Below are 230,686 nucleotides of genomic sequence, written 5' to 3'. Positions count from 1 at the left end.
CGAGCCGAACGCTGGACTTGAAAACAACCGGAATCGGCCCCTTCCCCCAGAGGGTGAGGGACTGACCGAGGTGTATTTACGATTTACGCTCGCCTGCAGTATCGAGCCGAACGCTGGACCTGAAAACAACCGGAATCGGCCCCCTCTCCCAGAGGGTGAGGGACTGACCGAGGTGTATTTACGATTTACGCTCGCCTGCAATATCGAGCCGAACGCTGGACTTGAAAACAACCGGGATCGGCCCCCTCTCCCAGAGGGTGAGGGACTGACCGAGGTGTATTTACNTTACGCTCGCCTGCAATATCGAGCCGAACGCTGGACTTGAAAACAACCGGGATCGGCCCCCTCTCCCAGAGGGTGAGGGACTGACCGAGGTGTATTTACGATTACGCTCGCCTGCAATATCGAGCCGAACGCTGGACTTGAAAACAACCGGAATCGGCTCCCTCTCCCAGAGGGTGAGGGACTGACCGAGGTGTATTTACGATTTACGCTCGCCTGCAATATCGAGCCGAACGCTGGACTTGAAAACAACCGGAATCGGCTCCCTCTCCCTCGGGAGAGGGCTGGGGTGAGGGGCTACGGTCTTAAACCCTGCGAGCAATCACCAACACCACAAACAAAAAACGGGCCTGCATCAGCAGGCCCGTTCTCCTTTGGTTACTTGTGAAATCAGCGCATCAACTGTTGATCGCTGCCTGTTCGTTCTCGTCAAATTCTTCCGCCAACAGCTTGTCGTTGGCTTTGCCGGTAAATGGCACTACAGCGGCGCGTGGTTTACCTCGCAGTTTGCCGAACAGATGATCCAGTTTGTGCTCGAGTTTCTCGGCAGCACCGTCGATCGCCTGTTCCAGCGAATCGGCTTTATGGGTCACGGAAATCGGTTGGTGGCCTTTTGGCCGCGCTTCCAGTTGGCAGCGCAAGTCATGGGGACCTGGTTTTTCGCCGTTCTCGTCGCTCAGATGGACTTCGACACGGGTCAGGTCTTCTTCATAACGGTCGAGCGTGCTCTCAATAGTTGTACGTACCCACTCCTCCAGTCGCTTACTGCTTTGAATATGGTTATCGCTGTTGACTTGGATTTGCATAGTTCATCCCTTATTTCAGCTAGCTCGCTGGAGGCCTTGAGTTGAATTTCCTGACCTCCTGGTTACAACAATCGGCCCGAGCGACGAACATTTCAACCCCTGAAAAAAGAAAAATATTCATTCGCAAAAAAAGCCGGACAACCGGGCTAGGCGCTGTTAATGTCGGGAGTTGGGTCGACCCGCTCCGCAGAAAAATCTGCTCACATCTGTTGCTCATTCAGCGGGTGCAGGCTGCGAAAAATCCCCGCCTCCTCCACCAGCCAGTCATGCACAGCGCGCACGCCCGGATGGCTCAACGCCCCCGGTGCATACAACAGCACGTAGCGTTTATGGTTGGGCACCGACAAGCCGAACGGCACGATCAAAGTGCCGCGCTCCAGCTCATCGTTGAGCAACGTGCGCCGGGCAATCGCCACGCCCATGCCAGCGATCGCCGCTTCGATGGTCAGGTGATTGCGATTGAACGTGTGGCCGCGCCGCACATCGGCGCCTTCGAAGCCGATCGCATTCAAATAGAACTCCCATTCCGCGTATTCGTAACTGCCACGCCAGGCGGTGATGTCGTGCAGCAGCGGGAAATGCACCAGATCCGCCGGCCCGTGCAACGGCGGTCGCCCGCGCAGCAGGCTCGGCGCGCACACCGGAAATATCTGCTCGTCGAGCAAGGCTGTGGATAACAATCCGGGGTAGCTGCCGTCGTTGAGATCGATGGCGAGATCGAAATCGCCCTCATGCAAGGGCACGCTGCTGTCCTCGGCCACCAGGCGCAACTGGATGTCCGGAAAGCGTTGCTGCAAGCGCGGCAGGCGCGGAGTCAGCCACTTGCCGAGAAACGACGGGATCGACCGCAACCGCAGAGTCCCGCTGATCATCCCGGCGTCCAGCCGGCGCAGCTCCGCATCAATGCTGCCATAGGCTTCATTGACGGTAATCGCCAGCCGCTGCCCCTGTGCACTCAACTCAACGCCCCGCGCGCGCCGATGAAACAGGCGAAAGCCCAGGCGCTCCTCCAATTGCCGGATCTGCTGGCTGACCGCGCCCGGGGTGATGTGCAGCTCTTCGGCACAACGGGTGAACGATAGGTGCCGCGCGGCACAGGCAAACACCTGCAGCCAGACGTAGGTCTGGGCATGCAATTGACGACTCATTGTTTAGTCCTGCTAAAGGCTGTCTTAGGAGGTTTCGTTGGTCACCTCGAAGCAAGGCAGGCAGTATCGCCGACATTGCGCTTGTCCGACAAAAAATGGCAGCGATTCCTACTCCATTGCTTGTAAGGGTTTAGCATGGCTATCAGTGTTTTCGATCTATTCAAAGTGGGCATCGGCCCGTCCAGTTCCCATACCGTCGGTCCGATGCGTGCAGCGGCGACGTTTGCCCAGGCCCTGATCGACCAACATCTGCTCTATGACGTGCGACGGGTGGAAATTCGTCTGTACGGCTCACTGTCTGCGACCGGCGTTGGCCATGCCACCGATCGCGCGACGGTCATGGGCCTGATGGGCGAGTGGCCGGACAGCATCGATCCTTCGACCATCGATCCACGCAGTCAGCAACTGCGCGAAACCGGGCAATTGTCCCTCGCCGGTCAACGCTCGATTGCGTTTGACTGGCAGAGCGATCTGCTGCTGCTCGACGAGAGCTTGCCCTACCACCCCAACGCCATGTCGCTGAGCGCATTTGGCGAAAGCGCCGAGCTGCTCACGCAAACCTATTACTCGGTGGGCGGCGGTTTCATCGTCGAAGCGGCTGAAGCCGAGTCTGGCGTGGCGCCAGCCAGCGACGTGGTGTTGCCCTACGATTTTTCCAGCGCCGCCGAACTGCTCGCTTTGTGCAAAAAGCACAATCTGCGCGTGTCCGAACTGATGATGGCCAACGAACGCGCCTGGCGCAGCGATGCCGAGATTCGCCAAGGCCTGCTGCACATCTGGTCAGTGATGCGCGAGTGCGTCGAACAAGGTTTGCGCCACGAAGGCATCCTGCCCGGCGGTCTGAAAGTACCGCGCCGCGCGGCGAAACTGCATCGCAGCCTGTTGGAAATCGGCAAACCGAATGTGATCAGTTCGACCCTGTCGGCGATGGAATGGGTCAACCTGTTCGCCCTTGCCGTCAACGAAGAAAATGCCGCCGGCGGGCGCATGGTCACCGCACCGACCAATGGCGCCGCCGGGATCATTCCGGCCGTTCTGCACTACTACATGAAATTCAATCCGGATGCGTCTGACGATGACGTCGTCGCGTTCTTTCTCGGTGCAGCCGCCGTGGGCATTTTGTGCAAGAAAAACGCCTCCATCTCCGGTGCCGAGGTCGGCTGTCAGGGCGAAGTCGGTTCAGCTTGCGCAATGGCCGCCGCCGGCCTCGCCGACGTCCTCGGCGCGACACCGGAGCAACTGGAGAACGCTGCCGAAATCGGCCTGGAACACAACCTCGGCCTGACCTGCGATCCGGTCGGTGGCCTGGTGCAAGTGCCGTGCATCGAGCGCAATGCCATCGCGGCGGTGAAGGCGATCAACGCCACGCAAATGGCCCTGCGCGGCGACGGCAATCACTTCATTTCCCTCGACCGGGTGATCCGCACCATGCGCGACACCGGCGCCGACATGCACGACAAGTACAAGGAAACCTCGCGGGGCGGGCTGGCGGTGAACTGGGTGGAGTGCTGATCGGCCTGACTGCACTGTCAGCGATCATCCGCTCATTCCTGCCCTGAAAACGCGCCACAAAAAACGGCGAGCCCCGAGGCTCGCCGTTTTTTTCACCGTGTTTATTGTTCGACAATTTTTCCGGCATGCCCCTTGCTACATCACCCTTGAGGCAAACGGACATTGCAAACCTCAGCGAACGAGATGCCAGTGGTCTGGTGTTGCGAACCAAATCGGATCATGGCCGGTCAACAACTGCACGTTCAATCAGGCGGTGACGCATCATGGACAACCCATTTCAGATCATTACCGATGCTTTCGCGCCGGACTATCAGATCAATCTGAGCATTCAGGGCCTGGACGGCAGCATCATGCTGACCCTGTCCAACGCCGGCCGCATTGTGGCCAAGCGCATGATCAGTTCCGAACAGCGCAACGATCCCGAGCGTTTGAAGAGGCTGGTGCAAAGCATCCAGTTCGGCATCGCCATCGAACAGGGCCACAGCGCCATGTCGATTCTCGAAGCCATGACCAGCGGCGCCGGGCTGACCCCGCCACCGCCACGCGTCAAGGGCCAGCCGGGCCAGGCGGCGGGCCTTTAAAGCTCGCCCTTCTCCACTTCAGGATGTTCGCTGGAGCCCGTGCCGAGCTTGCGCTGCGGGTTCTCGATCTTCACTGAGGGGAATTGCGACGAAGCGTAACGCACCACCAGGATCGCAAACGCCAGCAGCAGAATGCCGCCGCACAGGTAGATAATGCCCATGTCCGGCGGGTTGTGGTGCGAGACGTTGGAGATCAGCAGGCGCGTCAGTGCAGTGATCGCCACGTAGATCAGGAAGCGCACCGGCATGTGGTTGGTCTTGAAATAAATCCCGACCATCGCGCCCAGTTCCAGATAGATGAACAGCAACAGAATGTCATCGATCTTGATGTGCCCGACTTCGAGCATCCCGAGAAACTCCATCACCGCCGCCCACGCTGTCACCGCACCGATGGCGAACAGCGCCAGATAGTGAAAGGTTTCGACGAACAGGTTGCCCAGGGACTCGGCCAGTTGATGCACGTTACGCCGCAGTTTCTCGGCCCAATTTATTTTCACGATGAGTTTCCTTAGCCCGTTTCGGGCGGATGATGCGTATCGCACGTGACGGTTTTGCGCGCGCGCCTTGTAGCAACGGTTTTCATGCAGGTTCAGGGCCACGCATCATGGCGATCCGCCGCAAATCCCGCGCCGTGGCGTTTGGTCGCAGGCTCGCGGCTTTGCACAATCCCCGTGGGAGCGAGCCTGCTCGCGAATAGCAGCCACACCGTACCCCTGACAAACCCCAAATCCGGTCTACATTGAAAAGCCACTACCCATGGCGCAGGGATTCGCTTATCCTTTTCGCTGTATATGGATACAGTAGTCGTCAAGACAACTTAATGTGAAGGCATGTGAGGTGGTGAATGGCCGTCGAAGTGGTATACCGCAGCAGCCGAGATCTGGAGCGCTTGTTCATGGATAAAGCCGAAGCTGATCGTCATGACAAAATGCTCGAACTGGCCGAATATCTGGCCGATGTGCTGCAAAAAGCCGTTCCGTCCCTGACTGAACAGCAAGTGGAAGAAGCCGGGATCTACATGGCGAAGAATCGCGATGTGTTCGCCAGAGCGTTCAAGAGCCAGCCCGATGCGCTGTCGGAGCTGATCAATGCGCCGGCCGAGCCTGTCGAAAAAGCTGAAGCGGCAGAACCTGATGAGGCGCCGGCGAAGCCAGCCAAACCAGCGAAAGCGCCGAAGTAATTAGAAAGATCGCAGCCTTCGGCAGCTCCTGCACTCGGAATGTAGGAGCTGCCGAAGGCTGCGATCTTTTGCTTTCAGCGATACAAAACCTTTTCGGCCAACTCATCCGCCACCCGCGCCGGCGAACGTTTTTCCGCCTGAGCATGGGCGAAGACTTCGGTCAGCCGCGAACTGATTTTCGACAGATGCGCCGTAATCGTCGGCAACTCCTCACCGCGATGTTTAAGCGATACGTAAATCAGCCCGCCGGCATTGATCACATAATCCGGCGCATAAAGAATCCCGCGCCGTTCCAGTTGATCCGCCACATCCAGATGGGAAAGTTGATTGTTCGCCGAACCGGCCACCGCCGAGCAGCGCAGCTGTGAAACGCTGTGACTGTTGAGCACACCGCCCAACCCGCACGGCGCGAGAATGTCGCACGGCGTGCTGAGCAATGCGTCGTTGGCGATCGGGTGAGCATTGAGCTGCTCCATCGCCAGTTGCACCTTGCCGTGGTCGATGTCACTGACGAGCAACTCGGCGCCTGCCGCGTGCAGTTGCTCGGCCAGCGCAAAACCGACATTGCCAAGCCCCTGGATGGCAACGCGCAGACCTTCGAGGTTGTCGCTGCCCAGGCGCGCCATCGCCGTGGCGCGTATGCCGGCGAACACGCCCATGGCCGCATGCGGCGCCGGGTCGCCTGCCGAAGTGGTGCTGGTAACGTGGCGGGTCTGCTGGGCAATGCAGTCCATGTCCGCCACTGACGTACCGCTGTCGATGGCGGTGATATAGCGGCCGTCGAGTTGCTCGATGCAACGTCCGAAAGCCTCGAACAACGCGGCGCGATTCTCGACATGGGCCGGGCGCACGATCACCGCCACCCCGCCACCTTGCGCGAGGCCGGCGAGCGCCGCTTTGTAGCTCATGTTTTGCGCCAGGCGAATGGCGTCCTCGACCGCAGATTCGTCGTTGGGATAGGCAAGGTAACGGCACCCACCCAGGGCTGGCCCCAGATGGCTGTTATGAATGGCAATGACCGCCTTCAACCCGGTGGCCGGGTCCACGCTCAGGTGCAGCGATTCCAGGCGAGTGCTTTGCATGAGAGCGAACATCGACAGGCTCCCGAATCACTTCTTGTAGAACGCCAGTATAGGCTTGCCCCTGAAAATTGCTGGCGCGCACCGGCATGAGCCGCCGAGCGGACAATGCTGCGCCGCTATAACTCGCGCTCAACGCGCCCGGCACTGGACGAACAACCCGGACGGGGCTAAAACGAGGCATTGGAGGGAGATTTTGATGAGTGCGCGCCAACGCTTTTTCGAATGCCTGCATCGTTCACCGCCGGCCCTGCTGGAAGCTGCGCTGTGGATAAGTGCCGAGCACGACAAAACCCTCGAGCCCGAGGCATGGTTGCGCACCTTCAAGGATCTGCAACTACGCGTCAGCTATGGGCTGCCGATGCTGCCGGTCAGCGAACTGGCGCAACCGCTGTTGCGACGCATGGTCGATCTCGGTTTCGCGCAGGATGATTTCCTGCCGCTGCGCCCGCAGGCGGCGCTGCTGCATCGCGTGTTGCACACCCAACGCGGTCAGCCGTTGGCATTGGCGTTGATCGCACTGGAATTGGCGCGTGGGTTGGAGATTCCTCTGGTCGGGGTCAACTTCCCCGGACATTTTCTGCTGCGGGTACCCGGCGCCGACCACTTGCTCGATCCTTGCGGCGGGCGGCGACTGTATCCCAATGACTGCCGAGAACTGTTGCAACGCCAATACGGGCCGAACATGCAGCTCAGCGCCGAACATTTGCTGAGCGCAACGCCGGTGCAGATGCTGCAACGTCTGTCACGCAACCTGCGCCAATTGCACCTGACCCACGACGATCACATCGCCGCGCTGATCGACGCAGAACGAGTGCTCGAACTGGGCGATGCGAAGGCCTCCGATTACATGGCCCGGGCCAGTCTGTATCAACGGCTGGATTGCCCGAACGCTGAACGCTTCGATCTGGAGCATGCGTTATTGCTCAGCGAAGACCCTATCCAGCGCCTGCGCCTGACCGAACGCCTCGGCCATCTGCCGCCCAACTCCGTCGTGCATTAACTACCTTCCGCAGGCTGCCACCATCCTTGAGGCCCACACAAACCTGTGTGGGAGCGAGCCTGCTCGCGAAAGCGGTGTGTCAGCTGAATGAAAGGCCACTGACACTCCGTCTTCGCGAGCAGGCTCGCTCCCACAGGAATTACGGGGTGTCTGGTTGATTGGCAGGATGCGCCTTGATAAACGCCGGATGTTCAGCCGCCAACGCAGCCACACGGCAAATTTTCGGATACGCCTCCAGGCTGACGTTGAACCGCTCAGCCGCATACAACTGCGGAATCAGATACACATCTGCCACGCACGGCCATTCGCCAAAACAGAAACCGCTGTCGCCGATCAACTGCTCCACCGTTGCCAGCCCTTGGCTGATCCAATGGCTGATCCACTCCACCACTTGCGCCTCATTCTGCCCCGCCTGGCGCAGGCGATTGAGCACGCTGACGTTGTGCAGCGGGTGCACATCGCAGCCGATCACCGCCGCGACACCGCGCACCTGCGCGCGCGCCAGCAGATCATCCGGCAGCAACGGCACCTGCGGGTATCGCTCTTCCAGATACTCGATGATCGCCGGCGATTGAATCAGCAGCGCACCATCATCGGTGCGCAAGGTCGGCACCCGGCCCTGCGGATTGAGCGCCAGATACGCCGGTTGCCGATGTTCACCGCCCGACGGTGCGATCAGGTTGACCGGCAACGCCTGGTAATCGAGGCCCTTCAACGCCAGCGCAATGCGCACCCGATACGACGAAGTGGAACGGTAATAGCCATAGAGATCCATAAGCCGCTCCCGTCAGCGCGCAGCGATCACGGTGCCGCGACATTCGCCGAAGCCGATCGAGGCAAAACCGTCGCGGGCGCAGCGGGCACGCAGGATGATTTCGTCACCGTCCTCAAGGAATTTGCGCACTTCGCCGGAAGCCAGTTCGATCGGTTTCTTACCGCCCTCGGTAATCTCCAGCAGGCTGCCAAACTGGCCGTTTTCCGGGCCGGACAAAGTGCCCGAACCGAACAGATCGCCGGCCTGCAACTGGCAACCGTTGACGCTGTGATGCGCAACCATTTGCGCGACGGTCCAGTACATGTAGCGGGTGTTGCTCAGGGTTAAACGATGGGCGGGCAGGTTCTGCTCGCGCATGGTTTCGGTACGCAACAGCACTTCCAGCTCGATGTCGAAGGCGCCGCCATCCTGATCGCGCTTGTCGAGCAGATACGGCAGCGGCTGCGGATCACCTTCAGGGCGCGCCGGTTGCGCCGTGCGGAATGGTTCCAGTGCTTCAGCCGTCACCACCCACGGCGAGACGCTGGTGATGAAACTCTTCGACAGGAAGGGGCCGAGTGGCTGGTATTCCCAAGCCTGGATATCCCGCGCCGACCAGTCGTTGAGCAGGCAGAAACCGGCGATGTGCTCGGCAGCGTCACCGATGGCAATCGGCTCGCCCATCTCATTGCCCTGGCCGATCCAGATACCCAGTTCCAGTTCGTAATCCAGACGCGCGCATGGACCGAATACCGGTTCGGTCTGGCCGGCCGGCAGCGTCTGGCCTTTCGGCCGGCGCACGTCGGTGCCGGACGCTCGCACCGTGGAAGCGCGACCGTGGTAACCGATCGGCACGTGCTTGTAGTTCGGCAGCAGCGGGTTATCCGGGCGGAACAGTTTGCCGACGTTCTGCGCGTGCTCGATGCCGACGTAGAAGTCGGTGTAATCGCTGATCCGTGCCGGCAGGTGCATCTGGCAATCGGCAGCCAGCGGCAAGAGTTTCGCGCCTTGCGCTTCGATGTTGCCACGCAGGGTGCTGCCTTCACTGAACAGTTCGATCAGGCGTTCGCGCAAGGCAACCCGCGCCTCACGGCCAAGTTCAAAGAACGCGTTCAACTGCCCGCCGTGCATGGCTTCCACCGCACTGCGTGCGACACCGTCGAACAGACCGGCCTCAAGCGCCACCTGCAAATCGAAGATGTGCTCGCCGATCGCCACGCCAGCGCGCGGCGCAGAACCCTTGAGGCTGAACACGCCCAGCGGCAGATTCTGCAAGGGGAAATCGCTGTGACCGTTGGCCGAAGCGACCCAGCTGCGGGGGATGGAATTCTGTGTCATGGGTTATCTCCGGGTCGGGTCGAACGTGGCGGGCAGCGTCGCCCAGCAAGCGTCGTAACTGGGTTGCAACTGTGGGCATTCGAGGGCGAAACGACTTGGACGAAGCACTTGGCTGGTCTCGAACATGAAGGCCATGGTGTTATCGATTTTTGCAGGTGCAAGCTCGGCGTTGATCGCCCTGGTGCAGGTTTCGCCGTCCGGGCCGTGGGCGCTCATGCAGCTGTGCAGCGAAGCGCCACCGGGCACGAAGCCTTCGGCCTTGGCGTCGTATTCGCCCTGGATCAGGCCCATGAATTCGTTCATCAGGTTGCGGTGGAACCACGGTGGCCGGAAGGTCTTTTCGGCGACCATCCAGCGCGGCGGGAAGATCACGAAATCGAGGTTGGCCAGACCGTGCACGCTGGTCGGCGAGGTCAATACGGTGAAGATCGAAGGATCGGGATGATCGAAACTCACCGTGCCGATGGTGTTGAAACGGCGCAGGTCGTATTTGTACGGCACGTTGTTGCCGTGCCAGGCGACCACATTGAGCGGTGAGTGATTGAGTTCGGTCGCCCACAACTGGCCAAGGAATTTCTGTACCAGAGTAGTCGGTTGCTGCAGGTTTTCGTAGGCAGCGACCGGGGTGAGGAAATCCCGTGGATTGGCCAGACCGTTGCTGCCGATCGGCCCCAGATCCGGCAGGCGCAGCGGCGCGCCATGGTTCTCGGCGAGGTAGCCGCGTGCCTGTGGATCGAGCAGTTCGACGCGAAATTTCAGGCCACGCGGCAGAACGACGATTTCCAGCGGCGCCACTTCGAGTACGCCCAGTTCGGTGGCGATACGCAGGCGACCGAGTTGCGGTACCAGCAGCATTTCCCCATCGGCGTTGAAGAACACCCGCTCCATCGAACGGTTGGCGGTGTAGTTATAAATGCTGATGCCGGAAGGTTTTTCGGCGCCAGCATTGGCCGCCATGCTGACCAGACCATCGATGAAATCCGTTGGCTCGGTCGGCAGCTCCAATGGATTCCAGCGCAGGCGATTGGGCGTCACTTCACCCAAAGGTCCGCCGGCCAGTTGCCGTTCCAGTTTGACGAACGCCGGGTGGTTGGCCGACGGCTGAATCCGGTACATCCAGGTGCGCCGCGCTTCGCTGCGCGGCATGGTGAACGCGGTGCCGGAGAACAGCTCGGTATACAGGCCGTACGGGGCTTTCTGCGGAGAGTTCTGGCCAACGGGCAGCGCGCCGGGCAACGCTTCAGTGCTGAATTCGTTGCCGAAGCCGGACTGGTAAACCAGGTCCTGCGCGGTTGAATCGGGGTTCATGGAGCCTCCTGAACAGGGAGTCGGCAGTGGCCCATCGCTCTGGCTCAGAGGTCTCGGCACGCCGGGGTTGTTATTATCGTAATCTGATTACGCATAACGTAATTTGCTCGCTATCCAGCGTCAAGCTATAAAGACGCCCATTCGAACCGGAACCGCCATCCCCATGGAAAAAACCAGCGACAGCAACGGCAAACAGAAAGTCCGCTCCGCCGAAGTCGGCACCGACATCCTCAAGGCTTTGGCCGAGTTGTCACCGTCGACTTCGCTGTCGCGTCTGGCCGAACATGTGCAGATGCCGGCAAGCAAGGTGCATCGCTATCTGCAGGCGTTGATAGCCTCCGGATTTGCCGAACAGAACACCGCCACCAACCATTACGGCCTCGGTCGCGAAGCACTGCGCGTGGGCCTGGCCGCGCTCAACAGCATGGACGTGCTGAAAGTTGCCGCCCTGCCGCTGTCCGAGCTGCGCGATGAACTCAACGAAACCTGCTTTCTCGCGGTGTGGGGCAATCAGGGCGCAACCGTCGTGCACATTGAACCGGCGGTGCGCGCGGTGACGGTGGTGACGCAGTTGGGTTCGGTGCTGCCACTGCTCAGCTCGTCCACCGGGCTGGTGTTCAGCGCTTACCTGCCGCACCGGGAAACCGATGAATTGCGCGAGCAGGAGATCGCTGTCGAGAAGCATCCCCTCAAGGACGAAAAAGCCTATGCAGCGCTGTGTGAACAGATCCGCGAACGCGGTCTGCATCACGTGCATGGTTTGTTGATGCCGGGTGTGGATGCGCTTTCTGCGCCAGTGTTCAACGCGGTCGGCCAGATCGCTGCGGTGCTGACCATCGTCGGCCCGACCTCACTGTTCCACGCCGACGAAAACGGCCCGGCGGCGCAGCGGTTGTTGGCTGCGACCCGGGCCGTGAGTTGGCGCATGGGTTACGAAAGATAAATCAGACTATGAGCGCTCGAAACGGCTCAGCGAACCGTGGTCTTGCTTAATGCAGACTCAGCCTCTTGCATCAGTGACTTGAAGAACCCGATCAGTTCATCGGCGGGGTCTTCATGGCCGGTGTAATACGTAACCAGCTCCGCGACCGTGCGGGCGTCTTCAAACAGACTGAGAAACGAGCGTTGCGCACGGGTAAGTTCTTTAGCCGGCGCCCCCGCCGCTGCAGCCTGACCCAATGTCAGCAGTCCGCTCAATACATCCTGCACATGCCCCAGCGCGGCGGAATAATCACCGCGTCGGTGCGACTGCGACGCGTCGTAGATGCTTTTCATCACCTGCACAGCCACCACCACAGTGCCTACGGGTGGCACCAGCAGGCTGACAATGTTTGCGGCCTTCAACAGATTTTCATAAACCACACTGGCGATTATTTCGTTGAGACTGGTGGTACGTTCGTCGATGTCACTCAATACACGGCGCACTCGCTCGTCATGGAAAGTGAACAGATCGGGCAGTAACGAACGCTGCTGTGTGCGAATGACCGGTCGGGTATCAACCGTTGCGACCAGATTATCGAAGTAGTCATTGGTCACTTTCTGGTCAACCAGCAGTATCCGCTCGCTGTAATAGCTCCTGAATGGGCCTTTTCGAAAACGAATCGAAGGAATGAACTCAGCGATCGGTCGGAAGTTGACTTGATCCGGTGCGTCAGGCGTATAGAGCAAGTCGAAGAAACCTGACGACAACTTCAGTCGAAAAATATAAACGCCGCCAACCGCGCGGTCCCCAGGAGTCGTCAGACCCAGCGCGCCAATATTGAATTTGTACAGCCCGATATCACCTTCGGCGGTGCTGGTCCCTACCGACTGATAACCGCCACTCTCTTTCAGGTTATCGATGACCCCTTGGACAGCAGAGAAAGACTCTGTCGATAATCTGCCGTTGGTGAAATCGGCAAACGCATTGCGATACATCTCACAGCGGATTTTCCGGGCGTGTACCGCGCGCTTGAAAGCGTGATCAGGATGAGCCTTGTTCAGATATTGCTCTTCCAGCATCGCGCTGTATCGGTCACCAGGGCGGAAGGTTTTCGATAGCGAAGACAAATCCCGGATATCCAGTTTTTCAACGAGGGGATGTCCATTCACCAAGTAATATTTGGGGCTGTACTTGGTTTCATAGGCCGGATGATCCGCTTCGAAAGCGAGTCCCTCAAGCAAGACGTCGGTAACGCTCTTACGAAACTCTTCGGTCTGAATAATGATCTGGTCGGGATTGACCGAAATGTTGCTGCCGCGCGAACGCAACAGGTCTTCTATCTGGGCTTTCACCGCGTCATAGGTGAACTGCTCGAATGTCGGAAAACCATTGTCTCTTGCATCAACCGTGGACAGCGCCTTGAGTTCGGTTGTCAGACGCGAATAGCGCTTGCGCCCCTCAATGCCAAGCGCCCGATAAGCTGCCGGTGCAATGGCCTTGTGCAGCGCAACTTCGGCTCGGTAGGCGACATTTACGTAGTCCGCCAAAGGTGCCTTGGCGTTCAGATAAAGATCGACCGGCCGGCTATCAAGCGTGTAGCGGTAGCTCAGTTGAGTACCAGCGCTGCCAAGCAACTCACCCGCCTCGTGCAGGTAGTCGGGATGGATCACCAATGCGGCGTATTCACGATCCGCCGACAATGCCGACTCCAGCCAGCGGTTCGCCGCGTAGATATCGGAAAATTTCTGCAGTTCGAATTGCCCGTCAGCTGTTTTGACCAACATCAGCGACGGTGCGTATTCTTTGGCCGAAATCATCAGAACATCTTTCAATGCTGGGACTTGCAGCCTGATTTTCAAGCCCTGAATAGTCACCGCAGGGTCGTTGGCCATGGCTCGCGCGATGATGTTCGCATCGGTGGAATCCAGCTTCCCGGACTGGCGAGCTACAAAAACTGCAAACTCCATCTGGCTGAAGAGATAGTTGCGATAGGCCTCCTGCCAAGCAACCGACGGCGAGTATGCAAGACTGCCGGTAAACTCCAGGCGCAGATTACGATTTTCCAGCCACTGCTCGAGCGCTACTGCCGTCAGCCGACTTCCGTCGGGAGCGCCGATGATGGTCAGAGTCGCTTTGTAACCATTGTCGTGCAGACCGAAAACAAGAAACTCCGTCAGCGTCCGGGTTTCTTCCTGTTCGATGGTCCGTCCGGCAATCTGCAAAGTGTACGAGCTATGGACACTGATCGCTTCTGGATCCAGACGTTCGTCAAAGGCCCTCTGCGCCCATGCGGCGAACGTGCGCAGCACATAGTCCTTGAAAGAAAAACACGTATCGAACGCGCTCGAATATGCAGCCTCATACTGGTCTTTGGATTCTTCAAGCTCGCTATAACGTTGTTGAACATCGCTACCAGCGGCATGCAGCCAAAGCGGCCAGTCGGTGCGCTTCAGTGCCGCCCAGAGCAGATAGAAACGGGTGTCGATGCCGTAACGCAGCACATGCAGGCGTTGATTCTCCTGAAGCATGGAGGTCAGCGGTTTTTCCAGTTGTACCCGGCCACTGATCAAGGTTGCCACGCTTTCAAGCTGACCTTTGAGGTGAGCCTCTGCACAAAACGCATGAGGACTTTGCGTGGCTTTCGGATAACTGATCTGCTCGCTACGCAGGGAAAGTCTCTGCTGAAGTTTGCTGTGCAAATCGGTATTTCGTTCAAAGAACTCAAAGCCGTTTTCCGGCGTGTGCAGCAGATAGGAAGTCGACTCGTTGACCAGTTGCATCTCTGCGACCGCACGCTCGGCGTTGTCCAGAACGAAACAGGGCTGGCGCACCAGAAGATAATCCTGTGCCGGTTGCAGGTTGACTTCAAACGCTGCGCGACCGGCATCTGCTTCCAGCAGATGAGCGAATCGCTCGCCCAATCGGGCATCGAAATTGTTGGCCATGACCGACAGCGACATCTCTGCACCGGTGACCACGGCATAGGCCATGATGAAAGCCTGTTTGTTCGACAGCGGTGCATTATCGGCATGGACGGGTTTCGCTGGCGCAGCCCAGAACTTTGCGATCTCGGCTCGCAATGTTTTTTCCAGTCCGGCAGTTACAGCAGCGATCAGATCTTCAACAACAATGGTATTGAGCACCTTGACTTTGAATTGCTCACTGAACGTATCCGGCAGAACAAAAACCCCATCGCCACCCATAATATATGCAGGACTTATATGGTTATTCAGACAATGAACCGTTACCTCCCAAAGAGTGCCTGATGGCCGATTTTCATCGGCAGGGAAAGCAGGATCCGTATTGATATAGACCTTGTCGATATCAACTGTTTTGCCCAGACGCTTCAATTCACCTTCAAGCATGTTGCGCAGAATATCCAGCACGCTCGGCATGGCGTCGATGATCTTGAACAGATCTGTTTTAGCCTGTGTTGCCTTTTCCCACTCTTCCGGCCAGGTAACCTGCTCACCGAAAGAACCACGCATCAAACTTTTATATAACTTGGCCACAAACTTTCCTTACTTGATTATCCAGAGCTGCAAGTGCAGCCACCGCCGATAATTGCAAGGTAGTTTCTTTTTCAGCCGACATGAAGCTCGAACAAATTACAAAACATGCCACCCAACAACGAACACCATGTTGTGCTACTGAAATTTACAAAACTAAACCAGTATCCCCATCAACTTGGCTTTCGCCACAGCCTGGGTTCTGCGTTCTACACCCAACTTACCGTTAATCCTCCTCGCATGGGTTTTTACTGTATGTAATGAAATAAACAGTTGCTCGGCAACTTGCTGATTAGAAGCCCCTTGAGCAATCAACATCAGCACTTCGCGTTCGCGCCGACTGAGGCCAGGCGCCTGATCATCGTTTTCCCGTGGCCAGGCAGAAACCTCCTTGCCAGACCCAGTGAGGCTACCTCGGCGTAATTCCCACTCGCGCACGGCTTGCTGCAATCGGCAACGCTCCGCCAGCGTTGCGGCTCGCTGGAACGCTTGCTGCGCCGCTACCGTGTCACCGTGCGCCTCGGCCAACTGGGCGAAGGCCAGCAACAGCTCCGTTTCCGCCGCCAACATGCCTTTGGCCTGAGCGCGCTTCAACAATCGCTCAATGGTTGGCAGAGCGCTTTCGTCCGGGACCGATTGCGCATTCGCGCAGGCCAGCAGGTATTCGATGCGAATAATCAGTTCGAACGTCGCGGGTGGCGCCTGCAACGCCGAAGGTCCCCGGTAATGCCGTAACAGTCGGCTCAACGCTTCTTGCGCAAGATGCGGTCGGCCCTGCTGCAACCAGAACTGGCTGCTCACCTGCAACACAACACCGCGATAGACCGTATCGGGAATCTGCCGCTGCTGCATGACCCTTTCGGCCTCGCGCAGGCGTTCGAAAGCGCAGGCATAATCGCCGCGATTGCCGGCCAGTTGCGCCTGCCCCAGATAACCATACAAGACCCGCTTGTCGTGGCTGCGCAAGCAATCTTCAAGGCCTTCGCTGAACAACTGCGCAGCCTGCTCTTCAAGGCCCATGCACAGCGCCAGTCGTCCGCGCCGCAGGGCAATCCGGCCGAGCAGTGGCAAGGGCAGCGTGGCGCGCTGGCGCAGCAAGTGCTCGATCTCCACCAGCAGGCTTTCGGCACGCAAAGGCGCGCCCCGCTGCTCGAGCCATTGCGCATGGTCAAGCTCAAGCAAGCCTTCGAACAGCAAGGAGCCGTGAGCACGCGCCAGGCACAGCGCTTCGCGGTTGAGGGCATGGGCCTGATCCAGCTCGCCGCACAGTAACGCCTGCTGGGTCAGTCCCGACAGGCACATCAAACGCGCCTGCCAGGCATCGTCAGCCAGCGCAGACAAAGCCTCCTGAAAGCAGGCGCGTGCCGGCTCCATTTGCCCTTGCAGGTGAAACAGCCATCCCTGTTGCGCCTGCCAGCGGGCCAGCAGTTGCTGCTCCAGTTGCGCTGTCGGCTGCGGCATGAAGCGGCCGAGATGAGCCAGGCATTGCCCGGCCTGTTCGAACCGGCCGGCAAACAATAAGGCGCCCGTGACCAGCACGATCAGCTGTGGTGTCATCAGGGTCAGCTGCTGGCTTTGCTGCTCGTGCAAACGCAACAGCAGGACGACGGTCTGGTCTTCGAACAAGTCTTCGAAGCCGAAATGCTGCAACAGGCTGACGGCAGTTTCGTATTCCTCGGCCAACAACGCTTGCTCGAACGCCGCTCGCCAATCCTGCGTCGCGCTGAACCACTGACAGGCGCGCCGGTGCCAGGAACGCGCACACGGCCAGTGCGACTCCTGGATGATTCGCGACAGCGGGCGGAACACCTGGAGCCAGTCAGCGGATTGCTGCCATGGCTCGATAAAGCAGCCCAACACCTGCAGATCGTGCAGCAGCCGCGCGCCTTCGCCGGCGCCGAACAAATGCTCGCAAAGCGGCGCATTGAACCGTGGCAGGTGAGCCAGCACACGCCATGCCTCATCCTGCTCCGGCGTCAGGTTGCTGAACAGTTCGTGCTGCAGATAATCGAGCAGAGTGTCGACACGCTGCTGCGGTTGCAGGTTTTGCGACCAGTCGCATTTCTGCAGGAGCGCCATGCGCGCCCCCGCGCACCAACCGCCAGTACGCTGGATGATACGGGTGGCGACGCGGTCCGCCTGGTCAGGCGGCAAATGGTGCAACACCGATACAACTTCATCGTGAGTCAGCGCCAGGCTGGCACTCTCGAATTCGTAGAGTTCGTCATCGAGCAACAGGCGCGGCCAGTTGCACTGCGGCCGGCGGCGAGTGCTGATCCACCAGGTGAGCGCCGGGCTGCTGACCGCCAGCAAGCGATCCAGCAGAGCATCCACAGCCGGATCCGGCAGCCGACTGTAATCGTCGATGAACAGCGACGTCGGCCTCGACCAATGGGCCAGCTCCGCCATCAGCTGCGTATCATCAAGGCCTTCGACCAGCCCGAGCGCCCGCGTCAGACGCCGGCAAAATTCATCGGCGCTGAGCGCTGCTCCCGCCAGCGGCAGCCAGATGGCCTCGCACTCCGCGCGCACCTGAAGAAGACATTCGGTGAGCAGTGCGGTTTTGCCACTGCCTGCCGGCGCGCACAACAGCCTGACCCGTGCGTTCGATGTCAGCAAAGGCGCAGTCAAGCGACTGCGAGGCTGATGATGTGAAGAAAGCCTGGGCAAAAATCCGGGTCGATCCAGGCACGGGGTCATGGCGGTCATCGGGTGAGCCTTCTTATCGTTGTGCGCTCACCCTAGCCCTCTCCCGCGCCCTTGTTGACGAGTATTCAGCACGCTGATTGATGGCCATAAAAAAGGCGACCGTGCGGTCGCCTTTTGTCCAGCGGTACAGCAGAGCCGTTAGCGCACGCCCTCGGCGCGCAGGGCCGAAGGTGTGTAATCGGCAGCCTTGGCTTCAAAACCGAATTCGAAGCTGTGCTTCTCTTCGTTCTTCATGCCCAACGCAATGTAGCGGCCGGCAATGATGTCGTAGAGCGCTTCCAGCGTGTAAGCCTGAGCCTGATGATCGTAGTAGTACTGCGCGTGACCTTCGGCAACGCGCCACAGTTGCCCGCGACCGTCGTAATGATCGGCCAGCGCCACTTGCCAGCTGTCCTCGTCGATGTACATGTGGCGCTTGGCGTAGATGTGCCGCTCGTTCGGTTTCACCGTGCCGATCACTTCCCAGACACGGTGCAGTTCGTAACGGGTCAGGTCCTGATTGATGTGCCCGGCCTTGACGATGTCGTCGTACTTGAGCTTCGGCGAGTCGAGCTTGTAGCTGTTGTAGGGAATGTACATTTCCTTCTTGCCGACCAGTTTCCAGTCATAGCGATCCGGCGCGCCGGAGAACATGTCGAAGTTGTCGGAAGTCCTCAGGCCATCGGCTGCTGTACCCGGACCGTCATAGGCCACTTGCGGCGCGCGCCGGACCCGGCGTTGACCGGCGTTGTAGATCCACGCCAGACGCGGTTCCTTCACCTGATCGAGAGTTTCGTGCACCAGCAGCACGTTACCGGCCAGCCGCGCCGGAGCGGTCACCGATTGCTTGAAGAAGGTCAGCACGTTGGCGGCTTTTTCCGGGTCGATGTCTTTCATCAGTTGCGGCACGGCGATCTCTTCTTCGAAGCGGATCGGCGTGTAGCTGCCGTTGGTCTGCGGCGTGACCTGGGTAATGATCCGCCGCAGATTGCCACCGTGATAACGGGTGATGTGGTTCCACAGCACCTCGACGCCGTTCTTCGGAATCGGGAAGGCGTAGTAACGATTGCCAGTGAAATTGGCCAGGCCGTTGCCGTCATTGATCGCGTTGACGTTCAGCGCACTGCGCTTGGCCGACTCGTAGATTTCCGCCGGCGCGCCCACGGTGCGGTGGGTCGGGTAGACCGGGATCTTGTAGGTTTCCGGGTAGCGCTTGAACATCGCCACCTGGCCATCGGAGAGTTTGCTTTTGTACTGCTCGACGTTCGCGGCGGTGATGGTGAACAGCGGTTTTTCGTTGGCAAACGGGTCGGCGAGGAAGCCCTTGCTGTCCACCGCACCGGCGTTTTTCGGGATGCCGCCGGTCCAGGCCGGAATCGATCCGTCCGCATTGCCGGCCTTCTCGGCGCCAAGCGGGGTCAGGCTGGTGCCGAGCTTGTTCGCTTCATCCGGCGACACCGCCGCCATCACGTTGGCGGCCAGCAGACTCAAGGCCAGCACGCCACATTGCAGAATCGTTTTGCGCATTGCAGTCATCCTTCTCGGGCAGATCAGAAGTTCACGCCGAAGCTCAGGGCCACGAAGTCACGGTCTTCGAGGACGTTGTAGTCGCCACCGAAAAAGTCGGTGTAACTCAGGCTTGCGGTGTAGGTGTTGCGGTAGTCGGCATCGACGCCGAAGCTGATGGCTTTCGCACCTTCGTTGAACAGTCCGTTGGGGCCGTAACCGGCGACGTCGTGCGACCACGACAGGTTGGGTTTGAGGTTGATCCCGCCGATGACGTTGGCGTAATCGAGAATCGCCCGGGCGCGATAGCCCCACGAAGTCGAGGTAACGAAGCCGTCGGTATCGCCGCCGAAACCATACTGGCCGTAGACCGAATCACGGCCATAACGCAGCTCACTGCGTGACTCCAGACCACCGACATGCACCACCGCCGCTTCGCCGACCACGGTCAGGCGTTCGGCGCCGAGCACCTGATCGAAGAAGTGTGTGAGGGTGCTTTGGATCTGCGTGACTTCCTTGCGCCGGTAGCCTTTGTTGTCGGCACCCGGCGAAGTGGCGAGTGGCGATGCGGTGCCGCCGGCAATCGGGTTGACCAACGCCAGGGTGAGATCGTTGGTGTTGACCTGCACCGGCGCGTTCGGCCGGTAGCTGATCTCGCCGGTCCATGCGGTGCCCGTCGGAAGAGTGGTTGAGAAACTCGCGCCGTACAGGCGAATGTCTTCCGGATATTCGAGGTAATACTGACCGCGCCCGAGCATCACGCTTTGCGCCAGCCCCGCACCACTGCCGGGCGCGAGTCCGTTGGCAATGCCGACCATGCCTGGCAACGCCGCCAGTGTCGACAGCCCCGCCGTGGTGGTGCCGACCGTCGGCGTACGGCTGTGGTAGTTCATGAAGTAGAGGCCGTACTCAGTGTCGTCGCCGAGCCAGCGCAGCGCCGTGCCCCACTGCCCGGAATCGCGCGCATCGCGATCACCGCCACGGGGGATCACCACGCCTTCGCGGGTGACCTGAATGCCTTGGCCGAATGCGGTGGTCAGCGGCACCAGTGGCGCCACCGCTGGGCTGCCGACGGTGTAGCCGTTGTTGCAACCGTCCGCCGCCACGTCGACGCCGAAGAAGGTGCCGCAGTTGTCGAGAACGGTCTGGTCCCACTCCAGTTGGTAGAAGCCTTCGACCGAAAGTTTGTCGGTCAGGCTCTGCGAACCAAACAGCATGTTCACCGGAATCAGGCCTTCCTTGATCTCCGCACCGGGACGGCGGAATGCCGAGACGTCGACCGGGTTGATGCTGTTGATCGAGTTGCCGATGAAGGTACTTTCGCCCCAGCTCACCACCTGCTTGCCGGCCCGCACAGTGCCGGGCAAATCGGCGATGGCGTAGTTGTGATAAACGAAGGCATCGAGGATCTGCGCGCCGGAAGACTTGGCGCCTTCCTTGCGGCCGCTGTCGCTGATCTGTTTGAACTCGCGGTCTTCGTCCTTGAGTTCGAAGTCGTACCAGTATTTGCCCCGCACGAACACGCCGGTATCGCCGTACTTCAGTTCGAGGTCATGGATGCCCTTGAAGATCTTCGAAAAGGTTTCGCCCTTCTTGAAATTCAGGCGCCCGTCATCACCGGTGGACGATTGTCCGCTGCCGCCATTGACCGTGCCGACCAGCGAGTTGTCGGCATCGCGCAGGCCCCAGCTCGCGCCGACCGAAAGTGACGAGTCGAAGGTGCCTTCGATTTCGCCGATGTTGAAGGCGACCGCGTGCGCCTGGGCGCAGCAACCCAGAGCCACCGCAGCGGCCAGCGCCTGCGGTGTGAAGATGGCGCGCATTGTTGTTTTTGTCATGCGTCTTCCCCGGTGAGTGACAGAAGGCCCCACCCTACTGCCGGGTGAAGCGGTCGATAAGCGCACCAAGGAGGTATTTGCGTTGTCGCTCGAAAGGATGAATGGCCTTGTACGGCGGGGCCTGGGGCGGTTCATGGACTGGCTGGATAGCGCGTCATCAGCGCCATCCATGCGCACGCCACTGTTGCGCGCCCCGTAACAGTGCATGTCTGGAATCGGTATTTTTCCTACAGGCTTGAGACCTTATTCTGAGCGCGCTTTCCTCGGCACACGCCGCAAAGCGCCAAGCTCGCCACGCTGAATCGCGAGCGACTGGCTACAGATTCTGGATAAATCGATGTTTTCGGTTTACCGCCCCGGTGTTCACTGACGTTGATTTGTAGCTCCTTGATCCAACGTCTTACCTTGGCCGCTGCGTTTGCAGCGGCCTTTTTTATGGGCGTTTAAAAAGGCTGGTTAGCGGTTCGGGAGCGCTTCCGATCAGCGCGTCAGACATTTCTTCGAAGCTCGGACGAATTCCCTCTGCATCGATGAAAACCCGCGAAAACCCTTTCGACATAACGCCCTTTTACCGACGGGCTTCTCGGATTTGATTACCGCCACTCTGATGTAACTTGAAACACCTCAACCATTCGCTGGTGACACGGATGTCATCGCCACCCGTGCGCACTTTCGAGCGAGTGAAAACGCACATTCAAAAGGATATGAATATGCCAAAGCCTCCACCGTTAGAACTGGATCCGCGCCAGCGTGACATTGCCGAAGGGGTGCGCCGGGAGCAGGAAGAAATCCGCGTACGCGAACAGGCGCGTCTGGCCGCGTTGGCGGAGAAACAGCGTCGGGATACCGAACAGGCTCGACTGGCGGCTGAGACCGCGCGCCTGAATGCTGAGGCTGAAGCTCGGGAGAAAGAGCGGCTGGCTGCGTTGAAAATCGCCCAGGCCGAGGCACAAGCCAAAGCTGAAGCAGCGGCGCTGGCCAATGCGGCAGAACAGGCTCGGTTACAGGAGAAACGCAAGCATGTCTTTCCGGCTTATGGAGCAGTGGCCCGCAACGGCCCGGCCGCTTCTTTCGCTTCGACAGCCGTCCCGCTCAGCCCGGCCACCTCGGCGGGAATACTCAATGCGTTACGTACGGCAAAAGCGACCCTGACAGCGACGGGCACGGCGCTGTTCGGCAGTCCGGTACTGATGGGATTCGCAGCGCTGTTGATGCCGTCACCTCTGGGCAACGGCGAACGCTTCGCCATGAGCGTTCCACTGGCCGAGTTGTCGTCCGAGCCGGCCGAGTCGCTGCGTGAAATCGCAGACCGGCAGGGCACTTTGGAGATGCAGGTCGGGCTAGGGATCAGGCGACTCGGGGCTGGCACGCAAGTGTTCGTCGCTACGAGTGATGACTTCCATATTCGCTCAAGTGTGATGGTCCTCAATGCCGCATACGATTTGCTCAACGACGCATACCAGGTCGCGCTATCGAACTCGCCCACCGACTTGCTGACCTGGACTCCGGCTATCTCGCCGGGAGACCAATCGACCGCCTTGCCAATAGTGGATACCGGTTCGCCCGCCTATTCCGGCGCTTCCGTTGTTCCGATTGAAGGGCGGCTGGATCTGAACCCGATCCTGGTCGAACGCTGGGATCGATTCATCATCGTTTTTCCAGCCGATTCGGGGATAGAGCCGCTTTATGTGGTGTTCAGCAGTCCTTATGAGGGAGCAACCGAAAAGGGAAAGCACAGCGGGCGTGGTTTCAACCCAGACGAGACTGGAGATGAAATGACATAGTCACTGTGTTCGCGTTACTTCAGGCAACGCCACATCTGGACATGATGATCAGACGCCACAATCGAGACCTGATCAACGAGTATGGGACCTTGGAAGCATCGTACGCTCGGCTCTCCGCTGCCGGGATTTTGCTGGAGGGGTAAAAAGGGCCTAGCTATCAAAGGACCTAACTGGCAGCCGCCCAAGTTCATGACAGAACAAAGATACATTTGAAAACTGGAGCCACCAGCCGCGAAGGCTGGTGGCTTCGTTACCTTCAAATCGAATACTTCTGCAAATTCGCCATCATTTCCTTCAATGCTTCAATATTGTCCTTCGGATGCGCCGCGCCTTCGAAATCACAAATCTGCTGCCAGTGCGCCGCCACATCCTCTGGCGAGAACCCCTCGCGCGGATCGAAGCCGGCACCGAGGCTGCGTTCCCAGCGCACCTTGCCCATCCAGCCGCCGCCGACCTCGAACAGGCCGGACGTTTCCTGGCATTGCTCGCTGGCCAGATACACCACCAGCGGGCTGACCAGTTCCGGCTTCAGTTGCTCGAATACTTGCGGCGGGATCAGGCCCTCGGTCATGCGCGTGCCGCCGGTCGGGGCGATGGCGTTGACCAGAATGTTGTTCTTGCGTCCTTCGATCGCCAGCGTTCGGGTCAACCCGTAAAGCCCGAGTTTGGCCATGCCGTAGTTGGACTGACCGAAATTGCCATAGATGCCTGAAGTCGACGCAGTGAAAATCACGCGGCCGTAATTTTGCTCGCGCAGATGCGGCCAGGCGGCACGGGTAACCTTGTAGGCGCCTTCGACGTGGACGCGATAGACCAGATCCCAGTCGGCGTCGTCCATCTTGTGAAACGACTTGTCGCGCAGGATCCCGGCGTTGTTGACTACGACGTCGACGCGGCCGAAGGCATCAAGGGCGTTCTGTACCAGTTTGTCGCCGTCAGTCACCGAGTCGTGGTTGGCTTCGGCAATACCGCCGGCCTCACGGATTTCCGCCACTACGCGGTCGGCAGCCGAAGCGTTGGCGCCCTCGCCCTGCGTCGAGCCACCGAGATCGTTGACCAGCACTTTGGCGCCCTGTCTGGCGAACAGCAGCGCATGCGCACGACCGAGGCCGCCACCGGCGCCGGTCACTATCACGACTTTATCTTCGAAACGCACAGGTTCATTCATCGCGGCAACTCCAGCAGGCCAAGGGATATTGCCCCGAGTGTCAGGCACGGCGCTTTGGGTCACAACGAACACGGCTGCGGCTGAATGGTGCGCGATAAGGCTGAGGGATGATCGAGTGTCAGGACGCCGAGAGCCCGTGCTCTCGGCGAGAATCAGGAGTACGCCACTTTGCGCGGAGGCAATACCAGACGATCGCGGAACGCCAGATAGTGCTTGAGTACCAGCACCGGCGCCTCGGTTTGCGGATAGTGGCCGATGCCGGGTAAGAGCACGGTGTCTGCATCAGGGATCAGTTCGCGATATCGCTCGACCATGTGCACGCCGGAGATCGGGTCAAATGCGCCGTCGATCACCCGCAAGGGAATGTCACCCTGCTGCATGGCCGTCACCCAGCGCTCACGTTGCATCCGGCGCTCGGGGATATAAGTGATCAATTTATGCAGGATGCGCGGGCCATGGTTGCTGTCGACCAGACTCCAGTAATCATCCAGTTCGCTTTCAGTCGGCTGGGTCTGCGGGCCGAAGATCTGCCGGAAACCTTTGACCAACGCCTCACGACTGAATGCGCGACCAAGCAGCCAGCCAATCGGACTGAGCAGCAGTTTCTGCATCAGCAGTGGACGATGAGTTTCCGGAAACAGACCGCCATTAAGGAATACGCAACTGGCCACTTCAATGCGCTTTTCGTAGTGCCGCGCGAGCAGTTCCTGAGCAACGCTGTCGCCATAGTCGTGGGCAAGAATATGCACCGCTTGTTCAACCTGCAGATGGGCGAGCAGCGCCTGTTGCAGATCGGCCTGTTCCAGCAGGCTATAGGTGTGATTGCGCGGTTTTGCCGAATCGCCGAAACCGAGCATATCGCAGGCGATCACCTGATAACGCTGGGCCAGTGGCTGCCACAGGTAATGCCAATCCCAACTGGCGGTGGGGAAACCGTGAATCAACAGCAACGGTTCACCCTGCCCGACTGTCCAGTAGCGGATCGACTGGCCACGAAAGACAAAAGTCCGGCTGCGCTTGCGCCAGACACACAAAGGAATCTCGGCAAGTGGCATTAGAATTTATACCCCGGATCCTGCAGGTCGAGTTTGCGCAGCAGCGCCGGCCACGCCAGCGCGCCGCCCATGCCCTGCGCGCTCTTGGTGACGCCGGCAATCATCGCTTTGGCGCCGGCGAGAATCTGCGGTTCGATGGCGATCAGTTCGGTCCCTCCAGTCTGCGCCATGACCTGAATGTCGCAGGCCCGCTGGAAAGTGAACATCATCAGAAAAGTGTCGGCGATAGTCCCGCCGCAGGTGAGCAGACCGTGGTTGTGCAGCATGAGGAAACCGTTGTCGCCAAGATCGGCTTGCAGGCGCGCCTTTTCTTCATGATTCAGGGCCACGCCCTCGTAGGCGTGATAGGCCAGGCTCGACAACACGAACAACGACTGTTGACTGATCGGCAACACCCCCTGCCTTTGCGCCGACACCGCAACGCCTGACGCGGTGTGCGTATGCAGCACACAAACCACATCGTGGCGCACCTCGTGGACGGCGCTGTGAATGGTATAGCCGGCGGGGTTGATTTCGTAGGGGCTGTCCATGAGTTTGTTGCCGGCCTGATCGACTTTCACCAGGCTTGAGGCGGTAATCTCGTGGAACATCAGGCCAAACGGATTGATCAGGAAATCTTCGGTGCCGGGCACCTTGGCCGAGATATGCGTGAAGATCAGATCGTCCCAGCCGTGCAGCGCGACCAGACGGTAACAGGCGGCAAGATCAACGCGGGTCTGCCACTCGGCAGCGCTGACCTTATCTTTGACATTCGGCGACGATTGGACGGGGGCTACGCTCACTGTATGCACCTCTGCGTTCTTCTTGTTCTGCTCGTGTCAGCAGTCTAGTCAGGCGCAGGGCATCGCGTAGTTGCATTGGCAGCCAGCTTGATGACTGAACGAGTCAGCCGGGCAAACAGCCTGGATCCGTTGCAATGCAACAACGCTTATAAGGTGCAGCGATTATTGCCCGCAATCAGCCCTTGAGCGCTTCGATCAACTGCGCCAGCCACGGCTCGGCATCGGTTTCCGGCGTGACGCTTTCGCTGGCGTCGATGCGCAACATTTCCTGAACCTCGTTTACGCCCAGTTCGGCAAACAGTTCGCGCATCTGCTCGCCACCGCCGCAGAAGGTGTCGCCGTAGCTGGCGTCACCGAGGGCAATCACCGCGCCGGGCAGGCCCCGCAACGAAGCAGGCAACTGATCGCGCAGGGTCGAATACAACGGTTGCAGGTTGTCTGGCAGCTCGCCCATGCCAGTGGTCGAAGTGACGGCCAAAAGAGCCTCAGGAGCGAACGCCTGAATATCGGCCAGCGCGGCCCGCGAGTTGTAGAAGGTTTCAAAGCCGGCGGCTTTCAGCAGGTTCTGGGCGTGGCGGGCGACTTCTTCGGCGGTGCCGTAGACCGAACCTGAGAGGATGGCGACTTTCATCAATCTGATCCTGGAACTGAAAAAAAAGAGCCGCGATAGTAACAGCCCATGCCGCGAAGTTGCGATTGGCTCTCAATGCAAGCGGATGGCCTATAGACAGTCCGCGGCTTTCTTCTAGAATGCCTGCCACTGACATAACGGAAGGGATTCTCGGATGATCAACGCCAGCCTGCTGCAAATGGTGATCAATGCGTCGAATGACGGAATCGTGGTCGCTGAAAAGGAAGGCGAGCAGGACAACATCCTTATTTACGTCAACCCTGCCTTCGAGCGCATGACCGGTTATAGCAGTGAGGAAATCCTCTACCAGGACTGTCGTTTTTTGCAGGCTGGAGACCGTGATCAACCAAGTCTGCAACTGATTCGCGAGACATTGCGTGAAGGCGGTTCCTGCCGGGAAATCCTGCGCAACTATCGCAAGGATGGCACGCCGTTCTGGAACGAATTGTCATTGTCGACGATAAAAAATGCCGATGACGGGCAGACCTATTTCATCGGTGTGCAGAAAGATGTGACGGTTCAGGTCAAGGCGCAGCAGCGGGTTGCGCAGCTCGAAGCTCAAGTGGCGGCGCTGCAAAGCGAGCTGGCGGCACTCAAAGCGACGAACGGCGCAAACAAAACCGCGAACTGACGGTCATTAACTACAATCACCAATGACTTTGTAACTATTCACTTCGAGTTAGCCATGCAGCGCGACGCCCTCCTCACCCAGGACGAGCTGGATTTCATCCAGACAATGCAGCACAACCCGCAACTGAACGTGCGGGATGCGACGTCGAGTCTGCTGGTTAATGGTGGTTCGCAGATCCGTGACCTGCTGACACGTCTGGCTGCTCACGAGCAGGTGACGATCCAGGCCAACTTCGAAAATCAACAGATGACTTTCCCGCTGCATCTGGTGGAAGACGAGTTCCACGCACTGCATCTGCGTCTCGGGGTGCCGAGCATCTACGAAGACGGGCCGATGGTGCGCCCATGGCGTCTCGTACTCGAGGAGCCGGTGGCATTGGAAAACGCCAAAGGCCAGCCCGGCACGCTGTGGGTGCACGAGGTGTCGCACAAAGGTGTGTTGCTGGAAGTGCGCAACAAGACCAAACCACCGAAACATTTCGCCCTGTGGTTCAGCCCTTCCGGTTATGAGCGCATCTCGTTGCGCGGCCATTTCGAGCGTGAAACCGAGCAAGGTTTCTTCGCTTACGAACTGAGCCAGACCGATGCCGACGAAACCGAGCGCCTGCGCCAGTTCATCCTTCAACAGCATCGCCTGACCCACCCCGCCCTGCACGCCTGAGTCTCAGGTATCCAGCTTGCCTGCGATGAATTGCTTCATGCGTTGACGCATCGTTGCGCCCTCATTCCCCAGACATGCAACGGATGAACCGGCGAGACTGTCTTCGGCCAGTTCCGAGGCATCGCCGGCCAACATCAATTGGCAATCGAGGCTCAGTGCCAGACGATTCAGGCGCCGGGGCAGCTCTGGACCGGGGGCATGATTGGAAAACAACACAAGTGCGTCAGGCTTGACCTTTTCGCAGACCAGCGTCAATTCATCGAAAGGCTGGCCCGTGGTCAGCACCCGCACGCCAGAATCGTTGCCGCTGAGAAACAGCGCCGCGACCAGCAACTCAAGCTCTCTGCACTGCCCCGCGAGCGCGCTGACAATCACCCGGCGCGGTTGCGCACCCCGCAACATGACAATGCGCTGCAGTACACGCACCCTGAGAAATCCGTCGAGAAACAACCATTCGCTGGTTTGCCCGAAAGCGTCCTGGCGCTGCAGCAGTTGACGCCACAACGGCATCAGAATGGCTTCGAACACCACCGGCAGCGCGTACGACGAGAAAATCTGCCCGTAGACGCGATCCAGCTGCTGATCGTCGAACGCACTGACCGCCTGCTGAACCTGCTCCTGCCATTGCTTGTAATCGGCCTGCACATGGTCATCGGGGATGAAGTTTGCCAGCACCTTCAGAGGCTCTGTTTTCGCCAGGATCTTGCCGACTTTGCTCACGGCCACGCCGCGATCGATCCAGTCGACAATGCTGCGCACGCGCTCGATATCGTTCATTGAATACAAACGATGCCCGCTTTCGGTGCGCGTCGGCTGGATGAGTCCGTAACGGCGCTCCCAAGCACGCAGGGTCACCGGGTTGACGCCAGTCAGGCGCGCCACTTCGCGGATGGGAAACAGCTCTTCGCGCTCGATCGTGCCGAGTGCTGTCGAAGCCGGGCGAGGGTCCGTGATTACAGGCATCTGGCGGTCAACTTCCATGTCGGTTCATTGGATCCCATTTTAAACATGATGGACTGGAAACCTTCAAGTAGTGATCTACGACGAATGTGGCTGGTTTAATCGACAAAATCAGGAATAATCCTTGCTTGCTGCAAAGCGCAGGTCTCTACCCCGGCCTGCGTCAGGCGAAGCTCTTACCCGGAGCGACGCACTCGAAATACGGAGATACAAAATGTCTACTTCCCCCGTCACGCTAATGGTAGCGCGTCGCGTCGCTGATGGCCGTTATCACGATCTTATCGCCTGGTTGCGCGAAGGCGAGCAACTGGCCACCGACTTCCCCGGCTACCTCGGCTCCGGCGTCCTCGCGCCACCGCCCGGTGACAACGAATTCCAGATTATCTTCCGCTTTGTCGATGAGCAGACCCTGCACGCGTGGGAATACTCGGCGTCGCGTACCGCCTGGCTTAACCGCGGCAGCGATTTGTTCGAACATCCTAAAGAGCACCGGGTCAGCGGCATTGAAGGCTGGTTTGGTGCTGCCGGCCAACGCCCGCCGCGCTGGAAACAGGCCGTGGCGATCTGGCTGGCGTTTTTTCCGGTGTCGCTGATATTCAACTTTGCCCTCGGCCCGCTGCTCGCTGAGCTGAGCCTGTTGCCGCGCATCTTGATCGGCACGGCGTGCCTGACGCCGCTGATGGTGTATTTCTTCATCCCGTTGTCGACGCGTCTGCTGGCGAACTGGTTGAACAGCACGCCGACGCGGCCATTGGCTGGCGCACCGTCGGCGCAGAATCGCTGATCTGCAGCGGGCGGCGAGCCTGTTATAGTTTTCGCTTCAACCGCGATGCGAGCCGCCCATGCCAGATTCCGCAGCCCCGATCCTCATCACCGGCGCCGGCCAGCGTGTCGGTTTGCACTGCGCGCAGCGCTTGATCGAGGATGGCCACCCGCTGATTTTCACTTACCGCACCGAGCGACCGGGCGTACAGGCCCTTCGCGATCTTGGTGCGACAGCGCTGTTCGCGGACTTTTCCAGCGAGGCCGGGATTCTTGCCTTCATCGATGCGCTGAAAGCCCACACCGACAGCTTGCGCGCCGTCGTGCATAACGCCTCCGAATGGCTGGCAGAAACCCAGGGCAGCGAAGCACAGGCCTTCAATCGCATGTTCAACATTCACATGCTCGCGCCTTACCTGATCAACCTGCACTGCGCCGAGTTGCTGCAGCGCTCGACGCCTGCCGACATCATCCACATCAGCGACGATGTCACCCGCAAAGGCAGCAGCAAGCACATCGGTTATTGCGCCAGCAAGGCCGGGCTCGACAGTCTGACCCTGTCGTTTGCCGCGCGCTTTGCGCCCGCCATTAAGGTCAACGGCATCGCTCCGGCGCTGCTATTGTTCAACCCCGACGATGACGCCGCCTACCGCAGCAAGGCGCTGGCCAAGTCCGCGCTGGGTATCGAGCCGGGCAGCGAGGTGATCTATCAGAGCCTGCGCTATCTGCTCGACAATCCCTATGTCACCGGCACGACCCTGACCGTCAACGGCGGCCGGCACGTCAAATAGGCCGTCCCGCTTCAGCCGCGAGTCGAGTAAGATCCACCTGAACGCCTGCAATAGACTGGACGGAGCAAATCAATGCCACAACTTCAACCGGGAATGGCGCGCATCCGGGTCAAGGATCTGCGCCTGCGCACCTTTATCGGCATCAACGAGGACGAAATCCTCAACAAGCAGGATGTGCTGATCAACCTGACCATTCTGTACGCAGCGCAGGAAGCGGTGCGTGACAACGACATCGACCACGCGCTGAATTACCGCACCATCACCAAAGCGATCATCGCCCACGTCGAAGGCAACCGCTTCGCCCTGCTCGAACGCCTGACCCAGGAATTGCTCGACCTGGTGATGACCAATGCATCGGTGCTGTACGCCGAAGTCGAAGTCGACAAGCCCCACGCGCTGCGCTTCGCCGAATCGGTATCGATTACGCTCGCAGCGAGCCGCTAGCTTCAAGCCTCAAGCCGCAAGCTGTAAACTTTGCTCACAGACACCCATCTTGCAGCTTGAAGCTTGCCGCTTGAAGCTGTCTCGAAGAGACCCCCCATGACTGATCAACAACGCCTGGAACTCGAAGCCGCCGCCTTTCGCCGACTGGTCGCCCACCTCGACAGCCGCAAGGACGTGCAGAACATCGACCTGATGAACCTCGCCGGGTTCTGCCGCAACTGCCTGTCGAAATGGTACAAGGCCGAAGCCGACCAACGTCAGATCGAGGTCAGCCTCGATGACGCCCGCGAAGTGGTGTACGGCATGCCCTACGCCGAGTGGAAAGCCCAATACCAGCAAGAAGCCAGCGCCGAGCAGCAAGCAGCGTTTGCCAAAGGAAAACCCAATGACTGATCTGAACACCCTGCGCGCCAGCTTCAAGAGTGGCGAGCATGTTTTCGCCGACACCCTGGCGTTCATCGCCGCCGGTTACGACTACCAGCCTCAAGCGTTCAACAACGGCGGCGTGGAAAACGCTGCCGGCCAGAATGAAGGCTCGTGCAAGACCCTGGGTCTGGCACTGCTGGAAGGCTTGAGCGATGAAGAAGCGCTGCTGGCGTTCGGCGAGCATTACCGTTCGGTGCTGGCGACGCCCGAGGGCAGCGATCACGGCAATATCCGCGCGTTGATCAAGCACGGCCTGGCCGGGGTTGAATTCAGCGCCCAACCCTTGACCCGCCGCTGATCCCCAACGGCCACACATAACACCTGTGGGAGCGAGCCTGCTCGCGAAGACGGACTGACATTCAACGTTGATGTCGACTGATACACCGCTTTCGCGAGCAGGCTCGCTCCCACACTGGATGCGTGGCGACTGCGAATCTCGGGCACAAAAAAACCGGCCAATCTGGCCGGTTTTTTTTATGCCCTGCGGTCTTAGAACGTGGCGTTCTGCAAGCCGTCCAGGTAACGCTCGGTGTCCAGTGCCGCCATGCAACCGGCGCCGGCCGAGGTGATGGCCTGACGGTAAACGTGGTCAGCCACGTCACCGGCAGCGAAGATGCCTTCGACGCTGGTGGCAGTCGCATTGCCTTCACGGCCGCCCTGCACAACCAGGTAACCGTCTTTCAGCGTCAACTGGCCTTCGAACAGCGAAGTGTTCGGGGTGTGGCCGATGGCGATGAACACGCCGTCGACTTTGATCTCGTCGAAGCTGCCATCGTTGTTGCGCAGGCGCGCACCGGTCACGCCCATGTTGTCGCCGAGGACTTCGTCCAGGTTGGCGTTCAACTTGAGAATGATCTTGCCTTCAGCCACACGAGCGTTGAGCTTGTCGATCAGGATCTTCTCGGCGCGGAAGGTTTCGCGACGGTGAATCAGAGTCACGGTGCTGGCGATGTTGGCCAGGTACAGCGCTTCTTCGACAGCGGTGTTGCCACCGCCAACCACGGCGACCGGCTTGTTGCGGTAGAAGAAACCGTCGCAGGTTGCGCAGGCCGACACGCCTTTGCCCATGAACGCTTCTTCCGACGGCAGGCCCAGGTAACGGGCGCTGGCACCCGTGGCGATGATCAGCGCATCGCAGGTATAGACGGCGCTGTCGCCGGTCAGGGTGTAAGGCTTGGCTGCGAAGTCCACTGCGTTGATGTGATCGAAAACGATCTCGGTCTCGAAACGCTCGGCGTGCTCGCGCATGCGCTCCATCAACACCGGACCGGTCAAGCCATGAACATCACCCGGCCAGTTGTCGACTTCGGTGGTGGTGGTCAGTTGACCGCCGGCCTGCATGCCGGTAATCAGCAGTGGCTTGAGGTTGGCGCGGGCCGCGTAGACCGCAGCGCTGTAACCGGCGGGGCCGGAACCGAGAATGATCACTCGCGAATGACGGACTTCAGACATGAATCTGCTCCTGTTGGCCGGCCATGAAAAATCTGGCGCGGACGCCGGACGGCCGGCGGAATAAAAAAGGACCGTGGACACCTTGGGGAAGGCTTGAACTCGACAGTCCTGTAAAAAGTTGGGTGCAGCGTATCGAGGGGGGCAAGATTAAGGAAATACGGTTTAACAATCCAGCTCATAGGTGGTCTCTATGCCGAGACGGTGACGAGATAGACCTCTTTGTTACAGTGAATGTCGATTGCTCTGCCGCGCTTTCGCCGCTGGGGCAAAGTCGGTAACGTCGGCGCGATTTCCCTTGCTTCGGAGCACCTTATGCCCGCCCCTGTTCTGTCAGGCCCGCAATACCTGCGCGAAGGCCTCAAACTGGTCCTGAGCCCTGGCCTGCGCCTGTTCGTGTTGTTGCCGCTGGCTATCAACCTGGTGCTGTTCGTCGGATTGATCTATCTGGCCGGCCACCAGTTCAGCCTGTGGGTCGACACGCTGATGCCCTCGTTGCCTGAATGGCTGAGTTTCCTCAGCTATATCCTCTGGCCATTGTTCGTGGTCCTGGTGGCCTTGATGGTGTTTTTCACCTTCACCATGCTCGCCAACATCATTGCCGCACCGTTCAACGGCTTCCTTGCGGAAAAAGTCGAAGTGGTGGTGCGCGGTACCGATGATTTCCCGGCGTTCAGTTGGGGCGAACTGATCGCGATGGTCCCACGCACCCTCGCCCGGGAAATGCGCAAGCTCGGCTACTTCCTGCCGCGCGCCATTGGCCTGTTCATCCTTTCGTTCATCCCGGTGGTAAATATCGTCGCCGCGCCGTTATGGCTGCTGTTCGGTGTGTGGATGATGGCCATCCAGTACATCGACTACCCGGCGGATAACCACAAACTCGGCTGGAACGAGATGCTCGCCTGGCTGCGGCAGAAGCGCTGGCAGAGCATGAGTTTTGGCGGGATCGTCTATCTGGTGTTGCTCATTCCGGTGGTCAACATCCTGATGATGCCGGCGGCGGTAGCCGGGGCGACATTGTTCTGGGTGCGCGAACGTGGCGCCGAAAACCTGGTGATACAGCACTGACCGCGTCACAAATCCATCATCCGATCGTAACAAGCTCGACATGGCCTCAGCCGACACTGAGGTCATGACGATAGCTCTACATATCACCCTCATCAGCGAAACCTTCCCACCGGAAATCAACGGCGTGGCCAATACCCTTGGCCGCTTGTGCGAGGGTTTGCGCGCACGAGGGCATCAGGTGGAGCTGGTGCGCCCGCGCCAGGCCGGTGATCCACAACGCAGCGAAGACGATGCACTGTTGCTGTGTCGCGGATGGCCGCTGCCGGGCTATCCGGGGCTGCAATGGGGCCAGTCGTCGATGCATAAACTGCTGCGGCGCTGGAAACGCCAGCGCCCCGATGTGCTGTACATCGCCACGGAAGGCCCGCTGGGATTGTCGGCACTGCGTGCCGCACGGCGCCTGGGGATTGCGGTGGTGAGCGGCTTTCACACCAACTTCCAGCAATACACCAGCCAGTACGGCCTCGGTCTGCTGACGCGGATGCTTACCCACTACCTGCGCTGGTTTCACAATCGTTCGGCAATGACTTTGGTGCCGAGCGCCAGTCAGCGCCTGGAGTTGGAGCGGCGGCATTTCGAGCGGCTGGCGTTGTTGTCGCGGGGTGTGGACAGCCAGTTGTTTCATCCGAGCAAACGTCAGAGCGCGTTGCGTGAGCAATGGGGGCTCTCTGACACGGATATCGCGGTCATCCACGTAGGAAGGCTCGCCCCGGAGAAAAATCTGGGCCTGCTCAAACGCTGCTTTGAAACCCTGTCTGCGACTTATCCACAGCGCCATCTGAAGCTGATCGTGGTCGGTGACGGCCCGCAGCGTTCGGCGCTGGAAAAAGAATTGCCGGAAGCGATCTTCTGCGGCGCGCAGCGGGGTGAAGTACTGGCGGCGCACTATGCCTCAGGGGATCTGTTTGTATTTCCCAGCCTCACCGAAACCTTCGGCAATGTGGTGCTGGAAGCCCTGGCTTCGGGACTCGGCGTTGTTGCCTATGACCAGGCAGCGGCGGCGCAGCATATTCGCCATGGCTACAACGGCGTTTCGGCAATGCCCGGCGATGAGCAGGCGTTTTGCGAAGCGGCGGCGTGGTTGCTGGAGGAAGATGAACGGTTGCGTTGTGTGCGGCTGAATGCGCGGCAGCATGGCAGTCGCCAGGGCTGGGCGGCGATTATCGAGCAATTCGAGGGGTATTTGCGGGGGGCTTGTGTGGGGGAGTTGGTGGTGCCTGGGGCGCAGACACAACCTTAGATTTTCGGCGACATAGATACAGCTTTCGCGAGCAGGCTCGCTCCCACATGAGTACTGCATTCTTTCAGATGGAATGCGGTCGAAGGTGGGAGCGAGCCTGCTCGCGAATGGTTCGAACTGGCGCTGCTTAAACCAGGGTCATCAACGCCTCACGACTGAACGGCAGAATATCCTGCTCACGTCCTTCACGGACTTTCTGCGCCCAGTCCGGATCGACCAGCAGCGCGCGGCCCACTGCTACCAGGTCGAACTCTTCTTTGTTCAGACGCTCCAGCAGGTTTTCCAGGCTGGCCGGTTGCGCGACCTTGTCGGTGTTGACCATGAACTGCAGGAACTCGCCGTCCAGGCCGACGCTGCCCACGGTGATGGTCGGTTTGCCGGTCAGCTTGCGGGTCCAGCCAGCAAGGTTCAGATCCGAACCGTCGAACTCCGGCTCCCAGAAGCGTCGGGTCGAGCAGTGGAAAATGTCCACGCCAGCGTCGGACAGCGGCTTGAGAAATTCGCCCAGCGCTTCGGGGGTTTGTACCAGACGCGCGGTGTAATCCTGCTGCTTCCACTGCGAGAAGCGGAAGATGATCGGGAAACCCTCACCGACAGCTGCGCGCACTGCTTGAATCAATTCGATGGCAAAACGCGAACGGTTGGCCAGGCTGCCACCGTATTCATCGCTGCGCTGATTGCTGCCTTCCCAGAAGAACTGGTCGATCAGATAACCGTGGGCGCCATGGATTTCCACACCGTCCATGCCGATGCTTTGCGCATCTTTGGCCGCCTGGGCGAACGCAGCGATCACGTCCTGAATATCCTGTTTGGTCATGCCGTGAACCACGACCTGACCGTCCTTGAGTTTTTCCGACGGACCGTAGCCCGGCACGCTGGCGTCCGGCTCGGTGCCGAAGCGGCGTACGCTGCCGACATGCCACAGTTGCGGGACGATCTTGCCGCCCTCGGCGTGCACGGCGTCGACGACTTTTTTCCAGCCGGCCAGCGGCGCGTCACCGAAAAATTGCGGCACGTTTGGATAGCCATTGGACGCGATGTGGCCGACCGTGGTGCCTTCGGTGATGATCAAGCCAACCCCAGCGGCCGCACGACGACGGTAGTACTCGATGACTTTGGAATTCGGCACGCCGCCCGGGGAGAACGAGCGGGTCATTGGCGCCATGACGACGCGGGTCGGCAGTTCGAGGGCACCGAGATGGAACGGTTTGAACAGGGCTTTAACGGGCATCGAGAGGCTCCACGAAAACATTGGCGACAGGCATGAATCGATATGACGCCGATAATATTGAGAGTCGAGAGCTCTGAACAGCATTATTGATTTTGGTGATTAAGGATCAAAAGATTGAAAAGCAAAAGATCGCAGCCTTCGGCAGCTCCTACACGAGATTGGTGTTCTCCCTGTAGGAGCTGCCGAAGGCTGCGATCTTTTGATCCTGCTTTTCAGCCCAGCGCTTGTTCAATCGCATGCACGATCGTCGGATCATCCGGCGCCGTGCGCGGCGAGAACCGCGCCAGCACCCGGCCGTCCTTGCCGAGCAGAAACTTCTCGAAATTCCAGGTGATGTCGCCGGGAAACTCGGCGCCCTCGCCCGCCAGCAGGCGATACAAATGATGCCGCTCGTGGCCGTTGACTTCGAGTTTGCTCGCCAACGGGAACGTCACGCCATAGTTGAGGCTGCAGAATTCCTGGATTTCCTTTTCCGAGCCTGGCTCCTGACCGGCAAACTGGTTGCACGGCAGGCCCAGCACAGTGAAGCCTTTGGCCTTGTATTGCTGGTAGAGGTTTTCCAGTGCCGCGTACTGGGGGGTCAAGCCGCATTTGGAGGCCACGTTGACCACCAGCACGACTTGGCCCTTGAACGGCGCCAGCGGTAGCTCCTGACCATCCAGGCCGGTCAACTTAAGGTCGTGAAAAGCACTCATGCCGAACTCCAGGATTCTCGTGTTCTACTCGAAACAGCCACTTGGCGAGGCCACCAAGGACAGCCGCGGACTAAAAAGGCGCCCACAGGCGCCTCTCCAGTACTCGAAGCTTAGCGCAGAAAATCAGTGGTGATGGCCACCTTCGCCATGGACGTGGCCATGAGCGATTTCTTCCTGGCTGGCGTCACGGATATCAACGATCTTAACCTTGAAGTTCAGGCGCTGACCGGCCAGAGGGTGGTTGCCATCAACGGTGACGTCGTCGCCGTCCAGGTCACGAATGGTGACGATCTGCATCTGGCCGTCCGGCGCCGAAGCGTGGAACTGCATGCCGACTTCCAGCTCGTCAACGCCTTCGAACATGCTGCGGCTCAGGGTGCTGACCAGCTCGGCGGCGTATTCGCCGTAAGCATCTTCCGGCTCAACGGCCACTTCCAGCTCGTCGCCGACAGCTTTGCCTTCCAGGGCTTTTTCCAGGCCCGGGATGATGTTGCCTGCACCTTGCAGGTAAACCAGCGGAGCGCCGCCGGCGGAGCTGTCGATGACCTCACCAGCGTCGTTGGTCAGGGTATAGTCGATGGAGACAGCCTTATTGGCGGCGATCAGCATGGGGCGAGACCTTTTGCATAAGAATATAGAAAGGCCAAGTTTAGCGAAGCAATCGCGTGAAAGCGACCACAACCCGGACAAACGGGTTTCGACCATCACCGGCTTTCATCAGGACGAAGATGGCCATTGGGTGGTCGAGCTTTCCTGTGGCCACACCCAGCACCTGCGCCACCAGCCGCCGTGGCAAACCCGCGCCTGGGTCCTGGATCCGGCGCAACGTATTGAAAAAACAGGTCAACCCTTTGCCTGCGGTTGGTGTGCACAAGGCTCGGTTAGCGATAACCTTGGCGACTGAATTTCGGTAGTCGGCCAGACATAGGCTGACACCCTTGCATAGAGAATTCCCATGCAAACTTTTTTTATCGCCCCCACCGATTTTGGCGTGGGTCTGACCTCCATCAGCCTCGGGCTGGTGCGCACGCTTGAACGCGCCGGGCTGAAAGTCGGCTTCTTCAAACCGATCGCCCAGCCGCACCCCGGCGACACCGGCCCTGAGCGATCCACCGAACTGGTGGCGCGCACCCACGGTCTGAAACCGCCGCAGCCGTTAGGCCTGGCGCACGTTGAACGCATGCTCGGCGACGGTCAGCTCGACGAACTGCTCGAAGAAATCATCGCCCTGTATCAGCAAGCGGCGGTCGGCAAAGACGTGCTGGTGGTCGAAGGCATGGTGCCAACCCGCAGTGCCAGTTACGCCGCGCGGGTCAATCTGCACCTGGCCAAGAGTCTGGATGCCGAGGTGATTCTGGTCTCGGCGCCGGAAAACGAAGTGCTCGCCGAGCTTTCTGGCCGTGTCGAGCTTCAGGCTCAATTGTTCGGTGGCCCGAAAGATCCGAAAGTCCTCGGGGTGATCCTCAACAAGGTCAAGACCGACGAGAGCATGGACGCCTTCGCCACGCGTCTGAAGGAGCATTCGCCGTTGCTGCGCAGCGGTGATTTCCGCTTGCTTGGCTGCATCCCGTTTCAGCCGGAACTCAATGCGCCACGCACCCGCGACGTCGCCGACCTGATGGGCGCGCAAGTGCTCAACGCGGGCGACTACGAAACCCGGCGCATGAGCAAAATCATCATTTGCGCACGAACCATGCGCAACACCGTCGAGCTGCTCAAACCCGGCGTGCTGGTGGTGACGCCAGGCGATCGCGACGACATCATCCTCGCCGTCAGCCTCGCAGCGATCAACGGTGTGCCGCTGGCCGGCCTGCTGCTGACCAGCGACACCCTGCCCGACCCGCGCATCATGGACCTGTGCCGAGGCGCGTTGCAGGCCGGTTTGCCGGTGTTGTCGGTGAGCACCGGCTCCTACGACACCGCCAATCTGCTCAATGGCCTGAACAAGGAAATCCCGATCGATGACCGCGAGCGCGCGGAGATCATCACCGATTTCGTCGCCAGCCACCTCGACGCCAACTGGCTGCATCAGCGCTGCGGTACGCCTCGGGAGATGCGCCTGTCGCCGGCAGTGTTCCGCTATCAATTGATCCAGCGCGCGCAAGCGGCGAACAAGCGCATCGTCTTGCCCGAAGGCAGCGAGCCGTTCACCGTGCAAGCGGCGGCGATCTGTCAGGAACGCGGGATCGCCCGCTGCGTGCTGTTGGCCAAGCCCGAAGACGTCGAAGCGGTCGCCCGCGCGCAAGGTATCGTGCTGCCGCCGGGTCTGGAAATCCTTGACCCGGACCACATCCGCGAGCGTTACGTCGAGCCGATGGTCGCCCTGCGCAAGAGCAAAAGCCTCAACGCACCGATGGCCGAGCAACAACTGGAAGACACCGTGGTGATCGGCACCATGATGCTTGCGCTGGATGAGGTCGACGGCCTGGTTTCGGGTGTGATCAACACCACCGCCAACACCATCCGCCCCGCCCTGCAACTGATCAAGACCGCACCGGGCTGCACGCTGGTGTCGTCGGTATTCTTCATGCTGTTCCCCGAAGAAGTGCTGGTCTACGGCGACTGCGTGATGAACCCGCACCCGAGCGCCGCAGAACTGGCCGAGATCGCCCTGCAAAGCGCCGACTCGGCGGCCGCATTCGGTATCACTCCACGGGTGGCGATGATCAGCTACTCCAGCGGTGAATCGGCTCGTGGTGAAGAAGTCGAGAAAGTCCGCGAGGCAACTCTGCTCGCCCATGAGCAACAAAACTCGCTGTTGATCGACGGCCCGTTGCAATACGACGCCGCCGCCAACGCCGACGTGGCGCGGCAACTGGCGCCGAACAGTCAGGTCGCCGGGCGCGCCACGGTGTTTGTGTTCCCCGATCTGAACACCGGCAACACCACGCACAAAGCCGTACAACGCAGCGCCGACTGCGTCAGCCTCGGGCCGATGCTGCAAGGCCTGCGTAAACCGGTGAACGACCTGCCGCGCGGCGCGCAAGTCGATGACATCGTCTACACCATCGCGCTCACCGCGATTCAAGCCGCCAACCGACCTATGGATGTGTAAATGCTGGATTTTCTACCCGCCCCCGTGCGCGGCGTGATCGCCTCGCTGCTGTTGGCGCTCAACACGATTCTGCTGTGCTCGTTCCTGTTCTGTGTGGCGCTGGTCAAGGCCCTGCCGTTTGCCTTTACCCAGCGCATTGCCGGTTGGCTGATGAGCCACACCCACGAGGCGTGGATCAGCAACAACAAGGGCTGGATGAATCTGGTACGGCGCACCCGCTGGCACGTCAGCGGCCTGCAAGGTCTCGACTATCAGCACTCGTACCTGATCACCAGCAACCACCAGAGCTGGGTGGATATTCTGGTGCTGCAATACGTGCTCAACCGCAAGATCCAACCGCTGAAGTTTTTCCTCAAGCAGGAGCTGATCTGGGTGCCGGTGATTGGTCTGGCCTGGTGGGCGCTGGGCTTTCCGTTCATGAAGCGCTACTCCAAGGCGTACCTGGAAAAACACCCGGAGAAGAAAGGCAAGGACCTGGAAACCACGCGCAAGACCTGCGCGAAATTCCGCCATAACCCGGTGGGGATTTTCAACTTCGTCGAAGGCACACGCTTCACCGAAGGCAAGCATGCGCAGCAGCAGTCACCGTTCAAATACCTGCTCAAGCCCAAGGCCGGCGGGATCGCCTTTGTGCTGGATGCGATGGGCGAACAGCTGGAGTCGATCGTCAACGTGACGATTCATTATCCAGCGGGGCGTCCAGGGTTCTGGGATTTGCTCTGCGGCAATGTGCGCGATGTGGTGGTGCATTTTGAGGAAATCAAAATCCCGCCGGCCTTCATCGGCAAGAACTACGACCAGGACGGCGAGTATAGATTGCAGTTCCAGGGCTGGATCAATCAGCTGTGGCTGGACAAGGATGCGTTGCTGGAGCAGATGCACCGCGAATATCCACCCAAACACTGACCCCTGTGGGAGCGAGCCTGCTCGCGAAAGCGGTGGATCAGCTTGCAAAGATGTTGAATGAGATAAAGCTTTCGCGAGCAGGCTCGCTCCCACAGTTGATCGTTCCCACGCTCCGCGTGGGAATGCAGCCCGGGACGCTCCGCGTCCCTGCCGAAGCGGACGCGGAGCGTCCAATGAGGCATTCCCACGCGGAGCGTGGGAACGATCACCCAACACTAAAAAAGCCCGCCGATGATCACTCATCGGCGGGCTTTTCATTAGTGCCTAACGCTTATATCGCGCCACGCTGACGCAACAGCTCCAGCACTTGCTTGACGCTTTCTTCCAGACTCAGCGACTGCGTGTCGATCACCAGATCGGCATTGAGCAGCACGTCGTACGGGAAGGATTCGCCCGGGATATTGTCGCCGCCAGCAGCGTACAGCCCTTGCGGATCACGCTCGGCGCACACGGTCGGCGAGGCCTGCACGTAGACCGTCAGCAAGCGATCCTTGCCGATCAGTTCCTTGGCCTGCTCGCGACCTTCGGCACTTGGCGCGACGAACGCGGCCAGGGTCAGCAGCCCCGCTTCGTTGAACTGACGCGCCACGTGGGCGGCTCGACGCCAGTTCTCGGTACGCCCGGCGCGATCCTGTGGCAGACCTTTGTTCAAGTCATGACGCAGGTTCTGGCCATCGAGTACAAACACCGCGCGGCCCATGTCGAACAGCTTGCGCTCGACCGCATACGCCAGGGTGCTTTTACCCGCGCCGGACAGGCCGCTGAACAGCACGGTGGCCGGTTGCTGGCCGAAGCGCTGGGCGCGTTCTTCAGTCGCCACGTGGGCCAGTTTGCCGTGGTGGGTGGCAGTGCCATGCGCTACAGGCTGAGCGACGATCATGCCGGCGCCAACGGTGCCGTTGGTCAGGCGATCGATGACGATGAATGCGCCGGTGGTGCGGTTGCTTTCGTAACCGTCGAGGGCGATCGGCGCGTCGAGCGCGATCTTCACCTTGCCGATTTCGTTGAGCTGCAACGCGCTCGCCGGGCCTTCTTCCAATGTGTTCACGTCGACCTTGTTGACGATGCTGGCGATGGAGCCCGGCACGTAACTGGTGGCGCGTTTGATGTCGTATTTCTTGCCCGGCAGCATCGGCTCTTCAGCCATCCACACCAGCATCGCTTCGAAGCTGTCGGTGACCGGTGGCACGTTGTCGGCATGCACCAACAGGTCGCCACGGGAGATGTCGATTTCGTCTTCCATGGTCAGGGTTACCGCCTGACCTGGACCTGCGTGCTCCAGTTCACCTTCGAAGGTGACGATGGATTTCACCCGGCTGCTCTTGCCCGACGGCAGCACCACGACTTCGTCGCCCTTGTGCACGATGCCGCTGGCCAGGGTGCCGGCGAAACCACGGAAATTCAGGTTCGGACGGTTGACGTACTGCACCGGGAAACGCAGATCGGTGAAGTTGCGATCGCCCGCCACTTCCACTGTCTCGAGAATTTCCATCAGCGACTGGCCGGTGTACCACGGCGAGCGCTCGGACTTGTTCACCACGTTGTCGCCTTTAAGGGCAGACATCGGCACGAAGTGCATGCTGGTCGGCTTCATCTTCAAGCCTTCGGCGAACTTCAGGTAGTCGGCCTTGATCGACTCGAACACGCCTTCGTCGAAGTCCTTCAAGTCCATCTTGTTGATGGCGACGACGATGTGTTTGATGCCCAGCAACGAAGCAATGAAGCTGTGACGACGGGTCTGGGTCTGCACGCCGTAACGGGCGTCGACCAGAATGATCGCCAGGTCACAGGTGGACGCACCGGTGGCCATGTTGCGGGTGTACTGCTCATGGCCGGGGGTGTCGGCGATGATGAATTTGCGCTTGGCGGTGGAGAAATAGCGGTAAGCGACATCAATGGTGATGCCCTGCTCACGCTCGGCCTGCAGACCGTCGACCAGCAATGCCAGGTCGATGTCGTCACCGGTGGTGCCGACTTTCTTCGAATCGCGGGTGATCGCTTCGAGGTGATCTTCGTAGATCATCTTCGAGTCGTGCAGGAGGCGCCCGATCAGGGTGCTCTTGCCGTCATCGACGTTACCGCAGGTCAAAAAGCGCAGCAGCTCTTTACGTTCGTGCTGGCCCAGGTAGGCGAGGATGTCCTCGCTGATCAAATCAGAAACATGCGACATGACAGCCCCTTAGAAATAGCCTTGACGTTTTTTGTCTTCCATCGAACCTGCGCCATCGTGGTCGATGACCCGGCCCTGGCGCTCGGAAGTTCGCGTCAGGAGCATTTCCTGAATGATGTCCGTCAGGCTTTCGGCCTCGGACTCCACCGCGCCCGTCAACGGGTAGCAGCCAAGGGTGCGGAACCGCACTTTCTTTTTCACGATGCGCGCTTTGTCTTCTTCGGACAGGTGCTCGAGGATGCGCTCGTCGTCGATCATGATCAGCGTGCCGTTCTTCTCGATCACTTCGCGTTCGGCGGCGAAGTACAGGGGCACAATCGGAATGCCTTCGAGATAGATGTACTGCCAGATGTCCAGCTCGGTCCAGTTCGACAACGGGAATACACGAATGGATTCGCCCTTGTTGACCTTGCCGTTGTAGACGTTCCACAGCTCCGGACGCTGGTTTTTCGGGTCCCAGCGGTGCTTGCTGTCACGGAACGAGTACACGCGCTCTTTGGCGCGGGATTTCTCTTCATCGCGACGGGCGCCGCCGAACGCTGCGTCGAAACCATGCTTGTCGAGTGCCTGTTTCAGGCCTTCGGTTTTCATGATGTCGGTGTGCTTGGCACTGCCGTGGGTGAACGGGTTGATGTTCTGCGCCACGCCATCGGGGTTGATGTGGGTAATCAGGTCCAGGCCCAAGTCTTCGACCATCTTGTCGCGGAACTTGTACATTTCCTGGAATTTCCAGCGGGTGTCGACGTGCATCACCGGAAACGGCAGTTTGCCCGGGAAGAACGCCTTGCGTGCCAGGTGCAGCATCACGGCGGAGTCTTTACCGATGGAGTACAGCATCACCGGGTTATCGAACTCGGCGGCCACCTCGCGGATGATGTGGATGCTTTCCGCCTCCAGCTGTTTCAGATGCGTCAGTTTGTCGACCATGGCTACTCACGAAAGCTTTCTTATGAACGGCCAGCGGGCCGTGTTCGAGCGAGGAATCCTAGCACAGCGACCTCTTCTAATCAGGACGCCAACTAGATCGAAAGGGTATATGAATATGCCCACCAGTTCGGCCGTCAGGGCCGAACGTGGGAGCGAGCCTGCTCGCGAAGGCGGAGTGTCAGGCACCTTTGTATTGAAGGTCTGACGCCTTCGCGAGCAGGCTCGCTCCCACAGGAGTTTGCGGTGAGCTCAGATCGGGTTGGGGCAATCGATGAAGATGTGCTCAAGGGCAAAGCGCTTCGCCAGATACTCGCCCAACGCCTGCACGCCATAGCGTTCGGTGGCGTGATGGCCGGCGGCGATGAAGCTGATGTCGTTTTCCCGCGCACTGTGGAAAGTCTGCTCGGAGGCCTCGCCACTGATGAACAGATCGACCCCCGCCGCCACGCCCTGATCGATATAACCCTGGCCACCGCCGGTGCACCAACCGACGCGGCGGATCATGCCGCTGCCTTCGATCAGCAGCGGCTCGCGGCCCATGACTTCCTGCACCTTGCGCGCGAAATCCCGCGCAGTCATCGGCTCATTCAGCGAACCGACCAGCCCGACGATTTTCGGGTTGCTCGGGTCCAACGGCCCTTCAACAGTAATGTCGAGCTGACGCGCCAGTTGCACGTTGTTGCCAACGTCCGGGTGCAGATCCAGCGGCAGGTGATAAGCGAGCAGACTGATGTCGTGCTTGAGCAAGGTTTTCAAGCGGCGCTGTTTCATGCCGGTGACGCAGGGGTTTTCGCCTTTCCAGAAATACCCGTGGTGGACCAGGATCAGGTCGGCCTCGGCCTCGACGGCGGCATCGAGCAACGCCTGGCTGGCGGTGACGCCACTGACGATGCGCATCACCTGCGGGCGGCCTTCGACCTGTAATCCGTTGGGGCAATAATCGGCAATTTTCGCACTGCCCAGGTAACGGTCGGCTTCTTCGACGAGGGTGCTGAGGGCAACGGCCATGAAAGACTCCTAAATATCCCGTTCAGAGGCGCGCGCGGCCTCGTATAATGCGCGACATTATGGGCGGTCTGACCTCGCCTGCAACCTTTCCAGGAACGTGCTTAATGCTCAAGGCGCTGCGTTTTTTTGGCTGGCCGCTGTTGGCCGGTGTGCTTATCGCTCTGTTGATTATTCAGCGTTACCCCGAGTGGGTCGGGCTGCCGAGCCTCGACGTCAATCTGCAACAGGCGCCACAGACCACGATCGTGCAACAGGGGCCGGTGTCCTATGCGGATGCGGTGGGCATCGCCGCGCCGTCGGTGGTCAACCTGTACACCACCAAGGTCATCAACAAACCGGCGCATCCCTTGTTCGAGGATCCGCAGTTCCGCCGCTTCTTCGGTGACAATTCGCCGAAACAGAAGCGCATGGAATCGAGCCTCGGTTCCGGGGTAATCATGAGCCCGGAAGGCTACATCCTCACCAACAACCACGTCACCAGCGGCGCCGACCAGATTGTCGTGGCATTGAAGGACGGTCGCGAAACACTCGCACGGGTGATTGGCAGCGATCCTGAGACTGACCTGGCTGTCCTGAAGATCGACCTGAAAAACCTCCCGGCAATCACCGTCGGCCGCTCCGACAGCATTCGCATCGGTGACGTCGCGCTCGCTATCGGCAACCCGTTCGGCGTCGGTCAGACCGTAACCATGGGCATCATCAGCGCCACCGGCCGCAATCAGTTGGGCCTGAACAACTACGAAGACTTCATCCAGACCGATGCGGCGATCAACCCGGGCAACTCCGGCGGTGCGCTGGTCGACGCCAACGGCAACCTCACCGGCATCAACACGGCGATCTTTTCCAAGTCCGGCGGCTCGCAAGGCATCGGATTTGCCATCCCGGTGAAACTGGCGATGGAAGTGATGAAGTCGATCATCGAGCACGGCCAAGTGATTCGTGGCTGGCTGGGCATCGAAGTACAACCGCTGACTCAGGAACTGGCGGAGTCGTTTGGCTTGTCCGGGCGTCCGGGGATTGTCGTCGCCGGAATCTTCCGTGACGGCCCGGCGCAGAAAGCCGGCCTGCAACTGGGCGATGTGATTCTGAGCATCGATGGCGAGCCCGCCGGCGATGGTCGCCGCTCGATGAACCAGGTGGCGCGGATCAAACCGACCGACAAGGTGACAATTCAGGTCATGCGCAACGGCAAGGAGCTGAAGCTGACGGCTGAAATCGGCCTGCGTCCACCACCGGCACCGGTGAAAGAAAAAGAAGAGTAAAAATGTTTTCGCGCCAACGGCGCGAATAACAGACATTCTCAACGGGCATGTTATATTGTTTCAATTCTCGCAATTGGAACAACATAACATGTCGTCTCGCAAAAAGGCCTCACTGTTGGGCCTGACTCTGGGTTTGCTCTGCGATCCCGCCTTCGCCGATGAGCCGCAGCCCGTTGAGCTGGAAGCCATCAGCGTCACCTCCGACTACGAATCACCCACCGGCCCGGTCAGCGGTTATCGCGCGACTCGCTCCGCCAGTGCGACCAAAACCGACACGGCGATTCGCGATATTCCGCAAGCCATCAGCGTGGTCCCGGCCAGTGTGCTCTCGGATCTGGGCAGCAGCAGCGTGGAACGCGCACTGGATTTTGCTGGCGGCGTATCGAAGCAGAACAACTTCGGCGGCCTGACCCTTTACGAATACAGCGTGCGCGGCTTCACCACGTCCGAGTTCTACAAGGACGGTTTCAGCGCCAATCGCGGTTACCCGAGCACGCCGGATGCGGCCAATATCGAGCGCATCGAAGTGCTCAAAGGCCCGGCCGCCAGCCTTTACGGTCGGGGCGATCCTGGCGGCACGGTAAACATCGTCACCAAGAAACCGCAGCCAGAAGCGTTCACCACCCTGCAAACCAGCGCCGGAAGTTGGGACCGCTATCGCACCGCGCTGGACGTCAACACGCCCCTCGATGATCAGGGCAATGTGTTCTCGCGCATCAACCTCGCCGTAGAAGACAACAACAGCTTTCGCGACCACGTCGACAGCCAGCGGGTTTTCGTTGCGCCCTCGATCAGTTGGCAGTTGAGCCCGGACACCTCGCTGCTGGTGGAGAGCGAAATCGTCCGTCACAACTCGACGTTCGATCGTGGCGTTGTGGCGCCGAACAACAAATGGAGCGGCGTTTCGCGCTCGACGTTCTTGGGCGAGCCCAACGACGGCAACATCGACAACCACAACAACCTGCTCCAGGCCACTCTTGAACACCATCTGAACGACAGCTGGAAACTGCGTCTGGCCAGCCACTACAAGGAAGGCAAGCTCTGGGGCGACGCCACGGAACAACGCGCGCTGAACGCCGACGGCCATACGGTCAACCGCCGCTTGCGCGAACGCGACACGAGTTGGCACGACAGCATCACCCAACTGGAACTGCGCGGTCTGTTCGACCTCGGGCCGTGGCAGCATGAATTGCTGATCGGCACCGAGTACGAGAATTACCGCAAGGACGAACGCGTCACCACCATTGCTGGCGGCCCCTACGCCATCGACATCTATAAGCCGGTCTACGGCCAGCCGAAACCCAACGGCGCACGCTCGGGCACCGACTTCTTCGAACACGTCGAAAGTCATGCGCTGAATCTGCAGGACCAGATCATCTTCACCGACAAGCTGCGCGGCATGGTCGGCGCGCGCTTCGAGCACTTCGATCAGCGCATCGACGATCACAGCCGCAACGCCAAAAGCCAGCAGCGCCACGACGCGCTGACTCAACGCGCTGGCCTGCTCTATCAGCTCACGCCGAACACCGGCCTGTTCGCCAACGCCTCGACCTCGTTCAAACCGAACAACGGCCTGGATGCATCGGGCAAATCCTTCGACCCGGAAGAAGGCGTCGGTTATGAAGTGGGAATCAAGAACGAGCTGTTCGATGAGCGTGTGAGCAGCACCCTCGCCTTCTTCCACATCGACAAGGAAAACGTTCTCGCCCTCGATCCGGGCACCGACACCAGCCGCGCCATGGGCAAGGCGCGCAGTCAGGGCTTCGATTGGCAAGTGAGCGGCCAGGTGACCGACGCGGTGCGGGTCATCGGCGCCTTCGCCTACATCGACGCCGAGGTGACCAAGGGCGACGCGACCATTCCCACCGGCAGCCGCATCCTCGGCGTGGCCAAACGCAGCGGCAGTCTGCTGGGCGTCTATGAATTTCAGGATGGCCGTCTGCGCGGTTCAGACGTCGGCGCAGCGTTCACCTACGTCGGCGATCGCTCGGGCGAATCCGGCAGCGACTTCGAATTGCCGGCCTACCAGACCGTCGACTTGCTCGCACATTACAAGGCCAGCGACAACGTCACGGTCGGCCTGAACCTGAACAACATCTTCGACGAAAAATACTACGAGCGCTCCTACAGCAACTACTGGGTCAACCCCGGCGAGCCGCGCAATTTCACCGTCAGCCTGACACTCAACCTGTAAAAGGACGTCACCATGCACTACGGCAAATCCCTTCTGCTCATCGCTGCGCTATTCACCGGTCAGGTGTCGGCCCACGGCCTGTGGACAGAGGAACGACGCGGCAACATCGAAGTGGTCTACGGTCACGGCGCCGAAGACAACGCCTTCAAGGCACAAAAAATCAGCGGTGCCTGGGCATATGACGCAAGCGGCAAAATGATCCCGGTCAGCGTCGAGCGCCTGGCCGATCATGCCCGTTTGAAACCATTGAAGCCGCCGGCGGTGATGGCCGTGGCGCTGAACAATGGCATGTGGTCGCAGACGGCGAACAAGAAGTGGATCAACGAAGGACGCAGCAAAGTGCCCGGCGCCACCGAGGCCACGCAGACCTTCAAGTACAGCCTGGCGATCTATCAGCCGGGGGCGAGGTTGCCGAAACTGGACCAGATCAAACTGCTGATCCTGCCGGAGGTCGATCCGCTGACGGTCGGGCCGGGCAAATCGTTACCGGTGCGGGTGCTGCTCGATGGTAAACCGGCGGCAGGTGTGAAGTTATATGGCGACTATCGCAGCGCGCCAAACACCCTGAGCACCGAGACCGACAAGGACGGGCGTGCGCAGGTGCTGGTGCGTAATGAAGGGTTGAATGTGATTGCGGCGCAGGTTGAAGTGCCGGTGAAGGACAGTGTGGATGTGGACAGTCGTGGGTTGTTCAGTTCGCTGACATTCGTTGGCGAGCCGCATCACGAATAAAAGCACACCCTCACCCCAGCCCTCTCCCGGCGGGAGAGGGAGCCGACCGAGTTGTCTTGCGGGATACATCGACCTGAAAGACCGAGTTGATTATGGATTCAATACAAATCGTTCAAGTCGGTGAACCTCTGCAATATTCCCNGCCGACCGAGTTGTCTTGCGGGATACATCGACCTGAAAGACCGAGTTGATTATGGATTCAATACAAATCGTTCAAGTCGGTGAACCTCTGCAATATTCCCATTCAGTCCTCTCTCCCTCTGGGAGAGGGGGCCGACCGAGTTGTCTTGCGGGATACATCGACCTGAAAGACCGAGTTGATTATAGATTCAATACAAATCGTTCAAGTCGGTGAACCTCTGCAATATTCCCCATTCAGTCCCCTCTCCCTCTGGGAGAGGGGCCGACCGAGTTGTCTTGCGGGATACATCGACCTGAAAGACCGAGTTGATTATGGATTCAATACAAATCGTTCAAGTGCCGACCGAGTTGTCTTGCGGGATACATCGACCTGAAAGACCGAGTTGATTATGGATTCAATACAAATCGTTCAAGTCGGTGAACCTCTGCAATATTCCCATTCAGCCCCCTCTCCCTCTGGGAGAGGGGGCCGACCGAGTTGTCTTGCGGGATACATCGACCTGAAAGACCGAGTTGATTATGGATTCAATACAAATCGTTCAAGTCGGTGAACCTCTGCAATATTCCCNGCCGACCGAGTTGTCTTGCGGGATACATCGACCTGAAAGACCGAGTTGATTATGGATTCAATACAAATCGTTCAAGTCGGTGAACCTCTGCAATATTCCCCATTCAGCCCCCTCTCCCTCTGGGAGAGGGCTAGGGTGAGGGGCTTTTGCTTTTAGAGGTCGCCAAGGCCGTCGATCAACGCCTGATTCTGCTCCGGCGTACCCACCGATATCCGCAAGAACTGCGCAATCCGTTCCTGCTTGAAGTGCCGCACGATCACGCCCTGCTCGCGCAGCTTGGCCGCCATGCCCGCCGCATCATGCTGCGGGTGGCGAGCGAAGATGAAGTTGGCCGCCGACGGCAGCACTTCAAAGCCTTTAGCCTGCAACTGCGCCACCACCCATTCGCGGCTCTCGATCACCTGACGACAGGTCTTGTCGAAATACTCGCGATCGGCAAAAGCCGCCGCCGCGCCGACAATCGCCAGACGATCCAGTGGATAGGAGTTGAAGCTGTTCTTGATCCGCTCCAACGCCTCGATCAGATCCGGGTGCCCTACCGCCAGACCGACACGCAGGCCGGCCAGCGAGCGTGACTTGGACAGCGTCTGCGTCACCAGCAGATTCGGATAGCGGTCCACCAGACTGATCGCCGTCTCGCCACCGAAGTCGATGTACGCCTCATCCACGACTACAACCGAATCTGGACTGGCCTTGAGGATTTGCTCGACGGCGTCCAGCGCCAGCAGGCATCCGGTCGGGGCGTTCGGGTTGGGGAAAATGATCCCGCCATTCGGTTTGGCGTAGTCGGCCGGGTTGATCTGGAATTGCGCATCCAGTGGCACCGCATCGAATTCAATGCCGTACAGACCGCAGTAGACCGGATAGAAGCTGTAGCTGATGTCCGGGAACAGCAGCGGCTGATCGTGTTGCAGCAGACCGTGGAAGATGTGCGCGAGCACTTCGTCCGAACCGTTGCCAAGGAACACCTGACTGGTTTGCACGCCGTAATATTCGGCCACGGCGTTTTTCAGCAGATCACTGTTCGGGTCCGGATACAGGCGCAAGTTGTCGTTGAGTTCGGCTTGCATCGCCGCCAGCGCTTTTGGCGACGGGCCATACGGATTTTCGTTGGTATTGAGCTTGACCAGTTTGGTCAGCTTCGGCTGTTCGCCCGGCACGTAGGGCACCAGATCCTTGACGAACGGGCTCCAGAATTTACTCATCGCTCAGTTCCCCTGCCCTTTCAGAAAGTCTTGGTCTTTGATGCGGTATTCGGCGCTGCGCGCGTGGGCGCTCAGCGATTCACCACGGGCCAGTACCGATGCAGTTTTGCCCAGTTCGGAAGCGCCGGCCTCGGAGCAGAAGATGATCGACGAGCGCTTCTGGAAGTCGTAGACACCCAGCGGCGAGGAGAACCGCGCGGTGCCGGAAGTCGGCAACACGTGGTTCGGACCGGCGCAGTAATCGCCCAACGCTTCGGAAGTGTGGCGGCCCATGAAGATCGCACCGGCGTGACGAATCTGCGGCAACCAGGCTTGTGGATCGGCGACCGACAACTCCAGGTGTTCCGGGGCGATACGATTGGCGACTTCGATGGCCTGGGCCATGTCACTGACCTGGATCAGCGCACCACGGCCATTGATCGAAGTTTCGATGATGGTCGCGCGGTCCATGGTCGGCAGCAATTTATCGATGCTCGCGGCTACCTTGTCGAGGAACTCGGCGTCCGGGCTGACCAGAATCGCTTGCGCGTCTTCGTCGTGCTCGGCCTGGGAGAACAGGTCCATGGCAATCCAGTCCGGATCGGTCTGGCCGTCGCAGACAACAAGAATTTCCGAAGGGCCGGCGATCATGTCGATGCCGACCTGGCCGAACACATGGCGCTTGGCCGTGGCCACATAGATATTGCCCGGGCCGACAACCTTGTCGACACGCGGCACGCTTTCGGTGCCATAAGCCAGTGCGGCAACTGCTTGCGCGCCGCCGATGGTGAACACGCGGTCGACACCGGCGATGCAGGCAGCGGCCAGCACCAGCTCGTTGATTTCACCGCGCGGGGTCGGCACGACCATGACCACTTCGGTCACGCCGGCCACCTTCGCCGGAATCGCGTTCATCAATACCGACGACGGATACGAAGCCTTGCCACCTGGCACGTACAGGCCGGCACGATCCAGTGGCGTGACTTTCTGGCCGAGCACCGTGCCGTCAGCCTCGGTGTAGCTCCAGGAATCCTGCTTCTGTTTTTCGTGATAGCTGCGCACGCGGGCGGCGGCTTTTTCCAAGGCCTCGCGTTGCGGCACAGTGATGCGGGTCAGGGCCAGTTCGAGACGCTCGCGCGGCAGGATCAGGTCGGCCATCGAGGCGACTTCGAGGCCGTCGAACTTCTGGGTGAACTCGACCAGCGCCGCGTCACCGCGCTCGCGCACAGCCTTGATGATGTCGAGCACGCGCTGATTGACCGAGTCGTCAGACACACTTTCCCAGCTCAGCAGATGATCCAGATGATGCGCGAAATCCGGGTCAGCAGCGTTGAGTCGGCGAATTGCAGTCGGTGCGGTCATAGCGAGAGCCTCATAGGAATTGGCAAAAAACTCAGGCGCCCGAAACTAGCATTCGATCCGCTTGGGCACCTGAGAATTCTGGCTATGAGGCGGATAGACGGCGCGGCCTCGGGCCGCGCTGGTAGATCAGCCGCGGTGTCGCGATTCCACTGCGTTGCGCAGGGTGTCGATCAACGCCTGGATTCGGGCGTGCTGCATTTTCATTGAAGCCTTGTTGACGACCAGACGCGAGCTGATCGTGGCGATCAGTTCCTGTGGCTCCAGGCCGTTGGCGCGCAGGGTGTTGCCGGTGTCGACCACGTCGATGATCTTGTCGGCCAGCCCGATCAGCGGCGCCAGCTCCATCGAGCCGTACAGCTTGATGATGTCGACCTGACGGCCCTGCTCGGCGTAATAACGCTTGGCAACGTTGACGAACTTGGTCGCCACGCGCAGACGGCCCTTGGGCTCGGCTGCGCCGATCTTGCCGGCGGTCATCAACTTGCACTGGGCGATCTGCAGGTCCAGCGGCTCGTAGAGGCCCTGGCCGCTGTATTCCATCAGCACGTCCTTACCGGCGACGCCGAGGTCGGCCGCGCCATGCTCGACATAGGTCGGCACGTCGGTGGCACGCACGATCAGCAGACGCACGTCGTCCTGGGTCGTGGGAATGATCAGCTTGCGGCTCTTGTCCGGATTCTCGGTCGGCACGATGCCCGCTTCAGCGAGAAGCGGCAGAGTGTCGTCAAGGATGCGGCCCTTGGACAGTGCGATGGTCAACATGGGAAACGTCAGTCCTTATCAAGGTACTCATGCCCGGTCGCAATCGGCGCCGGACACACATCGAGGGTGCGTACACCCTCGACTCGAAACGAATTCAGCGGACACGTCCCTGTGTCCCGATGCAGCGATCAGCCCGGAACGCGACGGATCTTGGCACCCAGCATTTGCAGTTTTTCTTCGATGCACTCGTAACCACGGTCTATGTGGTAGATGCGGTCGATCAGCGTGTCGCCTTCGGCAACCAGCGCCGAGATCACCAGACTGGCCGATGCACGCAGGTCGGTGGCCATGACTGGCGCGCCCTTGAGCTTCTCGATACCGGTGACGATGGCAGTGTTGCCTTCAACCTGGATGTGCGCGCCCATGCGGTGCAGCTCGTACACGTGCATGAAACGGTTTTCGAAGATTGTCTCGATCACCGCACCAGTACCTTCGGCAATGGCGTTGAGCGAGATGAACTGGGCCTGCATGTCGGTCGGGAACGCCGGGTACGGCGCGGTGCGCACGTTGACCGCCTTCGGGCGCTTGCCGTGCATGTTCAGCTCGATCCAGTCTTCACCGCAGGTGATTTCCGCACCGGCTTCACGGAGCTTTTCCAGTACCGCTTCGAGAATGGTCGGATCGGTGTCCTTGACCTTGACGCGGCCACCGGTCACGGCAGCAGCGACCAGATAGGTGCCGGTTTCGATACGGTCAGGCATGACCTTGTAGAACGCCGAACCCAGACGCTCGACGCCATCGATAGTGATGGTGTCGGTGCCGGCGCCGGAAACCTTGGCGCCCATGGCATTGAGGAAGTTCGCCAGGTCGACTACTTCAGGTTCGCGCGCGGCGTTCTGCAACACGCTGCGGCCTTTGGCCAGTGCAGCGGCCATCATGATGTTCTCGGTACCGGTCACGCTGACGGTGTCGAAGAAGAAGTGCGCGCCGCGCAAGCCACCTTCAGGTGCCTTGGCCTTGATGTAGCCGCCTTCGACGTCGATGACCGCGCCCATGGCTTCCAGACCGCGGATGTGCAGGTCGACCGGACGCGAACCGATGGCGCAACCGCCAGGCAGTGCGACTTCGGCTTCACCGAAACGCGCGACCATCGGGCCGAGCACAAGGATCGACGCACGCATGGTTTTCACCAGTTCGTACGGCGCGATCAGGGTCTTGATGGTGCGCGGGTCGATTTCGACGCTGAGCTTCTCGTCGATTACCGGCTCAATGCCCATGCGCCCGAACAGCTCGATCATGGTGGTGATGTCGTGCAGGTGCGGCAGGTTGCCAACGGTGACCGGGCCATCGCACAGCAAGGTCGCGGCCAGAATCGGCAGGGCGGAGTTCTTCGCGCCGGAAATGCGGATCTCGCCATCAAGACGAGCGCCACCGGTAATAATCAATTTATCCATTAGTATCTCGACGCCCTAGGGCTCAGGTGCGCTCGGCCCAGGCCGCGCGGCTGAAAAATTTCATAGTGACCGCATGGATGCTGCCATCGGTGATCCATGGGTTCAAATGGGCATAGACCTGCTGCTGACGCTTCACCGGGCTCAACGCCGCCAGTTCATCGCTAATCACGTTCAGCTGGAAGTTGCAGCCTTCGCCCTCAACTTCTACCAGCGTTCCTGGCAGCTTTCCTTCAAGGAAGCTCTTCACTTCTACGGCCTGCATGCTCAACCTCAATCGGCGCCCTGTGCGCACGGGTCGGACATCATACAAAAAAGCCCCGCGCCTGCGAACCCCGCAACGCAGGACTCTGACGGGGGGCTTCTTTGTAGATGATGGTTCAGGGTTGCGCCAACAGCTCGGTCAGTTCACTGACCTGAGCGATTTCGCGCATGTCTTCAGGCATCGCACGGATGCTGACGGCCTTGCCGGCCGCCTGGGCATCGCGCATGAAGCACAGCAGCAACGACAGGCCGACGCTGCTGGACTTCTGCACCGCCGAACAATCGATGACCAGCGCGGACGCCTTGCTCGACTTGATCAGCGCCTGCCCTTCCTTGCGCAGCTCAGGCCCGGTGCGGTAATCCAGCACGCCGCTGAGCACCAGCTCGTCGACATCACTCATACGAACTGCCGCCTCACTCATTGCGCTGGCTTCGCGGCGGCTTTGTCGGTTTCCTGCTTGGCCTTGGCCACTTCACCGGCCCAGCCATCGATGGTCTTGTCCAGATCGTTGCCATTGCGTTGCATGGCGTCGGCGAACTGGTCACGGAACAGCTTGCCGATGTTGATGCCGTTGATGATCACGTTGCGCAGTTTCCACTCGCCGCTGATCTTCTCAAGCGTGTACTGCACCGGATAGATCGCGCCATTGCTGCCTTTGACGGTCATGTTGACGCTGGTGCGGTCGCCCGATTCGTCTTTGGCCGGGTCAACCGTGATGCCCTGGTTGTTGTATTCCAGCAGAGCGTTGCCATAGAACTGGAACAGACCGCGCTTGAAGTTTTCCTGAAAGCGCTGCATCTGCTCAGGCGTGGCCTTGCGCGAATACTTCACGGTCATGATGCTTTTGGAGATGCCCTCGGCATCCACCACCGGCCCCACAATGTTGTTGAGCGCCGCATAGAAATCCTGCGGATCCTGCTTGTACTTCTCTTTGTTTGCCTGCAAGTCGGCAAGCATCCGGTTCGTGGTGTCCTGAATCAGGTCATGAGCCGATTGCCCCGGTGCAGCGTTAGCCATCAACGGCAGGGCCGCGAGCAACACCAACAGGCCACGTCGCAAGATAGAGATCATTCAAAAGCTCCTCATTTGGCGTCTTTGCTAACGGTATTGAGCAGGAATTTACCGATCAGGTCTTCCAGTACCAGTGACGACTGCGTGTCGTGGATGGTTCCACCGTCTTTCAACTGGGTGTCTTCACCGCCGACGCTGATACCGATGTATTTCTCGCCCAGCAGACCCGCGGTGAGGATAGATGCAGTCGAATCGACCGGCAGGTTGTCGACCTTTTTATCCACTTGCAGCGTGACCCGACCGGTGAAGCTGTCGCGATCCAGATCGATTGCGGTGACCTTGCCGATGGTCACACCGGCCATGGTCACTTTGGCTCTGACCGTCAGACCGGCGATATTGTCGAAATACGCATACAACTTGTAAGTGTCGGTGGACGAAGTCGGAGACAGGCCGCTGACGCGCAAGGCGAGCAGCAGCAAAGCCAGGATCCCTGCCAGCAGGAACAGGCCGACACCGATTTCCAGGGTGCGGTTTTGCATCAGAAATCTCCAAACATCAAAGCGGTCAGAATAAAGTCCAGACCGAGCACTGCCAGCGAGGCAAACACCACGGTCTTGGTGGTGGCACGACTGATTCCCTCGGAAGTGGGTTCACAGTCATAGCCTTGGAATACGGCGATCCAGGTCACGACAAAGGCGAAAACGACACTCTTGATCACGCCATTGAGCACATCACTGGTGAAGTTGACGCTGTTCTGCATGTTCGCCCAGTACGAGCCTTCGTAGACGCCCAGCCAGTCGACCGCCACCCACGAACCGCCCCAGATGCCGACGACGCTGAAAATCATCGCCAGCACCGGCAGGGAAATGAAGCCGGCCCACAGGCGCGGAGCAATGATGTACTTGAGCGGATCGACACCGATCATTTCCAGACTGGACAGCTGCTCGGTGGATTTCATGTTGCCGATTTCGGCGGTCAACGCCGAACCGGCCCGCCCGGCAAACAGCAACGCCGTGACCACCGGCCCCAGTTCACGCAGCAGCGTCAGGGCGACCATCTGCCCTACAGCCTGCTCTGAACCATAGCTGGAAAGAATGCTGAAGCCCTGCAGCGCCAGGACCATGCCGATGAAAATGCCGGAGACCACGATGATCACCAGCGACATGACGCCGACCGAATGCAGCTGCTTGACCAACAGGCCAAAACCACCGCTGATACCGCCACGGCCCAGCAGGGCGTGAAACAGGAACAGGGTCGCCCGACCAAACACCGCGACCGCGTCGATCGCCGATTCGCCGAACCGACGCACGCGTTCCATCAATGAAATTCTGCGCATCAACGCTTCCCCAGAAGATCTGCGCGGTAATCCGTCGCTGGAAAGTGATACGGCACCGGGCCATCGGGATCACCGGTCATGAACTGACGGATACGCGGGTCATCCGAATTCATCAGCTCATCCGGCGTGCCCTGCCCCAGCACCTGACCATCGCCCACGACATAGATGTAGTCGGCAATGCTCGCCGTTTCCGCCAGGTCGTGCGAGACCACGATGCTGGTGATTCCCAGTGCATCGTTGAGCAGGCGGATCAGGCGCACCAGCACGCCCATGGCGATCGGGTCCTGGCCCACGAAGGGCTCGTCGTACATGAGAATTTGCGGATCGAGGGCAATCGCCCGGGCCAGCGCCACGCGGCGCTTCATGCCGCCGGACAGTTCGTCCGGCATCAGGTCGATGGCGCCACGCAGCCCCACGGCCTGCAATTTCAGCAGGACGATGTCGCGAATCATGTCTTCCGGCAGTTGCGTGTGCACCCGCAGCGGAAAGGCCACGTTCTCGAACACATCGAGGTCAGTGAACAGCGCACCGCTCTGAAACAGCACGCCCATGTGCTTGCGCGCATCGAACAGATCACTGCGCGACAGCGTCGGCAGGTTCTGCCCGTTGACCCAGACTTCGCCGCCGGACGGCCGCAACTGCGCGCCCATCAGGCGCAGCAGCGTGGTCTTGCCGCAGCCGGAAGGCCCCATGATGCCGGTGACCTTGCCGCGCGGGATGCGGATATCGACGTTATTGAAAATGCTCCGCGCACCGCGCTTGAAGGAGACTCCCTTCAGCTCGACCGCGTAGGCGTTATCGGCACTCATCTAAACTCCTTGCGATGCAGCCTCTCACTGGGATGCCAGACTTTCCTCGGAAACACCTGCATCCCGGGCAGGCCGAACTGGCGGCGAACTATATCACTGCAAAGGCTGAGCGCCCAAGCGAGAACCCGGCCAAGATCGCCGACTGAAGAGGGCCTGAGCGACTTTCAGAGGGTTTTGGTAACCAGTAATGACAAAGCACGTCGAACTTGCGTGAGGCTTTGCCACATACCCGCTATAATCGCCGCCTTTTCATCGGCCCATACGATTCTGACATGAGCAAAACCCGCGACCTGATTCAATCGGCACAACGCACCATCCGCCTCGAAGTGGAAGCCGTCCAAGGCTTGATGGCCCATATCGACGCCGATTTCGTACGCGCTTGCGAGATGATTCTGGCCAGCAAGGGCCGTGTGGTCGTAGTCGGCATGGGCAAATCCGGGCACATCGGCAACAAGATCGCCGCCACCCTGGCCAGCACCGGCACTCCGGCGTTTTTTGTGCATCCGGCCGAAGCCAGCCACGGCGACATGGGCATGATCACCCGCGACGATGTGATTCTGGCCCTGTCGAACTCCGGCTCGACCAACGAAATCGTAACGCTGCTGCCATTGATCAAACGCCTGGGTATCCAGCTGATCAGCGTCACCGGCAATCCACAGTCGCCATTGGCGAAGGCTGCCGAGGTCAATCTCAATGTGCATGTCGAGCACGAAGCCTGCCCGCTGAATCTGGCACCGACCTCTTCGACCACGGCCGCACTGGTCATGGGCGATGCCCTGGCCGTGGCGCTGCTGGAAGCTCGTGGTTTCACCGCTGAAGATTTCGCGTTCTCGCATCCGGGCGGTGCCCTTGGCCGTCGCCTGCTGCTGAAAGTCGAAAACGTCATGCACGCCGGACAGGAGCTGCCGCAGGTACAACGCGGTACCCTGCTCAAGGACGCGCTGATGGAAATGACCCGCAAGGGTCTGGGCATGACCGCTATTATTGAGGCCGATGGCAAGCTCGCCGGGATCTTCACCGACGGTGATTTGCGCCGCACGCTGGATCGCGCCATCGACATCCGCAGCGCCACCATCGACCAGGTGATGACTGCACACGGCAAGACCGCCCGGCCCGACATGCTCGCCGCCGAAGCCCTGAAAATCATGGAAGACCATCGAATCAACGCCCTGGTAGTCGTCGACGAGGAGGATCGCCCGATCGGCGCCTTCAACCTCTCCGATCTGCTGCGCGCAGGAGTCATGTAATGAGCAACGATCTGCTGCAACGCGGCAAAGCGATCAAACTGGCAGTGTTCGACGTCGACGGTGTGCTCACCGACGGGCGCCTGTACTTCCTCGAAGACGGCAGCGAGTTCAAGACCTTCAACACGCTCGACGGCCAGGGCATCAAGATGCTGATGAATGCCGGCGTGCAGACGGCGATCATCAGTGGTCGCAAGACCCCGGTGGTCGAGCGCCGCGCGAAAAACCTCGGCATCCCGCATCTGTTTCAGGGGCGCGAGGACAAACTGGTGGTACTCGACGGTCTGCTCGCGCAACTGGGCCTAAGCTATGAAGAAGTCGCCTATCTCGGTGACGATCTGCCAGACTTGCCGGTGATCCGCCGTGTAGGGCTGGGCATGGCGGTGGCCAACGCTGCCGATTTCGTCCGCGAACACGCCCACGGCGTTACCTGCGCCCGTGGCGGCGAAGGTGCCGCCCGCGAATTCTGCGAATTGATCCTGCGCGCCCAGGGCCGCCTCGAAGCGGCCAACGCCGCGTACCTGTGAGCCTGACCATGTTTAGCAAAAAGTTTCGCAATTTCCTGCTGTTCGGCTGCATCGCGGCGATTTTCGCTGCGGTGGGCTACTGGAACATCAGCCCTGAGCGCTTCCTCGACAAGCCGCCGGTCTCGGCCGCCGAGAATCCGATCGACTGGTACGCGACCAACACGCACACCATTCAATACCTGCCCGACGGCAAGGTGCAGTACGAGATGACCTCCGACAAGGCCGAGCACGTCAAGGCCACCGATGTCACTCTGGTAACCAAGCCTGATTTGAACATGTACCGCGGCACCGACTTCCCGTGGCACGTGACCAGCGAGCGCGGCGAAGTGAATTCGGGCGGCACCGAAGTTGAATTGATCGATTCGGTACGCGTACAGCGCACCGATGAGAAACAGCGCGGAACCCTGATCACCAGCACCCGCATGACCGTGTTCCCGCAGCAAGAATATGCGCAGACCGCGCAACCCGTTAGAATCGAGGGCGCTGGCGGCGTATCGACTGGCGTCGGAATGAAAGCGTACCTGAAGGACAGCAGGATACACCTGCAATCGAACGTAAGAGGACAGTATGAGGCTCGTTAAAACCCTCCCTATTTTGCTCAGTCTGGGCGCAGCACTGGGAAGCGCGAGCGCCTGGTCCCTGCCGAACGATCAGCAGCAGCCTATCCGCATTCAGGCCGACGACGCCCAACTGGACGACAAGAATGGCATCGCCACCTATAAAGGTGACGTGATCATTACCCAAGGCTCGATGATCGTTAAAGGCAACACCGTGACCATGACGCGCGCGCCCAATGGCGACATCGACGTGGTGACCTCGGTAGGCAACCTGGCTTACTTCGAGCAGTTGCAGACCCAGGGCGACGCCAACCCGGTCAAGGGCTACGGCGTGACGATTCAATACCACGCCCAGCAGAACCGGGTGGTGCTGATCGACAAGGCCAAGGTTATCGACAAGGATAACAACGTCACCCAGGGCGAAAAAATCGTCTACGACACCGTGAAGAAGCTGGCCAGCGCCGGTCGCGCCACGGGCAGCAAGGTCACCGAATCGCGTCCGCGCATCGACATGGTGATCCAGCCGAAGAAGAAAACCGAAGAGAAATCCCAGTAATGGCAACTCTGAAAGCTCAGCACCTGGCCAAGGCCTATAAAAGCCGCCAGGTCGTGCGTGACGTCAGCCTGTCGATCGACAGCGGGCAGATCGTCGGCTTGCTCGGCCCGAACGGCGCCGGCAAGACTACGTGCTTCTACATGATCGTTGGCCTGGTGCAGGCAGATCAGGGCCGTGTGCTGATCGATGATCTGGACGTCAGCCACCAGCCGATGCACGGCCGCGCCAAGGCCGGTATCGGCTATCTGCCGCAAGAAGCGTCGATCTTCCGTAAACTGTCGGTCGCCGACAACATCATGGCGATCCTCGAGACCCGCCCGGAGCTGGACAAGGCCGGTCGTCGCAAGGAGCTGGAAAGCCTGCTGCAGGAATTCCACATCAGCCACATCCGCGACAACCTCGGCATGAGCCTGTCCGGCGGTGAGCGTCGCCGGGTGGAAATCGCTCGCGCCCTGGCCACTGCACCCAAGTTCATCCTGCTCGACGAACCGTTCGCCGGTGTCGACCCGATCTCGGTCGGCGACATCAAGCAGATCATCCATCACCTCAAGGCCAAGGGCATCGGCGTGCTGATCACCGACCACAACGTGCGTGAGACGCTGGATATCTGCGAAACCGCTTACATCGTCAACGACGGTCAACTGATCGCTGAAGGCGATGCCGAGACCATCCTGGCCAACGATCTGGTCAAGGAAGTGTATCTGGGTCACGAGTTCCGCCTGTAAGCGCGACAGCGCTGTATCGATTCAAGGCGCATTTATCCGCTTTAATTGTTACAGCGCTCTAGGCAAACACTTCAGTTTCAGGCATATAATTTGCTTAAGTTTGGCGCTTCGGCGCCCTGTAGTGGATGGCGCAAAGCGCCGGCGAATAAGGTGTTAAGCCCCTGCCATGAAACCATCGCTAGTCTTGAGAATGGGCCAGCAGCTGACGATGACACCGCAGCTGCAACAGGCCATCCGCCTTCTCCAATTGTCGACCCTGGACCTGCAACAGGAGATCCAGGAGGCTCTGGAATCCAATCCGATGCTCGAGCGCCAGGAAGAAGGCGACGACTTCGACAATGCCGATCCGCTGGCCGACAACGCCGAACAGAAGCCCGCCGAAATCCAGGAACCCTCCTACCAGGAAACCGCCCCGACGGTGGATAACCTCGAGGATGGCGATTGGAACGAGCGCATCCCCAACGAACTGCCAGTGGATACTGCCTGGGAAGACGTTTACCAGACCAGCGCCAGCAGCCTGCCCAGCAGCGATGACGATGAGTGGGATTTCACCACCCGCACGTCGGCCGGCGAGAGCCTGCAGAGTCATCTGCTCTGGCAACTGAACCTGGCGCCGATGTCCGACACCGATCGCCTGATCGCCGTGACCCTGATCGACTGCATCAACAATCAGGGCTATCTGGACGAAACACTCGAAGAAATTCTTGAAGCGTTCGACCCGGAACTGGACATCGAGCTCGACGAAATCGAAGCCGTCCTGCATCGCATCCAGCAATTCGAGCCCGCCGGTATCGGCGCCCGCAACCTCAGCGAATGCCTGCTGCTGCAATTGCGCCAGCTGCCCGCGAAGACGCCGTGGCTGACCGAGGCCAAGCGTCTGGTCGCCGATTACATCGACCTGCTCGGCAGCCGCGATTACAGCCAGTTGATGCGGCGCATGAAGCTCAAGGAAGACGAGCTGCGCCAGGTCATCGAACTGGTGCAAAGCCTCAATCCGCGTCCCGGTTCACAGATCGAGTCGACCGAAGCCGAATACGTGATTCCCGACGTGATCGTGCGCAAGGACAACGAGCGCTGGCTGGTCGAGCTGAACCAGGAATCGGTGCCTCGCCTGCGCGTCAACGCCCAGTACGCCGGGTTTGTGAAGCGTGCCGACACCAGCGCCGACAACACTTTCATGCGCAACCAGTTGCAGGAGGCCCGCTGGTTCATCAAGAGCCTGCAGAGCCGCAACGAAACCCTGATGAAAGTGGCCACGCAGATCGTCGAACATCAGCGCGGCTTCCTCGAATACGGCGACGAAGCAATGAAGCCGTTGGTATTGCATGACATCGCCGAAGCGGTCGGCATGCACGAATCGACGATTTCCCGGGTGACCACACAAAAATTCATGCATACCCCGCGCGGTATTTATGAGCTGAAATACTTTTTCTCCAGCCACGTCAGCACCTCCGAAGGCGGCGAATGCTCGTCCACGGCGATCCGCGCGATCATCAAGAAACTGGTCGCTGCGGAAAATCAGAAAAAGCCGTTGAGTGACAGCAAGATCGCTGGTTTACTGGAGGCACAAGGCATTCAGGTGGCTCGCCGCACCGTCGCCAAGTACCGCGAATCCCTCGGAATCGCGCCTTCGAGCGAACGCAAGCGGTTGATGTAAGCCACGTTACAGCGTTCCAGTGGCAGGCTTTTCGGCCTGCCGCTTTATGCACTGGCAACGAAGGAGAAGCTGTATGCAAGTCAACATCAGTGGACACCAACTGGAAGTGACCCAACCTCTGCGTTCCTACATCGAGGAAAAACTCCAGCGACTGGAGCGACATTTCGACAAGATCACCAACGTGCAGGTCACGATGTGCGTCGAAAAGCTGAAACAGAAGATCGAAGCCACCTTGCATATTCCCGGCAGTGAAGTGGTCGCAAACGCAGAAGATACCGACATGTACGCTGCGATCGACTCACTTACCGACAAGCTGGATCGCCAACTCAAAAAGCATAAGGAAAAGACCCAGAGCCTCCTCCAGGGCGCGACCGGTCGTTAACACCCCTATCCATGATCCGACTTGAAACCATCCTGACCCCCGGCCGTTCCCAAGTGAACGCGCCGGGCGGCAGCAAGAAAAAAGCCCTCGAACAGATTGCCAACCTGATCCACCGCGAAGTGCCGGATCTGGCGATGCAGGATGTCTTCGAGGCGCTGATCGCCCGTGAAAAACTCGGCTCCACCGGTTTTGGCAACGGCATCGCCATTCCCCACTGCCGCCTCAAGGGCTGCGCGGGGCCAGTGAGCGCCCTGCTGCACCTCGAAGCCCCGATCGATTTCGACGCCATCGACGGCGCTCCGGTGGACCTGTTGTTCGTACTGCTGGTCCCGGAAGCCGCAACCGACGCGCATCTGGAGTTGTTGCGCCAGATCGCCAGCATGCTCGACCGCAAGGAAGTGCGCGACAAATTGCGCAGCGCTCCGAGCAATGAAGCCTTGTACCAGGTCGTACTGGACGAGCAGAACGGGCACTAATCATGCGTTTGATCATTGTCAGTGGCCGTTCGGGCTCGGGTAAAAGTACCGCCCTGAATGTCCTTGAGGACAACGGCTACTACTGCATCGACAATCTGCCGGCCGGTTTGCTGCCGGAACTGGCCGAGCGAGCGCTGATTCACACAGAACTGGCGCAGCCGCTGGTCGCCGTGTCGATCGATGCGCGCAACCTGCCCAGCCATCTGTCACGTTTCCCTGAGTTGCTCGAAGACGTGCGTGCCAAGCATATCAAGTGCGATGTGCTGTACCTGGACGCCGATGAAGAAACCCTGCTCAAGCGTTTTTCCGAGACCCGTCGTCGTCACCCGCTGAGCAACGCCAATCGCTCACTGGCCGAGGCGATTCACGACGAAACCGCCCTGCTTGGTCCGATCGCCGATCTGGCCGACCTGAAAATCAACACCACCAGCCTGAATCTGTATCAACTGCGCGACACCTTGAAGTTGCGCCTGTTGAATCAACCGGAGCCCGGTACGGCGTTTCTGGTCGAGTCGTTCGGCTTCAAGCGCGGCATGCCGGTCGACGCCGACCTCGTGTTCGACGTGCGCTGCCTGCCCAATCCGTACTGGAAACCGGAGCTGCGCGCGCAATCCGGCCTCGATGCCCCTGTGGCCGAGTACCTGGCGCAGCAGCCGGATGTCGAAGAAATGTATCAGGACATCTACGCCTACCTGAACAAGTGGCTGCCACGCTTCGCCGCCAGCAACCGCGCCTACGTCACCATTGCCATTGGCTGCACCGGCGGGCATCACCGCTCCGTCTACCTGACCGAACGACTGGGTCAGGCCCTGCAGAAAACCCTGAAGAACGTCCAGGTTCGCCACCGCGACCTCACCTAAAGGATTTACACCGCGATGCCTGCTCGTGAAATCGAAATCATCAATAAGCTGGGCCTGCATGCCCGGGCATCGGCCAAATTTGTCGGCGTGGCGGGTCAGTATCCAGACTGCACGATCCGAGTGGGACGCACACCTGAAACGACTGTCGACGGCAAGAGCATCATGGCAATGATGATGCTCGCGGCGGGTAAAGGCACCAAGATCCATTTGAGCACCGAAGGCGAACAGGCTCAGGAAGCCATGGACGCATTGGTCGATCTGATCGAAAGGTATTTCGACGAAGGTGAATAATCCTTGAGGCGGGGACACTGTTCCTCGCCTCCATTCACCCCAACGCCGTATCCATCACCATCATCAGACAAAACCCGATCAGAAGGCCCAGACTGGCCAGCTTGTCATGCCCATGACGGCGCGATTCCGGGATCACTTCGTGGGTCACCACCAGCAACATCGCCCCCGCCGCCAGTGCCAGCCCCAACGGCAACAGCACCTGAGCCAGACTCACGAGCCACGCACACAGCAGCGCAAATATCGGTTCGACCAGCCCCGACGCCGCGCCGATCAGAAACGCTCTGACCCGCGACATTCCCGCCCCGGCCAGCACCAGAGCAATCACCAGTCCTTCCGGCACATCCTGCAACGCAATGCCCATCGCCAGACTGTCGGCGTCCGCCATCCCGCCTCCGGCAGATACGCCAACCGCCATGCCTTCCGGAATGTTGTGCGCGATGATGGCGAACACGAACAGCCAGATTCGCGGTGGAATCACCGGATGCTCCAACGTGCCGACGAGCATCTCCGGCGAGGCACCGCAAATGCGCCGATCCACCAGATACAGACCGAACGCACCGAGCAGGATGCCGAAGCAGATCAGGCCACTGGCGGCCCACGGCGTCAGGCCAAGGCTCTCAGCTGCAGCTATGCCCGGCACGATCAACGAAAACGCCGTCGCCGCCAGCATCACCCCGGCACCAAATCCCAGCAAGGTGTCGCTGAGTGCCTGCGGCATGCGCCGGATCACCAGCACCGGCACCGCGCCAAGCGCCGTGCCCAAGGCGCAGATGGCACCGCCCTGCAAGGCACGTAACAGCCTCGGTTCCAGATTCAGCCATTGCAAAGCGTGGGCGACCAGTAAAGTCATACCCGCCAACAGCAAAAGCGAACCCACCGCGTAACGAAACATGCGCCCGCTGCCAATCGCCAGTGTTTCCGTGCCCATAGTCAGCCCTGATTGTTTTTATTGAAGGCTTAAACCAGTGCGGCCTGATAGCGCGCAGCAACTTCCGGCCAGTTGATCACGTTGTAGAACGCGTTGATGTATTCGGGGCGACGGTTCTGGTAACGCAGGTAGTAAGCGTGCTCCCAGACATCGAGGCCAAGGATCGGGGTGTTGCCGTTCATCAACGGGCTGTCCTGGTTGCCGCTGCTTTCCACGACCAGTTTTTTCTCCGGTGTCACGCTCAGCCACGCCCAGCCGCTGCCAAAACGGGTCAGCGCGGCTTTGGTGAACGCTTCCTTGAAACTGTCGAGTCCGCCCAGTTGCTCGTCGATGGCCTTGGCCAGCGCGCCGCTGGGCTTGCCGCCACCGTTGGGCACCATCACTTCCCAGAACAGCGAATGGTTGGCGTGGCCGCCGCCCTGATTGATCACCGCCGCGCGAAGTTTTTCCGGCAGTTGCTGCACGCTGGCGACGAGTTTTTCCACCGGCCACTCGGCGAACTCGGTGCCTTCCACGGCGGCGTTGAGGTTGTTGATGTAGGTCTGGTGATGCTTGGTGTAATGGATTTCCATGGTCTGCGCATCGATGTGCGGCTCGAGGGCATCGTAGGCGTAAGGCAAGGCAGGCAAGGTAAAAGCCATTTCAATGGACTCCATACTGATGAGAAGTTGAGGCGCGGCGGGCATTGCCGGTGTCCGGATGCAGCAGGCGCTGGGTGCGTGGGTATTCGCCGTGCTCGCTGATGAAGTTCAACAGTTCGACATAGGTCTTGCTGCTCTGGCGCAGCGCCGCCTCACGCAGGGCCGGACGCAAGCGCTCGTCCTGCATGGTCTGCAACAAACGTTGATGGATGGCACAGAGATATTCGGCGCTCTCCTCCGGTTGGTTCAGGCGCAGATGCAGGTCAGCCAGGTTGTGATGTGAGACGACGCAGGCCGCCACCGCTTCGTCGGCATCCGCCCAGCGTTCGAACAACACTTGCGCCAGGGCCAGGGCTTGCAGGTAAGCCTCGCGGGCGTCGATCAGTTCGCCCAGCATGAAGCAGCGATTGGCCCGTTCGATCGTGCGTTTCCAGTGCTCCATGATGAGCCTCCAAAGCGGTTGCGGGGTTTACACGCCGCCGGCGGTGAGTTTCTCGGGGTTGAGCAACTCTTCCAGCTGGCTGCGCGACAGGTCGGTGTGTTCCAGGGCGACGTCGATCACCGCGCGGCCTTCCTTGCAGGCTTTAGCGCGCAACGGATCTGGCGACTCATCCAGCGCCGGCTTTCGAGATAGGGCTGCTCGTACAAGGCAGAACTCATGATCCGTGATTCGTTCGGTAATGAGATTTATTATTAGATGATAATGAGAACCAAGACAAGCGTTCGAGTTTGCGCTGTTCATTTGTGGGAGCGAGCCTGCTCGCGAATGCGCCGTGTCAGCCAGCACATTTGCAACTGATCCACCGCTTTCGCGAGCAGGCTCGCTCCCACAGGGGATTTGTGCGAAGCGAATAAAAAAGGCGCGCCATCCACAACGGATGGCGCGCCTTTTTTTGTTGGCGGATTCGCGGCTTAGCTGCCGGCGACAGTCATCCGCTCGATCAACACAGACCCGGTGCGAATGTTGCTGCGCAGTTCCAGATCATTACCCACTGCGACAATCTGCTTGAACATGTCGCGCATGTTGCCGGCGATGGTCACTTCCTGCACGGCGAACTGGATCTCGCCGTTCTCGACCCAGAAGCCCGCCGCACCGCGCGAATAGTCACCGGTGACCATGTTCAGGCCGTGGCCCATCAACTCGGTGACCAGCAGTCCTCGGCCCATGCGCTTCAACAGCGCTGCCTGATCCTCATCACCGTGGGTGACGAACAGGTTGTGCACCCCGCCCGCGTTGGCGGTGCTCGGCATGCCCAGTTTCCGTCCGGAATAGGTGCCGAGGATGTAGGAGACCAACTCGCCCTTTTCGACGAACGGTTTCGCGTAAGTCGCCAGGCCATCACCGTCGTAGGAAGCACTGCCCATGGCACGCATCAGATGCGGACGCTCATCAATGGTCAGCCATTCCGGGAACAGCTTCTGCCCCAGTGTGCCTTCCAGAAACGACGATTTGCGATACAGGCTGCCGCCGGATACTGCCGAGAGGAAGCTGCCGAACAGACCGCCCGCCAGTTCGGCGGAAAACAGCACCGGCACTTCGCAGGTCGGCACCGGCCGCGCGCCCAGACGGCTCGCCGCCCGTTGCGCGGCACGCTGGCCGATGCTCACCGGATCGGCGAGCAGACTGCCCTGGCGATTGACGTCATACCAGTAATCGCGCTGCATCTGCCCGTCAGCTTCGGCGATCATCACGCAACTCAGGCTGTGCCGGGTCGACGCGTAACCGCCGATGAAACCGTGGCTGTTGCCATAAACCCGGCAGCCCTGATGGGTGCTGAGGGTGGTGCCGTCGGCGTTCTTGATCCGCGCATCGGCATCGAACGCGGCTGCCTCGCAGAGCAAAGCCTTCTCAATGGCCTGTTCCGGGGTGATGTCCCATTCGTGGAACAGGTCGAAATCCTGCACATCCCTGGCCATCAGCGCCGCATCGGCCAGACCCGAGGCTTCGTCCTCGGAGGTGTGTTTGGCGATCGCGAGTGCTGCAGCGACGGTTTCACGAATCGCCTCCGGCCCGGTGGCCGAGGTGCTGGCCGAGCCTTTGCGCTGGCCGACGTACAGGGTGATGCCAAAACCCTGATCACGATTGAATTCAACGGTTTCGACCTCGCGCTGACGCACCGAGGTCGACAGCCCCTGCTCCAGCGACACCGCGACTTCACAGGCGCTGGCGCCCTGGCGCTTGGCTTCGGCGATGATCTGCTCGACCTGTTCTTGCAGTGCCGGCAATGCCTGCGGGCCGACGCTTTGAACTGCACTCATGCTCATCTCCACTCAAATTCTGCTTTCGGCTGGGGTCATCGAGCGACCGGGCCGGACAAGCGGCCCCCGACTGGTTATCATGGCGGCGTTTCTTTGCGGACTGCCACCATGGTTGATTCTTACGACGACTCCCTCGATACGGGAGAAAAAAGCAAATCTCAGGTCAAACGCGAGTTGCATGCGCTGGTTGACCTCGGCGAGCGCCTGACCACACTCAAGCCTGATCTGGTCGCCAAACTGCCGTTGACCGACGCTTTGCGCCGGGCATTGGCCGATGCGCCCAAGCACACCGCGAACATCGCGCGTAAACGGCATTTGCAGTTCATCGGCAAACTGATGCGCGACCAGGACACTGACGCGATTCTGACTCTGCTCGATCAACTCGATGCCTCCACTCGCCAGTACAACGAGCGTTTCCATAATCTGGAACGCTGGCGTGACCGCCTGATCGCGGGCGATGACGCCGTGCTGGAGAAATTCGTCATCGAGTACCCGGACGCCGATCGCCAGCAATTGCGTTCCCTGATCCGTCAGGCCCAGCATGAGGTTGCGCAAAACAAACCACCTGCTTCGAGCCGCAAGATCTTCAAATACATTCGGGAGCTGGACGAGACTCAACGCGGCCTGCGTTGATAATCGTCACCGGGTGGCCGTCCTGCGCGCCACCCGAAAGCCCCGCCTCTCTTATGCGCCCGTGCCACCCACGGTAATCGCATCGATTTTCAGCGTTGGCTGGCCGACACCTACCGGCACCGACTGCCCATCCTTGCCGCACGTACCCACACCGCTGTCCAGCGCCAGATCGTTACCGACCATCGACACCCGGCTCATCGCCTCGGGACCGTTGCCGATCAATGTCGCGCCTTTGACCGGTGCGGTGATCTTGCCGTCCTCGATCAGATAAGCCTCGCTCGTCGAGAACACGAACTTGCCGCTGGTGATATCGACCTGACCGCCGCCGAGGTTGGCGCAGTAGATGCCCTTCTTCACCGAAGCGATGATTTCCGCCGGATCACTTTCGCCACCGAGCATGTAGGTGTTGGTCATGCGTGGCATCGGCAGATGCGCATAGGATTCGCGACGACCGTTACCGGTGCGCGCCACGCCCATCAGCCGCGCATTGAGCTTGTCTTGCATGTAGCCCTTGAGCACGCCGTTTTCGATCAGCGTGGTGCACTCGGTTGGTGTGCCTTCGTCATCGACGCTCAGCGAACCGCGACGACCGCTCAAGGTGCCGTCATCGACGATGGTGCAAAGCTTGGAGGCAACCATTTCGCCCATGCGCCCGCTATAGGCCGAGCTGCCCTTGCGGTTGAAATCGCCTTCCAGACCGTGACCGACCGCTTCGTGCAGCAGCACCCCGGACCAGCCGGAACCCAGCACCACCGGCAAGGTACCGGCCGGCGCTGGAATTGCTTCAAGGTTGACCAGTGCCTGGCGCAGCGCTTCGCGGGCATAACCCATGGCGCGGTCTTCGGCGAGGAAGTAGCGGTAATCGGTACGCCCGCCGCCGCCATGCCCGCCGCGTTCGCGCCGGCCGTTCTGCTCAACGATGACGCTGACATTGAAGCGCACCAGCGGTCGCACGTCGGCGGCCAGGCCACCGTCGGTGGAGGCCACCAGAATCCGCTCCCAGACCCCGGCCATGCTCACGCTGACCTGCTGAATCCGTGGATCGAGTGCGCGGGTGGCGACGTCGATGCGTTTGAGCAACTCGACTTTTTCCGCGCGGCTGAGCACTTCCAGCGGGTTATCCGGCGCGTACAGCTGCGCGACGTCCTGGCTGGTGAATGCCTGCACGGTGCCGTTCTGTCCGGCACGGGAGATCGAACGCGCGGCGCGGGCCGCTGCGCCGAGGGCCTCGAGGGTGATCGCGTTGCTGTAGGCAAAACCGGTCTTCTCACCGGACTGTGCACGCACGCCGACACCCTGATCGAGGTTGAAGCTGCCTTCCTTGACGATGCCGTCTTCCAACGCCCATGACTCGGAAATCTGGCCCTGGAAATACAGGTCGGCGGCATCGATGCCCGGTCCGGCCAGATCGCCGAGCACGCCTTGCAGGCTCTCGATCGTGACACCGCCGGGTGCCAACAGGTGATCACTGACTGAGGACAACAACTCGCTCATAGGTTTACGCCTTAAATTCGTGTTCTGAAGCAGGCCGCTGGGCGCCCTGCGAGAAAAACCGCCGATGACGCGTCACCGGCATGCGCGCCCGGATGGACGCTTGTTCATCGCTGTCGCGGGCGGCCAGCAACACCGCCTCGCCTTGATCCTGTTGGGCCAGTACGCGCCCCCACGGGTCGACAATCGCCGCATGCCCGAAGGTTTCACGCGGTCCGGGATGGCTGCCGCCCTGCGCGGCCGCCAGGATATAACACTGTGTTTCGATGGCCCGCGCGCGGATCAGTACATCCCAGTGCGCGGCGCCGGTCACGGCCGTAAACGCCGACGGTGCAGTAATCAATTCGGCACCGGCGGCACGCAATTCACTGTACAGCTCCGGGAAACGCAAGTCGTAACACACGCTCAGACCGACTCGCCCCACCGGCGTATCCGCCACCACTACATTACCGCCATAAGCATAGTCATCGGATTCACGGTACCGGCCGCGATTGTCGGCGACATCGACATCGAACAGATGCAGCTTGTCATAGCGCGCGACCACCTCGCCGTGCTCGTTGATCAGCAATGAGCAGGCATTGGCTTTGGCCGTGGGTTGACCCAACGGTGGCAACGGCAACGTGCCGGCGACTATCCATAAGGTGAGGTCGCGGGCGGTCTGTTTCAACCATGGCAGGATCGGCCCTTCGCCCAAGGCCTCGGCGCGGCCGATATCGGCGACGTCGCGACGGCCCATGGCGGCGAAGTTTTCCGGCAGCACCGCGAGTTTCGCCCCGCCGGCGGCGGCCTGTTCAAGCAGGCGCCGGGCCTGGGCCAGATTGGCCGGCACGTCGCTCTGGCTGACCATTTGAATCACCGCTAAAGACATGGCCGCTCCTCGGGATTTGCATATGACTGTGTAGGAGCTGCCGAAGGCTGCGATCTGTTGATTTTTTTTAAGAGCCAGATCAAAAGATCGCAGCCTTCGGCAGCTCCTACAGGGGTAGTGTCTGCTAGTTAAAAAGGCTTGTCGAAGGTGATTTTCGGCTCTTTCCATGGGCCTTTGACGGTGTACTTGACGCTGGCGAAGCGCGCGACGCGGTCGCCGATCAGCTTGTCGATGAGGAACAGCGCGCCGCCGACCGCCGGTGCGCCGACGAGCAGCGCGGCGATCGGCAGGTTGTTGGTCACCGGCAAGGTCACCAGCAATCTCGCATCGACCTTGTCACCGACCAGATCCAGCGTGCCGTCCAATTCCAGATTGCTCGAAGGCCCGGTCAGGCGAATCGGCTCACGTGTCACGTAGACACCATTGTTCGCCACCAGCAAACCTTTGACCCGGTCGTAGCTCAGGCCTTTGCCGAACAGGTCGGAGAAGTCCAGACGCAGGCGCCGGCCGATCGAGTTGAAGTTGAGCAGGCCGAACACCCGCAGCGCCTGAGCACCGCCTTCCACTTCAACGAACTGGCCTTTGTTCAGCGAGGCATCGAGGGTGCCGGAGAAGCGCTTGGTCGCCAGCCACGCCGGCGAGCCCGGCCAACGGCCGTCGACATCCATATGGAATTCTTCGCTGGTCACGCTCGGCGCGAAGCCCCAGCCTTTGAGCACGTCGGCCAGATTCTTGCCGCCAATGCGGCCCTTGTACCAACTGCTGGTCGCCCCCGGCGCGCCTTCCCAGCCGCCGTTGCCTTGCAGGAGGATGCCCTTGAGGCCCATGTCGAGGTTGTTCAGCGCGATGCCCTTGGCGGTCGGCCGCACTTTCAGCGACCAGCCACCCACCAGGTCGGGGCCGAGGAATAATTGGTTGAGGGTTATATCCAGCGCCGGGATTTTCGTCGGGTCGACCGACGCCAATGGATCCGGTGCATTCTCGTCAGCCTGCACCGCCGGGTCCGGCGCCGGCAGTTTCACGTATTGCAGATTCACCGCAATCGGCACGCCGTTGGCGTCCGGCAGGCTGGCGCTGCCCTTGGCCTGTTGGCTGTCGAGCGCCAGGTTCCACGCGCCTGGCTTGCGATTGATCTGCACCGAAGCCTGATCCAGCGTGGTGCCGAACGCGGTCAATTTGCCGACCTTGATGTCAGCACTGCTCAGCAGTTGCTTGGCGCTGCCGCCCGGATCCCCGCCAGCGTACTTGCTGGCCAGATCCTGCCACGGCGCGACGTCCAGTTCCGACAGCACCCCGCGAATGCGCAGGCCCTTGGCGCCCGGCAACACCGCTTCGCCAGCGCCGAGAAACAGTTCGCCACGGCCGTCGGCGAAATTGCTCGGCGGCGCAGCAAAAGTGAAATTGGCCAGTTGATCGTAATTGAACCAGTAACGCCGCTCCTGCCCTTGCAGGGTCATGCGAAACACTGTGTCGCGCCCGACATCGGCGGTCATGCCGAACGGCGCCGGCAGATCCACCGCCACGCCTTTGAGGCTGGAGCTGACCAGCAACTGGCTGTCGGCCCCGGAAAGATTCAGCTGCAACTGATACGGAATCGTCCCGGACACCGGCAACGGCTGGGTCACACCCAGCCAATCGGTGAGCTTTTTCACTTCGACCTGCCCCGACGCCGCAACCCGGGTCTTGATCTGGTTGGGGCTGCCATCAGCGAAGATCTGCGCAGTGACCGGTTTGTCGAAGGCCCGTGCAGAGATGTTCTGGCCGCTGAGGCCTTTATTGCTGTCGAAGCGGAAATCGCCCTTGAGCTGGCTCAGTTCCAGTTTCGGTTCGGCCAGTTTCAGCCGCGCATTGGCGGTCTTGAAATCGACGAGGATTTTCGGCTGTTCGCCCTTGGCCAGCGGAATATCCAGCTTGAGCTTGCCATTCAGATCACCCGCACCCTCCCAACCAGCAAAGGTCTCACCAGTGCCGATCGGCGCATCCTGAAGAATCTTCAAGCCGTCGCCGAGGCCACCGGCAAATGCGCCGTCCAGGAACAAATGCGAGTTCTGCCCGGCCGGTACATGAGGAATATTGACGAAGACATCGCTGACTTGGGTGTCGAGCAACTGGCCTTTGCTGGCCCAGATGCGCACGCCGCTGTCTTCGATGAACACATCGCCGCTGACTTTGCTCACATGCGGCCAGCCCGGCTGAAACGCCAGCTCGGCGTCGTGCACTTTGAAGAACAGGCTGATGCTGCGATCAGCCTCGCCAGCGTTCTTGCTCAGCGAGCCCTGATACTGGAAGAAGCCCTGGTCCACTGCGCCTTTGAGGATCGCTGTGCGCAGCCACTCATCAAGCGCCGGGCTCAACACCGCCGGCAGGTATTTCGCGGTGTAGCGACCGTCGCCATCAACCAGGCCGACGCGCAGGTCCATGTAGTCTTCCTGGCTATGGTCAAAGTGCAGGCGAATGAGGAAATCGCCGGCAATCTTGCCCTCCTCGCCCAATACCTTGAGGTATGGCGCAATCAGGGTGAAGCCATCCTTGTCGAGCTTCCAGGTCAACCGCGCATTGGCCTGCAGGTATTGCCATGGCTTGGCGAAAATCGGATCGAGGTGCAGGACGAAATCCTTGCTGTCGAGGCGCAACTCGCCGCCGTCGAGGTTGCCACTCAGGCTGCCACTGACATTGCGCGCCGCCGGAGCGCCGTGGTAGGCATCGAAACCGACATTATCGAGGTTGGCCGCAAAGCCGAATTTGTTGCCATCGGTGGCGGTCGGGCGGAAGTCCAGCAACACGTTACGCAGGCCGCCGGTTACCTTCAAACGCTCGACCACTGTGGCGAAGCTTTGCGGCAACGGCCCCAATGCATTGAGCAGCGGCGTGATCGGGGTCAGATCGAGGCGATCGGCCTGCAAATGCCAGAGCTCTTCAGCCTTGGCGCTGGCGCGAGTCTGCTGCACCTGCACATGGGATTCCCAGCGGGTTTCGCCGAAGCTCATCGCCAGTGAATCGAGGGTGACTTTCACCCCTTCGGCTGTGTTGCGGTAATAGGCGTTGAGCGCCAGATTGTTGATCTGGATCGGCTTGCGCTCGGCGTAGGCACCGGTCACTTGCGGCGCATTCAGGCGCAACGCGGCGCTTTGCAACGCGCCTTCGGCCCAATCGACCCAGAGTTCGCCGCCGGCCTTGATCTCGGAAAAATTCCATTGCTGGGTCAGGCGCTCGGGCAGCCATTTCGCCCAGTCGCTCTGCGGCAGACTGGCATAGCCCTCGATGGCGCTGTTCTGCCACTGATCAGGACGCAGCTGGCTGCGCAGGCTCAGCGCGACAGGCTGGCCATCGGGCAAGGTCAGACGCGCGTCGAGACGCTGGCGGCTGGCGCCGGTACGCAGATTGAGGCCGACATAGGTGAGCGTCATGGGCGGGTGATCGAGCGGTTGCAGAGTCACCTGGCTGTCGAGCACCGACAATTGTCTGATCATCTGCGAGCGCTGGAACAGTTGCGCCGCATCGAACGGCTGATCCTTCTGCACCGGCAGCCCTTCCAGCGCCCAGGTACCGTCTTCGGCTTCCTTGAGGCTGATCTTCAAACCGTTGAGTTCGATATGCGCGAGACGTACTTCGCGGGCCAACACGCTGCCCCACATATCCGGCACCACCCGTACGCGGTCGAGGCGCAGCGCGTTGGCGCCGTCGCCGACCATCACGTCATGGGCCAGCAGGATCGGCGCGAAACCGCTCCAGTTGCCTTCCAGCTCACCGATCTGCAAGGGCATGCCGAGGGCGGCGCTGGCCTTGTCTTCGATGTCGGCGCGGTATTCGGCCACCAGTGGCGTCAGCTCGCGGCCGAGGCTGACGTACAACGCCATCAACACCAGAACCAACGCGCACAGGCCCAGCCCCCAGCGGGTGAGTGCGGCCAGAATGCGTGTCAGACGCTCCATGTCAGTTGGCTCCCATGGCAAAAAAACTGCGAAAAGCTGAGGCCAGCCGCGTTGAATGAAGGGTGATGCAGGGTTTCAGAGCAGCACCACGTCATATTGTTCCTGGGAATACATGGTTTCCACCTGGAAGCGTATGGTGCGACCGATGAAGCCTTCAAGCTCGGCGACGTTACCGGACTCTTCATCAAGCAGACGATCGACCACCTTCTGGTTGGCCAGCACCCGGTAACCCTCGGCCTGATAAGCACGGGCCTCGCGGAGAATCTCGCGGAAGATCTCGTAACAGATGGTTTCGGCGGTCTTCAGTTTGCCGCGTCCCTGACAACTGCTGCACGGTTCGCACAGCACCTGCTCAAGGCTTTCGCGGGTACGCTTGCGGGTCATCTGCACCAGGCCCAACTCGGTGATGCCGATGATGTTGGTCTTGGCGTGGTCGCGCTCCAGCTGTTTTTCCAGAGTGCGCAGGACCTGACGCTGGTGCTCTTCATCTTCCATGTCGATGAAGTCGATGATGATGATCCCGCCGAGATTGCGCAGGCGCATCTGCCGGGCGATCGCCGTGGCCGCTTCGAGATTGGTCTTGAAAATGGTTTCTTCGAGGTTGCGATGACCGACGAACGCCCCGGTGTTGACGTCGATGGTGGTCATGGCTTCCGCCGGATCGATCACCAGATAGCCGCCAGACTTCAGCGGCACCTTGCGCTCCAGCGCGCGCTGGATTTCGTCTTCGACACCGTACAGATCGAAGATCGGTCGTTCACCCGGGTAGTGTTCCAGACGATCAGCGATTTCCGGCATCAGTTCGGCGACGAATTGCGTGGTTTTCTGGAAGGTTTCCCGCGAGTCGATGCGAATTTTCTCGATCTTCGGATTGACCAGGTCACGCAGGGTGCGCAGGGCCAGGCCGAGGTCTTCGTAGATCACGCTCGGCGCGGCGATGGTCTTGATCTGTTCATTGATCTGGTCCCAGAGGCGCCGCAGGTAGCGGATGTCCATGAGGATTTCATCAGCGCCGGCACCTTCAGCGGCTGTGCGCAGAATGAAGCCGCCGGCCTCCTTGATGCCTTCTTTGGCCACGCAATCACTGACCACCTGCTTGAGGCGCTCGCGTTCGGCTTCGTCTTCGATCTTCAGGGAAATGCCGACATGAGCGGTACGCGGCATGTACACCAGATAGCGCGAAGGAATCGACAGTTGTGTGGTCAGGCGTGCGCCTTTGGAGCCGATCGGGTCTTTGGTGACTTGCACCACCAGGCTCTGGCCTTCGTGCACCAGCGAACTGATGCTTTCCACCGCCGGGCCTTCACGCAGGGAGATTTCGGCGGCGTGAATGAAAGCCGCACGATCGAGGCCGATGTCAACAAATGCCGCCTGCATGCCCGGCAGGACACGAACGATCTTGCCTTTATAGATGTTGCCGACGATCCCGCGTTTCTGCGTGCGCTCGACGTGGACTTCTTGCAGCACACCGTTTTCGACCACCGCCACGCGCGACTCCATCGGCGTGATGTTGATCAGAATCTCTTCACTCATGGCAGGATCTCGTTCAGGCATGTTCACGATAGTGGCCGCATCTGGATTCGTACGACGCTCAGGGCGTGTTCAGGTTTTGCCAACAGGGTATGCCGAAATGGCCCAACACCTCGCAGGTTTCGCACAACGGCAAGCCGACCACCGCCGAATAGCTGCCTTCGAGCCCGGCGACAAACACCGCACCCAGGCCCTGAATGCCATAGCCGCCGGCCTTGTCGCGCGGTTCGCCACTGGCCCAGTAGGCAGCGGCCTCATCGCGGCTGATGGTGCGGAAACGCACGCGACTGCGCACCACCCGCGACTCGCAGCGCTCACCTTCAAGCACGGCGATAGCGGTCAGCACTTCGTGTTCGTTGCCGGACAACATCATCAGCATGGCGCATGCGTCGGCTTCGTCCACCGGTTTGCCAAGTATTTTGCCGTCGAGCACCACTGCGGTGTCGGCGCCAAGCACGCAGAACGGCTGATCAGAGACGACCGAACGGCGACCGGCCTCGGCCTTGCCACGCGCAAGGCGTTCGACATAGGCCGAAGGGGATTCTTCAGGAAGCGGGGTTTCGTCGATGTCCGCGCTGATGGCGGAGAACTGCACGCCGATCTGCGTGAGCAATTCACGGCGACGCGGTGAGCCGGAGGCGAGGTAAAGCAGTTTCATCAAAACATCTCCCTGTTCAGTGCCCTGCTTCACCGGCTCAATAGATTCTGTAGCGTCGGCACATCCCGCGAAGGGCGAAGCTGACCCACGGCCAGAGCAAGGCACTGACCAGCGCCGGCAAGACCAGCGCCAGGGTTGGCTGACGGTTGCCGGTCAGAGCGCTGAGCCACAGTTGCGCCAACTGTGCGAGGCCGAAGATCACCAGGATCACCAGGCACTGCTGCCACATCGGGAACATGCGCAGACGCTGCTGCAACGACAACACGAGGAAAGTAATCAGGGTCAGGATCAGCGCGTTCTGCCCGAGCAGGTCGCCCTGCAGGACATCTTCGGCCAGTCCCAGACAGAAGGCGGTGACCATGCCGACCGTGTGCGGCATGTACAGCGCCCAGAAGGTCACGAGCAAGGCCAGCCACAGCGGGCGAAGGATTTCCATGAAGATCGGCAACGGTGACACGCTGAGCAGGATGCCGACGAAGAACGTCAACCAGATCATCCAGCTGTTTCCGGATTTTTTCGCGCCGACCATTATTCTCGTCCCCCGGTAGTCGCTGGCGGTTTTGCCGGTGGTTTGCTCGCGGCCGGCGGTTTGGCAGCGGCCGGAGCGGCAGCGGGCGGTTTGCTCGCGGCAGGCTTGGCAGGCGTGGTGGCAGGCGCCGCTGCTTCAGCGGCCGGCGCTGCGGTAGCGGTCGACGGCGTGGCAGGCATGATCAACGGTTTCGGCACGCTGGCCGGCAACATCGGGCCGCCGCCGTGGGCATCGAGCTGTTCCTGCGCCTGGGCCGCGTCATTGGCGCGTTCCTCGGCAGTGCGGCTGTCGCTGAACACCAGCAGCAGATAGCGGCTGCGGTTCAGGGCGGCAGTCGGCACGGCGCGGACAATGGCAAACGGTTGGCCGGAATCGTGGATGACTTCCTTGACCGTGGCCACCGGATAACCGGCCGGAAAACGCTGGCCAAGGCCGGAGCTGACCAGCAGATCGCCTTCCTTGATGTCCGCCGTGTCGGCGACATGACGCAATTCCAGGCGCTCAGGGTTGCCGGTGCCACTGGCAATCGCGCGCAGACCGTTACGATTCACCTGCACCGGAATGCTATGAGTGGTGTCGGTCAGCAGCAGGACCCGCGAGGTGTACGGCATCAACTCAACCACCTGGCCCATCAGCCCGCGTGCATCGAGCACCGGTTGGCCGAGCACGACGCCGTCGCGCTCACCTTTGTTGATGATGATGCGATGGGTGAAGGGGTTGGGGTCCATGCCGATCAGCTCGGCCACTTCGACCTTTTCATTGACCAGTGCGGAGGAGTTGAGCAACTCACGCAGCCGAACGTTCTGCTCGGTCAGGGCCGCGAGCTTTTGCATGCGCCCCTGCAACAGCAGGTTTTCGGTCTTGAGTTTTTCGTTTTCGGCGACGAGCTCGGTGCGGCTGCCGAACTGACTGGCGACCCCTTCCCACAAGCGGCCGGGCAGGTCAGTGATCCAGTAGGCATCCATGAGCACCAGCGACGCTTGCTTGCGCGCGGGCTTGAGCAGGTCGAAACGTGCATCGACCACCATCAGCGCGACCGCGAGCACGGCCAGCACCAACAGGCGCACGCCCAACGAAGGGCCTTTGGTGAAAAGCGGTTTAATAAGCCGCTCCTCCCAGGCAAATGTTCTGTTTATTCATACGGCATCAAACCGGCCTGGATGAAGACTGACAGAAGATAAACGCCAACAGGCAGCACTGCAAAGTGCTGCCTGTGCGCTCACCCACGTATTGCATTCGAAGCTTATTCGCTCGAAAGCAGATCCATGGTGTGCTTATCCATCATTTCCAGCGCACGGCCACCGCCGCGAGCAACGCAAGTCAGCGGATCTTCGGCAACGATCACCGGCAGACCGGTTTCCTGGGCCAGCAACTTGTCGAGGTCACGCAGCAGCGCGCCACCACCGGTCAGCACCAGGCCACGCTCGGCGATGTCGGAAGCCAGTTCCGGCGGCGATTGCTCCAGCGCGCTTTTCACCGCCTGAACGATGGTTGCCAGCGACTCTTGCAGAGCCTCGAGCACTTCGTTCGAGTTCAGGGTGAATGCGCGTGGAACGCCTTCGGCCAGGTTGCGACCGCGAACATCGACTTCGCGTACTTCGCCGCCCGGGTAGGCCGTACCGATTTCCTGCTTGATGCGCTCGGCGGTGGATTCACCGATCAGGCTGCCGTAGTTACGGCGCACGTAGGTGATGATCGCTTCGTCGAAACGGTCGCCGCCGACACGTACGGATTCGGCGTAAACCACACCGTTAAGGGAGATCAGGGCGATCTCGGTGGTACCACCACCGATGTCCACGACCATCGAACCGCGTGCTTCTTCAACCGGCAGACCGGCACCGATCGCAGCAGCCATCGGCTCTTCGATCAGGAACACTTCACGGGCACCGGCGCCAAGGGCCGATTCACGGATGGCGCGACGCTCAACCTGGGTGGACTTGCATGGAACGCAGATCAGCACACGAGGGCTGGGCTGCAGGAAACTGTTTTCGTGAACCTTGTTGATAAAGTACTGCAGCATCTTTTCGCAGACGCTGAAGTCGGCGATCACGCCATCCTTCATCGGACGAATGGCAGCAATGTTGCCCGGCGTACGGCCGAGCATGCGCTTGGCCTCGGTGCCGACAGCAACGACACTTTTCTGGTTACCGTGTGTCCGAATGGCCACAACCGATGGCTCATTCAGGACGATACCGCGCTCGCGCACGTAAATAAGGGTGTTGGCAGTGCCCAGGTCAATGGAAAGATCGCTGGAAAACATGCCACGCAGTTTCTTGAACATGGGAAAGGGACCCTAGGCAACGCGTGGGTAAAAAAGTGCGGCAAACTCTAACAACGACAGGGATTTTGGGCAAGGCGCCAATATGTTAAATTGGCCGCTTTTCTGTGCACCAAGCCCCACAATCGCGGCCTTATGACCGTAGAAGTGCGGTAGTGTTCCGACAATCTAACACACGGACGCCGTCCGTTCTGTTTTCCACTGGAGAATCCCGATGGCGCTAGAACGCTCCGACGTGGAAAAAATCGCGCATCTGGCCTGCCTTGGCCTCAACGATGCCGATCTTCCGCACATTACTTCCGCCCTCAACAGCATTCTCGGGCTGGTCGACGAAATGCAGGCCGTTGATACCGACGGTATCGAGCCGCTGGCCCACCCCCTGGAAGCCAGTCAGCGCCTGCGCGCCGACGTGGTGACCGAGACGAATAATCGCGAGGCCTACCAGTCCATCGCACCAGCGGTCGAAAACGGCCTGTATCTGGTTCCGAAAGTCATCGACTAAAGGGAAAGAGCCTGCAATGCATCAAATGACTCTGGCCGAGATCGCCCGCGGTCTCGCCGATAAAAAGTTTTCCTCCGAAGAGCTGACCAAAGTCCTGCTGGCGCGTATTACCCAGCTCGATCCGCAGCTCAACAGTTTCATCAGCCTCACCGAGGATCTGGCCATCGAGCAGGCGAAAGCCGCCGATGCACGCCGGGCCAACGGTGAGAGCGGCGCCCTGCTCGGCGCGCCGATCGCCCACAAGGACCTGTTCTGCACCCTGGGCATCCGCACCAGCTGCGGCTCGAAGATGCTCGACAACTTCAAAGCCCCGTATGACGCCACTGTCGTTGCGAAACTGGCCGCTGCCGGCGCCGTGACCCTGGGCAAGACCAACATGGACGAATTCGCCATGGGTTCGGCCAACGAGTCGAGCTGGTACGGCGCGGTGAAAAACCCGTGGAACCTGGAACACGTGCCGGGCGGTTCGTCCGGTGGTTCGGCCGCCGCCGTGGCCGCTCGCCTGCTGCCTGCCGCCACCGCCACCGACACCGGCGGTTCGATCCGCCAGCCGGCAGCATTCACCAACCTCACCGGTTTGAAGCCGACCTACGGTCGCGTTTCGCGCTGGGGCATGATTGCCTACGCGTCCAGCCTTGATCAGGGCGGTCCGTTGGCGCGCACGGCCGAAGATTGCGCGATTCTGCTGCAAGGCATGGCCGGCTTCGACCCGAACGACTCCACCAGCATCGATGAGCCGGTGCCGGATTACTCCGCCGGCCTGGGCGAGTCGCTGCAAGGCCTTCGCATCGGCGTGCCGAAGGAATACTTCAGCGCCGGTCTCGACCCGCGCATTGCCGAGCTGATCCAGAACAGCATCCAGCAGTTGCAGAAGCTCGGTGCGGTGATCAAGGAAATCAGCCTGCCGAACATGCAGCACGCCATTCCTGCGTACTACGTGATCGCCCCGGCAGAAGCGTCTTCCAACCTGTCGCGTTTCGACGGCGTGCGTTTCGGCCACCGCTGCGAAAACCCGGAAAACCTCATCGACCTGTACAAGCGCTCCCGTGGCGAAGGCTTCGGCGCGGAAGTACAGCGCCGGATCATGGTCGGTGCCTACGCGCTGTCCGCCGGTTACTACGACGCCTACTACCTGAAAGCGCAGAAGATCCGCCGTCTGGTGAAGAACGATTTCATGGCTGCGTTCAATGAAGTCGACATCATCCTCGGCCCGACCACGCCGAACCCGGCCTGGAAGCTTGGCGCCAAGAACAGCGACCCGGTCGCTGCCTATCTGGAAGACGTCTACACCATCACCGCCAACCTCGCTGGCCTGCCGGGCCTGTCGATGCCGGCCGGTTTTGTCGACGGTCTGCCGGTGGGCGTGCAGTTGCTCGCGCCGTACTTCCAGGAGGGCCGCCTGTTGAACGTTGCCCACCAGTATCAGCTCAACACTGACTGGCACACCCGCACCCCAACCGGCTTCTGAGGAGACACACATGCAATGGGAAGTCGTGATCGGGCTGGAGATTCACACTCAGCTCACCACCCGGTCGAAAATCTTTTCCGGTAGTTCCACCACATTCGGTTCCGAGCCGAACACCCAGGCCAGCCTGATCGACCTGGGCATGCCCGGCGTGCTGCCGGTGCTCAACCAGGAAGCGGTGCGCATGGCGGTGATGTTCGGTCTGGCAATTGACGCCGAGATCGGCCAGCACAACGTGTTCGCCCGGAAAAACTATTTCTACCCGGATCTGCCCAAGGGCTATCAGATCAGCCAGATGGAATTGCCGATCGTTGGCAAAGGGCACCTGGACATCGCCCTGGAAGACGGCACGGTCAAACGCGTCGGCATCACCCGCGCGCACCTGGAAGAAGATGCCGGCAAGAGCCTGCACGAAGAATTCAACGGTGCCACCGGCATCGACCTGAACCGTGCCGGCACACCGCTGCTGGAAATCGTTTCCGAGCCGGACATGCGCAGCGCCAAGGAAGCCGTGGCTTACGTCAAGGCGATCCACGCACTGGTGCGTTACCTGGGCATCTGCGACGGCAACATGGCCGAAGGCTCGCTGCGTTGCGACTGCAACGTCTCGGTACGGCCGAAAGGCCAGGTCGAGTTCGGCACTCGCTGCGAGATCAAGAACGTCAACTCGTTCCGTTTCATCGAGAAGGCAATCAACTCCGAGATCCAGCGCCAGATCGAACTGATCGAGGACGGCGGCAAAGTGATCCAGCAGACCCGCCTGTACGATCCGAACAAGGACGAGACCCGTCCGATGCGTTCGAAAGAGGAAGCCAACGACTACCGTTACTTCCCTGATCCGGACCTGCTGCCGGTGGTCATCGAAGAGTCGTTCCTCGGTGAAGTGCGTGCCACCCTGCCGGAACTGCCACCGCAAAAGCGCGAGCGCTTCCAGAGCCAGTTCGGTCTGTCGGCTTACGACGCCAACGTGCTGGCCACCAGCCGTGAACAGGCGGATTACTTCGAGAAAGTCGCAGCCATCGGTGGCGACGCGAAACTGGCGGCGAACTGGGTGATGGTCGAGTTGGGCAGCCTGCTCAACAAGCAGGGCCTGGACATCGAAGACTCGCCAGTCTCCGCCGAGCAACTGGGCGGCATGCTGCAGCGCATCAAGGACAACACTATCTCCGGCAAGATCGCCAAGGTGGTGTTCGAAGCGATGGCCAATGGTGAAGGCAGTGCTGACGAGATCATCGAGAAGCGCGGCCTCAAGCAAGTCACCGACACCGGCGCGATCTCGGCCGTGCTCGACGAAATGCTCGCGGCCAACGCCGAACAGGTCGAACAGTACCGCGCGGCAGACGAAGCCAAACGCGGCAAGATGTTCGGCTTCTTCGTCGGCCAGGCCATGAAAGCCTCGAAAGGCAAGGCCAACCCGCAGCAGGTGAACGAACTGCTGAAAAGCAAGCTCGAAGGCTGACCACCAATGGAGCCAGATCCAAAGCCTGGCTCCATCCCCTGTGGAAGGGACCTGTGGCGAGGGGATTTATCCCCGTTGGGCCGCGAAGCGGCCCCAATTGCTGAGCTTGATTTGCACCAGATAAACCGAGTTCTCAGTTTTGGGACTGCTGCGCAGTCCAACGGGGATAAATCCCCTCGCCACAGGTCACTCCTACATTTGATCCGGGATACCTTTGAATGAAGCGTCTGTTGCTGAGCAGCGCCCTGCTCTCTCTGCTGGCCGGTTGCGCCAGTACCGACACCATCGACCCGCACGGTTACGACCAGACCGGCGTCGCCTCCTATTACGGAGCCAGGCATCACGGTAAACGCACCGCCAGCGGCGAAGCGTTCAACCAGCATTCCCTGACTGCCGCCCACCGCCAGTTGCCGTTCGGCACGCGGGTGAAGGTCACCAATCTGAAAAACGATGAATCAGTCGTGGTCCGCATCAATGACCGTGGCCCGCACACCCGTGGCCGACTGATCGATCTGTCACGCGAGGCCGCCGATGAAATCGGCATGCTGCGCAGCGGCACCGCACGGGTTCGCGTGCAGGCCCTGGACTGATGGAGCGCCGACCATTTTCGGACTAGCCGATCTGCCGCTGATCAACGTCATCGAACTGCTCAGCGGCCTGTGTCTTTTGCTCATCGGCGCCGAGCTGATGGTGCGCGCCGCCGTGCGTCTGGCCGAGCGCCTGCATGTGCGTCCGTTGATCATCGGCCTGACCATCGTCGCCCTCGGCAGCAGCGCGCCGCAGATGACCGTGAGCCTGCAAGCGGCGTTGACCGACAACCCGGACATCGCCGTCGGCAGCGTGGTCGGCAGCGGCATCTTCAATATCCTCGTAACCCTTGGCCTGTCGGCACTGATCATTCCGCTGCGCGTGTCGCGGCAACTGGTGCGCTTGGATATCCCGCTGATGATCGGCGCCAGCCTGCTGGTATTCATCCTCGCCTGGAATAAAGACCTCGGGCGTCTCGACGGCGTCCTGCTGCTCGGGGCGTTGGCGCTGTACCTTGGCTTGTTGTTCCGCCAGTCGCGACACTCGACGCGACCTCATACAGTACGACCAACCGAGACGCAGCAATCCTGGCTGATCAGTGTGCTGATGATTCTCGCTGGCCTGGCCATGCTGGTGTTCGCCGGCCGTCTGCTGCTCGGCGCCGCCGTGGTCGTGGCCACCGACTTGGGCCTGTCCGAACGGGTCATCGGCCTGACCGTGGTCGCGGTCGGCACTTCGCTGCCGGAGCTGGCGACTTCGCTGATCGCTGCGTTGCGCGGGCAGCGCGACATAGCCGTGGGCAACGTGATCGGCGCCAATCTGTTCAACCTGCTCGGGGTACTCGGGCTGACCGCGCTGCTCGCACCGACGCCGCTTTCCGTCTCCCCCAACGCGCTGGATTTTGACTTGCCAGTGATGCTCGGCGTCGCTGCGCTGTGTCTGCCAGTGTTTTACTCGGGCTACCGCGTGACTCGAGCCGAAGGCTTGCTGCTGCTCGGTTTGTATCTGGTCTACGGGCTGCATGTGGTGTCGTTCACCACCGGCATGCCGCTGGCCGGCAAACTCGAGCGCTTGATGCTGTTTTATGTCCTGCCGGCGCTGCTGACGTTTCTGCTGTTCACGTCGATCCGCGCCTGGCGTCGCCAACACCACAAGAGAGATGTGCCATGAGCGAGTCGAAGCAGTCCGGGGTTGAAATCCGTCGTCAGGTCATGGGCGATGCGTTCGTTGATCGCGCCTTGGGCAACGCCACCGAGTTCACCCAGCCGTTGCAGGATTTCGTCAATGAACACGCCTGGGGTGGCGTGTGGAATCGTGAGGGGCTGCCGCTGAAAACCCGCAGCCTGATTACCCTCGCCGCGCTGACCGCGTTGAAGTGTCCGCAAGAGTTGAAGGGCCACGTGCGCGGTGCGCTGAACAACGGCTGCACGGTGGAAGAGATTCGCGAAGCGCTGCTGCATTGCGCGGTGTATGCCGGCGTACCGGCGGCGATCGATGCGTTTCGCGCGGCGCAGGAAGTGATCGACAGCTATCAGAAACCGCAGTGACCGCCTTCGCGAGCAGGCTCGCTCCCACAGTTGGAATGCGTTTCCCTGTGGGAGCGAGCCTGCTCGCGAAGAGGCCCTGACAGACACTGCAAATCCTTGTCAGATCCACCCACCCCACTGCAACACAAAGATCCCGACGTTGGTGGTAATCGCCGCCATCAAAGTGGTCATCACGATAATCGCCGCTGCCAGCTCATGATTGCCCTGCGCCGCCCGGGCCATGACGAAACTTGCCGCCGCCGTCGGGCTGCCAAAGTAGAGAAACAGAATCCCCAATTCCGCCCCGCGAAAGCCCCACAGCCATGCCCCCAGTGTCGCCAGCACCGGCAGACCGATCATCTTCACCAGGCTGGAACTGAGCGCCATGTTGCCGCTCTTGCGCAGCGCCGCCAGTGACAGCGTGCCACCGATACAGATCAGCGCCAGTGGCAAAGTGGTCTGCGCCAGATACTGGCCGGAGGTCTCCAGCCAGCCCGGCAGTCCGATCTTGAAATAGGCAAACGGCGCTGCCGAAATCACGCTGATGATCAGCGGGTTGCTGAACACGCTTTTGCAGATGCTCCACGGATCGGACTTGATCACCGGGCTGTACACCGCCAGCACAATGGTCGACAGGGTGTTGTAGAACAGGATCACCAGCGCCGCCAGAATCGCCCCGAGGGAAATGCCGTAATCGCCGTACATGCTCGCGGCGAGTGCAAGACCGATCACGCCGTTGTTGCCGCGAAACGCACCCTGGGTGTAGATGCCGCGATCTTCGCGCGGACACCTGAAAATCGCCCAGCCCCAAGCCACAGCGAAACTCACCAGGGTGGCGAGGGAAAAGTAGATGAGTAGCGAAGGTTGCAGTGCGGCGTGCAGGTCAGCGTGGAGAATGCCGAGAAACAGCAGCGCCGGCATGGTCACGTTGAACACCAGCGACGAGGCGGTGTGGATGAAGTTGTCGTTGATCCAGTCGATGCGCTTGAGCAGCACACCGAGAAACAGCATGGCAAACACCGGCGCGGTGATGTTCAGGGTTTCAAGAAAGATTGCCAGCATGCCGGGGAGCCTTGGGTGAGCTTAGTCAGGGGGGCAATGATAAAGCAAAAGCCCCTCACCCTAGCCCTCTCCCAAAGGGAGAGGGAACCGATCGGGGGATATTTAAACAATCCACCGACCTGAAATGACATCGTCGAATCCATAATCGACCCGATTTGTCAGGTCGATGTATAGCGCCAAACAACTCGGTCGGCCCCCTCTCCCTCCGGGAGAGGGCTGGGGTGAGGGGCTTTTGATCTTCCATGAAACGATCAGGTAATCGGCGCCGGGTTGAACAAGGTGATGTCGTTGTGCAGCTTGTGTTTCTCCGCCCAGGTCTGTTGCTTGCCACTGGCAACGTCCAGGTAATAGTGAAACAACTCCCAGCCCAGTTCTTCGATGGTCGCGCGCCCGGTGGCAATGCGTCCGGCATCAATGTCGATCAGGTCCGGCCAGCGCTGCGCCAGTTCAGTCCGCGTCGAAACCTTGACCACCGGCGCCATGGCCAGCCCGTAAGGCGTGCCGCGACCGGTGGTGAACACGTGCAGGTTCATCCCTGCTGCCAGTTGCAACGTACCGCAGACAAAATCGCTGGCCGGCGTCGCGCAGAAAATCAGGCCCTTGTGCTTGAAACGCTCGCCCGGGCCGAGCACGCCATTGATCGCGCTGCTGCCGGACTTGACGATCGAGCCCAGGGACTTCTCGACAATGTTCGACAACCCGCCCTTCTTGTTGCCCGGCGTGGTGTTGGCGCTGCGATCGGCCTCGCCCTTGGCCAGGTAACGGTCGTACCAGTCCATCTCGCGTACCAGCTCTTCGGCGACGGTCTGCGTCTGCGCCCGTGAGGTCAGCAGGTAGATCGCATCGCGCACTTCGGTGACTTCGGAAAACATCACCGTCGCCCCCGCACGCAATAGCAAGTCCGAGGCATAACCCAGCGCCGGGTTGGCGGTGATGCCGGAAAACGCATCGCTGCCGCCGCACTGCATACCGAGAATCAGCTCGGAGGCCGGCACGGTTTCGCGGCGGCGCTGGTCGAGTTTCTTCAAGCGCACTTCAGCCAGTTCCATGATCTGCTCAATCATTTCGGTGAAGCCGTGACTCGAATCCTGCAAGCGGTACAACCACGGATCGCTGAGATCCACCGAGGCATCGTCCTCGTGCATCACCTGCCCGGCCTGCAATTTCTCGCAGCCCAGACCGATCACCAGCGCCTCGCCGCCCAGGTTCGGGTTGCGCGCCAGATTGCGCACGGTACGAATCGGGATGTAGGCGTCGGTCGCGGTAATCGCCACACCGCAGCCATAACTGTGGGTCAGTGCCACCACGTCATCGACGTGCGGGTACTTCGGCAGCAGCTCTTCCTTGATGCGCTTGACCGCATGATCGAGCACGCCGGTGACGCACTGCACGGTGGTGGTGATGCCGAGAATGTTGCGCGTGCCGACGGTGCCGTCGGCGTTGCGATAACCCTCGAACGTGAAGCCTTCCAGCGGTGCCTGCGCATCCGGCACATCGGTGGACAGCGGCAAGCTGTCCAGCGGCGGCGCGGTCGGCATGCGCAGTTGATCTTCCTTGACCCAACTGCCGCGACGGATCGGCTGCAAGGCGTAGCCGATAATCTGCCCGTAACGAATCACCGGGCCGCCCTCAGGAATATCCTCCAGAGTGACCTTGTGGCTCTGCGGTACGAAATCCAAGGTGACCAGGCCATCGGCAAACTCGGTACCGGCCGGTACGCCCTGATCGTTGACCACCACTACAACGTTGTCCCGCTCGTGCAGGCGGATGTAGCGCGGCGAGTCGGAATGTTCAATCAACTGCATGACGCCGCTCCTCAGGAATGCGCTTGAGACAAATTGCCGGTGGCTTCATTGCCGCCCTTGGCTGGCGGCTCTTTCAAGACCACACGCTTGATCGGGCCGACGATTACCAGATAGCTGAACACCGCGACCAGTGCGTTGGCACCGACAAACACCAGCGCCCACTTGAACGAGCCGGTGGAGCTGATGATGTAGCCGATGACGATCGGCGTGGTGATCGAAGCGATGTTGCCGAAGGTGTTGAACAAGCCACCGCTCAGACCGGCGATCTGTTTCGGCGAAGTGTCGGAAACCACCGCCCAGCCCAGTGCGCCAACGCCTTTGCCGAAGAATGCCAGAGCCATGAAGCCCACCACCATCCATTCCACGTCAACATAGTTGCACGCGACGATGCTGCTCGACACCAGCAGGCCGGCGATGATCGGCGCCTTGCGGGCGAAGGTCAGCGAATGGCCCTTGCGCAGCAGGTAGTCGGAAATCACCCCGCCGAGCACGCCGCCGATAAAGCCGCAAATGGCCGGCAACGAAGCGATGAAACCGGCCTTGAGAATGGTCATGCCACGCTCTTGCACCAGATACACCGGGAACCAGGTCAGGAAGAAGTAGGTGATGCCGTTGATGCAGTACTGGCCCAGATACACGCCGAGCATCATGCGGTTGGTCAGCAACTGACGGATGTAATCCCACTTCGGACCGTCGGACTTCTTGCCCTTCTGATCCATGTCGACCATGCCGCCGTTGTCAGCGATATGCTTGAACTCGGCCTCGTTGACGCGTGGGTGTTCGCGCGGGCTGTAGATGACTTTCAGCCACACCAGCGAGAACACGATACCGAGGATACCCATGACGATGAACACGTGCTCCCAGCCGAAGCTGTAGACGATCCAGCCCATCAACGGCGCGAACAGCACGGTGGCAAAGTATTGCGCCGAGTTGAAGATCGCCGAAGCGGTGCCGCGTTCAGCGGTCGGGAACCACGCCGCCACGATGCGTGCGTTGCCGGGGAACGATGGCGCTTCGGCCAGGCCCACGAGGAAACGCAGCATGAACAGCGCAACCACTGCCGTGGACATGCCGAATTCTCCGACAAAGCCTTGCAGCACGGTGAACAGCGACCAGGTGAAAATGCTCAGGGCATAGACTTTTTTCGAGCCGAAACGATCGAGCAGCCAGCCACCGGGAATTTGCCCGGCGACGTAGGCCCAACCGAATGCGGAGAAGATGTAGCCGAGGGTGACGGCGTCAATGCCAAGGTCCTTTTGCAGGCTGGAGCCGGCAATGGCGATCGTGGCACGGTCGGCGTAGTTGATCGTGGTCACCAGAAACAGCATGAGCAGGATCAAATAGCGGACGTGAGTCGGCTTGGAGGATTGCATGCAGATGTACTCCCACTGATTATTTTTATGCGGGGTGAAGCTTCTTTGGTCTTGCATTTATTGCCTGTAGGAGCTGCCGAAGGCTGCGATCTTTTGATCTTGATCTTGAAAAAAAAGATCAAAAGATCGCAGCCTTCGGCAGCTCCTACAGGGGTATTGCGTGTATCAGGAGCCTACATAGGCGGTTTTCACCACGGTGTAGAACTCTTGTGCATAGCGGCCCTGCTCACGGGAGCCGTAGGACGAGCCTTTACGCCCGCCGAACGGTACGTGGTAATCCACACCGGCGGTCGGCAGGTTGACCATCACCATCCCGGCCTGTGAGTGGCGCTTGAAGTGGTTGGCGTACTTCAGCGAGGTGGTGGCGATGCCGGCCGACAAGCCGAATTCGGTGTCGTTGGCCATTGCCAGCGCAGCTTCGTAATCGGCCACACGGACAATGTTGGCCACCGGGCCGAAGATCTCTTCGCGGCTGATGCGCATCGACGCTTCGCTGTCGGCGAACAGGGTTGGCGCGAGGAAGTAGCCCTCGGTGTCGCAAGTCACCACACCGCCGCCGCTGACCAGACGTGCACCTTCGGACTGGCCGATGTCGATGTACTTCATGTCCTGTTCCAGCTGCGCCTGGGAGACCACCGGACCGATGTCGGTGCCGGCCTTCAGCGCGTGGCCGACCTTGATCGACTTCATGCGCTCGGCCATCGCTTCAACGAACTTGTCGTGAATGCCGGCGGTGACGATCAGACGGCTCGACGCTGTGCAGCGCTGGCCGGTGGAGTAGAACGCGCTCTGCACCGACAGCTCGACCGCTTGCTTGAGGTCGGCGTCGTCGAGAATGATCTGCGGGTTCTTGCCGCCCATTTCCAGCTGCACCTTGGCCTGGCGCGAAACGCAGTTGACGGCGATCTGGCGGCCAACGCCCACCGAACCGGTGAAGCTGATGCCGTCGACTTTCGGGCTGTTGACCAACGCCTCGCCAACCACGCGACCGCTGCCCATTACCAGGTTGAACACACCGGCCGGGAAGCCCGCGCGGGAAATGATTTCGGCCAGCGCCCAGGCGCAGCCCGGCACCAGATCGGCAGGCTTGAGTACGACGCAGTTGCCATAGGCCAGGGCCGGAGCAATTTTCCACGCCGGGATGGCAATCGGGAAGTTCCACGGGGTGATCAGACCGACCACGCCCAGCGCTTCGCGGGTGACTTCGACGTTGACGCCCGGGCGTACCGACGGCACGTAGTCACCGGACAGACGCAGGCATTCACCGGCGAAGAACTTGAAAATGTTGCCGGCGCGGGTCACTTCACCGATCGCCTCCGGCAGGGTCTTGCCTTCTTCACGGGCCAGCAGCATGCCGAGCTCTTCGCGACGGGCGAGGATCTCGCTGCCGACTTTATCCAGCGAATCGTGACGAGCCTGGATGCCCGACGTGGAGTACGCCGGGAACGCAGCGCGAGCAGCGTCGATGGCGGCGTTGACCTGGGTCAGGTCAGCCTTGGCGTAATCGCCGATGGTGTCGCTGAGTTCTGACGGGTTGATGTTGGCCGAGTAATCGGCACCGGCGACCCATTCGCCATTGATGTAGTTGTCGTAGCGTTTTGCAGTTGTCACAGGGCAGCCCTCAACTCTAAAAGCCTTCACGCAAAAAGCCGCTGATTGCTCAGCGGCCTCGCTTTTCTCGCTTATTGCGCGCCTTGCTTGTCGATCAGCGCGGCGAGCATTTCGTACTCTTCGCCGGTCAGGTCGGTCAGCGGCGCACGCACCGGACCTGCGTCATAGCCGGCGATTTTTGCACCTGCCTTGACGATACTCACGGCGTAACCGGCCTTGCGGTTGCGGATGTCCAGGTACGGCAGGAAGAAGTCGTCGATGATCTTGCCGACGGTGGCGTGATCTTCGCGAGCGATCGCGTGGTAGAAGTCCATCGCGGTTTTCGGGATGAAGTTGAACACCGCCGAGGAGTACACCGGCACGCCCAAAGCCTTGTAGGCAGCGGCGTAGACTTCAGCGGTCGGCAGACCACCCAGGTAGCTGAAGCGATCACCGAGGCGGCGACGGATCGACACCATCAACTCGATATCGCCCAAGCCATCCTTGTAGCCGATCAGGTTCGGGCAGCGCTCGGCCAGACGTTCCAGCAGCGGCGCGTTGAGGCGGCAAACGTTGCGGTTGTAGACGACCACGCCGATCTTCACCGATTTGCACACGGCTTCAACGTGGGCGGCAACACCGTCCTGGCTCGCTTCGGTCAGGTAGTGCGGCAGCAGCAGCAGACCTTTGGCGCCCAGACGCTCGGCCTCCTGAGCGTATTCGATGGCCTGGCGGGTCGAACCACCAACGCCGGCGAGGATTGGCACGCTGGTTGCGCAGGTGTCGACGGCAGTCTTGATGATTTCCGAGTATTCGCTGGCGGCCAGGGAGAAGAACTCACCGGTGCCACCGGCGGCGAACAGAGCCGAAGCGCCATACGGAGCCAGCCATTCCAGGCGTTTGATGTAGCCCGCGCGGTTGAAATCGCCCTGCGCGTTGAAATCGGTCACCGGGAAAGACAGCAGGCCGGCAGAGAGGATGGACTTCAGTTCTTGTGGATTCATTATTCGAACACCCTGGTAGCAACGTTTTATTGTGAGTGGACCGTTCAGCCTTAGCCGAAGTTGTAGGTCATCGTACAACTTAAAAAATAACCGTCAACTGCATTTCATCGTTGGCAGGGCTTTTTTGTCGGACAAGATTGGCTTTTGCACTTTATGAAATGGCTACAAGGCTCGTGCTTGACGCTTTCGAAGGCTGAAATATCCGGTCTGGATTCGTTTAATTCTGTAGCGACCTGCGGCTCGTAAAGTACGTCGACTGCCACGAAGGATCGTGGCGGACCACTCAAAGGAAGCCGCTATGTCGATGCATTTTGCCGCCCCCACCCTCACCCACGTCGCCCCAGCGCAAGACGATTGCGTGACGCTTCAGCTCTCGCAATTGCCGGACATCCTCACCGTGCAGGTCCCGGATTCCAGCGATTTCGCAGCAAACTGGAGCGTCTACGCGGTCCTCGGCAGCGATGCCGAGGAACCTGAATGGGAAGGTGATGAGGTGGACACTGGCGCCTGGGACGACGCCGAGGATGAAATGGAAAAGCTGCTCGACATCGAGGTGCAGCTGCCGAAAGAGGCATTGCAACCTTACCTGAACCGTGAGGTGGAGCTGCGCTACAAATTTCGTGACGAGTCGAGCATGGAGCCGTATTCGCTGCCGCTGCGAATGCGCATAGAGGCGTAAGACTCAGCTTCGCTGCGCCTGCGCCTCTTCATGGGCCTGGCGCAGTCTTTCACGGCTATTGGTCAGGTGCAGACGCATCGCCGCACGCGCGGCATCGGAGTCCTGACGGGCAATCGCGTCGTAGATTTCCTCGTGCTCGCGGCTCAGGCGGCTCATGTAGTGCTGTTGATCATCGTGGGCCAGCCGCGCCGAGTTCAGCCGCGTACGTGGAATGATGCTGGTGCCCAGGTGCGTCATGATGTCGGTGAAGTAGCGGTTGCCGGTGGACAGGGCAATTTCCAGGTGGAAAGCGAAGTCCGACGACACCGCATCGCTGGCATGGGAGGCGCTTTCGTTCAAGGCGTCGAGGGCGGCGCGCATGGTTGCCAGTTGCTCGGGACTGCGGCGTTGCGCGGCTAGGCCGGCGGACTCGACTTCGAGGCTGATGCGCAATTCGAGAATCGCCAGCACGTCACGCAGGGTGACAACGGTGGCCGGATCAATGCGGAAACCGCTCGGGCTCGGCGTATCGAGAACAAAGGTGCCGATGCCATGGCGGGTTTCTACCTGGCCGGCGGCCTGCAGACGGGAAATTGCCTCGCGGACCACGGTGCGGCTGACGCCATGGGCTTCCATGATCGCCGACTCGGTGGGCAACTTGTCGCCACGCTTGAGCAGGCCATCGCGGATCTGCTCGCTCAACACCGTCACCAATTCCTGGGCGAGGCTGCGGCGCTTGCGGGGGAGGCGCGGGGTGTCGATCAGCTTTTCCATGGTCTGCATCTTGTCTCGAAAGTTCGGCTTGGCGCCATCATAGCTCAAGCGGGTTGTACGATCACCGGGCAGATCACATTGCCCCACTGTGGGAGCGAGCCTGCTCGCGAAAGCGGTGGTTCAGACGACAGATTCGTCGACCGATATGACCCCTTCGCGAGCAGGCTCGCTCCCACAGGTGGGTGTTCAGACAGTTATGGCCTGTTCGACCAGACGACCGCTGTCGATCCGCACGTGCCGTGGATGGAATCGTTTCAAACTGCTTCGGTGACCGACGCTGACAATGCTCAGCCCCGGAATCTCATCGATCAACGCCTGATACAAGGTCGCCTCGTCCTCTTCATCCATCGCCGATGTAGCCTCGTCCATGTACAGCCATTGCGGTGCGTAGAGAAGCGCGCGGGCGAAGGCCAGGCGTTGCTGCTCACCCGGCGAGAGCATGCGTTGCCAGTGATTGGCTTCATCCAGCCGCCCGACCAGGTGTGGCAGACGGCAGGTTTCCAGCACCTGAGCATAACGTTCTGGCGCGTAGGTATCGCCCGGTTGTGGATAACTCAACGCTTCACGCAATGTGCCGATCGGCAGATAAGGCTTCTGCGGCAGGAACAGATAACGCGCCGCCGGCAAACGAATATTGCCGTGCCCCGCCGGCCACAAATGCCCCATCGCTCGCAGCAGTGTCGACTTGCCGCTGCCGGACCGCCCGCTGAGCATAACGCGCTCACCCGGTTCAACGGTCATGTCGGCGTCGGTCAGCAGGTGACGACCATCGGCCAGATCGAGGCCGAGGTTGTGCACCTGCAACTCACTGCCCTGGTTCTGCACGTCGATGGCCGGGGTGCGCTGTTCGTTGTCGCTCATGGCCTGACGGAAACTCAGCAAACGATCACAGGTGGCGCGCCACGCGGCGAGATCCGAGTAGGCGGTGATGAACCAGCTGAAATTCTCCTGCACGTTGCCGAACGCCGAGTTGATTTGCATCAGCTCGCCCAGTTCGATCTTGCCGGACAGATAGCGCGGTGCGGCGACGACAAACGGGAAAATGATTGCGATCTGCCCGTAGCCGGAGGTGAAGAACGTCAGGCGCTTGGACACGCGCATGATGTCCCAGAAATTGTGCCAGACCAGTCCGAAGCGATTGCTCAAGCGGCGGTTTTCATTCGGTTCGCCGTTGTACAAGGCGATGCTTTCCGCATTCTCACGCACGCGCACCATGGAAAAACGCAGGTCTGCTTCGAAGCGTTGTTGCTTGTTGTTCAGACCGATCAGACGGCGACCGATCAAATGCGTCAGCCAACTGCCGACCGCCGCGTACAACAGTGCGCACCAGAACATGTAGCCGGGAATCTCGATGCCGAACACTTCGATACTGCCCGACACGCCCCACAAAATGATCGAGAACGACACCAGACTGACAATCGTGCGCAGCAGCCCGAGGCCCAGGCTCAGGGTGTTGGCGGTGTAAGTGTTGAGGTCTTCGGAAATCCGCTGGTCGGGGTTATCGGTATAACCGCCCTGCTCCAGCTGGTAGTAATTCTTGTGGTCCAGCCAGCGCTTGAAGTGCTTTTCGGTCAGCCACGCCCGCCAGCGGATCGTCAGCATCTGCGTCAGATACAACCGATACACCGCGCCGAGAATCGCCACGGTCGCGATGCCGCAGAAATACAGAATCAACTGCCAGAACGCGGCTTCATCCTTTCTCTGCAAAGCGTTGTAGAAATCCTTGTACCAACTGTTGATCCACACCGAAATCGCCACGCTGAACAGCGTCAGCGCAATTACGGCAATCAGCAACGTCCAGGCCTTGCCCTTCTCTTCGCTGCGCCAGTAAGGCGTGGTCATCGCCCAGACTTTGCGAAAAAACTGCCCGCGCACAGCATCGTTGACCGCGGAATATTCAGCGTTCTGATTCATGGATAAGGCTCGATAGTAAAAAGAACGGACACGCGCCGATCATAGATGATCGGCGCGATTCATCGCGAGGGCTGGCGATAGTCGTTCAGCGCAGGTTCAGCGACGCACCGGGCGCTTCTGCAGTTTGCGCTGCAGGGTGCGGCGGTGCATGCCCAGCGCGCGGGCCGTGGCGGAAATATTGCCTTCGTGCTCGGTGAGCACGCGCTGGATGTGCTCCCATTGCAGACGATCGACCGACATCGGGTTTTCCGGCACCAGACTGTCGAGATCGGCGTGCTCAGACAGCAGCGCGGCCAGCACGTCGTCGGCATCGGCGGGTTTGCACAGGTAGTTGCAGGCGCCACGCTTGATCGCCTCGACTGCCGTGGCAATGCTCGAATAACCGGTGAGGATCACCACGCGCATTTCCGGATCGAGTTCCAGCAGCTTGGGCAGCAGGACCAGACCGGAGTCGCCGTCCATTTTCAGGTCCAGCGCAGCGTAATCAGGCAGATCGGCCTGGGCGATGGTCAGGCCTTCTTCAGCGGAACCGGCAGTGCTGACGCGAAAGCCACGACGGGCCATGGCGCGGGCCATGACGCGGGTGAAGGTCGCGTCGTCGTCGACCAGCAGCAGATGCGGCAGTTCTTCGCCTTCGACTTGGATTTCGTCACTCATGTTGGTCTCCTCGGGCGCCGTGGGGCAGGCGCAGCTCGGTGAGCGTGCCGCCTTCCTCATGACTATAGAGTTTCACTGAGCCGCCGGCGCGTGTCACGCTGGCCTTGCTCAAAAACAGGCCCAGGCCGAAACCTTTGCCCTTGGTGGTAAAAAACGGCTTGCCGATCTGCTCGGCGATGGCCAGCGGCACACCGGCGCCGTGGTCGCGAATGCTGATCGTCAAAGTCTCTGCGTCCCAGTCGAGGGTCACCTGGAGATTTTCCGGGCAGGCGTCGGCTGCATTGTTGAGCAGATTCAGCAATGCCTGGGTCAGATCCGGCGGCGGCGCCATGCGCGGCACCGCCCCCTGACCGAGACGCTGGAAGCGATAACTGGCTTCCGGGCGCATCAGGTGCCAGCGGTTCAGCGCTTCGTCGAGCCAGTCGGTAACGTCCTGCATCTCCACCGCCAGACGCCGATTGGCCTCGGCGGCACGGACCAGTTGCTGCAAGGTTTCCTTGCACAGCTTGACCTGATCCTGCAGCACTTTCAGATCGTCCTGCAGCAGTGCATCGGGGTGATCCTGCTGCATTTCCTTGAGCAACACGCTCATGGTCGCCAGCGGTGTGCCCAATTCATGCGCCGCACCGGCGGCCTGGGTCGCAACGGCGAGCAGCTGCTGATCACGCAGCCCTTCCTCCCGGCGGATCGCGCGCAATTCTTCCTGCCGGCGCAGCTCTTCAGCCATACGCGCGGCGAAGAACGTGATGACCGCAGCAGCCAGGGCAAAGCTCAGCCACATGCCGTAGATCTGCAGATTCTCACGGGCGACCGGCAGGGTTTCCAGCGGATAGAAACGCGTCAGCATCAGCGTGTACAGCGCCAGCGCGATACCGGACAGAATCACCGAATAACGCCACGGCAAGGTCACCGCCGCGATGGTCAGCGGCACCAGATAATAGGAAACGAAGGGGTTGGTCGAACCGCCGGAGAAATACAGCAGCGCACTGTGAATCACCAGATCGCAGGCCAGTTGCAGCGCGTATTCGAGCTCGGTCACCGGCCACGATGTGCGCAGGCGCACGGCAGTGAACACGCAGAGCAGAATCGAACAGCCGAGGGTCATCGCCAATTGCACCCACGGCAACGGCAGCAATTGCAGCCAGTAGGCCAGACCCACGGACCCGGCCTGCGCGGCGAGCACAAGTGTGCGGATGAAAGTCAGCCGCCAGAGGTTCTGGCGAGTGGCGGAAGTCAGTTGTACGGGGGCGAGCATGAGCTCTCCTGATGAGCGCTCCAGGCGGATCGCACGGAGTATAACCAAGGCGCGGGGTTCAGAGGCGAAAGTGCGGCAAACGACCACATGGCGACGATGGAGAATTCATCTGAGTTGAAGAAGATTCCGAGGGCTATTGGAGATCAATTGTGGCGAGGGGATTTATCCCCGCTGGGTGGCGGAGCCGCCCCAAATCATGCGACCTCATTTAACCAGACATACCGCATCAGCCGGATTTGCGCCTGCTGCGCAGCCGATCGGGGATAAATCCCCTCGCCACAGAAGCACTCCCCACTGCGCGCAGGTATCTGTATAGAAGTTGTAACTGGGCGAACCGGATCATAGAAGTTAGAGTCTGATGGTTCACGCAGGCCGCGACCCATCACCTGCGCCTCATTCAAGGAGCCTTCATGCACACATTTCGCCGCAGCGCCGCCCTCCTCGCCCTGACCGTCGGCAGCGTCGCCAGCCTCCCGGCGCTGGCCGCCGATGAGCTGCACTACAACCAGATTTCCCTGCGCGCCGAAGTCAGCCAGGAAGTGGCCCGCGACCAGATGATCGTGACGCTCTACACCGAAGAGCAGAACACCGACCCGGCCAAACTCGCCGCCGCCATCAGCACCACCATGAACAAGGCCACCGCCCAGGCCAAGCAAGTCAAAGACATCACCCTGCGTACGGGCAGCCGCAACAGCTACCCGATCTACGACACCAAAGGCCAGAAAATCACCGGCTGGCGCGAACGCGCCGAACTGCGCCTGGAAAGCACCGACTTCGCCGCCCTGTCCAAACTCACCGGCGAGCTGCTGACCGACCTGAAAATGGGGGGCATGGACTTCGCCATCGCCGACCCGACCCGCAAGGCCAGCGAAGACCAGTTGCTCAAAGAAGCCGTCACCGCCTTCAAGACCCGCGCCCAACTGGCCACCGACGCCCTGGGCGGCAAAGGCTACAAAATCGTCAACCTGAACCTCAACAGCAACGGTTACCCACAACCGTACCTGCGCGCGCCGATGATGATGAAAGCCGCGGCCATGGATTCCGCCCCGGTGACCCCGGAAGTAGAAGCCGGCACCAGCCAGGTCAGCATGACCGCTGATGGCTCGATTGAAGTGTTGATGCAGTGATTTGAGCTTGGCTGAATGAAGGACCGGCAATCAGTAAATGGTTGCCGGTTTTTTTGTGTCCGGGTTTTGTAGTGAATGATCCACCGCTTCGCGAGCAGGCTCGCTCCCACAGGTTGAACGCATTTGAATGTGGGAGCGAGCCTGCTCGCGAAGAACGATGACGCGATCTCAAGCGTGCGGATCAACCCGATCCAGCGCCCGATTCACCGCCAGCTCCGCCAGCATGATGATCTGCTGAATCGCCAGCGCCGTATTGCGCTGCGGACGACCGAGCTGATCGGCGAAATCGCTGGCCAGCGTATTGGCTGAAGCAAGGGACTCACAGGCGTGAGCCAGCAGGCTTTCGGTGTCGATGTCGGGCTGGACCAGAAACATCGTGCTGGGTGGATGGGGTTTGCCGGGTGGCGGGCAGAGATAGAAATCGAGGGCACGCTTGATGGCTTCGCGGTTCTTCGCGAGATCGTCGGCACGCAGCGCGGCTTCGAGGGGGGTTGAGGTTTCTTCGGGTGGGTCGGGGACTGGTTTGCTCATGCGCTTCACCTATGAGGTTGAGCCATCTCGATGCCGTTTCTCACACGACGAAGAGGTGGCAGCTTTGTGCGGGGTGAGAAAACCGGTCATAGGCACCCGGCCGGACATAAGCCCGCCCGCACAGAGCCGCCATAACGCACTTGCAGGCAGCAAACTTGCTGGCGGCAATTATGCGGATCTGGGCACTGAATGACTATGAATGTCGGGTTCTCACACCCGATCGCTGAACAACCAGCGACGACCCAAGCCTAGAGAGCGCACGTCCGACGGACAACCTGAAAACCTTGTGGGAAGGTTCTGGCTGTTTCGCAGCGGATTTAAACAGCAAAAAAGCAAACCCTCACCCTAACCCTCTCCCAGAGGGAGAGGGGACTGACCGAGGTGTTTGGGGGAGATACGCCAACGTGAAACTCCGAGTTGAACTCAGGATTTGAAAAACACACAAATCAGCCCCTTCTCCTCGGGGAGAGGGCTGGGGTGCGGGGCAAATCCACAACAAAAATAACGCCGAACACCCGCTTTTCACCACTCAATAGGCCGAGTGTCAGCTCGCCTGCTCTTGATCTTGATCCACCGGCGACGTCGGAAGGCTGAGTGGAGGGATTGATCCGGGTGTGGGAGCGCAGCGACCGTTCGACGAAGTCGAACACAGCGGAAGGAGGTGCAGCGAAGCAAACCGGAGCCGCTGCGCCCGGATCAGTCCCGGAGCGAAGGGACCCCGAGCCCCAGCGAGTGGGCCGAACGTAGGAGCTAGCGTTTTTTGCTTACTTTTTTAGGCGCTTGTAAAAAAGTAAGTCGCCGTAAGGGCGAAACCGCCAGCCGCCACACCGCAAAAAACGGATATTCACCCAAACCAACCAACACCCTGGTCGGCCCAAAGGCCGCCAAGGTGCCACCAATCGAAACACCCAGTTGCACCAAGTAAAACTCCCCAATCCCTGCCCCAATCCACCCCACCAAAGCCCACCGCGAAAACCCCTCAACCCCGCCCATCCCCAAGGGTATAAATAAGTAACACCAAGCCCCACCCAAGCGCACCCGACACCTCCAGCGCACCATTTCAGTGCCCCGAATGCACCGCAAAAACCACCCGCAAACGGTCAAATGCGTCAAAAGTTATACGGATGCGACATTAAGGTACGTTCGTGCCACCGTTTAACGCCGCCGACCGCTCTGGATCTTGCATTGGGTATGGGGCCTGCATAAGTATCCGCAGGCACGACTCACGAGGTCGTACCTCACAACTAAAAAATGACAACAAATCATGAGGCCAACATGCTTAAACACGCGGTCATTCCGTTTCTAGTCGGCGCAGGCTTGTTAGCCTCCGCACCTTTCGCCACCGCTGCGACTAACCTGGTGTTCTGCTCCGAAGGGAGCCCGGCCGGTTTTGATCCAGGCCAGTACACCACCGGAACCGACTTCGACGCCTCAGCCGAAACCATGTTCAACCGCCTGACCCAGTTCGAGCGCGGCGGCACCGCCGTGATTCCTGGCCTGGCGACCAAGTGGGACATTTCCGACGATGGCCTGACCTACACCTTCCACCTGCGTGAAGGCGTCAAGTTCCACACCACCCCGTATTTCAAGCCGACTCGTGAGTTCAACGCCGACGACGTGCTGTTCACCTTCAATCGCATGATTAACAAGGATGACCCGTTCCGTAAGGCGTACCCGACCGAATTCCCGTACTTCACCGACATGGGGATGGACACCAACATCACCAAGATCGATAAAGTCGACGACCACACCGTCAAGTTCACCCTGAAAGAAGTCGACGCCGCGTTCATCCAGAACATGGCCATGAGCTTCGCGTCCGTGCAGTCCGCCGAATACGCGGCCCAACTGCTCAAGGATGGCAAAGCCGCCGACATCAACCAGAAGCCGATCGGCACTGGCCCGTTCGTATTCAAGAGCTACCAGAAAGACTCGAACATCCGTTACACCGGCAACAAGGACTACTGGAAACCTGAAGACGTGAAGATCGACAACCTGATCTTCGCCATCACCACCGACCCGTCAGTGCGTATCCAGAAGCTGAAAAAGAACGAGTGCCAGGTCACCCTGTTCCCGCGTCCGGCCGATCTGAAAGCGCTGAAGGAAGACAAGTCGCTGAAAATGCCGGATCAGGCTGGCTTCAACCTGGGCTACATCGCCTACAACGTGATGGACAAGGTCAAGGGCAGCAACGAGGCCAACCCGCTGGCTGACCTGCGCGTGCGTCAGGCGCTGGACATGGCCGTGAACAAGCCGCAAATCATCGATTCGGTTTACCAGGGCGCGGGCCAACTGGCCGTCAACGCCATGCCGCCGACCCAGTGGTCCTACGACACCACCATCAAGGATGCCAAGTACGACCCTGAGAAAGCCAAACAGCTGCTCAAGGAAGCCGGCGTCAAGGAAGGTACCGAGATCGTCCTGTGGGCGATGCCGGTGCAGCGTCCGTACAACCCGAACGCCAAACTGATGGCTGAAATGCTCCAGTCCGACTGGGCCAAGATCGGCTTGAAAGTGAAGATCACCAGCTACGAGTGGGGCGAGTACATCAAGCGCTCCAAAGGTGGCGAGAACCAGGCCATGATCATTGGCTGGAGCGGTGACAATGGTGATCCGGACAACTGGCTCAACGTTCTGTTCGGCTGCGACTCGCTGAGCGGCAACAACTTCTCCAAGTGGTGCGACAAGAAGTTCGACGGCCTGGTGAAAGAAGCCAAACGCACTACCGACCAGGGCAAGCGCACCGAGCTGTACAAACAGGCGCAACACGTTCTCAAAGATGCAGTTCCAATGACACCTATCGCTCACTCGACGGTGTATCAACCCATGCGCGCCAACGTGCAGGATTTCAAGATCAGCCCATTTGGCCTGAATTCCTTCTACGGCGTCAGCGTCAGCAAGTAAGACATTGCAACGGCGGCGTTTCTGACGTCGCCGTTGCTTTATCTACCGGGAAAAAAGGAAAAGGCCTACACCCAAATCCGCCGCAGATGATTGCTTCGGTATAGGCGCGTCGACTTTTCCTACGAGCATTAAGGCAATTACGTATTTACTGCCAGAGGCACGGTGCCTACCGTCGCGTACTGACCAGTGTCTGCGTGGGCCACCGGTTTTGCCGTACGTATTTGGATTGAGCTCAATGCGACCAGAAAGTCCCGGGATCGGGATCCAGGTGCATTGCATAACACTAAAAAAAGAGGGAGCGTCATGCGCCATACCTTGGTTTTTTCCGCACTGTTGGGCGCCGGCCTGTTGGCCGCCACGTCTGCAAGCTACGCCGCCAGCGACAGCCTGGTGTTCTGCTCGGAAGGCAGCCCGGCGGGTTTCGATACCGCGCAATACACGACGGCCACCGACAACGACGCCGCCGAGCCGCTGTACAACCGCCTGGTGGAGTTCGAAAAAGGCGCGACCAATGTCGTACCCGGTCTGGCAACCAAGTGGGACATTTCCGAAGATGGCCTGAAATACACCTTTCACCTGCGTGAAGGCGTGAAATTTCACACAACCCCTTACTTCAAGCCGAGCCGCGATTTTAACGCCGACGACGTGCTGTTCACGTTCAATCGCATGCTCGATGCGCAACAGCCGTTCCGCAAGGCCTATCCCACCGAGTTTCCGTACTTCAACGGGATGAGCCTGAACAAGAACATCGCCAAGGTCGAGAAGACCGGGCCGCTGACCGTGGAGTTCACGCTCAACAGTGTTGACGCAGCGTTCATCCAGAACATCGCCATGAGCTTCGCCGCCATTCTGTCTGCCGAATACGCCGACAAGCTGCTGGCCGACGGCAAGCCGAGCGACATCAACCAGAAGCCGATCGGCACCGGGCCGTTCGTATTCAAGAGCTACCAGAAAGACTCGAACATCCGCTACACCGGCAACCCGCAGTATTGGGATCCGAGCCGGGTCAAGCTGAAGAACCTGATTTTCGCGATCAACACCGACGCTTCGGTACGCGTGCAGAAGCTCAAGGCCAACGAGTGCCAGATCACCCTGCACCCGCGTCCTGCCGATGTTGAAGCGCTGAAGGCCGACCCGAAACTGCAACTGATTTCCAAGCCAGGCTTCAACCTCGGCTACATCGCCTACAACGTGCGCCACAAGCCGTTCGATCAACTGGAAGTGCGTCAGGCGCTGGACATGGCGGTGAATAAACAGGGAATTCTCAACGCTGTTTATCAAGGCGCCGGCCAACTGGCCGTCAACGCCATGCCACCAACCCAGTGGTCCTACGATGACACCATCAAGGACGCCGCCTACAACCCGGAAAAAGCCAAGGAACTGCTCAAGGCTGCCGGCGTGAAAGAAGGCACCGAGATCACCCTGTGGGCGATGCCGGTGCAGCGTCCGTACAACCCGAACGCCAAACTGATGGCCGAAATGCTCCAGTCTGACTGGGCCAAGATCGGTCTGAAAGTGAAGATCGTCAGTTACGAATGGGGCGAGTACATCAAGCGCACCAAGAACGGCGAGCACGACGTCAGCCTGATTGGCTGGACCGGTGACAACGGGGATCCGGACAACTGGCTGGGCACGCTGTACAGCTGCGACGCCATCGGCGGCAACAACTACTCCATGTGGTGCGACCCGGCTTACGACAAGCTGATCAAACAGGCCAAGGTCGTCACCGACCGCGATCAGCGCACCGTGCTTTATAAACAGGCCCAGCAATTGCTTAAACAGCAAGTGCCGATCACGCCTGTCGCCCACTCGACGGTCAACCAGCCGTTAAGCACCCGGGTCGAAGGATTCAAAGTCAGCCCGTTCGGCCGCAACGTGTTCTCGGGTGTCAGTATCGATTAAACCAACCGATTAGCCGCAATGCTGAGGGGAGCCGTCTACTCCCCTCACGCAAGCGCTTTGCCTAAATTCGCCAATCCGGCTTTTTGCAAACGTTTGCGATGTGTGAACGAGTTCTAAACCAATAACCGGCATACCAAAAAAAGCCGGGATAAAAAGAAAGTAAAGGAGCTTCACCCATGAAACTGAGCAGCACCGCGATACTGGCCCTGGCCATCAGCAGCATCACCGCCACGGCTTATGCGGAAACCCAGAGCCAGGCGTTCACCCCGGTGACCGTCAACACCAAGAGCGCCCAGGCTGAGGCCACTGGGTTCGTCGAAGGACAGTCGATCACCGGTACGACACGTAACTGGTACGCCAACGAGCAACTGAAGCGCGGCGGCAAATTCTCCTATAAAAAAAATGGTTCTCCGGCCGAAACTGACCGTCGGATCAACTGGGTGCAAGGGACCATCGTCAAGTACAACTCGGGTTTCACCGAGGGCACTGTAGGTATCAGCACCGAAGTTGCGGCATATAACGCAATTGCGCTTGAACGTGATCGTGAAAATCTGGCTTCCGGAAATGGCGGCGCCCCAAAGACGGGCGTGGGATCGGGTAACAACCGCACCCTGACGCACAAGAATAACGGTGAAGCCGTAGATCAGTGGAGCAAGGTAGGCCTTGCCAACATCAAGGCGCGCGTTTCCAACACCACTCTGACTGCCGGTCGTATGAGCTTCAGCAGCCCGCAGGTCGACGTGATCGGCAACCGTGCACTGCCTTCGAGCTTCGAGGGTGTCTCCCTGCACAGTGAAGAGTTGAACAATCTGTCCTTCGACTTGGCCACTTTTGATCGCGTCTCGCCACGATCGGAACAAAGCCTGCAGAAATTCCGCGCCGAGTATGCCAACGGCCGTGTCGAATCCGACAAGGTCAACACCGCCGGTATCAGCTATCAGCCGCTCGAAAGTCTGAAAACCAGTCTATGGGGCACGCAAGTTGAAGATCTGTGGAACCAGTACTACTTCGGCGCCACCCATGAACTGGGTGACAGCAGCGTCCTCGCCCTGACTACCGGTTTCAACTACTACAAAACCGTCGACGAAGGTAAGAAGCTGCTGGGCGACATCGACAACGACACCTACTCGCTGTCGTTCGGACTGACCCACCAAGCGCATAACCTGACCTTCTCCTACCAGCAAGTAAACGGTAACGAGTACTTCGATTACCTGCACGAGACTAACGGTATCTACCTAGCCAACTCCCTGCTGTCGGACTTCAACGGCCCGAACGAGAAATCCTTCCAGGTTTCATACGCCATCAATATGGCCGAGTACGGTGTGCCGGGCCTGAAATTCAACATCTATCAAGCTCGCGGCTGGGGAATCGATGGCACGCACTACAACGGCAACAAAGGCGTTGAAGGCAAAGGCTACGACGGCATCCAGGAACAGGATGGCGAGCACCACTATGAATACGGCATCGGTGCGACCTATGCGGTACAAAGCGGTCCTCTGAAAGCCACCACGATTCGCGGCACCTACACAGCCCACCGTGCGAGCGAGTTCCAATCGGACGGCAGCATCAACGAGTTCCGTCTCGTAACCACCATCCCGTTCAACATTCTGTAAAAACGCCAACCGACGGCTGACTCATGATGAGTCGGCCGTTCGGTTTTCTGTCTTCAACCGATTGCAGAGGGTTATCGATGAAAATGCTTCCCCTACGTGCGGCCATCGCGGCTGCGTTGCTGAGTGTCGCTGTCGGCGCTTCGGCCAAACCCTTGGTGGTCTGCACCGAAGCCAGCCCGGAAGGCTTCGATATGGTCCAGTACACAACTGCAGTCACGGCGGACGCTGTGGCCGAAACCATCTTCAATCGCCTGGCCGATTTCAAGCCCGGCACCACCGAAGTGATCCCGGCGCTCGCCGAGTCCTGGGACATCAGCGAAGATGGCCTGACCTACACCTTCCACCTGCGCAAAGGCGTCAAGTTTCACACCACCGAATATTTCAAGCCGACCCGCGACATGAATGCCGACGACGTGGTCTGGAGCTTCCAGCGTCAGCTGGACCCGAATCACCCGTGGCACAAACTGTCCAGCGTGGGCTTCCCGTACTTTGAAAGCATGGGCTTCAAGGAACTGCTGAAAAGCGTAGAAAAAGTCGACGACAACACAGTCAAGTTCACCCTGACCCGTCGCGAAGCGCCGTTCCTGGCCGACATCGCCATGGCGTTCTCGTCGATCTACCCGGCCGAATACGCCGACCAGTTGCTCAAGGCCAACAAAACCGGCGATCTGAACAACAAGCCGATCGGCACCGGCCCGTTTATCTTCCAGCGCTACGCCAAGGATGCGCAGGTGCGCTTCAAGGCCAACCCGGATTATTTCCGTGGCAAGCCACCGGCCGACGCGTTGATCCTGGCGATCGCCACCGACAACAACGTGCGCCTGCAAAAGCTCAAGGCCAACGAGTGCCAGGTCGCGCTGTATCCGAAACCGGATGACATCCCGAGCATCAAGAAAGACAGCAAGCTGAAAGTCGACGAGCTGGACGCGATGACCGTTTCGTACATCGCCATGAACACCCAGCACAAGTACATGAGCGACGTACGCGTGCGCAAAGCCATCGACATCGCGTTCGACAAGGAAGCCTACGTCAACGCGCTGTTCGGCAAGGGCAACGCGTCGGTGGCGGTCAACCCGTACCCGCCGACCCTGCTCGGCTACAACCATGATCTGAAAAACCCGCCACGCGACCTCGACAAGGCGCGCGCGCTGCTCAAGGAAGCCGGGGTTCCGGAAGGCACTACCTTCACCCTGTTCACCCGCAACGGCGGCGGTCCGACCAACCCCAACCCGATGCTTGGCGCGCAAATGATGCAGGCTGACCTGGCGAAAGTCGGGATCAAGATCGACATCCGCGTGATGGAATGGGGCGAGATGCTCAAGCGCGCCAAGGCCGGCGAGCACGACATGGTCTCGGCCGGATGGGCGGGCGACAACGGCGACCCGGATAACTTCCTGACGCCTATGCTCAGTTGCGAGGCCGCCAAGAACGGCGAAAACTACGCACGCTGGTGCAACGAGAAATTCCAGGCACTGCTGGATGAAGCGCGGGCTAAAGTAGATCCGGCCGAACGCGCCGCGCTCTACGAACAGGCTCAAGTGCTGTTTAATCAGGACCAGCCATGGATCAGCATGGCCCATACTCGGATGTTCACTGCAATGCGCAACAATGTAGAGGGCTACCACATCAGCCCTCTCACCACTAATAACTTCGCCACCACCCAGGTGAAGTAGATAAGAAACGCCCGGTGCTCCTGACCTATGGAACACCGGGCACGCCTAACCGGCTGATGAGGTACCACACAAGATGTTTAGTTTTATTGCCCGCCGACTGGGGTTGTTGATCCCCACGTTTTTCGGCATCACCTTGCTGACTTTCGCGTTGATTCGCATGATTCCGGGCGACCCCGTGGAAGTGATGATGGGCGAACGTCGGGTCGACCCCGAAATGCACGCTCAGGCAATGGAACGCCTGGGGCTGAACAAGCCGCTGTATGCCCAGTATCTGGACTACATCGGCAAACTGGCCCAGGGCGATCTCGGTGAGTCGTTGCGTACCCGTGAAAGCGTGTGGACCGAGTTCACCTCTCTTTTCCCGGCGACCCTGGAACTGTCCATGGCCGCCCTGCTGTTCGCTGGCATCCTCGGGCTTCTGGCCGGGGTGATCGCGGCACTCAAACGAGGATCGCTGTTCGACCACGGGGTGATGGGCATCTCCCTCGCGGGCTATTCGATGCCGATCTTCTGGTGGGGCCTGATCCTGATCATGTTCTTCTCGGTGAGCCTGGGCTGGACCCCGGTGTCCGGGCGCATCGACCTGCTGTATGACATCGAGCCGAAAACCGGCTTCATGCTGATCGACACGCTGCTGGCCGATGACGTCGGCGCGTTCTTCGACGCCCTGCATCACCTGATCCTGCCGGCCATCGTGCTCGGCACCATTCCGCTGGCGGTAATCGCGCGGATGACCCGTTCGTCGATGCTCGAAGTGCTGCGCGAGGACTACATCCGCACCGCCAAGGCCAAAGGCCTGTCGCCGTCGCGCGTGGTGTTCGTGCACGGTCTGCGCAATGCGCTGATTCCGGTGCTGACCGTGGTCGGCCTGCAGGTCGGCACGCTGCTGGCCGGTGCGGTCCTGACCGAAACCATCTTCTCCTGGCCCGGCATCGGTAAATGGCTGATCGAAGCCATCGGCGCCCGAGACTATCCGGTGGTGCAAAACGGCATCCTGTTAATCGCCTGCCTGGTGATTCTGGTCAACTTCGTGGTGGACATCCTCTACGGCTTTGCCAACCCACGCATCCGTCATCAGCGCTGAGGTCAATACCCATGAGCACTCCAACATCCTCAGTAGCCACCGCCACGTCCGCCGTGGATCAAAGCCTGCTGTACCCGTCGCCGTACAAAGAATTCTGGCAAGCGTTCTCGAAGAACAAAGGCGCCGTTGCCGGCCTGCTGTTCATGCTGCTGATCATCTTCTGCGCGATCTTCGCGCCGTGGGTCGCGCCGCATAATCCGAGCGAGCAATACCGTGACTTCCTGCTGACGCCGCCGGCGTGGCTCGAAGGCGGGCAGATGCAGTTCCTGCTCGGCACCGATGAACTCGGCCGTGACCTGCTGTCGCGTCTGATCCAGGGTTCGCGCCTGTCGCTGCTGATCGGCTTGTCGTCGGTGGTGATGTCGCTGATTCCGGGGATCCTGCTGGGTCTGTTTGCCGGTTTCTTCCCGAAAGTGGTCGGCCCGACCATCATGCGTCTGATGGACATCATGCTGGCCCTGCCGTCGCTGCTGCTGGCCGTGGCGATCGTCGCCATCCTCGGCCCTGGCCTGATCAACACCGTGATCGCGATTGCTGTGGTTTCCCTGCCGTCCTACGTGCGTCTGACCCGTGCCGCCGTCATGGGTGAACTGAACCGCGACTACGTCACCGCCGCGCGTCTGGCCGGTGCCGGTCTGCCGCGTCTGATGTTCATCACCGTGCTGCCCAACTGCATGGCGCCGCTGATCGTACAGGCAACCCTGAGCTTTTCTTCGGCGATTCTCGATGCCGCCGCACTGGGCTTCCTCGGCCTCGGCGTACAACCGCCAACCCCTGAGTGGGGCACCATGCTGGCCTCGGCCCGCGACTACATCGAACGCGCCTGGTGGGTGGTGAGCCTGCCTGGTCTGACCATTTTGCTCAGCGTGCTGGCAATCAACTTGATGGGCGACGGCCTGCGCGATGCGCTGGACCCGAAACTCAAGAACGCCGCCTGAGGAGATTCAAATGTCACTGCTAGAAATCAAGAATCTCAACGTCCGCTTCGGCGACAAGACCGCGACCCCGGTGGTCGACGGCCTCGACCTGAAAGTCGACAAAGGCGAAGTATTGGCCATCGTTGGCGAGTCGGGTTCGGGTAAATCCGTGACCATGATGGCGCTGATGGGCCTGATCGAGCACCCCGGCATCGTCACCGCTGACTCGCTCAGCTTCGACGGCAAGGACATGCTCAAACTGAGCAACCGTCAGCGTCGGCAGATCGTCGGCAAAGACCTGTCGATGGTCTTCCAAGACCCGATGACCGCGCTGAACCCGAGCTACACCGTCGGTTTTCAGATCGAAGAAGTGCTGCGCCTGCACCTGAAAATGTCCGGCAAGCAAGCGCGCAAGCGTGCCATCGAACTGCTGGAAAAAGTCGAGATCCCGGGCGCCGCCAGCCGTATGGACGCCTATCCGCATCAACTGTCTGGCGGTATGAGCCAGCGCGTCGCGATCGCCATGGCGATTGCCGGCGAGCCGAAACTGTTGATCGCCGACGAACCGACCACGGCGCTGGACGTGACGATTCAGGCGCAGATCATGGATCTGCTGCTGGCGTTGCAGAAAGAACAGAACATGGGCCTGGTGCTGATCACTCACGACCTCGCGGTCGTGGCGGAAACTGCCCAGCGCGTCTGCGTGATGTACGCCGGTCAAGCCGTGGAAGTCGGTCAGGTGCCGCAACTGTTCGACATCCCGGCGCACCCGTACAGCGAAGCGCTGCTCAAGGCGATTCCCGAGCACAGCCTCGGCGCCTCACGCCTGTCGACCCTGCCGGGCATCGTCCCGGGCCGTTATGACCGTCCGCAGGGGTGCCTGCTGTCGCCGCGCTGCCCGTACGTGCAGGACAACTGCCGCACCCAGCGTCCGGGCCTTGATCCGAAAGCCAACAGCCTCGCCCGCTGCTTCTACCCGCTGAATCAGGAGGTGGCGTAATGGCCGTCGTACTCACCGCCCGCGACCTGACCCGTCACTACGAAGTCTCCCGTGGCCTGTTCAAGGGCCACGCCACCGTGCGCGCGCTCAACGGCGTGTCGTTCGAACTGGAAGCCGGCAAGACCCTCGCCGTAGTGGGTGAGTCGGGCTGCGGCAAATCCACTCTCGCCCGCGCCCTGACGCTGATTGAGGAGCCGTCATCGGGTTCGCTGCAGATCGCCGGCCAGGAAGTCGCCGGCGCCGACAAGGCCGAGCGCAAGCAACTGCGCAAAGACGTGCAGATGGTGTTTCAGAGCCCGTATGCGTCGTTGAACCCACGGCAGAAAATCGGTGATCAATTGGCCGAGCCGTTGCTGATCAACACCAAGCTGTCGGCCAGCGAACGTCGCGAGAAAGTCCAGGCGATGATGAAGCAGGTCGGCTTGCGGCCCGAGCATTACCAGCGCTATCCGCACATGTTCTCCGGCGGTCAGCGCCAGCGTATCGCTCTGGCGCGGGCAATGATGCTGCAACCGAAAGTGCTGGTCGCGGACGAACCGACTTCGGCACTGGACGTATCGATTCAGGCCCAAGTGCTGAACCTGTTCATGGATTTGCAGCAGGAGTTCAACACCGCCTACGTGTTCATCTCGCACAACCTCGCGGTGGTGCAGCACGTGGCCGATGACGTGATGGTGATGTACCTCGGCCGCCCGGTGGAATTGGGTCCGAAGAACGACATCTACGAACGCCCGCTGCACCCGTACACCCAGGCGCTGTTGTCGGCGACCCCGACCATTCACCCGGACCCGAACAAGCCGAAAATCAAAATCGTCGGCGAACTGCCCAACCCGCTGAACCCGCCACCGGGCTGCGCTTTCCACAAGCGCTGCCCGTACGCGACCGAACGCTGCAGCACGGAAGAACCGCTGTTGCGTGAGCTGGATAATCGGCAGGTGGCCTGCCACTACGCCGAGCAGTTTCTCGACGGCGCGGCGTAGGCCCACGAAATATCTCATGTGGGAGCGAGCCTGCTCGCGAAGGCGTCATTTCGGTCAACATCATCGGTGACTGATTAACCGCTTTCGCGAGCAGGCTCGCTCCCACAGGGAATTCGTGTTGATTCAAGAGTTCACGCGATAACAAAACCCCTTCCACCTCCATTGCGCATCAGTCGAGGCAGAAGGGGTTTTTCTTTGGCCGGCGATCTATGTCTGGCTATCGCCTTCGTCACCCGGATCATCGGTGTCCGGCTCGTCGGTCGTCGAGTCATCATCTTCGGCGCTGCCACCCTGATTCATATCTCCCGGCTCCGACTCGGATTTGGCCAGCATCAGCCCGCTATGCCCGACCTGCCCATTGAACGCCTGAGATTCGTGATCCTCGCATTCGGCCCAGGCCGTTGCAGTGCCGAGGGACAGCATCACCATCACTTTCAACAACATCAAAACCCGTAGCAATCTGCTTTTCATGGCCGACTCCATCCTGTTGCGCTAAGACATGCTTGCCGGACTGGCTCCGTGTGAAATCTAGTTGCGATCCGACCGGCTCACCACTTAGGACGCGACCGCGCAGGCAGAAATGCCATCGACCGCCAGATTGCTTTCGAATAACCCCGATAACCGAATCAGCTAAGCGCCGCGCGTGGCCTGCCAGGTCAGTGGAATGGAGATCAGCACCAGCAGCGCGCTCATCAACCAGACACTGTGCCCGCCAAACTGGCCATACAGCTGACCGCTGAGCACCGGCGACAACAGCGCGCTGGCACTCCAGCTCATGAAGAACAGCCCGAAGTACTGACCGCTCTTGCCGCTCTGCGCAAAGTGCATCGCCAGCACATTCAGTGGCGGCATGAACAGCGCCTCGCCCAGCGTCCAGATCAGCGTCGACAGACAGACAAAAGCCAAGCCGGAACCGAACGGCAACATGCCCAGCCCACAGGCCAACAGGACACTGCCAACGAGCATCTGCCAACGCGAGCCCCAACGCTCGACCGCGTGCGATAGCGGGATTTGTAAAGCGATCACCAACAGCGCATTGAGCCCGAACTGCCAGCCGATCGCCTCTGTGCTCAGGTGGTAGTAATCACGCAGATAATTGCCCAGCGTGCTGTAGACCGTGTCGAACGCGATGCCGAGCACGGCCGTCGCCGCCAGCAACCAGAGGAACGGCTTGTCGCGAAGCGGCACGCTCGAGCCATCGGCGGATTCGTCTCCAACCACCAGCACCGGCCGCCGCCACGTTGTGCGCACGAACCACAGCAACGCCAGCATCGTCATCGCCGCACTGGCAAAAAACACCCAACGAAAATCCGCTTGCGCCAACACCCCACCCGCCACCCCGGCAGCGGCCATGCCCAGATTACGCGCGACCCGACTCAGGGCCTGCGCACGCGAGCGTTGCGCGACTTCGCAATACTCCATGATCAGCCGCTGATGCAACGTCCGAATCGCCCCATCGATGACACCGCTAAGCAATAGCAAACCGGCGAGCCAAGGCACCTGCTTCACCAGCCCCAACAGCATCAGCACCCACACCGAAACGAAAAACAGCGCCGCCGTCAGCCGCGCCGTGCGCACATGATCACTGAGCAAGCCCCCGAGCATCGAACCGACCAGCAACCCAGCGCCATAGGCCGACAGCAACCAGCCGACGGTTTCAATCGCCAGCCCCAGTTCCTGACGCAAGTACAGCGCCATGAAGAGTTTGACCATGGCGCTGAGGCGGTTGATGAACAATAGAGCCGCGAGGACCCAGGCCATGGGGGTGAAATAGCCGTTGGGGCGCAGGAGTTGGGTCAGTCCTTTGAGCATGTAACGTCCGATGGGCGCGAGGGTTTGATGAACAGTAGACGGCTTGGATTGGAATGTCGTGGGGGTGAGGTCAGCGGAAGTAAAAGCAGAGTATGGCTACGACGTAGAGGGAAAACGCCTTACGGAAAAATCGCCGCGCCCGGATTCAACTTGATTTTTCACGCGGCGTTAAAGATCAAAAGCCCCTCACCCTAACCCTCTCCCGGAGGGAGAGGGGACTGACCGGGTCGCTTGGGCAAGGTACGCCGACCTGAAATACCGAGCCGAACTCGGGATTTGAACAGATCATCAATCGGCCCCCTCTCCCTCGGGAGAGGGCTGGGGTGAGGGGCAGCAACAACACAAATCAAAAGCCGGACACACACGCTTTTCACCACTCAATAGGCCGAGAGGGGCAGCAACAACACAAATCAAAAGCCGGACACACACGCTTTTCACCACTCAATAGGCCGAGTGTCAGCTCGCCTGCTCTTGATCTTGATCCACCGGCGACGTCGGAAGGCTGAGTGGAGGGATTGATCCGGGCGTGGGAGCGCAGCGACCGTTCGACGAAGTCGAACACAGCGGAAGGAGGTGCAGCGAAGCAAACCGGAGCCGCTGCGCCCGGATCGATCCCGGAGCGAAGGAACCCGAGCCTGCGAGGGCCGAACGCAGGAGGAGGTGCAGCGAAGCAAACCGGAGCCGCTGCGCCCGGATCGATCCCGGAGCGAAGGAACCCGAGCCTGCGAGGGCCGAACGCAGGAGCAAGCGTTTTTTGCTTACTTTTTTAGGCGCTTGTAAAAAAGTAAGTCGCCGTAAGGGCGAAACCGCCAGCCGCAGCCCCCGCAGCAACGGATATTCACCCAAAACCCCAACAGCCTGGTCGGCCCAACGGCCGCCAAGACCAAAACCGGCAGCCCATAAAAAAGCCCCCAAGGCCTACACCTCAGGGGCTTTCAGAAAAACACCTCAAACCTTAATGATGCTCCCGCGTCGCGCGGAATTTCACATCCGGCCAGCGCTCTTCCATCAACGCCAGATTCACCCGCGTCGGCGCCAGGTAAGTCAGGTGACCACCGCCATCCAGCGCGAGGTTCTCCACCGCCTTGTTGGAAAACTCCTCAAGCTTCTTCTTGTCGTCGCATTCGATCCAGCGCGCCGAATACACAGTGATCGGCTCATACGAACACTCGACCTTGTATTCCTCTTTCAAGCGGCTGGCGACCACATCGAACTGCAGCACACCGACGGCGCCAAGAATGATGTCGTTGCTGCGCTCCGGGAAGAACACCTGCGTCGCGCCCTCTTCCGCCAACTGCTGCAGGCCCTGACGCAACTGCTTGGACTTCAGCGGATCACGCAGACGCACGCGACGGAACAGTTCCGGGGCGAAGTGCGGAATACCGGTGAAACCGAGGACTTCGCCTTCGCTGAACGTGTCGCCGATCTGGATCGTACCGTGGTTGTGCAGACCGATGATGTCTCCAGCGTACGCCTCTTCCAGTTGCTCACGCTCGGAAGAGAAGAACGTCAGGGCGTCGCCGATGCGCACGTCCTTGCCGGTACGCACGTGGCGCATCTTCATGCCTTTTTCGTACTTGCCGGAGCAGATACGCATGAAGGCGATGCGGTCGCGGTGTTTCGGGTCCATGTTCGCCTGGATCTTGAAGATGAAGCCCGAGAACTTCTCTTCGACCGGCTCGACGGTACGCTCATTGGCCACACGGGCCAGCGGACGCGGCGCCCAATCGACGACAGCATCGAGCACGTGGTCGACACCGAAATTGCCCAGCGCGGTACCGAAGAACACCGGGGTCAGTTGGCCGTCGAGGAATTCCTGCTGGTTGAATTCGTGACAGGCGCCCTGCACCAGTTCCAGCTGCTCGATGAAACGATCGTACTCATCGCCCAGGTGCGCGCGCGCCTCGTCGGAGTCGAGTTTCTCGATGATCTTGGTTTCGGTGCGCTCGTGACCGTGACCGGCGGTGTAGACGATGATGTAGTCGTCGGCCAGGTGATACACGCCCTTGAAATCGCGGTAGCAACCGATCGGCCAGGTGATAGGCGCAGCCTTGATTTTCAGAACGGCTTCGATCTCGTCGAGCAGTTCGATCGGGTCGCGAATGTCACGGTCGAGTTTGTTGATGAAGCTGACGATCGGCGTGTCACGCAGACGGCAGACGTCCATCAGCGCAATGGTCCGTGGCTCTACACCCTTACCGCCGTCGAGCACCATCAAGGCCGAGTCCACCGCTGTCAGGGTGCGGTAGGTGTCTTCGGAGAAGTCTTCGTGGCCCGGGGTGTCGAGCAGGTTGATCATGTGCTCGCGATAGGGGAACTGCATGACCGACGTGGTAATGGAAATACCCCGCTGCTTCTCCATCTCCATCCAGTCGGATGTCGCATGGCGATCGGATTTACGGGATTTCACCGTACCGGCCACTGCAATCGCCTTGCCCATCAACAGGAGCTTTTCGGTGATTGTGGTTTTACCGGCATCGGGGTGGGAAATAATGGCGAAAGTGCGGCGTTTCGCGACTTCGGCGGCCTGTTGGGTCATGGGAAATCGCCTGGCGGTGATTCAAAAAAGGGCGGCGAGTATAGCTTAAAAAGTGATCGCCAAACCACCGTCCCTCGGCCGCGCAAAACCCCGTAGGAGCTGCCGAAGGCTGCGATCTTTTGATCTTGTTTTCAGCAGCAAAGTCAAAAGATCGCAGCCTTCGGCAGCTCCAACAGGGTGGCCAAATAGTGTCTAACGTGGGAACCTTTTAAAGCACGGAGACGTCCATCCCCTGTTACGAACTTTCGTCAGGGGCTGAAAAATCAGCAAGTTAGCCTGACGAGGCTGCGCTCATGGCTCGCTTTCAGACCGCTTTGCCGGCTCTGAAAAACGGCTACTTTTCGCGAACGACGCTCCCGGCAGCCAAGGCTTGGCATGCCACACGGGACTGCGCTCGCCGACTACAAAAAAAGGAGTCCGCCTGTGGCTATCCGCTATGGCAAAGGGCTGATGGGAGGTGCGGTGGTGATCGCGCTCCTGGCCCTGCTGGTCCACTGGATCGGCATCAACACGATCGAACACTACCGCGACGATTTGTTGTTTTACCTGCAAGCTCATCTGATTCTCGTCCTCGCTTCCATGCTGGCCGCCCTTGTCGTGGGCATTCCCGCCGGTATCTTCCTCAGCCGCCCGAGCATGGTCGGCCGCGCCGAACGCTTCATGCAAATCTTCAATATCGGCAATACCGTGCCACCGCTGGCCGTGCTCGCGATTGCGCTGGGCATCCTCGGCATCGGCAGTGGCCCGGCGATCTTCGCGCTGTTCCTCGCCTCGCTGTTGCCGATCGTGCGCAACACCTATGAAGGCCTGAAAAATGTTCAGGGCTCGCTGAAAGAAGCCGCTGTCGGCATCGGCATGACGCCGCGCCAAGTGCTGTGGAAAGTCGAATTGCCCAACGCCGTGCCGATCATCGTCGGTGGCGTGCGTGTCGCACTGGCGATCAACGTCGGCACCGCGCCGCTGGCGTTCCTGATCGGCGCCAACAGCCTTGGCAGCCTGATCTTCCCCGGCATCGCCCTGAACAATCAGCCGCAACTGCTGCTCGGCGCCGCGTGCACCGCGCTGTTGGCGCTGTTGCTCGATGGCGTGGTCACCCTCGCCAGCCGTCTCTGGCTCGAACGCGGTTTGCGCCCGTCTTAAGGCTTTGCGAAGGAATATTTATGAAACGACTTAGCTTGATCTTAGGCTGCGTCCTGCTGTTCGCAGGAGTCGCGCAAGCCGCTGAAAAACCGGTCATCCGCCTCGGCGCCCGGGTCTTCACCGAGCAGACCCTGCTCGCCGAAATCACCGCGCAATACCTGCGCAGCAAAGGCTACGACGCGCAAATCACCGGCGGTCTGGGCAGCAACCTCGCGCGCAGCGCCCACGAAAGTGGCCAATTGGACCTGCTCTGGGAATACACCGGCGTGTCGCTGGTGGCCTACAACCATGTCACGGAAAAACTCGACAGCGCGCAGTCCTACGCCCGGGTGAAAGAACTCGACGCGAAAAAAGGCCTGGTCTGGCTGACCCCGTCGAAATTCAGCAACACCTATGCCCTCGCCCTGCCGAAAAAGGTCGCCGAGGAGTACCCGCAGATCGGCAACATCAGCCAGCTCAACGAAGTGCTGCGCGCCGAGGCCAAGACCAACCACCTGGTGGCGCTGGATACCGAGTTCGCAAACCGCTCCGACGGTCTCGACGGCATGGTCAAGCTCTACGACATGAACCTGACCCGCAAGAACATCCGCCAGATGGACGCCGGCCTGGTCTACACCGCGCTACGTAACGGTCAGGTGTTTGCCGGTCTGGTCTACACCACCGATGGCCGCCTCAATGCCTTCGGCCTGAAATTGCTGGAAGACGACAAGCATTACTTCCCCGACTACACCGCCGCTCCCGTGGTGCGTCAGGCCACGCTGGACGCCAACCCGAAACTGGCCGAACAACTCAAGCCGCTGGCCGAACTGTTCGACGACGAAACCATGCGCCAGCTCAACGCGCGAGTCGACGTCGACCACGAGAGCCCTTCGTCCGTTGCCGCCGATTTCCTGCGCCAGCATCCACTGAATATAAGAGAGGAGAAGTCATGGAATTTCTGAACGCCTTTTCCCATCTCGACTGGCAGCAGGTAATGCACCTGACCTGGCAGCACATCACTCTGGTAGGCATCGCCGTGACCCTGGCGATCGTCATCGGCGTGCCGCTGGGCATCCTGATGACACGCTTCCCCACCCTCGCCGGCCCGCTGCAGGCCAGTGCCACGGTGCTGCTGACCGTGCCGTCGATCGCCCTGTTCGGTCTGCTGCTGCCGTTCTATTCCAAGTTCGGCCAGGGCCTGGGGCCGCTGCCGGCGATCACCGCCGTGTTCCTTTATTCGCTGCTGCCGATCATGCGCAACACCTACCTCGCCCTGACCGGCGTTGAACCGGGCATCCGCGAAGCCGCGCGCGGCATCGGCATGACCTTCGGCCAGCGCCTGCGCATGGTCGAACTGCCGATTGCGGTGCCAGTGATCCTCGCTGGCGTGCGCACCGCCGTGGTGATGAACATCGGCGTGATGACCATCGCCGCGACCATCGGCGCCGGCGGCCTCGGTGTGTTGATCCTCGCCTCCATCAGCCGCAGTGACATGTCGATGCTTATCGTCGGCGCGCTGCTGGTCAGTCTTCTGGCGATTTTCGCCGATCTCGTTTTGCAGTGGCTGCAACGCTCGCTGACTCCAAAAGGACTCCTGAAATGATCGAACTTCAAAACCTCAGCAAAACTTTCCAAAGCAACGGCAAAGATGTCAAAGCCGTGGACTCGGTAAGCCTGACCGTCAATGAAGGCGAGATCTGCGTGTTCCTCGGGCCATCGGGTTGCGGCAAAAGCACCACGCTGAAAATGATCAACCGCCTGATCAAACCGACCTCGGGCAAGATCCTCATCAACGGTGAAGACACCACCGATCTCGACGAGGTGACCCTGCGCCGCAACATCGGCTATGTGATCCAGCAGATCGGTCTGTTCCCGAACATGACCATTGAAGAGAACATCGTCGTGGTGCCGAAACTGCTCGGCTGGGACAAACAGAAATGCCACGACCGCGCCCGCGAACTGATGAGCATGATCAAGCTTGAGCCCAAGCAGTATCTGCATCGCTACCCGCGTGAATTGTCCGGTGGTCAGCAACAGCGTATCGGCGTGATCCGCGCCTTGGCCGCTGATGCGCCGCTGCTGTTGATGGACGAGCCGTTCGGCGCGGTCGACCCGATCAACCGCGAGATGATCCAGAACGAATTCTTCGAAATGCAGCGCGCGCTGAACAAGACCGTGATCATGGTCAGCCACGACATCGACGAAGCGATCAAGCTGGGCGACAAGATCGCCATTTTCCGCGCCGGCAAACTGCTGCAGATCGACCACCCGGACACCCTGCTCGCGCATCCGGCGGATGATTTCGTCAGCAATTTCGTCGGTCAGGACAGCACGCTCAAACGCCTGCTGTTGGTGAAAGCCGAAGACGCGGCGGACAACGCGCCGTCGGTCAGCCCGGAAACGCCAGTGGCCGATGCGCTGGAATTGATGGACGAGCACGACCGTCGCTACGTGGTGGTCACCTGCGCCGAGAACAAGGCGCTGGGGTACGTGCGCCGTCGCGACCTGCATCGTCAGACCGGCACCTGCGCGCAGTTCCTGCGTGAGTTCAACGCCACCGCAGCGTACGACGAGCACCTGCGCATCCTGTTGTCGCGCATGTACGAGTTCAACCGCGCCTGGCTGCCGGTGATGGATGCCGAACGGGTATTCCTCGGTGAAGTGACGCAGGAGTCGATTGCGGCTTATCTGAGTTCGGGGCGTTCGCGGGGGATGAAGACCAGTATCGTCTCGCCGGCTGAGACCGTGGTCGCGTAAACCATCTACGCGGTTGAAACCCGATCCCTGTGGGAGCGAGCCTGCTCGCGAAAGCGCAATATCAGTCGACGCTGATGGCGGCTGTGAAAATGCCTTCGCGAGCAGGCTCGCTCCCACAGGATCTACGTAATTTTGTTGATCTTCACTGGGTGACAAAGAATCTCAACAGCCTCTCCTGCAAGAGCGTCGTCAATTCAGCTTCTTCAAGGTCCAAATCCCCCTTCAAAAGACTCTCTCGCTGCCAACGTCGCCGATGTTGCCGCTATCACACTTACCTGTGATCTAGCCGACAAAAGCCACGAACGTGCAGATATGTTTAACACTCGAAAATTCGCCGGGAACATCTGCCCGTCATCTCGGTCGGGTAGAAGGGGTGATGAACGCGACGCACGTCAGAAGCGTGCAAAAACGCGACATTTTTAGTTGATCTCGCGCCCCTCACGCCCTAAAGTTCGCGCCGAACGTCCATGCTGGAAACGATCCATCCGGCTCAAGTACTGACGACGAGACAGCAAGGCCAAGGGATAGCTGCACATCTCTGGGCCTTTTTGCTTTCGGCGGCAATGCCTTGGGAAGTAGGCGAACCAAAGTGGGGATACGGAGGGCGTTCATGCACCCATTGTTTTTACGAGTTTGCCCATAGGAGCACCCAGCATGTCGATCCAGGTCGAAGACTATTTCGCGCGCGCTACATTCGACAAAATGAAGGCGTTCGCCGACAAACAGGAAACTCCGTTCGTGGTGATCGACACCGCGATGATCGCCCAGGCCTACGATGACCTGCGCGCCGGTTTCGAATTCGCCAAGGTCTACTACGCGGTCAAGGCCAACCCGGCCGTCGAGATCATCGACCTGCTCAAAGACAAGGGTTCGAGCTTCGACATCGCCTCGATCTACGAGCTGGACAAAGTCATGGATCGCGGCGTCAGCCCGGACCGTATCAGCTACGGCAACACCATCAAGAAATCCAAGGACATCCGCTACTTCTATGAGAAGGGCGTGCGTCTGTTCTCCACCGACTCGGAAGCCGACCTGCGCAACATCGCCAAGGCTGCACCGGGTTCGAAAGTCTATGTGCGCATCCTCACTGAAGGCTCGACCACTGCTGACTGGCCGCTGTCGCGCAAGTTCGGCTGCCAGACCGACATGGCCATGGACTTGCTGATCCTCGCTCGCGACCTCGGTCTGGTGCCGTACGGCATCTCCTTCCACGTCGGCTCGCAACAGCGCGACATCAGCGTCTGGGACGCGGCGATCGCCAAGGTCAAAGTGATCTTCGAACGCCTGAAAGAAGAAGACGGCATTCACCTGAAGCTGATCAACATGGGCGGCGGCTTCCCGGCCAACTACATCACCCGTACCAACAGCCTGGAAACCTACGCCGAAGAGATTATTCGCTTCCTCAAGGAAGATTTCGGTGACGACCTGCCGGAAATCATCCTCGAGCCGGGCCGTTCGCTGATTGCCAACGCCGGTATTCTGGTCAGCGAAGTGGTGTTGGTTGCGCGCAAGTCGCGCACTGCTGTCGAGCGTTGGGTTTACACGGATGTGGGCAAGTTCTCCGGGCTGATCGAAACCATGGACGAAGCGATCAAGTTCCCGATCTGGACCGAGAAGAAAGGCGAGATGGAAGAAGTCGTGATCGCCGGCCCGACCTGCGACAGCGCCGACATCATGTACGAGAACTACAAATATGGCCTGCCGCTGAACCTGGCGATTGGTGATCGTCTGTACTGGCTGTCGACCGGTGCGTACACCACCAGTTACAGCGCGGTCGAGTTCAATGGCTTCCCGCCGCTGAAGTCGTTTTACGTTTAAGAGGCAGCGGCAAGTTTCTAGCTGCTGGCTGCAAGTGAAAAGCCCACGAATTTGTGGGCTTTTTTGTGGGTGTTCGGCTGGGGAGGTTTTTTGTACTAGATACCATAGCCCCTCACCCCAGCCCTCTCCCGAGGGAGAGGGAGCCGACCGAGTGGTCTTCCGTCCGACATCGACCTGAACCACCTTGGCGATTATGGATTCGGCAAAACCATTGCAGGTCGGCGTACCTCCCAAGCATCCCTCGGTCGGTTCCCTCTCCCCCTGGGAGAGGGCTAGGGTGAGGGCTCGGCGGTTTCAGCCGCGCTGCAACTCTGCATACCGAGCGGCATACCGACTAGCCATCGCCTGAATTCGCAAGCCTGTCGCATCAGCCAGCGTCTGGCTCGCCACCCGCAGAAAATTAAGATTGCCCCCGGCCAAGGCTTTCTCAAGCCAAACAACCGCTTCATCAACCCGCCCCTCATCCGCTAAAACTGCAGCGAAACTGAACTGCCCACGAAAATCCCCTCCCTCAGCCGAACGCCGATACCAGTCACGCGCCGCCAGCGGATCCGCCTGACACACCTGCCCTTCCTCCAGATAGCGCCCCAGCAGGTTCATCGATTTCGCATGGCCCAACTCAGCTGCACGCCGGTACAACGCCAGCGCATGCTGATGATCAACCGTCACCCCGCGCCCGGTGGCCAGTAGATTGGCAAAGTTGTACATCGCCCAGTCCAGCCCCGCCTCGGCAGCGATTCGATAATGCTGCGCCGCGACCGAGGCATCCGCCGCACAACCCCAACCATGCTCATGACAACGCCCGAGCATGTTGCGCGCCATCAGATGCCCGCGCCCGGCGGCGATGCCGAACCAGCGCAATGCAAGCGGTTGATCCTGCGCGATGCCCTGACCGTCCAGCAGGATCTGCCCAAGCAGCGCCTGCGCTTCAACCTCTCCCTCGCCTGCCGCTAGCAAAATCGCCTGCGCAGCGCGGGCCGGGCTTTCTTCAAGCATTGCCGCCAACCCGGCTGCATCGAGAACTTCCTCGCGGCGCAACTGGAAACTCATACCTCGACCCAGCGCCGCAGCAAGTTGTGATAAGTGCCAGTGAGGCGGATCAGCGAAGGGTGATCGGGAACGTCCTGGGTCAACTGCTGAATCGCCCCGTCCATTTCGAACAGCAACGCGCGCTGGCTGTCTTCGCGCACCAGGCTTTGCGTCCAGAAAAACGAGGCATAACGCGCACCACGTGTAACCGCGTTGACCTTGTGCAAACTGGTGCCCGGATACAACACCATGTCGCCGGCCGGCAGCTTCACTCGCTGGGTGCCGTAGGTGTCCTGAATCTCCAGCTCGCCGCCGTCGTAATCTTCCGGTTCGCTGAAAAACAACGTCGCCGACAAATCGGTGCGCACTCGCTCGATGCTGCCCTTGGGCTGGCGCACGGCATTGTCAATGTGGAAATCAAAACTGCCGCCGGCCGTGTAGCAGTTCACTAGTGGCGGGAAGACTTTGTGCGGCAGTGCGGCAGACATGAACAGCGGATTCTTCCACAGCCGCTCGAGCATCGCCGCGCCGATTTCCTTGGCCAGCGGGTGGCCTTCGGGCAGTTGCAGATTGTGCTTGGCCTTGGCCGACTGGAAGCCGGCGGTGATCTTGCCGTCGGCCCAATCCGCCTGCTCCAGCGCCTGGCGGATGCGCTGCACTTCGTCTTTTGCGAACAGCCCGGGAATGTGCAGCAGCATGGCGATGTCACCTGATGGCAAGAAGGCGGCAATGGTATTGATTCTTATTGACTGTGTAAAACCCCCGAGACGAACGAACAGGCAGAAACCGTAAGGGCAAATTGTAAAGAATGTAAATTCAATGCGAATAACAATGTTTCGCAATTGATACGAATACCTGTTTACCCTATATTCCGCCGCCTCAAATCCTTGGGGAGGGGAATAAAAATGGCACGTCAACACGCACAATTACCGGTCAGTTCACCACGTCTGCTCGCCTCGGCAATCGGTGTCGCAATCACCGCCGGCTCCGCTGGGCAGATGGTCTTCGCGGCGGAAAAAACCGAGAGCAAAACTTCCGGCAACGCCATTGCCCTGGACGCCACCGCCATCACCGGTGAAGCCCAGGACTCGACCTCCTATCAGGTCGAAAAAGCCTCCTCCCCCAAGTACACCGCACCGCTGGTCGACACTCCGCGCTCGGTCACCGTCATCCCGCAACAAGTGCTCAAGGACACCGGCGCGCTGAATATGCAGGACGCCTTGCGTACCGTGCCGGGCATTACCTTCGGTGCTGGTGAAGGCGGCAACCCGCAGGGCGACCGTCCGTTCATCCGCGGCTTCGATGCTCAGGGTGACACTTACCTGGACGGCGTGCGCGACACCGGTTCGCAGAGCCGCGAAATCTTCGCCGTGGAAAACATCGAAGTCAGCAAAGGCCCGAACTCGGCGATTGGCGGTCGCGGCGCCGCCGGCGGCAGCATCAACCTGGTGAGCAAGAAAGCGCACCTGGGCAACTCCTTCGACGGCGGCTTCACCTACGGCTCCGACCAGACCCAGCGCTACACCCTCGACGGCAACTATCAGTTCAGCGACAGCGCTGCCGGCCGTCTCAACCTGATGAGCCACGAGAGCAACGTCGCCGGTCGCGACAAGGTCGATTACGACCGTTGGGGCATCGCGCCGTCGCTGGCCTTCGGCCTGGGCACCGATACCCGTGTAAACCTCGACTACTACCATCTGGAAAGCAACGACACCCCGGACTCGGGCATCCCGTACACCATCCCAACCGGTGGTTCGGCCGCACGCACCAAGTCCAATCCGGACAAGCCGTACGCCGGTGGCGATCACGACAACTTCTATGGTCTGGATCGTGACTTCCGCAAGGGCCGCACCGACACCGCGACCTTCGCCATCGAGCACGACCTCAATGATGCGCTGACCATCAAGAACACCCTGCGCCACGGCAGCAGCATGCAGGATTACATCCTCACCCAGCCGGACGACAGCAAGGGCAACGTCAACAACGGCAGCGTCTGGCGTCGGGCCAACACGCGGGTGAGCAACACCGAAACCACCACCAACCAGACCGATCTGTTCGGCACCTTCTACGTGGGCGGTTTCAAGAACAGCTTCTCCACCGGTGTCGAATACACCCGTGAGCAGAGCGAGAAATCCTCGTACAACGTCAACACCGACACCACGCCGCGCACCAGCACCGTCACCACCAATTGCAACCCGGGCCTGATCGGCGCCGCCAGCGGTTACAACTGCACCTCGCTGTCGAACCCGAACCCGAACGATCCGTGGAACGGCGCGATCTCGCGTAACTACGCCGGTACCGACACCCAGGCCGACACCTACGCGCTCTACGTGTTCGACACGCTGGAATTGTCCGAGCAATGGCTGGTGAACATGGGCCTGCGCTACGACCACTTCGACACCGATTACAAAACCTACAACGCCGCAGGGACCACCACCTCCAAGGGCGATGACACCAGCGAATTCGTCACCGGTCAGTTCGGCGTGGTCTACAAGCCGGCGGAAAACGGCAGCATCTACGCCTCTTATGCGACCTCGGCGACACCGCCGGGCAACACTTTGGGCGAAGGTCAGGAAGGCAACCCGCTGGGCGGCACACCGGATCGCAGCGGCAACCTGCTGAGCAGCGACATGGAGCCGGAAACCACCAAGAACTACGAGATCGGCACCAAGTGGGATCTGCTCAATGATCGCCTGTCGCTGACCGCCGACATCTTCCGCACCGAGAAGGAAAACGCTCGCGTGCAAGTCGATACCAGTTCCTACGAAAACGCCGGCAAGACTCGCGTGCAAGGCTTCGAACTGTCGGCCAGCGGCAAGATCACCGACAAGTGGCAGGTGTTCGCCGGTTACGCCTTCATGGACAGCGAACAGGTTGACGGTGGCCCGCTGGGTCGTGCCAACGACGGCAACGATCTGCCGAACACACCGAAAAACAGCGCCAGCCTGTGGACCACGTACCAGGTCACGCCAAAGCTGACGATCGGTGGTGGCGCGTTCTACGTCGACGACGTCTACGGCAGTGTCGCCAACACGACGATGGTCGATTCGTACGTGCGTTACGACGCGATGGCGGCCTACAAGCTGACCAAGAACGTCGACCTGCAACTCAACGTGCAGAACCTGACCGACGAAACCTATTACGACAAAGCCTTCTCGACCCACTTCGCCAACCAGGCGGCGGGACGTACGGCGCTGTTGAGCACCAATTTCCACTTCTGACCGATGTGAAAACCTGTGGGAGCGAGCCTGCTCGCGAAGGCAATCTTTCAGCAACATCGATGCTGACTGACACACCGCTTTCGCGAGCAGGCTCGCTCCCACAGGGAATGCGCCGCGAGGCTCGGCCCCGTTCATTCAGTTGAACGGGGCTTTCGTGTGTTACGCAAAACGCTTCTTGATAACCCACGGCATAATGCGCGCCGTGATGACAATTTCCGAACGGACGGCGAGTGACGTGTTGAAGAAAACCCTGTTCCAGTTGCACTGGTTTTTTGGCATCACCGCAGGGCTGGTGCTGGCTCTGATGGGCATCACCGGCGCGGCCTATTCGTTTCAGGACGAGATCCTGCGCGCGCTCAATCCGTCCGTTCTGCAGGTGGAAAAACAGGTCGCTGGAGTGCTGCCGCCAGTGGAACTGGTGGAGCGCATCGAAGCTGCGTCCGGCAAGAAAGTCGCGATGCTCTGGGTCGAGACCGACAGCGGTCACGCCGCACGCGTTTACTTCACCCCACCCAAAGGCGAACGGCGTGGCGAGATGCGCTACTTCGATCCGTACACCGCCGAGTTCAAGGGCGACGCCACCGGTCAGGACTTCTTCGGCCTGATGCTGCAACTGCACCGCTTCCTCGCCATGGGCGACACCGGGCGCAACATTACAGGCGCCTGTACCTTGATGCTGCTGTTCTTCTGCCTCTCCGGCCTTTATCTGCGCTGGCCACGCCAGTGGAACAGCTGGCGCGTGTGGTTGACCCTGGACTGGAGAAAGAAAGGCCGCGCGTTCAATTGGGATCTGCATTCGGTGGCCGGCACTTGGTGTTTGCTGGTGTATCTGCTGCTGGCGTTGACCGGTTTGTCATGGTCGTACGAGTGGTACAACAAGGGCCTGACCCGACTGCTTTCCGACGCGCCGCAAAACGAACGCGTGCGCGGCGGTCGCGGCCCGGCGCCGGAAGGTCCGGCACCGATCGCCGACTACGCGGCGATGTGGAGCAGCATCTACAGCGCCGCCGGCCCGGGCCTGGCCGCGTATAACATTCGCATGCCGGCGGTGGCCGGCCAGCCGGCGACGGTGTTCTACCTGCTCGACAGCTCACCCCATGACCGCGCGCTGAACCAGATCACCCTCGACCCGGCCACCGGCGTGGTCAAACGCGTCGACCGCTATGCCGACAAAAGCTTCAAGGCCCAACTACTGACCAGCATTTATGCGCTGCACGTGGGCAGCTATTTCGGCCTTGTCGGGCGCATCATCGTGACGATCGCGGCGGTGTGCATGCCGCTGTTCTTCATCACTGGCTGGCTGCTGTATCTGGATCGTCGGCGCAAGAAAAAGCAGATCAAGGATGCCCGCCAGGGCCTCGCGCAACCGTCCACCGAGGCTTCGGCCTGGCTGATCGGTTTCGCCAGCCAGAGCGGTTTCGCCGAACAATTGGCGTGGCAGACCGCCGGACAATTGCAGGCCGCCGGGTTGCCGGTCAACGTGCAGCCGCTGGCCAATCTCAGCGAACAGGATCTGCGTGATTCCACCAATGCCTTGTTCGTGGTCAGCACCTTCGGCGACGGCGACGCGCCGGACAGCGCGCGCGGTTTCGAACGCAAAGTGCTGGCCAAAGCCTCGACACTCGACAGCCTCAACTACGCCGTGCTCGGCCTCGGCGATCGGCAGTACGCGCACTTCTGTGGCTTCGCCAAACGCTTGCATCAATGGCTCGGCGAGCACGGCGGCAAGACGCTGTTCGCCCCGGTGGAGGTCGATAGCGCCGATCCCTACGCGCTGCGTCACTGGCAAACGCAACTCGGCCAGCTCACCGGACAGGCGCCGAGCGAAACCTGGCAAGCACCCAGCTACGACAACTGGACGCTGGTGCGGCGCGAACTGATGAACCCCGACAGCAGCGGCGCGCCGGTCTATCTGCTCGGCCTCAAAGCCCCGGACACCCGCAGCTGGCTGGCCGGTGACCTGGTCGAAGTGCTGCCACGCAATTGCCCGTGGGCGATCGAACATTTCCTCGACGGCCTCGGCATCCGTGGCGAAACACCGGTGAAGGTCAACGGCATCGACGAGCCGCTGGAAGTGGCCCTCGCCTCACGCCAACTGCCCGAACACCGCGCGCATCTGGTCGGCCTGCATGCGCAGTCGCTGGTCGACGCGATGGTGCCGCTGGCCATGCGCGAATACTCCATCGCCTCGATTGCCGCTGACGGCGTGCTGGAGCTGATCGTGCGTCAGGAACAGCACAACGACGGCAGCCTCGGCATCGGCTCCGGCTGGCTCACCGAGCATGCGCCTGTGGGCGGCAGCATCAGCCTGCGCGTGCGGCGCAACAGCGGTTTCCACCTGCCGAACGAGCCCGTGCCGATGATCCTGCTGGGCAACGGCACAGGCCTCGCCGGCCTGCGCAGTTTGCTCAAGGCACGCATTGCCGATGGTCAGCAACGGCAGTGGCTGCTGTTCGGCGAGCGCAACCGCGAGCACGACTTCCTCTGCCGCGCCGAGCTCGAGGAGTGGTTGGTCAATGGTGATCTGGCGCGGCTGGATCTGGCGTTTTCGCGGGATCAGGCTGAGAAGGTTTATGTGCAGGATCGCTTGCGTGAGTCGGCGGATGAACTGAAGAAGTGGTTGGCTGATGGTGCCGTCATTTATATCTGCGGCAGCCTTCAAGGGATGGCCTCAGGCGTAGACCAGGCGCTCAACGATATCCTCGGCAGCGCCGAAGTCGAACGCCTGATCGAACAGGGCCGCTATCGCCGGGATGTTTACTAACGCCTGCGAAAAGCCCCTCACCCTAGCCCTCTCCCAATGGGAGAGGGGACCGATTGGGGGATGCTCGAGATCGACGCCGACCTGAGCGTTCTTCACTGAATCCATAGCCATAATCACCTCGGTCGGCTCCCTCTCCCTCTGGGAGAGGGCTGGGCGGGCGGCGTTCCGATGAGGGAAATGGGCTACTGTTAAATCTCCACTCAACTTCACAAGGACCGTGAAGCCATGCCAAGCCGCCCTACCCTCGCCCAATTCGCCCGCCACTTGCGCACCAACCAGACAGATTGCGAACACCTGCTCTGGCAGCGCCTGCGTTCCCGGCAGATAGCCAACCTGAAATTTCGCCGACAGTTTCCATGTCCGCCGTTTGTGCTGGATTTCTATTGTGTGGAGTTGAGATTGGCGATTGAGCTGGATGGTGGCCAGCATTATGAGACGGCCGGGGTGGTTCACGATCGGCGCCGGTCGAACTTCCTGTCTCAACAAGGCATCGACGTCGTGCGATTCAGCAATCTTGAGGTGCTTCAGCAGATGGATGACGTGTTGGAGCAGATCATCAGAATTGCGGCAGAGCGGAAAATGCCCTCACCCTAGCCCTCTCCCAGAGGGAGAGGGGACTGATTGGGGGATGCTCGAGATCGACGCCGACCTGAGCGTTCTTCACTGAATCCAAAGCCATAATCACCTCGGTCTTCCAGGTCGATGCATGNGAGGGGACTGATTGGGGGATGCTCGAGATCGACGCCGACCTGAGCGTTCTTCACTGAATCCAAAGCCATAATCACCTCGGTCTTCCAGGTCGATGCATGACGCAAGACACCTCGGTCGGCCCTCTCCCTCCCAGAGGGAGAGGGGACTGATTGGGGGATGCTCGAGATCGACGCCGACCTGAGCGTTCTTCACTGAATCCAAAGCCATAATCACCTCGGTCTTCCNCTCTCCCAGAGGGAGAGGGGACTGATTGGGGGATGCTCGAGATCGACGCCGACCTGAGCGTTCTTCACTGAATCCAAAGCCATAATCACCTCGGTCTTCCAGGTCGATGCATAGCGCAAGACACCTCGGTCGGCCCTCTCCCTCCCAGAGGGCGAGGTGACTGATTGGGTGATGCTTGAAATCGACGCCGACCTGAGCATTCTTCACTGAATCCAAAGCCACAATCACCTCGGTCTTCCAGGTCGATGCTTAACGCGAGACACCTCGGTCGGCTCCCTCTCCCTCCGGGAGAGGGCTGGGGTGAGGGGCTTTTGATCCAGCGTGATTAAACAGGCTGCAACTTCTGCTCAAACACTGCTACCCCATCCAGATCCCGCAACACCACGCTCATCTCCCCGCTCTGCCCTTCGATATTCACCTCGCCAAAAAACTGAAACCCGGCAAACGGCGAGGTGTTCTGTGCGGGCGGTGCTTTCTCGAACACCACCTCTGGGCCAAACGTCTTGTCCAGTGGGTTCGGCCCGAAACTGCCGGCGTTCAACGGTCCGGCGACAAATTCCCAGAACGGTTCGAAATCCTGAAACGCCGCGCGGTCCGGATGATAGTGATGCGCCGCGCAGTAGTGCACGTCCGCCGTCAGAAACACGAAATTGCGCACCTGCTGCGCGCGCAGGAATCCGAGCAGCTCGGCGATTTCCAGCTCTCGCCCCTGCGCCGGGCCGGGGTCGCCGTTGGCCACGGCTTCCCAACGCGCAACGCCCGGACTGACCTCGCCGTCCGGCACGCCAAGGCCGATGGGCATGTCGGCGGCGATGACTTTCCACTGCGCCGTCGACGCCTGCAATTCACGCTTGAGCCAGTCCAGCTGCTCGCGGCCAAGAAACGGTTTTGCCGCGCCGAGGTTGGCATCGTTGGCTTCGCGATAGCTGCGCATATCCAGCACGAATACGTCGAGCATCGGCCCGTAACTGAGCTTGCGATAAATGCGCCCGCCGCCGTCCGCCGCTTGCAAACGCATCGGCGCATATTCCAGCCACGCCTGCCGCGCGCGGCCGACCAGCTTGTGGATATCTTTCTCCTGATAGCGTTCATCCAGCTGCTTGCCCGGCGACCAGTTGTTGACCACTTCGTGGTCGTCCCACTGCCAGATCTGCGGCACCTCGGCGTTGAAGCGGCGGATGTTTTCGTCCATCAGGTTGTAGCGATAGTTGCCGCGATAATCGTCAAGGGTCTGCGCGACTTTGCTTTTGGCTTCAGTGGTGACATTGCGCCAGATGCGCCCGCTTTCTGTGGTCAGTTGCGCGGGCACCGGGCCGTCGGCGTAGATGGTGTCGCCGCTGTGAATAAAGAAGTCCGGCAGGCGCAGGCGCATGGCTTCGTAGATGCGCATGCCGCCGATGTCCGGGTTGATCCCGAAGCCTTGGCCGACGGTGTCACCGCTCCAGACAAAACGGATGTCGCGTTTTGTCGTTGGCACGCTGCGCAGATGGCCGAACCACGGTTCGCTGGCGACGCCGCTCTGGGCATCTTCGAAGTGCACGCGATAGAAAATCGCCTGGTTGGCCGGCAGGCCGGTGAGTTCGACGCGGGCGGTGAAATCGCTGCGCGCATCGGCCAGTGGCGAGACGAATTTGCGCGGGTTGCCGAACAGGCTGCCGGTGTCCCACTCGACCACCATGCGCGCCGGCCGATCGCTGCGGCTCCAGATCATCGCGCGGTCGCCGAGCAGGTCGCCGGACTGCACGCCGTCGGTGAGCTGCGGACGATCCTTGACCGAGGCAATCACCGCCGGCGCCAGCCCCGGCAGCAACAGCCCGGCGCCGACCGCTTGCATGACGCGACGCCGACCGAGATTGAAATCGCTCATGGTGTTCTCCCTGCAAAAGGGAAAACTTAAGCACGGGTGTATGAACCCGCTATGACAATGCAGACTCCTGTGGGAGCGAGCCTGCTCGCTCCCACAGGGATTTGGTGTTGTCGGTCAGGCCTTGGCGGGCTCCAGCGGTAGCTCGACAGCCTCCGGCCGTTTGAGCAGCGCATACACCACCGCCGTGACCAGGCTCCCCGCAACAATCGCCAGCAGATACAGCAGCGCATGGTTGATCGCATTGGGGATCGCCAGCACGAACAAGCCACCGTGCGGCGCCATCAGTTTGCAGCCGAAGTACATCGACAAGGCACCGGTCAGCGCACCCCCGGCGATGCTCGCCGGGATCACCCGCAGCGGGTCTTTCGCAGCGAACGGAATCGCCCCTTCCGAGATAAAGCACAGGCCCAGCACGAACGCTGCTTTGCCGGCCTCGCGCTCGGTCTGCGCGAACTTGCGCCGGGCAATGAAGGTGGCGATGCCCAAGCCAATCGGCGGCACCATGCCGGCGGCCATGGTCGCGGCCATCGGTGCGTAACTCTGCGAGGCCAGCAGCCCCACCGAAAACGCATAGGCAGCCTTGTTGATCGGCCCGCCGAGGTCGACGCACATCATGCCGCCGAGCAATACGCCGAGCAGAATCGCGTTGGTGGTGCCCATGCTGTCGAGAAACTGGGTAAGCGCGGCGAGCATGCCGGCGACCGGTTTGCCGACCACGTAAATCATCACCAGGCCGGTGACCAGACTGGCCAGCAACGGGATGATCAGAATCGGCTTCAGCGCTTCCAGGCTCTGCGGCAATTTCACATAGCGGGCGATGGCTTTGGCAGCGTAACCGGCAATGAAACCAGCAATGATCCCCCCGATGAATCCGGCGCCCAGAGTGCCCGCCAGCAAACCGCCGATCATCCCCGGCGCAAGGCCCGGGCGGTCGGCAATCGAGTAGGCGATGTAACCGGCCAACAGCGGCACCATCAGCTTGAACGCGGTTTCGCCGCCGATCTGCATCAGCGCCGCCGCCAGCGTGCCTTCTTCCTTGTAAGCGGTGATGCCGAACACGAACGACAATGCGATCAGCAAACCACCCGCCACCACCATCGGCAGCATGTACGACACACCCGTGAGCAGGTGCTTGTAGACGCCGGTTTTCTCGGACTTGGCCGGGGCCTTGCCGTCGCTTGCCGCACTTTCGACAGCGCCTTCGGCCAAGGCTTTTTTCAAAGTCGCTTCAGACTGCTTCAGCGCAACGCCCGTGCCGCAGCGATAGATTTTCTTGCCGGCGAAACGCTCGGTGGCGACGTCGATATCCGCCGCCAGCAGCACCACGTCAGCCTCGGCGATGGCCGTTGCGCTGAGTGGTGTTTTCGCGCCGACCGAGCCTTGGGTTTCGACATGCAATTCATAGCCCAGGCGCTTTGCAGTCAGCTGCAACGCTTCGGCGGCCATGAAGGTGTGGGCGACGCCGGTCGGGCAGGCCGTGATGGCGACGATGCGCGGCGCACGTGGCGCATCAATCGCCGGTTCGACTGCGCTGGCCACGTAGACTTCGGCTTCTTCAGCACCGCGACGCAGTACCGCTTCGACATCCTGCAGCGCCTGCGCCGGAGCGATCTGGAACACGCGCTTGCCGACGAAGCGACTCATGTCCACCGCGCCAGTGGTGACCAGCAAGACCCACTCGGCGGCTTCGATGGTCGCCGCCGACAATTCGCGTTCCGGGTGTGCCGGATCGACCACTTCAACGCTGGTGCTCCAGCCCTGGCGCTGCGCCGCTGCATCGAGCAGGCGCGCGCACAGCACACTGGTGACCATGCCGTTCGGGCAAGCCGTAACAATGGCTAACTTCATCACAAACCCTCTTATTGTTCTGTCAGGGGGCGCACGCGCACGCCCTGTTCGAGCTGCGCCAGTTGCACAGCGTCGTTGATGCCAAAACCGATCTGGGTCACCGCCATCGCCGCAATCGCGGTGGCGGTGCGCAGGGTTTGCTCCGGCGTATCAGCACTGAGCAGACCGTGGAGCATGCCAGCCAGCAATGAATCGCCGGCACCGACCGTGCTGGCCACGCTGACTTTCGGCGGCGAGGCATGCAGGGCCGAGCCGACACTGAACCAGTTGACCCCGTCAGCGCCGTGAGAGATCACCACGTGCTCGATGCCTTGCGCATGCAAACGTGCGGCGGCTTGTGCTTCGGCGATCGGCGACACCACTTCGCAGCCAAGTGCGTGGGCCAATTCTTCGGTGTTCGGTTTGATCAGCCAGGGGCTGGCCTGCAACGCGACGCGCAAGGCTTCACCACTGGAATCGAGGGCGACTTTCAAGCCGAGCGCGTTCAAGCTTTCAATCAGCTCGCGCAACCATTGCGCAGTGACGCCACGCGGCAGACTGCCGGCGACCACCACCGCATCGTGCCCCGGTGCGATCTGCAGCAAGCGATCAAGCAAAGCTTGCTGCGCCGTTGCATCGACCATTGGCCCCGGACCGTTGATGTCGGTGATGCGTCCGTCCTGTTCGGCGACTTTGATGTTGCTGCGCGTCTCGCCCGGCACGCGGATGAACGCGTCGACAAAACCACGCTTGGCGAACAGGGTTTCGAACGCTTGCAGATTGTCTTCGCCGAGAAAGCCGCTGACGGTGACCTGATGGCCGAGATCCGCCAGCACCTGGGCGACGTTGACGCCTTTGCCCGCAGCGTGGGTGTGCATCTCCTCGCTGCGATTGACCTGACCGGCATCCAGCCGTGACAGCTCGACGGTGAGGTCGAGAGCCGGGTTGAGGGTCAGGGTGAGAATCTTGGCCATTTACAGGGCCTCCACTAATGCGCGTACTTCATTCGCGCTGCCCACGGCCAGGGCCTGTTGAGCGAGGGTTTGCGCCTGGGGCAGGCTGAGTTCACGGATGCGCGCCTTGACTTCGGCAATGCTGCGCCCGGACACGCTGAGTTCGTCGACACCGAGGCCGACCAGCACCGGCACCGCCAGCGGATCTGCCGCCAGTTCGCCGCAGACGCCCACCCATTTGCCATGGGCATGGGCGGCGCGCACGGTGATGTCGATCAGTTGCAGGACCGCCGGGTGCAAGCCATCCGCTTGAGCAGACAGGGTCGGGTGACCGCGGTCGATGGCCAGGGTGTATTGGGTCAGGTCGTTGGTGCCGACGCTGAAGAAGTCGACTTCCTTGGCCAGCACTGGCGCAAGCAACGCGGCCGACGGCACTTCGATCATGATCCCCAGCTGAAGATCGGCGACTGGAATTTCCAGACGCAGGCGTTCGGTCATGTCGCGGGCCTGGCGCCACTCTTCTACGCTGCCGACCATCGGGAACATGATCCGCAGCGGACGGTTGTCGGCCGAGCGCAGCAAGGCGCGCAGTTGCGCTTCCATGATCTGCGGCCGCTGCAGGGTCAGGCGAATGCCGCGCACGCCGAGGAACGGGTTTTCTTCCTTGGCGATCGGCCAATACGGCAACGGTTTGTCGCCGCCGACGTCGAGCGTGCGCACCACCAGCGGCCGCCCGGCCAGACCATCGAGCACGCGACGGTATTCGGCTTCCTGGGTTGCCTCGTCCGGTGCCTGTGGGTGGGCCATGAAAATCAGTTCGGTGCGCAGCAGACCAATGCCTTCGGCGCCCTGCTCCACCGCGCTGGTCACGCCTGCGCTTTCGCCGATGTTGGCGAACACTTCGACGGCGTGGCCGTCAGTGGTGTGCGCCGGTTGATGGCGTTGTTCGGCGGCGATCTTCAGGCGTTGCTCGCGGGTGTCGCGCTCTTCTGCGGCACGCTTGAGGGTCGCGGCATCGGCGTCGACATGCAGACGGCCACGCTGACCGTCGAGCAACAGCGGCGTGCCCGGTTCGAGCAACAGCACTGCCGCCCCCGCACCGACCAACGCTGGAATCCCGAGGGCACGGGCAACGATGGCGCTGTGCGCGGTAGCGCCACCGCGCGCGGTGAGAATCCCCGCCACTCGCGCAGGATCCAGCCGCGCGACATCGGACGGGCCGACTTCGTCCATCACCAGAATGTACGGTTGCTCAGGTTCGTTCGCGGTCTGCACGCCACACAATTGCGCCAGCACCCGGCGACCGATGTCGCGCAGATCGGCGGCACGCTCGGCGAGCAAAGCGTCCTGCAGCGACTCCTGCTGTTTGGCGGCGGCTTCGATCACTGCCATCCACGCCGCTTCGGCGCTTTCGCCTTGCTTGAGGCGGGTGTCGACTTCGTCGGTCAGATCCGGGTCGTCGAGCATTTCCTGGTGAGTGATGAAGATCTCGCGGATGGCTTTGGCCTTGCTGCGTTCGATCAAGCCCTGAATGTCGCGGCGCACGTCGCTCAGCGCTTGCTTGAGGCGCTCGCGCTCGATCGCGGCAGATTCGCCGCGCAACGGGTAATCGATGGCTTGCAGCACCTGAATGTGCGCCGGGCCGATGGCGATACCCGGTGCGGCAGGAATCGCCTGCAACAGGCTGCCGGACGCGGGAGCGACCAGCACTTCGGCGATGTCGGCGATCACTTCGCGCTGCTGACTCACGGCCGGCAGCGGCTCGACTTCCTCACCGAGGCCTTCTTCAATCGCCGCGAGCAAGGCCGGCAAGGCATCGCTGGCGATGCTCGGTTCGGCAATCAGCTCCAGCACCTGACCGCGCCGGGCGCCGAGGCTCAGCAGTTTGCTCAGGCTTTTCACCGACACGGCGCTGTCCTGGCTGTCGACGATGCGCACGCGAATTTCGCCGCCAAAACTCTTCGCCAGTTGCGCAAGAATTTTCGCTGGTCGTGCGTGCAAACCATGGGCATTGGCCAGGGCAATACGTGCACTCGGCCAGTCGGCCGGCAGTTCACCGCCGAGCACTTCGAGGACTTTGCGGCTGCTGGTGGCGCGGCCCAGTTCGTGGCCGCGACCTTCGATCAGCAACGCGCACAAACGCTCGAGCAACGCCTGATGCGCTTCGCCCAGACTGGCGAGGCAGAACAGTCCGCTGAGCGGCTGGCCGAGGTAGCGCATCGGTTTGTCCGGGGTGACGAACGCCAGTCCCGGACGCTTCACTGTCTGCTCGCTGTGCAGCCACCACAGGCCGTCGCCCAGGGGCAGCGCTTCGACTTGCTGCAACACGCCGGCAAAGCCGTTGCTCACACAATCGGCCTGACGCAGCAGACGTGCGCCGCGCCAGACCAGTTCTTCGAAATCGTCGGCCGACACGCCGAGGCCGATCATCTGCGCATCGAGCGCCAGTTCCTGCGGCGCGCCTTGCAGCAGCTTCAGCAGCGCTTCGGGCGAGCTGGCGCGACGCAGGGCCTGGCCCAGATCGGTCTCGCCGAGGGCGCGGGTCAGCAGTTGCAGCAGGCGCAGGTGTTCGTCGGATTTCGCCGCGATGCCGATCGCCAGATAAACGATCTGGCCATCGCCCCAGTCGACGCCGTCGGGAAACTGCATCAGGCGCACGCCGGTGGCGAATACCTGATCGCGGGTTTCCGGCGTACCGTGGGGAATGGCGATGCCTTGACCGAGAAAGGTCGAGCCCTGGGCTTCCCGGGCCTGCAGGCCGGCGAGGTAGCCGTCAGCTACCAGACCATCGGCGACCAGATGACTGGCCAGCAATTGCAGGGCAGCGGGTTTATCCACGGCCGACTGGCCCATGGATATCTGCTCTATAGTGAGCTCGAGCATGCGATCTCCTTTTTGGCGCAGTTCAACGCCAGGTATTGTTTTGAATGGTTCACAGCTTAGGCGCTCTGCCGCGCTTTTCAGCGGCAGTTTTGGCGGTTTCACGGCAGAACCGGTCAAAGGCGTCTAAAGCGTAGAAAATACGCTTGCTGAAACGTTTAATCTAGATTGATCGGCACGTTACTCGATAATGTCTCATCCTTGAAGTCCAACTGGTCGGATCTGCCCAGGCAATAAGTCGACTGCCCTTATCGGGTAGGATTGGCGAAAATGTCGCGGCATGCTCGAAAAAACAAGGAAATACCGGGTTGAAACTCAGTGATATCGCGCGGTTGGCCGGCGTCTCCGTCACCACCGCCAGCTACGTCATCAACGGCAAGGCCGAACAGCAACGCATCAGCAACGCGACCGTCGAGCGCGTGCGCGCGGTGGTCGATCTGCACGGCTTTACGCCCAATCCGCAAGCGGCCGGCCTGCGCAGTCGGCACACGCGCACCTTGGGCTTTATCCTGCCGGATCTGGAAAACCCCAGTTACGCGCGGATCGCCAAGTTGCTCGAACAAGGCGCGCGGGCTCGCGGCTATCAATTGCTGATCGCCAGTTCCGACGACGCGCCGGACAGCGAGCGCCAGTTGCTGCAACTGTTCCGCGCGCGTCGTTGCGATGCGCTGATCGTTGCCAGTTGCCTGCCGGCCGGTGATGACAGCTATCGCCAGTTGCAGGCCAAGGGGCTGCCGATCATCGCCATCGACCGGGTCATGGAACCGGAGCATTTCTGCTCGGTGATCAGCGACGACCGCGAGGCCAGCCTGCATCTGACCCAAAGTCTGCTCGATCCGCAGCCAAAGCAGATCGTGCTGCTCGGCGCACGCCCGGAGCTGAGCATCAGCCAGGAACGTGCCGCCGGTTTCCGCGCAGCGCTCAACGATTTCAAAGGTGAGGTGCTGGTCGAGCACGCAGAGTCGTTCAGCCGTGAGTGCGGCAAGCAATTGATGGAAGAACTCCTGCAGCGTCTGGGGCATTTGCCTGACGCACTGGTGACCACTTCCTACGTGCTGCTGCAGGGCGTGTTCGATGCGCTGCATGATTTCCCGCTGAAATCGCGGCCGCTGCGCCTCGGCACCTTCGGCGACACGCAGTTGCTGGATTTCCTGCCGCTGCCGGTCAACGCCATGTCCCAGCAACACCAATTGATCGCCGACAAGGCCTTGGAACTGGCCCTGGCCGCCGTCGAGCAGGATGACTACCAACCGGGCGTGCAAGCCATCGCGCGGACCTTCAAGCAGCGTATTCATCGGGACTGAATCGTGGAGCTGATCGACAGCCACACCCACCTCGACTTCCCAGACTTCGACGCCGATCGCGCCGAGTTGCTGGCCGAAAGCCGCGCTCTCGGCGTGCGGCGCATCGTCGTGCTGGGCGTGCATCAGGGCAACTGGCAACGGGTGTGGGATCTGGTGCAGAGCGATGCCGACCTGTACGCGGCGCTCGGATTGCACCCGGTGTTTCTCGATCAGCATCGGCCCGAGGATTTGCATGCGCTGGGGGACTGGCTGACGCGCTTGCGCGGACATCGTCAGCTGTGTGCGGTGGGCGAGATCGGCCTGGATTACTTCATCGAAAACCTCGATCGCGAGCGGCAACAGGCGTTGTTCGAAGCGCAGCTGCAACTGGCGGCGGACTTCGAGCTGCCGGCGCTGATCCACGTACGCCGCAGCCACGCGGCGGTGATCGCCACGCTCAAGCGCTTCAAGCTCAAACGCGCCGGCATCATCCACGCCTTCGCCGGCAGCCGTGAGGAAGCACGGGAATACCTCAAGCTCGGGTTCAAACTGGGTCTCGGCGGCGCACCGACCTGGCCGCAGGCATTGCGCATGCATCGGGTGCTGCCGGAACTGCCGCTGCAATCGGTGGTACTGGAAACCGACTCACCGGACATGGCCCCCGCCATGTTCCCCGGCCAGCGCAACAGCCCGGCGCATCTGCCGGCGATTTGTGCGGCGTTGGCCGAGCTGATGAATATCACGCCTGAACAACTGGCCAACGCCAGCACCGCCAACTGCTGCGAAGTCTTCGGCTGGTAACACTGCCGTCCCTTGTGGGAGCGAGCTTGCCCGCGAAAGCAATCTGTCAGTGACATCGTCAGTGCCTGCCCCACCGCCTTCGCGAGCAGGCTCGCTCCCACATTTTTGATCCGGTTCCAGCCTCTCAAACACGAAATGCGCTGATCAGTTGTTTGAGTTCAACCACCTGCGCCGACAGCGCGCGGCTGGCATCTTCGGTCTGGTGCGCACCTTGCGCTGTGCGTTCGCCGGCACGGTTGATCTCGACGATGTTCTGATCGATGTCGTGGGCCACGGCGGTCTGCTGTTCGACGGCAGCGGCGATCTGCTGGTTCTGATCGACGATCATGCCCACCGCGCCAAGGATGTTTTCCAGCGCCTGCTGGACCTTCTCCGACTGGCCCACCGTGCCGTTGGCCATCTGATGACTGACGCCCATGGCCTTCACCGCCGCGCCGACGCCGCCATGCAATTTGGCGATCATCTGCTCGATTTCTTCGGTCGATTGCTGGGTGCGCTTGGCCAAGGTGCGTACTTCGTCGGCGACCACGGCAAAACCGCGCCCCTGCTCGCCGGCTCGCGCGGCTTCGATAGCGGCGTTGAGCGCCAGCAGGTTGGTCTGTTCGGCGATGCTCTTGATCACTTCCAGTACACGGCTGATCGACTGGCTGTCGCTGGCCAGTTGATTGATCACCAGCACCGACTGATCGATTTCGCTGGCCAGCGCGGCAATGCTGCCCTGCTGCGATTCCACCAGCCCGCGCCCGCTGAGGGTTTCGTCGTTGACGCTGTGGGCGCTGCTCACCGCCGCAGCAGCACTGCGCGCGACTTCCATTGAAGTCGCCGACATCTGGTTCATCGCCGTCGCCACTTGTTCGATCTGCGAGCGCTGCCCAGCGACAGCCTGATTGCTCTGCGCCGACACGCTTTCGACCTGTCCGGCCTGACGCTCGACCTCGCCAACGGTGTGACCGACGCGCTCGATCAGGTCGTGAATCTTCTTCACCGTGCCGTTGAACACCTCGCCCAACTCGCCCAGTTCATCGCGGCTGCTGGCCTTGAAGTTGACGGTCATGTCACCAGCCGCGACCTTGTCCATCATCGCCCCCAGGCTTTTCAGGGTGGTGCGGGTCGAGGCGTAGAAACCGCCATAAAGATAGAAAATCAGCACAAAGACCACCGACAGCGCAGAGGCTTGCAGAATCATGTGCGTGCGGTTCTGCGCCAGACGCTGCTGCAACTGGCTGTCGAGAAATTTCAGCGTGGCCTGATTGAGCTGGTAGGTGTGTTCCATCAGCCCAGTGACCTGATCGTAAAATGCCTGCCACGGCGCATCGAGGGTGTCGGCCATCACCACTTGCTCTTCGAACAGCTCGCTGGCCTGCTTCAGCGAAGCCTTGCTGGTGTCGGCCTGGGCAGTGAGGGATTCGCGTGCGGCGCTGCTCGAGCCGAGGGCGTCTTGCAGTTTCAGGGCGTACTCGGCCTGGAGTTTTTCGATCTGCACCAGCAACTCGTCGAAACGCGTGCTCGAGGAACTGTTGAGAAAGCCCTGGCCCAACGAATACGAACCCATTGCCCGGCCTTCGCCGAGGGTTTGCGTGACGCTAGGGGTAATCAGCGTGACCAGTTCGCTGAGCTGACGAATGTCGCTCTGGTTGTCGCGGCTCAAACCGGCCTGACTGGTGATGATCTGGCTGAAAATCTGCGCACTGGCCAGCAACTTGCCGATCAACGCGCTTTTGCTTTGCAGCGAGCTCTCCGCCTGCTGGGCCTTGAACGCGGCGATCATTTCATCGCGTTTGGCCTCGAATTGCTTGATCTGCTCGGGGTCTTCGGTCATCGCCGTCAGCCCTTCGAGGCGCGCGAGCACGGCTTGCTCCAGCGCCTGGATCTGCGCCTCGACATTGCCGGCCTTGCCGGACTGGCCGAGGGTGACGTCGATCTGCACCAGATTGTTCAGGGTCTCCAGATCCCGGCGCAGGGTCAGGCTGCTGCCCAGCAAGTCGAGGCTCTGCAGTTCGACGCGGGTGCCCTGAAACTCGCGATAGGAATCGCGCACCAGATAGAAATTGGTCACCAGCATCGGCACCAGGAACAGCACGCTGATCAGGCTGAACTTCATGCCGAAGCTCAGACGGTTCATCAGCGAGACGGCGGGATAGAGCAAGCTCTTCACTGGAAGTCTCCCTTGGTTTTTCTTGTTTTTATTGGCTGGCGCGGGACGAGAGCAGATAGCCACTATCGGGCGCTATCTCTGTATAGCGTAAATCGGCGGGAGGTTTTGTAACTTAAGGTTAATGGCAATGCAGTGATCGCCAAATCAAAAGCAAAAAGATCGCAGCCTTCGGCAGCTCCTACAGGGAAATGCGTTCCAAGGTAGGAGCTGCCGAAGGCTGCGATCTTTTGATCTTGCTGTAATCAGTGAACCAGTACCGTCCACAAGGCAAACCCGGCATACCACAGCACCGCCGCACGCAGCAGCAGTTCCCACAGGCAATCGAGGGTGTTGATGCCGTCCGGGCCGACCACTGGCGGTGGAACTTCCCCGGCGGCCAGGCCGACCTTGTTGATCAACTGCGCAGCGCTGATGTTCCAGTTCAGCAGCTCATGCAGCATCACCCGGCTGACCGCAACGAAGTTGCCGACCAACGCAAGACTTGCCGCCAGCAAACGCACCGGCACCCAATCGAAAGCGTGACGCAATTGCGCAGCACGCTCGACCAGCGCCGGATTGCAGCCGTGCTCTTCGGCCAGCGCCAGCAAGCGATAGGCCAATGCCGCCACGGGGCCGAGGAGGAAGTACCAGAAGATCACCGCAAAAAAACTCTGATAGGCCTGCCACAGCAGATGCCCTTGCACCCGCTCGAGCAACTGCTCGCCGTTGTCGGCGCAGATATCCAGGTCGCGCTTGGCGACGTGCGCCGCCGCTTGCAGATCCTCACGACGCCAGGCGTCGCGGAACGGGCCGAGGCCGCCGAGCAGATCGCCACGCCCGAGGCTGTAAATCACCACCAGCAAATGCACCGGCAGCGCCAGCAGACCGTACGCCACAGGTTCCAGCACCAGCAGCAATAGCGCCAGCAACGCCACCGGGCACAGCACCAGAATCGTCAGCACCAGCCACGGTTGCCTGGCCAGCCGTTTGCTGTTTTCGAGTTTGTGCAGTTCGCGGATCCATCCGCCGTCGCGTTGAAGCCGATGGCGCAGGGCCGAAAACTTCTCGATCCACAGCGCCAGCAGTAACACCAGAAAACTCATTGTCCTTCCTCTTTTGCCAGGGCGGCGCGGTAGCGTGCCCAGTCGAATGCCGGTCCCGGATCGGTCTTGCGCCCCGGAGCGATATCGCTGTGGCCGCAGATACGCTGATCGGTGATCGCCGGAAAGCGTTTCTGCAACTGCCGGGTCAGCGCAGTCAACGAACAATACTGTTCGTCGGTGAACGGCAGATCATCGGTGCCTTCCAGCTCGATGCCCACGGAAAAATCGTTACAGGTTTCACGGCCCTCGAACACAGAAACGCCTGCGTGCCACGCCCGCTCCAGACAGGAGACAAACTGGGTGACCTTGCCGTCACGTTCGATCAGAAAATGCGCCGAGACGCGCAGGTCAGCGATGCCTGCAAAGTACGGGTCTTCGGTGACATCCAGACGATTCTGGAAAAATTCCTGAACCTTGCCCGTGGCGAATTGCGCCGGCGGCAGGCTGATGTTGTGGATGACCAACAGGGACACTTCGCCCGCCGGGCGCTCATTGAAGTTGGGCGACGGGCAGATCTGCACGCCATGACACCACCCGCTCGCGGGATCCAACTGCATACCGATTCCTTCAACGCCGACCATGTGGGCGCCCAGTATGCCGCGATCCGCCCTCACCGCGCGATCACTTGCCGCGATTGAGTCGCCGCAGGTCGCCCAGCACCGATTCCAGTGCGCGGTCGAACAGCAAGGTGTCATCCAGTGCGCGCGCGGCGCCACGGCTGAAAGCCAAGGCGAGGTCGGTGCGGCTGTGCTCCAGCACTTTCGTCCCGGTGCGGTCGACGAAGACATATTTGCCGGTCTCTTCGATGATCGCGGCGAGTTTGCAACGCAAGGTCTGTTCGTCGTCTGCGTCGAACACCACCCAGTGGCCCACACGCAACTGCTCGACCTGAGACAGACCGGCAGCGTCTTGCGCCAGGCGCGGCGCCGGGGTGGCTGTTGCCTGGCCGGCGCTGTGCTGCAAGACCTCGGGCGTGACTTCGATCAGCGGCGTAACGCTGTGCTCGGCATCGTCGGAACGCTCCAGCACGCGTACGTGCAGAGCCTCCAGTTCGCTGAAAAATTCGCTGGTGGCAAACGGGTCGAACGCGGTACTGCTCAGGCCATCGCGCAGTGACTTGAGCAACCCCGGGACCAGTGCCAGCAGGCGCAGGCTGGATTCGCCGTCGTCGTGGCGCTGCACGCTCCAGACCAACTGTTCCATGGTCTGCACGTCGGCGTGCCATTCGGCAGACTGATCGCCATGCTTGAGGCAGGTCAGCAACAGCACTTTGCTCCAGGCCTGCTGGACGAAACTCACTACCGTCGCCGGCAGCACTTTGCCCAGTAGCGCCTGTTGCAACGCCCGCGCGACACGCCGCTGAGCCAGCTCGGCCTTCGCCCGGCCTTCCTCGGCGTCCCGCAAGCGTTGTTCCAGCAGTTCAGTGCGACGACGTTCTTCCTGAGTGAAGGCGAGGAAGTCGGCGAGCAGTTCGGAGAAGATCGCCGGGTCGTCGACAAACTCGCTGAGCAAGCGCTGTACCACTTGCTCGATGCGCACATAGAGGTTGTCGCGCTCAGCGCCGTCGCAATCGCTCCAGCCCATTGCGGCCTCGGCGATTTCGTTGAGCAGGCGCCGCGCCGGGTGCGTGCTGCGGCTGAAGAAACTCTTGTCCAGCACCGCAACCTTGAGCATCGGAATCTGCAATCGGCCGATCAGCGCCTTGAGCGCATCGGGCACATTGCGATCGTCGAGGATGCAGTCGAAAACCATGGCGATCAGGTTGATCACATCTTCGTCGGCAGTCGCGACAACGCGGGACCTGCCGCTTCTGACGCTGACCCGGGTCAGCAACTGTTCGAGCTGATGACGCAGATCGAAATCTTCCTGAGCCTCCAGCGCCGGTACGTATTGCTGCAAGTGCGACAACAACCGCAGCAGGTCGCGGGTGTTGATCGGATGCGCCGGTGCGCCGGGCTCCAGGGTCGGTGTGACGCGGCCGCGGACCTGGGCGAGCAATTGCTGCATCGCGGCGAACACTTCCTCGATGCCTTCGTCCGCTGGCGGCTCGTCGAGATCTTCAATCAATGTGTCGCTGTCCGCAGGCTCGACCATGCGACGAGCCACGGCGGGCTTCAGATGTGGCAACACGCCGGTGGCGAGCAACAGCTGATTGGCCTCGCCATACAACTGCTCGGTGTCAGCCAGCACATAGCGTTCGAACAACTTGAGCAGGATCAGCTTGACCTTGATCTCGACGCCGAGGTTACGTCCGGCCTGCAGGAAATATTCGCAGAGCATCGCCGGACTCAGCGGATTGTGCTGATCGTCCAGACGCTTGCCGAGCATCGAGCTGAAGCGTGCGGTCAGTTGGTCGAGAGCGAAGCCGTCGCGCTTGAGCACACGGCTGACCATGGCCTGCACGGCCACGGTGCGCTCCATGGCATCGGTGCGCGGCGCCGACTCTTCGACCACCGGCGTGCGTGGCAGGGTGTTGGCGGCGGGGTCGTATTGGGTAAGGCCGGCGAAAGCCTCAAAGAACAGTTCAAGAAAGCCGCGCTCGATGTTCTTGCGCTTGAGGCGCAGATCGCGCATGGCTTCGAAAAAGATGTTCTGATCGACATCGTTGCGCGCCCGGTCGGCCATTTCGAACAGCGTGTCGTCGGCGTTATCGAACAGCTCCTGCAAATCGTGGCGCAGCTGCTGGGCAGCCTTGTCGCGAACCTGCAGCAGAATCACCGGCAAGCGGGCAAGCGGCGAGTGGTCCGCCAGATCGGCAGTCGCCCGGTGCAAAGGCACCACTTTCCCGTCGTTGCGCATCCAAGCCTCCTGGAACGGTGATTCGGTTCGTCGCTTTGACACTGCCCAACTGGACTCGTTCGTCAAAGCCATGACGTCAAATACAAGGCGGATTATCTGGCAAAAGAGGCCAGCGATGCTATAGGCCTCAGGGTTTCCCCTATACACCATGCCTCTCGCACTCAGCGCAGGAAAATCGACCAGATGCGTCAGGCACGAACGTTCTCGCCTTGGGTTGGCTCGCGCCCTGCCCCTATAATCGAACCACTTTGTTTGTGGAGTCCGTTATGCCGAATCTACGTCTCGCCGATCTGACCGCCGAAATCGAAAACAACGTGCGCCGTGCGTTGCTCGAAGACGTCGGCAGCGGCGACATCACCGCGCAACTGATCCCGGCCGAACGCCTGGCCAAAGCCACCATCATCACCCGTGACGACGCCGTCATCTGCGGCACCGCGTGGGTCGATGCGGTGTTTCGCCAGCTCGATCCGCGCGTGGCGGTGCATTGGCAAGTGGTCGACGGCCAGCGGGTCAAAGCCAATCAGCCGCTGTTTCACCTGGAAGGCCCGGCTCGCTCACTGCTGACGGGGGAACGCAGCGCGCTGAACTTCTTGCAGTTGCTGTCCGGCGTAGCGACGCGCGCGCAGTACCTGGCGGACTTCGTCGGCGAGACGCAGGTCAAGTTGCTCGACACGCGCAAAACCTTGCCGGGCTTGCGGATGGCGCAGAAATACGCAGTGACCTGCGGCGGCTGTCACAACCACCGGATCGGTCTCTACGATGCCTTCCTGATCAAGGAAAACCACATCGCCGCCAGTGGTGGCATCGCCGAAGCCGTGGCCGCCGCACACAAGATCGCCCCGGGCAAACCGGTGGAGATTGAAGTGGAAAGTCTTGAGGAGTTGCAGCAAGCGCTGGAAGCCGGCGCCGACATCATCATGCTCGACGAACTGAGCCTGGATGACATGCGCGAAGCGGTACGCCTGACCGCCGGCAAGGCGAAACTGGAAGCCAGCGGCGGCATCAACGAAAGCACGCTGCTGCCGATCGCCGAAACGGGCGTGGATTACATCTCGATTGGCGCGATGACCAAGGATGTCAAAGCGGTGGATCTGTCGATGCGACTGAGTCTCTGAGCTACAAGCTACAAGCTACAAGCTACAAGCTACAAGCTGAGCGATTGTGCTTTTACTTGTAGCTTGCAGCTTAAAACTTGTAGCTGCTTTTAAACGACGAGATTGTTCATCTCGCAGTACTCTTCCCACTCGACACCCAAGACTTCCGCCGCTTCCTTGTGCAGCACGAGGCGCTGCGCCTCGAACTCTTCCGGCGAGCTCGTGTACTTGAGCGTCAGCTCCCACGGCTGCAAGCCCTGCGCTTCGGCTTCGTCTTCGAAGGCCCACTGGATCTGGTCTTTTTGATCATCGGGACTCAGGTCCTTGATCTCATCCTTCAGGTCCGGCACATCCAGAAGGTATTTTTCCAGCGCTTGTTCGTGGCGTTGCTCTTGGGTCAATTCAGTCATGGGGTTCTCGCTGATCTTAGGAATGGAGGATGGATCTGGATCATCAAGGATCTCTCTGACGCAGGAAGCCATTGGAAGCTCGGTTTTTCCTGGCCTTCAGGACCATTCGTGGATCATATGAAAACAACGGTGCTTGCTTGTCTGGTACGAAGGAATCCTAACAGAGACGCAAGCCAGTGCAACCGGGGGAATGAAATGAAGGGTGGTATGCGCTTGGTTACAGTTTCCGGTTTCCATGCGCGAAATTCACTGCGTATAAATCCTCGCCATCGCCTTTGAGGTCAAGGCGAACGAAACCTTCACATTGACCGCCCAAAAACAGGCAACTATATTCAGTTGCAATCATAGGCCAGCATGTCAAAGACTGAAAAACTTCTCGCCAAACTTGTCAACGGCCAAAGCGCATTCACATGGTCCGAGCTTGTCACTCTGTTGGCGCGTCTTGGTTACTCTCAGCTGGAAGGATCCGGTAGCAGGATCAAATTCGACAACGGGAATCCGAGCGCAATGATCAACCTGCACAAGCCACATCCCGGAAATGAAATCAAAACATACGCAAGACGCCAGATTATCGAGCAACTGAAAACAGGAGGCCTGATTCCATGAGTTCCCAGCTGCACTACAAAGGCTATGTTGGCTCTATCGAGGCGAGCACGGAAGATAAGTGCCTGTTCGGAAAACTCCTTTTCATCAGGGCGCTGGTTAATTATGAAGGACAAACGGTGGCTGAACTGGAAGCAGCCTTTCGCGAGGCGGTAGATGACTATTTACAAACCTGTCAGCAGCTCGGGCAGAAGCCTGAAATCCCATGCAAAGGATCGTTCAATGTTCGCATAGGTCACGATCTGCATTTAGCAGCGGCTCTGGCGGCAACCCGTCAAAATGTGTCGTTGAATGATCTGACACGTCAAGCACTGAACGAATACCTCCAACACCACGCATAAAACCGAAGGCGAAAATTTTTTGCCCGAGACAGGAATCGAACCTGCGACCTTCGCGTTACGAGTGCGCTGCTCTACCGGCTGAGCTACACGGGCGGTGGGCTAAACCTAGCACCGGTCTCGAGCTGCGGCAAACTTGTGGGTTGTCTGATGGTTTTCTTTTGAGAACTACAATTTCTTTATTTCAGATAAAAAAATACCCCCGCCGTTTGCACGGCGGGGGCATCTTCATTGCGCTAAAGCGTTGGGGGTGATTAAACGCCCGAAGCCTTGGCAGCTGCCACGTCTTTGATGGACAGCTTGATACGGCCGCGGTTGTCCACGTCCAGTACCAGCACTTCCACTTCCTGGCCTTCTTTCAGGATGTCGGTCACTTTCTCAACGCGAGCGTCGCTCAGCATCGAGATGTGCACCAGACCGTCCTTGCCCGGCAGGATGTTGACGAATGCGCCGAAGTCGACGATGCGCTCAACCTTGCCGACGTAGATCTTGCCGATCTCGGCTTCTGCCGTGATGCTCAGAACGCGCTGACGAGCAGCTTCTGCGGCATCTTTGGTTTCGCCGAAGATCTTGATCGAACCGTCGTCTTCGATGTCGATCGAAGCCTTGGTTTCTTCGCAGATCGCACGGATGGTCGCGCCACCTTTACCGATAACGTCACGGATCTTGTCGGTGTCGATCTTCATCGCGATCATGGTCGGAGCGTTGGCCGACAGCTCGGTACGCGACTGGCCAATGATCTGGTTCATCTGGCCGAGGATGTTCAGGCGCGCTTCGAGGGCCTGGCCCAGAGCGATTTCCATGATCTCTTCGGTGATGCCCTTGATCTTGATGTCCATCTGCAGCGCAGTAACGCCTTTGGCGGTACCGGCTACCTTGAAGTCCATGTCGCCCAGGTGATCTTCGTCGCCGAGGATGTCGGTCAGGACGGCGAACTTCTCGCCTTCTTTAACCAGACCCATGGCGATACCGGCTACCGGTGCCTTCATCGGTACACCAGCGTCCATCAGTGCCAGGGAAGCACCGCACACGGAAGCCATCGAGCTCGAACCGTTGGATTCGGTGATTTCCGATACCACGCGGATGGTGTACGGGAACACGTCAGCGGCTGGCAGCATGGCCGAAACCGAACGACGGGCCAGACGGCCGTGACCGATTTCGCGACGACCGGCGCCACCCATGCGACCACACTCGCCTACCGAGAACGGCGGGAAGTTGTAGTGCAGCATGAACGGGTCTTTCTTTTCGCCTTCCAGGGTGTCCAGCAGTTGCGCGTCACGGGCGGTGCCCAGTGTTGCAACAACCAGTGCCTGGGTCTCGCCACGGGTGAACAGAGCCGAACCGTGAGTCTTCGGCAGGACGCCGACTTCGATGTTCAGCGGACGTACAGTCTTGGTGTCGCGACCGTCGATACGTGGCTTGCCGTTAACGATGTTTTCGCGAACGGTGCGGTATTCGATTTCGCCGAAGGCTGCTTTGACTTCAGCAGCGCTTGGCTGGCCTTCCTCACCGGACAGCTTGGCGACCACTTGGTCCTTCAGCTCACCCAGGCGAGCGTAACGGTCGGCCTTGATGGTGATGGTGTAAGCCTGGGAGATCGCTTCGCCGAACTCGGCACGGATAGCGCCCAGCAGTTCGGTGGCTTCTGGCGCAGGAGCCCAGTTCCAGGTTGGCTTGGCGGCTTCGGCAGCCAGTTCCTTCACAGCGTTGATCACAACCTGGAATTCGTCGTGAGCGAACAGTACCGCGCCCAGCATCTGGTCTTCGGTCAGCTCTTTGGCTTCCGATTCAACCATCAGCACGGCGTCGGAAGTACCGGCAACGACCATGTCCAGGCTCGAAGCGGCCTGCTGCTCGTAAGTCGGGTTCAGCAGGTAGCCGGTGCTTTCGTGGAAAGCCACGCGAGCGGCGCCGATCGGGCCGTCGAATGGAATGCCGGAGATGGCCAGGGCAGCCGAGGTACCGATCATCGCAGCGATGTCCGGATCGGTCTTCTTGCTGGTGGAAACGACGGTGCAGACAACCTGCACTTCGTTCATGAAGCCTTCTGGGAACAGCGGACGGATCGGACGGTCGATCAGTCGGGAAGTCAGGGTTTCTTTCTCGGAAGGACGGCCTTCACGCTTGAAGAAACCGCCAGGGATCTTACCGGCGGCGTAAGTCTTTTCCTGGTAGTGCACGGACAGAGGGAAGAAACCCTTGCCCGGATCGGCTTGCTTTGCACCGACAACAGTCACCAACACGCTGACGTCGTCGTCAACGGTGACCAATACTGCGCCGGAGGCCTGACGGGCGATACGGCCTGTCTCGAGGGTAACGGTCGATTGACCGAACTGGAATTTTTTGATTACCGGGTTCACGGTGTCCTACCTTCTTTGTGGCTCTTGGGGGAAACGGTTTCTTGCGAATTCTTGGGCAATCTCGGGAATCGGCCCGATGGCAATTGTCCGGGTGCTACAGGTAAAGCCATGCTGCAGATAAAACTTGAGGCTGGGAGCCTGCAAGACGCCAGCGGAAAACCGCTGACGCCCGACAGACCACCAACCTCATAGCGCAATCGCTGATTAGCGACGCAGACCCAGGCGAGCGATCAGCGCGGCGTACCGGCTTACGTCCTTGCCTTTCAGGTAGTCCAGCAGCTTGCGACGCTGGTTAACCATGCGGATCAGACCACGACGGGAGTGGTGATCTTTACCGTTGGCCTTGAAGTGACCTTGCAGTTTGTTGATGTTGGCGGTCAGCAGTGCAACCTGCACTTCTGGCGAACCAGTGTCACCAACAGCTTGCTGGTAGTCAGCAACGATTTGAGCTTTTTCTTGAACGTCGAGAGCCATGAGGCAATCCTTCCTTATCAGGAAACTGTTTCAGGGAAACAGCTTCAACAGGCCAGGGACAAATCCCTGTATCTATAAATGAGTAGTGACCATGCCTGTTAACAGCCACACTCGCCGGCCCGCTTAACGCAGACCGGTTCCGGTCATTCTGACCGAATCAAGCGACGCGGCGCGATGCGCCCGTCTTCGCTCACTTCACCGATACCGATGAAGCGACCATTGTGATCCTGTACTCGTACCATGCCGAACTTCGGTGCATCCGGGGCACGTACCGGCTGGCCGTTGAGCCAGTAGAACGCACTCGCTTCCGAGAAATGCAGCAGCGGCCAATCCTGCAGGCCGCTGTCCGATGGCATCAGGAAGCGATCGACCGCTTCGTTGCCGCCTTCGGCATGTACCGCTTCCAGCTCTTCGAGGGTCACGGTCTGCGCCAGGGTGAAAGGCCCGGCCTGGGTCCGACGCAATTCTGCGACGTACGCACCACAACCGAGTTGCTCACCGATATCCTCCACCAGGGTGCGAATATAGGTGCCCTTGCTGCAGTCCACCGCAAGCCGCGCAGTATCGCCTTCGAAGGCCAGCAATTCCAAGCGCGCAATAGTAACAGAACGCGGTTCGCGCTCCACTACTTCGCCTGCACGTGCCAGTTTGTACAGCGGCTGGCCATCACGCTTGAGTGCCGAGTACATCGGCGGTATCTGACTGATTTGCCCACGAAATTTCGGCAGAACCGCCTCGACATCGGCGCGACCAACGGTCACCGGACGCTCCTGCAAAACCTCACCTTCGGCATCGGCCGTGGTGGTGGTCTTGCCCAGTTGCGCCAGGGTCTCATAGCCCTTGTCGGAATCGAGCAGGTATTGCGAGAACTTGGTCGCCTCGCCGAAGCACAGCGGCAACACGCCGGTGGCCAACGGGTCAAGGCTGCCGGTGTGTCCGGCCTTCTCGGCATTGAGCAGCCAGCGCACTTTCTGCAAGGCAGCGTTGGAGGTGAACCCCAACGGCTTGTCGAGCAGAATGATGCCGCTGACGTTACGACGGATACGTTTGACCTGAGCCACCGAATTACTCCTTGGTGTCTTCAGGTGCTGGAGCGGCAACGTGCTGATTGTCTTCAGCGACGGCGCGCTCAATCAGCGCCGACAGGTGCGCGCCACGCACGACGGATTCGTCGTAGTGGAAGTGCAGTTGCGGCACGCTGCGCAGCTTCATTTCGCGGGCCAATTGCATGCGCAGGAAGCCTGCGGCGGCATTGAGCACCTTGATGCTTTGCGCGATGTCTTCAGCGTTGTCCTGCCCCATCACGGTGATGAAAATCTTCGCGTGACCGACGTCACGGGACACTTCCACAGCGGTGATGGTGACCAGGCCGACGCGCGGGTCTTTGACTTCGCGACGGATCAGTTGCGCCAGCTCGCGCTGCATCTGATCGCCGATACGTTGGGTACGGCTGTATTCTTTTGCCATGATTTGTTACCTGTTACTGCCCAGCGGTGAAACCCGCAAGGTCTGAAAGCGGCAAACGCCCGGCCTGACAAAAGCCAGACCGGGCGTTGCGTTTAGAGTCCGGACGCTGTGCCGTGCATTTGCATGCGACGGCCCATCGTGGCCCTTGAAGTGCGCGAGTCAGAGGCTGCGAGCAACCTGAACCTTCTCGAAGACTTCGATCTTGTCGCCGACTTTGACGTCGTTGTAGCTCTTCACGCCGATACCGCATTCCATGCCGGCACGTACTTCGGAAGCGTCATCCTTGAAGCGGCGCAGGGATTCCAGCTCGCCTTCGAAGATAACGATGTCTTCACGCAGTACACGGATCGGACGGTTACGGTGCACCACACCTTCGATCACCATGCAACCGGCGATCGCGCCAAACTTCGGCGAACGGAACACGTCACGCACTTCGGCCACACCCAGGATGTTCTCGCGAACATCGCTGCCGAGCATGCCGGTCAGGGCTTTCTTGACGTCTTCGATGATGTCGTAGATCACGTTGTAGTAACGCATATCCAGACCTTCCTGCTCGACGATCTTGCGAGCGCCGGCATCGGCACGCACGTTGAAGCCGAACAGTACAGCGTTGGAAGCCAGTGCCAGGTTGGCGTCGGATTCGGTGATACCACCGACACCGCCACCCACGACGCGCACTTGTACTTCGTCGTTGCCCAGGCCATTCAAGGCACCGTTCAACGCTTCCAGCGAACCACGGACGTCGGATTTGAGGACGATGTTGAGCGTCTTCTTCTCGGCCTGACCCATGTTTTCGAAGATGTTTTCCAGCTTGCCGGCGTGAGCGCGAGCCAGTTTGACTTCGCGGAACTTGCCTTGACGGAACAGAGCCACTTCACGGGCTTTCTTCTCGTCGGCAACCACGCTCATCTCGTCGCCAGCGTCCGGGGTACCGTCCAGGCCGAGGATCTCGACAGGGATGGATGGACCGGCTTCCTTGATCGGCTTGCCGTTCTCGTCGAGCATGGCACGTACACGGCCGTAGTTCGAACCGACCAGGACCATGTCGCCTTGACGCAGCGTACCGTCCTGAACCAGCACGGTTGCCACCGGGCCACGACCCTTGTCGAGACGCGATTCAACCACCACACCACGGCCAGGAGCCGACGGTGTAGCTTTCAGTTCGAGAACTTCGGCCTGCAGCAGAACGGCTTCAAGCAGCTCGTCCACGCCAGTACCCATCTTCGCCGAAACCGGAACGAATGGTGTGTCGCCACCCCAGTCTTCGGAAGTCACGCCGTGAACCGACAGTTCGCTGCGGATGCGATCGAGATCAGCGCCCGGCTTGTCGATCTTGTTCACTGCTACCACCAGCGGCACGCCAGCTGCCTGAGCATGCTGAACCGCTTCGATGGTTTGCGGCATCACGCCGTCGTCCGCTGCAACCACGAGGATCACGATGTCGGTCGCCTTGGCACCACGGGCACGCATTGCGGTAAACGCAGCGTGACCCGGGGTGTCGAGGAAAGTGACCATGCCGCGATCAGTCTCAACGTGGTATGCACCGATGTGCTGGGTGATACCGCCGGCTTCGCCAGCAGCTACCTTGGCACGACGGATGTAGTCGAGCAGGGAAGTCTTACCGTGGTCAACGTGGCCCATTACGGTCACGACTGGTGCACGGGAGAACGACTCACCTTCAAACTTCAGGGACTCGGCCAGGGAATCTTCCAGAGCGGTGTCGCTGACCAGGGTCACTTTGTGGCCCAGTTCTTCGGCTACCAGTTGAGCAGTTTCCTGATCAAGCACCTGGTTGATGGTCGCTGGGGTACCCAGTTTGAACATGAACTTGATGATTTCAGCCGCTTTGACCGACATCTGATTGGCCAGATCGCCAACCGTGATGGTCTCGCCGATCTGCACATCACGCACGACAGGGCCGGTAGGGCTCTGGAAACCGTGGGCGTTGCGCTTCTTCAGCTTGGCCTTGCCGCGACCACCACGACGGAAGCCATCGCTTTCTTCGTCGGTAGTGCGTGGCGCCACACGTGGTGCCGGGGCTTTTTCTTTGACCGATGCGCGATGCGGAGCGTTTTTGCGCTCGCCATCACCGCCACCGCTGCGACGATTGTTATCGTCGGCACGTGGCTTGTCCGGACGGCGCTGTTCGTTCTGCTTGTTGCGAACGTCAGCCGATGGAGCAGGAGCAGCAGCCACCGGTGCGCTTTCGCGAACAGGTTCGGCAGCAGCCGGTGCCGCAACGGCGTCGCTGGCAGCGGTTTGCGCAGCAGCAGGCTGGCGACGCGCTTCTTCTTCGGCGCGCTGCTTGGCTTCTTCTTCAGCCTTCTGACGGGCAGCATTTTCTACTGCGCGACGCTCATCCAGTTCACGCTTGCGCTCGGCTTCGATTTCTTCCGGGCTGCGCTGTACGAAAACTTTCTTCTTGCGAACTTCAACGCTGATGCTCTTGCTACCAGCCACACGCAGGGTGCTGGTGGTTTTACGCTGCAGCGTGATCTTGCGTGGTTCTTCCACTTTCGCCTTGTGACTGCTCTTCAAGTGAGTCAGCAGGGATTGCTTCTCACTGTCAGTCACATTTTCGTCGGCGGCGGTGTGCGGCAGACCTGCCTCACGCATCTGCTGCAACAGGCGCTCTACCGGTGTTTTGACCTCATCGGCCAGTTGTTTCACCGTGACTTGCGTCATGCACTTCTCTCCTCAGGCCGCGCCTAATTACTCGAACCAGTGGGCTCGGGCGGCCATGATCAACTTGCCGGCACGATCATCGTCAATGCCGTCGATGTCGAGCAGGTCGTCAATAGACTGCTCGGCCAGGTCTTCGCGGGTAATTACGCCGCGCACCGCCAGTTCCATCGCCAAATCCTTGTCCATACCCTCAAGCGAGAGCAGGTCTTCGGCCGGATGGGCGTCTGCCAGCTTTTCCTCAGTAGCGATGGCTTTGGTCAACAAGCGATCCTTGGCGCGAGCACGAAGCTCGTTGACGATGTCCTCGTCAAAGCCGTCGATGTTGAGCATTTCCTCCACCGGTACGTAGGCAATCTCTTCCAGGCTGGTGAAGCCTTCATCTACCAGCACCTGAGCCAGTTCTTCGTCGACTTCCAGCTCGTCGATGAAGTTGCGCAGGATGTCGCCGGTTTCTGCTTGCTGCTTAGCCTGGATGTCCGATTCGGTCATCACGTTCAGGGTCCAGCCAGTCAACTGGCTGGCCAGACGCACGTTCTGACCACCGCGACCGATGGCCTGAGCCAGATTGTCTGCGCCAACGGCGATGTCCATGGCATGGGCATCTTCGTCAACGATAATTGCCGCAACCTCGGCCGGGGACATGGCGTTGATCACGAACTGGGCCGGGTTGTCGTCCCACAGCACGATATCAACACGCTCACCGCCCAACTCACCCGATACCGCCTGAACGCGCGAACCGCGCATACCGATGCAGGCACCTTGCGGGTCGATGCGCTTGTCCTTGGAACGGACGGCGATCTTGGCACGCGAACCCGGATCACGGGAGGCTGCCATGACCTCGATGAGGCCTTCGGCGATTTCCGGCACTTCGATACGGAACAGCTCGATCAGCATTTCCGGCGCGGTACGCGACAGGATCAGCTGCGGGCCGCGGTTCTCGGTGCGGATTTCCTTGAGCAGCGCACGCAGACGCACGCCGACACGGAAGGTTTCGCGAGAAATGATGTCTTCACGGGCCAGCAATGCTTCAGCATTGTTGCCCAGATCGACGATCACGTTGTCGCGGGTAACTTTTTTCACGGTGCCGGAGATGATTTCTCCCAGGCGCTCGCGATAGGCGTCGACCACTTGAGCGCGCTCGGCTTCGCGAACTTTCTGCACGATGACCTGCTTGGCAGTCTGTGCAGCGATGCGGCCGAACTCGATGGATTCGATTTTCTCTTCGACGACGTCACCGACCTTGGCACCAGGATGCGTTTCGGCAACCTTGCTTGGCCAGGTCTCGATGGCCGGATCGTCGAGATCATTCTCTTCGACGACCGTCCAGCGACGGAAGGTTTCGTAAGAACCGGTGTGGCGGTTGATTTCCACACGCAGGTCCACTTCGTCTTCAAAACGCTTTTTGGTAGCAGTGGCCAGAGCCAGCTCCAGCGCTTCAAAAATTACGCTTGCCGGTACACCCTTTTCATTGGATACCGACTCAACAACCAGCAGTACTTCTTTGCTCATCGTACGCCTCGCCTTTCGCAAGCCATTGGATCCGCGGGATCCGCGTCTCAGTCAAAACTGGGAATAATGTTGGCCTTGTCGATCATATCGATCGGCAACAGGAACTCGTGGTCTTCTACCTGCACCACGACGTCCTGCTCTTCTACACCGCGCAGAAGGCCCTGAAAGTTGCGTCGTCCTTCGAAAGGCGAGCGCAGCTTGATCTTCACTTGTTCACCGGCAAATTTGGCAAACTGCTCAAGAGTGAACAGCGGGCGCTCCATGCCAGGCGAGGAAACTTCAAGGGTGTATTCAACGGAGATCGGATCTTCAACATCCAGAACGCCGCTGATCTGACGGCTGACAATGGCGCAATCGTCCACCAGCACGCCACCCTCTTTATCGATATAAACGCGCAACATCGAGTGACGACCCTGAGCCGAAAACTCGATACCCCAGCATTCATAGCCCAGGGCCACGACCACCGGGGCCAGCAAGGCCTGCAACTCTTCTAGCTTGCTCGACACCTGAACCCCCTAGTGCATGATATGTGCATGCTTTGCAAAATAAAAAAATGGGCATAACGCCCATCCTTGAAACGCCGTCGAACAGCGGCGTTGAAAGTATCCAGCTAACAAAAAGCCCCTTAAAAGGGGCTCCTTAAACTGGTTGCGGGGGCCGGATTTGAACCGACGACCTTCGGGTTATGAGCCCGACGAGCTACCAGACTGCTCCACCCCGCGACAAAGCTGGGGCGGAAGTATACGACCGATCCCTTTTAGGGTCAATGTAACCTTCCACCTGCAAGAAAGCCCGCAACAGCGGGCTCTCCTGACTAATTGGTACCGAGAAGGGGACTCGAACCCCTACACCCTATGGGCACAACCACCTCAAGGTTGCGTGTCTACCAATTCCACCACCTCGGCAATACTACGTTTGAAACCCTTCTTACTTCTGCTCTTGAGCTGGAGGCACGTCAGTCGCTGGAGTAGCCGACTTTTGCTCTTGAAGCACCGGGACATCATCAGAAGCCGGTTGTTGCTTAGGTACTTCCAACACTGCTGGATCTGGAAGACCTGCTTGAGTCAGCTGATGAGCTTTCTCTTTAGCAAAGTAACCTAACCCCAAGCTGGTTATGAAGAAACCGGCGGCAAGTATAGCAGTAAACTTACTAAGAAAGGTAGAGGAACCTTGGCTTCCGAACACAGTATTTGAAGCACCTGCTCCGAAAGACGCGCCAGCGTCCGCACCCTTACCCTGCTGCAGCAAAACCAGAGCAACTACGCCCAATGCACCCAGCAGATGAAAAACGACTACGACTGTTTCCAGCATTTTTTCAGTTTCCCGCGGCGCGACAAATCGCACCGAACTCATCTGCATTCAGGGAAGCTCCACCAATGAGCCCCCCATCGATATCCGGCATGCCGAACAGTTCGACCGCATTGGCCGCCTTCACGCTGCCGCCGTATAGAAGCCGCACACCTCGTGCGACTTCAGAATTCTCTGCCGCCAACTGCTCGCGAATGGCCTTATGCACATCCTGAGCCTGTTGCGGCGTTGCAGTCAGCCCGGTACCAATGGCCCAGACCGGCTCGTATGCAATCACTGCCTTGGCAAAGGCACCGACACCCAGCTCCTCGATGATGCTGCCCAGCTGACGCCCGACAACTTCAAGAGTTTTTCCGGCTTCGCGCTGCTCGAGGGTTTCCCCTACACACAACACCGGAGTCAAGCCACATGCCTGTGCCGCTGCGAACTTGCGATTCAGCATCCCGTCTCGCTCGCCCATAATCTGGCGGCGTTCGGAGTGCCCGACAAGCACCAGGGAACAACCTGCATCCACCAGTTGGCTGGGAGCAATCTCACCAGTCAACGCACCTTGCATGGCTTCCACCGCAGAATTCTGCGCGCCGACCGAAATCGACTTGCCTTTCAAGCCATCAATCACTTGATTGATATACAAGCAAGGCGGGAACACCGCGACATCAACACCGCTAGGCAAGGCCAGATGACGGAGGCCGTTGATCAGCTCAGCGACGCTGGCGCGGGTACCGTGCATCTTCCAGTTACCAGCTACCATAGGGCGACGCATGCTGTACCTCGTCGGTCAAAGTGGGCGCAGATGTTACCCAACACAATCATGGCTTGCAAGCCGTATCAGGCAGAAACTTCGGTTACCAGTTTTGCCAGCTCTTCGGCATAGCCGCGAACCTGGTTTTCGTCCTCGCCTTCGACCATTACGCGCACCAGAGGCTCTGTGCCGGACTTGCGCAGAAGCACGCGACCGCGCCCCGCCATCGCCTGAGTTACACGGGCACTGGCTTCCTTGACAGCCGGATGCTCCAGCGGGCTTTCACCGCCGCCAAAGCGAACGTTGATCAGCACCTGAGGGCACTTGCGCAACGCCTGACGCGTTTGCGCCAGACCTTCGTTGCGGGATTTCAGAGCCATCAACACCTGCAGAGCCGCGATGATCGCATCGCCCGTGGTGGTATGGTTGAAGCAGACCACATGCCCGGAGTTTTCCCCACCAACGAGCCAGTTGCGCTCTTGCAGTTCGGCAATCACGTAGCGGTCACCGACATTGGCGCGAACGAACGGGATCGACAGATCCGCAAGGGCCAGTTCGAGACCAAGATTGCTCATCAACGTACCGACGACGCCACCCTGCAACTTGCCACGCTCATGCAGATCGCGGGCAATGATAAACAGCAGGTCGTCACCATCAACAATGGCGCCGGTGTGATCGACCATCAATACCCGATCGCCATCACCGTCGAAGGCGATACCCAGGTCCGCATGCTCAACCAGAACGGCGGCCTGCAACGGCCCCATATGCGTGGAACCGCAGTTATCGTTGATGTTCAACCCATTCGGCTGGGCAGATAGCACGACAACTTCAGCACCCAGCTCACGGAAGACGCTCGGTGCAACCTTGTAAGTCGCACCATGCGCGCAGTCGATGACGATCTTCAGGCCGGCGAAATTGGAGCCAGTAGGAACGCTGCTTTTGCAGAACTCGATGTAGCGACCCGATGCGTCATTGATTCGCGACACCTTGCCGATCTTGCTCGACTCGACGACGGTCATCGGCGTGTCGAGCAATTCTTCGATCATCAACTCCAACTCATCCGGCAGCTTGGTGCCTTTACCGGAGAAGAACTTGATGCCGTTGTCATCATGCGGGTTGTGCGAGGCACTTATCACGATACCGGCTTCAGCCTGGAACGTACGCGACAGATAAGCGATGGCAGGCGTCGGCATCGGGCCGAGCAGCATCACATCGGCGCCCGCCGAGGTCAGCCCGGCCTCGAGTGCCGATTCGAACATATAACCGGAGATCCGCGTGTCCTTGCCGACCAGCACCTTGCAGGCCCCCATCTTGCGGAAAGCCATACCAGCCGCCCAGCCGAGCTTGAGCATGAAGTCAGGCGTGATCGGGTATTCACCAACGCGACCGCGAATGCCGTCGGTACCAAAATATTTCTTGCTCATAAGTGCTCCATCATTCTTATTCGGCTGATTCAACGGCCGCGATCATTCGCACAACATCGACGGTTTCCGCCACATCGTGGACGCGCAATATACGTGCGCCTTTAACTGACGCCAGCGCCGCCAGCGCCAGTCCGCCGTGCAGGCGCTCGCCCACGGGACGGTTCAACGCGTGGCCAATCATACTCTTGCGCGAAACACCTACCAGCAATGGCCGCCCCAGCGCATGCAAAGCCTCCATGTGTTTGAACAAGCTTAGATTGTGCTGCAAGGTCTTGGCGAAGCCGAAGCCGGGATCAAGAATGATCCGCTCGGCGGGAATACCCGCCTGGGCGCACTGATCCATGCGCTCGGCGAGAAACTCGCCGACCTCGCGAGTAACATCCTGATACTGCGGATTATCCTGCATATCGCCCGGTTCGCCGAGCATGTGCATGAGGCAGACCGGCAATCCGGTAGCCGCCGCCGCATCCAGCGCGCCATCGCGACGCAACGAACGCACATCGTTGATCAGGCCGGCACCGAGCCGTGCGGTTTCGCGCATGACTGCCGGGGTGGAAGTATCGACCGAGATGATGACATCCAACTCGCGATTGATCAGCTCGACAATCGGCGCGACGCGCTCAAGTTCCTCCAGAGGAGAGACCGCTCGCGCACCCGGCCGGGTCGACTCGCCGCCGACATCAATCAGCGTCGCGCCAGCCAGCACCATGGCTTCGGCATGGCGCAGCGCCGCATCGAGCTGGCTGTAGCGGCCGCCGTCGGAAAAGGAATCAGGAGTGACATTGAGAATGCCCATGACATGCGTCTGGGCCAAATCAAGAACCCGGTTGCCACAAGGCAACCGGGTCAGGGACTGTACAGAAGTCATTTCAAGCCTTAAACGTCAGCAGCCGGACCGCCAATCGATTTTTCCGGACGCTCATCCTGCACGACAGGCGGCGGAGGCGTACCGGTGCCACCCGACCAGTCGCGAGGTTCGCGAGGTGTGCGGCCGGCCATGATGTCGTCAATCTGCTCGGCATCGATGGTTTCGTACTTCATCAGCGCATCAGCCATGGCATCCAGCTTGTCACGGTTATCCGTGAGGATCTGCTTGGCGGTGCCGTAGCACTGATCAATGATGCTGCGCACTTCGGAGTCGATCAGTTTGGCTGTCTCACCGGAGAAGCTGGCAGCCTGACCACCACCGCCACGACCGAGGAACACTTCACCCTCTTCTTCGGCATACATCAGCGGACCGAGTTTTTCCGACAACCCCCATTTCGTCACCATGTTCCGGGCAATCTGACTTGCACGCATGATGTCGTTGGAGGCCCCGGTAGTCACACCATCGAAGCCCAGGGTCATTTCTTCAGCGATACGGCCACCGTACAACGAGCAGATCTGGCTGATCAGCGCACGTTTGGACAGGCTGTAGCGATCTTCTTCCGGCAGGAACATGGTCACACCCAGCGCACGACCGCGCGGAATGATAGACACCTTGTAGACCGGATCATGCTCGGGAACAACGCGACCGACAATGGCATGGCCAGCTTCGTGGTAGGCCGTGTTCTGCTTTTCTTTCTCGGACATGACCATGGATTTGCGCTCGGCACCCATCATGATCTTGTCTTTCGCCAGTTCGAACTCTTTCATCTCGACGATACGCTTGCCGCTACGGGCAGCGAACAGCGACGCTTCGTTGACCAGGTTGGCCAGGTCAGCACCGGAGAAACCAGGAGTACCACGCGCGATCACTGCCGGAGCAACGTCGTCGCCCATTGGCACTTTGCGCATGTGCACTTTCAGAATCTGCTCGCGACCACGAATGTCTGGCAAGCCAACCACCACCTGACGGTCGAAACGGCCCGGACGCAGCAGCGCAGGGTCGAGCACGTCCGGACGGTTGGTCGCAGCAATCACGATGATGCCGTCATTCATTTCGAAGCCGTCCATCTCTACCAGCAACTGGTTGAGAGTCTGCTCACGTTCGTCGTGACCGCCACCCATGCCGGCGCCACGATGGCGACCTACGGCATCAATTTCGTCGATGAAGATGATGCAAGGGGCGTGCTTCTTGGCCTGCTCGAACATGTCGCGGACGCGGCTGGCACCGACACCGACGAACATTTCGACAAAGTCGGAACCGGAAATGGTGAAGAACGGCACTTTCGCTTCGCCGGCAATTGCCTTGGCCAGCAAGGTTTTACCGGTACCCGGTGGGCCGACCATCAATACGCCGCGCGGAATACGACCGCCCAGACGCTGGAATTTGCCCGGATCACGCAGAAACTCAACCAGCTCGCCGACTTCTTCCTTGGCTTCGTCGCAACCGGCAACGTCAGCCAAAGTGGTTTTCACCTGATCTTCAGAGAGCAGGCGTGCCTTGCTCTTGCCGAAGCTCATCGGCCCGCCCTTGCCACCGGCACCACCCTGCATCTGGCGCATGAAGAACATGAACACCGCGATGATCACCAGGATCGGGAAGCTGGCTACCAGAAGCTGGGTCCAGATGCTTTGCTGTTCAGGCTGCTTGCCTTCAACCACAACGTGATTGTCGACCAGATCGCCGATCAGGCCATTGTCCTGAATTGCCGGACGAATGGTCTTGAAGCTGTCGCCATCGGTGCGCTTGCCGGTAATCACATAGCCGTCAACGGCTACGCGCTCGACCTTGCCATCCTTGACCTGCTGGATGAAGTCGGAATAGTTGAGGGTCTGCGGCTCGTTAGGGCTGGAGAAGTTGTTCATCACCGTCACCAGGACTGCCGCGATGATCAACCACAGGATCAGATTCTTTGCCATATCGTTCAATTAACTACCCTCTGAAGCAAGCTCCGCTACTGGCGCGCGCTTCGCATGATATTCACCGGCCTAACTTACTACATTACCTACAACTCTGGCAGGCGCCGTCTGTAACCCTTTGTGAAACACTTTCTACACAATATTCGCTTATGCCTGCAGAGCGAAATATGAAAAACCTATCGCCCCGCCGAAAAACCTCGTTTCAGGCATCACCACCGCGATAACCCCAGGCCAGCATGTACTGCTCTCGGGAGCTGCCACGGGAAGAGTCTGGCTTGATCATCTGGATCTTGTCGAATTTCTTCCGAGCATCCTTCAGATAAACGTCGAACCCTTCGCCCTGGAAAATCTTGATGACGAAATTGCCACCGGGCTTGAGGATCCGTTCCGCCAGGTCCAGCGCCAGCTCGCACAGGAACATGGCCTTGGGCATATCCACTTCGGGCGTACCACTCATATTGGGGGCCATATCGGAAATCACAAGGTCCACCTGCGAATTACCCACAGCCTCAAGGATTTGAGCCAGCACCGAGTCCTCAGTGAAGTCACCTTGAATGAAGGTCACGTCCGGAATGCCGTCCATTTCAAGAATGTCCGAAGCGATCAGACGCCCCTGGCCACCGATCAGCCGACTGGTCACCTGCGACCAGCCACCCGGCGCCGCGCCGAGGTCGACCACGCTCATGCCCGGGCGGATCAATTTGTATTTTTCCTGGATCTCCAGCAGCTTGTAACTTGCACGCGAGCGGTAGCCATCCTTCTGCGCCTGCTTCACATAAGGATCGTTGACATGTCTTTTCAGCCAACCAAGGCTTGTCTTGGAACGCGCCATTGGGCACCTCGATGATTAGGGTCGTGATTAGTTGGGCGGATCCACGAACCCTCGGGTAAAATGGCCGCCATTTTACAGAATCCAGACGAAAGGGTCAGATTATGCCGCTCACTCCAGAGCAGAAGAAACAGTACAAATCCATCGGCCACCACCTCAAACCAGTGTTGACGGTAGCGGACAACGGTTTGACTGAAGGTGTTTTAGCCGAACTTGAACGCGCCTTGGCCGATCACGAGCTGATCAAGATCAAGCTCAATATCCTCGATCGCGAGTCGCGCCTGGCGCACATCGCCGAGCTGTGCAAGGTCGGCAAAGCGGACCTGGTTCAGGTCATCGGCAAGATGGCTCTGGTCTACCGCAAGAACTTCAGCGCCAACAAGCAGCTGTCGAACGTTCATCGCTTCAAGTGATGCGCAGGGTCAAGGGTGTGCTTCGCGCACCCTGCCACCCCATCCCGGCACCGGCTGCATGACCAGCACCAGCCCGGAAAATCCCAGCACCAGATAACTGAATACCTGCCAGCGCTGCGCATCCGGCCAGCCGACACGCACAGCGACATACATCGCGCACGCGTACAACGCCATCAACAGCACCTGCCCGCGAAAATCCCGCCATAGACTGGCAAGGCCCTCGGCCTGTACCAGCACCAAAGCCTGAAAGATCACGCACAGAGCGGCGAACCCCACCACCAGCACTTCGAATGCACTGGCGACTTCGTCGATCAACAGCGGCGCCAAGCCGATCTGGCCCAGCGCCGGCTGCAAACCGACATGAATCAACCATAGCCCACCGACCCAAAGCATCTGGGTCAGTTGCCAAAGCATGGCGCCCGCATGCAGCGGGCGCCTTCTTTCAGATGTGACGAACTTCGACAATCTCGTACTCGATCACGCCGCTTGGCGTTTTGACGGCGACAACGTCACCCTCTTCCTTGCCAATCAAGGCGCGGGCCAGCGGCGAACCGACGGAGATCTTGCCGAGTTTGAAGTCAGCCTCATCCTCACCCACGATGTGGTAAGTGACGCTTTCATCAGTCTCGACGTTGGCGATCTCGACGGTGGTACCGAAAATCACTTTGCCGGTGTGAGGAATGGTCGTGACATCGATGATGACCTGATTCTGAATCCGGCCTTCGATATCACGAATACGCGCTTCGACCATGCCTTGCTGTTCGCGGGCAGCATGGTATTCAGCGTTTTCCTTCAAGTCACCCAACTCGCGGGCCGTACCGATGTCCTGGCTGAGCTTCGGACGGACGACCTTGGTCAGGTGAGCATGCTCCTCTTCCAGGGCGCGAGCGCCCTGAACAGTCATTGGGTACTTGGTTATGCTCATGCCTTCAATCCTGCGTGTAGATCCTGCAAGCGGCGCACGGTCTTTTCCGGACCGAACTTCAGCGCTTCGCAGATCGCTTCGCCCGCAGCAATAGTGGTGGTGCAGTAGATCTTGTGCTGCAGGGCGTTGCGACGAATGGAGTACGAATCGGCGATCGACTGACGACCCTCGGTGGTGTTGATGATCAGCGTGACTTCGTCATTCTTGATCATGTCGACCACGTGCGGACGACCCTCGGTCACCTTGTTCACGCGGCGCACTTTCAGGCCTGCGGCTTCGATCAGCTTGGCAGTGCCGGCAGTGGCGACCACTTCGAAGCCCAAGTTGATCAGATCACGGGCCACGCCTGCAACCAGTGGCTTGTCGTCATCGCGCACGCTGATGAATGCGGTACCGCCGGTCGGCAGCACTTCACTGGCGCCCATCTGCGCTTTGGCGAATGCTTCGCCGAAGGTGTCGCCGACGCCCATCACTTCACCGGTCGACTTCATCTCTGGGCCGAGGATCGGGTCAACGCCAGGGAACTTGGCGAACGGGAACACCGCCTCTTTCACGCTGTAGAAGTTCGGGATGATTTCTTTGGTGAAGCCGATTTCCTTCAGGGTCTTACCGGCCATCACGCGCGCAGCGATCATGGCCAGGGAAACACCGATGCACTTGGAAACGAACGGCACGGTACGCGAGGCGCGCGGGTTGACTTCGATGACGTAGATGTCTTCGCCCTGCAAAGCCAATTGCACGTTCATCAGGCCGACAACGCCCAGCTCCAGGGCCATTTTCTTGACCTGTTCGCGCATCTCGTCCTGGATGTGCGCTGGCAGCGAGTACGGCGGCAGCGAGCAAGCGGAGTCACCGGAGTGAACGCCCGCCTGTTCGATGTGCTGCATGATCGCGCCGATCACTACATCTTTGCCGTCGCAGACCGCATCCACGTCCATTTCGATGGCGCAGTTGAGGAAGTGGTCGAGCAGCACCGGGCTGTCGTTGGACACTTGCACCGCGTCACGCAGATAGCGCTTGAGTTCGTCTTCCTTGTATACGATTTCCATCGCACGGCCGCCCAGCACGTAGGACGGGCGCACCACCAGCGGATAACCGATCTTCGCCGCAGCACGAACGGCTTCGTCTTCGCTGCGCACAGTGGCGTTTGGCGGCTGACGCAGGTTCAGACGCTCGACCATTTGCTGGAAGCGCTCACGGTCTTCGGCGCGGTCGATGGCGTCAGGGCTGGTGCCGATGATCGGCACGCCAGCAGCTTCCAGTGCGCGAGCCAGTTTCAGCGGAGTCTGGCCGCCGTACTGGACGATCACGCCTTTCGGCTTCTCGACGCGGCAGATTTCCAGTACGTCTTCCAGGGTTACCGGCTCGAAGTACAGACGGTCGGAAGTGTCGTAGTCGGTGGATACGGTTTCCGGGTTGCAGTTGACCATGATGGTTTCGTAGCCGTCTTCGCGCAGGGCGAGAGCAGCGTGAACGCAGCAGTAGTCGAACTCGATGCCCTGGCCGATACGGTTCGGACCGCCGCCCAGAATCATGATCTTGTCGCGACCCGACGGCGCGGCCTCGCACTCTTCCTCGTAGGTCGAGTACAGGTAAGCGGTGTCGGTAGCGAACTCGGCGGCGCAGGTGTCAACGCGCTTGTAGACCGGGAACACTTCCAGCTTCTGACGATGCGTACGCAGGTTTTTCTCGGTGACGCCCAGCAGTTTCGCCAGACGCTGATCGGAGAAGCCTTTGCGCTTGAGCTTGAACATCAGGTCGCGGTCGATCGAGGACAGACCGAGGGTCTTGACCTTCTCTTCGTCCTTGATCAGGTCTTCGATCTGCACCAGGAACCACGGGTCGATCATATTCATGCCGAAGATGTCTTCGACCGACAGACCGGCGCGGAAGGCGTCAGCCACGTACCAGATACGCTCGGCGCCCGGCACGGTCAGTTCGCGCTTGAGCACGCTCATGCTGTCCGGGTTGCTCAGATCGAGCTTCTCGTCCAGACCGCAAACGCCGACTTCCAGACCGCGCAGGGCTTTCTGCAGGGATTCCTGGAAGGTCCGGCCGATGGCCATGACTTCACCGACCGACTTCATTTGCGTGGTCAGGCGCGCGTCAGCCTTGGCGAATTTCTCGAAGGCGAAGCGTGGCAGCTTGGTAACGACGTAGTCGATCGACGGTTCGAAGGACGCCGGGGTCTTGCCGCCGGTGATGTCGTTCGACAGCTCATCAAGGGTGTAGCCCACAGCCAGTTTGGCCGCGACCTTGGCGATCGGGAAACCGGTGGCTTTCGAAGCCAGTGCCGAGGAACGCGAAACACGCGGGTTCATTTCGATCACGACCATACGGCCAGTGTTCGGGCAGATACCGAATTGAACGTTGGAACCACCGGTCTCGACGCCGATCTCGCGCAGTACCGCCAGCGAGGCGTTACGCAGGATCTGGTATTCCTTGTCGGTCAGCGTCTGGGCTGGAGCTACGGTGATCGAGTCGCCGGTGTGCACGCCCATCGGGTCGAAGTTTTCGATCGAGCAGACGATGATGCAGTTGTCCTTTTTGTCGCGGACAACTTCCATTTCATATTCTTTCCAGCCGATCAGCGATTCGTCGATCAGCAGCTCTTTGGTCGGCGACAGGTCCAGACCACGGGCGCAGATTTCTTCGAACTCTTCACGGTTGTAAGCGATACCACCACCGGTGCCGCCCATGGTGAAGGACGGACGGATGATGCACGGGAAACCGAGGGTTTCGAGGACCGCGTTGGCTTCTTCCATGCTGTGGGCGATGCCGGAACGCGGGCACGCCAGGCCGATGGATTTCATCGCCTTGTCGAAACGCGAACGGTCTTCAGCCTTGTCGATGGTGTCGGCGTTGGCACCGATCATCTCTACGCCGAACTTCTCGAGAACGCCTTCGCGCTCCAGGTCCAGAGCGCAGTTCAGAGCGGTCTGGCCACCCATGGTTGGCAGTACGGCGTCCGGACGCTCTTTTTCGATGATCTTGGCCACGGTCTGCCACTTGATCGGTTCGATGTAGGTGGCGTCGGCCATGTCCGGGTCGGTCATGATGGTGGCCGGGTTGGAGTTCACCAGGATGACGCGGTAACCCTCTTCGCGCAGGGCTTTGCAGGCCTGGGCGCCGGAGTAGTCGAATTCGCAGGCCTGGCCGATCACGATCGGGCCAGCGCCGAGAATCAGGATGCTTTTAATGTCTGTACGTTTTGGCATGGTTTGTCACTCAAATCCGCAGGTCAGTCGGCAAGCCGTCTTGATCGATTTCTGAAGTCCCGAGGGGGCCGCCGGAACCGGGGCCGCCCTCGAGGGCTTCTCTCTACAGTCTCAAGGCGAACGCTTAGCGTCGCTTGGCCATCTCGTTGATGAAGCGGTCGAACAGTGGCGCAACATCGTTCGGGCCAGGGCTCGCTTCAGGGTGACCCTGGAAGCTGAACGCGCTCTTGTCGGTGCGCTCGATGCCTTGCAGGGTGCCGTCGAACAGCGATTTGTGGATCGCGCGCACGTTGGCTGGCAGGGTGGCTTCGTCTACCGCAAAACCGTGGTTCTGGCTGGTGATCATCACCACGCCTGTATCCAGATCCTGCACCGGGTGGTTGGCACCGTGGTGGCCGTGGCCCATTTTCAGGGTCTTGGCGCCGGAGGCCAGAGCCAGCAACTGGTGGCCGAGGCAGATGCCGAATACCGGCGTCTCGGTTTCCAGCACTTCCTTGATCGCCTGGATCGCGTAGTCGCATGGCTCCGGATCACCAGGGCCGTTGGACAGGAACACGCCGTCCGGCTTCAGCGCCAGCACATCGGCGGCTGGTGTCTGCGCAGGCACTACGGTGACGCGGCAGCCGCGCTCGACCAGCATGCGCAGGATGTTGACCTTGACGCCGTAGTCGTAGGCGACCACGTGATATGGCAGCTCGGAAGCTTCGATGGTCGCGTGGCTGTCGGTTTTCAGATCCCAGACAGTCGAGCGCCATTCGTATTGGGTCTTGGTGCTGACGACTTTCGCCAGGTCCATGCCCTTCAGGCCCGGGAAGCCTTGCGCAGCGGCGATGGCCGCTTCTTCGGAGATGTTGTCGCCGGCCATGATGCAGCCGTTCTGAGCGCCTTTTTCACGCAGGATGCGGGTCAGGCGACGGGTGTCGATACCGGCGATTGCCACCACGTTGTTGGCTTTCAGGTAATCGGACAGGGACATCGTATTACGCCAGTTGCTCGCTACCAGCGGCAGGTCACGGATGACCAGGCCAGCGGACCAGACGCGGTCGGACTCGGCGTCTTCCGGCGTGGTGCCGGTGTTGCCGATGTGCGGGTAAGTCAGGGTAACGATCTGCTGGGCGTAGGAAGGATCGGTAAGGATTTCCTGATAGCCGGTCATTGCGGTGTTGAACACCACCTCACCAACGGTCTGACCGTCGGCTCCAATGGCTTCGCCGCGAAAAATGCTGCCATCAGCAAGGGCGAGTATGGCTGGCTTAGTCAAGAAGACCTCCCGTAAATAACGCATGAAAGGGCAATCGCAGGTTGTAAAAAAGCGGAGTGACGTATGGACACGTCACCCCGCTTCTTCACTGAAATTATTCTGCGCGCTTTTAGTGGACACACTAAAGCTGTAGCTTACAGAAAAGGGCGTTTTTGGTCCACCGCTAAAGAGCCTTAAAGGCCGGAGAATGCGACAGGTCGTCGCCAAGCGGTAAAAACCGGCGCAAAACGGGACGTTTGCGCCGGGTTCAGCAACGACTCAACGCAGGTCGAGTACGTCTTGCATGTCGTACAGGCCCGGCTCGCGACCATCCAGCCACAGCGCCGCACGCACCGCGCCCTTGGCAAAGGTCATGCGGCTCGATGCCTTGTGGGTAATCTCGACGCGCTCGCCATCGGCAGCGAACAGCACGGTGTGATCACCGACGATATCGCCAGCACGCACGGTGGCGAAACCAATGGTTTCACGCTCACGCGCACCGGTCTGGCCTTCGCGACCGTAGACCGCGACCTTCTTCAGATCACGCCCCAGGGCATCGGCAATCACTTCACCCATGCGCACCGCCGTACCGGACGGAGCATCGACCTTGTGGCGGTGATGGGCTTCCATGATCTCGATATCGACATCGTCGCCCAGCACGCGCGCAGCGGTGTCGAGCAACTTCAGGCACAGGTTGACGCCGACGCTGAAGTTGGCGGCGAAGACGATCGGAATGTCCTTGCCCGCATCGGCCAGCAATTGCTTCTCTTCAACACTGAAACCGGTGGTGCCGATGATCATCGCTTTGCCGTGTTTGCGGCAGAACGCGAGATTTTTCAGGGTCACCGTCGGGTGGGTGAAGTCGATCAGCACATCGAACTCTTCAACCACACGATCCAGATCACCGGACAGCGGCACGCCGATACGGCCCAGCGCTGCCAGCTCACCGGCATCCGCGCCGACCAGCGTGCTGTCGGGACGATCGACCGCCGCCGTCAGACCGGCGCCCGGCGTCTGCTGCACCGCTTCAATCAGGGTCTTGCCCATGCGCCCGGCGGCGCCCATCACTGCAATACGTCGCATGCCGACTCCTTACAAATCGCCGAAGAAACGCTTCACACCGTCGAACCAACCGGTGGTTTTCGGCGAGTGGCTGTTGTCGTCGGCCAGGGAGCTGCGGAATTCTTCCAGCAGTTCACGCTGACGACGGTTGAGGTTGACCGGCGTTTCCACAGCGACACGGCACATCAGGTCGCCGGCACCGCCGCCACGCACTGGCGCAACGCCTTTGCCGCGTACGCGGAACTGCTTGCCGGTCTGCGTGCCTTCGGGGATTTTCAGCTTGACGCGACCGTCGAGGGTTGGAATCTCCAACTCGCCGCCCAATGCAGCGTCGACGAAGCTGATCGGCACTTCGCAGAACAGATGCTTGCCGTCACGCTGGAAGATGTCGTGTTCGCGCACATTGATCACAACGTACAGGTCGCCAGTCGGCCCGCCCTGAGTACCCGCCTCGCCTTCGCCGGACAGACGAATGCGGTCGCCAGTATCAACACCGGCAGGCACTTTGACCGACAGGGTTTTGTACTCTTCGACACGACCGTCGCCGTGGCAGGAGTCGCACGGATCGGAAATGATCTTGCCCTGGCCATGGCAGCGCGGGCAGGTCTGCTGCACCGAGAAGAAGCCCTGCTGCATGCGCACCTGGCCGATGCCGCCGCAGGTCGGGCACGTCGTCGGCGACGAGCCTTTCTTGGCCCCCGAACCATCGCACGGCTTGCAGTTGACCAGTGTCGGAACGCGGATATTCACCGACGTGCCGCGCACCGCTTCTTCCAGATTCAGCTCCAGGGTGTAGCGCAGATCGCTGCCACGCTGAGCGCCGCCACGGGCACCGCCGCGACCACCGCCGAAGAAATCACTGAAGACATCGCCGAAGATGTCCGAAAAGTTCTGGCCACCGAAACCGGCACCGCCGCCGCCCATGCTCGGATCAACGCCGGCATGACCGTACTGATCGTATGCCGCGCGCTTGCTGGCGTCGGACAACACTTCATAGGCCTCGTTGGCCTCTTTGAATGCTTCTTCCGAAGCTTTGTCGCCGGGATTACGGTCGGGGTGGTGCTTCATGGCCAGGCGGCGATAGGCCTTCTTCAGGTCCGCTTCGCTCGTGCCCCGCTCGACACCCAATACTTCGTAATAGTCACGCTTTGCCATAAGTTCTTTGCACTCTTAAGGACGTTCGGCAAACCCCTCCTGAGCCTCGCCAAACTCGTTGAGCCCCCATTAAGGCCCGGACCCAACTCACGTCAATTCAACGATCCTGGTCTTGATTGATGCGGTATCTGCGGCGCGAAAAGCAGGAGCATTCCCGGCCATACCGCCAACATCCGAACGGTGTCGCATGCTGTAAAAATTCGCGTATTCCAGATACGCCAACGCGGGAGGCAAGCTCCCGCGCGGCGACATCCTACCAGTCACCGCCGCAAGGCAGTCAACCGGGCGACCAACAACTTACTTGTGGTCTTTGACTTCTTCGAACTCGGCGTCGACAACGTCGTCAGCCTTCTCAGCCGATTCGCCTTGCGGGGCCGCGCCATCAGCTGGCTGAGCCTGTTCGGCGTACATCTTCTGAGCAACCGGAGCGGAGACTTTCGACAGCTCTTCAACCTTGGCTTCGATGGCAGCCTTGTCGTCGCCTTTGACGGCGGCTTCCAGCGCAACCACTGCAGCTTCGATTGCAGTCTTCTCTTCAGCGGTGACCTTGTCGCCCGCGTCAGCGATCATCTTGCGAGTCGAGTGCACCAGTGCGTCACCCTGGTTACGGGCAGCGGCCAGCTCTTCGAACTTGCGGTCTTCCTCGGCATTCGCCTCGGCGTCACGCACCATGCGCTCGATTTCTTCGTCGGACAGACCGGAGTTGGCCTTGATCACGATCGACTGGGTCTTGCCGGTAGCCTTGTCTTTCGCGCCGACGTGCAGGATGCCGTTGGCGTCGATGTCGAAGGTCACTTCGATCTGCGGCACGCCACGTGGAGCTGGTGGAATGTCGGCCAGGTCGAACTTGCCCAGCGATTTGTTCTGTGCAGCTTGCTTGCGCTCGCCCTGCAGAACGTGAATGGTCACAGCACCCTGGTTGTCGTCGGCAGTCGAGAACACTTGCGATTTCTTGGTAGGAATCGTGGTGTTTTTCTCGATCAGCGCGGTCATCACGCCACCCATGGTTTCGATACCCAGGGTCAGCGGGCTGACGTCGAGCAGCAGCACGTCTTTAACGTCACCGGCCAGAACAGCGCCCTGAATCGCAGCACCCATGGCAACGGCCTCGTCCGGGTTGACGTCTTTACGCGCTTCTTTACCGAAGAAATCGGTAACCAGCTTCTGTACCAGCGGCATACGAGTCTGACCACCGACCAGAATCACGTCGTTGATCGCGCTGACGTCGATACCGGCGTCTTTCATGGCAATGCGGCAAGGTTCGATGGTGCGCTGAACCAGGTCTTCAACCAGTGCTTCGAGCTTGGCACGGGAGATTTTCACGTTCAGGTGCTTAGGACCGGTCGCATCTGCAGTGATGTACGGCAGGTTGACGTCGGTCGACTGAGCGGACGACAGCTCGATCTTGGCTTTCTCAGCGGCTTCTTTCAGGCGCTGCATGGCCAGCGGGTCACCTTTGAGGTTCATGCCGCTTTCTTTCTTGAATTCGTCAACGAGGTAGTCGATCAGACGAATGTCGAAGTCTTCACCGCCGAGGAAGGTGTCACCGTTGGTGGCCAACACTTCGAACTGGTGCTCACCGTCAACTTCAGCGATTTCGATTACGGAAACGTCGAAAGTACCGCCACCCAGGTCATAAACGATCACGGTGTGATCGCCCTTGGCCTTGTCCATACCGTAAGCCAGAGCGGCTGCGGTTGGTTCGTTGATGATGCGTTTTACGTCCAGACCAGCGATGCGGCCGGCGTCTTTGGTGGCTTGACGCTGGCTGTCGTTGAAGTAGGCCGGAACGGTGATCACCGCTTCGGTCACTGCCTCGCCGAGGTAGTCTTCGGCGGTCTTCTTCATCTTCTTCAGAATTTCAGCCGAGATCTGTGGCGGTGCCATTTTCTGGCCGTTCACTTCTACCCAGGCGTCGTTGTTGTCAGCCTTGACGATCTTGTAAGGGACCATCTGGATGTCTTTCTGCACAACTTCTTCGTCAAAACGACGACCGATCAGACGCTTTACCGCGTACAGGGTGTTGTGCGGGTTGGTTACAGCCTGACGCTTGGCCGACTGACCTACCAGAATTTCGCCATCGTTGGCGTAAGCGATGATCGACGGCGTGGTACGCGCGCCTTCAGCGTTTTCAATAACTTTGGCTTTGCCGTTTTCAAGCACGGAGACGCAGGAGTTGGTAGTCCCCAGGTCGATACCGATAATTTTGCCCATGTTCACTCTCCCGAAACTTTGGATTTTGTTGCCGCAGCAGTGGTGGCTGACTGCGGTAGCACTTAAACGCTTGACTTCTAAATGGGGGCCTTGCGGCTAATTTCAAGCCTGCTCGTCAATCGAAGGCGAAACCGGTGCCGGCGCCTTGCTGACCACGACCATCGCCGGGCGCAGCAGGCGACCATTGAGCTGGTAGCCCTTCTGGAAAACCTTCAACACGCTATTCGGCTCGACGTCGGCACTTTCCTGCATGGCCATCGCCTGATGGTGAACGGCGTTGAACGGTTCGCCATGCGGATCGATCGCTTCAAGCTGGTAGCGCTTGAGGGTGTCGTGGAACATTTTCAGGGTCAGCTCGATGCCTTCGCGCATCGGGCGGATGCTTTCGTCGTCCGGGCTCGACAGCTCGAGGCCGCGCTCCAGGCTGTCGACGATCGGCAGCAGGTCGCTGGCGAATTTTTCCAGGGCAAACTTGTGCGCCTTCTCGACGTCCTGCTCGGCACGGCGGCGAACGTTCTGCAGATCGGCAGCAACACGCAGAGACTGATCCTGCGCGGCGGCCAATTGCTCTTCGAGCACTTGCACACGGGTCGCCAGGTCGTCACCCGAACCTTCGGGCGCCTGATTGGCATCTGGGTTTTGCGTATCTACTGTCTGTTCGTCAGCCATAGAATTCTCCTTTCAATTTCGTCCGCGAGCCTGACTCGCGCTTCTGCCCCGATATATGGGGCCGCAAAATCAGGCTTCAAGGGCTGCAATCGATTGTCCTTACAAAAAAGTGCTGAATAGTCATTCTTGAATGCGCTAAGAAAACTCTCTGATCAAGCAAATCGAGCTAAGGGCGGGCATTGTCAGGCCTGAACAAAACACTGTATAAATAACCAGACCTCAAGCCTGGGAGCTGCCTTTATGCTGGTGCACCTGTCCGTACACAACTACGCCATCGTCGAACATCTCGATCTCGAACTTGATCGCGGGATGAGCGTGATCACAGGGGAAACCGGCGCCGGCAAATCGATCATGCTCGACGCCCTGGGCCTGACTCTGGGCGATCGCGCCGACAGCGGCGTGGTTCGCCCGGGCGCTGATAAAGCCGACATTCTCGCCACCTTCGATCTCGCTGATATCCCTGAAGCCAGCGCCTGGCTGGCCGAGCGCGATCTGGAAAACGACGGGCCTTGCATCCTGCGCCGGGTCATCACATCGGAAGGTCGTTCGCGCGGTTATATCAACGGCACGCCCTGCCCGCTCGGCGACCTCAAAGCCCTCGGCGAGCTGCTGATCGATATCCACAGCCAGCACGAACATCAGTCGCTGCTGAAGACCGACACCCATCGCCGCCTGCTTGACGAGTACGCCGGTGCCACCGATCTGGCGCGTCAGGTGCAGCTTGCCGCGCAACGCTGGCGTCAGACCCGCCAGGAACTGGAGCGGCTGTCCAACTCCGGCGACGAACAACGCGCACGTCATCAGTTGCTCAGCTATCAGCTTGAGGAATTGGAGAACCTCGGCCTCGGCGAAAATGAACTGGAGCAACTGGAGCAGGAACACAAGAACCTGACCAACGCCGAAACCTTGCTGGGCATATGCCGGCAAGTGGTCGAGCAGTGCAGTGAAAGTGATTCAGGGAATGTCCTGAATGCACTGACCGCCAGCCTCAATCGTCTGTCCAGTGTGAACAGCTCGGTGGGGGCGCTGGGTGAAGCCAGCAGCCTGCTGACCAGCGCACAGATTCAGGTAGAAGAAGCGGTCGGCGAGCTCAATCGCTTCCTCGACAACTTCGATGCCGACCCGGCTCGCCTGCAATACCTGGAAGAGCGCCTCGACGCGATCTACACCCTGGCGCGCAAACACCGGATTCAACCGACCGAAGTCGGCGAGATGCAGCAAAAGCTGCTCGATGAAATCGAAACCCTCAACGCCAACGATGAATCCATCGAGCGCCTGGGCGAAGAACTGGCCTCCTACGCCCGCCACTATCAGGAGAAAGCCCGCGAGCTGAGCGACCTTCGTCATCAAGCTGCCGGTAGCCTCGCCAGTGCAGTGGAGCAGGAAATCCAGCGCCTGGGCATGCCCGGCGGCCGCTTTACCATCGAACTGAAAGCCAACAGCAGCGATGAGTTGCTGCCGAACGGGCTGGAACAGGTCGAACTGCTGGTCAGCGCCAACCCCGGCCAACCGCTCAAGGCACTGGCAAAAGTCGCCTCCGGTGGTGAGCTGTCGCGGATCAGTCTGGCGATTCAGGTCATTACCGCCCAGACCTCCCGCGTGCCGACGCTGGTGTTCGACGAAGTGGACGTAGGTATTGGCGGTCCGACTGCCGAGATTGTCGGCCAGTTACTGCGCCGTCTCGGTGATCGCGGCCAGGTCCTGACCGTGACGCACTTGCCGCAAGTGGCGGCGCAAGGGCATCAACATCTGTTCGTGCACAAGGTTCGCGACGAGAAGGCGACTCACACCGCTGTCGCGAAGCTGACAAAGAACGAGCGCATCGAAGAAGTCGCGCGCATGCTCGGCGGCATCGATCTGACCAAGGAATCCCTGGCTCACGCGAAAAAAATGGTGGTGACCGCCAAGGCGTAATAAATAGTAGAAAGCACGAAGGCGACCCTTGGGTCGCCTTCGTTCGTTTAGCGAATGTGAAATTCGCGCGACATGCTTACTTTTTCTTGCGTACGTACAGCACCAGGTTGTGATCAACCATCTCGAAGCCATGCTTCTCGACGATCGATTTCTGAAGTTTTTCGATTTCTTCGTCGAAGAATTCGATCACTTCACCCGATTCCACGTTGACCATATGGTCGTGGTGGCCACCGTCAGCCAGTTCGAAGACCGCGTGGCCGCCGTCGAAGTTGTGGCGGACCACGAGGCCGGCCGCTTCGAACTGGGTCAGTACACGGTAAACCGTGGCCAGACCAACGTCCTCACCAGCTTCCATCAACGCCTTGTAGACGTCCTCGGCACTCATGTGGCGCTGCTCGGTAGAGTCGAGCATTTGCAGGATCTTGACCCGTGGCAGGGTCACTTTGAGGCCGGCTTTGCGTAGTTCGCTATTTTCAACCATGGTCAGCTTTCTCGCGATGCTGCTTCGCAGCTTCTCTTAATGCGGGTATGATCGGCGTTTACGTTGTCCCAGCCAAGATAGTGGAAGTCGCCCACCGATGCAAAACACCAAGCTCTTGCTAACCAGTTTCACCTTTGTGGGACTGCTCGCACTCGCCGGTTGTTCATTCCCCGGGGTTTACAAAATCGACATCCAGCAGGGCAATGTCGTCACGCAGGACATGATAGACCAGTTACGCCCGGGAATGACCCGGCCGCAAGTACGGTTTATCATGGGCAACCCTCTGCTTGCCGACACGTTCCATGCCGATCGCTGGGATTATCTGTACAGCCTGCAACCGGGTGGCGGTGAACGCCAGCAGGAACGAATCAGCGTTATCTTCAACTCCAATGACCAGCTTGTCAGCCTGTCCGGTGACTTCATGCCCGGCGTGAGCCGTGATGAAGCCATTCTCGGCAAGGACAGCGGTACTACCGTGACCGCGCCTGCTGAAAACGCCGACAAGCCAGAAGCCGAGAAGCCAGCCAAACCAGGCTCCTTGCTGGATCAGATCCAGAAGGACGTCGATGGTGTGGAAACCGTACCGGTTCCGACACCAGAGCCGCTGGACACCTCGCCGCAGTAATAGGCGAGGCAATAAAAAACCCGGACATTCCGGGTTTTTTATTGCCTGCCGTTTGGCCTGATCAAGAATTGCGTGCTTTGGCCTCGGCAGCCTTGGCCGCACGCAAACGTCGAACTTCTTTGGGATCAGCCAGCAGCGGTCGATAGATTTCGATCCGGTCGCCCGCCTGCAGAGGGCGAGAATCCGCGTCAGCCACGACCTTGCCAAAAATCCCCAGCGGGCATTGCGCCAGATTCAGCTCAGGAAACTCGGCCGCGATGCCCGATGCGTGCACCGCAGCCCGAATGCTAACGCCTTCAGCCACGCTGATCGCACGCATAACCTGCCGATCAACCGCTGCGTACACGACTTCTATCTCGATCACCGGCTCAACCATGCATCTGCTTGGCGCGCTGGCAGAAAGCATCCACCAACTGATTGGCCGCCTGATTGAACAACGGCCCCAGAGTTGCGCGCACCAGCGGCCCGGCATAATCGAACGACAGATCCAGACTGATCTTGCAGGCCTTTTCGTTCAGCGCCTTGAATACCCAGATGCCGTGCAACTGAGTGAACGGGCCTTCCTCAAGATTCATCTCGATCGACTGCCCCGACACCAGCGTATTGCGCGTGACGAAATGCTGACTGAGGCCGCCCTTAGCCACGCCGACACTGGCGCGCATGTGTTCCGGCGAGCTTTCCAGCACTTCCGCCTCCGAGCACCACGGCAGAAACTCTGGGTACCGCGCGACATCGTTGACCAGGTCGTAGAGAAATTGCGCCGGGTACGGCAGGAGCGCGGATCGTTGGATATGTGTCGTCATGTAAGCGTTACTTCCAGAGCTGAGCGGCAAAGACTACAAGAATGCCGATAGGCGCCACGTAGCGCATCAAGAACAGGGACAGAGCAAACAGAACCGGGTTACGGATGGACAATTCATCCCGCACCGCTTCACGCCCCATCACCCATCCCGCGAACAGCACGAAACACAAGCCACCGAGGGGCAACATGATCCGCGAGGTGAAGAAATCGATCACGCCGAAGAAGTCGAGACCGCTCTGCGCACCCCATTGATAGAGGCTGAACGCCCCGCCTTCGTTCACGAAAAACTTGGCTTCCTTCCAGATATTGAAAGAAAACACCGTTCCGAGACCAACGAACCAGCAGGTGAACGCAAGCCAGAACGTGACCCAGATGCGGCTGATTTTAGTGCGTTCAACCAGGTAAGCCACCATTGGCTCAAGCAGCGAAATCGCCGAACTCCAGGCAGCCACCGCGACCAGCACGAAGAACACCACGCCCATCAACTGGCCGAAAAATACATTACCAAAAGCAAATGGCAGGCTGACGAACATCAGTCCCGGACCTTCGCTTGGGTTCAGGCCAGCAGCGAACACAATCGGAAACAGTGCCAGACCGGCGACCAGCGATACGAAAGTATCCAGCAGCGCGACACCGACCACCGTGCCGGACAGCGAGGTGTTCTTCGGCATGTAGGCGCCGTAGATCATGATCGAACCGACGCCGACGCTCAGCGAGAAGAACGCGTGCCCCATCGCCGGCAGCAGACCGTCGAGGACTTTTTCCGGGTGGAAGTCGAACATGAAATGCACGCCTTCCATGAAATGCCCGGTGGTCATGCTGTAACCCAGCAGCACCAGAATCATCACGAACAGCAGCGGCATCATGATCCGCAGGCTACGCTCAAGCCCGGCGACCACGCCTTTGGCGATCACGAAGGCCGACAGCAGCATGAAAATCGTGTGCCAAAGTGTCAGGCGCCATGGATTGGAGATGACATTGCCGAAATAGGCGCCGACCTGATCAGCCGTCGCGCCCTGGAAATCGCCACGACCCATGTCGACGATGTAGTCCAGCGACCAGCCGCCGACCACACTGTAGAAAGACAGGATCAGCAGGGCCGTGATCATCCCGGCGAACGCGCCCCACGACCATTTGGCCGAGTGCCCCGCCTCCAGCGCCAACACCTTCAGAGCATTTGCCGGACTTTGCCGGGCACGCCGGCCGATCAGGGTTTCCGCGAGCATGACCGGCACGCCGATGAGCGCGATGCACGCCAGGAACATCAGCACGAAAGCGCCGCCGCCGTAGACCCCGACCATGTAGGGGAACTTCCAGATACTACCCAGTCCCACGGCCGAACCGGTCGCGGCGAGTATGAATACCCAGCGGCTAGCCCAACTGCCGTGGACAGAAACCTTGTCTGTCGACATCGTTTATCACGCCCAAGCGTTAGAAAAAGAGGCCGCATTGTCCGGGATTCACTCAACCTGCTCAAGCACGCAGCAACACCGTAGCCGACAGCCGAACAACTCCATATAATGCCGCCCCTATGGCTAAACAGAAGAAACACCCAACAGGGACCATCGCGCAGAACAAAAAGGCGCGACACGATTACTTCATCGAGCACAAGTTCGAGGCTGGTCTGGTCCTGGCCGGCTGGGAAGTAAAAAGTCTGCGGGCGAGCAAGTTGCAGCTGGTCGACAGCTATGTGCTGCTCAAGGACGGCGAAGCATGGTTGCTCGGCAGCCACATCACGCCGTTGATGACCGCAAGCACCCACGTCATCGCCGACCCGGTGCGCACGCGCAAACTGCTGCTCAACCGCCGCGAGCTGGACAAGCTCGCCGCCGCCGTGCAGCAGAAGGGTTACGCCTGCGTCTGCCTGTCCTGGTACTGGAGCAAGCACATGGTCAAGTGCGAGATCGCTCTGGGCAAGGGCAAGAAGGAATACGACAAGCGTGACACCGAGCGCGAGCGCGATGCCGGTCGTGAATTGCAGCGTGCGGTGCGCAACAAGGGCAAGGAAGACTGATCTTCCTCCTTTAGCGCCAATTCGCGAGCAGGCTCGCTCCCACCTTGGAATGCATTTCAAAGGTGGGAGCGAGCCTGCTCGCGAAAGCTATTTCAGCATCAACACAAACACACCTGATCACATCCCCTTGCGCCGCTCCGCCCGAGCCATGCGCTGCACCTCCTGACGCACCTCTTCCAGCACTTCCTGCACATACAGAATATGTCGGCTGGACACTTCCCTCGCCTGCTCGGCACGCCCTTCGATAATCGCCAGATACAATTCCCGGTGCTGCGAGATCAGCATGTCGCGGGTTTCCGTGCGCTGTTTGTACATGCCGCCGATGTTGGTCACGACGTTGCGCTTGAGCAGATCGAACAGTCCGCGAATCGTATGCAGCAACACCGCGTTGTGGCTGGCTTCGGCAATCGCCAGATGAAATTTTGCATCTGCCGCGCCTTCTTCCGCCCGGCTGACTTCTTCATGGCGCGAGTAGCAATCCTGCAGCTCTTCGAACGCAGCGGTCAGGCGCTCACGATCGACATCGGTGGCGCGCAAAGCGGCGTAGTAGGCACACGATGCCTCCAGGGTGTGCCGGAATTCGAGCAAATCACGTTGCGCTTCGGGATTGCTTTCAAGCAATTGCAGCAGCGGATCGCTGAACGTCGACCCCAGGCCCTCCACCACATAATTGCCGCCGCCCTGGCGACTGACCAGCAAGCCTTTGGCCGCGAGTTTCTGAATCGCCTCGCGCAACGACGGGCGTGATACGCCAAATTGTTCGGCCAGCGTGCGCTCGGCCGGCAGACGTTCGCCCGACTTCAGCGTGCCCTCAAGGATCATCCCCTCGAGGCGCTCGACAATATCGTCAGACAAACGGCGCTGACGTATCTGATCAAAGCCCATAACTCATTTCTCCACGATCCCGACCGCTCGCCGGGGTGTCTATTCTGGCCTATCCGCGCGCCGCCGACACCTGCCAGACGCCACTTCGCCAAAGCGGATCAGTTGCCCTCTGCACCGCATCTTCGACGAAAGTTTCAGAGCGGCAAATTGACACACCGCTACCAAGGCTTTTACCCTAGCCAACAGCGCTTGTAAATTGGTCTTACCAATTATCCAAGATTGCTCACAGTGCCTGACCAACAACAATTAGGGGCCACCCCACCATGCAAACCTGGCAACAGCTCTACAGTCCGCTCGGCAGTCTTGGCGTCTCCGCTCTCGCGGCCGTCATTCCCATCGTGTTCTTCTTTCTCGCCCTGGCGGTGTTCCGTCTCAAAGGCCATGTGGCCGGCAGCATCACCCTCGCGCTTTCGATTGCCGTGGCCATTTTCGCCTTCCAGATGCCAGTGGACATGGCGTTCGCCGCCGCTGGTTATGGTTTCGCTTATGGTCTGTGGCCGATTGCCTGGATCATTGTCGCGGCAGTGTTCCTCTACAAGCTGACGGTGAAGAGCGGTCAGTTCGAGGTCATCCGCAGCTCGGTCCTGTCGATCACCGATGACCAGCGCTTGCAGGTGTTGCTGATCGGTTTCTGCTTCGGCGCATTTCTGGAAGGTGCCGCCGGTTTCGGCGCGCCGGTAGCGATTACTGCCGCACTCCTTGTAGGACTGGGCTTCAACCCGCTGTACGCCGCCGGCCTGTGTCTGATCGCCAACACCGCTCCGGTGGCGTTCGGCGCGCTGGGGATTCCGATCATCGTGGCGGGCCAGGTCACTGGCATCGACGCCTTCAAGATCGGCGCCATGACCGGTCGCCAGCTGCCACTGCTGTCGCTGTTCGTGCCGTTCTGGCTGGTATTCATGATGGACGGCCTGCGCGGTGTGCGCGAAACCTGGCCGGCCGCGCTGGTGGCAGGTCTGAGTTTCGCCATCACCCAATACTTCACCTCCAACTTCATCGGCCCGGAACTGCCGGACATCACCTCGGCACTGGCCAGCCTGATTTCCCTGACCCTGTTCCTCAAGGTCTGGCAACCACGTCGCGCCGCCGGCCAGCACATCGTTGGCGCCGTATCCGCTTCGGTGGTCAGCGCCAGCGTCGGCGGTTTCGGCCAGAAGCGCACCACCGTGGCGTCGCCCTACAGCCTCGGGGAAATTTTCAAGGCGTGGTCGCCGTTCCTGATCCTCACTGTGCTGGTGACCATCTGGACGCTGAAGCCTTTTAAAGCGATGTTCGCCGCCGGTGGTTCGATGTACAGCTGGGTGTTCAACTTCGCGATTCCGCACCTTGATCAACTGGTGATCAAGACTGCGCCAATCGTGGCCAACCCGACCGCGATTCCAGCGGTGTTCAAACTCGACCCGATTTCCGCAACCGGCACGGCGATTTTCTTCTCCGCGCTGATTTCGATGCTGGTACTGAAGATCAATTTCAAAACTGGTCTGACCACTTTGAAAGAGACCTTCTACGAACTGCGCTGGCCGATCCTGTCGATCGGCATGGTGCTGGCATTCGCCTTCGTCACCAACTACTCCGGCATGTCCTCGACAATGGCCCTGGTGCTGGCGGGTACTGGCGCGGCGTTCCCGTTCTTCTCGCCGTTCCTCGGTTGGCTGGGCGTGTTCCTCACCGGTTCGGATACTTCGTCGAACGCCCTGTTCAGTTCGTTGCAAGCGACCACCGCCCACCAGATCGGCGTCAACGACACTTTGCTGGTGGCGGCCAATACCAGCGGCGGCGTGACCGGCAAGATGATCTCGCCGCAATCGATCGCCGTGGCCTGCGCCGCGACCGGTCTGGTCGGCAAGGAATCGGATCTGTTCCGCTTCACCCTCAAGCACAGCCTATTCTTTGCAACGATTGTCGGTTTGATCACCTTGGCTCAGGCCTACTGGTTCACCGGCATGCTGGTGCACTAAGACTACAAGAAGCATGGAAATAACCGACGCCGGCCCGTGATCCGGCGTCAGCAATTCACCACCGGGTCTGTAAGGCTGCTGAAAGCAATGCGCTTTATATTCGGCAGCCGCAGCAGACGGATAACCGGGCCTACCCGGAGACACGCCTGATGAGCGAGCTTTTTTACAACGCTGTGCCGAACGCGACCCGCGTGGCACCGCCACTGCCCGAACCTCGGCAATACCCCGGCGAGAAACCGTCGCGGGTCTACCTGTTCGGCACGTGTGTGGTCGACCTGTTCTACCCCGAAGCCGGGATGGACGCGATCCATCTGCTGGAGCGTGAAGGGATCCGGGTCGAGTATCCGCAAGGGCAGAGCTGCTGCGGCCAACCGGCCTACACCTCGGGTTACACCGAGCAGGCGCGGGCGGTAGCGCGCTCACAACTGGCGCTGTTTGCCGGGGATTATCCGGTGGTAGTGCCGTCGGGTTCATGCGCCGGCATGCTGCGCGAGCATTACGCCGACTTGTTCAAGGACGAGCCGGAAACGTTGAAACAGGTGCTGGCCCTTGCGGCTCGCACTTATGAGCTGGCCGAGTTTCTGCTGTTCGTCTGCAAGGTGCAGCTCAAGGACAGCGGCGAACCGGTGAAAGTCGCGCTGCACACCTCGTGTTCGGCACGCCGCGAAATGAACACCCACCTGCACGGCCGCGAGTTGTTGGCGCAGTTGAGCAATGTGGAGCGGGTCAATCACGACCACGAAAGCGAATGCTGTGGCTTCGGTGGGACATTCAGCGTCCGTATGCCAGACATTTCCGGCGCGATGGTGGCTGACAAGACCCGTGCGTTGAAAGAATCCGGCGCCCACAAGGTACTGAGTGCCGACTGCGGCTGTTTGATGAACATCAACGGCGCGCTGGAGAAACAGCAGGAGGCGTTGCGCGGGCAACATCTGGCGAGCTTCCTCTGGCAGCGAACCGGAGGTGCGCAATGAGCACCTCGACGATTATTCCTACGGTCGCCGTAGAAGAAGATTTCCGCACCCGGGCACACAACGCCCTGGGTGATCAGCAGCTGCGGAACAACTTCCGCACTGCCATGGATTCACTGATGACCAAGCGGGCAGCGGCTTTCAGCGATGCCCACGAAAGAGAACACTTGCGCGCACTGGGCAATTCGATCAAGGCCCGCGCGCTGTCCAAGTTGCCCGACCTGCTCGAGCAACTGGAACAGAACCTGACCCGCAACGGTGTGACAGTGCACTGGGCGGAAACGGTGGACGAGGCCAATGGCATCGTCTTATCGATCATCCGCGCTCACGAGGCGCGGCAAGTGATCAAGGGCAAATCGATGGTCAGCGAAGAGATGGAGATGAACCATTTCCTCGAGGCTCGGGACATTGAATGTCTGGAGTCCGACATGGGGGAGTACATCGTCCAGCTCGACCACGAGAAGCCTTCACACATCATTATGCCGGCGATCCACAAGAATGCCGGTCAGGTCGCGTCCTTGTTCCACGACAAACTTGGCGTGGAATACACCAAGGACGTTGACCAACTCATTCAGATCGGTCGCAGGGTCCTGCGGCAGAAATTCTTCGAAGCCGACATCGGCGTCTCCGGCGTCAACTTCGCCGTCGCCGAAACCGGCACTCTGCTGCTGGTGGAAAACGAAGGCAACGGGCGCATGACCACAACCGTGCCGCCGGTGCATATCGCCGTTACCGGTATCGAAAAAGTCGTGGAAAACCTGCGCGACGTGGTGCCGCTGCTGTCACTGCTGACGCGCTCGGCGCTGGGCATTCCGATCACCACTTACGTCAACATGATCTCCGGCCCGCGCAAGGAACACGAACTCGATGGCCCGCAGGAAGTGCATCTGGTCCTGCTCGACAACGGTCGCAGCCAGGCTTTCGCCGACAGTGAATTGCGCCAGACCCTGAATTGCATCCGCTGCGGCGCCTGCATGAATCATTGCCCGGTTTACACCCGCGTCGGCGGCCACACCTATGGCGAGGTCTACCCAGGCCCGATCGGCAAAATCATCACCCCGCACATGGTCGGCCTGGCCAAGGTTCCGGACCACCCGAGCGCGTCCTCACTGTGCGGCGCCTGCGGTGAAGTCTGCCCGGTGAAGATTCCGATCCCCGCCATCCTGCGCCGTCTGCGCGAGGAAAACGTCAAAGCCCCGGACGCACCGAATCAGGTGATGCGCGGCCAAGGCAGCAAGTATTCGCGCAAGGAACGTTTCATCTGGAACGCCTGGGCCAGACTCAACAGCTCACCGACGCTGTACCGCTTGTTCGCTTTTTTCGCCACGCGCCTGCGTGCCCTTACGCCGAGCAATGTCGGCCCATGGACGCAAAACCACAGCGCGCCAAAACCGGCCGCGCGTTCGTTGCATGACATGGCCCGCGAGCATCTGGCTAAACAGGGAGAGCGTCGATGAGCGCCAAGCAAAATATCCTCGGCAAGCTGCGGAAAAGTCTGACCGGCACCACGCCAATCGCCGACAACTTCGACGTCGATCTGGTCACACAGCCCTACACCTACAGCGCCGAGCAACGCATCCCGCAACTGCGCAAACTGATGGAAGCGGTGCACACCGAAATCCACCTGACCTCGGGTGCCGAGTGGCCGGCATTACTGGCGCAACTGCTGCGCGACCGCCAATTGCCGAGCCTGCTGATCGCACCGAATACGCTGCACGGGCAACGCATCGCACAGCACTGGGCGAACAATCCCGAACTGCCAGCACTGAAGTCCTACGACCGGCCAATGGAAGAGTGGAAAGCCGAGCTGTTCAACGACACCCCGGCCAGCCTCACCGGCACCCTCGGTGCCATCGCCGCGACCGGCAGCCTGATCATCTGGCCAACCCGTGAAGAACCGCGCCTGATGAGCCTGGTGCCGCCTGTGCATTTCGCCCTGCTCAAGGCCAGCGAAATCCGCGACAACTTCTATCAGGTGCAAGGGGAATTCGAATGGGCGCAAGGCATGCCGACCAACGCGCTGCTGGTCTCCGGCCCGTCGAAAACCGCCGATATTGAACAGGTGCTGGCGTATGGCGCGCATGGCCCGAAAGATCTGGTCGTGCTGATTCTGGAGGATCAATGAGTCTTCCTGCTGCTTTCCTGCGTGATGCCGAGCAACTGATTCCAGCAGACCGGCGTTTCGACGATCCGCTGTCGACCCTAGCCTTCGGCACCGACGCCAGTTTCTATCGGCTGATCCCGAAACTGGTGATCCGCGTCGAGTCTGAAGACGAAGTCGTGGCGCTGCTGCAACTGGCCCAGCGCGACAAGGTGCCGGTGACCTTCCGCGCTGCCGGCACCAGCCTGTCCGGGCAGGCGATCAGCGACTCCGTGCTGATCGTGCTCGGGGATAACTGGAATGCCCGCGAGATTCGCGGCCAGGGCACGCAGATCCGCCTGCAACCGGGCGTGATCGGCGCGCAGGCCAACGCCTGGCTGGCGCCGTTCGGACGCAAGATCGGCCCGGATCCGGCGTCGATCAATGCCTGCAAGATCGGCGGCATCGTCGCCAACAACGCCAGCGGCATGTGCTGTGGCACCGCGCAGAATACCTATCACACCCTGGCCGGAATTCGGCTGGTGCTGGCCGACGGCACGCGCCTCGATACCGAAGATCCAGCCAGCGTCGCGGCATTTCGCTCCAGCCACGGCGACCTGCTCGAACGCTTGGCGACATTGGGCCGCGAGACCCGCGCCAACACCGAACTGGCCGCAAGAATCCGCCACAAATACCGTCTGAAAAATACCACCGGCCTGTCGCTCAACGCCCTGGTGGATTTCGACGAGCCTGTGGATATCCTGAGCCACCTGCTGGTCGGCTCCGAAGGCACGCTCGGCTTCATCAGCGCGGTGACTTACGACACCGTCATCGATCACCCGAACAAGGCCTCGGCGCTGATCGTGTTCCCCGATGTCGAGACCTGCTGCAACGCGGTCACCGTGCTGAAAAGCCAACCAGTGTCAGCGGTGGAGTTACTTGATCGGCGCAGTCTGCGCTCGGTGCAGGACAAAAAAGGCATGCCCGCTTTCGTACAGCTGCTGTCGGAAAATGCCTGCGCCCTGCTCATCGAATCCCGCGCCGCTTCGTCGACATTGCTGCAAGAACAACTGGCGCAAATCATGGCGTCCCTGCGCGATTTCCCCGTCGAGAAGCAGGTCGACTTCACTGAAGACCCGGTGGAAAACGCCCGCCTCTGGGCCATCCGCAAAGACACCTTCCCCGCCGTCGGCGCCGTGCGCAAAACCGGCACCACAGTAATCATCGAAGACGTGACCTTCCCGGTCGAACAACTGGCCATCGGCGTCAATCGCCTGATCGAGCTGTTCGACAAACATGCCTACGACGAAGCGATCCTCTTCGGACACGCACTGGAAGGCAATCTGCACTTCGTCTTCACCCAAGGCTTCAACAGCCCGGAAGAAATCGCACGCTACCAAGCGTTCATGGACGACGTCGCGCAACTGGTTGCAGTGGAATTCGGCGGCTCGCTGAAAGCCGAACACGGCACCGGCCGCAACATGGCGCCGTTCGTGGAACTGGAATGGGGCAGCGACGCCTATCAACTGATGTGGCAGCTCAAACGCTTGCTCGACCCCAACGGCATTCTCAATCCGGACGTGGTGCTCAGCGAAGATCCGCAGATCCACCTCAAGCACCTGAAACCGCTGCCAGCGGCGGACGAGATTGTGGACAAGTGCATCGAGTGCGGTTTCTGCGAACCGGTCTGCCCATCGAAAGGCCTGACCCTGAGCCCGCGCCAGCGCATCGTCATCTGGCGCGATATCCAGGCGAAAAAGCGCGCCGGCGTCGACACCACCGAACTGGAAAAAGCCTTCGACTATCAAGGCATCGACACCTGCGCCGCGACCGGCCTGTGTGCGCAGCGCTGCCCCGTAGGCATCAACACCGGCGAGCTGGTGAAAAAGCTCCGTGGCCGACATGCCACGCATCAGAAAACCGCAGACTGGATCGAAGGAAATTTCGCCAAGACCCTGCAAGGCGCGCGCTTCACCCTGCACGTCGCCAACGGCGCGCGGATGATGCTCGGCGCACCGCGTCTGGCGAAGTTGTCGGCGACGCTGACGCGCCTGTCCAAAGGCCAGGTGCCGTTGTGGACCAACGCCATGCCACAACCGGAAAAAGCCATTCGCTTCAGCCCGAGCGTGGCCGACGAGCGCCCGCGCGTGGTTTATCTGGCGGCGTGCGTCTCGCGAGTCATGGGCCCGGCGGCGGGTGACAAAGAGCAGATGTCGCTGTACGACAAAACCCGTGGCCTGCTGGAAAAGGCCGGTTACCAGGTAGTCTTTCCCGACAATCAGGACAACCTCTGCTGCGGCCAGCCGTTCGCCTCCAAAGGCTACGCCGAACAGGCCGAGCACAAACGTCAGGAGCTGATCAGCGCACTGCTCCACGCCAGTCGCGGCGGCCTCGACCCGATCTATTGCGACACCAGCCCGTGTACGTTGCGCCTGGTTCAGGACATCGGCGAAACACGACTGGATCTGTACGATCCGGTGCGCTTCATCCGTACGCATCTGCTGGATCGTCTGGACTTCACACCCCAGGAAGCGCCGATTGCCGTCCACGTGACCTGCAGCACTCAGCACTTGGGCGAAAGCCAGGCGCTGATCGATCTGACGCGCAAATGCAGCAACACCGTGGTGATTCCCGAAGGCATACATTGCTGCGGATTTGCCGGCGACAAAGGCTTCACCACACCGGAGCTGAACAGCCATTCGCTGCGTACGCTCAAGGACGCCGTGCAGCACTGCAGCGAGGGCATTTCCACCAGCCGCACCTGCGAAATCGGCCTGACCCAGCACGGTGGCATCGACTACCACGGGCTGGTTTATCTGGTGGATCGGGTGACACAGGCCAAAGTCCGCTGAAGAAAAAATCAGAACCCTTGAGCGAGGCGGTAGTCCACTGCACATGCCCCGGACCATTCGGGGCCTGTTCAACGGTCAGCGAAGTCTGAACCCTCAGTTCAAGGAGATACACATGAACCGCTCTGTAATGTTAGGTCTGTTTGTCACTGCCTCGATGATGGCGTCCACTTCGTTCGCCGCTGAAAAACCTGCCGATTTGTGCGACGCCAATCTGCAGAGAATCGATAGCGCAAAATCCCAATACCAGACGTCGACAGACCTGAATGCGCGCGTATCGGCCAGTGTCAACAAAGCCCGCAAACTCAAGGACCAAGGCAGGATTGATGACTGTGTCGCTGAGACCCAGCAAACCCTGCTGGACATTCAAAACGCTACCGGTGACACCAAAAAATGATTCATGCGCCGACCTTTTACAGGTCGGCTGCATCGGCACCTGGCCGACCGATCTGGCCTTTTGATATTCGTTGCAAATAAAACCGAATTCCTGCGCAGCGAAGCGGTCAACCAGACAGGTCCTATACTGACCTCGCTTGTCTTGACCTCGGCATCGCGGCCAAACCGTCCGGCAGCACCGAGCCCCCATCGTTCAAGGAGATACCCATGAAGCATTCTGCAATTGCTGGATTGTTTATCACTGGTGCACTTCTGGCCTCGCCGGTGTTCGCGGCGGACAAAGACCTCTGCGCCGGGAATCTTCAAAGCATCAAAGATTTCGTCACCAGCCAGCCGTCCCTTCCTGAAAGCTCCATGAATAACATCAAGGAAGCACAGGAAAAAGCCACTGCGGCCCAGGCGTCCGGCAACGACAAGGAATGCATCGAGGTTACCAACGGCATCATCAGCAAGATGCAGATCCGTAACCCGACGCGTAACTGATGTCCCGCAGGCCAACCTTCGGGTTGGCCTGCCAAGCGTTTTGACGTACACTGTGCACGCTTGTTGCCCGAACAGATTCACCGGGCAATGAGTTCGGGGCCGTTTAGGATTCGACGCCGGTTGCGAAACTCTAGGTGCATGCCGACTTGGTAACAGAAGTCGTAAATCCACTGTTGCAACTACTTATAGTTGCCAATGACGACCAATACGGTGTTGCTCTCGCTGCTTAATTGCAGCTGACAATGCTCCTGGTACCTTCGGGTCCAGCAATCATCAGGGGATGTCTGTAAACCCGAAATGATTGTCATATAGAACAGAATCGCCGTGCAGTACGTTGTGGACGAAGCGGCTAAAACTTACACAACTCGCCCAAAGCACCCTGCCCGTCGGGTCGCTGAGGGTTAACTTAATAGACACGGCTACGCATGTAGTACCGACAGCGGAGTACTGGCGGACGGGGGTTCAAATCCCCCCGGCTCCACCAAATAATCATCTAAAGACGTCCACGGACGTCTTTTTTTGTGCCTGAAATCCAGTAAATACGGGGGTTTCAGGGCCATTGAGCTCCACAGCGCTTCAGGCAGATCCATTTTGAAATGTATTCCAAGGCGTATTCCAAGCCCGTGACTGGTAAATTTTGGAATACACAAACAGCGTTGGAGTACCCATGGGAGCCCGAGCCACACGCCTTTCAGACCTAAAAATCAAAGCCGCCAAGCCCAAGGACAAAGACCCACCAACTCTCAACGACAAAGCCCGCCCAGTGCGGGCTTTGTCGCATCTGGGGTTAGTCGAATGGCCGCCCATTTCCTTCACATTCTCAAGCCTGCCGGTGGCTGTGAATGTTCGACGTTGTACAAAAGGACGCTGGGGCGGCACCGATTCGGCTCACTCTCCAATTAAACGAAACCAATTTGGCTGTAAGACGATTGCGCTTGTGTGATAGCAAAACCACAGCCATCCCCTTACCATTCCGCGGCTGGCTGGACGCCTCGCAGAGAAAACCGGTTCGCATGTGGAAACTCAACCTGCACAAGGAAGGCAATAAACCATGAGCTTCATCGAAACAATCCAATCCAAGGAAGTCGATATCTACATATCGGCGTTCTTCACCATCCTCGGCCTGATTCTGGGAGCCATTCTGGATCGGGTACTGAAAGGCGATTCTCCACAATCCACCAATCAGCCGGGCCATTCGGTAAACCTGACCTTCAACACGGTGGTCAATCCACCGCTGGGCGTGAACGCCGCCAGCACAAGCCAGGATATGACTCCAGTCATCTTCATGATGATGGTGATTGCCGGGCTGATTTATGTGTTTTTCCGGGCCGAGATACTCAACCTGCTTTCCTGGATCACGCTATTCACCATTTCACTATGGGCTGGCGGCACCTTGCATAGCCTTTACCGAGGCTTCTTCGCGGGCATTAAGTGGATCGTTGCGCTGTTGTTTTGCTTGGCATTTTGCGTGGCCGCGACGTATGTCACCGACGAAGCTTTTATGCCCACCCTAGCGCCGCAAAACTTTCAGTACAGCCAGCAGATCATCAATGAGCAGGGCCTGACGGGAATAAAAAAATATTTCGTCTTGCTGGACATGCACTGGTTCTTGCTACACCTGATAGGCGTACTGCTGTTTATCTATACCAGCCTTCGGATGATGCTTTTTTCAACCTACTTCATCGTTGCGGGTGCACATGCCAATAACAACGGTACTCACGAACCTTGGCTTTCCAGAAAAACCCGCAAGTACGCCAATCTGCGCAAAAACATCATCTTCATGCCTATCCTGCTGGTTCTCGCGTACCTGCTTACCTCGGGTCTTGCTTTCGACTGGTTCATCCACACGATGCCAAATCAGGTCAATGCGTTGATGAACACGGTGCTGTATGGGCGCTGATATTTTCATCGTGCGCTGGAGATCGACTGTCGGGACATCAACCCGGTCGGCAGAAGCGAGATGAACTTTTCTTCACCACGCCCACCCGACCAATCCCATAAAATCCCCCCGCTCATTCAAGAAACTACGGTTCGCCCGCGCTCCTAGCGGGCTTTTTTTCGCCTCGGCTTCTCCATATCTTGCCGCTCCCCACCATATGCGCGACTCTGCCTGCAGATCCCTCGCCAAGGAGCGCTCGATGCCGCTGTTATCCCTGCCCTGCCCGCGCCTGACGCTGGCGATCCTCTCTCCCGATCAAGCCGAGCTCGAAAGCGCGTTCTACCAGCGCAACCTCCGCCACCTGGCGCCGTGGTCGCCCATCCGCACCACCGACTACTTCTCCACCGCCAACATCCGCCGTCGCTTGGAGATCCAGGCCAGTGCTTTCGAAGCCGGGTTAGCCATGCATTTCGCGCTGCTGTCGCCGGATGGTAAGCAGATGATCGGTGCGTGCAATTTCAGCGGGATTATTCGTGGGGCGTTTCAGGCGTGTTATTTGGGTTATCACATCGATGAGGCGCATCAGGGGCTGGGTTTGATGCAGGAGGGGCTGGAGGCGGGGATTGGTTATATGTTCGATGTGCAGAATCTGCATCGGATCATGGCCAATTACATTCCGGGCAATGAGCGCAGTGCGCGTTTGCTTGAGCGCTTGGGTTTTGAGCGCGAGGGGTATGCGAAGGCGTATCTGAATATCGCCGGGCGTTGGCAGGATCATGTGCTGACGGCGCTGGTCAATCCGGGGTTCGAGGCGCCGGATCAGCGCTGGTCGCGGCGCCTGGGTTGAGTTGCACGAAATCTGTCAGACAAAAATCCTTTCAGCTCTCGGGTTTGCGGCCGATACAGACCTGCTAACACCCCTGCTGGCTCAAAAGAACAACAATCTTCCAGCTTAACTGACGACCAAGAAACCCAACGTTTCTGGAGGATTTGCATGAATAGCTGGTTCGGTAACATCAGCGTGAACATGAAACTCGGCCTGGGCTTCGGCCTGGTGCTGGCCCTGACCTGCGTTCTGGCGCTGACCGGCTGGACCAGTCTCGGCGGCCTGATCGACCGCAGCAACTGGATGAGCGACATTACCCAGCTCAACGCTGGCCTGACCAAACTGCGCGTGGTGCGCCTGCAATACATGCTGACCAACGGCGACGAAACCGCCGCGCAGAATGTGCAGACCACCCTGGAAAGCTTCGCCGCTCAGCAGCAGGCGTTGATCAGCAAATTCAAGAGTCCGGAGAACGTCAAACTGCTCAAGCAGCAGGCCGCGACCATCGCTGAATACCAGACCTCGCTGAACAAAATGCGCAACGCCTATCGCACCGGCAACAGCGCCCGCGACACCATGAGCGTCAATGCCCAGAACGCCTACAACCTGATCGAATCGATCAGCCAGCGCGTGCAGCAGATGGAGTTGAGCGATCAGCGTTTCGAGCAGTTCCAGGCGGTTACTGCAGCGAAGGAAGCGTTCATCCTCGCGCGCTATGAAGTGCGTGGTTACACCGCGACCAGCAACGCCGAGACCGAGCAGAAAGCCGTCGGCCAGATCGACGCGGCCATCGCCAGCCTCAAACCGCTGAACGCGCAATTTGCCGCGACTCAGCAGGATGCCCTGCGCCAACTGGAAACCGCGCTGACCAGCTATCGCAGTGCGTTGATGGCGTACAAGAACGCCAACACCGAGGCGGTGCAGGCGCGTAAGGAAATGACCGATCAGGGCACCACCATCGTCGCCCTGAGCGAGCAGCTGTACCAGATCCAGCTTGATCGCCGTGACGCCGAAAGCGCCCAGGCGCGCACCTTCCAGTTGATCAGTACGTTGCTGGCGCTGCTGGTTGGCGTGATTGCGGCGGTAATCATCACCCGTCAGATCACCCGTCCGTTGCAGGAAACCTTGGCCGTGGTCGAGCGTATTGCCAGCGGCGACCTGACTCAGAACGTCACCGTTACCCGCCGCGATGAGCTCGGCGTGTTGCAGCAAGGCATTGCGCGCATGGGCGTGACCCTGCGTGATTTGATCAGTGGCATCCGCGACGGCGTCACGCAGATTGCCAGCGCCGCTGAAGAGTTGTCGGCTGTAACCGAACAGACCAGCGCCGGTGTGAACAGCCAGAAAGTCGAGACCGATCAGGTCGCCACTGCCATGCACGAAATGACTGCCACTGTGCAGGAAGTTGCGCGTAATGCTGAGGAAGCGTCGCAAGCTGCCGCTGCTGCGGACGGCGAGGCCCGTGAAGGCGACAAGGTGGTGAATGAGGCCATCGCGCAGATCGAGCGTCTGGCCAGCGAAGTGGTGCGTTCGACCGAAGCGATGAGCGTGCTGCAACAGGAAAGCGACAAGATCGGCAGCGTCATGGACGTGATCAAGGCTGTTGCCGAACAGACCAACCTGCTCGCCCTCAACGCCGCGATCGAAGCCGCGCGTGCCGGTGAAGCCGGGCGTGGGTTTGCCGTGGTCGCCGATGAGGTACGCGGTCTGGCTCAACGCACGCAGAAATCCACCGAGGAAATCGAAGGTCTGGTCGCCGGCCTGCAGAACGGCACCCAGCAGGTTTCGGCAGTGATGAACAACAGCCGCGCGCTGACCGACAGCAGCGTCGCCCTGACGCGCAAGGCCGGCGCCTCGCTGGAAAACATCACCCGCACGGTGTCGAACATCCAGTCGATGAACCAGCAGATCGCCGCCGCTGCCGAACAGCAAAGCGCCGTGGCCGAAGAGATCAGCCGCAGCATCATCAACGTGCGCGACGTGTCCGAGCAGACCGCAGCGGCGAGTGATGAGACGGCAGCGTCGAGTGTTGAACTGGCGCGGTTGGGTGGTCAGTTGCAGCAGATGGTCAGCCACTTCCGCGTATGACGTTGGTTTTGCGCTGAGGCTGAAACCGAATCGCGGGCAAGCCCGCTCCCACAGGTTTTCGTGATCGAGCACTGTTGATGTGTTCATCTCGATAACTGTGGGAGCGGGCTTGCCCGCGATGGCGGTGGGTCAATCAAATCAACATTGCCTGACACTGCGCCTTCGCGAGCAGGCTCGCTCCCACATTTGGATTTATGTGGGTCACAGGATTTGAGCACACCGCAGATCCCTTGTGGGAGCGGGCTTGCCCGCGAAGGCGGTGGGTCAGTCAAATCAACATTGCCTGACACTCCGCATTCGCGAGCAGGCTCGCTCCCACATTTGGATTTCTGTGGGTCACAGGATTTGAGCACACCGCAGATCCCTTGTGGGAGCGGGCTTGCCCGCGATGGCGGTGGGTCAACCAAATCCATGTTGCCTGACACTCCGCATTCGCGAGCAGGCTCGCTCCCACATTGGATTTGTGTGACTCACCGGATTTTGAGCTCACCGAAAATCCCTGTGGGAGCGGGCTTGCCCGCGATGGCGGTGGGTCAATCAAATCAAAATTGCCTGACACTGCGCCTTCGCGAGCAGGCTCGCTCCCACATTGGATTTGTGTGGGTCGCTGGATTTTGAGCACACCGCAATACCCCTGTGGGAGCGGGCTTGCCCGCGANGCGCCTTCGCGAGCAGGCTCGCTCCCACATTGGATTTGTGTGGGTCGCTGGATTTTGAGCACACCGCAATACCCCTGTGGGAGCGGGCTTGCCCGCGAAGGCGGTGGGTCAGTCAAATCAACATTGCCTGACGCTGCGCCTTCGCGAGCAGGCTCGCTCCCACATTGGATTTGTGTGGGTCGCTGGATTTTGAGCACACCGCAATACCCCTGTGGGAGCGGGCTTGCCCGCGANGCGCCTTCGCGAGCAGGCTCGCTCCCACATTGGATTTGTGTGGGTCGCTGGATTTTGAGCACACCGCAATACCCCTGTGGGAGCGGGCTTGCCCGCGATGGCGGTGGGTCAGGCGAATCAACAGTGCCTGACACTCCGCCTTCGCGAGCAGGCTCGCTCCCACAGGGGTGTATGGTGTCGGGACTATTCGGGATACCCGGTGATTTTGCGGATGCTTTGGTATAGCGGTTTGAGCTGCCGATACATGCGCAGATAGACGTCTTTGTACAGTTGCTGGTAAATCTCCTGCGCCTCGGGTTGTGGGTTAAAGACCGCTCCCACGCGAGTCATCGCCGCAATGGCCGATGGGAAATCCTTGTGCAGTCCCAACCCCACCGCGCAGCATATCGCCGCCCCCAACCCGGACGCTTCATACACATGCGGGCGTTCTGCCGGCAGGCCGAAGATGTTGGCGGTCAGTTGCATGGCGGCGTCGCTTTGTGAGCCGCCGCCGGCGACGCGCAGGCGTTTGATCGAGACATTTGAACGCCGCTCGATGTTCTCCATGCCCTGGCGCAGCGCGTAGGCCAGGCCTTCGAGAATCGCCCGGTAGATGTGCGCGCGGGTGTGTACGTCGCCGAAGCCGATCATCGCGCCTTTGGCTTCCACGCCCGGTTCGCGGATGCCCGGTGACCAGTACGGTTGCAGCATCAGCCCCATCGAGCCCGGTGGCACTTCGTTGACCAGTGCGTCGAACAGTTGCTCCGGTTCGATGCCTTGCGCTTTCGCCTGCTGCATCTCGCGCAGGCCAAATTCGTTCTTGAACCAGCTGACCATCCAGTAGCCGCGATAGATCATCACTTCGCAGTTGTACTGATCGGGCACGGCCGAGGGGTACGGCGGGATCAGCGGGACGATTTCCAGGTAGCGCGAGCGGGTGCTGGTGACGGTCGCGGTGGTGCCGTAGGACAGGCACACGGTGCGCGCATCGACCACGCCGGAGCCGATCACTTCGCAGGCCTTGTCTGCGCCTGCGGCAATCAACGGCAGGCCCTCGGGGATGCCGGTGTGGCGGGCGGCTTCGGCTGTGATGTAGCCGAGGGTTTCGCCGGGTTTGTGCAGGCTCGGCAACTGCTCCGGGCGCACCGCCAGTGCCTGCCATTTCCAGTCGCGCGGCGCCGCCCATTTCAGCCGTTTGAAGTCGAAGGGCAGATAGCCGACGCAGCAGCCGATGGAGTCGACGAAGCGCCCGCACAAGCGATGGGTGAGGAAGCCTGAAAGCAGTAAATACTTGTCGGTCGCCGCCCACACCTCGGGCTGATGCCGGGCGATCCAGTTGGCCTCGGCCTGGGCGCGGAAATAATCCACCGTCGCTTGGGCGCCGACCAGTTTGAACAGCCAGCCCCACGGCCCTTTGATGCTGCCCTCGACCTCAGCCTGACGTTGATCGAGCCAGACAATTGCCGGGCGCAGCGGTTTGCCCTTGGCGTCCACGTTGATCACGGTGCCGCGCTGGGTGGTCAGTGACACGCCGGCAATCTGCGCACGGTCGATGCCGGTCTGCTGCCAGAGTTGCTGGCAGGCCTCGCCGAGTTTCGCCCAGTAATATTCCGGATCCTGCTCGGCCCAACCGGGTTGCGTCGAGTAGTACGCCTGCAAGTCGACTTTGCCTTTGCCGAGCAGATTGCCCTGCAGATCGAAGAGCAACGCGCGCACGCTCTGGGTGCCGTTGTCGATCGCTAATAGGTATTTCATGGTGTGATCTCCGGCAAGCCGTGATCGCGCAGCCAAAGCAAACGATAGCGCTGGATTTCCGTTTGCCAGCGCTCATCATCCCAGGCCAATCGTGGCTGGCACAGCGTGCGGATCGCCGGCAAATAATCCTCGCCACCGCGCGGCAGCAACAGGCCCAAACGGGTGCGGCGCAGCAGCAAATCATCCAGGTGCAGAATCATTTCCGCCTCGCAAGCGAACGCCAGCTCTGCCCACAAAGTATCGCTAGCGCCTACCGTTTCCGGACCGAGTTCGCCGAGCAATTGCGCCAGCCTCGGCAGGTCTCGACCGTGACGCCCGGCTAAGCGTCGCCATTGATTGCCGCTCAGTCCCGCAATCGTCAGCGGCGGCACAGCGGCGAACACCGGCGCGCCGTCATCGACAAAAGAACGCCCAAGCATCGCCGCACAAGCCTTGAGCACTTCGATCGCTTGCGGGCGAAATGTGGTCAGTTTGCCGCCGGCCAAAGTCACGCAACCCGGCTCCTGCCACAGCACATGTTCGCGGGTCTCGTTGGACGGTTTGCCCTGCTGCGCACCCGTCGCGCTGCCGACCACCGGACGCACGCCTGACCAGGTCGACAGCACATCGTCGACGCCTATTTCGGCGCCGGGAAATTGCTGCTGGCAAGCGGCGAGCAGATAGTCGAGTTCGTCGCTGGAAATGCGCGCGCTGTGGTCGAGGTCTTCGCGGTGATCGAGGTCCGTGGTGCCGACCACCGTCGCGCCTTCCCACGGAAACACGAACACCGGGCGCCGATCGCGCGCATGCAGAAAGGTGAACGCCTGCGCCACTGGCAAACGCCAGCCCGGCAGTAACAGATGACTGCCGCGCAACGGGCGCAATTGCTTCACTGACTCAACGGGACGCAAGCGCTCAGCCCACGCGCCTGTGGCCACGGCCAACACAGCGGAGCGCAATTGCAGCGTCGCCCCGCTTTCGCAATCTTCGATCTGAACCCCGCACACGCGCCCGCCTTCACGCAGCAGTTGCGTGACCCGCACACCATTGAGCACCACCGCGCCATCGGCCCGGGCCTCGCGCAGTACGCGCATCACCAGCCGCGCATCATCGGTCAGTGCATCGACAAAACAGCTGCCGCCGAGCAGGCCGTTTTCCTTAACCCCCGGGGCGAGAAAACGCAGTTGCTGGGCGTCATGAAAAGCATGGTTGCGCCGCCCCGCCAGCGCGTCGTACACCGAGAGCAAGCCGCCCATGACGCGCGGCCCGGGAAAGCCGCCGCGATAGTGCGGCATCATGAAACTCATCGGCTCGACCAGTCCCGGCGCTTCATCAAGCAAACGCTGGCGCTCGCGCACCGAATCGCGGGTCAGGCGCCACTGGCCCTTGGCGATGTAACGCAAACCGCCGTGGACCATTTTCGACGATCGGCTGGAGGTGCCCCAGGCAAAATCGCGCTGCTCCAGCAGCAGACAACGCCAGCCCCGGCGCGCCGCTTCGCGGACGATCCCGGCGCCGCTGATGCCGCCGCCGATGACGATCAGGTCCCAGGTTTGATCCGCCAGCGTCGGCAGCATCTGCTCGCGCCATTGCGCGTTCCAGTTCGCCGTCATGGCCGCGGCTCTGGCAACAGCGTGCCCGGGTTGAGGCGCCCCTCCGGGTCGAAATGTTCGCTCAGCGCCTGCAACGTCTGCATCGCCAGCGGGCCTTTTTCGCGCAGCAGATACGGCGCGTGATCCTTGCCGACACCGTGCTGATGGCTGATGGTGCCGTGGTTGTCGACGATGGTTTGGCTGGCCGCGTGTTTGAGCATCCGCCAGCGCGCCAGCGTCGCCGCATAGTCCGCTGCCGGGCGAAAAACGTAAGTGGTGTAAATGCTCGAGCCTTCGCCGTAAACGTGCGAGAGATGAGTGAACACATGCACGCGCTCGCCCTCGGCGGCCAAGGCGTCGCGCAGGCTGTTTTCGATGAGGCTGAGCAAGTGGTCGACGTTGCTCCAGTCGGTGGCCGTTTCGAGGGTGTCGACCACGTAACCGGCGTTCCACAGGTTCTCGCGCAGGTAGGGAAAGCGGAAGCGGTTCTGCGCCCACTTCTTGCCCAGCAGGGTGCCGGTGAACACGCCGCCGAAGGCTTTCAGATGCTGGCGCGCGTGTTTCAGTGACAGTGCGTTTTGCTGGCGATTGCCGGTCACGCCGAAGGTCAGCAGGCATTTGCCGTCGCCAGCGCCGCGCAGCTTGAGGTACTTTTCCAGCCAGGCGATCTGCTGCGGATGGCCGGCCAGCGCCAGTTGCGTTTCGGTTTCCACCGCGTTCGACAGACGCAGCATCGACAGCGGTACGCGCGCCTGCGCCAGTTGCCGGATTGCTTGCAGCGCGTGCGGCCAGTCGGGCAGGAACACACCGTAGAAACGCTCGTCCGCCGGCAACGCGCTGACTCGCACTTTGACTTCGGAAATGATCCCGAAACGGCCCTCGCAACCGAGCACCACTTCACGCAGATCCGGGCCGGCGGCCGACGCCGGAAACGTCGGAATCTGCAGAGGCCCGGCGAACGTTTCCAGGGTGCCGCCGGCAAACAATTGCTCGATCCGCCCGTAGCGCAACGACTGCTGGCCGCTGGAACGACTGGCGACCCAACCGCCCAGCGTCGACAGCTCCCACGACTGCGGGAAATGTCCCAGCGTGTAGCCGCGCGCACGCAACTGGCTTTCGACTTGCGGCCCGCTGGCGCCGGGGCCGAATGTCGCCAGCAGGCTGTGTTCGTCGAGGTCGGTCAGGCGATTCATCCGCGCCAGCGACACCGTCAGCACCGGCCGCGTGGAGTTCGGCGGATTGATGTGCCCGGCCACCGACGTGCCGCCGCCGTAGGGAATCAGGCACAGATCCTGATCATGGGCGAGGGCCAGCAATTGGCGGATCTGCTCAGCGGTTTCGGGAAACGCCACGGCATCGGGATAAGTACCCAGCGCACCTTCGCGCAACGCCAGCCAGTCCGGCAGGCTCTGGCCGCGCGCGTGCAACAGGCGATCGTGAGTATCGACGCTGTACAAGCGATGCGGCACCAGCCGCGAGGTCGGCACTTGCGCCAACGCCGCTGCCAGGGTCGCATCGGGCAATGCCCGGCCAGCACCCAGGCGTTCGTGGAGAAATGTCGCGCCCTGGGCCGGCAGTTCGACCACCGTGCCTGCCTCTCCCCAGCCGTTCCAGCGTCGCATGCGTGTGTCCTTTTTCTGCCGTTGGATCAAGCTTGCATACTAGTCAGCGCTGGAGATCTGTCACGGTCGCATCCGGCCAGAACCTGTAGCGAATGGCGCCAAACGTCCGGGCATTTACTTTCGCCGGGCAATCCACTTACCTTGCGGCATTCATTCGCTCACGCGCCGTCGATCAAAGGACCGCGACCATGCCATCGCTTGGCTTCACTTCCGTTCCGCCGCTGCTCAAATACCTGCGCCATGCCGAACAGTTGGGCATGGCCATCGAGCCTGCATTGGCGGCGGCCGGGTTGCAGGCGCAGCAGTTGAGCGACAACACCTTGCGCCTGCCGGGCGAGGTTCACGAGCGCTTGCTGGATTATTTCTGCGAGCACTCGGGCGATGGCTTGTTCGGGCTGCATGCGGCGAATTTCGTCCTGCCCAATTCGTGGAGCGTGCTCGGTTACATCACCATGAATTGCGCGACGCTGGGCGATGCGATGAGCCGGATCATGCCGTTCGAAAAACTCGTCGGCGACATGGGCGTCAGCCGCGCCGAGGTGCGGGGCGAGCACGTGCATCTGATCTGGACCTGCCGATACGAGCGGCCACGGATTCGTAGGCATTTGGTGGAAAATGTGCTCGGTTCGTGGCTGCACTACGCGCGCTGGATCGCCGACACGCAGCTGTCACCGGCCTGCGTATGGCTGGAGCATGGGCGGCCGGATGCGGTGACGCTGGCCGAGTACGAGGCGTTTTTCGGCTGCCCGGTGCTGTTCGATCAGGCGTGTTCGGCGCTGGTGGTGCCGCTGGCTTATTTGCAGTTGCCGCTGCGCCAGGCCGATGCGCAATTGCTGCGAACCCTGGAAGAACACGCGATGGGTTTGCTGGCGACGCTGGAGGATGTGTCGCTGGCGCAGCAGGTGAAAAACATTCTGCGCGGTTTGCTCAAGGAGGGCCTGCCGCGCAAGGAGCAAGTGGCCGAACAGCTCAGCGTCTCGGTGCGCACGTTGCAGCGGCAATTGCAGCAGATGGGGACGTCGTATCAGCAGATTCTCGATGAGCTGCGTCAGGAACTGGCCGAGCATTATTTGCTCAACAGTACGTTGCCGATTCAGGACATTGCGCAGTATCTGGGCTTCACCGAACCGCGCTCGTTTCATCGCACCTTCAAGAGCTGGCGCGGGATGCCGCCGGGGGAGTTTCGGCTGCGGAATCGGCGGTGATGCTGATGGGCTCTTCGCGAGCAGGCTCGCTCCCACAGTAGTTCTCGGTTGCCTGCATTTCCGAGTTCACCGCAGACCCCTTGTGGGAGCGAGCCTGCTCGCGAAGGCGTCATTTGCCACACCGATTAAACACGTCTTGGCGCAACTGTTTAAAGCCGCCAGACATTCAGCGAAACCACCCACAATTCCTTGCGCCCCTGCCTACGCCTGCGCCAGAATCCGCCGGCTTGTGCGCCCCAGACCTCATCGCTACTGTGATTGCGTCACTGCCTATCAGTGATCGGGTTTAGTAGCCCGGAGTATTTGGGGTGCATCGTTCATCAGACAGTCAGGCCTCGCCTGAGCTTTATGGTGGCTGTGCGCAGGGCGCTCTCGGGCGCGCCGGTTTCCCAGATCCCCGGTCTACTAACCTGCGCACAGCTGCCTCCACTTCCTTTAGTAGGGAAGCGGTGGCCAGCCAAAATGAGGATCTGGATATGTTCAAAGTAACCCCAAACCCGCCAACCACCGACCCGGCATCCCCCTACGAATCCGCCGACTCGAAGAAATTCCACGAAGCCGCCGACCGCGCCCTCGATCATTATCTCGGCACGTCCAGCGCTGAATTCATGGCCCCACCCTACAAATCCAACACGCTGTACATGGCCAATCCCGAGGCCGACAACGAATCGCTGTTGGCCGACGCCTGCGAAACGTTGGGGTCGGCGACGGTGATGCTCAACGATCAGGCGGGGCTGGTGAACGGTTCGCAACGCAAGACGTTGCAGGGCATTGCGCAGATTGTGATGGTCGCGGAGATGGCGGTGAATCGGGTGCTGGATCGGCTGGTGCCGACTGATTGAGGGTTTTTGGGGGATTTGGTGTGGGCTGATTTTGGTGGGGTGTCAGGGATTGCCCTCACCCCAGCCCTCTCCCAGAGGGAGAGGGGGCCGACCGTGCGATGCTCACGAAATACGCCGACCTGAAATGATCGCTGTGAATCCATATTCGACACGGTCGTTCAGGTAGACGTTTGAAGCACGGTCAACTCGGTCGGTCCCCTCTCCCTCCGGGAGAGGGCTAGGGTGAGGGGCTTTTGATCTCAGGCATGCAGATCAAAGACTGATCGCATTGGTAAACACCAACCGATTGCCAAACGGATCAGCAATGGTCATGTCCTGACTGCCCCACGGCATCGCCTGAATCTGCGGATGCGAGAACTTGTAATCCTTGGCCATCAGTTGCTGCTGAAACGCCTCCAGCTCATCGGTTTCGATACGCAGCGCCGAACCCGGGCACGCATCGCCGTGATGCTCGGACAGATGCAGCACACACTCGCCCCGCGACACCTGCAGATACAGCGGAAAATTCGCTTCGAAGCGATGCTGCCAGTCGATCTTGAAACCGAGAAAATCGACGTAGAACTCGACAGCCTTGGCCTCATCGAAGATCCGCAGGATCGGGGTGGTTTTGCCGAAGCTCATGGGGTGCTCCCTGACTGAATGGCCCCACAATGTAGACGGGGAGGATGTCAGCAAATCGGCTTGTGGATGGCTTTCTTTAATTGCACAGTGCCACCATGAGACATAGATCAAAAGATCGCAGCCTTCGGCAGCCCCTACATTGGAATGCGATCTCCTGTAGGAGCTGCCGAAGGCTGCGATCTTTTGGCGCCATCATCATCAATAAAATCCTTCGCGCAAATTACCTTCGCGAGCCAGAAACCGCCCTGCCCTGCTGCCATTCGCCTGTCCGTCGCGATAACTCAAAACGCCGTTGACCCAAACCCCGTCAATCCCCTGCGCCGCCCGCTGCGGATCGTTGAAATCGGCCACGTCACGCACGGTCGCCGGATCGAACAACACCAGATCCGCCCAATGTCCTTCACGAATCTCGCCCCTTTCCTGCAAGCCAAAACGCGCCGCCGACAGGCCGGTCATCTTGTGCACGGCGGTGTGCAGTGGAAACAACCCGACGTCGCGACTGAAATGGCCCAGCACCCGTGGGAAAGCGCCCCACAGGCGCGGATGCGGGAACGGGTCTTCGGGCAGTCCGTCAGAGCCGACCATCGAAAGCGGATGGGCGAGGATTCTTCTGACGTCGGCCTCGTCCATGCCGTAATACACCGCCCCCGCCGGTTGCAGACGTTTCGCGGTTTCTTCCAGCGACAGTTTCCATTCGCCAGCGATGTCGATCAGGTCGCGCCCGCTGACTTCCGGATGCGGTGTTGACCAGGTAATGGTGATGCGGTGCGCGTCGGTGACTTGCTTCAAATCCAGGGTCGAAGAACTCGCCGCATAGGGATAGCAATCGCAGCCGACCGGATGGGTTTTCGCTGCCTCTTCCAGCGCTGCGAGCAATTGCGGACTGCGCCCCCAGTTACCGACGCCGGCGCATTTGAGGTGGGAAATGATCACCGGTGACTGCGCGTGGCGGCCGATCTGAAACGCTTCGTCCATCGCCTCCAGCACCGGGGCGAATTCGCTGCGCAGATGGGTGGTGTACACCGCGCCGAACGCCGTCAGTTCTTCGGTCAGTTGCATGACTTCATCGGTGGACGCGTTGAAGGCGCTAGCGTAGGCCAGACCTGTGGATAAGCCCAACGCGCCGGCCTCGAGGCTGTCACGCAACTGCACGCGCATGGCGGTGATTTCGTCGGGCGTTGCAGTGCGGAACAAGTCGTCGAGGTGATTGCTGCGCAGCGCGGTGTGGCCGACCAGTGCCGCAACGTTCAACGTGGTGTTGGCCGCTTCGACGGCAGCGCGGTAGTCGTTGAAACGCGGGTAGACGAACGCCGCTGCGCTGCCGAGCAGGTTCATCGGATCGGGTGGATTGCCCTTCAAGGTGACCGGCGAAGCGCTGATGCCGCAGTTGCCGACAATCACCGTGGTCACGCCTTGGCTAAGCTTGGGCAGCATCTCGGGTTGGCGAATGACCACCGTGTCGTCGTGGGTGTGCACGTCGATGAAACCCGGCGCCAGCACCCGGCCGGCGGCGTCGATTTCTTCGCTGGCGCGGGCGTCAGGCAGATCGCCGATGCGCTCGATGCGGCCATTGAGAATCGCCACGTCTGCGCGGTAGCCCGGCGTGTTGCTGCCGTCGATGACCAGCGCGTTGCGGATCAGGGTGTCGTACTGCATGTCAGTCTCCCAGCGGCAGGCGATCGTCGCCGCCACGGTATTCGTCGAGGGCGAGTTTGATTCGACGCAGACGTTCTTGATTGTCTTCAGGGCTGGCCAGCGCCAGTTCGGTGGCGAGAACGTCGATGGCCAGCAGCATGCCGTAGCGCGCCGCCGTCGGTTTGTAGATGAACGAGGTTTCCGCGCCTTGCAGCGGCAGGACGACGTCGGCCAGTTCCGCCAGTGGTGAATCGCCGCGAGTGATGGCGAGGATGCGCGCGCCGTAGTTGCGCGCCAGCTCCACGGTTTCCAAAAGCTCCGGGGTGATGCCGGTCAGCGAGCAGGCGATCAGCACTTGCTCGGCGTTCAAACTGGCGGCGGTGACGCGCATCATCACCGCGTCATGACACACCGCAATCGGGTAACCGAGGCGCACCAGACGCACCTGCAATTCATCGCTGCACAGGGTCGAGCAACCGCCCATGCCGAACGCGTGAATCATCCGCGCCTGGCTGAGCAATTTCACTGCGTCGGCGAAGCGCGATTCATCGAAACCGGCCAGATGCTGGCGCAGCGTGGTTTCGATGTCGCCGACAATCTGCCCGTAGAACGCCGACTGCTCGGGCGTGCCTGCCGGGTCGAGAAAACGGCTGCCAACGCCGCTGGCCTGGGCCAGTTGCAGGCGCAGATCGCGCAGGTCTCGGCAGCCGACCGTGCGGGCAAAGCGCGACAGCGTGGCGGTGCTGACCTCGGCGCGTTGTGCGAGGTCTTCGAGGCTGGCGCTGGCGGCAAACCCGACATCGTCGAGCATCAACCGCGCAATGCGCCCCTCGCCGGCACTGAAGGAATCCTGGCGGGCGCGGATCTGGTAGAGGATGTCCATGGGCGGCGGGCTCCGGTTACAGCAGGTAGGAAAGGCCGACGGTCAGCGCGAAAGCGACCAGCGAAATCAGCGTCTCGAGCACGGTCCAGGTCTTGAACGTCTGCGCGACTGTCATGTTGAAGTATTCCTTGATCAACCAGAAGCCGCCGTCGTTGACGTGGGAAAAGATAACCGAGCCGGCGCCGGTCGCCAGCACCAAAAGCTCAGGGTGTGGATAACCCAGACCGATGGCCACCGGCGCGACAACGCCTGATGCGGTGGTCATCGCCACGGTGGCCGAGCCAGTGGCAACGCGCATCAGCGCAGCGAACAACCAGCCCATGATCAGCGGCGACAGGTGAAATTCGTGAGCGAGGCCGACGATCTGATCGGTGACGCCGGCATCCACCAGAATCCGGTTCAAGCCGCCACCAGCACCGACCAGCAAGGTGATGCTGGCGGTGGGCGCGAGGCATTCGTTGGTGAATTTGAGGATCGATTCGCGGTTGAAACCTTGGGCAATCCCTAGCGTCCAGAAGCTCAGCAAAGTCGCCAGCAACAGCGCGATCACCGAATTGCCGATGAACAGCAGGAACTGGTTGAAAGCGCTGCCGGGGGTGGAAATCAGATTGGCCCAGCCGCCGATCAGCATCAGCACCACCGGCAGCAGAATGGTTGCCATGGTGATGCCGAAACCCGGCAATCTGTCGCGCGGCTCGCGCTCGAGAAATTGCTTTTCCAGCGGATTGTCCGCCGGCAATTGAATGCGCGGCACGATGAATTTCGCGTACAGCGGCCCGGCGATGATCGCGGTCGGAATGCCGATCGCGATGGCGAACAGCAAGGTCTGCCCGACCGAGGCCTGATAGGCCTGCACCGCGAGCATCGCCGCCGGGTGCGGCGGCACCAGCGCATGCACCACCGAGAGGCCGGCTACCATCGGCAGACCGACCATCAGAATCGACACGCCAACGCGGCGGGCGACGGTGAAGGCGATTGGCACCAGCAGGACGAAACCGACTTCAAAGAACAGCGGCAGACCGACCAGAAACGCAATGCAGACCATCGCCCAGTGCGCGTTCTTTTCGCCGAATCTGTCGATCAGCGTGCGCGCCATCTGCTCGGCGCCGCCGGACTCGGCCATCATCTTGCCGAGCATCGTCCCCAATGCCACCACCAGCGCAATATGCCCCAGCGTCTTGCCGACGCCCGCCTCATACGCACCGACCACCGCCGACGGCGGCATCCCGGCCACCAGCGCCAGGCCCAGGGAAATCAGGGTGATGACAATGAACGGATTGAGCCGGTAACGGGCGATCAACACGATCAGCGCGATGATGGCCACAGCGGCGTAGACCAGCAGCCAATAGCCGAAGGAAGGCGTCATGCGGTACTCCTCGAAAGGGTCACGTTCGAATGGGTTGTGAAACTCATAAATCATTTCGAGATAGAGATTTCAAACCGCATGAAAGTAATTTTCGTGGAGAGACAAGAGGTGTCGTTGGTGGATATGTGTTGTCGTGTTTAATGAAAATCGGAGTGTGGGATTTTCATGGCTTCCTGGCCACCACAAAGTCCCTGTGGGAGCTGGCTTGCCAGCGATGACGGCGCCACGTTCAACATGGGTGGCGACTGATCCACTGCTATCGCTGGCAAGCCAGCTCCCACAGGAATTACATTTTTCCAGGCAGAACGCGGTCACCTGTGGGAGCGAGCCTGCTCGCGAATGGCTTCACTCGGTGCGCGCTGAACTCACACCATTTCGTTACGAATCCATTCAACCACCGACGTGCGCTTTGGCGTCCAGCCCAGCAGTTCCCGGGCGTGTTTGCCGCGTACGCGGCTGTTGGAACCGAGGCCGTAGTTGGCCATTTCGTAGCCCCATTCGGCCTCGGCGTCTTGCAGTGGCCAGTCTTGCGGTTTGCCCAGGTTCAGGGCGTCGGCCATGGCGGTGGTCATGTCGATGAACGACGCTTCACCGCTTTCAACGAAGTAGAAAGTGCCCGGCACATTCCTGGTCAGCGCCAGCAGATACAAGGCGACGACGTCTTCGATGTGCACGTTGGACCAGATGTTCTGCCCTGTCCCGACGTGGCGAACGACGCCGCTTTTGCGCGCCTGCTTGAGCAGTCGCGGCAATTGCACGCTGTCGCGGTTGACGCCCAGGCTGTGGCCGTAAATCAAGGTGTTGCAGATCACCGCCGAGTTCACTCCATCCTTCGACGCTGCGAGCACTAGGTTGTCGATGGCTACGCGATCTGCCTTATCGACAGTCGGTTGCGGCAGGTTGTCTTCGTAGTAAATGTCATCGCTGGATTTGCCGCCGGAAGCGTCGCCGACAATGCTCGAACCGCTGGTGTGCAGAAAGACTTTATTCGAGCCGCGCAAAGCGTCGAGTAACGCTTCCACCGCACCGCGATGATCGCTGCTGGCAGCGTTGATGACGGCATCGGCAGCACGCGCCTGTTGCGCCAGCAACTGGCTGTCATCAAGGGTGCCGATCAGCGCATTCATGCCTAATGCTTTCAGCTCATCAGCCTGCTCCGCGCTGCGCACCAGACCGGTAACTTTGTGCCCGGCCTGCACCAGGCCGGTGGCGATGGAACCGCCGATAAAACCGGCCGCGCCGGTGACGAATACGTTCATGGAGAAACTCCCTGCGTGAATAAGTGATGCAGCGAGTATCGGCCGATGAAACCCGGCGAAAAACCCGCCCTCGGCCAATTCACTCTTGCGCAGGGATCACGAATCAGTCTTTGAATTCGGCGCTGGCGTAGGCGGCGAGTTTGCCCTGGATAAAGTCGAGGAAGCACTGGATGCGCAACGCCAGTTGCGAGTTGCGGTAGTACACGGCGTTGATCGGCTGGCGGTAGCCGCTGTTGAATTCGCCGAGCAGGACTTTCAGGCGTCCGGCGCGGATGTCGTCGATGGTCATGAAATGCGACAGACAGGCAATGCCCTGCCCTTCCAGTGCCAAATGGCGCACGGTCTCGCCGCTGGAAGCGCTGATCGCCGGGCTGATCGGCCAACGGTCGCCATGCACATAGCGCAGCGGCCACTGGTTGAGGCCTTCGTTCTGGGTAAAGCCGAGCAACGTGTGTTCGCTCAAATCCGCCACTTGTCGTGGTGCACCGTGCTTCTTCAAATAGGCGGGGCTGGCAACAATCATCAACGGACTGCAACCGAGCGAACGCGCATGCAGCGTCGAGTCGGCGAGGGTGCCGATGCGGATGGCGACGTCGGTGCTTTGTTCCAGCAGGTCAATGATCAGGTCATTGCTGTTGAGTTCGAGCAGGATGTCCGGGTACAGCTGCCGGAATTCGTCGATGTAGGGAACGATGGCGTGGAGCATGAACGGCGAGGCAGCGTTGATGCGCAGGCGCCCGGATGGGGTCTGCTGGCGCGAGGACAGGCGTTCTTCGAGTTGATCCATCTGGTCGAGAATCAACTTGGCCTGTTCGAAGAAATACTTGCCCTCCTCGGTCAGGTCCATGCGTCGCGTGGTGCGGTTGATCAGCGTGGTGTCGAGCTTGGCTTCGAGCTTCGACAGCGTGCGACTGACGGCTGACGGCGTCTGGCCGACCTGCTCGGCGGCGGCGGAAATCGAACCGCACTCGATCACGCAGACGAAAATCTGCAACTCATCGGATCTGGCTTTCACGGGTGTCCTCGCTGGAATCGCCGATCGCAGCCCGTCGCCATGCCCCCTGCAGGAGCTGCCAAAGGCCGCGATCTTTTGCTGTACCCGGATAGTAGCCCGAAACCCATCAAGCCTTGAGGCCAAACACCTCAGTCAGATGCTGCTCATAGCGCACCACATCATTCTCGATATTCGGACGCTTCATTACGTCGACGCAGAGGAAGGTCGGCAGCGCGGTCATGCCCAGAAACTCGTTGGCCTTGTGGAACGGGAAGTACACCGCGTCCACGCCTTTGGCTTCGAAGAAATCAGCCGGGTCATCAAAGGCTTGCTGCGGCGCGTTCCAGGTCAGCGACAGCATGTATTGCTTGCCCTGAATCAGACCGCCACTGCCGTACTTCTGCGAGGCATCGGAACGGGTGCGGCCGTCGCTGGCGTAGAGGCTGCCGTGACCTTCGGTGAAGACTTCGTCGAGGTACTTTTTCACCGTCCACGGCGCGCCCATCCACCAGCCCGGCATCTGATAAATGATCACGTCGGCCCAGAGGAATTTCGCCACTTCTTCGGCAACGTCATAGCCCTCGTCGATAAACGTGGTCTTGACGTCGACACCGCCGCGATCCAGCACGCTCAGCGCGGTTTCGTGCAGTGTGGTGTTATAGCGGCCATCGGAATGGGCGAATTTTTTACCGCCATTGAGCAACAGCACTTTCTTCATCGGAAAACCTCGGCGCAGCCTTTGAGGCTGGATTGAATCAAGAATTGGAATGGCCGCAGATTAACCATCGATCTCGCGCGGAAAAAGCCACATCGACGCAAAATACATTTGACCAAAACGCACGAATCGATCACCAATTGTTGCCGTAGCATCGCCGCTTTCTGCTTTTGAGGAAGTTGTGATGAGTGAACGCCAGGGTTTTATCCTGCACGCCAAGACCCGCCCGGAAAAAGCCGCCGAATTCGAAGCGCTGTTCCGCGCTTACGTCGAGCCAAGCCGCGCCGAACCGGGCTGTATCGAGTACCACATGCTGCGCGACAAGGAAGATCCGACGCTGTTTATCTTCTACGAGATCTGGGCGAGCCAGGCGCATCTGGATGAGCATTCGGCATTGCCGCACATGAAAGCGTTTTTCGCCAGGCGCATGGACTATCTTGAGCGCGATTTCGATATTCGCGCGATCGACATGCTCAGCGAATCGTCGGCTAGCCGCTGATCAGCAAATGGGCGCCGAGCGCGCCCATTCCGATAAAGAACACCCGCTTGAACAGCACCGCACTGATGCGCTGACGCAGCCACTGACCGAGCCACATGCCAAGCATGGCCGGGATCAGCGCCAGCAGCGAGGCGCTCAATTCGCCACCGCCGAGTGCGTCGTGCCAGAACAGCCCAGCGGCCAGCGCCAGGGTCGAGACGGTGAAGGACAGGCCGAGCGCCTGCACCAACTCATCGCGGCTCAGCCCCAGCGCTTGCAGGTACGGCACCGCCGGAATCACGAAGACGCCGGTGGCGGAGGTGATGACGCCGGTGATCAGGCCACACAGCGGGCCGAGCCACGATTCATGCGCGGATTTGACGTGTAGCGTAGGCAAGAGCAATCCGCTCAATGCATACAGCAGCAGCGCCGCGCCAAGTCCGCGCACCACCCAATGGCCGCCGGTCATGCCGATCCAGAGGGTGCTGATGCCGGTGCCGAGGAAGATCATCAGCAGCATGGGCCAGAGGCGTTTGATCAATCCTTGCAGATGACCGCCGAAGGCCAGTTGCCAGAGGTTGGTCAGGGTCGCCGGAATGATCAACAGCGCGGCTGCCTGCGCCGGCGCCATAGCCAGACCGAGCAGGCCCATCGCAACGGTGGGCAGGCCGAGGCCGATCACGCCTTTGACCGTGCCGGCGAGCAAGAAGGTGGCGACGACCAGCAGGGACAGGGTCGGGCCGAGGGTTTGGTAGAAGTCGGTTAGTGTGTGCATTAGGGTAATGTGCACTGATCCGGGCTGGGGGAAAATCTGCCATATACTGAGGCAGCCTCTTCCTTTGCAAGAGGCTGACATCGGCGTTGGGGCATCTGGCCTCTTCGCGAGCAGGCTCGCTCCCACACGGGATTTGCTCTGTACATGAGTCCCTGTGGGAGCGAGCCTGCTCGCGAAAGGGCCAGCCCAGCCACCGCGAAACCACAGGCAAACCCCATGCACTTCGACCTCACCGACCTGCGCCTCTACCTGCACATTCTCGACACCGGCAACATCACCGCCGGCGCCGCCCGCAGCCACTTGTCCCTCGCCGCCGCCAGCGCCCGAATCCGCGCGATGGAAGCCTCGCTGGGCGCCGAATTCCTCGAACGTGGTCGGCGCGGCGTCACCCCGACCCCGGCCGGTAAAGCCCTCGCCCGCCACGCGCGTATCCTTTTGCAACAGGCCGAACGCATGCAGCAGGACCTCGCCGATTACGCGCATGGCGTCAAAGGCCAGGTGCGGCTGTTATGCAACACCACGGCGATCACCGAGTACCTGCCAGAAGTGCTCGCGGACTTTTTGCGCAGCCATCCCAATCTCGACATTGATCTACAGGAACTGCCCAGTGCGCGAATTACCCATGCCTTGCGTGAAGGCGCAGCGGATCTGGGCATCGTCTCCGACGCGGTCGACGCCAACGGCCTGCAGACTCAGGCGTTTCGCGACGATCCGCTGGTGCTGATTCTGCCGCTCGATCACCCGTTGTCTGACGCCGCCGGGGTCAGTTTCAGCGACGCGTTGCAGCACGACTTTGTCGGATTGAGCGCCGACAGCGCATTGGCGATTTATCTGGAAGAACAGGCGCTGCACAGCGGCGCGCGGATGCAGGTGCGCATTCGCGCCGATGGCTTTGATGGCGCGATGCGTATGGTCGCCCATGGCGCCGGCCTGGCCATCGTGCCGTTGGCCGCTGTCGAACGCGCGACGCTGGAACGGTTCAAGTGCACACCTCTCAATGAGCCATGGGCGCGCCGCGCGTTATTGCTCTGCGCGAAAGACTTCGCCGCGCTGCCGGGGTATGCCCAAGCGCTGTTACAAGCACTTATTGCTGCGCGCGTTTCTGAGCACTCCGATGTCGACCCCAGACAACTGAGCGACAACCGGGCGCTATAGGGTGCGACTTCAATTCTCAAGTCCACTTGCCCGGAGTCCCCATGACCGCGACCGCCCCTATCACCGTTCTGCGCGACACCCACCCGCTGCCAGTGCTCGACGCCTGCAAATGGGAAAAACTCGAAGGCGACCCGCACACCGTCAACCTCAATGCCTACACCAGCGAAGACGGCAGCAAGATCATGGGCACCTGGATCTGCACACCGGGCAAGTGGCGCGTCGATTATGTGAAATGGGAGTACTGCCATTTCCAGGAAGGCTACTGCGTGATCACCCCGGACGGCATGGCGCCGATTCATCTGCGTGCTGGCGATATCTTCGTGGTTGAGCCGGGCATGAAAGGCACGTGGGAAGTGGTCGAGACCGTGCGCAAATACTTCGTCTTCGCCTGATGCAAAAAAGCCGGGAAATCACCCGACGTGATTTCCCGGCAAATATCCCGGCGTTGCTAAAACCTGTGGCGAGGGGATTTATCCCCGCTCGACTGCGCAGCAGTCGCAAACCCTGAGCACTCGGTTTACCTGACACACTCCAGGGGGCTGCTGCGCAACCCAACGGGGATAAATCCCCTCGCCACAAAGGGCTGATCGCGTTACTGCGGCTTGCGATAGCTGTTGATGATCGCCGAGAAGTCTTTCCCACCGTCACCGCGCTGACTCATCGCCTGATACAACTGCTGCGCCACCGCGCCGAGCACTACCGGTTGATGCGCCTGCCGCGCCGCTTCAGTCGCCAGCCCAAGATCCTTCAGCATGAGTTCCGCGCCGAAACCACCGGTATAACCGCGCGAGGCCGGCGCCGTTTCGACGATGCCCGGCCACGGGTTGTACATCTCCGAACTCCAGCAACGGCCGGTCGAGCTGTTGATGATTCCGGCCAGCACACCGGTGTCGATCCCCAGCGCATCGCCCAACGCCATCGCTTCACTGACGCCGACCATCGAGATTGCCAGCAGCAGGTTGTTGCAGATCTTGGCGATCTGGCCGGTGCCGACTTCACCGCAATGCACAATGTTGCGGCCCATCTGCGCCAGCACCGGTTGCAGGGTGGCGAACAGTTCCGGGGTAGCGCCGACCATGAAGGTCAGCGTTCCGGCCGTCGCACCGCCAGTACCGCCGGAGACCGGCGCATCGGCCATGGCCACGCCGTGTTTGGCGGCGGCCGCCGCTACGTCGCGGGCAGTCTGCGGATCGATGGTGCTGCAATCCACCGCCGGCACGCCTTGGCGAATGCCGGCGAGCACGCCCTCTTCACCCAGCCAGACACTGCGCACATGCACCGCGGCCGGGAGCATGGTGATCACCAGTTCGGCATCTTCCGCCGCCTCGCGGGCCGAAGCGCGGATGGTGCCGCCCAGTTGCTCGAGTTCCGCCAGCACGGTTTTGTTCAGGTCGACCAGGTTCAACGAGTGGCCGGCCTTGATCAGGTTGCGCGCCATCGGCGCGCCCATGTTGCCCAGCCCGATAAATGCGATTTTCATGATCGAATCCTCAGCGCAGGTTGATGGTGGTGTTCACGCCGTCGTTGACGCTGTCGTCGTCGAACCAGCGCGCCGTGACCGTTTTGGTCTGCGTGTAGAACTGCACCACTTGCTTGCCGTACGGGCCGAGGTCGCCGAGTTTCGAACCGCGCGAACCGGTGAAGCTGAAGAACGGTACCGGCACCGGAATCGGAATGTTGATGCCGACCTGACCGACGTCGATTTCCGTCTGGAATTTACGCGCCGCCGCACCGCTCTGGGTGAACAGGCCAGTGCCGTTGCCGAAAGGATTGGCGTTGACCAGCGCAATCGCCTGGTCGAGGGTGTCGACTTCCAGCACCACCAGCACCGGGCCGAAGATTTCCTGGGTGTAAATCTGCATGTCGGTGGTCACACCGGAGAACAGGGTCGGGCCGACAAAATTGCCTTGTTCATAACCCGGCACGCTGATGTCACGACCATCGAGTTCAAGCTTGGCGCCTTCCTTGATGCCGCTTTCGATCAGTTCGAGGATCCGCGCCTTGGCTTTTTTCGAAATCACCGGGCCGACATCGGTACCCGGCTCGCTGCCGGCGTTGACCTTGAGTTTCTGCGCCAGCGCTTTCAGGTCTGGCAGCCACTGTTTTGCGGCACCGACCAGCACCACCACCGACGTGGCCATGCAGCGTTGCCCGGCGGCACCGAAACCGGCACCGACCAAAGCATTCAGCGCTTGCTCGCGATTGGCGTCCGGCAGCACCACGGCGTGGTTTTTTGCGCCCATCATCGACTGCACGCGCTTGCCGTGTTTGCCGGCCAGGTCATAAACGTGGGTGCCGACAGCGGTCGAACCGACGAACGACACGGCTTTGATGTCCTTGTGCGTGCACAGACCATCGACCACATCCTTGCCGCCGTGCACGACGTTGAGCACGCCCGCCGGAACGCCAGCCTCAATGGCCAGTTCCACCAGCAGCATGGTCGACAGCGGGTCCTGTTCCGAAGGCTTGAGCACGAAGGTGTTGCCGCAGGCGATCGCCATCGGGAACATCCACAGCGGAATCATCGCCGGGAAGTTGAACGGCGTGATGCCGGCGCAGACGCCGATCGGCTGGCGCAGGGTGTAAGTGTCGACGCCGCCAGCCACGTTCTCGGCGAACTCGCCCATTTGCAGGGTGCCGATCGAGCACGCGTGCTCGACCACTTCCAGGCCACGGAAAATATCGCCCTCGGCGTCAGCAATGGTCTTGCCCTGTTCGGCGCTCAGGACGACGGCGATGCGCTTGGAGTGCTCGCGGATCAGCGCTTGCAACTTGAGCATGATGCGCATCCGCGCGCCGATCGGGGTCAGTTTCCAGGTCTGGAAGGCACGCTGGGCGGCGCTGACAGCGGCATCGACCTCAGCGGCGGTGGCGAACGGAACCTTGGCCAGCACTTGCTGGGTGGCCGGGTTGACGATGTCGTGCCACTCGGTGGTCTGCGACTCGACCCATTCGCCGTCGATCAGCAGTTTGACCTTTTGCAGCGTGGTGTCGTTGGGCGTAAGCGATGCGTTCATGCTGGTCTCCAGAACTTGTTTTTATCGTAGGAGCCAAGGCGAAAGGTTCACCTTGAGATGAGGCGTGTGTCGCGAATTGGTTGTCGGACTGTTTTTGGAGTATAGATGTGCAAACTTCTAATAAGAACGCACATATAAGCCCGACCATCATGCAAAAAAACATCACCTCGCTAGGCTCGCTGAACTGGGACGACCTGAAGTTTTTCCTCGAAGTCGCCCGCACCCGCAAGGCCAGCACCGCCGCCAAACGCCTGGCTGTCGACTACACCACGGTGTCGCGACGGATCAGCTCGCTGGAAGCGGCGCTCGGCACATTGCTGTTCGAAAAATCCCGCACCAGCGGCTTCGTCCTGACCACTGAAGGCCAGCGCTTGCTCGGTTATGCCGAGTCGATCGAAAGCACATTGCATATGGCTTGCGAGCAGGTTTCCGGCTCGGGCGTGGCCCTGTCCGGCCATGTGCGCATGGGCTGCACCGAAGGCTTCGGCAGTTTTTTCATCACCCCGCAACTGAGCCATTTCGTCGACGCCTACCCGGCGATCTCGGTGGACATCCTGCCGCTGCCGCACTTCATCAGCCTGTCCAAGCGCGAGGCCGACATCGTCATTGCCCTCGAGCGGCCGGAGCACGGGCCGTACGTCTGCTGCAAACTCTGCGACTACCGTTTGCAGCTGTACGCAACCCAGGACTATCTGGACAAACACCCACCGATCCGCCGCCCGGCCGATTTGAGCAAGCATCAATTCATCAGTTATGTGGATGATCTGGCGTTCAGCTCAGAGCTGCTCTACCTGGCCAACGTGCTGCCCGGCGCCAGCGCACATTTGCGCAGCACCAGCGTGATCGCGCAATACGTTGCCGCGCAGCAGGGGCGCTCGCTGGCGATCCTGCCGTGCTTTCTCGCCGCACAAGACCCGCGATTGCTGCCGGTGCTGCCGGAGGAAATCGACATCACCCGGCAGTTCTGGATGTACTGCCGCGAGGATCTGCGCAAGTTGAAGCGGATTACGTTGTTGTGGGATTACATCCGTGAGGTGACTGAGCTAAATCGCCCGTTATTACTGGGCGAAACGCGAGACCTTCGATTCGCAGACTGAAAATCTACAGAGAGAGCAAGGCGATCTTCCCCAACGACCCGACAGAGTTTCGGTAAAAGAAAGGCCCGTCCAGTCGCTCGCTTGAGTGAGATAAGCCTTCCCATGGCCGACTCGTGTCGGCACCTGCGCAAGGTATACAGGAAGGAAAATTGAGAGCAAGTCAATGAGATGAGGTTTCAAAAATTTCTACTAAATCCTGAGAGAAGGTTCACTGCGTTAGCGCCGGAAAAATTTTTGGAATCACATTCACAGACATATCATTAATCGGTTAATAGCTCCCTAACGAATCACTCGGCTCCAATGCTAGCATTAGGCATCAATAGTTAATGATTAACAAACGTTATTGCGGCGCGCACCGGATGCTCAAGGTGACCTCTAAATGATTATTAAACTGCCTTTACCGCTCGAATCCTAGATTGCAAAATCGAGCACACCCCATTAACATCAATAAGCCATCACACAACCAGAAGCATAAACATTATGAATCCAACAGAAAGAAAACAAAAATTCAGCACCCGAGAATGGTGCTTAGTAATAGCGATCTTATCACTGATTCAATTTTTCGTTCACTGGGTATCTTATCAATTTGGAAATAGCCCTAACGCCCTAGGGTACGTCTCATTCGCCGGAACGTTAGTATCGATAATGCTGGGCTTGATCGCAATTATATATTCATTCGTTCAATCAATCTCCCAGAGCACTAGTGTTGTGGAAATCAGAGAGCAGGTAGAGAGACTAATCGTCGCCGGAAACGAGATCACCGAATCTGGAAAAATAATTCACTGCGCATCTCAAGAGGTAAACGGCTTGGTTGGCGACCTCGCATCAAAAGTCATTGAGAACACAAGTACTACAAAAGAGGTTCTCGGCAGCGTTAGCAAATTGACATCAGAACTTAATTTTTCGCAGTCCATGCAGCCTCGAGATTCGATTGAAGATGGAGCAGATGCGAGCGACGATATTAAAACAACATCAATACTCGGCTCAGATAGAACCATTGTATTTCTTATGATTCTTTGCATATACGAAGGTGCAAAAAGAGGTTACACCATAGACCAAGTAGAAAGCCTAATACTCCCCACCCTCAGCACAAAATACGGTGTCGATATAAACTTCATTATAGGAGCATTCAATACTACACTTTTTGCTATAGAAGCAGAAAAACACACAGACTTCTCCGAAAAAAACATTGGCGATGAGGTAATAAAAGTATCAGATGAATTCAACCAGATAATTCGAGAAAGAATCCCCGAAACAATGAGCGGCGACAACTTAAACTTCAACAAATTTTGGCAAACCATAAACGAACTGAACGACGAACAACTTGAGCCTGAGAAACCATGAACGCTGTACACCAACTTTCGCAAATAAGACGCCCAGACTAAACTCGAAATTATTCGGTTCAGTTTAGTTTAGTTTAGTTTAGTTTAGTTAAGCCTGAAGTTTTACTCCCTTGAAGATGAAGCTCAAGTGTACGAGTCGCCGGCTAATCGGCGCTGACCACAATCGACACCCGGCGATTTTCCGTGCGCCCCGCTGCGGTGTCGTTGGAAGCCACCGGTTCGCTGCTGCCCAGGCCTTGCAGCTGGATGTTTTCCTGCTTCATGCCGACCGTACCGAGGACGTTGGCGACGCTCTTGGCCCGGCGCAGCGACAGTTGCTGATTGTAGGTTTCCTTGCCGGACGCATCGGTGTGGCCATCGACGCGCACCCGCTCGATTCCCACGCCGAGCAACGCCTTGCCGATGCGTTCGACGATTTCCGTGCTGGCTGCGTTCAGGCTTTCGACATCGCTGCCAAACAACACTTTGCCCGACAGGCCGAACTCCCAGCCGTCGTCGGTCAACTCGAAACCCTGCTGTTTGAGCACGGCGACCTGCGCCGGTGTCAGGCCTTTCTGCGGGGCGGTCTGGCAACCGCTCAGGGTCAGCGCGGCGATCATCAGCAATGCGGAAAAAAGTCGAACGGGAAGAGTGAACACGGGCATCAGCTCCTGGTGTGAACGGAATCGACCGGGCGCTCCGACCCGGCGGTGAATTGCGCGCCCCGCGACAGGCGCTTGGCCTGGTACATTGCCGCGTCGGCTGCGTTGAGCAAGGCACCCGGCGTGGCGCCATGATCGGGGTAAACGGCGATGCCGATACTGAGCGAGGTCACCACACTGCTGTCGCCGGGCAGGGTGATCGGCATGTCCATGCTGGCGAGAATCTTGTCAGCGATGTGCTCAGCGTCTTCGACCGTGTGCAGCGGCGCGAGCAGCACGGCGAACTCGTCGCCACCCAGCCGCGCGACCAGATCATCCTCGCGCAATTGCGCTCGCACGCGATTGGCGATGGCCACCAGCACTGCGTCGCCCGAGGCGTGGCCGAAGTTATCGTTGATGCCTTTGAAGCGGTCGCTGTCGAGAAACAGCACGGCGACCCGCTCATCGTGTTTTTTGCCGTTGCGCAAGGCGCGCATCAAGCGGCCTTCGAAAAACGCGCGGTTGGGCAAACCGGTGAGGCTGTCGTGGGTCGCTTGGTGAGCGAGAGTTTCGTTTTCGTTTTGCAGATGGGTTTGCCACGACTCGAGTTCGCCGAGCAAGGCATTGAAGTCATTGCCCAGATTATCCAGTTCAGCGATTTGCGCCGGCGGCACGCGCCGATCCAGCGCTCGCTCACTGCGCGCGGCGTGGGCGACGGAGGCGAGGCTGTGCAATGGGCCAATGATTGCGCGCAGCTGCCGCCGCGCCAGATAGAGCGCGACCCAGGCGCTGATCGCGGTGCAGAGCACAATCCCGGCCAGGCCGCTGAGCAGGAAGCGCATCAGGCTGCCGCCGTGACCGATGAGCAGGACGCGACCGATTTCGCGGTCCTGATGCTCGATCGGCAGGCTGACCGGTTTTTCCAGAAGAGCGCGGGTGATCTGCATTTCCAGCTCGGAGAACAAGCCGGTTTCGGCGCGCTGCCATTGCGCGATCAATTGGCCTTGCGCGTCGAGCACTCGGGCATCCGCTACTTCCTCGGTGGCGGCGATGATCGCCAGCGCCTCGGTTGCCGCCGCTTTGTCATTGAACACGACGGCCGCTTCGACGGTGTAGCTGATAGAACGGGCGATCAAATGCAGGTTGTGATCGGCATACACCCGCAGCGCGAGCACGCCCAGCAAGGTCAGCGAAACACTGGCCATCGCTACCGCCACCAGCGCGACAATCAAATGCCCACGGCCAATGACCGAGCCCAGGGTCGGGCGAGCCTTCCAACTGAACAGCTTCATGGCGCCGCCGCTTTGCGACGGGACAACTGCAACACGCTGGGGTGAATGCGCACACCACTGCGAGCCACGGAGTCGAGATTGACCTCGAACGACACTTGTTCATCGCCGACGCGCAGGCAGAACAGACTGCCGACGGTGCATTGATCGTCGGCTTCACTGATGCTCAGCACTGGATGCCCGATCAACGATGCGAACAGGCGACTGCGTTCGTCGGCGGTCAGCTTGCCGATGTACACCGCATCGCATTCGCTGACGATGGCCGGGTTGTCTGCCAGCAGGCGCCGCACAGCCACCGGTCGCCCCGTGGCTTGGGTGGTGCCTTTGACCAGGTCATCGGTGTATTCGGTGGGGCCGACGATGCACAGACGCAATTGCGCTGGTTCCACCGGCCAGCGTGCATAACTGAGGATGCCAAGAACCACTTGTGTGACCGCTTTGGCCCGTTGCTCGGCCGGCCCGGTTTGCGCTTGGGCGATGGCGCTGCCCGTGAACAACCAGAGCAAAACGATCAGCAATGCGTGCTGGCAGGCCACCACACGCTGTGTCGCCCAGACGGCCACCTTCATGGAGTGATTCTCTTGGAGCGTAACGAAATGATGCCGCAACGATAGCACAGCGCCGAAACGCCAGCGAGGCGCCTGCCTCTGACCGGTTGGTCAGTAATCGTTGCTGATCATCCAGCGGTTCATCCCCGAAGCTCGGCACCCTCCTCCAGCTCCAGCATCAGCCCGCTCAGCCGCTTGACCTTGCGCAGCACCGCCTCTTCAAACACGCCGGCACGCGGCTCGATCAAGGTGAACCAGTGCCGGGCGCGAGTGATTCCGGTGTAGATCAACTCCTTGGTCAGTACCGGATTCAGCGCATCCGGCAGGATCAGCGCCGTGTGGGCGAACTCCGAACCCTGGGACTTGTGCACCGTCATGGCGTACACGGTTTCGACATCATTGAGTCGACTCGGCAACACGAAGCGCACGCCGCCCTGACCATCGTTACGCGGAAAGGCCACGCGCAGAACCGTTTTGCCGATTTCTGCGCCTTCACGCTCGGGCAGTTTCAGGGCGATACCGATGTCGCCGTTCATCAGGCCCAGACCATAGTCGTTGCGTGTCATCAGCACCGGCCGACCTTCATACCACTGCTGATCGCTCTCGATCAGACGCGCCTTGAGCAATGCAGTGGTAATGCGCTGGTTCAGACCTTCAACGCCCCATGGCCCTTTGCGCACCGCGCACAGCAACTGGAACGTGTCGAACGCCTGCAAGACTTCCCGCGCCCAATCTATCCAGTTCGCATGCTCAAGTGGCCGCGTTGACGGTGGACGCTGATCGCGCAGTACGCTCAGGTAATGGCGGTAACCTTGCGGGCCGTTGCCGTGACCTTCGAGCAACAGGCGTTCGAGCTTGTGATCGTGCTCGCCTTTGAGCGGCAGCGAATACACGTCGTCGTAGCCGCCGGCGGCGAGCAACTGTCGCGCCTCATCGGCCAATTGCTGATTGACCCGGCGCGCGAGCTGACCGATACCGCTGCCCTCGCCGAAGCGGCGCGAGTGACGCAGCATCACCACTTGTTGCGCCAACGGATGGGTGCCGTCGCGATCTTCATGCAAACCGCTGCCCTGCAACGACTCGCCACTGACAGACTCCAGCCATTGTCGCGTTTGCGGGCTGTACCAACCGCCCTCGGCGTCACGGCACAGATCGCCCAACACCGCACCGGCCTCGACCGAGGCCAACTGATCCTTGTCGCCCAGCAGCACCAGCCGAGCATGGGCCGGCATGGCGTCGAGCAAGTTCGCCATCATTTCCAGGTCGATCATCGACGCTTCATCGACCACCAGCACATCCAGCGGCAGGCGGTTGCCGGCATGGTGACGGAAATGCCGGGTGCCCGGTCGACTGCCGAGCAGACGGTGCACGGTGGTCACATCGCTGGGGATCGCCGCGCGCACCGCTTCGGCGACTTGCAGTGATTGCACTTGCTGACTGATCGACTCGGTCAAACGCGCAGCGGCCTTGCCGGTCGGTGCCGCCAGACGAATGCGCAGCGGATGGCCAGCCTCGACGGCCGGTGCCTGCAACAACGCGAGCAAGCGCACCACCGTGGTGGTTTTCCCGGTGCCCGGGCCGCCAGTGATGATGCTGAAGGCGCTGCGCGTAGCGATGGCGCAGGCGAGTTTTTGCCAATCGATGACAGCTGCGGATTCCGCGCCGCCGAACAATTCGTTCAGACGCTGCGGCAGATCATCCGGCGTCGGCTCCTGCTGCAACAAGCGTTGGCGCAACGCTGCATCGATGCGGCGTTCGTAGGTCCAGTAGCGGCGCAGGTACAGGCGTTTCGAGGACAGCACCAGCGGACGTGTCTGCGCTGTTTCACTCGGGTCAGCGGCCAGGGCCACCAATGGACTACTTGCCAGCACTTTGCACCAATGGGCTCCATCGAGCGTTTCGAGCAATTGCGAGGGCAGCAGCAACACACCGCCCTGCACGTCGCCTTCGGGCGGCAATGACAGTGCAAAATCCGGCGCCTTGAGGGTTTCAAACAGGTCCAGACACACATGACCATGGCCGAGTTGGTGACTGGTCAACGCCGCCGCGAGCAACACCAACGGGTCGGTCTCGGGCTCGAGTTCATGCAGGAAAGCGACAAAGGCGCGGTCCAGCGCGCGCAGCCAGCCGCGCTCAACCCAACGGCTCAGCAACAACAGCAAATCATCGGCGCGGGTCAGCGGCGAGAGTTTCGACAGGCTGTCCGCTTCCAGCGGCGTCGGCAGCAGATCGGCGAATGTGCGGCTCATAGCAGGACTCCCTGTTCCCAGGCGGGTTCGGACTTGGGTTCGGGTTTGCCCTGGAACATCCGGTCGAGGCGTTCGATCAATTCCCGTGGCGGACGCACGAAGTACACGCCACGACTTTCCGCACGCGTACCGCGCAGAAACAGATACAGCGCCCCGCCGATGTGACGGTCGTAATCGTAATCCGCCAGCCGCGCCTTCAACTGGCGATGCAGTGCCAGCAGATACAGCACGTATTGCAGGTCATAACGGTTGTCGAGGATCGACTGCTCCATCGCCTGCACCGTGTAGGCCTGATCATCAACGCCGAGCCAATTGGATTTGTAATCGGCGACGTAGTAACGGCCAGCGTGCTCGAAGGTCAGGTCGATAAAGCCCTTGAACATGCCGTTGAGCTGAACCGGTTCTGCCGCAACACGAGCGACGCCATTGTGGGTGTGCTGGCGCACCTGTTCGTCGAGCTTGAGCACGTCAACTTTGTGGCTGGCGAACCAGAACTCCATCTCGACGCGGTATTGCGTCAGTTGCTCAAGAACCACCGGCGGTTGCCCGCCAGCGATCGGCAACGGTGACTTGAGCAAATGCTGCAGCCAGTCAGTCAGCGTGGTGATCCAGCCTTGCCAGCCGCGCAGATTGCAGCGCCGGGCAATTGCATCTTCCAGCGCTTCGCGGGTAACCGAAAAACCTTCAGCGCCCGCCCATTCGAGCAAGCCATGTAAAAACGTGCCCGGGTTAGGGCCACGCGGGAAGCGGTGGATATCGGCGCCACCACTGCTGATTTCATGTGGCGCGTCGGGATCGAGGCGCTCGTCGTCGAAGAGCTTTTGCGCCTGCGGACTGTCCGGTGCTTCATCGCTGCCGACGCTCAATATGTCGCTGATGCGCAAAGCGCTATAGGAAGCGATCCACCAGTTTTCACTGGCTTTGCGCTTGGGCCGTAGCGTCGCTCGTAGCACTGCTTCATTGCGCGGCGGTTGGTAATGCTCATCAGTGGGCTGAGGCATTTCGCTGATGCCGATGGCCGGGCAGTCTTGCTGCAGATCCCGCAGCCAGCGATTCAGTTCGCTGGACTCGCCCAAAGCGGCACCGCCACCGAGCAAATAACCCAACGCCGACAGGTGCAGCACCGAGCTGTTGTTATTGCCGCGCTTGAGATCAGTGACGCCCAGCCAACAGGCATGCTGCGCGCGGGTTAACGCGACATACAGAAGACGCAGATCTTCGGCCAGACGCTCATCGTCAGCCAGGGCTATCAACTCGGGGGTAGGCTTGAGGCTGATCTGCGCCTTGCCCGCAGCGTCGTGGTAATGCAGCGGCAAACGGCTGCCATCCACCGGTTTCGCCGAGCAAATGAATGGCAGGAACACCAGCGGATATTCCAGACCCTTGGATTTGTGGATGGTCACCACTTTGACCAGTTGCTCGTCGCTTTCCAGACGCAGAATCTGCTCTTCACCGGCCTGACCGGACAGCGCCAGCAACTCGGCCAGATGGCGGATCAACGCTTGCTCCCCGTCCAGTTCAGCGGCGGCTTGCTGCATCAGTTCCGAGAGGTGCAAAAGGTTGGTCAGCACGCGTTCGCCGTCACTGCGCTGCATCAGGGTTTGCGGCAGGTGGAAGTCGTGAAGCAGGCGGCGCAACATCGGCAACACGCCCTGTTTGCGCCAGAGCTCTCGATAGCCACGGAACTGCATGACCCGGGCTTCCCAGACCATTTCGTCCTGGTTCAACCGCTCCAGCTCGGTCAGCGGCAGGTTCAATGTGGTGCAAGCCAGCGCAGCCTTGAGCGAGCGTTCGACATCGGGCTCGGCGCAAGCCTTCAGCCACGCCAGAAGGTCGTGCGCCTCTTGGGCGGCAAACACCGAATCCTTGTCCGAGAGATAAACACTGCGCACACCTCTGGCGGCGAGTTCGGCGCGTACCGCCTGGGCTTCCTTACCGTCGCGGACGAGGATCGCTATGTCCGAAGGGCGTAAACCTTTGAAGTCGTCTGCTTGAAAGAAACCAGCGCTGCCAGTTTGCCCGCCATTGAGCAGTACGGTGATTTGACTGGCGCAGGCGGCGGCCATTTGCTGGCGATAGACCGCGCCGGACAGCGGTTGATCGCTGGGCAGTAGCCAGACATTCAGTGCCGTGACGTCTTGCCCGGCAATCCGCAGCGTTTCCTTGCGTCCCTGAGACTCGACCGGGAGGAACGGTACCGGGTTCTCGCCATTTCTTTCGCGAAACAAAAACGCGCCGCGTCCCTGCTCTCGGGACTCGGCGCGTTCGAATACGTGATTGACCGCTGTCACCATGCCGTGGCTGGAGCGGAAGTTGGTGCCTAGTGTATGCAAACGGCCGGTAGTGGCCTGACGTGCGCGCAGATAGGTGTAGATGTCGGCACCACGAAAGGCATAGATCGCCTGCTTGGGGTCGCCGATCAGGAACAGGCCGGTCTCAGGCTGATTGTCTTCGATGCGGTAAATGCTCTCGAAGATGCGGTACTGAACCGGGTCGGTGTCCTGGAATTCGTCGATCAGCGCGACCGGGAACTGCTCGCGGATCAGCGTTGCCAGACGCTCGCCGCCCTCCGATTGCAGCGCGGCATCCAGACGCAGCAACATGTCGTCGAACCCCATTTCTGCGCGACGGCGCTTCTCTTCTTCAAAACGCGCGCCGACCCACTTGGCAGCGTGTTGCAGAACAGCAGCATCGGGCGTCGGCAAGGCATCCAGGCTCGACTTGAGTCCGGACATGGCGTCCAGCCCCGGATGACTGGGAGCCTGGCCTTTCCAGGCCTCGGCCATGCCATCGGGTGTCAATCGGGTGAAGCCGGTGCCTATGTCCAGTTGCTCAAGCGACTCGTCTTCGGCCCAGGTCTTGAGTTTCTCGAACCAGGGCTCGAAATAACGCGCCTGCATTTTGCGGCCATCGACGGTTTTGCTAGCGACGCCTTCATGGCAGAGCGCGAGCAGCTCGTCTGCCCAGTCATGCCAAGGCATTTTCAGTTCGACCAACGCCGCTCGCCGCTCCAGCAAACACTCCTCGATCAGCTCCGCGGGCGCCTTGCCTTCATCGGTGTCACGCTCGCTGGCAAACAAGCCGCGGACCCGAGGCAGCAACGCTACGGGGCCACCCCAATTGCTGCGCACCCACTTCAGCGCATCGCCCTGCATCGGGTAGCAGAACAGTCGCCAGTAATCGCGCAACACTTCGCCAAGCAGATCGCTGTGATCGGTTTCCAGGGATTGCGTGAACAGGCTGCCGCTGTCGAACGCGTGCTCGCGCAGCATGCGCTGACACCAGCTGTGAATGGTCGAGACGGCGGCTTCGTCCATCCACTGCGCGGCGATATCGAGGCGGTTGGCGCAGCCCGGCCATTGCTGCGGATCGAACTGTTCGCGCAGCTCGGCAATCAATCCGTCGGGGGCAGTAATTTCATCGCGGAAGAACCGCGCGGCCTCAGCCAAGCGTGTCCGAATCCGTTCACGCAGCTCTTTGGTAGCAGCGTCGGTAAACGTCACTACGAGGATTTGCGGCGGCAGTAATTCTCGTGCAAAACCGCTTGTCTCGCCGCCATGGCCGAGAATCAGCCGCAGATAAAGTGCCGAAATCGTAAAGGTTTTACCGGTGCCGGCGCTTGCTTCGATCAACTGACTGCCGCGCAGCGGGAAGGCCAGAGCCAACGGTGTTTTGGTACTCATGCGCGCGCACCTTCGCTGGACAAGGAACGCCACGGCGCTTCGAATAATGGGCGGTACAACGCGTCGCACCAGCCGGTGAAGGTTTCGTCTGCCAACAATGCATCGAAGTCGGGATATTGCCGGAGCAGTGCCGGGCTTTCGCGCCGCTCGCCGTTGCTGGTCTGGCCGTCACCGTCATAGGCTTTTCGCGCAGCGGCTTCGGCTTTGACCGGGTCAGTTTGAGACAACCAGGCGAACGCGGTTTTTATCGCAATCGGCAAGGGCTGGCGCATGCCTGATTGCCACGCAAGAAGCAGGTCACCGAGCAAACGCAACGCTCGGTCTCGCTCCATTGGCTCAAGCAACAACGTGTCGTCACTGGCGACCAATGCCGTGGTCAGCGCATGCTCGCTGGCGCAGGCGACCAGATGGGTAACCCACGATTTGGTCAGCCGATGCCACTTGCGAGTTTTGATCGAGCCGATGCTATTGGGAATGGTCGTGACCGACAGCAGGCCGCCATCGGCGCGTTGATGCAGGTTTGCGAGCCAGCCCTCCAGCCGCAAACCCTGCAAGTCGAGACTGACCGGGATTGCACTACTCAATGGCGACGGCCATAACGTCAGCAACTGTTGATAACGCTGCAGAAGATCCGGCAGCGGTTCGATCAGTTCACGCTGTAGGCATTCGCCAAAACCGGCCATAGGCAGCAGACCACTGTTTTGCAGGCGCAGCGCCCGGGCTTGCAGCGCCTGATCGATATTGTCCGGCTGGCTGAGTGCGGCTTCCAGCAAACTGTCGCTGAGCGTGTAGCGCTGTAGGGCGTCCAGCACGAAAGGTTCTTCATCTGCCAACGGCGCTTGCGCCGCCTCGAAATAGACCTTGAGACGCTGGGTGAAAAAATGCCGAACCGGATTACGCAGAAAATCCTGCAGCAATGCCAGCGTCAACGGTTCATCTTGAACATATGGCGCGAGTAACGGCGCTTCGCTTTGCTGCGCTTTCTCTTGATGTAACACCTGCCACTCGCTGGCGTAGCTGAACATTTGCTCGCCTTCGTGGAAATAGCGGGCACTGAAAGGTTGCAAGGGGTGTTCTTCGGTCAGCGCGTCCAACAGATCCTGGATTGGGTCGATTGAACGCCAGCCGCTGGCGAGGTGATCGCGCAACTGGCCGATGAGCACCGAGGCGGGTCGTTCGCTGTTGTCACGGATGCTGCGGCCAACCCAACTGATGTAGAGCTGAGAGCGCGCGGACAACAGCGCTTCAAGTAACAGATAGCGGTCGTCCTCACGTCGTGAGCGGTCGCCAGGCCGGTAATCGCTGCCCATCAGGTCGAAGTCCAGCGGTGGCTGGGCGCGCGGATAATCGCCGTCGTTCATGCCCAGCAGACATACCAGTTTGAAAGGAATGGCACGCATCGGCATCAAGGTGCAGAAATTCACCGCACCTGCGAGGAATCGTTGTGACAAACGGCCCTGATCGAGCCCGGCGAGCCAGGCTTCGCGCACGACAGTCAGCGGCAGCTCGTCAGTCAGCCCGACCGCCTCGCAGGTTTCCAGCCAGGTCTCGCGAAGCTCTTCGAGCTGGGTCAGCAGGTAGTCGTCGTGCTCGTTGCTCGCCTGAAAGAACACCTGCATCAGCGCCTGCAAGCGCAGCCCCCACTCTTTCGGTTGAGCCGGTTGCGTGAGTTGCTGATGAGCGATTTCCAAGGCATCCAGCAGCGCAACCAATGGCCCGATCAGGGCAGCATCCAGCCCACCAATTTCGTCGTAAGGCTCGATACCTGCACATGCATCGGCACTGCCGACGGCGTAGCCCAGCAGCATTCGGCGTAGACCGAAATGCCAGCTGTTCTGCTCCAGTTCCTCAGGCAATCCGAGACCGGCCCGTTGTTCGGCACTCATGCCCCAACGCACGCCGGCACCCTCGATCCAGCGGTGCAGGGTTGGCAGGTCACGTTCCTCTACGCCAAAGCGAGCACGCAGAGCTGGAACATCGAGCAGGTCGAGAATCTCGCTGACCGGGAAACGGCTGTCCGGCAGCTTGAGCAGGTGCTCGACGGCGATTAGTAATGGATCACGTCCTCGCTGGCCCTGGTCCGCCAAAGTGAACGGAATGAAGCGCGGGTCAAATCGATCGAGCTGACCGAAAACCGCGCGGATATGCGGTGCGTAGCTGTCGATATCAGGGACCATCACGATCACGTCCCGTGGGCGTAGAGCCGGGTCGGCGCTGAAACGCGCCAGGAGTTGATCGTGCAGGATTTCGACTTCACGCTGGGCACTGTGGGCGATGTGAAACCGGATCGATTGGTCCTGCGTCAGGTCGACAGCGGGCCAGAGCGCACGAGTCTCGTTGAGGGGGCGCAATTCGAGGATGTCGTCCTGAAGCTGGTTAAGCATGTTGTGCGGCTGGGCTTCGCTGAACAGGTCGATGCGGCCGTCACGAAAGGCTGCGCGGTAGCTGTTGGGATCGTCGTAGCTGTCGAGCAGGTTGATATAGTCGCGACCTTGTTTGCCCCAAGCGGCCAGCAACGGATGTGCGTGCTGATGCAGGGTCTCGGCATCAAGTACAACTGGCATCCCGCTTTTGCGTTGTTGCCGCTTGTATTGATGTCGCAGCAGGTCCTTGTCGGCGACGATATCGGCCCAGTGATGGCGACAGGGGTTGTGTACGCAAAGCAGAACCTGACTGAAGCGCGCCAGACCGGCGAGCGCTTCAAGAACTTGTGCGGGCAATGAAGAAATGCCAAAGACGATCACGCGCGGCGGCAGCGCAGCCGGGGCCTTGTCGAGTATGTTGATGCGTTCCATGAAGCGTTGATGCACGCCGGCACGACTCTGCGCCATGCCCTGTTCGCCGACGTCATCCAGCAGCGCTCGCCACAACTCTGCCTGCCAGCAACTGGTCGGTGGCAGCGGCTTTATTTCACCTCGCACATTGCGCAGTTGATGACGCCCCTCAGCCCAATCTTCCAGCCAGTCAGCCCGGTAGACCTGATATTGGTCGAACAGATCGGCTAGACGCTCTGACAACTGATAGCGCTTGCGCAGATCGCTGTCGTGAGTGAGGAAGCGTTGCAGCGGCTCGAAATGGGGGCGATCGATTACCTGTGGCAAGAGGCGCATCAGACGCCAGGTCAGCGGAGCTTTATCGAGCAGGGATTTCGCCGGAATTTCTTCTCGTCCCAATACCATGCGATACAGCTGCCACATGAAACTGCCGGGGAGTTGAACGTCAATCGCCGCAGCGATCCCGCAACCGCCAAGGTCATCGTCTTCAGGATCTTCGGCCAATGCCAGTTTGAGCCATTGGGCGATGCCGTTGCTTTGCACCAAAGCGATTTCGTTTTCCAGGGGTGCCAGTGGGTAGCGCCGCATGATGCTGACCACAAGACTGCGCAGCTCATCGAGACTGTTGCTCTGAACCACCATGAATGCAGCGTTGAGGGACTGGGCGTCCGACATATGGATTCCTTGGAAAATCGCTAAAGCCGAGGCAGAACCTTAGCATTGTCGGCCGACTGTGACAGCCGGACGAGGTCTGCGAAGCTTGTAAGAACTTTCTCGCAGGCAAAACAAAACCCCAACTGCTTTCGCAATTGGGGTTTCGGAATTTAATCTTGACGATGACCTACTCTCACATGGGGAAACCCCA

General features: G+C 60.1%; 197 protein-coding genes, 3 tRNA genes, 1 other RNA gene and 3 pseudogenes. 85 read left to right on the top strand and 119 right to left on the bottom strand.

Going from position 1 to position 230,686, the window contains the following annotated elements; all coding sequences use genetic code 11:
- Positions 1-680: 680 nt before the first annotated feature.
- Together ASG55_RS01000 and ASG55_RS00995 are read right to left on the bottom strand one after the other, a co-directional pair.
- On the bottom strand, positions 681-1,088 hold the full coding sequence (locus ASG55_RS01000; RefSeq protein WP_016771629.1) for an HPF/RaiA family ribosome-associated protein: 408 nt from the start codon (positions 1,086-1,088) through the stop codon (positions 681-683).
- A 200-nt stretch (positions 1,089-1,288) separates the two neighbouring features.
- A complete protein-coding gene (locus ASG55_RS00995; RefSeq protein ID WP_016771630.1) occupies positions 1,289-2,236 on the bottom strand; it encodes a LysR substrate-binding domain-containing protein in 948 nt (315 codons plus the stop codon).
- A gap of 135 nt (positions 2,237-2,371) precedes the next feature.
- On the opposite strand from ASG55_RS00995, the gene ASG55_RS00990 reads away from it, so the two are divergent.
- Positions 2,372-3,748, top strand: a complete 1,377-nt coding sequence (locus ASG55_RS00990) for an L-serine ammonia-lyase (RefSeq protein ID WP_056783004.1) — start codon at positions 2,372-2,374, stop codon at positions 3,746-3,748.
- Between the two features lie 263 nt (positions 3,749-4,011).
- On the top strand, positions 4,012-4,329 hold the full coding sequence (locus tag ASG55_RS00985) for a DUF3509 domain-containing protein (protein WP_056783001.1): 318 nt from the start codon (positions 4,012-4,014) through the stop codon (positions 4,327-4,329).
- Here the strand turns inward: ASG55_RS00985 and ASG55_RS00980 are convergent.
- Positions 4,326-4,826: a phosphate-starvation-inducible protein PsiE gene (locus ASG55_RS00980; protein ID WP_039759287.1), complete on the bottom strand. Its 501-nt coding sequence runs from the start codon at positions 4,824-4,826 to the stop codon at positions 4,326-4,328. The genes ASG55_RS00985 and ASG55_RS00980 overlap by 4 nt on opposite strands.
- A 347-nt stretch (positions 4,827-5,173) precedes the next feature.
- On the opposite strand from ASG55_RS00980, the pseudogene ASG55_RS00975 reads away from it, so the two are divergent.
- Positions 5,174-5,428: pseudogene (locus ASG55_RS00975) on the top strand (YebG family protein); the annotation flags it as partial.
- 155 nt (positions 5,429-5,583) lie between these two features.
- Here ASG55_RS00975 and ASG55_RS00970 read toward each other — a convergent pair.
- Entirely contained in the window at positions 5,584-6,603 is a 1,020-nt protein-coding gene (locus ASG55_RS00970) for a Glu/Leu/Phe/Val dehydrogenase family protein (protein ID WP_041479665.1), read from the bottom strand.
- A gap of 184 nt (positions 6,604-6,787) precedes the next feature.
- On the opposite strand from ASG55_RS00970, the gene ASG55_RS00965 reads away from it, so the two are divergent.
- The gene (locus tag ASG55_RS00965) at positions 6,788-7,591 is read left to right on the top strand and encodes a SirB1 family protein (RefSeq protein WP_056782998.1); all 804 of its coding nucleotides are present in this window, start codon (positions 6,788-6,790) and stop codon (positions 7,589-7,591) included.
- 139 nt (positions 7,592-7,730) lie between these two features.
- On the opposite strand, the gene maiA is transcribed toward ASG55_RS00965, so the two are convergent.
- From maiA to hmgA, 3 genes are read right to left on the bottom strand one after another with little or no spacing between them, the layout of a single operon-like run.
- Positions 7,731-8,366 carry a maleylacetoacetate isomerase gene (gene maiA, locus ASG55_RS00960; protein WP_056782996.1) on the bottom strand — a complete coding sequence of 212 codons (636 nt, stop codon included), beginning with the start codon at positions 8,364-8,366 and terminating at the stop codon, positions 7,731-7,733.
- Between the two features lie 12 nt (positions 8,367-8,378).
- The gene (gene fahA / locus ASG55_RS00955) at positions 8,379-9,683 is read right to left on the bottom strand and encodes a fumarylacetoacetase (protein WP_056782995.1); all 1,305 of its coding nucleotides are present in this window, start codon (positions 9,681-9,683) and stop codon (positions 8,379-8,381) included.
- A gap of 3 nt (positions 9,684-9,686) precedes the next feature.
- Complete coding sequence (gene hmgA, locus ASG55_RS00950; RefSeq protein WP_056782993.1) at positions 9,687-10,991, bottom strand: homogentisate 1,2-dioxygenase; 1,305 nt, start codon at positions 10,989-10,991, stop codon at positions 9,687-9,689.
- Positions 10,992-11,154: 163 nt separating this feature from the next.
- On the opposite strand from hmgA, the gene ASG55_RS00945 reads away from it, so the two are divergent.
- A complete protein-coding gene (locus ASG55_RS00945) occupies positions 11,155-11,934 on the top strand; it encodes an IclR family transcriptional regulator (RefSeq protein WP_056782991.1) in 780 nt (259 codons plus the stop codon).
- Between the two features lie 26 nt (positions 11,935-11,960).
- Here ASG55_RS00945 and ASG55_RS00940 read toward each other — a convergent pair whose 3' ends face one another.
- The 4 genes from ASG55_RS00940 to ASG55_RS00925 all read right to left on the bottom strand — a co-directional run bounded on the left by ASG55_RS00940 (position 11,961) and on the right by ASG55_RS00925 (position 21,454).
- Positions 11,961-15,425, bottom strand: coding sequence for a dermonecrotic toxin domain-containing protein (locus ASG55_RS00940; protein ID WP_056782990.1), 3,465 nt, complete (start codon positions 15,423-15,425; stop codon positions 11,961-11,963).
- Positions 15,426-15,578: 153 nt separating this feature from the next.
- Complete coding sequence (locus tag ASG55_RS00935; protein WP_056782989.1) at positions 15,579-18,131, bottom strand: LuxR C-terminal-related transcriptional regulator; 2,553 nt, start codon at positions 18,129-18,131, stop codon at positions 15,579-15,581.
- A 138-nt stretch (positions 18,132-18,269) separates the two neighbouring features.
- Positions 18,270-19,637 carry a DUF1329 domain-containing protein gene (locus tag ASG55_RS00930; RefSeq protein ID WP_039759308.1) on the bottom strand — a complete coding sequence of 456 codons (1,368 nt, stop codon included), beginning with the start codon at positions 19,635-19,637 and terminating at the stop codon, positions 18,270-18,272.
- A gap of 23 nt (positions 19,638-19,660) precedes the next feature.
- Entirely contained in the window at positions 19,661-21,454 is a 1,794-nt protein-coding gene (locus ASG55_RS00925) for a DUF1302 domain-containing protein (RefSeq protein WP_041478005.1), read from the bottom strand.
- A gap of 647 nt (positions 21,455-22,101) precedes the next feature.
- On the opposite strand from ASG55_RS00925, the gene ASG55_RS00920 reads away from it, so the two are divergent.
- Positions 22,102-23,238, top strand: coding sequence for an S-type pyocin domain-containing protein (locus ASG55_RS00920; protein ID WP_082530249.1), 1,137 nt, complete (start codon positions 22,102-22,104; stop codon positions 23,236-23,238).
- 256 nt (positions 23,239-23,494) lie between these two features.
- On the opposite strand, the gene ASG55_RS00910 is transcribed toward ASG55_RS00920, so the two are convergent.
- From ASG55_RS00910 to ASG55_RS00895, 4 genes are all read right to left on the bottom strand, one after another.
- Positions 23,495-24,406 carry an SDR family oxidoreductase gene (locus ASG55_RS00910; RefSeq protein ID WP_056782986.1) on the bottom strand — a complete coding sequence of 304 codons (912 nt, stop codon included), beginning with the start codon at positions 24,404-24,406 and terminating at the stop codon, positions 23,495-23,497.
- 152 nt (positions 24,407-24,558) lie between these two features.
- Positions 24,559-25,461: an alpha/beta fold hydrolase gene (locus tag ASG55_RS00905; RefSeq protein ID WP_041478003.1), complete on the bottom strand. Its 903-nt coding sequence runs from the start codon at positions 25,459-25,461 to the stop codon at positions 24,559-24,561.
- On the bottom strand, positions 25,461-26,243 hold the full coding sequence (locus tag ASG55_RS00900; RefSeq protein ID WP_056782983.1) for a class II aldolase/adducin family protein: 783 nt from the start codon (positions 26,241-26,243) through the stop codon (positions 25,461-25,463). Before ASG55_RS00900 ends, ASG55_RS00905 begins: the two co-directional genes overlap by 1 nt.
- A 175-nt stretch (positions 26,244-26,418) precedes the next feature.
- Positions 26,419-26,874, bottom strand: coding sequence for a flavodoxin (locus ASG55_RS00895; RefSeq protein WP_056782981.1), 456 nt, complete (start codon positions 26,872-26,874; stop codon positions 26,419-26,421).
- A 154-nt stretch (positions 26,875-27,028) separates the two neighbouring features.
- On the opposite strand from ASG55_RS00895, the gene ASG55_RS00890 reads away from it, so the two are divergent.
- Positions 27,029-27,505, top strand: coding sequence for a PAS domain-containing protein (locus ASG55_RS00890; protein ID WP_024011640.1), 477 nt, complete (start codon positions 27,029-27,031; stop codon positions 27,503-27,505).
- Between the two features lie 54 nt (positions 27,506-27,559).
- Positions 27,560-28,165 carry a hypothetical protein gene (locus ASG55_RS00885; protein WP_024011639.1) on the top strand — a complete coding sequence of 202 codons (606 nt, stop codon included), beginning with the start codon at positions 27,560-27,562 and terminating at the stop codon, positions 28,163-28,165.
- 3 nt (positions 28,166-28,168) lie between these two features.
- On the opposite strand, the gene ASG55_RS00880 is transcribed toward ASG55_RS00885, so the two are convergent.
- On the bottom strand, positions 28,169-29,128 hold the full coding sequence (locus ASG55_RS00880; protein ID WP_056786739.1) for a MerR family transcriptional regulator: 960 nt from the start codon (positions 29,126-29,128) through the stop codon (positions 28,169-28,171).
- A 211-nt stretch (positions 29,129-29,339) separates the two neighbouring features.
- Here ASG55_RS00880 and ASG55_RS00875 point away from each other — a divergent pair, with 211 nt between their 5' ends.
- From ASG55_RS00875 to ASG55_RS00855, 5 genes are all read left to right on the top strand, one after another.
- Positions 29,340-29,909, top strand: coding sequence for an antibiotic biosynthesis monooxygenase (locus tag ASG55_RS00875; protein ID WP_041477999.1), 570 nt, complete (start codon positions 29,340-29,342; stop codon positions 29,907-29,909).
- Positions 29,910-29,967: 58 nt separating this feature from the next.
- Positions 29,968-30,678 (top strand): dihydromonapterin reductase, encoded by a 711-nt coding sequence (gene folM, locus ASG55_RS00870; RefSeq protein ID WP_041477998.1) that lies wholly within the window; start codon positions 29,968-29,970, stop codon positions 30,676-30,678.
- Positions 30,679-30,750: 72 nt separating this feature from the next.
- Complete coding sequence (folX, locus tag ASG55_RS00865; protein ID WP_016771653.1) at positions 30,751-31,122, top strand: dihydroneopterin triphosphate 2'-epimerase; 372 nt, start codon at positions 30,751-30,753, stop codon at positions 31,120-31,122.
- 96 nt (positions 31,123-31,218) lie between these two features.
- Positions 31,219-31,515 carry a DUF1244 domain-containing protein gene (locus ASG55_RS00860; RefSeq protein WP_056782977.1) on the top strand — a complete coding sequence of 99 codons (297 nt, stop codon included), beginning with the start codon at positions 31,219-31,221 and terminating at the stop codon, positions 31,513-31,515.
- Positions 31,508-31,846 carry a HopJ type III effector protein gene (locus tag ASG55_RS00855; protein ID WP_056782976.1) on the top strand — a complete coding sequence of 113 codons (339 nt, stop codon included), beginning with the start codon at positions 31,508-31,510 and terminating at the stop codon, positions 31,844-31,846. The genes ASG55_RS00860 and ASG55_RS00855 overlap by 8 nt, the downstream gene beginning before the upstream one ends.
- 191 nt (positions 31,847-32,037) lie before the next feature.
- Here the strand turns inward: ASG55_RS00855 and trxB are convergent, their stop codons facing one another.
- On the bottom strand, positions 32,038-33,000 hold the full coding sequence (trxB, locus tag ASG55_RS00850) for a thioredoxin-disulfide reductase (RefSeq protein ID WP_016771656.1): 963 nt from the start codon (positions 32,998-33,000) through the stop codon (positions 32,038-32,040).
- Between the two features lie 312 nt (positions 33,001-33,312).
- Between trxB and cysZ the strand changes: the two genes are divergently transcribed.
- A complete protein-coding gene (gene cysZ / locus ASG55_RS00845; RefSeq protein ID WP_056786736.1) occupies positions 33,313-34,065 on the top strand; it encodes a sulfate transporter CysZ in 753 nt (250 codons plus the stop codon).
- Between the two features lie 40 nt (positions 34,066-34,105).
- Positions 34,106-35,305: a glycosyltransferase family 4 protein gene (locus tag ASG55_RS00840; protein WP_056782974.1), complete on the top strand. Its 1,200-nt coding sequence runs from the start codon at positions 34,106-34,108 to the stop codon at positions 35,303-35,305.
- Positions 35,306-35,432: 127 nt separating this feature from the next.
- Here ASG55_RS00840 and ASG55_RS00835 read toward each other — a convergent pair whose 3' ends face one another.
- The 3 genes from ASG55_RS00835 to ASG55_RS00825 form a co-directional block, all read right to left on the bottom strand.
- Positions 35,433-36,536: an NADH:flavin oxidoreductase gene (locus ASG55_RS00835; protein ID WP_056782970.1), complete on the bottom strand. Its 1,104-nt coding sequence runs from the start codon at positions 36,534-36,536 to the stop codon at positions 35,433-35,435.
- A gap of 212 nt (positions 36,537-36,748) precedes the next feature.
- Positions 36,749-37,231: a glutathione peroxidase gene (locus ASG55_RS00830; RefSeq protein WP_056782968.1), complete on the bottom strand. Its 483-nt coding sequence runs from the start codon at positions 37,229-37,231 to the stop codon at positions 36,749-36,751.
- 123 nt (positions 37,232-37,354) lie between these two features.
- Positions 37,355-37,840, bottom strand: coding sequence for an FKBP-type peptidyl-prolyl cis-trans isomerase (locus tag ASG55_RS00825; protein ID WP_056782966.1), 486 nt, complete (start codon positions 37,838-37,840; stop codon positions 37,355-37,357).
- Here ASG55_RS00825 and ASG55_RS26060 point away from each other — a divergent pair.
- Genes ASG55_RS26060 through ASG55_RS00815 form a run of 3 tightly spaced genes read left to right on the top strand, consistent with a single transcriptional unit; the run spans position 37,809 to position 41,192 of the window.
- On the top strand, positions 37,809-38,135 hold the full coding sequence (locus tag ASG55_RS26060; RefSeq protein ID WP_082530248.1) for a DUF3565 domain-containing protein: 327 nt from the start codon (positions 37,809-37,811) through the stop codon (positions 38,133-38,135). The genes ASG55_RS00825 and ASG55_RS26060 overlap by 32 nt on opposite strands.
- A gap of 51 nt (positions 38,136-38,186) precedes the next feature.
- Positions 38,187-40,286 (top strand): phosphate acetyltransferase, encoded by a 2,100-nt coding sequence (gene pta / locus ASG55_RS00820; RefSeq protein WP_024011632.1) that lies wholly within the window; start codon positions 38,187-38,189, stop codon positions 40,284-40,286.
- Positions 40,287-41,192, top strand: a complete 906-nt coding sequence (locus tag ASG55_RS00815; RefSeq protein ID WP_056782964.1) for an acyltransferase — start codon at positions 40,287-40,289, stop codon at positions 41,190-41,192. It begins immediately after the preceding gene.
- Between the two features lie 271 nt (positions 41,193-41,463).
- Here ASG55_RS00815 and cysN read toward each other — a convergent pair whose 3' ends face one another.
- The 3 genes from cysN to ASG55_RS00800 all read right to left on the bottom strand — a co-directional run bounded on the left by cysN (position 41,464) and on the right by ASG55_RS00800 (position 45,297).
- Positions 41,464-43,362 (bottom strand): sulfate adenylyltransferase subunit CysN, encoded by a 1,899-nt coding sequence (gene cysN / locus ASG55_RS00810; RefSeq protein ID WP_056782963.1) that lies wholly within the window; start codon positions 43,360-43,362, stop codon positions 41,464-41,466.
- 9 nt (positions 43,363-43,371) lie between these two features.
- Positions 43,372-44,289 (bottom strand): sulfate adenylyltransferase subunit CysD, encoded by a 918-nt coding sequence (cysD, locus tag ASG55_RS00805; RefSeq protein ID WP_056782962.1) that lies wholly within the window; start codon positions 44,287-44,289, stop codon positions 43,372-43,374.
- Positions 44,290-44,538: 249 nt separating this feature from the next.
- Entirely contained in the window at positions 44,539-45,297 is a 759-nt protein-coding gene (locus ASG55_RS00800; protein ID WP_056782960.1) for a Nif3-like dinuclear metal center hexameric protein, read from the bottom strand.
- A 104-nt stretch (positions 45,298-45,401) separates the two neighbouring features.
- Between ASG55_RS00800 and algW the strand changes: the two genes are divergently transcribed.
- The 3 genes from algW to ASG55_RS00785 all read left to right on the top strand — a co-directional run bounded on the left by algW (position 45,402) and on the right by ASG55_RS00785 (position 49,485).
- Positions 45,402-46,559 (top strand): Do family serine endopeptidase AlgW, encoded by a 1,158-nt coding sequence (gene algW / locus ASG55_RS00795; RefSeq protein ID WP_016770590.1) that lies wholly within the window; start codon positions 45,402-45,404, stop codon positions 46,557-46,559.
- Between the two features lie 88 nt (positions 46,560-46,647).
- Entirely contained in the window at positions 46,648-48,753 is a 2,106-nt protein-coding gene (locus ASG55_RS00790) for a TonB-dependent siderophore receptor (RefSeq protein WP_056782958.1), read from the top strand.
- 12 nt (positions 48,754-48,765) lie between these two features.
- A complete protein-coding gene (locus ASG55_RS00785; protein WP_056782956.1) occupies positions 48,766-49,485 on the top strand; it encodes a DUF4198 domain-containing protein in 720 nt (239 codons plus the stop codon).
- A gap of 862 nt (positions 49,486-50,347) precedes the next feature.
- On the opposite strand, the gene hisC is transcribed toward ASG55_RS00785, so the two are convergent.
- The 10 genes from hisC to ASG55_RS00735 form a co-directional block, all read right to left on the bottom strand.
- Positions 50,348-51,400: a histidinol-phosphate transaminase gene (gene hisC, locus ASG55_RS00780; RefSeq protein WP_056782953.1), complete on the bottom strand. Its 1,053-nt coding sequence runs from the start codon at positions 51,398-51,400 to the stop codon at positions 50,348-50,350.
- A 3-nt stretch (positions 51,401-51,403) separates the two neighbouring features.
- Positions 51,404-52,741, bottom strand: coding sequence for a histidinol dehydrogenase (gene hisD / locus ASG55_RS00775; RefSeq protein WP_056782950.1), 1,338 nt, complete (start codon positions 52,739-52,741; stop codon positions 51,404-51,406).
- 126 nt (positions 52,742-52,867) lie between these two features.
- The gene (gene hisG / locus ASG55_RS00770) at positions 52,868-53,503 is read right to left on the bottom strand and encodes an ATP phosphoribosyltransferase (protein ID WP_016771668.1); all 636 of its coding nucleotides are present in this window, start codon (positions 53,501-53,503) and stop codon (positions 52,868-52,870) included.
- 128 nt (positions 53,504-53,631) lie between these two features.
- Positions 53,632-54,897 (bottom strand): UDP-N-acetylglucosamine 1-carboxyvinyltransferase, encoded by a 1,266-nt coding sequence (gene murA / locus ASG55_RS00765; protein WP_016771669.1) that lies wholly within the window; start codon positions 54,895-54,897, stop codon positions 53,632-53,634.
- Between the two features lie 22 nt (positions 54,898-54,919).
- Complete coding sequence (locus tag ASG55_RS00760; RefSeq protein WP_016771670.1) at positions 54,920-55,159, bottom strand: BolA family protein; 240 nt, start codon at positions 55,157-55,159, stop codon at positions 54,920-54,922.
- A gap of 115 nt (positions 55,160-55,274) precedes the next feature.
- Positions 55,275-55,580: an STAS domain-containing protein gene (locus ASG55_RS00755; protein WP_056782947.1), complete on the bottom strand. Its 306-nt coding sequence runs from the start codon at positions 55,578-55,580 to the stop codon at positions 55,275-55,277.
- On the bottom strand, positions 55,577-56,230 hold the full coding sequence (locus tag ASG55_RS00750) for an MlaC/ttg2D family ABC transporter substrate-binding protein (protein WP_056782946.1): 654 nt from the start codon (positions 56,228-56,230) through the stop codon (positions 55,577-55,579). The genes ASG55_RS00755 and ASG55_RS00750 overlap by 4 nt, the downstream gene beginning before the upstream one ends.
- A gap of 11 nt (positions 56,231-56,241) precedes the next feature.
- Positions 56,242-56,709 (bottom strand): outer membrane lipid asymmetry maintenance protein MlaD, encoded by a 468-nt coding sequence (gene mlaD, locus ASG55_RS00745; RefSeq protein WP_016771673.1) that lies wholly within the window; start codon positions 56,707-56,709, stop codon positions 56,242-56,244.
- Positions 56,709-57,506, bottom strand: a complete 798-nt coding sequence (gene mlaE, locus ASG55_RS00740) for a lipid asymmetry maintenance ABC transporter permease subunit MlaE (protein WP_016771674.1) — start codon at positions 57,504-57,506, stop codon at positions 56,709-56,711. Before mlaE ends, mlaD begins: the two co-directional genes overlap by 1 nt.
- Positions 57,506-58,315: an ATP-binding cassette domain-containing protein gene (locus ASG55_RS00735; RefSeq protein ID WP_056782943.1), complete on the bottom strand. Its 810-nt coding sequence runs from the start codon at positions 58,313-58,315 to the stop codon at positions 57,506-57,508. The genes mlaE and ASG55_RS00735 overlap by 1 nt, the downstream gene beginning before the upstream one ends.
- Positions 58,316-58,587: 272 nt before the next feature.
- Here ASG55_RS00735 and ASG55_RS00730 point away from each other — a divergent pair, with 272 nt between their 5' ends.
- From ASG55_RS00730 to ASG55_RS00685, 10 genes are all read left to right on the top strand, one after another.
- The gene (locus tag ASG55_RS00730; RefSeq protein WP_024011623.1) at positions 58,588-59,562 is read left to right on the top strand and encodes a KpsF/GutQ family sugar-phosphate isomerase; all 975 of its coding nucleotides are present in this window, start codon (positions 58,588-58,590) and stop codon (positions 59,560-59,562) included.
- On the top strand, positions 59,562-60,086 hold the full coding sequence (locus ASG55_RS00725) for a KdsC family phosphatase (RefSeq protein WP_056782939.1): 525 nt from the start codon (positions 59,562-59,564) through the stop codon (positions 60,084-60,086). Before ASG55_RS00730 ends, ASG55_RS00725 begins: the two co-directional genes overlap by 1 nt.
- 8 nt (positions 60,087-60,094) lie before the next feature.
- Positions 60,095-60,667, top strand: a complete 573-nt coding sequence (lptC, locus tag ASG55_RS00720; RefSeq protein ID WP_024011622.1) for an LPS export ABC transporter periplasmic protein LptC — start codon at positions 60,095-60,097, stop codon at positions 60,665-60,667.
- Complete coding sequence (lptA, locus tag ASG55_RS00715; RefSeq protein WP_016771679.1) at positions 60,654-61,199, top strand: lipopolysaccharide transport periplasmic protein LptA; 546 nt, start codon at positions 60,654-60,656, stop codon at positions 61,197-61,199. Before lptC ends, lptA begins: the two co-directional genes overlap by 14 nt.
- Positions 61,199-61,924 (top strand): LPS export ABC transporter ATP-binding protein, encoded by a 726-nt coding sequence (lptB, locus tag ASG55_RS00710; protein ID WP_024011621.1) that lies wholly within the window; start codon positions 61,199-61,201, stop codon positions 61,922-61,924. The genes lptA and lptB overlap by 1 nt, the downstream gene beginning before the upstream one ends.
- 166 nt (positions 61,925-62,090) lie before the next feature.
- Positions 62,091-63,581, top strand: a complete 1,491-nt coding sequence (locus tag ASG55_RS00705) for an RNA polymerase factor sigma-54 (RefSeq protein ID WP_041477979.1) — start codon at positions 62,091-62,093, stop codon at positions 63,579-63,581.
- A gap of 73 nt (positions 63,582-63,654) precedes the next feature.
- The gene (gene hpf / locus ASG55_RS00700; protein ID WP_007912419.1) at positions 63,655-63,963 is read left to right on the top strand and encodes a ribosome hibernation-promoting factor, HPF/YfiA family; all 309 of its coding nucleotides are present in this window, start codon (positions 63,655-63,657) and stop codon (positions 63,961-63,963) included.
- A gap of 11 nt (positions 63,964-63,974) precedes the next feature.
- Positions 63,975-64,439, top strand: a complete 465-nt coding sequence (ptsN, locus tag ASG55_RS00695) for a PTS IIA-like nitrogen regulatory protein PtsN (protein ID WP_041477978.1) — start codon at positions 63,975-63,977, stop codon at positions 64,437-64,439.
- A 2-nt stretch (positions 64,440-64,441) separates the two neighbouring features.
- The gene (rapZ, locus tag ASG55_RS00690) at positions 64,442-65,299 is read left to right on the top strand and encodes an RNase adapter RapZ (protein ID WP_016771684.1); all 858 of its coding nucleotides are present in this window, start codon (positions 64,442-64,444) and stop codon (positions 65,297-65,299) included.
- Between the two features lie 15 nt (positions 65,300-65,314).
- Complete coding sequence (locus ASG55_RS00685; protein ID WP_016771685.1) at positions 65,315-65,590, top strand: HPr family phosphocarrier protein; 276 nt, start codon at positions 65,315-65,317, stop codon at positions 65,588-65,590.
- Positions 65,591-65,624: 34 nt separating this feature from the next.
- On the opposite strand, the gene ASG55_RS00680 is transcribed toward ASG55_RS00685, so the two are convergent.
- From ASG55_RS00680 to pmbA, 6 genes and pseudogenes are all read right to left on the bottom strand, one after another.
- Positions 65,625-66,518 carry a ZIP family metal transporter gene (locus ASG55_RS00680; protein ID WP_041477976.1) on the bottom strand — a complete coding sequence of 298 codons (894 nt, stop codon included), beginning with the start codon at positions 66,516-66,518 and terminating at the stop codon, positions 65,625-65,627.
- 29 nt (positions 66,519-66,547) lie between these two features.
- Entirely contained in the window at positions 66,548-67,159 is a 612-nt protein-coding gene (locus ASG55_RS00675; RefSeq protein WP_056782938.1) for a superoxide dismutase, read from the bottom strand.
- A gap of 1 nt (position 67,160) precedes the next feature.
- Positions 67,161-67,601: a hypothetical protein gene (locus ASG55_RS00670; protein ID WP_042608764.1), complete on the bottom strand. Its 441-nt coding sequence runs from the start codon at positions 67,599-67,601 to the stop codon at positions 67,161-67,163.
- Positions 67,602-67,628: 27 nt separating this feature from the next.
- A complete protein-coding gene (locus ASG55_RS27385) occupies positions 67,629-67,754 on the bottom strand; it encodes a hypothetical protein (protein WP_269085003.1) in 126 nt (41 codons plus the stop codon).
- A pseudogene (locus ASG55_RS26905) lies at positions 67,739-67,819 on the bottom strand (FagA protein); the annotation flags it as partial. The gene ASG55_RS27385 and the pseudogene ASG55_RS26905, both read right to left, overlap by 16 nt.
- A 252-nt stretch (positions 67,820-68,071) precedes the next feature.
- Positions 68,072-69,418 (bottom strand): metalloprotease PmbA, encoded by a 1,347-nt coding sequence (gene pmbA / locus ASG55_RS00665; protein ID WP_024011613.1) that lies wholly within the window; start codon positions 69,416-69,418, stop codon positions 68,072-68,074.
- 108 nt (positions 69,419-69,526) lie between these two features.
- Here pmbA and yjgA point away from each other — a divergent pair, with 108 nt between their 5' ends.
- Entirely contained in the window at positions 69,527-70,051 is a 525-nt protein-coding gene (gene yjgA, locus ASG55_RS00660) for a ribosome biogenesis factor YjgA (RefSeq protein ID WP_016771692.1), read from the top strand.
- Positions 70,052-70,102: 51 nt separating this feature from the next.
- Here yjgA and tldD read toward each other — a convergent pair whose 3' ends face one another.
- From tldD to mreB, 8 genes are all read right to left on the bottom strand, one after another.
- On the bottom strand, positions 70,103-71,545 hold the full coding sequence (gene tldD, locus ASG55_RS00655; RefSeq protein WP_016771693.1) for a metalloprotease TldD: 1,443 nt from the start codon (positions 71,543-71,545) through the stop codon (positions 70,103-70,105).
- Between the two features lie 4 nt (positions 71,546-71,549).
- The gene (locus tag ASG55_RS00650) at positions 71,550-72,410 is read right to left on the bottom strand and encodes a carbon-nitrogen hydrolase family protein (RefSeq protein WP_056782936.1); all 861 of its coding nucleotides are present in this window, start codon (positions 72,408-72,410) and stop codon (positions 71,550-71,552) included.
- 128 nt (positions 72,411-72,538) lie between these two features.
- Complete coding sequence (locus ASG55_RS00645) at positions 72,539-76,342, bottom strand: YhdP family protein (protein ID WP_056782934.1); 3,804 nt, start codon at positions 76,340-76,342, stop codon at positions 72,539-72,541.
- 75 nt (positions 76,343-76,417) lie between these two features.
- A complete protein-coding gene (rng, locus tag ASG55_RS00640) occupies positions 76,418-77,875 on the bottom strand; it encodes a ribonuclease G (protein WP_016771696.1) in 1,458 nt (485 codons plus the stop codon).
- A gap of 58 nt (positions 77,876-77,933) precedes the next feature.
- Complete coding sequence (locus ASG55_RS00635) at positions 77,934-78,530, bottom strand: Maf family protein (protein ID WP_056782932.1); 597 nt, start codon at positions 78,528-78,530, stop codon at positions 77,934-77,936.
- 37 nt (positions 78,531-78,567) lie between these two features.
- Complete coding sequence (gene mreD, locus ASG55_RS00630; protein WP_056782930.1) at positions 78,568-79,059, bottom strand: rod shape-determining protein MreD; 492 nt, start codon at positions 79,057-79,059, stop codon at positions 78,568-78,570.
- Entirely contained in the window at positions 79,059-80,162 is a 1,104-nt protein-coding gene (gene mreC / locus ASG55_RS00625) for a rod shape-determining protein MreC (protein WP_076565845.1), read from the bottom strand. Before mreC ends, mreD begins: the two co-directional genes overlap by 1 nt.
- Positions 80,163-80,302: 140 nt before the next feature.
- Positions 80,303-81,340, bottom strand: a complete 1,038-nt coding sequence (gene mreB, locus ASG55_RS00620) for a rod shape-determining protein MreB (protein ID WP_002555108.1) — start codon at positions 81,338-81,340, stop codon at positions 80,303-80,305.
- A gap of 211 nt (positions 81,341-81,551) precedes the next feature.
- Here mreB and gatC point away from each other — a divergent pair, with 211 nt between their 5' ends.
- The 6 genes from gatC (at position 81,552) to ASG55_RS00590 (ending at position 86,838) form a co-directional block, all read left to right on the top strand.
- A complete protein-coding gene (gene gatC, locus ASG55_RS00615; protein ID WP_024011606.1) occupies positions 81,552-81,839 on the top strand; it encodes an Asp-tRNA(Asn)/Glu-tRNA(Gln) amidotransferase subunit GatC in 288 nt (95 codons plus the stop codon).
- 16 nt (positions 81,840-81,855) lie between these two features.
- Entirely contained in the window at positions 81,856-83,307 is a 1,452-nt protein-coding gene (gene gatA, locus ASG55_RS00610; RefSeq protein ID WP_056782927.1) for an Asp-tRNA(Asn)/Glu-tRNA(Gln) amidotransferase subunit GatA, read from the top strand.
- Between the two features lie 10 nt (positions 83,308-83,317).
- Positions 83,318-84,763, top strand: coding sequence for an Asp-tRNA(Asn)/Glu-tRNA(Gln) amidotransferase subunit GatB (gene gatB / locus ASG55_RS00605; RefSeq protein ID WP_016771702.1), 1,446 nt, complete (start codon positions 83,318-83,320; stop codon positions 84,761-84,763).
- A gap of 218 nt (positions 84,764-84,981) precedes the next feature.
- Positions 84,982-85,353, top strand: a complete 372-nt coding sequence (locus ASG55_RS00600; RefSeq protein ID WP_056782925.1) for a septal ring lytic transglycosylase RlpA family protein — start codon at positions 84,982-84,984, stop codon at positions 85,351-85,353.
- Between the two features lie 97 nt (positions 85,354-85,450).
- Entirely contained in the window at positions 85,451-86,461 is a 1,011-nt protein-coding gene (locus ASG55_RS00595; protein ID WP_056786733.1) for a calcium/sodium antiporter, read from the top strand.
- Positions 86,458-86,838 carry a carboxymuconolactone decarboxylase family protein gene (locus ASG55_RS00590; RefSeq protein WP_024011602.1) on the top strand — a complete coding sequence of 127 codons (381 nt, stop codon included), beginning with the start codon at positions 86,458-86,460 and terminating at the stop codon, positions 86,836-86,838. The genes ASG55_RS00595 and ASG55_RS00590 overlap by 4 nt, the downstream gene beginning before the upstream one ends.
- Positions 86,839-86,937: 99 nt before the next feature.
- Here ASG55_RS00590 and ASG55_RS00585 read toward each other — a convergent pair whose 3' ends face one another.
- The 5 genes from ASG55_RS00585 to kdgD form a co-directional block, all read right to left on the bottom strand.
- Entirely contained in the window at positions 86,938-87,879 is a 942-nt protein-coding gene (locus ASG55_RS00585) for an AEC family transporter (RefSeq protein WP_056782923.1), read from the bottom strand.
- A 251-nt stretch (positions 87,880-88,130) separates the two neighbouring features.
- Entirely contained in the window at positions 88,131-89,684 is a 1,554-nt protein-coding gene (gene garD / locus ASG55_RS00580) for a galactarate dehydratase (RefSeq protein WP_016771706.1), read from the bottom strand.
- An 11-nt stretch (positions 89,685-89,695) separates the two neighbouring features.
- Positions 89,696-91,057: an MFS transporter gene (locus ASG55_RS00575; protein WP_041477964.1), complete on the bottom strand. Its 1,362-nt coding sequence runs from the start codon at positions 91,055-91,057 to the stop codon at positions 89,696-89,698.
- Between the two features lie 165 nt (positions 91,058-91,222).
- Positions 91,223-92,668: an aldehyde dehydrogenase family protein gene (locus ASG55_RS00570; RefSeq protein ID WP_056782921.1), complete on the bottom strand. Its 1,446-nt coding sequence runs from the start codon at positions 92,666-92,668 to the stop codon at positions 91,223-91,225.
- A 71-nt stretch (positions 92,669-92,739) separates the two neighbouring features.
- The gene (gene kdgD / locus ASG55_RS00565; protein WP_016771708.1) at positions 92,740-93,651 is read right to left on the bottom strand and encodes a 5-dehydro-4-deoxyglucarate dehydratase; all 912 of its coding nucleotides are present in this window, start codon (positions 93,649-93,651) and stop codon (positions 92,740-92,742) included.
- Between the two features lie 298 nt (positions 93,652-93,949).
- Here kdgD and ASG55_RS00560 point away from each other — a divergent pair, with 298 nt between their 5' ends.
- The gene (locus tag ASG55_RS00560; protein ID WP_056782919.1) at positions 93,950-94,330 is read left to right on the top strand and encodes a hypothetical protein; all 381 of its coding nucleotides are present in this window, start codon (positions 93,950-93,952) and stop codon (positions 94,328-94,330) included.
- Between the two features lie 3 nt (positions 94,331-94,333).
- Here ASG55_RS00560 and ASG55_RS00555 read toward each other — a convergent pair whose 3' ends face one another.
- From ASG55_RS00555 to ASG55_RS00540, 4 genes are all read right to left on the bottom strand, one after another.
- Complete coding sequence (locus ASG55_RS00555; protein ID WP_177327011.1) at positions 94,334-95,083, bottom strand: FadR/GntR family transcriptional regulator; 750 nt, start codon at positions 95,081-95,083, stop codon at positions 94,334-94,336.
- A gap of 186 nt (positions 95,084-95,269) precedes the next feature.
- Positions 95,270-96,997 carry an ABC transporter ATP-binding protein/permease gene (locus ASG55_RS00550; RefSeq protein WP_056782917.1) on the bottom strand — a complete coding sequence of 576 codons (1,728 nt, stop codon included), beginning with the start codon at positions 96,995-96,997 and terminating at the stop codon, positions 95,270-95,272.
- Positions 96,998-97,093: 96 nt separating this feature from the next.
- Positions 97,094-97,654 carry a response regulator transcription factor gene (locus ASG55_RS00545; RefSeq protein ID WP_003221630.1) on the bottom strand — a complete coding sequence of 187 codons (561 nt, stop codon included), beginning with the start codon at positions 97,652-97,654 and terminating at the stop codon, positions 97,094-97,096.
- Positions 97,647-98,909 carry an ATP-binding protein gene (locus ASG55_RS00540; RefSeq protein ID WP_016771713.1) on the bottom strand — a complete coding sequence of 421 codons (1,263 nt, stop codon included), beginning with the start codon at positions 98,907-98,909 and terminating at the stop codon, positions 97,647-97,649. The genes ASG55_RS00545 and ASG55_RS00540 overlap by 8 nt, the downstream gene beginning before the upstream one ends.
- 410 nt (positions 98,910-99,319) lie before the next feature.
- On the opposite strand from ASG55_RS00540, the gene ASG55_RS00535 reads away from it, so the two are divergent.
- Entirely contained in the window at positions 99,320-100,036 is a 717-nt protein-coding gene (locus ASG55_RS00535; RefSeq protein ID WP_016771714.1) for an SIMPL domain-containing protein, read from the top strand.
- A gap of 168 nt (positions 100,037-100,204) precedes the next feature.
- Here the strand turns inward: ASG55_RS00535 and ASG55_RS00530 are convergent, their stop codons facing one another.
- Positions 100,205-100,567 carry a DUF6124 family protein gene (locus tag ASG55_RS00530; RefSeq protein ID WP_056782915.1) on the bottom strand — a complete coding sequence of 121 codons (363 nt, stop codon included), beginning with the start codon at positions 100,565-100,567 and terminating at the stop codon, positions 100,205-100,207.
- 1,275 nt (positions 100,568-101,842) lie between these two features.
- Here ASG55_RS00530 and ASG55_RS00520 point away from each other — a divergent pair.
- From ASG55_RS00520 to ASG55_RS00485, 8 genes are all read left to right on the top strand, one after another.
- Complete coding sequence (locus ASG55_RS00520) at positions 101,843-103,468, top strand: ABC transporter substrate-binding protein (RefSeq protein ID WP_016771716.1); 1,626 nt, start codon at positions 101,843-101,845, stop codon at positions 103,466-103,468.
- Positions 103,469-103,771: 303 nt separating this feature from the next.
- Positions 103,772-105,370 carry an ABC transporter substrate-binding protein gene (locus ASG55_RS00515; RefSeq protein ID WP_041477956.1) on the top strand — a complete coding sequence of 533 codons (1,599 nt, stop codon included), beginning with the start codon at positions 103,772-103,774 and terminating at the stop codon, positions 105,368-105,370.
- 176 nt (positions 105,371-105,546) lie between these two features.
- Entirely contained in the window at positions 105,547-106,983 is a 1,437-nt protein-coding gene (locus ASG55_RS00510; RefSeq protein WP_056782911.1) for an OprD family porin, read from the top strand.
- Between the two features lie 77 nt (positions 106,984-107,060).
- Positions 107,061-108,656 carry an ABC transporter substrate-binding protein gene (locus ASG55_RS00505; RefSeq protein ID WP_024011590.1) on the top strand — a complete coding sequence of 532 codons (1,596 nt, stop codon included), beginning with the start codon at positions 107,061-107,063 and terminating at the stop codon, positions 108,654-108,656.
- A gap of 73 nt (positions 108,657-108,729) precedes the next feature.
- Positions 108,730-109,740, top strand: coding sequence for an ABC transporter permease subunit (locus ASG55_RS00500; protein ID WP_016771720.1), 1,011 nt, complete (start codon positions 108,730-108,732; stop codon positions 109,738-109,740).
- Between the two features lie 11 nt (positions 109,741-109,751).
- Positions 109,752-110,678 (top strand): ABC transporter permease subunit, encoded by a 927-nt coding sequence (locus tag ASG55_RS00495; RefSeq protein ID WP_016771721.1) that lies wholly within the window; start codon positions 109,752-109,754, stop codon positions 110,676-110,678.
- A 10-nt stretch (positions 110,679-110,688) separates the two neighbouring features.
- Positions 110,689-111,657, top strand: coding sequence for an ABC transporter ATP-binding protein (locus ASG55_RS00490; RefSeq protein ID WP_016771722.1), 969 nt, complete (start codon positions 110,689-110,691; stop codon positions 111,655-111,657).
- Complete coding sequence (locus ASG55_RS00485) at positions 111,657-112,637, top strand: peptide ABC transporter ATP-binding protein (RefSeq protein WP_041477953.1); 981 nt, start codon at positions 111,657-111,659, stop codon at positions 112,635-112,637. Before ASG55_RS00490 ends, ASG55_RS00485 begins: the two co-directional genes overlap by 1 nt.
- Before the next feature lie 207 nt (positions 112,638-112,844).
- Here the strand turns inward: ASG55_RS00485 and ASG55_RS00480 are convergent, their stop codons facing one another.
- From ASG55_RS00480 to ASG55_RS00470, 3 genes are all read right to left on the bottom strand, one after another.
- Complete coding sequence (locus ASG55_RS00480; RefSeq protein WP_056782908.1) at positions 112,845-113,108, bottom strand: hypothetical protein; 264 nt, start codon at positions 113,106-113,108, stop codon at positions 112,845-112,847.
- Between the two features lie 159 nt (positions 113,109-113,267).
- Positions 113,268-114,449, bottom strand: a complete 1,182-nt coding sequence (locus ASG55_RS00475) for an MFS transporter (RefSeq protein WP_056782906.1) — start codon at positions 114,447-114,449, stop codon at positions 113,268-113,270.
- A gap of 955 nt (positions 114,450-115,404) precedes the next feature.
- Positions 115,405-116,988, bottom strand: a complete 1,584-nt coding sequence (locus ASG55_RS00470) for a peptide chain release factor 3 (RefSeq protein WP_039759481.1) — start codon at positions 116,986-116,988, stop codon at positions 115,405-115,407.
- Between the two features lie 450 nt (positions 116,989-117,438).
- Here ASG55_RS00470 and ASG55_RS00465 point away from each other — a divergent pair, with 450 nt between their 5' ends.
- From ASG55_RS00465 to ASG55_RS00445, 5 genes are all read left to right on the top strand, one after another.
- Positions 117,439-118,128, top strand: coding sequence for an ABC transporter permease (locus tag ASG55_RS00465; RefSeq protein WP_166554532.1), 690 nt, complete (start codon positions 117,439-117,441; stop codon positions 118,126-118,128).
- Positions 118,129-118,148: 20 nt separating this feature from the next.
- Positions 118,149-119,069, top strand: a complete 921-nt coding sequence (locus ASG55_RS00460) for a glycine betaine ABC transporter substrate-binding protein (protein ID WP_056782904.1) — start codon at positions 118,149-118,151, stop codon at positions 119,067-119,069.
- Positions 119,057-119,710 (top strand): ABC transporter permease, encoded by a 654-nt coding sequence (locus tag ASG55_RS00455; protein ID WP_024011588.1) that lies wholly within the window; start codon positions 119,057-119,059, stop codon positions 119,708-119,710. Before ASG55_RS00460 ends, ASG55_RS00455 begins: the two co-directional genes overlap by 13 nt.
- Complete coding sequence (locus ASG55_RS00450) at positions 119,707-120,864, top strand: osmoprotectant ABC transporter ATP-binding protein OsmV (RefSeq protein ID WP_016771732.1); 1,158 nt, start codon at positions 119,707-119,709, stop codon at positions 120,862-120,864. The genes ASG55_RS00455 and ASG55_RS00450 overlap by 4 nt, the downstream gene beginning before the upstream one ends.
- Before the next feature lie 654 nt (positions 120,865-121,518).
- On the top strand, positions 121,519-122,682 hold the full coding sequence (locus ASG55_RS00445) for a type III PLP-dependent enzyme (protein ID WP_016771733.1): 1,164 nt from the start codon (positions 121,519-121,521) through the stop codon (positions 122,680-122,682).
- Between the two features lie 294 nt (positions 122,683-122,976).
- On the opposite strand, the gene ASG55_RS00440 is transcribed toward ASG55_RS00445, so the two are convergent.
- Entirely contained in the window at positions 122,977-123,732 is a 756-nt protein-coding gene (locus ASG55_RS00440) for a tetratricopeptide repeat protein (RefSeq protein ID WP_056782902.1), read from the bottom strand.
- The gene (locus ASG55_RS00435) at positions 123,729-124,409 is read right to left on the bottom strand and encodes a Fe2+-dependent dioxygenase (protein ID WP_024011586.1); all 681 of its coding nucleotides are present in this window, start codon (positions 124,407-124,409) and stop codon (positions 123,729-123,731) included. The genes ASG55_RS00440 and ASG55_RS00435 overlap by 4 nt, the downstream gene beginning before the upstream one ends.
- A gap of 207 nt (positions 124,410-124,616) precedes the next feature.
- Here ASG55_RS00435 and ASG55_RS00430 point away from each other — a divergent pair, with 207 nt between their 5' ends.
- The 3 genes from ASG55_RS00430 (at position 124,617) to ASG55_RS00420 (ending at position 130,290) form a co-directional block, all read left to right on the top strand.
- The gene (locus ASG55_RS00430; RefSeq protein ID WP_056782900.1) at positions 124,617-126,932 is read left to right on the top strand and encodes a TonB-dependent receptor; all 2,316 of its coding nucleotides are present in this window, start codon (positions 124,617-124,619) and stop codon (positions 126,930-126,932) included.
- A gap of 235 nt (positions 126,933-127,167) precedes the next feature.
- Positions 127,168-129,696, top strand: a complete 2,529-nt coding sequence (locus ASG55_RS00425; protein ID WP_056786730.1) for a PepSY domain-containing protein — start codon at positions 127,168-127,170, stop codon at positions 129,694-129,696.
- Positions 129,697-129,921: 225 nt separating this feature from the next.
- Complete coding sequence (locus tag ASG55_RS00420) at positions 129,922-130,290, top strand: endonuclease domain-containing protein (RefSeq protein ID WP_056782898.1); 369 nt, start codon at positions 129,922-129,924, stop codon at positions 130,288-130,290.
- Positions 130,291-130,957: 667 nt separating this feature from the next.
- Here the strand turns inward: ASG55_RS00420 and ASG55_RS00415 are convergent.
- The 4 genes from ASG55_RS00415 to ptsP form a co-directional block, all read right to left on the bottom strand.
- The gene (locus tag ASG55_RS00415; RefSeq protein WP_056782896.1) at positions 130,958-132,499 is read right to left on the bottom strand and encodes an alkaline phosphatase D family protein; all 1,542 of its coding nucleotides are present in this window, start codon (positions 132,497-132,499) and stop codon (positions 130,958-130,960) included.
- A gap of 114 nt (positions 132,500-132,613) precedes the next feature.
- A complete protein-coding gene (locus ASG55_RS00410) occupies positions 132,614-134,347 on the bottom strand; it encodes a PTS fructose-like transporter subunit IIB (protein ID WP_056782895.1) in 1,734 nt (577 codons plus the stop codon).
- An 11-nt stretch (positions 134,348-134,358) separates the two neighbouring features.
- Positions 134,359-135,300 (bottom strand): 1-phosphofructokinase, encoded by a 942-nt coding sequence (gene pfkB, locus ASG55_RS00405; RefSeq protein WP_056782893.1) that lies wholly within the window; start codon positions 135,298-135,300, stop codon positions 134,359-134,361.
- Positions 135,301-138,162 (bottom strand): phosphoenolpyruvate--protein phosphotransferase, encoded by a 2,862-nt coding sequence (gene ptsP, locus ASG55_RS00400; protein WP_056782891.1) that lies wholly within the window; start codon positions 138,160-138,162, stop codon positions 135,301-135,303.
- A 305-nt stretch (positions 138,163-138,467) separates the two neighbouring features.
- Here ptsP and cra point away from each other — a divergent pair, with 305 nt between their 5' ends.
- Together cra and ASG55_RS00390 are read left to right on the top strand one after the other, a co-directional pair.
- Complete coding sequence (gene cra, locus ASG55_RS00395; RefSeq protein ID WP_024011578.1) at positions 138,468-139,463, top strand: catabolite repressor/activator; 996 nt, start codon at positions 138,468-138,470, stop codon at positions 139,461-139,463.
- Positions 139,464-139,466: 3 nt separating this feature from the next.
- Positions 139,467-140,243, top strand: coding sequence for a TatD family hydrolase (locus ASG55_RS00390; protein WP_056782889.1), 777 nt, complete (start codon positions 139,467-139,469; stop codon positions 140,241-140,243).
- Between the two features lie 124 nt (positions 140,244-140,367).
- Here the strand turns inward: ASG55_RS00390 and ASG55_RS27570 are convergent, their stop codons facing one another.
- The 4 genes from ASG55_RS27570 to ASG55_RS00370 all read right to left on the bottom strand — a co-directional run bounded on the left by ASG55_RS27570 (position 140,368) and on the right by ASG55_RS00370 (position 146,279).
- Positions 140,368-141,057, bottom strand: a complete 690-nt coding sequence (locus ASG55_RS27570) for a methyl-accepting chemotaxis protein (RefSeq protein ID WP_370695133.1) — start codon at positions 141,055-141,057, stop codon at positions 140,368-140,370.
- A 1,583-nt stretch (positions 141,058-142,640) separates the two neighbouring features.
- Complete coding sequence (gene ampE, locus ASG55_RS00380) at positions 142,641-143,480, bottom strand: regulatory signaling modulator protein AmpE (protein ID WP_056782885.1); 840 nt, start codon at positions 143,478-143,480, stop codon at positions 142,641-142,643.
- A complete protein-coding gene (gene ampD, locus ASG55_RS00375) occupies positions 143,477-144,037 on the bottom strand; it encodes a 1,6-anhydro-N-acetylmuramyl-L-alanine amidase AmpD (RefSeq protein ID WP_056782883.1) in 561 nt (186 codons plus the stop codon). Before ampD ends, ampE begins: the two co-directional genes overlap by 4 nt.
- Before the next feature lie 64 nt (positions 144,038-144,101).
- Positions 144,102-146,279, bottom strand: a complete 2,178-nt coding sequence (locus ASG55_RS00370) for a DUF1631 domain-containing protein (protein WP_056782881.1) — start codon at positions 146,277-146,279, stop codon at positions 144,102-144,104.
- Positions 146,280-146,545: 266 nt separating this feature from the next.
- Here ASG55_RS00370 and nadC point away from each other — a divergent pair, with 266 nt between their 5' ends.
- Complete coding sequence (gene nadC, locus ASG55_RS00365; RefSeq protein ID WP_056782879.1) at positions 146,546-147,394, top strand: carboxylating nicotinate-nucleotide diphosphorylase; 849 nt, start codon at positions 146,546-146,548, stop codon at positions 147,392-147,394.
- Between the two features lie 89 nt (positions 147,395-147,483).
- Here the strand turns inward: nadC and ASG55_RS00360 are convergent, their stop codons facing one another.
- Positions 147,484-147,783, bottom strand: coding sequence for a DUF6388 family protein (locus ASG55_RS00360; RefSeq protein WP_041477935.1), 300 nt, complete (start codon positions 147,781-147,783; stop codon positions 147,484-147,486).
- 354 nt (positions 147,784-148,137) lie between these two features.
- Between ASG55_RS00360 and ASG55_RS00355 the strand changes: the two genes are divergently transcribed.
- Together ASG55_RS00355 and ASG55_RS00350 are read left to right on the top strand one after the other, a co-directional pair.
- Positions 148,138-148,389, top strand: coding sequence for a type II toxin-antitoxin system HicA family toxin (locus ASG55_RS00355; protein WP_056782877.1), 252 nt, complete (start codon positions 148,138-148,140; stop codon positions 148,387-148,389).
- On the top strand, positions 148,386-148,727 hold the full coding sequence (locus ASG55_RS00350; protein WP_056782875.1) for a type II toxin-antitoxin system HicB family antitoxin: 342 nt from the start codon (positions 148,386-148,388) through the stop codon (positions 148,725-148,727). The genes ASG55_RS00355 and ASG55_RS00350 overlap by 4 nt, the downstream gene beginning before the upstream one ends.
- Before the next feature lie 20 nt (positions 148,728-148,747).
- Here the strand turns inward: ASG55_RS00350 and ASG55_RS00345 are convergent.
- From ASG55_RS00345 to rlmE, 16 genes are all read right to left on the bottom strand, one after another.
- Positions 148,748-148,820 (bottom strand) — tRNA-Thr (locus ASG55_RS00345).
- A 158-nt stretch (positions 148,821-148,978) separates the two neighbouring features.
- On the bottom strand, positions 148,979-151,084 hold the full coding sequence (gene pnp, locus ASG55_RS00340) for a polyribonucleotide nucleotidyltransferase (RefSeq protein WP_024011572.1): 2,106 nt from the start codon (positions 151,082-151,084) through the stop codon (positions 148,979-148,981).
- 204 nt (positions 151,085-151,288) lie between these two features.
- Positions 151,289-151,558 carry a 30S ribosomal protein S15 gene (gene rpsO, locus ASG55_RS00335; RefSeq protein WP_016771751.1) on the bottom strand — a complete coding sequence of 90 codons (270 nt, stop codon included), beginning with the start codon at positions 151,556-151,558 and terminating at the stop codon, positions 151,289-151,291.
- 143 nt (positions 151,559-151,701) lie between these two features.
- Positions 151,702-152,619: a tRNA pseudouridine(55) synthase TruB gene (gene truB, locus ASG55_RS00330; RefSeq protein WP_024011571.1), complete on the bottom strand. Its 918-nt coding sequence runs from the start codon at positions 152,617-152,619 to the stop codon at positions 151,702-151,704.
- A 4-nt stretch (positions 152,620-152,623) separates the two neighbouring features.
- Entirely contained in the window at positions 152,624-153,025 is a 402-nt protein-coding gene (gene rbfA, locus ASG55_RS00325) for a 30S ribosome-binding factor RbfA (RefSeq protein WP_016771753.1), read from the bottom strand.
- 159 nt (positions 153,026-153,184) lie between these two features.
- Positions 153,185-155,710 (bottom strand): translation initiation factor IF-2, encoded by a 2,526-nt coding sequence (gene infB / locus ASG55_RS00320; RefSeq protein ID WP_041477933.1) that lies wholly within the window; start codon positions 155,708-155,710, stop codon positions 153,185-153,187.
- 27 nt (positions 155,711-155,737) lie between these two features.
- Positions 155,738-157,219: a transcription termination factor NusA gene (gene nusA, locus ASG55_RS00315; RefSeq protein WP_024011569.1), complete on the bottom strand. Its 1,482-nt coding sequence runs from the start codon at positions 157,217-157,219 to the stop codon at positions 155,738-155,740.
- Between the two features lie 47 nt (positions 157,220-157,266).
- The gene (gene rimP, locus ASG55_RS00310; protein ID WP_007973115.1) at positions 157,267-157,725 is read right to left on the bottom strand and encodes a ribosome maturation factor RimP; all 459 of its coding nucleotides are present in this window, start codon (positions 157,723-157,725) and stop codon (positions 157,267-157,269) included.
- Between the two features lie 139 nt (positions 157,726-157,864).
- Positions 157,865-157,941 (bottom strand) — tRNA-Met (locus ASG55_RS00305).
- Positions 157,942-158,038: 97 nt separating this feature from the next.
- A tRNA-Leu gene (locus ASG55_RS00300) sits at positions 158,039-158,124 on the bottom strand.
- A 22-nt stretch (positions 158,125-158,146) separates the two neighbouring features.
- Entirely contained in the window at positions 158,147-158,530 is a 384-nt protein-coding gene (gene secG, locus ASG55_RS00295) for a preprotein translocase subunit SecG (protein ID WP_016771756.1), read from the bottom strand.
- 4 nt (positions 158,531-158,534) lie between these two features.
- A complete protein-coding gene (gene tpiA, locus ASG55_RS00290; RefSeq protein WP_056782873.1) occupies positions 158,535-159,290 on the bottom strand; it encodes a triose-phosphate isomerase in 756 nt (251 codons plus the stop codon).
- 65 nt (positions 159,291-159,355) lie between these two features.
- Positions 159,356-160,693 carry a phosphoglucosamine mutase gene (gene glmM, locus ASG55_RS00285; protein WP_056782871.1) on the bottom strand — a complete coding sequence of 446 codons (1,338 nt, stop codon included), beginning with the start codon at positions 160,691-160,693 and terminating at the stop codon, positions 159,356-159,358.
- Between the two features lie 16 nt (positions 160,694-160,709).
- Positions 160,710-161,561, bottom strand: coding sequence for a dihydropteroate synthase (gene folP, locus ASG55_RS00280; RefSeq protein WP_056782869.1), 852 nt, complete (start codon positions 161,559-161,561; stop codon positions 160,710-160,712).
- A gap of 8 nt (positions 161,562-161,569) precedes the next feature.
- Positions 161,570-163,477, bottom strand: a complete 1,908-nt coding sequence (ftsH, locus tag ASG55_RS00275) for an ATP-dependent zinc metalloprotease FtsH (protein WP_056782868.1) — start codon at positions 163,475-163,477, stop codon at positions 161,570-161,572.
- Positions 163,478-163,679: 202 nt separating this feature from the next.
- A complete protein-coding gene (gene rlmE, locus ASG55_RS00270; protein WP_056782866.1) occupies positions 163,680-164,309 on the bottom strand; it encodes a 23S rRNA (uridine(2552)-2'-O)-methyltransferase RlmE in 630 nt (209 codons plus the stop codon).
- 101 nt (positions 164,310-164,410) lie between these two features.
- Between rlmE and ASG55_RS00265 the strand changes: the two genes are divergently transcribed.
- Positions 164,411-164,719 carry a YhbY family RNA-binding protein gene (locus ASG55_RS00265; RefSeq protein ID WP_016771761.1) on the top strand — a complete coding sequence of 103 codons (309 nt, stop codon included), beginning with the start codon at positions 164,411-164,413 and terminating at the stop codon, positions 164,717-164,719.
- 9 nt (positions 164,720-164,728) lie between these two features.
- On the opposite strand, the gene ASG55_RS00260 is transcribed toward ASG55_RS00265, so the two are convergent.
- The 8 genes from ASG55_RS00260 to grpE all read right to left on the bottom strand — a co-directional run bounded on the left by ASG55_RS00260 (position 164,729) and on the right by grpE (position 175,202).
- Entirely contained in the window at positions 164,729-165,133 is a 405-nt protein-coding gene (locus ASG55_RS00260) for a hypothetical protein (protein ID WP_056782864.1), read from the bottom strand.
- Positions 165,134-165,161: 28 nt separating this feature from the next.
- Positions 165,162-165,638 carry a transcription elongation factor GreA gene (gene greA, locus ASG55_RS00255; protein WP_038861135.1) on the bottom strand — a complete coding sequence of 159 codons (477 nt, stop codon included), beginning with the start codon at positions 165,636-165,638 and terminating at the stop codon, positions 165,162-165,164.
- A 2-nt stretch (positions 165,639-165,640) separates the two neighbouring features.
- Positions 165,641-168,862: a carbamoyl-phosphate synthase large subunit gene (gene carB, locus ASG55_RS00250; RefSeq protein ID WP_016771764.1), complete on the bottom strand. Its 3,222-nt coding sequence runs from the start codon at positions 168,860-168,862 to the stop codon at positions 165,641-165,643.
- Between the two features lie 124 nt (positions 168,863-168,986).
- Positions 168,987-170,123 (bottom strand): glutamine-hydrolyzing carbamoyl-phosphate synthase small subunit, encoded by a 1,137-nt coding sequence (gene carA, locus ASG55_RS00245; RefSeq protein ID WP_016771765.1) that lies wholly within the window; start codon positions 170,121-170,123, stop codon positions 168,987-168,989.
- Positions 170,124-170,381: 258 nt separating this feature from the next.
- On the bottom strand, positions 170,382-171,185 hold the full coding sequence (gene dapB / locus ASG55_RS00240; RefSeq protein ID WP_041477928.1) for a 4-hydroxy-tetrahydrodipicolinate reductase: 804 nt from the start codon (positions 171,183-171,185) through the stop codon (positions 170,382-170,384).
- Positions 171,186-171,194: 9 nt separating this feature from the next.
- A complete protein-coding gene (gene dnaJ / locus ASG55_RS00235; protein WP_016771767.1) occupies positions 171,195-172,319 on the bottom strand; it encodes a molecular chaperone DnaJ in 1,125 nt (374 codons plus the stop codon).
- 297 nt (positions 172,320-172,616) lie between these two features.
- Positions 172,617-174,533 carry a molecular chaperone DnaK gene (gene dnaK / locus ASG55_RS00230; protein ID WP_042608859.1) on the bottom strand — a complete coding sequence of 639 codons (1,917 nt, stop codon included), beginning with the start codon at positions 174,531-174,533 and terminating at the stop codon, positions 172,617-172,619.
- A gap of 102 nt (positions 174,534-174,635) precedes the next feature.
- Positions 174,636-175,202 (bottom strand): nucleotide exchange factor GrpE, encoded by a 567-nt coding sequence (gene grpE / locus ASG55_RS00225; protein WP_039759570.1) that lies wholly within the window; start codon positions 175,200-175,202, stop codon positions 174,636-174,638.
- A gap of 240 nt (positions 175,203-175,442) precedes the next feature.
- Between grpE and recN the strand changes: the two genes are divergently transcribed.
- Entirely contained in the window at positions 175,443-177,116 is a 1,674-nt protein-coding gene (recN, locus tag ASG55_RS00220; protein ID WP_016771769.1) for a DNA repair protein RecN, read from the top strand.
- Between the two features lie 76 nt (positions 177,117-177,192).
- Here the strand turns inward: recN and fur are convergent, their stop codons facing one another.
- Entirely contained in the window at positions 177,193-177,597 is a 405-nt protein-coding gene (fur, locus tag ASG55_RS00215) for a ferric iron uptake transcriptional regulator (RefSeq protein WP_016771770.1), read from the bottom strand.
- A gap of 97 nt (positions 177,598-177,694) precedes the next feature.
- On the opposite strand from fur, the gene ASG55_RS00210 reads away from it, so the two are divergent.
- Positions 177,695-178,222, top strand: coding sequence for an outer membrane protein assembly factor BamE (locus ASG55_RS00210; RefSeq protein ID WP_016771771.1), 528 nt, complete (start codon positions 177,695-177,697; stop codon positions 178,220-178,222).
- 61 nt (positions 178,223-178,283) lie between these two features.
- On the opposite strand, the gene ASG55_RS00205 is transcribed toward ASG55_RS00210, so the two are convergent.
- Genes ASG55_RS00205 through ASG55_RS00195 form a run of 3 tightly spaced genes read right to left on the bottom strand, consistent with a single transcriptional unit; the run spans position 178,284 to position 180,436 of the window.
- Positions 178,284-178,598 carry an RnfH family protein gene (locus ASG55_RS00205; protein ID WP_056782861.1) on the bottom strand — a complete coding sequence of 105 codons (315 nt, stop codon included), beginning with the start codon at positions 178,596-178,598 and terminating at the stop codon, positions 178,284-178,286.
- On the bottom strand, positions 178,591-179,025 hold the full coding sequence (locus ASG55_RS00200) for a type II toxin-antitoxin system RatA family toxin (protein WP_056782859.1): 435 nt from the start codon (positions 179,023-179,025) through the stop codon (positions 178,591-178,593). Before ASG55_RS00200 ends, ASG55_RS00205 begins: the two co-directional genes overlap by 8 nt.
- Positions 179,026-179,032: 7 nt before the next feature.
- Entirely contained in the window at positions 179,033-180,436 is a 1,404-nt protein-coding gene (locus ASG55_RS00195; protein ID WP_016771774.1) for a sodium-dependent transporter, read from the bottom strand.
- Between the two features lie 119 nt (positions 180,437-180,555).
- On the opposite strand from ASG55_RS00195, the gene smpB reads away from it, so the two are divergent.
- Positions 180,556-181,038, top strand: coding sequence for an SsrA-binding protein SmpB (gene smpB / locus ASG55_RS00190; protein ID WP_007953781.1), 483 nt, complete (start codon positions 180,556-180,558; stop codon positions 181,036-181,038).
- A 117-nt stretch (positions 181,039-181,155) separates the two neighbouring features.
- Here smpB and ASG55_RS00185 read toward each other — a convergent pair whose 3' ends face one another.
- The gene (locus tag ASG55_RS00185) at positions 181,156-181,923 is read right to left on the bottom strand and encodes an FCD domain-containing protein (RefSeq protein ID WP_016771775.1); all 768 of its coding nucleotides are present in this window, start codon (positions 181,921-181,923) and stop codon (positions 181,156-181,158) included.
- A 263-nt stretch (positions 181,924-182,186) separates the two neighbouring features.
- On the opposite strand from ASG55_RS00185, the gene ASG55_RS00180 reads away from it, so the two are divergent.
- The 13 genes and pseudogenes from ASG55_RS00180 (at position 182,187) to ASG55_RS27560 (ending at position 195,453) form a co-directional block, all read left to right on the top strand.
- A complete protein-coding gene (locus tag ASG55_RS00180; protein WP_016771776.1) occupies positions 182,187-183,881 on the top strand; it encodes a lactate permease LctP family transporter in 1,695 nt (564 codons plus the stop codon).
- A 149-nt stretch (positions 183,882-184,030) separates the two neighbouring features.
- Positions 184,031-184,855 carry a (Fe-S)-binding protein gene (locus ASG55_RS00175; RefSeq protein WP_056782857.1) on the top strand — a complete coding sequence of 275 codons (825 nt, stop codon included), beginning with the start codon at positions 184,031-184,033 and terminating at the stop codon, positions 184,853-184,855.
- Positions 184,852-186,309 carry a LutB/LldF family L-lactate oxidation iron-sulfur protein gene (locus ASG55_RS00170; protein ID WP_041477924.1) on the top strand — a complete coding sequence of 486 codons (1,458 nt, stop codon included), beginning with the start codon at positions 184,852-184,854 and terminating at the stop codon, positions 186,307-186,309. The genes ASG55_RS00175 and ASG55_RS00170 overlap by 4 nt, the downstream gene beginning before the upstream one ends.
- The gene (locus ASG55_RS00165) at positions 186,306-186,977 is read left to right on the top strand and encodes a LutC/YkgG family protein (RefSeq protein WP_056782854.1); all 672 of its coding nucleotides are present in this window, start codon (positions 186,306-186,308) and stop codon (positions 186,975-186,977) included. The genes ASG55_RS00170 and ASG55_RS00165 overlap by 4 nt, the downstream gene beginning before the upstream one ends.
- The gene (locus tag ASG55_RS00160; RefSeq protein ID WP_056782852.1) at positions 186,974-189,784 is read left to right on the top strand and encodes an FAD-binding and (Fe-S)-binding domain-containing protein; all 2,811 of its coding nucleotides are present in this window, start codon (positions 186,974-186,976) and stop codon (positions 189,782-189,784) included. Before ASG55_RS00165 ends, ASG55_RS00160 begins: the two co-directional genes overlap by 4 nt.
- Positions 189,785-189,896: 112 nt before the next feature.
- Positions 189,897-190,178: a hypothetical protein gene (locus ASG55_RS00155; RefSeq protein ID WP_056782851.1), complete on the top strand. Its 282-nt coding sequence runs from the start codon at positions 189,897-189,899 to the stop codon at positions 190,176-190,178.
- A gap of 206 nt (positions 190,179-190,384) precedes the next feature.
- Positions 190,385-190,660, top strand: a complete 276-nt coding sequence (locus ASG55_RS00150) for a hypothetical protein (protein ID WP_016771781.1) — start codon at positions 190,385-190,387, stop codon at positions 190,658-190,660.
- Between the two features lie 95 nt (positions 190,661-190,755).
- Positions 190,756-191,144: a transfer-messenger RNA gene (ssrA, locus tag ASG55_RS26045) on the top strand.
- 358 nt (positions 191,145-191,502) lie between these two features.
- Positions 191,503-191,715, top strand: coding sequence for a hypothetical protein (locus ASG55_RS26695; protein WP_156388155.1), 213 nt, complete (start codon positions 191,503-191,505; stop codon positions 191,713-191,715).
- Positions 191,712-192,560, top strand: a complete 849-nt coding sequence (locus ASG55_RS00145; protein ID WP_056782848.1) for a hypothetical protein — start codon at positions 191,712-191,714, stop codon at positions 192,558-192,560. The genes ASG55_RS26695 and ASG55_RS00145 overlap by 4 nt, the downstream gene beginning before the upstream one ends.
- Positions 192,561-192,798: 238 nt before the next feature.
- Positions 192,799-193,386 (top strand): GNAT family N-acetyltransferase, encoded by a 588-nt coding sequence (locus tag ASG55_RS00140; protein ID WP_056782846.1) that lies wholly within the window; start codon positions 192,799-192,801, stop codon positions 193,384-193,386.
- Between the two features lie 282 nt (positions 193,387-193,668).
- A pseudogene (locus ASG55_RS27565) lies at positions 193,669-194,547 on the top strand (methyl-accepting chemotaxis protein); the annotation flags it as partial.
- A gap of 42 nt (positions 194,548-194,589) precedes the next feature.
- Positions 194,590-195,453 carry a methyl-accepting chemotaxis protein gene (locus tag ASG55_RS27560; protein WP_370593494.1) on the top strand — a complete coding sequence of 288 codons (864 nt, stop codon included), beginning with the start codon at positions 194,590-194,592 and terminating at the stop codon, positions 195,451-195,453.
- Between the two features lie 1,076 nt (positions 195,454-196,529).
- Here ASG55_RS27560 and ASG55_RS00130 read toward each other — a convergent pair.
- From ASG55_RS00130 to ASG55_RS00120, 3 genes are read right to left on the bottom strand one after another with little or no spacing between them, the layout of a single operon-like run.
- Positions 196,530-198,080, bottom strand: coding sequence for an FGGY-family carbohydrate kinase (locus tag ASG55_RS00130; protein WP_056782843.1), 1,551 nt, complete (start codon positions 198,078-198,080; stop codon positions 196,530-196,532).
- Complete coding sequence (locus ASG55_RS00125; protein WP_056782841.1) at positions 198,077-199,672, bottom strand: glycerol-3-phosphate dehydrogenase/oxidase; 1,596 nt, start codon at positions 199,670-199,672, stop codon at positions 198,077-198,079. The genes ASG55_RS00130 and ASG55_RS00125 overlap by 4 nt, the downstream gene beginning before the upstream one ends.
- On the bottom strand, positions 199,669-201,273 hold the full coding sequence (locus ASG55_RS00120) for an FAD-binding oxidoreductase (RefSeq protein ID WP_056782840.1): 1,605 nt from the start codon (positions 201,271-201,273) through the stop codon (positions 199,669-199,671). The genes ASG55_RS00125 and ASG55_RS00120 overlap by 4 nt, the downstream gene beginning before the upstream one ends.
- Before the next feature lie 188 nt (positions 201,274-201,461).
- Here ASG55_RS00120 and gliR point away from each other — a divergent pair, with 188 nt between their 5' ends.
- Positions 201,462-202,478 (top strand): AraC family transcriptional regulator GliR, encoded by a 1,017-nt coding sequence (gene gliR / locus ASG55_RS00115; RefSeq protein ID WP_056782838.1) that lies wholly within the window; start codon positions 201,462-201,464, stop codon positions 202,476-202,478.
- 476 nt (positions 202,479-202,954) lie between these two features.
- A complete protein-coding gene (locus ASG55_RS00110) occupies positions 202,955-203,320 on the top strand; it encodes a DUF6124 family protein (protein ID WP_056782836.1) in 366 nt (121 codons plus the stop codon).
- Positions 203,321-203,572: 252 nt separating this feature from the next.
- Here ASG55_RS00110 and ASG55_RS00105 read toward each other — a convergent pair whose 3' ends face one another.
- The 7 genes from ASG55_RS00105 to ASG55_RS00075 form a co-directional block, all read right to left on the bottom strand.
- The gene (locus tag ASG55_RS00105; RefSeq protein ID WP_016771789.1) at positions 203,573-203,941 is read right to left on the bottom strand and encodes a glyoxalase superfamily protein; all 369 of its coding nucleotides are present in this window, start codon (positions 203,939-203,941) and stop codon (positions 203,573-203,575) included.
- A 198-nt stretch (positions 203,942-204,139) separates the two neighbouring features.
- Positions 204,140-205,597, bottom strand: a complete 1,458-nt coding sequence (locus ASG55_RS00100) for an N-acyl-D-amino-acid deacylase family protein (RefSeq protein WP_056782834.1) — start codon at positions 205,595-205,597, stop codon at positions 204,140-204,142.
- A 1-nt stretch (position 205,598) separates the two neighbouring features.
- The gene (locus ASG55_RS00095; RefSeq protein WP_056782832.1) at positions 205,599-206,459 is read right to left on the bottom strand and encodes a MurR/RpiR family transcriptional regulator; all 861 of its coding nucleotides are present in this window, start codon (positions 206,457-206,459) and stop codon (positions 205,599-205,601) included.
- Between the two features lie 16 nt (positions 206,460-206,475).
- A complete protein-coding gene (locus tag ASG55_RS00090) occupies positions 206,476-207,825 on the bottom strand; it encodes a GntP family permease (RefSeq protein WP_056786729.1) in 1,350 nt (449 codons plus the stop codon).
- Between the two features lie 365 nt (positions 207,826-208,190).
- Positions 208,191-209,084, bottom strand: coding sequence for an NAD-dependent epimerase/dehydratase family protein (locus ASG55_RS00085; protein ID WP_056782830.1), 894 nt, complete (start codon positions 209,082-209,084; stop codon positions 208,191-208,193).
- Positions 209,085-209,187: 103 nt separating this feature from the next.
- A complete protein-coding gene (locus ASG55_RS00080) occupies positions 209,188-210,099 on the bottom strand; it encodes a LysR family transcriptional regulator (RefSeq protein ID WP_056782828.1) in 912 nt (303 codons plus the stop codon).
- Between the two features lie 106 nt (positions 210,100-210,205).
- The gene (locus tag ASG55_RS00075; protein ID WP_056782826.1) at positions 210,206-210,796 is read right to left on the bottom strand and encodes an NAD(P)H-dependent oxidoreductase; all 591 of its coding nucleotides are present in this window, start codon (positions 210,794-210,796) and stop codon (positions 210,206-210,208) included.
- 181 nt (positions 210,797-210,977) lie between these two features.
- Between ASG55_RS00075 and ASG55_RS00070 the strand changes: the two genes are divergently transcribed.
- Positions 210,978-211,292: a putative quinol monooxygenase gene (locus ASG55_RS00070; protein WP_056782824.1), complete on the top strand. Its 315-nt coding sequence runs from the start codon at positions 210,978-210,980 to the stop codon at positions 211,290-211,292.
- Here ASG55_RS00070 and ASG55_RS00065 read toward each other — a convergent pair.
- Entirely contained in the window at positions 211,282-212,046 is a 765-nt protein-coding gene (locus tag ASG55_RS00065) for a sulfite exporter TauE/SafE family protein (protein WP_056782822.1), read from the bottom strand. The two genes, ASG55_RS00070 and ASG55_RS00065, sit on opposite strands and share 11 nt — an antisense overlap.
- Positions 212,047-212,262: 216 nt before the next feature.
- On the opposite strand from ASG55_RS00065, the gene ASG55_RS00060 reads away from it, so the two are divergent.
- Positions 212,263-213,201 carry a LysR substrate-binding domain-containing protein gene (locus tag ASG55_RS00060; RefSeq protein ID WP_056782820.1) on the top strand — a complete coding sequence of 313 codons (939 nt, stop codon included), beginning with the start codon at positions 212,263-212,265 and terminating at the stop codon, positions 213,199-213,201.
- A 41-nt stretch (positions 213,202-213,242) separates the two neighbouring features.
- On the top strand, positions 213,243-213,593 hold the full coding sequence (locus ASG55_RS00055) for a cupin domain-containing protein (protein ID WP_016770579.1): 351 nt from the start codon (positions 213,243-213,245) through the stop codon (positions 213,591-213,593).
- A gap of 200 nt (positions 213,594-213,793) precedes the next feature.
- On the opposite strand, the gene mmsB is transcribed toward ASG55_RS00055, so the two are convergent.
- Both mmsB and ASG55_RS00045 read right to left on the bottom strand, forming a co-directional pair.
- A complete protein-coding gene (gene mmsB, locus ASG55_RS00050) occupies positions 213,794-214,681 on the bottom strand; it encodes a 3-hydroxyisobutyrate dehydrogenase (RefSeq protein WP_016770578.1) in 888 nt (295 codons plus the stop codon).
- A 10-nt stretch (positions 214,682-214,691) separates the two neighbouring features.
- On the bottom strand, positions 214,692-216,218 hold the full coding sequence (locus tag ASG55_RS00045; RefSeq protein WP_024011486.1) for a CoA-acylating methylmalonate-semialdehyde dehydrogenase: 1,527 nt from the start codon (positions 216,216-216,218) through the stop codon (positions 214,692-214,694).
- A gap of 149 nt (positions 216,219-216,367) precedes the next feature.
- Between ASG55_RS00045 and ASG55_RS00040 the strand changes: the two genes are divergently transcribed.
- Both ASG55_RS00040 and ASG55_RS00035 read left to right on the top strand, forming a co-directional pair.
- A complete protein-coding gene (locus ASG55_RS00040) occupies positions 216,368-217,315 on the top strand; it encodes a LysR family transcriptional regulator (RefSeq protein ID WP_039759664.1) in 948 nt (315 codons plus the stop codon).
- Between the two features lie 480 nt (positions 217,316-217,795).
- The gene (locus ASG55_RS00035) at positions 217,796-218,659 is read left to right on the top strand and encodes a hypothetical protein (RefSeq protein ID WP_156388154.1); all 864 of its coding nucleotides are present in this window, start codon (positions 217,796-217,798) and stop codon (positions 218,657-218,659) included.
- Between the two features lie 142 nt (positions 218,660-218,801).
- On the opposite strand, the gene ASG55_RS00030 is transcribed toward ASG55_RS00035, so the two are convergent.
- The 6 genes from ASG55_RS00030 to recC form a co-directional block, all read right to left on the bottom strand.
- On the bottom strand, positions 218,802-219,302 hold the full coding sequence (locus ASG55_RS00030; RefSeq protein ID WP_177342701.1) for an OmpA family protein: 501 nt from the start codon (positions 219,300-219,302) through the stop codon (positions 218,802-218,804).
- Positions 219,302-220,570: a diguanylate cyclase domain-containing protein gene (locus ASG55_RS00025; protein WP_056782817.1), complete on the bottom strand. Its 1,269-nt coding sequence runs from the start codon at positions 220,568-220,570 to the stop codon at positions 219,302-219,304. The genes ASG55_RS00030 and ASG55_RS00025 overlap by 1 nt, the downstream gene beginning before the upstream one ends.
- Positions 220,567-221,136, bottom strand: coding sequence for a YfiR family protein (locus ASG55_RS00020; RefSeq protein WP_041477864.1), 570 nt, complete (start codon positions 221,134-221,136; stop codon positions 220,567-220,569). The genes ASG55_RS00025 and ASG55_RS00020 overlap by 4 nt, the downstream gene beginning before the upstream one ends.
- A 119-nt stretch (positions 221,137-221,255) precedes the next feature.
- Positions 221,256-223,364, bottom strand: coding sequence for an exodeoxyribonuclease V subunit alpha (gene recD, locus ASG55_RS00015; RefSeq protein WP_056782814.1), 2,109 nt, complete (start codon positions 223,362-223,364; stop codon positions 221,256-221,258).
- Positions 223,361-227,047 (bottom strand): exodeoxyribonuclease V subunit beta, encoded by a 3,687-nt coding sequence (gene recB, locus ASG55_RS00010; protein ID WP_056782812.1) that lies wholly within the window; start codon positions 227,045-227,047, stop codon positions 223,361-223,363. Before recB ends, recD begins: the two co-directional genes overlap by 4 nt.
- On the bottom strand, positions 227,044-230,496 hold the full coding sequence (gene recC / locus ASG55_RS00005; protein ID WP_056782810.1) for an exodeoxyribonuclease V subunit gamma: 3,453 nt from the start codon (positions 230,494-230,496) through the stop codon (positions 227,044-227,046). The genes recB and recC overlap by 4 nt, the downstream gene beginning before the upstream one ends.
- Positions 230,497-230,686: the final 190 nt, after the last annotated feature.

Source organism: Pseudomonas sp. Leaf434 (genome assembly GCF_001425545.1).
GTDB classification, from domain to species: Bacteria; Pseudomonadota; Gammaproteobacteria; order Pseudomonadales; family Pseudomonadaceae; genus Aquipseudomonas; species Aquipseudomonas siliginis.
This window is presented reverse-complemented; position numbering and strand designations above follow the sequence as displayed.

Coding starts and splice junctions, on each gene's coding strand:
- ASG55_RS00085 (WP_056782830.1), bottom strand. CDS start 209,084: ATGAACGTATTCGTCACCGGCGCGGCCGGTTTTATCGGCGGTTCCATC.
- ASG55_RS00480 (WP_056782908.1), bottom strand. CDS start 113,108: ATGAAAAGCAGATTGCTACGGGTTTTGATGTTGTTGAAAGTGATGGTG.
- gliR (WP_056782838.1), top strand. CDS start 201,462: ATGCCATCGCTTGGCTTCACTTCCGTTCCGCCGCTGCTCAAATACCTG.
- ASG55_RS00505 (WP_024011590.1), top strand. CDS start 107,061: ATGAAAATGCTTCCCCTACGTGCGGCCATCGCGGCTGCGTTGCTGAGT.
- ASG55_RS00210 (WP_016771771.1), top strand. CDS start 177,695: ATGCAAAACACCAAGCTCTTGCTAACCAGTTTCACCTTTGTGGGACTG.
- carB (WP_016771764.1), bottom strand. CDS start 168,862: ATGCCAAAACGTACAGACATTAAAAGCATCCTGATTCTCGGCGCTGGC.
- ASG55_RS00020 (WP_041477864.1), bottom strand. CDS start 221,136: ATGAAGGTGGCCGTCTGGGCGACACAGCGTGTGGTGGCCTGCCAGCAC.
- ASG55_RS00125 (WP_056782841.1), bottom strand. CDS start 199,672: ATGACGGCGAACTGGAACGCGCAATGGCGCGAGCAGATGCTGCCGACG.
- ASG55_RS00530 (WP_056782915.1), bottom strand. CDS start 100,567: ATGAGCAAACCAGTCCCCGACCCACCCGAAGAAACCTCAACCCCCCTC.
- ASG55_RS00370 (WP_056782881.1), bottom strand. CDS start 146,279: ATGCGCAACGACGGGAAAGTGGTGCCTTTGCACCGGGCGACTGCCGAT.
- ASG55_RS00645 (WP_056782934.1), bottom strand. CDS start 76,342: ATGGAGCGTCTGACACGCATTCTGGCCGCACTCACCCGCTGGGGGCTG.
- ASG55_RS00880 (WP_056786739.1), bottom strand. CDS start 29,128: ATGCCTGTAATCACGGACCCTCGCCCGGCTTCGACAGCACTCGGCACG.
- ASG55_RS00910 (WP_056782986.1), bottom strand. CDS start 24,406: ATGAATGAACCTGTGCGTTTCGAAGATAAAGTCGTGATAGTGACCGGC.
- fur (WP_016771770.1), bottom strand. CDS start 177,597: ATGGTTGAAAATAGCGAACTACGCAAAGCCGGCCTCAAAGTGACCCTG.
- ASG55_RS00265 (WP_016771761.1), top strand. CDS start 164,411: ATGCCGCTCACTCCAGAGCAGAAGAAACAGTACAAATCCATCGGCCAC.
- ASG55_RS00130 (WP_056782843.1), bottom strand. CDS start 198,080: ATGAAATACCTATTAGCGATCGACAACGGCACCCAGAGCGTGCGCGCG.
- ASG55_RS27560 (WP_370593494.1), top strand. CDS start 194,590: ATGGGCGTGACCCTGCGTGATTTGATCAGTGGCATCCGCGACGGCGTC.
- ASG55_RS00860 (WP_056782977.1), top strand. CDS start 31,219: ATGACTGATCAACAACGCCTGGAACTCGAAGCCGCCGCCTTTCGCCGA.
- ASG55_RS00945 (WP_056782991.1), top strand. CDS start 11,155: ATGGAAAAAACCAGCGACAGCAACGGCAAACAGAAAGTCCGCTCCGCC.
- hisD (WP_056782950.1), bottom strand. CDS start 52,741: ATGACCGCACCGACTGCAATTCGCCGACTCAACGCTGCTGACCCGGAT.
- ASG55_RS00825 (WP_056782966.1), bottom strand. CDS start 37,840: ATGCTGATCGCCGCCAATAAGGCTGTCTCCATCGACTATACCCTGACC.
- ASG55_RS00585 (WP_056782923.1), bottom strand. CDS start 87,879: ATGCTGGCAATCTTTCTTGAAACCCTGAACATCACCGCGCCGGTGTTT.
- ASG55_RS00855 (WP_056782976.1), top strand. CDS start 31,508: ATGACTGATCTGAACACCCTGCGCGCCAGCTTCAAGAGTGGCGAGCAT.
- cysZ (WP_056786736.1), top strand. CDS start 33,313: ATGCCCGCCCCTGTTCTGTCAGGCCCGCAATACCTGCGCGAAGGCCTC.
- ASG55_RS00985 (WP_056783001.1), top strand. CDS start 4,012: ATGGACAACCCATTTCAGATCATTACCGATGCTTTCGCGCCGGACTAT.
- kdgD (WP_016771708.1), bottom strand. CDS start 93,651: ATGAATCCACAAGAACTGAAGTCCATCCTCTCTGCCGGCCTGCTGTCT.
- ASG55_RS00075 (WP_056782826.1), bottom strand. CDS start 210,796: ATGAAGAAAGTGCTGTTGCTCAATGGCGGTAAAAAATTCGCCCATTCC.
- hpf (WP_007912419.1), top strand. CDS start 63,655: ATGCAAGTCAACATCAGTGGACACCAACTGGAAGTGACCCAACCTCTG.
- gatA (WP_056782927.1), top strand. CDS start 81,856: ATGCATCAAATGACTCTGGCCGAGATCGCCCGCGGTCTCGCCGATAAA.
- ASG55_RS00790 (WP_056782958.1), top strand. CDS start 46,648: ATGTCGTCTCGCAAAAAGGCCTCACTGTTGGGCCTGACTCTGGGTTTG.
- ASG55_RS00180 (WP_016771776.1), top strand. CDS start 182,187: ATGCAAACCTGGCAACAGCTCTACAGTCCGCTCGGCAGTCTTGGCGTC.
- ASG55_RS00925 (WP_041478005.1), bottom strand. CDS start 21,454: ATGACAAAAACAACAATGCGCGCCATCTTCACACCGCAGGCGCTGGCC.
- ASG55_RS00455 (WP_024011588.1), top strand. CDS start 119,057: ATGGAATTTCTGAACGCCTTTTCCCATCTCGACTGGCAGCAGGTAATG.
- grpE (WP_039759570.1), bottom strand. CDS start 175,202: ATGGCTGACGAACAGACAGTAGATACGCAAAACCCAGATGCCAATCAG.
- ASG55_RS00095 (WP_056782832.1), bottom strand. CDS start 206,459: ATGGACATCCTCTACCAGATCCGCGCCCGCCAGGATTCCTTCAGTGCC.
- ASG55_RS00650 (WP_056782936.1), bottom strand. CDS start 72,410: ATGTCTTTAGCGGTGATTCAAATGGTCAGCCAGAGCGACGTGCCGGCC.
- lptC (WP_024011622.1), top strand. CDS start 60,095: ATGTTTAGCAAAAAGTTTCGCAATTTCCTGCTGTTCGGCTGCATCGCG.
- ASG55_RS00165 (WP_056782854.1), top strand. CDS start 186,306: ATGAGCGCCAAGCAAAATATCCTCGGCAAGCTGCGGAAAAGTCTGACC.
- folX (WP_016771653.1), top strand. CDS start 30,751: ATGCCACAACTTCAACCGGGAATGGCGCGCATCCGGGTCAAGGATCTG.
- ASG55_RS00160 (WP_056782852.1), top strand. CDS start 186,974: ATGAGTCTTCCTGCTGCTTTCCTGCGTGATGCCGAGCAACTGATTCCA.
- ASG55_RS00150 (WP_016771781.1), top strand. CDS start 190,385: ATGAAGCATTCTGCAATTGCTGGATTGTTTATCACTGGTGCACTTCTG.
- ASG55_RS00110 (WP_056782836.1), top strand. CDS start 202,955: ATGTTCAAAGTAACCCCAAACCCGCCAACCACCGACCCGGCATCCCCC.
- algW (WP_016770590.1), top strand. CDS start 45,402: ATGCTCAAGGCGCTGCGTTTTTTTGGCTGGCCGCTGTTGGCCGGTGTG.
- ASG55_RS00205 (WP_056782861.1), bottom strand. CDS start 178,598: ATGGTTGAGCCGGTGATCGAGATAGAAGTCGTGTACGCAGCGGTTGAT.
- rapZ (WP_016771684.1), top strand. CDS start 64,442: ATGCGTTTGATCATTGTCAGTGGCCGTTCGGGCTCGGGTAAAAGTACC.
- ASG55_RS00120 (WP_056782840.1), bottom strand. CDS start 201,273: ATGCGACGCTGGAACGGCTGGGGAGAGGCAGGCACGGTGGTCGAACTG.
- ASG55_RS00520 (WP_016771716.1), top strand. CDS start 101,843: ATGCTTAAACACGCGGTCATTCCGTTTCTAGTCGGCGCAGGCTTGTTA.
- ASG55_RS26060 (WP_082530248.1), top strand. CDS start 37,809: ATGGAGACAGCCTTATTGGCGGCGATCAGCATGGGGCGAGACCTTTTG.
- recD (WP_056782814.1), bottom strand. CDS start 223,364: ATGAGCCGCACATTCGCCGATCTGCTGCCGACGCCGCTGGAAGCGGAC.
- ASG55_RS00070 (WP_056782824.1), top strand. CDS start 210,978: ATGAGTGAACGCCAGGGTTTTATCCTGCACGCCAAGACCCGCCCGGAA.
- ASG55_RS00460 (WP_056782904.1), top strand. CDS start 118,149: ATGAAACGACTTAGCTTGATCTTAGGCTGCGTCCTGCTGTTCGCAGGA.
- ASG55_RS00055 (WP_016770579.1), top strand. CDS start 213,243: ATGACCGCGACCGCCCCTATCACCGTTCTGCGCGACACCCACCCGCTG.
- ASG55_RS00635 (WP_056782932.1), bottom strand. CDS start 78,530: ATGAAACTGCTTTACCTCGCCTCCGGCTCACCGCGTCGCCGTGAATTG.
- ASG55_RS00155 (WP_056782851.1), top strand. CDS start 189,897: ATGAACCGCTCTGTAATGTTAGGTCTGTTTGTCACTGCCTCGATGATG.
- ASG55_RS00475 (WP_056782906.1), bottom strand. CDS start 114,449: ATGCTCAAAGGACTGACCCAACTCCTGCGCCCCAACGGCTATTTCACC.
- ASG55_RS00595 (WP_056786733.1), top strand. CDS start 85,451: ATGGTGCGCGCCGCCGTGCGTCTGGCCGAGCGCCTGCATGTGCGTCCG.
- ASG55_RS00185 (WP_016771775.1), bottom strand. CDS start 181,923: ATGGGCTTTGATCAGATACGTCAGCGCCGTTTGTCTGACGATATTGTC.
- ASG55_RS00140 (WP_056782846.1), top strand. CDS start 192,799: ATGCCGCTGTTATCCCTGCCCTGCCCGCGCCTGACGCTGGCGATCCTC.
- ASG55_RS00835 (WP_056782970.1), bottom strand. CDS start 36,536: ATGCCCGTTAAAGCCCTGTTCAAACCGTTCCATCTCGGTGCCCTCGAA.
- ASG55_RS00490 (WP_016771722.1), top strand. CDS start 110,689: ATGTCACTGCTAGAAATCAAGAATCTCAACGTCCGCTTCGGCGACAAG.
- ASG55_RS00090 (WP_056786729.1), bottom strand. CDS start 207,825: ATGACGCCTTCCTTCGGCTATTGGCTGCTGGTCTACGCCGCTGTGGCC.
- garD (WP_016771706.1), bottom strand. CDS start 89,684: ATGCAGTTGATTGAACATTCCGACTCGCCGCGCTACATCCGCCTGCAC.
- ASG55_RS00535 (WP_016771714.1), top strand. CDS start 99,320: ATGCACACATTTCGCCGCAGCGCCGCCCTCCTCGCCCTGACCGTCGGC.
- ftsH (WP_056782868.1), bottom strand. CDS start 163,477: ATGGCAAAGAATCTGATCCTGTGGTTGATCATCGCGGCAGTCCTGGTG.
- ASG55_RS00885 (WP_024011639.1), top strand. CDS start 27,560: ATGCAGCGCGACGCCCTCCTCACCCAGGACGAGCTGGATTTCATCCAG.
- ASG55_RS00515 (WP_041477956.1), top strand. CDS start 103,772: ATGCGCCATACCTTGGTTTTTTCCGCACTGTTGGGCGCCGGCCTGTTG.
- ASG55_RS00540 (WP_016771713.1), bottom strand. CDS start 98,909: ATGCTCGCCCCCGTACAACTGACTTCCGCCACTCGCCAGAACCTCTGG.
- recC (WP_056782810.1), bottom strand. CDS start 230,496: ATGTCGGACGCCCAGTCCCTCAACGCTGCATTCATGGTGGTTCAGAGC.
- nadC (WP_056782879.1), top strand. CDS start 146,546: ATGCCGAATCTACGTCTCGCCGATCTGACCGCCGAAATCGAAAACAAC.
- secG (WP_016771756.1), bottom strand. CDS start 158,530: ATGCTGGAAACAGTCGTAGTCGTTTTTCATCTGCTGGGTGCATTGGGC.
- ASG55_RS00450 (WP_016771732.1), top strand. CDS start 119,707: ATGATCGAACTTCAAAACCTCAGCAAAACTTTCCAAAGCAACGGCAAA.
- pta (WP_024011632.1), top strand. CDS start 38,187: ATGCAAACTTTTTTTATCGCCCCCACCGATTTTGGCGTGGGTCTGACC.
- trxB (WP_016771656.1), bottom strand. CDS start 33,000: ATGTCTGAAGTCCGTCATTCGCGAGTGATCATTCTCGGTTCCGGCCCC.
- lptB (WP_024011621.1), top strand. CDS start 61,199: ATGGCAACTCTGAAAGCTCAGCACCTGGCCAAGGCCTATAAAAGCCGC.
- ASG55_RS00100 (WP_056782834.1), bottom strand. CDS start 205,597: ATGCAGTACGACACCCTGATCCGCAACGCGCTGGTCATCGACGGCAGC.
- lptA (WP_016771679.1), top strand. CDS start 60,654: ATGAGGCTCGTTAAAACCCTCCCTATTTTGCTCAGTCTGGGCGCAGCA.
- ASG55_RS00590 (WP_024011602.1), top strand. CDS start 86,458: ATGAGCGAGTCGAAGCAGTCCGGGGTTGAAATCCGTCGTCAGGTCATG.
- ASG55_RS00670 (WP_042608764.1), bottom strand. CDS start 67,601: ATGGAGCACTGGAAACGCACGATCGAACGGGCCAATCGCTGCTTCATG.
- ASG55_RS00195 (WP_016771774.1), bottom strand. CDS start 180,436: ATGTCGACAGACAAGGTTTCTGTCCACGGCAGTTGGGCTAGCCGCTGG.
- mreD (WP_056782930.1), bottom strand. CDS start 79,059: ATGGTCGGCGCGAAAAAATCCGGAAACAGCTGGATGATCTGGTTGACG.
- dnaJ (WP_016771767.1), bottom strand. CDS start 172,319: ATGGCAAAGCGTGACTATTACGAAGTATTGGGTGTCGAGCGGGGCACG.
- ASG55_RS00755 (WP_056782947.1), bottom strand. CDS start 55,580: ATGAGTGAGGCGGCAGTTCGTATGAGTGATGTCGACGAGCTGGTGCTC.
- dapB (WP_041477928.1), bottom strand. CDS start 171,185: ATGCGACGTATTGCAGTGATGGGCGCCGCCGGGCGCATGGGCAAGACC.
- ASG55_RS00105 (WP_016771789.1), bottom strand. CDS start 203,941: ATGAGCTTCGGCAAAACCACCCCGATCCTGCGGATCTTCGATGAGGCC.
- ASG55_RS01000 (WP_016771629.1), bottom strand. CDS start 1,088: ATGCAAATCCAAGTCAACAGCGATAACCATATTCAAAGCAGTAAGCGA.
- ptsP (WP_056782891.1), bottom strand. CDS start 138,162: ATGCTCGAGCTCACTATAGAGCAGATATCCATGGGCCAGTCGGCCGTG.
- ASG55_RS00045 (WP_024011486.1), bottom strand. CDS start 216,218: ATGAACGCATCGCTTACGCCCAACGACACCACGCTGCAAAAGGTCAAA.
- yjgA (WP_016771692.1), top strand. CDS start 69,527: ATGGTTGATTCTTACGACGACTCCCTCGATACGGGAGAAAAAAGCAAA.
- ASG55_RS00675 (WP_056782938.1), bottom strand. CDS start 67,159: ATGGCTTTTACCTTGCCTGCCTTGCCTTACGCCTACGATGCCCTCGAG.
- ASG55_RS00965 (WP_056782998.1), top strand. CDS start 6,788: ATGAGTGCGCGCCAACGCTTTTTCGAATGCCTGCATCGTTCACCGCCG.
- ASG55_RS00415 (WP_056782896.1), bottom strand. CDS start 132,499: ATGAGCGATTTCAATCTCGGTCGGCGTCGCGTCATGCAAGCGGTCGGC.
- pmbA (WP_024011613.1), bottom strand. CDS start 69,418: ATGAGTGCAGTTCAAAGCGTCGGCCCGCAGGCATTGCCGGCACTGCAA.
- ASG55_RS00465 (WP_166554532.1), top strand. CDS start 117,439: ATGGGAGGTGCGGTGGTGATCGCGCTCCTGGCCCTGCTGGTCCACTGG.
- ASG55_RS00500 (WP_016771720.1), top strand. CDS start 108,730: ATGTTTAGTTTTATTGCCCGCCGACTGGGGTTGTTGATCCCCACGTTT.
- ASG55_RS00350 (WP_056782875.1), top strand. CDS start 148,386: ATGAGTTCCCAGCTGCACTACAAAGGCTATGTTGGCTCTATCGAGGCG.
- tpiA (WP_056782873.1), bottom strand. CDS start 159,290: ATGCGTCGCCCTATGGTAGCTGGTAACTGGAAGATGCACGGTACCCGC.
- ASG55_RS00550 (WP_056782917.1), bottom strand. CDS start 96,997: ATGAATCAGAACGCTGAATATTCCGCGGTCAACGATGCTGTGCGCGGG.
- ASG55_RS00990 (WP_056783004.1), top strand. CDS start 2,372: ATGGCTATCAGTGTTTTCGATCTATTCAAAGTGGGCATCGGCCCGTCC.
- ASG55_RS00360 (WP_041477935.1), bottom strand. CDS start 147,783: ATGACTGAATTGACCCAAGAGCAACGCCACGAACAAGCGCTGGAAAAA.
- ASG55_RS00935 (WP_056782989.1), bottom strand. CDS start 18,131: ATGACCGCCATGACCCCGTGCCTGGATCGACCCGGATTTTTGCCCAGG.
- ASG55_RS00970 (WP_041479665.1), bottom strand. CDS start 6,603: ATGTTCGCTCTCATGCAAAGCACTCGCCTGGAATCGCTGCACCTGAGC.
- ASG55_RS00875 (WP_041477999.1), top strand. CDS start 29,340: ATGTCTACTTCCCCCGTCACGCTAATGGTAGCGCGTCGCGTCGCTGAT.
- ptsN (WP_041477978.1), top strand. CDS start 63,975: ATGATCCGACTTGAAACCATCCTGACCCCCGGCCGTTCCCAAGTGAAC.
- rlmE (WP_056782866.1), bottom strand. CDS start 164,309: ATGGCGCGTTCCAAGACAAGCCTTGGTTGGCTGAAAAGACATGTCAAC.
- recB (WP_056782812.1), bottom strand. CDS start 227,047: ATGAGTACCAAAACACCGTTGGCTCTGGCCTTCCCGCTGCGCGGCAGT.
- ASG55_RS00930 (WP_039759308.1), bottom strand. CDS start 19,637: ATGCGCAAAACGATTCTGCAATGTGGCGTGCTGGCCTTGAGTCTGCTG.
- ASG55_RS00495 (WP_016771721.1), top strand. CDS start 109,752: ATGAGCACTCCAACATCCTCAGTAGCCACCGCCACGTCCGCCGTGGAT.
- murA (WP_016771669.1), bottom strand. CDS start 54,897: ATGGATAAATTGATTATTACCGGTGGCGCTCGTCTTGATGGCGAGATC.
- folP (WP_056782869.1), bottom strand. CDS start 161,561: ATGACTTCTGTACAGTCCCTGACCCGGTTGCCTTGTGGCAACCGGGTT.
- mmsB (WP_016770578.1), bottom strand. CDS start 214,681: ATGAAAATCGCATTTATCGGGCTGGGCAACATGGGCGCGCCGATGGCG.
- ASG55_RS00065 (WP_056782822.1), bottom strand. CDS start 212,046: ATGCACACACTAACCGACTTCTACCAAACCCTCGGCCCGACCCTGTCC.
- ASG55_RS00735 (WP_056782943.1), bottom strand. CDS start 58,315: ATGAGTGCCGATAACGCCTACGCGGTCGAGCTGAAGGGAGTCTCCTTC.
- ampE (WP_056782885.1), bottom strand. CDS start 143,480: ATGAGTTTTCTGGTGTTACTGCTGGCGCTGTGGATCGAGAAGTTTTCG.
- ASG55_RS00175 (WP_056782857.1), top strand. CDS start 184,031: ATGAGCGAGCTTTTTTACAACGCTGTGCCGAACGCGACCCGCGTGGCA.
- ASG55_RS00760 (WP_016771670.1), bottom strand. CDS start 55,159: ATGCAGGCCGTAGAAGTGAAGAGCTTCCTTGAAGGAAAGCTGCCAGGA.
- cysN (WP_056782963.1), bottom strand. CDS start 43,362: ATGTCGCATGTTTCTGATTTGATCAGCGAGGACATCCTCGCCTACCTG.
- ASG55_RS00420 (WP_056782898.1), top strand. CDS start 129,922: ATGCCAAGCCGCCCTACCCTCGCCCAATTCGCCCGCCACTTGCGCACC.
- nusA (WP_024011569.1), bottom strand. CDS start 157,219: ATGAGCAAAGAAGTACTGCTGGTTGTTGAGTCGGTATCCAATGAAAAG.
- ASG55_RS00815 (WP_056782964.1), top strand. CDS start 40,287: ATGCTGGATTTTCTACCCGCCCCCGTGCGCGGCGTGATCGCCTCGCTG.
- mlaE (WP_016771674.1), bottom strand. CDS start 57,506: ATGCGCAGAATTTCATTGATGGAACGCGTGCGTCGGTTCGGCGAATCG.
- ASG55_RS00600 (WP_056782925.1), top strand. CDS start 84,982: ATGAAGCGTCTGTTGCTGAGCAGCGCCCTGCTCTCTCTGCTGGCCGGT.
- pfkB (WP_056782893.1), bottom strand. CDS start 135,300: ATGGCCAAGATTCTCACCCTGACCCTCAACCCGGCTCTCGACCTCACC.
- gatB (WP_016771702.1), top strand. CDS start 83,318: ATGCAATGGGAAGTCGTGATCGGGCTGGAGATTCACACTCAGCTCACC.
- ASG55_RS00560 (WP_056782919.1), top strand. CDS start 93,950: ATGTCGATGCATTTTGCCGCCCCCACCCTCACCCACGTCGCCCCAGCG.
- ASG55_RS00445 (WP_016771733.1), top strand. CDS start 121,519: ATGTCGATCCAGGTCGAAGACTATTTCGCGCGCGCTACATTCGACAAA.
- ASG55_RS00355 (WP_056782877.1), top strand. CDS start 148,138: ATGTCAAAGACTGAAAAACTTCTCGCCAAACTTGTCAACGGCCAAAGC.
- rbfA (WP_016771753.1), bottom strand. CDS start 153,025: ATGGCAAAAGAATACAGCCGTACCCAACGTATCGGCGATCAGATGCAG.
- ASG55_RS00750 (WP_056782946.1), bottom strand. CDS start 56,230: ATGATCTCTATCTTGCGACGTGGCCTGTTGGTGTTGCTCGCGGCCCTG.
- ASG55_RS00040 (WP_039759664.1), top strand. CDS start 216,368: ATGCAAAAAAACATCACCTCGCTAGGCTCGCTGAACTGGGACGACCTG.
- tldD (WP_016771693.1), bottom strand. CDS start 71,545: ATGAGCGAGTTGTTGTCCTCAGTCAGTGATCACCTGTTGGCACCCGGC.
- ASG55_RS00555 (WP_177327011.1), bottom strand. CDS start 95,083: ATGGAAAAGCTGATCGACACCCCGCGCCTCCCCCGCAAGCGCCGCAGC.
- fahA (WP_056782995.1), bottom strand. CDS start 9,683: ATGACACAGAATTCCATCCCCCGCAGCTGGGTCGCTTCGGCCAACGGT.
- ASG55_RS00485 (WP_041477953.1), top strand. CDS start 111,657: ATGGCCGTCGTACTCACCGCCCGCGACCTGACCCGTCACTACGAAGTC.
- ASG55_RS00920 (WP_082530249.1), top strand. CDS start 22,102: ATGTCATCGCCACCCGTGCGCACTTTCGAGCGAGTGAAAACGCACATT.
- ASG55_RS00035 (WP_156388154.1), top strand. CDS start 217,796: ATGAATCCAACAGAAAGAAAACAAAAATTCAGCACCCGAGAATGGTGC.
- ASG55_RS00785 (WP_056782956.1), top strand. CDS start 48,766: ATGCACTACGGCAAATCCCTTCTGCTCATCGCTGCGCTATTCACCGGT.
- ASG55_RS00905 (WP_041478003.1), bottom strand. CDS start 25,461: ATGCCACTTGCCGAGATTCCTTTGTGTGTCTGGCGCAAGCGCAGCCGG.
- ASG55_RS00200 (WP_056782859.1), bottom strand. CDS start 179,025: ATGACGACACATATCCAACGATCCGCGCTCCTGCCGTACCCGGCGCAA.
- ASG55_RS00025 (WP_056782817.1), bottom strand. CDS start 220,570: ATGAAGCTGTTCAGTTGGAAGGCTCGCCCGACCCTGGGCTCGGTCATT.
- ASG55_RS00260 (WP_056782864.1), bottom strand. CDS start 165,133: ATGCTTTGGCAACTGACCCAGATGCTTTGGGTCGGTGGGCTATGGTTG.
- ASG55_RS00725 (WP_056782939.1), top strand. CDS start 59,562: ATGAGCAACGATCTGCTGCAACGCGGCAAAGCGATCAAACTGGCAGTG.
- mlaD (WP_016771673.1), bottom strand. CDS start 56,709: ATGCAAAACCGCACCCTGGAAATCGGTGTCGGCCTGTTCCTGCTGGCA.
- ASG55_RS00680 (WP_041477976.1), bottom strand. CDS start 66,518: ATGGGCACGGAAACACTGGCGATTGGCAGCGGGCGCATGTTTCGTTAC.
- ASG55_RS00830 (WP_056782968.1), bottom strand. CDS start 37,231: ATGAGTGCTTTTCACGACCTTAAGTTGACCGGCCTGGATGGTCAGGAG.
- ASG55_RS00430 (WP_056782900.1), top strand. CDS start 124,617: ATGGCACGTCAACACGCACAATTACCGGTCAGTTCACCACGTCTGCTC.
- ASG55_RS00890 (WP_024011640.1), top strand. CDS start 27,029: ATGATCAACGCCAGCCTGCTGCAAATGGTGATCAATGCGTCGAATGAC.
- ASG55_RS00030 (WP_177342701.1), bottom strand. CDS start 219,302: ATGCCCGTGTTCACTCTTCCCGTTCGACTTTTTTCCGCATTGCTGATG.
- ASG55_RS00145 (WP_056782848.1), top strand. CDS start 191,712: ATGAGCTTCATCGAAACAATCCAATCCAAGGAAGTCGATATCTACATA.
- ASG55_RS00545 (WP_003221630.1), bottom strand. CDS start 97,654: ATGAGTGACGAAATCCAAGTCGAAGGCGAAGAACTGCCGCATCTGCTG.
- ASG55_RS00575 (WP_041477964.1), bottom strand. CDS start 91,057: ATGCAATCCTCCAAGCCGACTCACGTCCGCTATTTGATCCTGCTCATG.
- glmM (WP_056782871.1), bottom strand. CDS start 160,693: ATGAGCAAGAAATATTTTGGTACCGACGGCATTCGCGGTCGCGTTGGT.
- ASG55_RS00840 (WP_056782974.1), top strand. CDS start 34,106: ATGGCCTCAGCCGACACTGAGGTCATGACGATAGCTCTACATATCACC.
- ASG55_RS00435 (WP_024011586.1), bottom strand. CDS start 124,409: ATGCTGCTGCACATTCCCGGGCTGTTCGCAAAAGACGAAGTGCAGCGC.
- folM (WP_041477998.1), top strand. CDS start 29,968: ATGCCAGATTCCGCAGCCCCGATCCTCATCACCGGCGCCGGCCAGCGT.
- ASG55_RS00410 (WP_056782895.1), bottom strand. CDS start 134,347: ATGAAGTTAGCCATTGTTACGGCTTGCCCGAACGGCATGGTCACCAGT.
- infB (WP_041477933.1), bottom strand. CDS start 155,710: ATGACGCAAGTCACGGTGAAACAACTGGCCGATGAGGTCAAAACACCG.
- rpsO (WP_016771751.1), bottom strand. CDS start 151,558: ATGGCTCTCGACGTTCAAGAAAAAGCTCAAATCGTTGCTGACTACCAG.
- dnaK (WP_042608859.1), bottom strand. CDS start 174,533: ATGGGCAAAATTATCGGTATCGACCTGGGGACTACCAACTCCTGCGTC.
- ASG55_RS26695 (WP_156388155.1), top strand. CDS start 191,503: ATGTTCGACGTTGTACAAAAGGACGCTGGGGCGGCACCGATTCGGCTC.
- rng (WP_016771696.1), bottom strand. CDS start 77,875: ATGAGTGAAGAGATTCTGATCAACATCACGCCGATGGAGTCGCGCGTG.
- ASG55_RS00730 (WP_024011623.1), top strand. CDS start 58,588: ATGAGCAAAACCCGCGACCTGATTCAATCGGCACAACGCACCATCCGC.
- ASG55_RS00800 (WP_056782960.1), bottom strand. CDS start 45,297: ATGGCCGTTGCCCTCAGCACCCTCGTCGAAGAAGCCGACCGTTACCTG.
- cysD (WP_056782962.1), bottom strand. CDS start 44,289: ATGGTCGACAAACTGACGCATCTGAAACAGCTGGAGGCGGAAAGCATC.
- gatC (WP_024011606.1), top strand. CDS start 81,552: ATGGCGCTAGAACGCTCCGACGTGGAAAAAATCGCGCATCTGGCCTGC.
- recN (WP_016771769.1), top strand. CDS start 175,443: ATGCTGGTGCACCTGTCCGTACACAACTACGCCATCGTCGAACATCTC.
- ASG55_RS00510 (WP_056782911.1), top strand. CDS start 105,547: ATGAAACTGAGCAGCACCGCGATACTGGCCCTGGCCATCAGCAGCATC.
- ASG55_RS00470 (WP_039759481.1), bottom strand. CDS start 116,988: ATGACCCAACAGGCCGCCGAAGTCGCGAAACGCCGCACTTTCGCCATT.
- ASG55_RS00995 (WP_016771630.1), bottom strand. CDS start 2,236: ATGAGTCGTCAATTGCATGCCCAGACCTACGTCTGGCTGCAGGTGTTT.
- ASG55_RS00060 (WP_056782820.1), top strand. CDS start 212,263: ATGCACTTCGACCTCACCGACCTGCGCCTCTACCTGCACATTCTCGAC.
- ASG55_RS00895 (WP_056782981.1), bottom strand. CDS start 26,874: ATGAAAGTCGCCATCCTCTCAGGTTCGGTCTACGGCACCGCCGAAGAA.
- ASG55_RS00170 (WP_041477924.1), top strand. CDS start 184,852: ATGAGCACCTCGACGATTATTCCTACGGTCGCCGTAGAAGAAGATTTC.
- ampD (WP_056782883.1), bottom strand. CDS start 144,037: ATGCAGTTGGATCCCGCGAGCGGGTGGTGTCATGGCGTGCAGATCTGC.
- ASG55_RS27570 (WP_370695133.1), bottom strand. CDS start 141,057: ATGGAAGTCGCGCGCAGTGCTGCTGCGGCGGTGAGCAGCGCCCACAGC.
- hisC (WP_056782953.1), bottom strand. CDS start 51,400: ATGAGTAAATTCTGGAGCCCGTTCGTCAAGGATCTGGTGCCCTACGTG.
- smpB (WP_007953781.1), top strand. CDS start 180,556: ATGGCTAAACAGAAGAAACACCCAACAGGGACCATCGCGCAGAACAAA.
- hisG (WP_016771668.1), bottom strand. CDS start 53,503: ATGTTGACCATCGCACTGTCCAAGGGCCGCATCCTTGACGACACTCTG.
- hmgA (WP_056782993.1), bottom strand. CDS start 10,991: ATGAACCCCGATTCAACCGCGCAGGACCTGGTTTACCAGTCCGGCTTC.
- ASG55_RS00685 (WP_016771685.1), top strand. CDS start 65,315: ATGCCTGCTCGTGAAATCGAAATCATCAATAAGCTGGGCCTGCATGCC.
- ASG55_RS00440 (WP_056782902.1), bottom strand. CDS start 123,732: ATGAGTTTCCAGTTGCGCCGCGAGGAAGTTCTCGATGCAGCCGGGTTG.
- mreB (WP_002555108.1), bottom strand. CDS start 81,340: ATGTTCAAGAAACTGCGTGGCATGTTTTCCAGCGATCTTTCCATTGAC.
- maiA (WP_056782996.1), bottom strand. CDS start 8,366: ATGGATCTCTATGGCTATTACCGTTCCACTTCGTCGTATCGGGTGCGC.
- ASG55_RS00705 (WP_041477979.1), top strand. CDS start 62,091: ATGAAACCATCGCTAGTCTTGAGAATGGGCCAGCAGCTGACGATGACA.